Below are 230,686 nucleotides of genomic sequence, written 5' to 3'. Positions count from 1 at the left end.
AGCGAAAAAGTAATCCCAATGTGGCAGATTTAGACAGCATCGCTAAAGCCAGAGTTTTACGCGTTGGATATCAGCGGGGCAACGTTCCATTTTCATACCACAATAGCAATAACGAACTGGTGGGGTTTGATATCTCTTTGGCCTATCGATTAGCCTCTGATCTGGGCGTTGACGTTGAATTCGTTCCCTACATGTACCAGCACCTAGCCGATGATCTCGAACGTGGCTATTTCGATATTGCTATGTCGGGTATTGAAATTGATGCAGAACTGATGAAGCAAGTATCCTTTACCAACAAGGTGCTCGACTTAAACCTAGCACTGATCGTACCCGATCATCAGGTGAAGCATTATTCATCCATCAAAACAGTGCGCCAATCTGAACTTAACCTCGCTGTAGTCCAACACGCCGCTCTCGTAAAACGTGCGGAAAAACGTTTGCCGCAGATCGACTTCTCTCCAATTGTTCACTACGAGAGCTACTTCAATCCCGAACAGCCCCATTCCTACGATGGCCTCCTGACCAGTGCAGAAGCAGGATACGCTTGGAGTTTGTTTTATCCTGATTTTGGTGTTGCTCTACTTAAAGATGATGTCAGTGGGCGATTACTGTCTTTTCCAACCGCATTTGCGGTTGCGAGACGCAATACAGATCTTTTAAATTACACCAACAATTGGTTAGATTTGATGAAGTCATATCATTTTGTAGACCGTCAATACGACTATTGGATCCAAGGATACGGTGCGGTTCAAAAAGAATCTCGCTGGTCAGTTATCAAGGATGTACTAGGCTGGGTAAACGGATAATTAAGACGATAGGCTCATACTTATCAAAGCGAGTCTCATTTAAAGGAACAGAATATGAAAAAGATGATGGCGATGCGTCATTGGGTAATGGGTTTAGTATTGGCAGTAAGCAGCTTTGGGTTTGCACCTGCGCAAGCGCAGGAAGCTTCTCTGGTTGAATCACTAACCAGCCAACTCGACATTACGCCTGAGCAAGCAACAGGTGCACTCGGCAGCTTGTTTGGTCTAGCACAGGGCAACATGGAAGCCGCTGACTTTGGGCAGCTTGCTTCAATTGTTCCGGGTATTACCGACATGATTGACAGTGCTCCGGACGCCAAACCTTCAGCAGCTGGAAGCTTGCTCGGCGGGCTAGGAGGAAGCTTGGGTGAATCTGCAGGCAACCTTGATCTGCTCAATTCATCATTTTCGGCATTGGGTCTAGACCCTGAAATAGCAGGACCTTTAGTCAATACTGTGTATGAGTATGTGCAAACTGAAGGCGGCCAAGCTTTACTCACATCACTTAAAAATGCAGTAGGTTTGCCTTTTTAAACCCACCTTGAGTCAGCCGGCAATTGTCACTTCAGGGTGCTTTTGCCGGTAACTATCAATGTACCTTTTCAATTGATAGCGTTGCCAAGCACACCCTGAAAATGCCACAACAACAAGCATGTCTAATGTAATCCACGTCCAAGACACGTAACCGGCACTCCAGTTATACGCGGTAATACTGAACAACACAGCAAACACCGTTCCCCAAAGCGTAATAAAGATTTTTAACCCTTTTACATGCTGCTTCTCAATGCATGAAAAACCGAACTGTTCAACATACCGAACAAAACTTTTGGCCTTCATTGCTAGTCCCAAAATATCCAAGTTACACCTCTTTAGGATACTTCCGAGTGATGACTCAATTTTTGTCCACCATCAACAAACAGCACGTTTAACTGATAAGTTCATCAGGACCGGCTGCATCCACTAATCAGCTAAAAGCTCCATAAACACCTCTATTCATATTGCGTCTTCAAAAACCGACTCGGTAAACAACCTCGCCTATTACTCCCATCAATAAAGGGGTTGGTATTTAACATCTGCTAAATACGACATAGCGCAAGCATTGCAATCAGTAGCGTAATGTTACATTCATTTAGCACTCTGGTGTCTGGCATAAATGCTTCATAAAAACTCTAATGACGTCATCAATAATTTCGTTTGATTCTGATCCCTATGGAGTCGTCATGGATACTCGCTATGTTATCGGTCTGGACTTTGGTTCTGACTCTGTTCGAGCCCTCATTGTAAATTCTCGCACTGGTGGAGAAGTTGCAGAAGGCGTGGTGTATTACCCACGCTGGAAAGAAGGTAAGTATTCGGTCTTTGCCGAATCTCAATTCCGTCATCACCCTCTCGATTACATTGAGGCCATGACACAAGCCGTTCAAGAAGCCCTCAATCAAGCCCCTGAAGGCGTTGCTAAGCAAGTTGTGGGGATTGGTGTTGATACTACTGGTTCTACTCCTGCACCGGTCGATGAACAAGGGCAAGTGCTAGCTCTGAAGCCTGAATTTGCAGAAAACCCCAATGCGATGTTCGTGTTGTGGAAAGATCATACGTCGGTCAGCAAAGCTGACTTAATCAACGAACTCGCGCACAGTGGTCAATTCACCGATTATACCAAGTTCATTGGCGGCATCTATTCTTCTGAATGGTTCTGGGCCAAGGCCGCCTGGGTCAGCGAACAAGATCCACAAGTTGCAGAAGCCGCTTACAGCTGGGTTGAGCTGTGTGATTGGGTTCCTGCATTGCTTGCTGGCAACGAAGCTCCCGCCCAAATGCGCCGTGGTATTTGCGCAGCAGGGCATAAAGCCATGTGGCACGACAGCTGGAATGGTTTACCGGATCAAGCGTTTTTATCAGCCATTTCACCAACACTCGACGGCATTCGCGAGCGTATGTTCGATCAGGTTTATGCCTCCGATGAAAAAGCGGGTGAGCTTAGCCAAGAGTGGGCCGATAAATTAGGTCTGCCGGCCGGTATTGCAATTGCAATTGGCGAGTTTGATTGTCACATGGGTGCTGTGGGCGCCGGTGCGGGCTCTTACGATCTGGTTAAAGTAATTGGCACATCGACCTGCGACATTCTTATGGCGCCAACAGATGTGATTGGCGAGCGCCAAATCGATGGCATTTGCGGCCAAGTATTGGGCAGCTCAATGCCTGGTTTAGTTGCTTTGGAAGCGGGTCAATCAGCCTTTGGTGATTTATACGCTTGGTATCGCCGTTTACTGATGTGGCCTATCGAGCAACTGGCAAAAGACGATGCTCAATACACCGCTCTTGCCGCTGAATTAGACGACAAAATCTTATTCATGTTGACTCAAGCAGCCGAGCAGTATCAACCTGAATTAACAGGGCCAATTGCGTTAGATTGGCACAATGGTCGTCGCACACCGTATGCCAACCAACGTTTAACCGGCGAACTCAGTGCGCTGAACTTAGGCACAGATGCTCCGACTATTTTCCATAGCTTGGTGGAAGCTACAGCCCACGGAGCAAAAGCCATTATGGACTGTATGACTAGCCAAGATGTTCAAGTGGACCGTGTACTTGCTTTGGGCGGTATCGCCAAGAAATCGCGCTTAGTCATGCAACTATGTGCCGATGTAATGGGCCGCTCAATTGATGTGGTTGAATCTGAGCAATGTTGCGCGCTTGGCGCTGCCATCTTTGCAGCGGTTGCTGCAGGTGAATACGCTTCAACTGCCGATGCGCAAGCTGTGATGGCAAGCCCAATCGCTAGCCGTTTTGAGCCTGACGCTGAACGTCACGACTTCTATCAAAAGCGTTACGAACTTTACCGCCAGTTAGGTGGTTACACTGAAGAGTTAACCGAAACTCGCACTCAATTGAATTCATAACTGTGATGACCCGCGAGCTGTTCCCCCGCAGCTCGCACTCCCTTTCTACCCTCTGGCAGAAACTTTGTCTGATTGGACATCGCAACGTTGAACAACTAAGTACTAGCCTATTTCAACGTTGCGTTTTTTTACGCCACTAATTCAGCCATTAATTCATGTATTGCTGACGCCACTGCTCCACCTGCGGCGCATTCGGAGCCAAGCGAATCAATTGCTGAAGCGGAGCCATAATCTCTGACGTGCGGTTTTGTTGTTGCAGATAACTCACTAAAGTTGTTAGCAGCTGATATTGACCGGGCCATTCTGAGGTCGCCTCTTGCAACACATCAATCGCTTTACCTTTTTGCCCTTGATGATCAAGAGCCACCGCATAAACAAATGAGTATTGTGGAATAGCACCAACCTGCTGCGTCGCTTCAAACAAATACTTGAGCGACTCGTCGTAACGTTTTTGTCGTAACATAAAGAGTCCGAAACCATGTTGGACTGCTGCGCTATCTGGAGCCACTTTGAGTGCCGCCTCATATTGTGCTTGCTCATTTTTGGCATCGCCCTCGTTACGATAAATATCAGCGAGGTTAACCATAGCCGCAATGTAGTAAGGGTCGATACGAAGCGCATTCAAATAATGTGTTTTTGCCAGTTTCTGCTGACCAAGCTGCTGCTCCAACAGAGCCAGCGCCACATGAGATGATGGCATGTCCATGATCTGTGAAAACGTCTCTCGGTACTCTGCAATGGCTTGGTTGAGTACTGGCTTAATATGAGCAGGGGCAATTGGTTGTATGTCGGCTAACATTGCGGTTACAGAGGCTCGAACCTGAAGGTTAGGGTCTTCTAGCAAAGGTGACAAAGCTTGCCAGCGCATCTCTTGCGGAGTACCTCGATACACTTCTGCCGCCGCACGGCGAACCAGCGGATCAGAGTCAGACAAGCCTTCACTGGCCTCATTTAAAGTGCGTTCATTAGCATAGTGCGCCAACTGCTCATATAGAGTGGCTCGTACAATCCCAGGCAACTCGTCGTCTTTGATATAACGCATAAGCTCTTGTTCTGCGTTCGGGCGCATCATGCGCGCATGTGCATTCGCCAAAGGCCAATCGCTGTGCACAGTCTTGCCATTCCAAGTTTTAATTTCATCAGCAGCCCAGGTCGCATCCTTATCTTCATGGCAGGACTGGCACACGCTCGGAGAGCCAATCGCATCAGCAAGTAATGGGCGCGGCACTTTAAAACTATGATCGCGACGGTCATCCACCACCATATAAGTATTTTCTGGCATGTGGCACGTGACACATTGCGCCGCTTCTGAGTCAGGCTCATGGCCGTGGTGCTCTTTCACATCAAATTCAGATGGCATATGACACTGACTACACAAGCCATTGGTTTGGCTTCTCACTTTGCCAGTATGTACGTTGTGGCAATTGCTACAGGTCACACCTTTTTCATGCATTTTACTTTGCAAAAATGAACCCACGACGAACACTTCATCTAAGATTTGACCGTCGGCATAATACAAATTGTCGGACAGATTACTGATGCGAAATTGTTCGTGATATGACTGTGCAGCACTACTTTGCAGCGGCCCCATGGATGTGCGCCGAGAGTGACAGGAACCGCACATACTAATATGCTGTTCGTTCACTTCGCCTGTGGCAACTGCTGTTCGGCTTCCTGCTTCGTACGTCCAATTCAGGGGTTTGGCGAGATCAAAATCAAAGCCCATTTGTTGTGCTGAAATAGCATCTTTATTGGCTAGTGTTACGTGCTTACTGGCTGGGCCATGGCATGTTTCACATGCCACATTTACTTCAGACCAAGTCGTTTGGTAACTATTGGTTGCAACATCGTAGTTTTTTTCATAATTGGTTGTGTGGCATTCGGCACATCGGCTATTTAGATTTTGATAAGCGCCTTGCCAAAAGAAAGGGTGTTCAATGGTAATTTTTTCGTTGGGTTGCAGGTGAATCCAACGTTGACCACCTTCTTGTTTGGATCGGCTGTCCCACGCAACATTGTGCGCTTGCAAGTGTCCATCACCGATATCAATCACATATTGCTGCAATGGAAAATGACCAAATACGTACGCCACCTTAAAGGCCTCGACCTTGCCACTGCGAGTCACGGTATCAACCCAGAACTCATCGCCTTTTTGATATGGCTTAAAGGTTAGCTCGTGAAAAGTCGTCTCTATACTATCAAATCGTCCCAGCACACTTTGCGCTGTTGCAGGCAACATCGACTTGGCATGGTCAGACGCCTGCCACTGCTCATGCTCTTGTTCATGGCAGCTAACACACTGTCCTGAGCCTACAAAATCAGCAGAGTACGCAACATAAGGGAGGCACATTAGCAGTGCGATAAAAAACTTCATTGATAAGTCCTACAGGAAGCTTAGGTGACCAAAGGTGTTCGACAAACATTCAGCAAGGTGCTATTCACCCATCGAATGTCGATGCCTTCACCCCATTTAGCGCCTAGGCTACATTAAAAGCAGCATCAGTGTGAAAAGAACATCATACCAATTTGAACATTTCACATTATAAATAGTGTGGTCACTTTAGAGTATGGGTATTAGCGCTGTCATGTCGCAGACAGAAGCCTTTATCAAAATTGTGAAGCACAGTGGTTGGGCCATAAAAAAGGCGCCAAATGACGCCATAAACTCTGGGGAGAGAGACGGGGTTAATTAAGATGCCGAAGATGCTTCTGGTGCAATGACCTGAAAACGTGTCACGTAGTCGGTCAGTAAACGGCCATTTCCGGTTAGGGTTTCGATCGCGCTCGCACTATCTTGTGCGTGCTTAGCCATGCTCGTGGCGTCGTCTTTAATCGAGTGAACCTGCATATTAATGTCATTCGCAACGTTAGTTTGCTCTTCAGCAGCAGTGGCAATTTGAGTCGCCATTGCAGTAATGTGATCGAGTTCTTCACGCAATTTATCTGATGCCTGTTCACTGACAGTCACTACGTCAACCACTTCGGTTCCTTTGTCCTGCAATTGATGCATATTTTTTGTGGCTTGACGGGCACCTTCTTGCAACGACTCGATTTGGGCCCGAATTTGTTCGGTCGATTCTTGCGTGCGACTTGCAAGACTTCTCACTTCATCGGCCACCACCGCAAAACCTCGACCCTGCTCGCCCGCTCTGGCTGCTTCAATTGCCGCATTCAGAGCCAGTAAATTAGTTTGCTCTGCAATGCCTTGAATGACATTCAACACTGAACCAATAGAATCTGATTCGTCATTCAATGTACTGATAACATGCCCAGTTGTGCCTAGTTCGGTCACCAAAGTGTCCATAATTTCGCGACTAATGCGCGAATTATCAGCTGCATCAACCGACATTGAATGCGCTCGATTCACCGCTTCAGATGTTTCTTGAGCACTCGATGCAACCTCCTGAATTGTTGCCGTCATTTGGTGCACCGCCACCGACACAGAATCGGTTGCATTATTTTGACTTTCAGAGTTGCTAATGGAGGTGGTCATTACATCGGCCACACGAAACGCAATGTCGTTCATGTTGTCAGACTGATTACAAATGCCATTCAATGCTTGAGTAAAGCTACAGGTCAATTTGTTGTATGCCTTCGATACCTCTGCAAGCTCATCATGCCCACGCTCATCTAATTGAACTCGAATATCAAGCTGATCCGAAGCATGGATTAAGGTGGTTACTAGCTCTTTGAGCGGGCGGATAATTGAGTTAATAATCAGAGTCGAAAGCACGATCACTAGCACCATTAACGCCATCATACTCAATGCAGAAAACCACACGGCTGCCTGAGCATTGTCACTGAGCCAAACCATACGTTGATCCATTTCATCAACAATTTTCTTATCCACCTGTTGCAACGCATTAATGTATTGAGTGGACTTTTCATACCATTCCTCGGGTGAAATATCAGGCTTCACTCCATTTGATTTGATAATGGCATTTCGAATCACGTTGATTCGCTTCATATCCGGTAATTTATCGACCGTTTCATTAAAGAACTGATTCAGGTTTGGTGACGCCAACTGTCTAAAATCTCGCCCTGCGATGCGTTGCATATCTTGTGCAGAGCGAATTCGGCCATACCGAATGTAATTGATTTTTTTACCTCCACCGAGCGCTCTGAGCGTCATGCCGCGCTCAAAACTGCCCTGCTCGCGAATGCTCAGGAGTGTGTAATATGCAAAGGCATGTTGCGACAGCTTGTCATCAATGCGCGTTGCCATTGCAGTAATTTCATGGATAGAACGCAACACCTCGCGCGATACATACGCAAAATATCCACTGCTATAGGTACCATTCGGTAAACGTTCATTTTTTTGATCGGTGGCAGCTCTAATCTGATCGAGTTGAGCAAATTTATCTTGTAGTGACTGATATGCCGACTTCACCTTGCCATGCCGAAGCAATTCACCTTGATGACGTTCGGTGTAGTCCACCAGCTCGCGAAACGAGCGGTCGACTTGGCTGCGAGGCGCGCTGAGCTTGGCTTTATATTGGCTTACGTTGCCGTCACCCGCTGTATACGCAAGCGTGACATCTTGTTCGTCTTGCCACACGGCCAACAATGATGATGCTCGTTTTAAGAAACCCATCATGACAGTCATTTCTTTAATTTGAGCTTCGGTCTGACTTGCCTGTTGATAACGCTCAAACGACAACCAGCAAATAGCTAGTGAAGGAATTATAACTAATACAATGACACGGGTACTGATCCGCATTTGAGATAGGAAGTTTAACATCGTGCCTCGCACTTTAGGTTGAGTAAACTTCGCGGCCCGCCTAGGTTATGGTGAAATTGGCACTCCATGCTTATTACCGCGACTAGTCTTATTTGCTAACCGACTCATCGATCTTCAATGATTTAGCTTTGTTGTAAGCGATTACAACCTAATACGCCTAGTGCAGACATAAACAATGTCGCCAATAGCATGGAATTTTGTGCTGAGAGACAAACAAGGCTACCCAGGCATCAATTTTTCGACATAAGACTTTTCTCAAGAAAAGGTTAAGCTTATGAAGTGCAAAACATGGGGATTGGAGATGGGTTTGAGCTGGAATTGCCGTGGCCTACACCCCGTCACATACACAAAAAAGCCAGAGTGCTAAGCTCTGGCTTTTTAGACTACTTTAATACTAATTACTTCGATTATTTACACTTGCCACAATGATATGTGGCTGAGATTGACTGGTTAATTGCTGCGCACTTGCCTCAGTCTTTGAACTAACATCGAATCCCTGACGAACTTCCTGATCTCCTAGGCCTTTCATGCCTGTTAACGAGAGAACAGCTATCCAAAGTGTCAAGCCAACAGCAACAACTCGGGTCGTTTTCTCAAGGATAGACATAATGCCTCCTCACCGTAATGTTGATGCTTGATTGTCATTCAGCTTCTCCGGCTGATGACAATACCTTACATTTATTTAACCCCTGATACAGAGACTTGGATCAAATCGTGAAATTGCCACTCGTTAAAAAACAAACAAACCAAAAAAATAATCTTTTTAAATCAACACCTTGCAACTGACTTGAAATTATATTTCAGCCTATTCTTACTCTAAATTGGACTATATTTTCTCATATAAGTTCAAATTCATTTATGCGTACAAAGTTTCCCAACACCCTGTTCCAGTTAGCTTTTTAACAACAACCGCCATTAACAATTCATTAACTTAATTGGTGCCATTCCACCCAGCTAAACAGAGCGAACGTGACCCACCTCAAAATATTCATAACCCAAGCACTCTTAACTGCTAAATCTATGGAGCAATCCGCTGCCCCCTTTCATTTTCAAAAAATACCCCTTGCGCGCAGCCCTTGTTTGAAATGGAAATGGGCAGCTTGAAAGATCTGCCGATAATGAAAAAGCATAAAATAGGCGCAATAAACTGGACTTGGCTGCCGGAAAACCTCAAACCACTGACCATTGGAAAAATCGACTGGATAGTCACTGTGAACTCATGAACCTCATTCAAAAGCTGCAAAATAATGAAGTCTTCAGCCGAGAGAGTCGACTCCAAAACCAGCGATTTGATTTCACGACGTCTTTGGAATGGGCTTCAGCCCTTTTGATGTGAAAGAAGTTGAAACGCTCCAATACTGAACGGGCAAAATTAACGATCAGACACGTTGCGACCAGTACCAACCCAAACATGAATGAATCGTAAAAAAATACAGAGCGTTCGTGATGTGCTTTTTTGGTTTTTTAATCAACTCAATCACGGTTTAGTCGTTCGAAAACTTCAATGTTATAGAAGTTGTATACAGGGTGCCCGGTCGCAATATGCACTCTTCAGCACTATCTGTATTGATTTGATTCGGAAAAAATTGAGGCTCCAAACACAAACCTGCATATTTACGCAGAGATTGGCCTTTTTGACCTGTTTCACCATACAGTTGATTACCCGTGTAAAACTGAAGTCCGGGAGTACTCGTAAACATCTCCACTTTACGGCCGCTCTCTGGGCTATAAATAGTCGCAGATGGTTTCTCTTTTGATTCTTGAACCAAGCAAAAATTATGATCAAAGCCGCCGCACAAAAAGAGCTGAGGTTCATAACACATAATTTGAGATCGCACGGATTTTTGAGAGGTGAAATCAAATGCGGTATCTGCCACAGGCACCATAAGACGAGGAATAAACTTGTCATTGACGGATAAGTAGTGATCTGCGGCGATGCTCACTTCATGATCCAAAATGCTGGCTTGTTCGTCAGCCAAATTAAAATAACTATGGTTTGTTAAGCACACCGGCGTTGCTTTGTTGGTTGTCGCTTCATACACAATTTGAAGCTGATCATCGTCCGTCAATTCAAAATTTGCACGGACTTTGAGATCGCCCGGAAAACCGCATTCTCCGTCTGGTGAAACAATTTCAAAACTCACTGTACTTGAGCTTTGAGACACCAGATCCCATTGCTTGCAGTGCAGGCCAGGAAGGCCACCATGCAAGCAATGCTCGCCATCATTTCGGGTGATCTGATAGCGCACTCCATCCACTTCAAACTCACCGTTATCAATACGGTTAGCAACACGACCAATACTTGCGCCTAAGTATTGTTGGCTTTCCAAGTATTCTTGAGGTGTGTCGTACCCCAACACAATGTTTGATAGTCGCTGATGGCGATTGCGGGTATATAAACTGACAATGGTTGCTCCTAAGTCACTGACTAAAACACAAGTGCCTTGGGTATTTGTTAATTCATAAATCGAGTAACCAGATTCAGCCCATTGCGCGTTGTCGATTTTGGGTAGAGTAGCTGTGTCCATATTTAATTCATGTTACCGACCACCGCATATGCCATCGCCAGTATTCTCTCCTTTATAAACTTTAATATCGCGAATGAACGCGATTACATCTAACCTTTCATTAAAAACGAACACGCTGACATGCACTAACAAAATACCGCTGAGTACATGTATATTTTTGCCGCCTCATCAATAAAGTGAATCTGAACACATGGTTGGCCATTCCTTTCATCAATATTTAGGGACATTTAAACAACAATAGTAACCGGATTTTCACTGGATCAGATTTTCGTAAGAACATCAGAAACTTTAGTTTTTCTATAAAAAATGCAGCTTCAGAAGAATTCTCGGTTACCACACAGTATTTCTAGCCCAGCCAGATCGTTTATATAATCAGCCATGCCCTATCTAACCAGTTTTTAGCACTCATTTTATTCTGCTGTCATCAGTAATTGACTGTGATCAGTCGTTGTCTTTGCCACACACCGATACGGCAGAGCAGAGCTATGGAAAACACGATGTTAGACGCATTAAGAGAAGAGGTTCTGGCAGCCAATTTAGATTTGCCAAAATATGGGCTTGTCACATTTACATGGGGCAATGTAAGCGCCATTAACGACGCTCGCGACCTTGTGGTCATAAAACCAAGTGGTGTGGCGTACGAAAATATGTCGGCCTCAGATATGGTCATTGTCGACTTGAAAGGCAATGTTGTCGAAGGGACACTTCGCCCCTCTTCAGACACTGCAACACATCTGGCACTTTATCGTCAATATGATGACGTAGGCGGCGTGGTACATACGCATTCATCCAATGCAACGTCGTGGGCCCAATCGCAACGTTCAATTCCGGTGTTGGGCACTACTCACGCCGATTATTTCAACGGCACAATTCCTTGCTCTCGCTTATTAACTCCAGAAGAAGTCGAGCAAGGCTACGAAGAGCTGACTGGCAGCCTCATCATTGAAACACTTGGCGATACTCCGCCCTTAACCATGCCGGGCATTTTAATTTCCAATCACGGGCCATTCGCTTGGGGTAAAGACGCTCACGGTGCAGTTCACAATGCAGTCGTGTTGGAAGAGATAGCGCGTATGGCATTGGCCACTGCGCAACTCAATCCCGGACTGGCTCAACTCCCAGATTACATTCTTAACAAACACTACTCACGTAAGCACGGAAAAAATGCTTACTACGGTCAGAACAAAGCATAAGGCGACATATCGATGACAGTATCAACTCAACAACAAGTTTGGTTTGTCACAGGTTCTCAACACCTGTACGGCCCAAAAGTGCTTCAGCAAGTGGCAGACGACAGCGCCCAAATCGTAGACGGCTTTAATCAATCAAAAAACATTTGTGTTGAAATCGTACACAAACCGACTGTAAAAACGCCTGAAGAAATTCATGCCATATGCCAACAAGCCAATAGCGACAAAAACTGTATTGGTCTTGTGCTTTGGATGCATACTTTTTCTCCGGCAAAAATGTGGATTGCAGGTCTTGGCGAATTAAAAAAACCTTGGATGCACTTACACACCCAATTCCATGCTGAATTGCCATGGAAAGAGATCGACATGAACTACATGAACACTCACCAAAGTGCTCATGGCTGTCGTGAATTTGGCTTTATCGGTGCACGCATGCGAATTGAACGCAAAGTGGTTGCCGGTCACTGGAAAGATGCAAATGTTCAACAACAAATTGACGGTTGGTGCCGTGCTGCAAAGGGTTGGAATGAAAGCCAAACCCTTAAAGTTGCACGCTTTGGCGACAACATGCGCCAAGTTGCAGTCACCGAAGGAAACAAAGTCTCCGCACAAATCACCTTTGGTTACGAAGTGCATGGCTACGGCCTAGGCGACTTAAAATTCGTTGTTGAAGCCGTTACAGATGAACAAGTTGCAGCTCAAATTGAAGTATATAAGTCAGACTACGAGATTGCCGATTCACTCTTGGCTGACGACTACCAATTCAAAATGCTGCAAAACGAAGCACGCCTTGAACTCGGTATGGCTAAGTTCTTAGAAGATGGTGGATTCGGTGCATTTACCAACTGTTTTGAAAACCTAACTGGCCTCACTGGCTTACCTGGGCTAGCAACACAACGCTTAATGGCACGTGGTTATGGCTACGGAGGCGAAGGCGATTGGAAAACAGCTGCAATGGTTCGCATTATGAAAGTCATGTCTGAAGGACTCGATGGCGGTACATCTTTCATGGAAGATTACACCTACAATTTCGGTGCTACAGACCAAGCTTTAGGTGCTCACATGCTCGAAGTGTGCCCAAGTATTGCTGATGCCAAGCCAAAGGTTGATGTTCAGTTGCACACTATTGGCGTAAAGCGCGACATCGCTCGTTTGCTGTTCACGGGTAAAGCAGGATTTGCCATTAACGTATCGCCTGTTGATTTAGGAAACCGCTTCCGCATTATCGTTAACGAAGTCGATGCGGTCACACCTCCATCAGACTTGCCTAAACTGCCTGTTGCTCACGCTCTTTGGGAGCCGCGCCCGAATCTTTCGGTTGCTTCAGCAGCATGGATTCATGCCGGTGGCGCTCACCACACGGCATATAGTCAAGCAGTCACAACAGACATGATTTCTGATTATGCTGAAATGGCAGGTGTAGAGCTAGTCGTGATTGATGCAGAAACAGGAATTCGTAGCTTTAAGAATGAGCTGCGCCATAGTGCTGCTTACTACCATCTTTCGAACGGATTGTAAGATAACTCAGAGCCATCGATGCATTTCGATGGCTTTACTAATTGCAAGATGATGCGTCGGGTAGATTGGTATATTGTGGCGGATATATTGCCCCCGCATTGGTATAGTTAAACATGCAAGCATCTTCCGCCCCCTTTTGACGTATTTCGATTGAATTCGGGTTCACAGCCGATGGGGTAAACACCCAATCTTCATCAGTAATTTGTAGCGCAGCATTTAATGCAGTTCGCGTTGCTTCGATGTATCCATATTTAATGGGTACCCCATTAACAACACTATTTGCGAGCTTGTCTTTTCCTTCCAATATAGCCTTTGAATAAACCAAGTCATTCATGCTTACAATGGTGCCCTTCATTCCGGCAATAGTCGAAGCCCGAGCATCATTTTGTATATTGATGAAACGTGGGGCAGCCGAAACGGCCAATATTCCTAGGATAACAATAACAACCACCAGCTCAATCAATGTGAAACCGCGTTGAATCTTCATGAACTACCATGCCTTTACAACAAAATTTCCTATCGTCAACTTATATAGGGCGCCCAAACGGGCCTTAAGTTCAGTAAAACCAAGGCCCACTAAAAGGGGGGAACTTAAATATAAGCGTTGCTTATCGCTATTTGGGCCAACAAATTTGGCCGTCCACCACCATAATGCATTGCATTCCAGCGGCCTCAGCTGCTTGCCTCCCTATTTCTGTGTCTTCAAAAACTACGCAGCGCTCTGGCGCAACGCCAACCGTATTCGCAGCCTTTAAAAAAGTATCGCCGCTGGGCTTACCATTCACCACATCTGACGCTGTAACAAGCGCATCTAAACGTGACAATATGCCCACCTCTTCTAGCATTTCTTCTGCATGAGCGCGCTCTGCGCCCGTGCCGACAGCAATCTTCTTCTGGCCGTGAAATTGATTGAACACGGCGTAAGTAGGATCAATTAAAACCGGGCCGGCGCCCATCGCTTCCCACTTTTGACGCTTCGTTTCAGCCACCGCAGCAGCATCCAATTCAATCTCGTATCGCTGCCCAATCATTTCTGCCGTTTTACGGGTGGGCACTCCGCCCAATGAATGGTGCCATTCACGATCATATGGAAAACCATGGTGCTGAGCCGTTTGCTCCCATGCATCCATATGCGCGGGCATCGAGTCGATGAGAGTACCGTCCATATCAAAAATCAAGGCGTCGAATTGTTCGAGTATCGGGTTCATAAAATCCACTTCGCTGATAAAAAAGACAAAAAAAAGCCAACCTAATGGCTGGCTTCTCCGCTCGAAAAACAAATGTTAACGAGACTCTCGATATTGCGTGGGGCTTACGCCTGTGCGTCTGCGGAACACTTTCGAGAAATAAAGCTGATCATCATAGCCAACCATGCGAGCTACATTATAAATCGGCATTCCCGTTGTTTGTAGTAATTGTTTCGCTAAACTAATGCGCTGGTCTTCTCGCCAGCGCGATAAGCTCATTCCTACTTGCTCAGTAAACAAATGAGTTAAGCGAGAAACCGACAAACACACATGAGCTGCAATATCTTCAGTTTTAAGCGGCTCTTTTAAGTTTTGAGAAATATAATGACACGCTTCCAAAATACGCGGATCGAGCAAACGTTGCTCATTAGTTGGATCAAGTTCTGTGCAACGAAGCAGCAATTGCTCCAACATACTCATTGCCAACTCTTCACCGAGAGTTTTACCTGAATTGGTGGCTTCCTCGACATCTAGAAACAAACTTTCAAATCGACGGTAGTCTTTTTCATTAGATAAACTTAAGCGCCCCACAAGCTCATGCTTGTCACTCCAATCAAGCCAATCAAACCAAAATGCGCGAGGGCGGAAGTAGATCCAACGGTGATGCCAGCGGCTCGCGTTTGGCGCTCTTTGGTAATAATGAATAGCTTCAGGCGGAAACATCAACAAATCGCCTTGTTTCACACGAAAGGACTTGTCGCCGGAAAAGATTTCTCCTTCGCCTGCCACGGTGAAGTTAATGATATAACCATTCATACCACTGGGGCGGTCAATCACGAAATCTAAATCACCATCTTGTTCAATATGCGTAATGCCTGATACCAAATGAGCATCAAAGGCATAACCCGGCAACAATGGATCAGGTTGCTCAGGCTTATGTTTACGTGTTCTCAAACGCGCTACATTCGAAAGTTGAATAATCGGATGTGCCATAACAAGTTCCTCTCTGCCCTGTTAACTTAATGTTGCTACACAGTTTAAAAGTACATGTCTCGATCAAAAACGAACTGGATCACACACCCACACGACAGCCTAATATTACATATATCTAGCAATAAAAAACCCAAACAATTGTCAATTCGTCAGTTTTTCATCAGCTTTTACATGTAATCATCGGCTACAAACACTCAAAATCTATCGCAGTCAGGTCACCATTAACCCTAGGATTGACAGGCGCTAGGCAGAGGAGAGCATGGAAACATGAGGCAGATCACGATTATTGAGAGTGATTGCATTGCAGGTTAGGCGGGATATTTTTACGCGATCAAAACAACAACAGCAAAAGCCAAAAAAGACATCTCATATAGAGTTCAACTTAGCCTGATTTTGCATGCAAAAATTAGACTCTCGAATTATTTATTTTCACAACCATAGCCGAATTTGACCAAACTCAGAAAGTTGGCGATCGATAAAGTAACAAGGGCGCAAACGGGGGGTATAAAAAAACCCTGCTCAATTGAGCAGGGTTTCGAGAGGTGGTCGGTGATGAGGGATTCGAACCCCCGACCCTCTGGTCCCAAACCAGATGCGCTACCAAGCTGCGCTAATCACCGAGTTTTATGGTTCCGCTCTATGAGTGGCTGCATTGTGCTTAAAAAAGCATCAACCACTGATCTTCAAAACCAAAAGGCCCCGCTCACTTGAGCGGGGCCTCGTAATGGTGGTCGGTGATGAGGGATTCGAACCCCCGACCCTCTGGTCCCAAACCAGATGCGCTACCAAGCTGCGCTAATCACCGACATTCTAGTTCCATGCTTTCTAAGCAACTACTGATACGCGACTAGAACACGTGTTGATCAGTAGATTTTCAACCATTCTAAAAAAGAATGGGGTGGCTGATGGGGCTCGAACCCACGACCACCGGAATCACAATCCGGGGCTCTACCAACTGAGCTACAGCCACCATATTTTTGCCTTCCTCACCTGCCTGGTCACATGTCAGGCATGGCGCGCCCGAGAGGATTCGAACCTCCGACCTTTGGCTCCGGAGGCCAACGCTCTATCCAGCTGAGCTACGGGCGCTCACTGGGTGTCAGCGGAGGCGTATATTACACACGACATTGGGAGAGGTCTAGCCCTAAATGGAAAAAATTTGGATTCTTTTCCGAATAAGTTGATTTCTTCGCTGTGCATGGGCAACGATGTCGCGCCTGCTCATGCTTATTAAGTGGATTAAATCAGCGATTCAACCTTCCACCCCTTTTATTTTTGTTAACGAAAATAAAAGATGGGACCTATTGATGAATAGCTTGCATATTGCACATTATTTTGTGAATAAAAGCATTAATTGACCTATTAAACATTCAAAAACTAGCAACCTTGTCACTCACCTAAAAAGCTATATAAACACGCATAAAGATTAGCCTATAGAGATATAACCTCTTCATAAATCCATATCAAATGATAGATAACACTCTAATACGTGCCCAACAGGTCAAAAATAATAGTACGGAGTCACACATAAGGCGATCAAATGCTGATCTTTTGTTAAATTGATGTTATTTTGAGCGGGTTACACGTTGCAATGGAACAACACCCACCATAAACGCCTCATTTAGAAGGCTCAGGGGTGCAACATATATTTTTGGGAAGAAGAAGCACATTCTCTAAATCGTAGCTGAGATGTATACGACTGGATGTCGAGCGTAATTACTAAAATGATTGAACAATTTTTCACCTTGCTGGTGCTCATTGTGTTGTCATGGGCAGTCGGTGCAGCAGAGGACGAAAACTCTTATCGCCTAAATACGGGCGACACGGTCGCGATCGTAGTGTTTGGAGAAGATGACCTCCAGCTTCAAGCCACGCTTGGCCAAAAAGGCACATTTAATTATCCGTATCTCGGTACCGTTAAAGCCTCAGGCATGACCGTAGACGAACTATCAGATCACATCGCCAATGGACTGCGCGGAGACTATTTACTCAACCCCAGCGTACACGTCAGCGTTGAAGCATATCGTTCTTTTTTCATTCATGGCCAAGTCTCCGACCCCGGAGCTTATGCATATCGTCCAAATTTGACCATTGAACGTGCTGTTACATTGGCTTCAGGTTTCACTGAGCGCGCTTCTCGCAGCAACATCATTATCAAACGCTTACGAGAAGGTCGACAAATTGAAATTGATGCAGAGCTCAATACAAAGGTAAAGCCTGGTGATGCAGTCTATGTAAAACAGAGTTTGTTTTAACCCATGACTCAAACTCCGCCGCCTAATCATCTGCACTCAGCTTCTGCAACAGCGCAAGAGGATGAAATCGATCTACGCGCGCTTCTTGTCGTGATTTTCAGCTACAAGTGGCACATCGCATTTTTTTGTGCGCTCAGTTTATTCGCTGCAAGTTATGTCGCGGGTACAATCAAACCTACCTATCGCTCTTCAGCGACGTTACTGCTCAATACCAAGGAAGCGCAAACCGTCTCCATTGATGAGGTTTACGGCCTTGATTCCGGCCGCTCAGAGTATTTCCAAACCCAGTTTGAAATCATCAAAAGTCGTTCGCTCGCCAATAAAGTGATCGCCCGGCTCGACCTGCCATCGCATGATGAATTTAGTCTTGCGCCCAAATCAACTTTCATCAATCGCATTAAGAGCAAGGTGAAAGCATGGCTAGACGCAGCCCCTCAGGCCCCTCCACCTGAATTGCCCGATTATGCTAAGGCGCAACTACAGACCAACATTTTCATGTCGAAATTAGCAGTGTCGCCCATTGCCGGCACTCAAATCGTGACGATTTCGTTCGACAGCCATGACCCGGAACTCGCTGCGCTTGTGGTCAACACACTCGGCGATATCTTCATTGAAAGTCACTTCAGTGACAAACTAGGGATGACGCAAAAAGCATCCGGTTGGTTGCGCCTTCAGCTGAACGAATTAACCGTGGCCTTGCGCGAATCAGAGCTTAAGCTTCAGACGTTCCGCGAACACAATAATCTGATTGATACACAAGGTATCGACACTCTGTCGTCTCAAGAGCTCAACGAGCTCACCACACAACTCAGCCAAGCTCGCCAAGTGCGTACCGAGGCCAAAGCCGTTATTCGGCTACTAGAGCTCACCGGCAAAACAGACGTAGGCCGGTTAATGTCGATGCCTGCTATTTCCAAACATCAGCTCATTCTCGACATCAAACGCGATGAAAACAACGTCATTAATCAGCTAGCAGAACTGTCGAAACGCTATGGTCCAAAACACAACAGAATTATTGCCACCAAAGCACGATTGAAGGAATTACAAGCTAACTTGAGCAAACGCGTAACGGCGCTTGTTGCGGGCATTGAACAGGACTATCAGTCGGCCATTAACAATGAAAAGGCACTGCAAAAAGAACTCGAATTCGTGAAGGGGCAATTTCAGGGGCTGGCCAAAGTCGATGCTGAATATCGCGTGCTTCACCGAGAGGTACAAACCAACCGCGAGCTGTACGACACGTTTCTAACCCGCATTAAAGAAATGGATTTAGTGGATGATTTTGAAGAGTTTCATGCTCGCTTCAATGATCGCGCAGAAATACCACTGTCGCCCATCAAACCTAAAAAAGCGCTGATAGTAGTCTTGGCAGGCTTGCTCTCTGGAATGGTTGCGGTCATGACTGTGCTATTGTTTGAAGGATTGAGTGAGCGTATAAAAACTGAAGATGATTTAAGTCTGTTCGGTACCCCCATCATTGCAATCATTCCCAAGATATCCATCAAACGCAAAGCCACATTTCCCATTTATGCCTTCTTTGACGCCAAATACCATACCTTTAGCGAAGCGTTTCGAACGCTTCGCTCAAACTATATTTTGGCCAACGCCAAACGACTCATTAATGTGGTGGCCATTACATCCACAGAGCCAGGTGAGGGGAAAACAGCCACCGCAACCAATATGAGCTTTTCATTGGCACAAGTTGAGAAAGTACTATTGATAGAGGCCGACATGCGCCGCCCAACTCTAGCTCAATCATTCTCAATGCAAGACAATCATCCAGGTTTATCGAACTTGTTGCGCGGCACGCACCGCTTTTCAAAATGCATTTTTAAAGATTCAGCATCAGGGCTAGATGTCATTCCAGCTGGCGAGCGGGTGGCAAACCCATTGGAATTACTCACCGGTAAACATTTTAAAGCGCTGCTCAAGCGACTTTCACAACACTATGATCGCATTGTCATCGACACACCACCTGCGCATGTCGTGTCAGACGCCATGGTAGTATCGAATATTGCCGACTCGATTATTTATGTGGTGCGCGCCAATCATGTAAAGCGCAGCAAAATTGCGACCGCATTTCATCGGCTAAAGAAGCTTGGCATTCCCATCGATGGCTTAGTGCTCAACCAAGTGCCCGAAAAAGAATTTAAGCGATATTACGGATATCAATACGACGGCTACTACAATGCTGCAACACCACTACCAGTGAAGACCGTTCCCAAGAAGATGAAGCAGCCAAACCGAGTGGCTTGATCACCTCAATATTGCCACTACTTTTTTGCGCACTCGATCCAATTCCAAGCTATCACCGCAAATAGAACAAGCAAACGGCCATCTATTCCCTATTCCATCTAGCCCTATGTCGCTACTGTGTAACCCTATCCCGAATGGACATATGATTTTGCGATGACACATAAAATAGCCTTATCGGCCGCACTGACGTTGACGCTTCTATGCTCTCCTCAGCTGCTGGCACAACAATTCAAGCTTCTCATCATAGATGGACAGAACAACCATCAAATTTGGCCTAAATCGACTGCGATGATGAAGCGCAATTTAGAAGACTCCGGCCTCTTTAAGGTCGACGTCGAGCGCAGTCACTATACGTGGCGTGGCGAACAATACATAAAGCAGCACAGCTTAAGCCTTGAAACTGTTTCAACTGAGCAACCTGTTGCCGATCCGAATTTTACGCCCGATTTTTCTGACTACGATGTTGTTATTTCCAACTTCGGTTGGAAAAGTTCTGATTGGCCAACGGAAACCCAAAAAGCCTTTGAGCAATACATGAAAGACGGTGGTGGCTTTGTTTCTGTGCATGCAGCCAACAACGCTTTCCCGAACTGGCAAGCATATAACAAGATGATCGGAGTGGGCGGTTGGGGTGGCCGAAATGAACACTCTGGCCCAATGATTTACTTGGATAAAACAGGTCAAGTCATTCGTGATAACACCAAAGGTAAGGCCGGTACGCATGGAGAAAAAGGCGAGTTTCTGATTCAGCTCACAGAGCCTCACCCGATCACAAAGGGACTCCCGACACAGTGGCTGCACTCCCGGGATGAAATTTACGGTAAATTGCGTGGTCCAGCCAAGAATATGACTGTCTTGGCTTCTGCCTATTCCGATCCGAAAGCACGCGGTACTGGGCGTTATGAGCCCGTCATGATGGCCTTAACCTACGGTGAAGGGCGAGTATTCCATACGACACTCGGCCACGATGAAAACGCCTTTGATGATGTGGGTTTTATGACCACCTTGATCCGTGGCGCAGAGTGGGCAGCAAGTGGTGCAGTGACATACCCGGTGCCCAAAGATTTTCCAACTCAACACAACACCAGCTCTCGCACATTCCATTCAGAAGAGTGGGTTGAACTACTCGATCTAGATTTGGCTCAATGGGATGTTTTTGTGGGAGTTCCGCACACCCGTGTAAAGGGTTTACCTGTAGGCACTCCTCAAGCCGACAAACCTAAAGAAGGCGTACCATTGGGGTTAAACAATGACCCCAAAAACGTGGTCACGGTGACTGAAGTAGACGGCAAGCCACAACTCAATATTTCCGGTGAAATCTATGCCGGTATTACAACACGTAAATACTTTGAAAATTTCCATTTCTCAGCCGAGGTCAAATGGGGCGAGAAGAAATGGGCGCCACGTGAAAATGCCAAACGAGACTCCGGTTTGCTCTACCATGCCAGTGGTGAGCATGGGCGCTTCTGGAATGTTTGGAAACGCTGTGTGGAATATCAAATTCAAGAAGGCGATTTTGGCGATCTATTTATGCTGGCAGGCACAGGCGGCACCGTTCGAGTGAAAGATCTCAAACAAGAAAAAAAATGGGACCCAAAACACGGCTGGGATCCTTCTATGCCGTACCAGCGAAGCGGACGCGTCAAGCGCTCTGAAAACTTTGAAAAACCTCACGGCGAATGGAATTTAGTCGAGGTTTATGCGGTCGGGCAACAAGCGGTTCATCTGGTCAATGGTGAGCCAGTTCTGGCCATTGATGAAATCCGCATGAATGGTAATGAACCATTAACCGGGGGTGAAATTCAGCTTCAATCTGAAGGCGCAGAGGTTTACTACCGGAATGTTAAAATACGCAATATTGAAGAAATTCCTGAGTATTTGCGAAATCAAACGGGGCTTTAAGCAGGCGTTGGCCCGCGCCAAGCGGGCCTTCATCAATATACTCTGATCGAATCAGCACGTCGTACGCACCATGCCAATATCACCACTCGCAGTTACGGATAAATTACGAGTCTCCGACTCAAGAAACTTGGGTATACCATTCGTTCAGCACCCCCTCTAAATGTCCAAACAAGAATTTACCGCTATGCTAATTGTCGTCCGATTACCATGGTTCACTGGCTGAACCTGTGATCCCAAAGATCGTTCATCAAGCAGGGGGAAAGCTGCCAAACTGGGTGCTAAGCATCTAAACTTGTGCAGGTTTGTTACATTCCATACCGATATGTGAAGGGTATTAGTTGGTGGTCAGCCAATATACCGATATAATCGCCTGCACTAACAAAGAATATAAATATTATGCTCGAGAGGATTTGCCGCATGAAAACATCCTGGTTGCTGGCTGCACTAGGCCTGTCACTGTCCACTGTTGCATTTGCATCAACTGACGCTGAAATTGCTGAACGTATTAAACCGGTAGGTGAAGTGTACCTTGAAGGTGACGAGCCTGCGCAAGCAGAAGTTGCTTCCGGTCCTCGTTCAGGAGCCGACGTGTACGGTACTTTTTGTATCGCATGTCACAGCGGAGCTTTGCCAAACGCACCAAAAATGGGTGACGCGGATCAATGGGCTCCTCGCAAATCGCAAGGATTTGACACCATGCTCAAGCATGCCATCGATGGGTTCAATGCCATGCCGCCACGCGGTACCTGCATGAACTGTTCAGATGATGAAATCAAAGCCGCCATCGAGCATATGATTGAAGGCACCTAACCTATCAGGTTGAACCTTCATTTAGATTGAAAAAGCCGACGTTCATCCGTCGGCTTTTTTGTGGTTGAATGCGTTGCAAATTCTTTTTAGAACCTGAATCGAACTGACCTCACGATTAACCCTTGTTCCCCAAAATCGCTTTGAGATTGGCAATGCCAGCACGTCCGGTTTGCTGTTTTTGCTCAGCCGTTTTCTGAGTTCTCGATTCCCACTCCACATCGTCCTGAGGCAATTCCAACAAGAAACGGCTAGGTTCTGGCTTAATCACTTCGCCGTATTGGCGTCGGCTTTTGCACAACGTGAATGTTAGAGCTTGCTGGGCGCGGGTAATGCCCACATAAGCCAGCCGGCGCTCTTCATCAACGTTGTCTTCATCCATGCTCACTTGATGCGGCAATAAGCCTTCTTCCATGCCCACCATAAACACAAATGGATACTCCAATCCCTTAGACGCATGCAGGGTCATCAGCTGAACTTGATCGGCATTTTCTTCCGACTCATTCCGTTCCATCATGTCGCGAAGCATGAGCCGAGTAACGACCTCTTGCAGCGTCATGGGTTGTTCTAGCTCGTCGCCTTCGAGCATTTCAGTGATCCACCGATACAGCTCCGACACATTTTTCATGCGCATTTCGGCGGCTTTGGCACTCGCACTGGTTTCGTAGAGCCAGTCTTCATAGTGAATACCACGCACTAGCTCGCGCACCACATCAGTGGTTTCTGAGCGGACGGCATTGTCGCTTAGCTCAACCATCCATCGGGTAAATCGCTGTATCTCGAATAGAGGCTTGCCAGAAATAACACTCGAAAGGTGAGCATCACACGCTGCGGCAAACAAGCCGATACCGCGTTCGTTAGCGAACAATCCAAGCTTTTCGAGACTTGTAGGCCCAATACCTCGTTTGGGTACATTAATAATGCGAAGGAATGAATTGTCGTCATCAGCATTCACCAGCAGCCGCAAGTACGCCATCATGTCTTTGATCTCAGCGCGCGAGAAAAACGAAGTTCCTCCAGATATTTTATAAGGGATGCGATTGCGCATCAGCGACATTTCAAATAAGCGCGACTGATGGTTACCACGATATAAAATGGCGTAATCTCGATAGGCTGTTTTATTAATAAATTTATGAGCGCTGAGCTCTGACGTAACGCGATCGGCCTCATGCTCTTCGTCTTTAGCAAACAACACCCGGAGTGGCACGCCATACCCGAGTTCACTAAAAAGGCGCTTTTCAAAGGCGTGTGGGTTATTGGCAATTAAAATATTTGCAGCTTTGAGAATACGGCCGCTGGAGCGGTAATTTTGCTCCAGTTTAATCAGGCGTAAAGCCGGAAAATCTGTTTTCAGTAGCTCAAGGTTTTGCGGGCGCGCACCACGCCAAGAATAAATCGACTGATCATCGTCGCCCACTACAGTAAAGCGTGCATTGCTGCCCACAATCAGTTTCACCAAATCGTATTGCGCGGTGTTGGTATCTTGATATTCATCCACTAATAAATAGCGAATTCGGTTCTGCCAACGTTCACGCACCTCGGCATTTTCTTTGAGCAACAGACACGGCAATAAAATCAGATCATCAAAATCGAGTGCATTGTACGCCACCATTTGGCGCTGATAACGATCGTAAAATTCAGCCAGTTGCTTGAAGTGTTCATCCTGTGCGGTTGCCATAGCTTGCTTGGGCGATACCATTTCATTTTTCCAATTTGAAATAGTACTGATCAATTGGCGAATGGCATCTTTGTCGCCTTCAAGTTCATCTTCCGTTAATGACACCAGCAGCGCATTGACATCATGTTCATCAAATAAGGAAAAGTTCTCTTTTAAACCCAACACCTTGTGCTCACGACGAATAATGTTCAAACCCAAGGTATGGAACGTTGAAACCATTAACCCCCGAGCCTCGGCCTTGCCCAGTGTTTGTCCAATCCGTTCACGCATTTCTCGCGCGGCTTTGTTGGTAAACGTCACCGCTGCAATATTGCGTGCCTTATGCCCGCATTCTTGAATCATGTAAGCAATTTTATTGGTGATCACACGGGTTTTACCACTGCCTGCGCCTGCCAACACAAGACACGGACCAGAAATATAAGTCACAGCCTCTTGCTGAGCTGGGTTGAGTTTCATTGCCATACCAATTAAATCAATTAAGAAAGAGAAACTTGATCGCTAAAGCCACTGAAATAGGGGCTTAGTCAAGTAGGGCGTATTGTATCGCACCCACTGCGCTGATGATATGTATCAAATTTAACTCAACAGAATTGTCAAAAAATGTAAACCTAACAAATATTTAACAGACGTAACTGGTTTGCTATCAGTATACTTCGGTAATTAACTATACTCTCTTAATCTCTCGTTAGGGTAAAAGGCTCGACATGAAAAAGTGGTTCGCATGGATGTTCGTTGTGGTCATTCTGTTGCTTGGCAGCGTCATTGGCTTCAACTTATTTAAAGCCCACATGATCGAAGATTTTCTGGCCAATCGGCCACCGCCAACTTTTCCAGTCACCACAATGATGGTTTCTACATCTGAATATGTTCCTCGCATTAACGCGTTTGGCTTTATCGAACCATACCGAGGCGTCACACTCGCCGCAGAAGAGAGCGGAACGGTTAAAGCGCTTTCGTTTGAATCCGGTCAAACGGTCGGTGAGGGGCAACTTTTAGTCAGCTTAGATTCAGAGGTTGAAGCTGCAAACTTAGCCGCATCAGAAGCCGTATTGCCCGCCACGCAAAAACAAATGGACCGCATGGTACGCTTGTACAAGCAAGGCTCAGTGTCTGAAGGTGAAAAAGACAAAGCTGTGGCTGATTTGCTGACGCTCAAAGCACAAATTCGATCACTCACGGCCACCATTGACCGCCGCACGATCGAAGCGCCTTTTGCTGGCCAAGTCGGTTTGCGCAACGTGTACATGGGCCAATATCTACAACCGGGCAATGAGATTGTTCGACTGGAAGACACTTCAACCATGCGCATTCGGTTCACTGTGCCACAAAATGACCTAAATCGAATTCATGTGAAACAAGCCGTTCATGTCAATGTCGATGCACACGGCGATGAGATTTTTCAAGGCATCATCACCGCCATCGAACCTGCAGTGAGTTATCAATCTGGTGTGGTTCAAGTGCAAGCCGACATTCCAAACGATGACGGCGACTTGCGCTCTGGTATGTTTGCCCGCGTGCAAGTGATATTACCCACTCTCACCGACCAACTACTGTTGCCACAAAGTGCTATTAATTTCACATTGTACGGCGAAAATGTGTTCGTAGTTGAACAGACCAAAGACGATGCTGGCAACGAACAACTACAAGTGAAACAAACCACGGTTTCGGTGTCTGAGCGACACGGCAACCTCGCGTTAATCTCAAGCGGTTTGAAAGAAGGTGACGAGGTCGTGACTTCGGGCCAGATTCGCCTCTCAAACGGCAGTCTCGTGCGCCTTGTTGAATCAAACGCGCTGATTGAACCTGATTCAGTGCCACGCTTGTAGACGGAGAGCGACATGAAATTTACGGATATTTTCATCCGCCGTCCGGTGTTAGCCATTTCCATTAGCTTAATGCTGGTGTTACTTGGGCTACAGGCGTTACGCGACATGCAAGTGCGCGAATACCCAGAAATGACCAATACGGTGATCACCGTCACCACGAGTTATTGGGGCGCAAACTCAGATCTCATTCAAGGCTTTATCACACAGCCGCTTGAACAAGCGATTGCGCAAGCCGATAACGTTGACTTCATGACCAGTCAAAGCTATCTGGGAACAAGTTCGATTACAGCTCAAATGAAGCTCAACACCAACCCGAATGCAGCGCTCGCAGACGTATTGGCTAAGGTGAACTCGGTTCGCTCTCAATTACCCAGTGAAGCGGAAGATCCTACTGTGGAGATGTCGACCGGTTCAACAACTTCGGTAATTTATATTGCCTTTACCAGCCCTGAGCTGAATTCGAGCCAAATTAACGACTACCTTGAGCGCGTGATCCAGCCGCAGCTATTTACCATTCCGGGTGTGGCTAAAGTGAACTTATTTGGTGGTATTAAGTTTGCTCTGCGAGTCTGGCTCGACCCTGCCAAAATGGCAGCGTTTGATCTCACCGCTACCGAAGTGTCGCAAGTATTGCAAGCCAATAATTTCCAATCTGCACCGGGACAGGCCGTGGGAGTATTCACCTTATACAACGGTGAGGTGAACACTCAGGTAGCCAATGCCGAAGAGCTTTCTCGAATGGTCGTCGCCAGTCGAGGCGGCGAAGTGGTGCGCTTAGGAGATATTGCCGATGTCTCTCTGGAAAAAAGTCGCGACAGCTATCGCGCCATAGCCGATGGTAAGAATGCAGTGGTGGTGGCGCTCGATCCAACGCCTACCGCAAACCCGCTCGATATCACTCATGAGGTGCGTAAAAAATTACCTGAGCTGGCAAATAACCTTCCCGACACCATCAATATGAACGTGTTATACGACTCCACGCTTGCCATTGAGGAATCGATTAACGAGGTGGTCAAAACCATTATCGAAGCCGGTATTATTGTGTTAATTGTGATCACGCTATTTTTGGGGAATGCCCGCGCCGTGATCATTCCCATTATCACCATTCCCTTGTCGCTCATCGGCGTGGCCATGATGATGTCATTTTTCGGTTTCTCACTAAACCTAATGACCTTACTCGCCATGGTATTGGCCATTGGACTAGTGGTAGATGATGCGATTGTGGTGGTAGAAAACGTCGACCGGCACATCAAAATGGGCAAAGGACCCTTTGAAGCTGCAGTGATCGGTACTCGCGAAATTGCCGTTCCGGTCATTTCAATGACCATAACGTTAGCCGCTGTGTATGCCCCTATTGCCTTAATGGGGGGCATCACCGGTTCGTTGTTTAAAGAGTTTGCATTAACCTTGGCCGGAGCCGTATTTATCTCCGGTATTGTCGCGCTCACACTTTCGCCCATGATGTGTTCTGTCATGCTACAACCACACTCCACGCCAAATCGCTTTGAAGCCATTGTGGAGCGGGTGTTAGGTGGGTTGAATAAGCGTTATGACCGAACCTTGCGCGCCGTGATGGCACATCGACCTGTCATTTTAGTATTTGCAGCCTTTATCTTTATGAGCCTGCCTGCCTTGTTTAGCTTTATTCCAAGTGAATTGGCACCCAGTGAAGACAAAGGTGGCTTTATGATGATGGGGAAAGCTCCCGCAACTGCGAACTTGGATTATATCCAAAATCACGTGCAGGAAACCTCAGAGCAAGTCGTGAAAATTCCAGAGATCGACTCATGGCTTGCGTTCTCAGGGGTTCCTAGTTCAAACACTGCAATGGGTATTTTGAACTTAAAAACCTGGTCTCAGCGTGACCGAGTTCAGTCTGAAGTCATTGCCGACACTTCTGCCATTATTGCTAATTCAGCAGGTTTATCATTCAGTGCCTTCGCCTTTCCTGAGCTACCGGGCGCTTCAAGTGGCTTGCCCGTGCAGTTTGTGATTACCACGCCAAACACCTTTGAGAGCTTGTTTGAAGTGGCATCAAATATGTACGAGAAAGTGAAGGTATCGCCCCAATTTGTATACACAGAAATGGATTTGGCCTACGACTCAGCCACCATGCGTATTCAAATTGACCGCGACCGCGCGGGTGCCTATGGCATTACCATGCAAGACGTGGGGATCACTCTGTCAACCATGATGAGCGACGGCTACATTAATCGTGTGGATTTGATGGGCCGCGGTTACGAAGTCATCACACAGGTCGCGCGCGACCAACGCCTCAATCCAGAATCGATTAAAGATTACTTTGTCAAAGCCTCCGATGGCACTGCCGTTCCTTTGTCTGAATTAGTGACGATAGAAGTCATTGGCAAGCCCCGCGCACTACCGCATTTCAATCAACTCAACTCGGCCACCATTGGCGCCGTTGCCGCACCAGGTACATCCATGGGCGATGTGGTGAGTTACTTTGAAAATATGGCTGCTACAGACTTACCCAGAGGATATCAGTACGACTTTCTAGGTGAATCTCGCCAGTTTGTGCAAGAAGGTTCAGCCTTATATGAAACTTTTTTACTCGCTTTGGCCATTATTTTCTTGGTATTGGCCAGTCAATTCGAAAGTATTCGTGACCCATTGGTGATTCTAGTGTCAGTGCCACTGGCTTTGTGCGGTGCATTAATTGCGCTGGCATGGGGCTTGAGCACCATGAATATTTACGCACAAGTTGGCTTAGTCACGCTGATCGGCCTTATCAGTAAACATGGTATTTTAATCTGTGAAGTGGCAAAAGAGGCTCAGTTGGATCGAGGTAAAGACCGCATGGAAGCCGTTATTGAAGCGGCAAGTGTGCGTTTGCGACCCATTTTAATGACCACCGCAGCTATGGTAACAGGGCTCGTTCCCTTACTCTTAGCCACAGGTGCAGGGGCAATAAGTCGATTCAGTATTGGGATTGTGATTGTTTCAGGCCTTACCATTGGCACCCTCTTTACGCTGTTCGTTTTACCCGTGATTTACACCTATTTGGCGTCTAAGCATCAGCCATTGAAGAACCTCCCCGGCGAGACTAGCTCCTCTAACCTTGCCGCTGAACGCCAAGATTAAGCCCTCGGCAAGCCGAGTTGCTCAGTGAGCAACTCGGTGCTTTGAAACACGCGCAGCAAGACATGGCTTCTATGAGCGATTACTGCTCCCTATTACTCACGTTTTTTTCGTTCAACGACAACACTTTAATCCGACTAATTCGGTGACGATATATCTCTCGTAGATATTTGATGGCTTTCTTAAGGTTTTCAGCCGACAAGCGAATGTCATTGATTGATACAAATTTCGCATCGTCTCGAATTAATTCTTTATACTTTTTCTCGTACATAGGCTTAATGGCAAACCAGTTGGTATCTAAAATCTTAGCTGGATTTTCAAACGCATTTACCATGCTTTCTAAGCGCGATTCATCAAACTCGTCATCGGTAATAAATTTTATAATGGCATTGTCGAGTGTGTCGTCGTAGCGATATTCATTCTTGGCAAAACAACGCTTAATGTAAGACACAATCAAAGTTAAAAAGTCATCACTCAAACAAGGACTCTTTGACACTAAGGTCGTCAAAGACAAGTTAGGCGAAGCACCAATCACCAATGCAAAACGCTTCAATGTAGTGTTCGGATATAGGTTATTGAGGTGTGTTTTTAAACGATTCAACGCCACATAAGACAGTTTATAATCCTTCGGCAACGACACAATTGAAACAATGGAAGAACAGTTTTTGAAGAAATGAAAGTCGTTCAAATGCTTGGCATCAAACCCAGAATCCTCATAACGCTTTAATGCCTCACGGTAACGTTCCGCTTCTACCGGTAACAGGCTAATACCTTCTACCGCCTGAGTTTGGCGATTAAAGTGAGGCAACTGCACCGAGCGTAAAAATAAATCATCAATGTCGAGATGAGTTCCAGACTTATCACCCAACTTGAATTTATCCACTGTCATCGACGCTGCATTCGTTTCTGGAATTACACTTTCTGCGTAGGCCACAGCCACAGGTCCAGCCAAACTCATGAACAAATCATTGGCGTCTAAACGAATGGTTTCTCCAATATTGACGCCCGCTTTGCGAAAGTAATTTTCATCGTAATCAGATGTCACCGCTTGCGCGGTTAAGATATTGAAGATCTGTTGAGAGATATATTGGTTGGCATACTTTTCCATCGAGTTAACATCGATGTCATGCGTCATTTGATCTTCTGTTTCTTCTGCAAAACGCATAATGTCATTGGAGATCAGCATCATTGCATTCCAAGGACGGATCCGCTGCATCACACTGCTTTCACCTTCCGCTTCATCACTGTAGTTGTACGAAAAGTCCCACTCTTCAGACAGGTATTTGCACAATAACCGCCCCGCATTAATATGCAGAGCTTCTGACACGCCCGAGCTGTGACTGGAAATATTGGGTAATACACAAATACCGCTGGTAAAGATCGGTTCGAATACAAACGAATCTCTGCGCTCAACGTCATCTTCAGGCGCAACATCAAAGGTTTTCCGCATGTAAGCATACTGCTGTGCTAAGCCAAACTCAGACGCCATTCCCGATCCGGTTCCTCCCCCCGCGGAGAATACATAGAAGTACAAGCGAGATTGGTTTGCTTTAATGCCACAGGAGTCAATTAAATAAGAATGGATAAATTTCCAATCTTCATTGGTAAAGTTATCGGTATGTTTATTCAGAATGATTTTGGCTAAATACTGCCCCAAAATAGGTGCATTCCCCGCTCCTCCAGCATGCACTTCGGATAAATCCATCACATGCATTTTTTTATATTGGCGCAGGAAGTCACTATTCTCAATCTCAGCTGAGTAACGAATGCGGCCTGAAATATCTTTGTCGAGGTCGCCTAACATCACAATCGGTTCGATCAAAAATACCGGCGATTTGCTGTCGCTTTTATTCAACGAAAAATGTCGACGAAGCCAATTTCCCGACGTTCCCTCCGATGCAATTTGCTCCGCACTTTCCTGCTGCGACAGATAGTAATTTCGAGCGTTATACACCAGTGTTGCAACGTCCAACGCTATGTTTGAACCACATCGCCCCAACCCAATAATGCACACCGATGGAAAGATTTGAGCAACGGGCTCATCGTCGTCATCATTCACACTCACCGGATAGATGTGCGAGCGCATGGTGTCTAAGTTAGACAAAATACGTTCGAGGTTTTTTTCGGTGTAATACAAAGGATTTTTCATCGCTGGAGCCAAGCTTTCAGGATCGACAATGAGCATCTCCGAGAGACTCTCTGGCATTTGCAAAGAGTCTTCAGCGGCAGGTTGAGCTTTAGCTTGGGACCGCTCAATCGTAGTTTTATCAATATCCGTTGACGCGACTTTGGACTGTTTATTCCGCTCTGTGCTCGCCATGCTCATCATCCTATTTAAGTCTAAAAAAATCACCCGTAACCCAAAAGCATAGTTCCGATCTGACAATTCAGATAGTGACGCCCAGCCAACGGGTTTTACTCGCGTTATAGAATCGAGGCAAGTCGGGTCACAACGCTCTGTTTAAAAGTCTCTTCGCTCGAGCAAACACAACGGTACTTATATTTAAAATCACCAAGATCCGCTATAAGTAGGGTCGCGATGACGCTACAATCAGAGCAATTGTTAAGGAGATTGAAATGATCAACCCATCTAAACTTGAAGAAATAGCCCGCCAAATCGCCGACTCCGTGCCAACGGGTGTCAAACAATTTGCTGGCGATGTAGAAACCCAAGCCAAAACCGTATTGCAATCACAATTGAGCAAGCTTGATCTGGTCACTCGCGAAGAATTTGATGTTCAAAATCGTGTGCTACTTAAAACACGTGAAAAATTAGAACAACTTGAGGCTACGGTTGCTGAGCTGGAGGCTACACTTAAATCCAAGGATTGATACCGTCCGCTTTGAAAGGAAGTATTATGAATTGGTTGGCGGATAACGCTCGATTCACTCTCGCATACAAACATTTGGCCAGCCGCAATTGTGCGGCGCCTACTGAAATTCCAGAACACTGGCAGCAGCCACTCGCTCAAGAGCTTAAAAAGGCCAACGCTTGTCCTTGGCAACGCTGCTCTGGTAAGCAAAAATTACTTCATGTGGTTCATCAAACCGAAAATGCCGGCATTCGAGGGTTACAACCTCGCCATTGGTTGCGCGGTTGCTCCAACATTCTCAAATCTCCCGCTAAGTTTGGCCAAGTGATTATTATCGCCCTGTTGTTGGTCGGCATTACGCTAGTTCATACTGACTACTTGTTGCTTGAAATCTCACGACAATATGCCAACGATCAAACCCAACTCCCCAACATCAGCAAATGGGTTCTCGATTATGGAAAAATAGGCGCTTTGGCACTCACCGTCTTTATGGTGATACTCAGTATCATGATTAAACTCCAGCGCAGAGTGCTGCGTTTACGCATTGAAAAACTCAATATTGGTAGCCGTTGGATGGGTCCGAACGTGATGAATCACAGTAATATTGCGGTATGTGGTTTTTGGCTCAGCAAATTACATGACTCAGAATTGAAGGATTATTTGTCGTCGAACGAAATTGATGCCATTCATAAAATTGCTAAGCGTCATGATCTGCAGTTCATTGCAAAAGACTCGGATTGTGCCGAACTCATTTGGAAAAACCACATTGAATGCGCCATTTCAGCATCGGAGCGATGGGAAAAACGCCTAACTTATTTGGGTTACTTGCTCTTGGCTGGATGGTTTTGTTTGGTGCTAATGGCTGTTGCACAAGCATTTTTAGGATGGGGGAAATTGGGGCTGTAAGCCCCATTGGAATTTATTTTAGAAATGCGGTGTAAGCTGGGTTGTTCGTTTCATCATGATATTCGTATCCAACCTGCTCTAAGAAACCATGAAAGGCATCGTTGTCGGTTTCTGGCACTTCAAAACCCGCAAATACTCGACCATACGCAGCACCATGATTACGATAGTGAAACAGGGTAATATTCCACTGCTCGCCCAAGGTATTGAGGAATTTCAGCAAGGCACCCGGGTGCTCAGGAAATTCAAAGCCCAATAACTTTTCTGGAATTGAGCGATGAGGGTGGCCACCCACCATATAACGAATGTGCAGTTTCGCCAGTTCGTTGTTGGTCAAGTCATGCGTTGCATAGCCTTTGTCTTCAAGTTCGGTGATTAACGCAAGTCGAGCCGACTCATCTTCCACCCGAACACCCACAAAAATATTGGCGCTCGCATTGTCTGCAAAACGGTAATTAAATTCGGTGATCGCTCTGCCTTGCAAGGTTTCACAAAACTGACGGAAGCTTCCTTTGCGCTCTGGAATCGTCACCGCAAGCACGGCTTCTTTGCCTTCGCCTAATTCGGTGCGCTCAGACACATATCGCAAAGTATGGAAATTCAGGTTAGCGCCACTCAAGATTGCGCCTAATTGAAGCCCCGCAACGTCATTTTGTTGCGCATATTTTTTCAGCCCCGCAATCGACAATGCGCCTGCTGGCTCGGAAATCGCGCGCATGTCGTCAAAGGCATCTTTAATCGCAGCACAAATTTCGTCGGTACTCACAGTGATTACATCATCAAGATGTTGATAGCAAAGGCGGAATGTTTCTTCGCCAATACGTTTCACCGCAACCCCGTCAGCAAACAAACCAACATTCGACAAATCGCTCGGTTTACCATGCTTCCACGCTTCGGCTAAGCAAGCCGAGTCTTCTGCTTCCACACCGATAAGTTTGATATCCGGACGAAGTTGACGCAAATACACGGCCACACCCGCCGCTAAACCACCGCCGCCCACCGGCAAAAATACCGCATTGAGTTTCTGCGATTGTTGTAGCATTTCCATGCCACAGGTGCCTTGCCCTGTGATCACTTCAACATCATCAAACGGTGGCACAAGTGTCATGCCTTGCTCTGCTGCTAACCGGCGAGACTCTGCGCTGGCAGCATCAAAGTTATCGCCCACTTGCACCACGTTTCCACCCAGTCGACGAACCGCATCTACTTTAATATCTGGAGTCGTGGTTGGCATCACAATGGTAGCGTTGACGCCTAGCTTTGCGGCGGACATAGCAAGGCCTTGCGCATGGTTACCTGCCGACGCTGCAACCACACCACGGGCGCGCTGCTCATTCGTCAGGCTTAATAGTTTGTTATAAGCACCACGCAATTTAAATGAATGTACAGGCTGCATGTCTTCGCGTTTTAAGACCACGTCACAACCTAAACGCTCAGAGAGTTTCTTCATTGGCTGCAACGGCGTCACCTTGGCTAAATCATAAATTGGCGCGAGCAAAATCTTGCGCAAATATTCTGAGTCAGTTGGATGAGTGGGTTGCGGATTCAATGGAGTGGGCTGTGCCATTCGGTTCTCTCTTCACGAGCATGCATTAGTTGCATGCTTCATTAATTACATGAATGAGTAAAAAGGGCCGCAATAAGCGACCCTTTTTACCGGTATGTCTTATAACTTGCTAGTGTCGCGCACAGCACCTTTATCGGCGCTTGTGGCGAGCATGGCATAAGCCTTCAGCGCGAACGAAACTTCACGTTCACGATTGACCGGTTGCCACGGTGTTGCGCTCGCTTCCATCGCTTCACGGCGCGCCTTTAGCTCATCATCACTGATGTTGAGCTTCATGCTACGGCTAGGGATGTCGATGGCGATTTCATCTCCGGTTTGCACCAATGCAATGGTACCTCCGGCTGCAGCTTCAGGGCTAACATGGCCAATAGAAAGGCCAGAGGTGCCGCCCGAGAAACGACCGTCAGTGACGAGTGCGCACTTCTTGCCAAGTCCCATAGATTTCAGGTAGCTGGTTGGGTACAACATTTCTTGCATCCCCGGACCACCTTTAGGACCTTCATAACGGATCACAACCACCTCACCAGCTTGCACTTCACCGTTTAAGATTCCAGCCACGGCATCGTCTTGAGACTCATACACACGTGCTGGGCCGGTATGTAGTAAGTTCTCTTCATCAACGCCTGCTGTTTTCACGATACTGCCGTTTTCAGCTAAGTTACCCGACAGGACCGCCAATCCACCTTCGAGTGAGAAGGCGTTCTCAATCGAACGGATGCAGCCTTCAGCACGGTCATCATCAAGCGTGTCCCAACGGCAATCTTGGCTAAATGCTTTGGTGGTACGAATGCCTGCAGGCCCCGCACGGAAGAAATCTTTCACCGCTTGATCTTCGGTGACTGTGATATCCCACTTCGCCAACGTCTCGGCCATGGTTTCGCCGAGTACATTCGGGCAATCAGCATGGAGCAGTCCGGCTCGATTCAGTTCGCCCAGAATCCCCATCACACCACCAGCACGGTGAACATCTTCCATGTGGTATTTCGGCGTTGATGGCGCAACTTTACAAAGTTGTGGCACTTTCAGGCTCATACCGTTGATGTCGTCCATGTTGAAATCAACACCGGCTTCAACTGCTGCGGCTAACAAGTGCAATACCGTATTACTCGAACCGCCCATCGCAATGTCTAACGCCATCGCGTTTTCAAAGGCTTGGCGAGATGCAATCGCGCGCGGCAATACAGACTCGTCATCTTTGAAGTAATAACGATTGGCCAAATCAACAATACGCTCACCGGCAGTGAGGAACAATTGTTCGCGGTCGGCATGCGTGGCTAACATAGAGCCATTGCCCGGTTGAGATAAGCCTAAAGCTTCGGTCAAACAGTTCATGGAGTTAGCCGTGAACATACCCGAACACGAGCCACAAGTTGGGCACGCGCTGCGCTCAACTTGCTCTGACTGCTCGTCAGAAATTGTTGGGTCTGCCGCTTGCACCATTGCATCAACTAAGTCGAGCTTAATGATTTGATCTGAAAGCTTGGTTTTACCCGCTTCCATTGGGCCACCGGATACAAAAATCACTGGAATATTGATGCGCATTGCAGCCATCAACATACCCGGAGTGATTTTGTCACAGTTTGAAATGCAGACCATGGCGTCAGCACAGTGAGCATTCACCATGTATTCCACCGAGTCGGCAATCAGATCACGAGATGGGAGCGAGTAAAGCATGCCGCCATGACCCATTGCGATGCCATCATCAACGGCGATGGTATTGAATTCTTTTGCAACACCGCCCGCTTCTTCGATTGCACCCGCAACCAGTTGACCCATGTCTTTTAAGTGAACATGACCCGGTACAAACTGAGTAAATGAATTCACAACAGCAATAATCGGTTTACCGAAATCACCTTCTTTTGTACCCGTAGCACGCCACAATGCACGTGCTCCAGCCATATTGCGGCCTTCAGTTGTCGTAGCCGAACGCAATGGTCTAGGCATACTTATCTCCAAATCTGTAATCGTATCAAGGGGCGGATTTATACGTAATCCAACCAACCCCATTTGTCTTCTGTTGTACCGTTAAACAAGCCAAAGTACATCGTTTGTACTTTCTCGGTGATTGGGCCACGTTTGCCTTCACCCACTTGAATGCCGTCAACACTGCGTACAGGAACGACTTCAGCCGCTGTGCCGCACATGAAAATTTCGTCAGCAAGGTAGAGAGCTTCGCGCGCTAATGACTCTTCACGCACTTCGTAGCCCAGCTCTTTTGCAAGGGTAATCAGCGTTGAACGCGTGATGCCTGGTAAAATACCTGCTGTGGTGGGTGGTGTGTACAAGACGTTGTTGCGGACCACAAAAATGTTTTCACCAGACCCTTCAGAGATCTGACCATGAATGTCTAACGCAATCCCTTCGGCATAGCCATGACGCCCGGCTTCGCCCGCGATTAATTGTGATGACAAGTAGTTACCACCGGCTTTTGCACCTGTAGGCATGGTGTTTGGGGCCAAACGGTTCCAGCTTGAAACACCTACATCAACGCCAGCTTCCAAGCTACCTTCACCCAAATAGCTGCCCCACTCAAAGGCTGCAATGACAACGTCTGACTTCGCATCAGGGTTGGCGCGTAAGCCTAAACCGATATCGCCAAGAAATGCTGCTGGGCGAATGTAAGCATTTTCCAATTTATTCTGGCGAATCAACTCACGCGTTGCTTCCATGATTTCATCGGCAGAGTGGGCGATGTTGATGCGATAAATTTTCGCAGAATCAAACAAACGCTTGGTGTGCTCCTGATGACGGAAGATCGCAGGGCCTTTTGGCGTGTTGTAGGCACGAACACCTTCAAACACTGAAGAGCCATAATGAATTGCGTGACTCAGTACATGAACAGTGGCATTTTCCCACGGCATGATTTCGCCGTTAAACCAGATAAATTCAGCTTTCGCAGCCATAATTACAACTTCCTAATTAAGCGCTAATGCGCAGTTGATTCGTTTCTTCATTGATCGATGCAACTTCAACAGAGGATACATCGACTAATTTTGCTAATTGTTGTTGCAGGAAATTCACTGATTTCTCACAGTTTACAGTGACGGATACAGCGATTCTTTCGTCTTCCTGACTCGATTCGACCGACATTTTACACAACCGATAGCCTCTATGGCGAATTACGCGTAATAAACGTTCAATGGTTGCAGGTCGATCGTGAGCTTCAATACTTAATGTGTGCTCATTTGAACCTATATTCATTCAGCTGTCTCCATCATCTGTTGGTTTGCAGCACCTGGGGGAACAAGCGGCCAAACATTCTCTTCAGCATCAATTCTTACATGCAATAAATAGCTTCCCTCGCTATTTACTAAATCGTTGATACCTTGTTGAATTTCATCATCTCGGGTAATGGTTCTAGAGGTGATACCAAAGGCATTTGCCAGCGCCACAAAATCCGGGTTGTCGGACAAAATAGTCTCGCTGTAGCGTCCATCAAAAAACAGTTCTTGCCACTGACGCACCATGCCGAGTCGCTCGTTATCGAGCAGCAATATTTTTACCGGAAGACCATACCGGCGGATGGTGCCAAGCTCTTGTACGTTCATCATAAACGAGCCATCGCCGGTCACATTCACCACCACGGCGTCTTTTCGAGAATATTGCGCACCAATTGCTGCAGGCAAACCGAACCCCATAGTACCGAGGCCACCGGAGCTTAAATGGTCGTTAGGTTGAGCAAACGACATGTGCTGCGCCACCCACATTTGATGCTGCCCAACATCACACGCCACCACCGAATCATGCGGTAATACTTGAGATAATTGATGGAGCAGCTTCGGGGCAAAAATGCTTTCACCGGGTTTGTCGTAACGCCAAGCATGAGTGGCTTTGTGTTCAACACAACGCTGCTGCCACGGAGCAATATCGGGCGGGGTATTGAGCTGTGCGCAAAGACGCTGTAAACCGTCGTCCAAATCTCCCAGCAAACCAACATGAGCGTGGCGTAGTTTACCTAACTCACAGGGGTCGATGTCAAAATGAACCACGCTTGCGTGAGGTGCAAACTCATCCAATTTGCCCGTAACTCGATCATCAAATCGAGCGCCCGCCACAATCAATAAATCACTTTCTTGCACCATTAAATTGGCAGCTTTGGTGCCATGCATGCCCAGCATGCCCAGGTGGTATTGCCATTCATCTTCAATTGCACCAATGCCTTTGAGCGTGGTGACACTTGGAATGCCAGAATGCTCGGCCAGTGCTCTCAGTGAGTCAACCGCACCGCCCATGCCTACACCGCCGCCGATATACAAGATCGGCTTTTTCGCCGTTTGAATCATCTCTGCCGCAGCAGCAATAGATGACGCATCAATTTTGTCGGTAGGCTCAGACAGTTCAGATAAAGGGCCGGGTAACAACGCGGCTATTTGAATATCTTTCGGTATATCCACCAGCACTGGTCCGGGGCGTCCACTGCGCGCAAGCTCGAATGCCTCTTCGAGAATCGATTGCAGCTCGCCGGCATCTTCTACCAGAAAGGAGTGCTTAGTCACGGCTAATGACAAACCTAAAATATCGACTTCTTGAAACGCATCGGTGCCCATTAGTGGGCGCGCCACTTGGCCAGTAATTGCAACAACAGGCACAGAATCAAGCATGGCGTCTGCCAAGCCTGTAATCAGATTGGTCGCTCCGGGGCCAGATGTGGCCAAACATACACCGACATCATTGCAAGCGCGTGCAAAACCTACGGCAGCCAAAGCAGCACCTTGTTCATTGCGACATAGAATATGTTCTACATCACCTCGATGGATTGCATCGTACACCGGCATGATAGCGCCACCGGGATATCCGAAGATGGTTTCCACTCCCATTCGAGAGAGCGTTTGTACCACTAAATCTGCGCCTGTCATTTTACCTATCCTTTGTTCTTGCCCCGCACGGTTAAAGTCCGAGCAAAGAAAAACCCCCGGACCTTTCGGCGCGGGGGTTTGTCATTCGGTTGCTTTTCGTAAGCTAAGACATACCCCGCGCGCTGGTAATCACCACCACGACAATGCGAATCAGCACTAGGGATACGACGTTACGAATCATTTCAGCAATTCTTCTTCTGTTTATAACGGAATTTAGTGAGAGATATTGTTGCAACGCCAACTGTAATGGCAAATTTACAACACTCAGTGCCTGTAATTCAAACACAGGCTTGCGTTTTGCGCAAACCTTTTGTGGGCTTTATTTCCGCTCTCAATGAAAGAAATCATAATATTTGTTAAAAAATATTTAATTCAACGAATGTTTAAGTCTGAGCTACGCTTCTAAGTGCAGGTTTTAAAATGGTATTCAGGAAGAAAACCACCTGCAGTCCAAATCTCTTCATGTCAGAAAGGAATCTGTAACATGGATCTTGCTGTTATTCTCAGTCGTGCCGTAGTGGGCATGCAATCACCCTTAGTTTCCGTTGAAGTGCATTTGTCTAATGGGTTACCCGCTTTTAGTATTGTTGGCTTGCCTGAAACATCGGTAAAAGAATCGAAAGAGCGCGTACGTAGCGCGTTAATCAATGCTGGATTCGACTTCCCAGCCAAGCGTATTACCGTCAATTTAGCGCCAGCCGACTTGCCCAAAGAGGGTGGACGATTCGACTTACCCATTGCCATTGGCATTCTGGTGGCATCAGGCCAATGCAAGTCGGAACAGATCGCTCAAGCGGAATTTACCGGCGAACTCGCGCTTTCTGGTGAGCTTAGGCCCGTTCAAGGCGTGATCCCCATTGTGCTTGCAGCTCAGAATGCAAAACGCCTACTCATTTTGCCCGAAGCCAATGGTGCCGAGGCCGCATTGATTGAAGCACAGAACTGTCGAACGTCTCATCATTTACTATCAGTGACGGCTTGGCTTAACGGCCAACATCAATTGGACTTTGCGAACGCTCAGGCGAGTGAGAGCGCAGCCCACAGCCATTCAGCCAATATACCCGACATGCAAGATGTGATTGGCCAGCATCAGGCCAAACGGGCACTCATGATTGCGGCAGCGGGGCAACACCACTTGTTATTCTATGGCCCGCCGGGCACCGGTAAAACGATGCTGGCAAGCCGATTACCTGGAATTTTACCCAGCATGACCGAAGCGGAAGCGTTGCAAAGCGCCTCGGTGTACTCGATTAGTCATCAGGGTTTTAATGCCGAACAGTGGCGCAGACGGCCTTTTCGAGCGCCGCACCATTCCAGCAGTGCCGTTGCTTTGGTCGGCGGTGGCAGCCATCCAAAACCAGGCGAAATTAGTTTGGCGCATCAGGGCGTTTTGTTTTTAGATGAGCTGCCCGAGTTTGATCGCAAGGTACTTGATATGCTGCGACAGCCACTTGAGTCAGGCACTGTGACAATCTCTCGTGCGGCGCGACAACTCGACTTCCCGGCACGTTTTCAACTGATCGCTGCGATGAACCCCAGCCCATGTGGAAATTGGGGCAATCCAAATGTGCCATGCCGTTCAACACCCGATGAAATCAGACGTTATTTAAATAAACTCTCTGGACCGCTGCTTGATCGTTTTGATATTTCTTTGGAAGTGCCCTCTATCCCTCCAGAGCAACTGCATCAAGGTAAAGCCGATGGTCTAAATTCAGCTCAAATACGGCAGCAAATAGAAGCTGCCAGAGCCATTCAAATACAACGCCAAGGAAGCCCTAATTCGCAACTCAGCGGGCAACAACTTCAACACGTATGCAGCTTAGACACTGAACAACTGCAATTCCTGCAAAAAGTTGTCATCCAATTCGGTTTATCAGCTCGGGCACATCAACGTATATTGAAAGTGGCGCGTACCATTGCCGATATAGAACAACACCCACGCATCACGCAAAAGCATCTCAGTGAAGCGGTAGGTTATCGCGCCATTGATCGCCTAATGCGACAACTCGCTTCTTAACCCCGAGAAAAGGACACTCAGCGCTGTCTGATGCGGGCGTTGCGCCCCAATAATCTGAGCATTTATTTGATAACGCTTGAGAAGGCTTTTTAAGCTATGAATGATGACCTCTCACTCATGTGCAGCTGATCGAAGCTGCTCCGCAAAGTCAGAAGGTTTTATCATGAAACGATTGCTCGTGATGCTCGGTCTCTCGATATCATTTTTCGCGCACTCCTACTTACCCGAAATACCCAAAGAACTATACGTTGAGCAGGGCGAAGCTGTTGCCGTCGACAGAAGCCAGAATCAAGGTCAGAAGATTGATTCCATTGAGCCGAATTACTTTATGGGCGAGTGGAAAATCAGTCAGTCGCTTTATGTTAAAACGCCCTTTGATATGTACAAATACTTCTTTTTGAACAATGAAGACACCACAATTGAATTCATCATGACCGATGATAAATCGACTGCTGCGATTCGAAAAAAGTACACAAATTATACGTCTGAGGAAGGTGACTCTTTCTACTGCCACCGGATCGACAATCATAAAAAAGTGCAAGGTCAGCTGATGGGTATCTTTGGCCCCAAGGCTTACAAAGCCATTAGCAAAACATTTGATCCAAGCATCAAAGAAAAGACACCTGAGTGGCGTGCGCGTGAAGCAGAAGTGCAACGTAAAATTAGCGCCAAAGGCAAAGGGCTTTGGAAAAAATACCCTGATCAAGTGATCTCACTGGTTAAGACCCAAAATGGCTCGAACACGTTTATTTCCTGCGGCGCTTACTTTTATGTGGGTAAACATAGCTTGGTCGATGCCGAGCATGACTTCTATTTAGGGTCTCAGAAGTCTTTGTCTATTGATGTCATCGACCACAACAAATTCATTATGTGGCATACCGTTGATGAGAAAATGGTGTATTCAGGCGAGTATGCAATTTTCGAACGACTATAAGTCCAAATCTACGTCAGCAACGAAATGGGCGGCATTAAGCCGCCCATTTCGTTTACGGTTCTAGTGTTTCCAATACTTTTTGCCAACTGACAAACTTAAAATTTTGAGGTTGATCGGGCATCAAATTTCGGCCGTCTTGCACCACCAGCAAACCTTTGGGAAATTCTGCATTCAAGGCCATACTGGTCACATCTAAGCCATCGGTTTCTGAGGCACCATCAATGCCGGTTTGCGGATCTAAACCAATTCGAAAACGTCCTCGGTAACGGTAGGGCGCAACCGCTTCAATCACCACATAACTGTCATTACCCTGACTCGACATCACTAACAAATCAGGCGTGCCCTTAGCAATGGAAATCCCCTCTACGTCTGCTTTGAGCAGATCGCCAATTTTTACCACAGATTGCCACATTGAATCGCCAGACGCTGAAGCATCAGTCTCCCAAACACCCGTGCCTTCCTCACCGACGAATAATCGCTGTTGAGCATCACTCACCACACATCCTTCGGGCTGAGAGGCCACTTGCAGAGTCCGTTTTAACACAGCATTCCAATGACCACCATACGACAGCGAGTACTGCAGTACGCGGCCATCTTTATCATTCGGGAATACTGAGAATGCGCCATCAACAACGCCCATGCAAATGCCGTAAATTTGGCTTAACGGCGTATCGAACGTAAGTAGTTGAAACACTTTACGCTGGGCATCAATACCGTACACAATCACGGAGTTGTCATCGCGGCGGCTGGCAACAGCCACACCTTGAACACCAAATACAGTTGAATCCACTGTACGCACATCAACGTTATTCAAGCGACCATCTTCAAGTCGTTGCAATGTATCGCCTTGAAGGTTGTAAACATATAAGCCTTGCTTTTTATGCGTGCCCAAAACCAATGATTGATTGCGATCTGTGGGGTGAATCCAAATGGCAGGATCATCCATCGCATCACCCGTTTGGCTCGCCGGAGCAGTATCAAATGAGGCTGTCACTTCGGTCATCACGGGTACTGCTGTAAGGCTTGCAAATTGGGTTGAAATGAGACCCGAGTAGGTCCTATTCTCAGCCTCGTCGAAGACCCTTATCTCAACTTCATTATGAGCCGAAACAGTCACGTTGAATTGCTCTGCTGCTTGAGTGGGTAGTGACCACACTCGTGTTTTGGTGACACTGTTAAAATCCGCAGATTCAGGTTTCAACTGCATCAGTTGGGAGGGCATCAAGGCAAAGATATCTCCCGTTGGCAGTACACGAATGGCTTCAATATCATGTGCGATATTGCCCCACGGCTCTGGCATCGCAACCACGGCGCGTTCTGGCATCGCTTCGGGCTCTGCGCGATAACGCCAAACCGCTACGTCTTCCTCAACAAGGTAAACATAACCGCGTTCGTCATCCGCACCGCAAGCACTACTGTTATAACCCACCGGCAATTGTCGGACTAGTTTTGCCTCTGGCAGTACCTTGCCTTGGTAGGCCAACAGCCATTGTTGACTTGCGCCTCGACCATCTTGCACAAAGCTATATAAACTTTGACTTGCCGCACTCACATACAGGCATTGCTCATCCGCGAGCAAGGTCGTCAGTTTTGTTTGTTGGCGCTCGATGGGGCCATTGGCCGACCATTCAAAAAGAGCCAAACCATGCCCGCTATTAGTGATGGTGGCAAACAGCTGAAGATCCCCCAATTGACGTGCTTCCAAGCCATGATAGTCTCCTGCCACCACGCCCGATTGTGCGCCCACTGACCATGTTATCCCTTGTTCGGTGAGCCCAACGTTGCCATGCTCAAGTATCAGTGTTTGGCGTGAGAATTCGACATTGGGTACCATTCTTAGCGGAGTGGAAAGTGAGGTGCTTTCGCACCCCATCAATAAGCAGCCAGCGGCGACCAAGGCGAGTGTCGTTAACGATCGAATCATGAATATCACTCCCTTACAGCCCAGACACCGTCACACCCAGCTGAAAACTGCGGCCATATTCTTCATGCTGTACGTTGTAACGTGATGATTTGGCATAGGTATAGTAGGCCTCATCGGTTAAGTTCAACGCATTAAAATAAACCTGTATCCCGTCTGCAACATAGGCTTTTGCAATGAAGTCGAGCTGTACATGGTCGTCTTCATAGACGTCGTAGGTTTCATCATCAATCTTATCAACCTCAAGCAGATATTTAGACTTGTAAGCCGCGGATAGCCGAAGGCTCATGTCCTGATCCTCATACCCGATAGCAAAGTTTGCAGTTTTATCAGACTGGCTTGGGAACGGAATAGAACGGGTGAGGCGCTCGCCATCATCGTAATAACTAATGTCGGCATCAGAATCGGTATATGTGCCATTGGCGCTCAACAATAAGCCACTCCAAGGCGCAGGCAACTCATCCATTTGCTTGACCCAATTGAGTTCAATCCCATACAAGTCAGCTGAATCGCCATTGGCATAGGTTTCTGCTTTGTCGAAGTCTTCATACCCTGGGCTACCGGCTAAATCAGATCCATATACAAAGTTTTCGATATCTTTGTAGAACACACCCACTGAAGCCAAACTCGATTCGCCCATATAGTACTCAAATGCGAGATCGAGGTTCATCGACTCCAACGCTTCAAGCTCAGGGTTGCCTAATTCAACTTCAATATCGCCATCGCTTTCTTCCATCACAAAACCGGGGGCCAGCTGTTCAAACGTTGGGCGCACAATCGAGTTTGTCCACGCAGCGCGTATCACCATGTCTTGGTTAAGGTTGTAGCGCATTTGCAATGATGGCAACCAGTGGTCGTAGTCATTTGAAACCTTACGCTCAGTGAAAGTTTCGTCTATGTCATTGTAACGCCAACCTTTGGCTTCAAAGTCGGTGCTTTCATACCTTAGGCCACCAATCACCGTCATATCACCTTGGGTGACCGTTGCCATGACATAACCGGCATCAACGTCTTCTGCGACATCAAAGTCGTTAATACGCGACTCAACGTCGTCCTCATACCCATGACGTCCAACAGATTGAGCCAAGCCACGAATACTGTTTGCAGAGATAGTGCGGCCAAAGTCGCCCAATGAATAGTCAGATTGGCTGCCTAAGTTTGCAGACATAAGAAGTTGTTCGTCTGCAATGCCTGCTTCGTCCAAGTCTTCGAGCACCCAAATATCTTCGCGATTATCCTTGTCTCGGCGACTCATCTTAACGCCAAATTTAACTTCAACTTGTGCATCGTCCCAGTCCAATTCACGCGCCACATTGAAGCGAACATTGTGCTCGGTGTCTTCGGTAAACGAGTCTGACACCTCAATTTCATCCAACTCATAGGCATCGTAATCATAGTAATCTTGCTGCGCTTGAATGCGCGGCTTGCTCGATCCCTGAACCGATAGATCAACACCTTCGGCATGTTCAAATTTAGACACCATGTAGTCTGGGTTGTCTTCTTCAGACTGACTCCAGCCAATTTGATAGTCCAATTTCCAAGCATCGAGCACATGTTCTGCTCCGAGTACGATTGAAGAAATGGTTTGCGTTTCTTCACGATCTTTGAGCTCCCGCGTAACTTCTGTAGAGGCAACAGAGCCATCCGTTGTGGTACCGTCTTCCCATTCGGTCACGATCGCATTACGCTGCTCTTCGTCTGAAAATTCACTATAAAGAGTGCGCAAATAAACCGTTGTTGAATCACTCGGACGCCAATCAAAATTAGCCGCTAAGCCTAAACGCTCTCGGGTAATTTGATAGTCGCGCTGTTCTAGCTCTTCTAAAATGGCGGGGTCTTCATCAAAGTCCCAGCCGCCACCGGTTTCTACGTTATCTGAACCAAATTTACGTTCCAACCAACTCGCAGCCATCGCAATGCCGACTGTGTCATCCGCAAATGTATTGGAATATGCGCCGGTGATTTTGGGGCTGTATTCTTCTTCTAAATCGTTGTATCCACCTTCGGCATTGAATTTATAAAACATGCCATCACGATCAAATGCCGACGTACTTTTGATATCAACCGCACCTCCCAGTGAATCAGCATCCATGTCGGGTGTTAGCGATTTAGTCACGGTGAGGGTTTGAATGAGATCCGATGGCACCACATCCAAAGCCACAGCCCTGCGGCCCGCTTCAGGAGAAGGCACTCGCGTGCCGTTAATAGTCACGGCGTTGTAGTCAGGCGCTAAACCTCGCACACGAACAAAACGTCCTTCACCTTGGTCACGTTCAATGGACAAACCCACCATGCGTTGCAGTGACTCACTGGCATTGGCATCAGGGAAGTTACCGATGGCATCGGCAGTTGCAACCGTAATCAAATTGTTGGCGTCGCGCTGATCTTGCAACGACTTGCTGGTGGATGCGGCTTGCCCGATCACCAAAATGTGTTCGATCTGTTCATTGTCATCCTGAACGGCTGGCACTTCGGCCATCGTATTTGCGCTAAAAATTGCCATACAAGCCAACGCCAATGGTTTCATTGGCAAGCCCGAGAGGATGAAAGGAAGGTTGTTCATCGTGTGCCCCAAAAAAGATTAGTTAAGTTTCTGATAATCATTAGGAAGCACCGTAATTGTGATGTGTGACGAAATTGTTTCATAGCTTCATGACAATTCAGCGACGGCACTCTGCCAGTTCACTTTGGGAACAAAACAGGCTCAATTAAAAAGAACCCCAAGGTTAGTAAGCGCTTACATTTTTAAAGACGTTTTACGGTGACCTTTTCTGACGGGGTCAATACGGCTCACGCTCATATGTGACTCTTCAAAAATCTGTCATCTGCGGTCGTTACGATTCGCCGATGCTTATATTTCAATTAACTCAGCACTTGCGTTTTATCATGTTGCACCACCTCCACTATTTAGTGGGTGGGTGTGTGGGCGCACTGGTTCTATTTATGGCGGCGCTTTCAAACGGCACAGTCAAACCTGAGATTCAGTGGCTCGATGCTGTAGGCGAAGGCGTGGCCTGCCTATTCGCTCTGATCTGGTTATTATTTTTACTCTGCTCTCGGCCTTCGGGTCGTATTACCCATTTAATGTTCACTGGCTGCTTACTTTATTGGTATTCCACCGTATTGGATTTTGCCGATGAATTTGTGCGTTATCCTGAGCATCACCGCTTGTTTCAAAATATAGAATCGTTGTCGATTCCACTGGCCATGCTGATGATTACGGTCGGGCTGTTTGAATGGCTGCGTGAGCAGCGACAAATTAATCGTCAGCTTCGGCAACGCGAAATGTTTCATCGAGAGTATCGCCTGCTCGACCCTCTGACACAGGTGTACACCGAGCCCTATTTAATTCAGCAATTACAGCGAGTGTGTGGCGCTGCAATGACGCATCAACCGCACCCCATCTTATTTGTACTCGACATAAGAGGCTTTGCTCAGTTCAACATGAAGCACGGCATGCTCGCAGGCGATCAGCTCTTAAAGTCATTTGCCGAATTGTTGCTAAGCCATTCGAATGTTGATGATTTGGTGTGTCGCTGTCGGGGGAATCGGTTCGCCCTGTTGGTTCACCAAATGCCGCATGCTCATGCCAGTCGACACATGGAGCAAGCTCTGAAAAAGATCTGCCACTCCATTTCAACCGAATTAGAGGTGTGTTGGGTACAGCAACCCATTTCTAATTGCACCAGTGCCGAAGCCTTGGTCCGCCAAAGTCATGCCAATTTGGATGCGCGCAAACATAATTCACAACTCGAGTCGATTCGCGCATGAGCCAGCCATACGTCAGCCGCAACGATAAAGTCATGCGACCGATCATTGCTGAATTGTTGTATTCATTGTTACAGCAACGCTCCTCCAATCCTGAAGCATACCTTGCAGGAACTCGGCTGTTCGCCAACCAATTTAGTCAACACGACCAGTTCATATCGCAAAGCCAACTCGATAAATTTATTGAACAAGCGCTTCATTGTGGCGATGCCGACTTACCTTTTTTACTTGGCCAGCATCTCATTTTAAGTGACGATACATTGGCGAAGCTGTTGCGTTATTGCCCAACAATAAAACAAGCAACGCAGCACATATCAACCTTTTATTCGCGCTGGAACCTGCCCATTCAATTGCGGGTGTTGAGAACTCATTCTCACGTTCACCTCGACATAATTAGCGAGTCTGCGCAGGCCAATTTAGCCAATTTCTATTTGAAGTTTGCCACCAGTGCAGTGAGTTTTTGGTTGCGTAATTATTGCGCTGAAGTGCAATGGCAACTGTCGTATCACCACGCTATAGCGTCGGTCCACAGTTACATCGGTTCCAACGCCACATTCGATCGGCAATTTTGTCGAGCCAGCATCAATATGCACAGTGTTAGCCAGCCCCATGAAATGGCCCCCAATACTGAATATCGGGCGATACAACAACAATGTAAACGCGAGCGTGTAGCGACTCACCATGTGCCTCATTTGATTCGAGTAACGCGCAGTTTTTGCGAGCGGCACCCTAACTGCCAGTTACATGACTTGGCTGATTATTTAGGTGTCAGCAATAGCACACTCAAACGCAGACTGAAGCACGAAAGCACCACATTTCAGAGCATTCAAGACGACACTTATCGATATTTAGCCATTTGCATGGTTCACGATTTAGGTTGGAGCAATCAGCAAGTGGCCAATCACTTTGAAATTAGTGATGTGAACAATTTTAGACGCGCATTCAAACGATGGACCGGCGTGACGCCAAGCCAACTCAAAGAAGCCTAAACAGTTAGTTAATTTCACACTTTATTCGTAAATATCACCAACATCATTTTCACAAAAACCCCCAAATAGAATATAACTAATTGATTAAAATCATAAAATAATATTTGGCACAGCCATTGCTCAATTCAGTGCAAGCAAGTGAAAGACTTCACCAAGGAGAAAAAAATGAAGCGCACTGTAATAGTTTTAGCGGGCAGCCTGATCATGTTAAGCACTTTGGCCGGTTGCGTTGTCTCGGTAAACGATGGCGATTGGGATTCTGAATTCGCCAATAGTCACGGCTGGCAACAACATCAAAAAGACAATCGCGCTGCGATTGCTAACCTCACAACATCCACCAGTTATGAGTCTATATTGGCAAATTTGGGAACACCCGACTTTACCGAAAATCTAAAGCAAGATGATGCTGAGTACCAAATTTTGTTTTACCAAACCAACACTAAGCACGGTGACGGAAAAATCACCAAAGACGAATGCACACCATTAGTGTTTAAAAACAGAGAACTCATTGGTTGGGGCGATACAGCCTTGGAACGTTTACAATAAAGCAGACATCAAAAAGGCCTGAATATCAGGCCTTTTTTACACGTAACGAAAGTACGTTAAACTAGCGCATCAACCCCGCGTAATACACTTTTTCGGCATTGCCTTGCTGCCCTGAAACAGCATACCAGTAATCAGCTTTAGCTTGATCTTGCGTGCACCCCAAGCCATTTTCATACATGTAGCCCAAGTCTATTTGCGCCATCACATCGCCTTGTTCAGCTGCAGACTGATACCAATTGAATGCCAGCTTTAGATCCTGCGGTACGCCTTTGCCATGCTCATAGCTCCAGCCTAAGTTTTGCTGAGCAATCACGTGTCCTTGCTGAGCTGCGTCCCGAAACAGTGATGCGGAACGGTGATAGTCTGCATCCACCCCCAATCCATCGGCATACAAAGAACCCAAGTTGTTTTGCGCATCAGCGTGGCCTTGTACCACTGCCTTACCATACCAATAGGCCGCTTGTTCAAAGTTTTGCTCAACGCCTAAGCCGTCGGCATACAAGGAACCTAAGTTGTTCTGGGCGGTTGCATCCCCAGCTAGAGCCGACTTCAAATAAAGCTCTGCGGCTTTGGTCTGATTGGATTCACCATTCACACCGTTTTGAAATATCCAACCGAGATCGTTCATTGCTGAAGGGTGTTGTTGTGCTGCTGCACGTTGATAATATTGCATGGCTAAATCCATATCTTGAGCGACACCGCGACCATTGGCATACATGACCCCCATGTGATATTGCCCATCGGCGTGATTCTGGTCGGCGGCTAATTGATACCAATTTGCGGCTTTGACGTAGTCAATTTCTACACCCAAACCTTGCGCATAATTGTGCCCCATCTGAATTTGTCGCAATGCATTGCTATCTGATTTCTGCAAGGGCGCAGACGATGACCCAAAATTGGAGATCACTAATGCTTGAGATCCAAAAGACAACAAAGACGCTAACACTAAAACATAATGAACACGCATATTCGTACCTACTATCGGTGACGAGCTGGCAAGATCGGAGAGGTGTATGGCGAATTAAGATGTCCACTTCTACCGAAGCTAGTCAGTTCCTTAACTAACTTGTGAGCAAATATGATTGCTCCCCATTGTGGTGCGAACAACAGCGCACAATTAGAGGTTAGAGATCTGAAGGCAAGAAGTGTATTACGACAAATTACAAGTCAGGCGAAACCTGCATCTTCGCTCAGGCCAATTAGTAATTTGCCAACATGAGTTCAGACAAGTGGCTACGTTCGGTAGAGCTTAGCTCGGTCAGCTGTACACCATGAACAATTTGTCCAGATGCATCCACTGAAGAGTTTCGGACTGCCCCCGGTAACGTCAAATGAGAATACTCATCTTTGAAGCGAATACGAATGTTGCTGCTTTCCGGTATGGGACGGTCAACCTTGGTTTCAATGCGGCAACCTTTGGTCGATAAGTCGATAATGGTACCCAATGACAATTTTTCTTTATGGTCGCCCCATTCAATATAACAACCAAACTGCACATGAATACGCTTTTGCTCGCGCATATTGGCCGATTCGATACGCTCAGGAAACTGCACAGTAAGCCAACGACGCGGCACTTTACATGCCATGCCTAACTGAGTTCTAAATGCCAGCAACTGGCATTGTCCTGACTCATTCACCATTCGAATCACTACAGGCTGCCCCGGTTCTAGCCGATGGTTCGCATCTTTCCAGCTTTGATCCGTGCCCAAGCGCAGCAATAACACATGAGGGTTGTCGATACCAATGAGTCGAGATTTCAGGCGGTATACATGGCTACCCGCAAGAACCTGAACATCCACAGGGCAATTGATTGGACATGCGAGTAGCGCTTTAGAAATTTGCTCGTGTTCTTCGTGGCGAGAGGTTTGAATCATTTGTGCACATCCGATGTGTCTTCTACAACCACTGACATTAACAAATATTTTACGTGGTTGACAAACAATACCGCCAGAGGCTGACATGGGTTTAAATTCACTGACCGAAATTTTAATTGACTGCAGTTAAATATTTAACCAACTTTATTTTACAAGTTTTTGTTTTAGTTATAACTTCAACAACGGGGTCCTTTGAATACCAAGGAGTGTACGTATGAGTTTAGAAAGTTTGATGAATACACGAGTCGTGTCGGTCACCATGGACGACACACTTGAGCACGTGAAAGAAATTTTTGAGAATGTCCGTTTTCATCATGTGCTCGTCATCGAAGATGACACACTGTGCGGCATTGTGTCTGATCGAGACTTATTTAAAGCACTCAGCCCGCACATTGGACTGGTCTCAGAAACGCCTCACGACAGAGCAACGCTGAGTAAAAAGGTTCATCAAATCATGACTCGACACGTCATCACCTTGACGCCCAATGATTCTGTTCATGATGCCATCTCACTGTTTAACCGGCATATGATTTCATGTATTCCCGTGGTCAATGCCCAACGCATCCCCGTAGGGGTCGTCAGTTGGCGCGATATTTTTAAAGCGCTAGAAAAACGCCAGCAGCAAACCACTAAAAGCTAGTGGCTATCGCAATAGAAAAAGGGCGCATCAGCGCCCTTTTTTGTACTCGCTTGCATTCACTCTACTCCGCCGCAAATGCTTTGAGTAAATACGGTGGTAAAGCCATTGCCCCTTGATGGGTTTGCTCGCTGTAGTACAAGCTGTCGAAAGGGCGATTTTGAGCATCCTGCCATCGAGGCTCGGCAAACTCAGTGCCTTTTACCGCATGCGTACAGCTCCACCAGCCACTCGGATAAATCGGCTGTGGAAATTGCAGCGTTTGTAATGCACCAAACCCTGCATCACTCATTGCCTGACGCATTTGACACAACAAATCCACATGAAGCAATGGGCTTTCGCTTTGTTGTACCAATACCCCTCCGGGTTTTAATGCGGCAAGACAAGATTGGTAAAAAGCGCGATTGAATAAGCCTTCCCCTGGACCGATGGGATCAGTGCTGTCGACGATAATAATATCCAAACTTTCTGGCGCGACGTCTTTCATCCATTGAATGCCATCATCAAATAACAAGGTGGCACGCGGGTCATCATTGCTTTCACACAACTCAGGAAAGTATTGACGCGCCATAATGGTCACTTGCTCGTCAATATCGATTTGCGTGACCGACTTGATATCAGGGTGGCGCAACACTTCGCGCAGAGTACCACAATCGCCGCCGCCAATAATGGCAACATGCTGAGGGTTTGCATGCCCAAACAAGGCCGGGTGCGTCATCATCTCATGATACAAAAAGTTGTCACGAGTCGACACCATAGTGCAACCATCAATAATCATGAAGTTGCCCCAATCGGTGGTTTCAAATACTTGTACCAACTGGAAGGGAGATTGCACTTCGGCCAACAATTTTACGGTTTGCAAAGAAAATGCAGAGCCTGCATCTTGATGTATTTCAGTCAACCAATTTGGGGTAGGTAATCCCGCCATAATGGTAATTCCTTAAAGTCTGAGGACCACTGTTGAACGATTGGCATTTTGACCTGTAAGCGCAATGCAGCCAAGCCAATTTTTTGCTGCGCCTCGTCTTAGCAAAGCATACAATAATAGAATATTGATACTGCCAACCTATCATCATATATATGTCTGCTGAATTCGTCACGAACGCCAAAGCCAGTTACAACATTGCCCAGTGGAGCGATGGCTATTTTGATATTAATGAACAGGGTGAGCTCATTGCGCAGCCTCATGCAGGTGAAGATTCTCACTCGTTGCGCCTAACTGATGTCGTCAAAAAATTGCATTCGCTCGGCCTTAGTTTGCCGGTATTGGTTCGATTTGACGATATTCTAGAGCATCGTGTTCAATCTCTTCACCAAGCCTTTGCAAACGCAGCCAATACGCTTGAATATCAAGGTCAATACACACCGGTGTATCCCATTAAAGTCAATCAGCAATGCAAAGTGATTGATACTTTAATTGCCAGCGAAGGCGTGAACCCGGGACTAGAAGCAGGCAGTAAGTCAGAGTTATTGGCTATTTTGGGGTTGGCACAAACATCCACCACGATCGTCTGTAACGGGTATAAAGATAACGAATTTTTACGGTTGGCTATGCTGGGACAAAAGCTAGGACACCGTGTATATGTGGTGGTTGAAAAGCTATCGGAGCTGGGTAAGCTGCTCGACGCGGCCAAAGCACTCAGGGTCACTCCAAATATAGGTTTACGGGTGCGACTCAATACCACTGCTTCTGGAAAATGGCAGAATACAGGCGGTGAAAAAGGCAAATTTGGCCTCAATGCTTATCAGTTATTGCAAGCCATCACCCAGTTAAAACAGCACGATGCGCTCGACCGCTTAACGCTATTGCATTGCCACATTGGTTCTCAAGTCGCGAACATTCGAGACATCCAGCGTTCCATGAAAGAAGTGGCTCGATACTATGCAGACTTGACCTTACAAGGGGCGAAATTGGAGGTCGTTGATGTGGGCGGCGGCTTAGGCGTGGACTATGAAGGTAGCCAATCTCGTAGTAGCTGCTCGATGAACTATTCGAGCCAAGAATACGCACATTGGATCATGCAGGCTCTGATCAATGTATGTGAACAATATCAACTCCCGCATCCTCATATTATTTCGGAATCAGGTCGAGCCATGACGGCGCACCACGCCGTACTCATTACCAACGTCATTGACGAAGACTCTCCTATCTCGTCCGCAACACCAGAAATTCCGGCCCCGCTGCCCGCTGCGCTCGAACAGTGGCAAAAGCTACAGCATAACCTCGACAATCAGCGCATCTTAGAGGTCTTTCACGATGCTCAGTATGGGTACGATGAAGCCCATACAGCATTTGTACAAGGCATGCTGAATGTCACGGAGTGGGCGCTTGCCGAACAATTATACTTAAATCTGTGCAGTGACATTCGCTCACGGCTGAATCCTGCGATTCGAAGCCACCAAAACTTGCTCGATGAACTGAACGACAAACTCGCTCGCAAGGTCTTTTGCAATTTCTCGCTGTTTCAGAGTACACCCGATGTATGGGGCATTAATCAACGCTTTCCAATTGTGCCCCTGACCGGTTTGCAACGGCCTTTAACTGAGCGTGTGGTGCTGCAAGATATCACTTGCGATTCCGACGGAGTAATCCGCGAATACATCGACCAAAACGGCATAGAGGGCTCATTGTCTATCCCGTCGTATTGCCAAGGTGAACCCATTTATTTTGGTATTTTTATGGTGGGCGCTTACCAAGAGATATTGGGCGATATGCACAATTTATTTGGCGATACCCATTCGGTACATGTCAAACTCACCGCCACAGGCTATGAGATTGATGACGTAGAAACCGGCAATACCACCGAAGATGTGCTGCGTTACGTGAATATCGACCCACAACGTTTACGTCAAACTTTCGCGACTCAAATTGCACAATTGCAGTGTTCTCCCGACGAGCAACAATCAATTCAACAAGAATTGGACAGCAGTCTCAAAGGTTATACCTACTTTGAAGACTGACAGTGAACGCGCCTTGATATACACTTCTGCACGAATCATGTGAGGGAAATTCATGTTGTCGTTTTTACCCGGCCCATTTAGGGGGCTTCTAGGAATGCTACTTTATATCGCCAACACGGTATTTTGGGTCATTCCGATTTTCGTATTCGCTGTTCTTAAATGGATCATTCCAATTACCTTTTGGCGTCAATGGATGAGCACCGCTGCCGATGTCATGGCATCGAATTGGATCATGGTGAATTCATGGAACCAATCCCTGTTTTTAAAGATCGATTTAACCTTTGAATCAGAAGCTGAAATGAACATCAGCCGTCGCTACTTAGTGATTTCAAATCACCAGAGCTGGGTTGATATCTTACTGTTGCAACGCGTTTTTCATCGCAAAATTCCGTTTCTTAAGTTCTTTCTCAAAAAAGAGCTCATTTATGTTCCTATTCTGGGGTTAGCCTGGTGGGCACTCGACTTCCCATTCATGCAGCGCTATTCAAAAAGCTTCATCAAGAAAAACCCGCACCTTGCCGGTAAAGATATTGAAACCACTCGTGCTGCCTGCCAAAAGTTCCGCACGCTACCGGTGAGCATCATGAATTTTGTTGAAGGCACTCGCATTACCGACGAAAAGCACACACGTCAAAAGTCTCCCTATGCCAACCTACTCAAGCCCAAGGCTGGCGGTATCGGCTTTGTGTTGTCGAGCATGGGTGACCAGTTAGATGCGGTATTAGACGTCACCATTGCTTATGACGGCACTGCTCCGACTTTTTGGGAGTTTATTTGCGGTAAACTACGCCGCGTTACAATCCATGTTCGCACGATTCCCTTGGATCAGAGCATGCTCGGCAATTACACTGAAAACAAAGAATTTAGAGTCACTTTTCAGCGCAAGATCAATTCGATTTGGGCAGAAAAAGACCAACGACTGAGTGATTTGAAAAACAAATCTTAAGATAAACATGCTGTATCGATTCCCTACATTTATAAAGGCCCCTATTGTCGTCGTGAGCCTCGCGCTTAACTTGGCGTTTACGGGGTCGATGATCACCGTCATGGGAATCTTAAAATTGCTGCCTATCGGCCCTTGGCAGCGCATGTGCACGTCTGTCAGTCATGTCTTTTATACACTCTTCATCTACCTCAACTGGGGCATTATTCGCTTAACCAACAACCCCGATTTGCAGATACGCTACTCCAAGCCTGTGTCGTCCAAAAGCTGGAATTTGGTGATCAGTAACCACCAAAGTTGGCTCGACATTATGGTGTTGATGCAAGTGCTCGGACGCGATCTTCCACCGCCTAAGTTCTTTCTAAAAAAAGAGCTGATTTGGGTGCCGTTTATTGGCATTGCATCTTGGGCGCTAGATATGCCATTTATTAGCCGCTATTCGCATTCTTTTTTGAAAAAGAACCCGCACTTAAAAGGCAAAGACATCGAAAACACGCGCCGCAGTTGCGCTAAATTTCGGAAAATTCCAACCACCATTGTTAACTTTGTGGAAGGCACGCGTTTAACCACACAAAAACACCATTCGCAGCGGTCGCCTTATCGGCACTTGCTGAAGCCTAAGGCTGGCGGCATTGCCTTCACCTTAGCTGCCATGGGCGATCAATTCGAGAACCTGCTCGATGTGACGATTCAATATCCAGAAATTGACCGTGATCAGCCCGCTTTTGCGCGCTTGTTGCAGGGCAAGCTCAGCGCCGTGAATGTGCATGTACAAGCCAATCCGATCGACTCAAATCTGATTGGAAACTACTTCGAAGACAAACAATTTAGAGTGGCATTCCAACAACAACTTAATGAACGTTGGCAGCAAAAAGATCAACGATTAGACGAGATGACGCAACCTTCAGCCAAACAAATTTAGACGCGCTCCAGCTGCTCTAAGTACACTTCCGCTTGTTCGAGCTGATGTTCATTAAACACTTTAAAGCCGGCTTCGCTGAGCAAAGCAGCCGTCACACCTTGGCCTTCAATTAAACGCCCCGCAAAGTTGCCATCATAAACCTGTTGATTACCGCACGATGGGCTATTGGCTTTTAATACCGCAAATGCAACGTTCGATTGAATGGCCTGCGCCAATGACAAGGTCGCACCGCGATGAAACTGAGACGTCACATCGGCGCCTTCTGTCGTCATAATACGTCCGTCAGGCTGACGCTCTGCAGCTGCTCGCGGTGTTGCAAGGCCACCGACGACTTCCGGGCAAATCGGTAATAGGCGTTGTTGTGCTTGCCATTTTAACCAGATGGGATTCGAGAGTGCTTTGCCTGAGCCGTCATAACGCACTGGACGCCCAACTAAACAAGCACTGACTAGGATTTGATACATGGGGAATCAAAAAAGGCCCCGCAGGGCCTTTTCAGTATTACTTGAGAGTCACAAGGTAATTCACAAGTTTGACGTAATCAGCAACGAAGTCATCTGAATCAGACAAGCCACCGGCCAGCACTTTGTATTTACCATTCACAATCACAGATGGCGTACCGCTCACACCGTATTTTTTAGTTTTTTGCGCCATTTGCGCCACTAACGAATTCACAGGGAAGCTGTTGTAAGCGCCATTGAAGTCTTCTTTTTTCACGCCAATCGCAGTGAAAATATCACGCACGTCGTCCATGGTCGCAACCATTTTGCGCTGAACGAAGTTACGCTGATACACTTGCTCACTGAATGGCTTCACCACTTTCAGTACTTGCGCAGCAGCAAAAGCACGCGTCATCATTTGACCCAGCTGCGGATTACGCGGTGGCAAGAATTCAACATGGCCACGCTTAAGCTCTACCCCTTGCAAGCCGTCTTCCAACGCCTCAACGATAGGCTCAAATTTCCAACAATGTGGGCAATAGTAACTGAAGAATTCCATCACCTCAGGTTGAGTCGTTGCTTGGCTAGAAATCACTTCGTAGTGAGTTCCTTCTTTATAATCTGCAGCGAATGCAGCCATTGGCAAAGCTACGATAGCCAGCAATGTCACAAGTAATTTTCTCATGGCACGTCCTGTTATTAAGTCATCATATTAAAAAAGATTGCTGTGAGACTACCACAAGCTTGGTATTGGTCAACGCAATATCGTTGTCACTGTGATGATTATGTAAATCTCTACAAGCCTTGATGCATAAAGGCTAAGGTCAAAAAACTAAATTACCATGAAACATCTGGTAACAAACTCAATGGCCGCTCATCAAGCGCTGCTATTTGTTCTTTCATCGCTAAAATTTGCTCTTCCCAATAACGCATGGTGTTGAACCAAGTAAATGAGCGAGGAAATGCGGGGTCCACCCAACGTTGAGTGAGCCACCCCATATAATGAATCATGCGCAAGCCACGCATGGGCTCAATGAGAGACAATTGCTTATGGTCAAACGAGCGAAACACTTCGTAGCCTTCAACCAGAGCATCAAGCTGAGTGAGTTGTTGATCGCGCTCGCCACTCAAAAACATCCAAATGTCTTGAATCGCAGGGCCATTGCGGCTGTCATCTAAATCAACAAAGTTCACTTCTTGATCGCGAATCAGAATATTGCCCAAGTGAGCATCACCATGAAGTCGCAATTGCGGTAAATCGCACATTCCCTGCATGCGTTCCGCTACGGCACTCGCTAAGGCATCCAATGTCGTGTGAAAAGCTTGATCGATATGAGACGGGATTTCTGCTTGTGAACGAATGATCTCGAGTCCGTTGTTCAACATTGACATGTCGATGGCTGGTCGGTGCTCAAACAAAGAACGCGCGCCCACTTCATGCAAACGACCCAGCTGTTGTCCAATGCGTTCAAGGCCGTCATAGTCGTCGCCGTCAAAAGTACGCCCCCCCACCGACGGATATACAGTGAACCAAAAGTCTTGCCATTGCAGCAGTGACTCGCCGTTAAACTTAAGCGGTGCAACAACCGGTACATCGGCATCGGCCAAGTCATGGGCAAAGGCATGCTCTTCTCGGATTTGTTCCAGCGACCAACGTGCGGGGCGATAAAACTTCACCACATAACGACGCTGATCTTCTGCGAGCAGTTGATACACTCGGTTTTCATAGCTATTCAGAGCTAACAAACCTGACTCGGCGCGAATGCCCACAGATTCAAGCGCATCTAAAATGGTATCGGGGCTAAGCCCCGAAAAATCAAAACTTGCCAATTTATCGGCCTTTAATAAAGCGGCTTTCTTGGCGCACTTGTCGGTTTTCGGAGTCGGTCAGAATAAACTCAATATCGGTGATCGGTTGCTCTAATAGATACGGGTCAACTGCCAATGATATTGGCAAGTTAAAGATTTCACCATTCGCAACGACCACGGTTTGATCGCCGGTCCAGCGAACTTCTTCTAAACCTTCTACACTGAGCTGATAGGTTTGCTCTTGCTGCGATTTATTCAATAATTTCAGGGTGTATACGTTTTCGATTAAGCCTTCGTTGGTGGTTCTAGACAGCATATTCCGATCGCGAATCACGTCCAGTCCAAGCGGAGAGCGTGTCACTGCTGTCATAATAAAGACGCCAATCATAGCCACCAACACAAAACCATAACCAATGAGCTTAGGGCGCGTAATTTTAGTATTGCCTCCTTCCAACTGGCGCTCGGTGGTATAGCTGATCAAGCCTTTGTCATAGCCCATACGCTCCATGGTGGTGTCGCAGGCATCTACGCACGCACCGCAGTTAATGCACTCATATTGCAGTCCGTTACGGATATCAATGCCCGTTGGGCAAACCTGCACACACAAGTAGCAATCAATACAATCCCCCAGCCCCAAAGCAGCAGGATCGGCTTTACGAGAGCGCGGCCCGCGTGATTCACCTCGTTTTACATCATAGCTCACGGTAAAGGTATCGCGGTCAAACATCACAGACTGAAAGCGAGCATACGGGCACATATGCAAACACACAGTTTCACGCAACCACCCCGCATTGCCATAGGTTGCTGCCGTGAAGAAAATCACCCAAAAGTAGGCCCCCCCCCCCATGTCACCGGTAAAGAAGCCAATAAACGACTCGACGCTGCCACTAAAATAGGCCACAAAGGTAAGCGCGGTGAACAATGAAAATGCTACCCAGCAGGTATGCTTGAGCGTTTTGCGCCAGAACTTATTCAAGTCCCACGGCAACTGATCAAGCCGCATTCGCTTATTGCGCGGGCCTTCAATCTTTTCTTCAAACCAAATAAAAATGAAAGTCCAAACCGTTTGAGGGCAGGTATATCCGCACCAAACTCGTCCTAGAAAGGTGGTAAAGAAAAACAATGCGAAGGCTGCAATCATGAACACAAAAGCCAACAGCATGAAGTCTTGCGGCCAGATGGTAAGACCAAAAATATGAAACTGGCGTTCAGCAATTTCAAACAACACCGCCTGACGCCCTTCAAATTGAATCCAAGGCAGCGCCATAAATGCCACCATCATGACCCAGTTCATGCGTTTTCGCAGGACTTGGTAAACGCCTTCAACCGCCCGAACATAAATTCGGCTCCGTGGCGCTTTGCTATCATATTTATCCGACTTGGGTTTTTCGATTCGAGTTTTTGGGCCTGTTTTGACCTCTTTTACTGGAATTTTTTGATTTTCGTCTGGCTCAGACATCATGCCTTCCTGATTCTGTGCGAATGCTGCTAGTTATTGACTCAGCAACACCACATAATGAAAACTTGGTTATTATAAGCGCTTTTCGCGCTTTCCCCTATTTAACAAATGTAATTAAAACCATGAAAAAAGTGTTCTTTTGTTTACTGGCTGTTGCAGCTGTCATGATGGCGTTCAAAAATGAGTCGTTCAAGCAGTGGGTGGGCACAAAACCGACCGAAATGGTCGATAAGATCATGGCAAAGGTAAATGGCGTCAAAGACTATAATCAAGATGATTTTCTTAAACGAATAGACAACGAGCGCCTGAATTTTTCTCAACGCGAGCAACGTTACATTAGGAATATCAGCAATAGTTCAGCCGATTTACTACTGTTTTATAATCGCTACTGCACCGAGAGTGAACCCAGCCACTTGGTGCTCAACGATTACCACGTGACCGTGGTTTGTCGAATTACTCATAGCATACTGCTGGATCACTGATGACAAGGTCAGGGAATGAATCAACACAAAATTGAAGAGATCACCGATTTACTGCGCCAACATTGGCTAAAGCATCAAGATTTGCAGCTCACGGAGCTGTTGCAGCAATTAGCCACTCAATCAGGTAGCGACCTACCACTTCACCAAGTCACCGATGATACCTTGTTTTATCAGCTAAAAATGGGAGGCAGCGAACAACACGAGATGCTCCCTGGCATTGCAAAAGACTGTGAAGATGACTTTAAAACGGCACTACTCAAAGCTCGGGGAATTATTGACTAAAGTAAATTTTTATTACGAATTGCTGGTAAATCCATACTAAAAATTGTATACAGTATTCCGACAGTTCAGGTCGCTACTGTTATTGTGCCTATTTTGAACATTTCAGAATAAGCCACTACAGTTAAAACCAACGATAAAAAACCTAGAGCATGCTCCTTGAGGGAATGCCATTAAAAGGTTTATTGAAAAAGTCATTTGCCTCAAGGCGAAGACATTTTTCTTCTGTATCACTGTTCGAAACTGCCAGCAGAGGCATTGAAATGCCCGAATCGGATTTCGAAACAACAAAGTGCGTAAGCTTTAACTCGGGAATAGTTGTCACTCACAGCTTTTCCCGAATTATTTCAACGCCGTGATACAGAACTTAGTTCAATCATCAGAAATATTGGCAAAAGGCCAAATGGAAGATTGGGCAACTACTACAAACTACCGACAGCGCCAGTTCCATGGCGCTTGTTTTTTCATCCTGTGTTACCTATCGACCTCTCTCATCGTACCAAAGGGGTCAGAGTCATTTGGTTTGGACGCAAAATTCTACAGGGTCGAAAACGTCGAGAGACACCACCCTCGATGCTTCTAGCTAGACCGCCAAAATCGACCACACACCCAAAAAACGGAATAAGCATCTGCAGATTTCGCCTCCTCAGCAGTGCTATTCCGCTCAATAGAAGCCGCTAAGCCAACATCATCATGAGCGAGTGTTAGGTGGCATTACCACTAGCATTATTGTGCGCAATAATACTGCCTTGATGAGTAGAGTATTTAAAACGGCTCTGACCCCTTTTATTTCTAATTCCAACTCAGCTCAGCGTGACTAAGTTGGAATAACAGTTGTCAGCTTGATCAGCAAAAACGCAAAGCTCTAACTCAAAGTCGTCCGTCAAACTATCATCAAGCTCAACCCCAAGAGCAAAAAAATTCCCGTCAGTGTGTGTTTTGACGTTCTGTTCAATGTCTTGGTAAACGCCGAATGAAAAGGATTTTTTAGCTCTAACGATACCCAACACTGAATCACTAACAATGCCTGTTAAATGAGTTAAAGGCGACATCAGCTGGTCTTGGCTGTAATGAAAAAAGTGAACTGAACTAGAATGCCGCACCACCTGCTTCAGATCGTCATATCCCAAAGCAATAAGACCATTTTCAGCTAATACCGAATCAATACACGACAATATCCTGTCTCCGCGTTGCTGCTTAACCAATTCAACGATAACCAGTTTTTGATGCTCTTCAGCTAACTCATTTATCAAACTTAGATAAGCACTTAAGCGAGTAGGCTCTGCTGGCAATCTTGTTTGATCGTTGAGCATTAACATCACCCCCTCGCCTTGCTGAAAAGCGTCCCCCAGCAGCGCTTTAAATGACTGGCGCGTAGCGCAACTTTGCAAACTCGGAATGCCGTCTACAAAACAACATCCTGCCGTCATTTTCGCCTTATTTTTTGCCATTTGTTATTCCAAATATAGAAATCATCGTTCATATTGCTTGATGACAACTCAAACCATTAGTCGGCTTATCCAACCTTCAGAGACACGCACTAAACCCTACTTTTATCAGCCAAACTTAGCTTGCCTACTCAGGGTTTAGCGCATTAATCGTTGGCGCAGTTAGCTTGCTAATTGCTGTCATCCGTCAGACCTTCAGTCAAGTTGTTCACTTCTTTGACTTCTTCTCTTACCTGTAGAGGATGGCTATGCAAAATTGATCGAACCTTTCGATAAACTCCCCATTCGTGCTCAGTGAGATTGCGCTCTTGCAATTTGTGGCGGATTGCACGCCTAGCACCATCTTCTCCAACCATGTCGACTAAACGGTCATAATCTCGGTTGTCTCTGAGTTCCGATCCGGTTCCCTTTAAGTCTTTAAACCCTTTATTCAAATAACTATTCATAACGTACCTCGCTGTTCTATTTATCGTGTTTTTGTCGCTAATGATATTAATCAGATACAACCAATATTTACGTGTAAAATGAGGGGGAGATGACGGTAAAACGGGAGTGAGAGTGAGAGTGAAAAAACTATTTAAATTCAAATTATTAGATAGTTACCACCAAAGCTTAGAAGGAATAGCAGTGAACTGTATGGGCAAGTCTCTATTTGGTCATCGCCTCGCCTTACCAAGCGAGAAGAAAAGCCTCAATGGACGGCTTAAAGCCCAAAGCGAAATGGAAAAAATGCTCGTTGAGTTTTTAGCAAATCGAGGACCCGACCGTACAGCAATCCGAGCGCTACTGGCATACCATGCCAAGATACTTCGCCACTTGCATTCAATCGACTTGTACCCAACCTGCGACACTTGTGGCCTTTCTTCCATCTACTATCAACACATCGCCTTGCCGCTATTGTTAATCCGCTTAACTCGCCGCGCCAACAAGCACACACAAGGCGTGCTTTTTCATTTGCATCATATGCTTCAGCAACTGCCAGAAAAATACCCTGCCAATATCCAAAGCTACATGAGGCAGCAGTTAAACCGCTGGCAGCTCAATAACGGACTCACACCCAAACCTATTTCTTGGATCAGAGAAATTCGGTCAAGCAGCTACCCCAGCTGGAATACGTATAAGTTGAGCTTTTCTGAATGGCAGGAAAAACAGCCAATATCTGAGGCCCAGTCGGAAGCGGCATATGATCAAGTAAAGTCGCTATACATGGCGGGACTATTGTTCAGTACAGTGAAAAAAATACTGGATAAATTTAAACCGTTCAGCTTCTATACCGAACGTATGTTGGCCTTGGAAAGCAACTCATTTTCCTTAAGTGCTTACGGCCAAATGATGGCCAAAGCTGCGCAACACCAAGAGCCAGCCGCATTTTTATCGGAGCATAAAAAACAAACCGGCAGCACAGACGCAACCAAAAAGCTAATCACTTACCGCAACTGCTTGTTTATGCCCTATGTGTTGCAGGAACAATTTAAATCCGACCTCACAAGCGATAAGAAACTACTCCGCCTGAGAAAATTATTGATGAAGTCGGGCGTTGAAGGGAACCATTTAATAACCAATTACTTCAATCAACTAGATGGGCTTGGGTATGTGTTACGTGCTCTCTTATCAAGCGTAATGGCGTTTGAACAGTTAGTCGACTGGGTAACACCTGAGATGTTTGAACAGTCAGTTCACTTGGTCAAAGATGAAATCCGAAAGGGTCAACCCGTGCCGAGTACAGAGCGGGAAATCATCCGTGCGCTTACCCAAGTTCTTAGCGAGCTCGCAAACCAACAACACCCTGGAGCGTCCTGCAATACACTCGCTATATTCCTTTATTGCTTCAGATACAGTGACGAGTCAGTGCAACCAAACGCCAATGCAGCAATGGAGCGCTTATTCTGGGATACTCACAGCAAACCTTACACCGAGCAGGCTTGCGAATACATGCTCATTGCCGCTTACAATAACTTCATTACACGATTTGCTGCTCCAGATGCGGTGAACAGCTTACTTTGCAATCCTCTTGGTCGCTTAGAGCAATCGTTGGCAGTCTATTTTCAATCACGCCACTTAGGACTAAAGCAGGCGACCAATGCCGCGTTTAGAAAAGACAGGCCAATCGTTCGACTGGGCAGCAAGTATCCTTACCAAGCTCTTCAAGATGTAGCCCACGATGTGGCGCGTTTAGCGTTGTCCTCCAACTTATCGAGCCGACTCCCGAACATTCAAGCATTTGTTGACCTAAGCGAAGACGAAAAAAAACAGATGTTCGCTGTGTTAGACAAAGCGCAGTATGAAAAGGACAACGAATGATTCTCCCGTTGTTAATAATCTTTTTCATAACTTGAAATGATCGTCGTATGAGCAACCGACGCGTCAAAATACCGAATTTTGACGCTCAGATAGGCTGGATCAGAGAAGAAGTTTTCAGCTGCACTATGACTTGGAAAGTGAATAGTAAAAACTCGATTAATCGGCACATCAACTTCTGATAGCAGCACGTCTGAAACGATAAAATCGAAACCAAATCCACCACCATATCGATTCAAAATCGGCTTCATTGCGGCGCGATAATCAGCGTAAATTTCATCGTCTGAAACATCTAATCCAACCAAAAATTCATACATATCATAACTCCCCCGCCTAAAGCGGCACCGGCCATTAAAGACGCTCTTCATATAGATAGCTGTCAATAAGATAGACTTCAATGGAACGGAGCCACAGCTATTTAGGGCAAAGAAATTTTGCCGTTGCTAAAGCGAGACGCTTTTGCTCCAAGGTAATCTGAGCCTCTAAGGTATAGATCCCCTTCCTTTTCGAGATCAGTTCAGCTTCCAATAACACTCGCTTGTCTAACTCCACAGGCTCTAAAAATCTCACCTTCAGTTCCGCAGTCAAAGCCTCTACCCCTTGGGAAAAAAGGCAGTGGGTCATCGCAGCATCCAGCAACGTACTGATAATGCCGCCATGAAGGCGGTTGCTATAGCCTTGAAACAAAGCTCTGGTGTAGAAGGTGGCCTGGACTTTTCGTGGCGCAATTGGGATAAAACGAAGTCCCAAACCGATAGGGTTATCAGTACTACACGCAAAACAATTCGGATGTATATCGCTAGGGCACACTTCTTGGCTACTCGCGTGCTGGATCTGAAGCACAAATAACTCCTTAAATAGGATGACGGAAAAGCCCAGTCCATATGAAAACCTTAAGCAGCTCTTGTTTGGCCGAAGCGCCATCGATGGCAATATGGCACTGGCTGTTGCTCGGCTTTGGTGGCTGAAGGCTCTTGAATTTGGTAAATATGGTCATCACAGGCGCTTGAGCAGCCACGCAAGCGCTGTGTTTTGCTATTAGAAACATTGTCTCGGCGTTTTAAAAAATGAACTCTAATACCGAGTATTCCGGTAAAAAAAGTAGCAGGTTCAGGCTAAAAAACGCCAAGGGGAGCCATTGTTCAACTAGTGACAACATCCACCGCGGCCCGCTTGTTTGGTTGAGTGACAAGTATGTTGCGGGGTAGAGTGACTTCCACAGCAAGAGCCCGAACGGTGCGCTTGCTCTTTGAGTCCGTCTTGTCCGCAACACTTGCGCCCTTGCGCTTTTTTCTTGTCATGATTAACAGACGGCGAACCGTGCTCTGCCGCTGTAAGTGGTATCAGCTCTGTATCTGGGATGACCGCAAGATTCTGAGCTGCATGGCGACCACGACGCACCTGAAAAACAGAATAGGAATTATTCAGTAGGCGCTCTAACATTTTTTGACCAATATGACGCACAACAAACCGTTCAGCATTGTGCCGCTTGAAAAGCTCAAGCATGGCCGTCTTGCCTGAGCAACTTGTATTTAAAGCCGGATTTGGTTCTCGGTGAAGTTCGTTACCTTGATCGTCGAAAAACACAAGGGACAGCGCTTTGGTAAAGTGGTTAGCAATTTCATGGTAGTTCATTGGAATGGCGGTAATCATTACCTGCTCCTTTGTTAGTAACATTGCCCAGCTAACGCTTTCCCTTGCTATGACAACAGAGAGCACAACTTAGCTATGCATGATTAAGGCCTTACCGTGAGTAAGGCAATCAGCCACTTTAAAACGCGCCCTTTTTAAGACATTTGCAAGAGTCTGACGTGAAACGCCCATCTCAACCGCAGCTTCTTGTTGCTGCTTCCCTTCTAAATCAACCAAGCGAAGGGCCTCAAACTCATCTGCGGCTAGCTCCACCTGCTCAAGATTCACCATAGGAATACCATTGGGCTTGAAACAAGGATCAGCGGGGCGGCCGCAAATGTTTCTCGGAATTTTGGGTCTAGGCATAAAAGCTCCTAAGTGGCATATGCTATTTATAATCAATATTTATGGCATATGCAATAAATTAATAGCTGAAAGGGGTCAGAGTCATTTAAACCAAAGGGGTGGGCAATGAGTCATTCACTTTGGTTTAAATATGCGGATCGGCCTGCAAGAACCTCCCCAACGTCGGATCATAAATCCGACCGCCCAAATACCAAAGTACTCTGACCCCTTTGACCCCGTGACCCCTTTGGTTCCGTGAATGGTAATGAGCGGAGTGATTAGTTGGCTGAAATCAGCTTGAACTCCTGGTTGCTGTTACCAGAGCAACCCCATTGATGGACGTTGGCACGATCATCCTGGCTGAAGTTGGCTACATCGACACACTTGTCACTGTTCTTATTGCGAATGTTGTAGTAGCCCGCGCCCTGATCAACAAACTTAAATAGTTGGTTGTCATCACCAGAGAAGCCCCATTGAAGGATATTGGCTTTATTATCGAGAGAGCCAAAATCAACATCCATGGCTTTGCCGCTTAATACGTTGATTAGTTTATAGTAACCGCCAGAAACATGGGTAATGGTCCATTTCTTTTGGTTGCCGTTCTGGCCTCCCCATTGCTGAATGTTGCCGCCGTTTTGGGTTGAGAAACCGGCCACTTCAATATATTTACCGCTGTGCGCAGCTTGCAGATAGTAAGTACCGTTGCTTACATCGCCTGAACCACCATTATCGCCACCGTTGTCATCGCCATCAGACGTGATCTGGAAGTAGTTATTGTTGGTCAGGTTATTACCTTCAAACAGAGACGAGTTTGAACGGTCACTATTGGTCAGATAACGGTTAGCAAAGCCTTCAATCTTAGCGTTATGCAGCTTGACGCCTTTCACTTTCCAGGCTGAGTCAGACTGCAACAGACTTGGCTCTTGCTGCTTACCGTGAATGGTCAGGTTATTAATCACGACCTTATGAACACCGGGGTTGTATGACTGGTTGTTCCATGAAGGGGATTCATGACGACGTGAGCTTGGCTTAAGGTTAAAGATAGCGATTGGGTCGCCCCATACTTCCATGCCGTTCACTGTAATGCTGGTGCACTCCTGGGTATCACCTAGCTGAGACATGACCAAGCCATTGTTATTGGCTCTGGCGGTCCACTCTGGGTAGATCACCTTAGTGTCATTCAGCACAATGCCACCTGTATTGTATTTTCCTACCCAGCCAGCGGTGATCACACCACCGTTATAGCTAGGCCAGATGACGTTGTTTTCAGCAGTCATGGCATAGGCGTAGAAAGCGTCATCCACAGGGCGAATAAAGTTGTTTTTCACCATCGAGCCATCCCCTGGACGCATGCCATCGTTATTGCCGTGCCAGCCCCAGATTTTCACCCGATCAATGACACCGTTTTCACCAATCACAATACCGTGCCACATCAGGTCGCCCACGATAATACCGCGGATCTTCACATTTTTAGCACCCTCGAGAGAGATTGCTTCGGTCATTGCGCCACTATGAACATAATCAGGATCGTTTGGACGCCAGAAAGGACCAGAGTTGGGATTGTTGACATTATTTCTATGCTCACCCATGTAAAGTAGACCGCGACCATAAATTTCGACATTAGGGGCATGGTTGAACCCTTTTTCATTATTGTTGTTTACACCAGAGATTGAGCCTGCCACAACTGCGCCTGGAGCTAACCAGACCTTAGCACCAGCACGAATTTGAATGCCCTGTAGACCAAAGCGACCCACTACATCGTGGTAGCCGTTGCGGAAGACCAGAATGTCAGCGTTGCGCATCTGATTTTGAGTGGTGGAGTTGGAGTAAACCACCTTGCCAGAGCCAGAGGGTTCATTGAGGTCACTGTTAATGGGGTCTGCAAAAATCATCAGCATATGTTTGATGACTTCATGGCCATTATTTGATTTTTTGTTGGCATCCAGCTGGAAATTTACTGCCACATATTTAGGTGAGTTTAGTTTGAACTGAACCGTTGTATTACTGATCTTGGTTTTGCTGCCATCGGCATTCATCAGCTCAACGTTGGCGGCATTGTTTGTGACGTTGCCGCTCATATTCTTTTTAATCACCTGAATGGTGACAGCACCTGCTGCTGGGTTAAAAGAGAAAGGAGCAAAGTTAAAGGTACGATCTTTAAACAGGTTATTTTCAGATGAGGCTATCAGCTCATTCTGAGAGTTGGTCATTAGGGTTTTTACGGTTTGGAAAGAGCTGTTACCCTGTTTCACTTTTACCGTGTAGTAGTTGGACACTTTCAGGTTGCCCTGGGCCGCAGGCCAGGAGGGAATATTAACGGCCCAGGCTGTTATCGAAAACAGCAGAGCCAGGGTTGCGATGATTATTCTCATTCTATTTTTCCTTTGTGTTATTGAAGCTACTCAATAGATGTGAAACGTCAGCAATGAGATCCGTCGCAATGGGTTTGAATGGTCGCGTCCTGCTAACGTTCGAGCTCCGCGTTTCATCAAACACAAAAGGATAATCAGTGCGGTTGAACCCACATCTGTTGGGCTGGCAACCTGTTTATGCACGAAGTACAAATAAGCTTCCTACGGGTTTTGCCAATTTTTTTTCAAGGAGATACTTGGGAAATTTTTTTTCTGAGGCTGTATGAAAATGTGACAGAAGCATGACAAACCAGCTCATTTTTTGAGCTTTCTTATTTATTTTGACTCCTTTTTGATGTTATGGGACGCAGAGGCCGCTTTGCTGCGGCCCTCGATTTAATCTTCTTCAAAACCAAAGAAAAAACCAAAGGGGTCAGAGTCATTTGGTTTGGACGCATAATTCGACAGGGCCGAAAACGTCGAGATACACCGCCCTCGAAGCTTCTAGCCAGACCGCCAAAATCGTATTATGCAATCGGCAACCACTGGGTTTGAAATAAATCGAGTAGGGTGATTATACGTGATTGAATAGTGAGGCAGGGAGGTAAGGGTACATAATGATAACAACGGTTCAACACGCCTGCGAGGCGTAACCAGCAACAGCTAGCTGTTTCGATAGGGCGTTAAATAATTTTATGCCACTCTAGTTCTTCCTATCGGTCAAAAGCTAATTCGTCATCTGGAACAATTAACCCCATCGTGAATGGTTACACGATGAGGTTGGTTAACGCGTAAGGCTCGCGTACTTAAAGTTGTCTTATTGGCTGAATCAACTTCCCTTCATTGCATAGGCAATCTATGTTCATTCAAAACCCAAACTTACCATTGTCATTTTTCCATTCATTGCGGGGTGGAATCGTTTCAATGGCGTCCCAGTGCTCGACAATTTTGCCATTATCTACTCGGAATAGATCATAAAAAGCGACTTCTTCATTCATAAAGATCCCTTCGCTTATCGCCAAAACGAAATTACCTTCACCTAGAATTTTATGATTTTTCCTGTAATTCATCGGCATACCGGCTTTGGCAAGCTCTTCCAATGCCTTACCTAAACCATTTAACCCATCGGCAACCATCGTATTATGCTGAATGTAAGCACTCTCGTCGTTATCGATGAACTGATTTATTTTGGCCATATCACCATTGATAAGAATAGTGTCCAGAAAGTCAGCCACTAGCTCCTTATTTTGTTGGGTCTTATCCAGATCCGTCAGTTCAGTAGCACCGTCAAGTTGAGTGCGACCACTTGGATTTGGCGTTGATGCCAGCGGTGCAAGATTATCCCAGTGCTCAACAATCAGGCCTTCTTCAAACCTGAATACATCAAAACCTACTTTTGGGCCAAAGAAGTTATATTCGGTGTGCAAAAAAACGTAATCACTATCTTGGAAGGCACGTTTCACATTCGCCTTCGCACTGCCTTTTGGCAGAGCTTGCATTACCTCTCCAAAACCTGCTAAGCCATCACCAACTGCCAAATTATGTTGAGTATATTGAGTTGGGTTTATGTAGCTGATTGCTTTTGGATCCCCAGTCTCAATGCTTGAGATCACAGCTACAGCTTTCTCTTTATTGCTTAGAGTAGGCTCAGTTGGGTTGGCAGAAGCTTGCTCGCCAGCCGTTGAACACGCCGTTAGGCTAAGAATTCCCGCGAAAATAGCTGTACGAGCTAATAGTTTAGAAAGTGAAACAGTCATGATTGTTGTTCTCCGTGTTTGTTAAATCAAGGATAGGAGGACAAGGCGTAAAGCGCATTGTGAATCTAGGCCGAAAAATGGTGAATATCGAACCCTTTTCGTATCAAAGGGAAGGTTGCTTGTTAATTTGAGTAAATTGGCTTGGAGTATAATTGGTTAACTTTTTAAAATATTTGATAAAATTACTCGCATCCTCAAAGCCTAAATCATAGGCCAACTGCTTTGATGTAATATTGTTTATCACTAGTTGGCGTTTTATTTCGATAATGGTATAGGAATCAATTAACTGTTTTGCCGTCAAACCTGTGGCTAACTTACTGACGTGATTAAGTGTTTTATAAGTGGTATTGATTTGCGCAGCATACCAGTTGGCATCGCGAATTTTATGAAAGTTTTGCTGTATTAGCTCAAAAAAACGGCTAAACCGGAAGCTATGCTCTTGAGACAGCTTGTGTTGTTTTAGTTCAGGACGTAAGCGATGAAGCGACAGCGCAAAAGCTGAAAACAAGTACATCACAATCAATGGGTCGTTTTGTGTATGGGCTATCTCCGTGATCATCAAATCAAGCAGTGTTTGGGTGTTACTATGCTCACTGCTATTGAGCTGTAAAAGCGGCGAATACAGTATATTTAGATGAGTTGGAGTGTAGTTAGGTAGGCGCATATTTGCGTGAATTTGGTCGAGAAATGCCTGAGTAAACAAGAGCACTTTTCCTTGGGGCTCGCGGCTAAAATCAAAATTATGTACTTGGTCACGCTGAAGAAATATCACTGAACCGGTTTGAAAAGGGTAGTGCTTAAAGTCCACCATATGGCAACCGCTGCCCTGTTCGATGTATATAATGGCGAAGAATCTAACTCGGTGAGGTTGCTCTGGACTGTGTCCAATATTTTTTCGCGCATAAAGTTCTGCCAAGTCCAAAATTTGCAGCTCAGCTTGATTTGATTGTTTATGGCCAAAACCGATATTGGGAATGGGCATTATTAATATCTGTGTTTGAAAAAGACGTTCACTGTAACATTAATAGCTGAAAAAATTTTTAGCTCAGGTTCGACATTTACTATTTTAAATAAAAGGGGTCAGCGCCGTTTTATCTCGAGCAGATTGAGTCAACACTAGGAACTCATGTATCGCCGAAGCCCAAAGGCGGTGACCGACGATCAAAAGACGACATCAAAAGACTATAGAAAGACCAAAGTACTCTGACCCCACAGGCTCCTTTAAAGAACAAATTTTCCGACTTCAGCATCCAACTCCACAACCACCTGATTCATTTCTTCGACGAGTCCTTGTGACTCTTTTGACACCAAATAAATACTATCGGAAGAATCCTTTATATTAATCGTAAAGCGTTGCACTTCATTTGTTACTGTACTCTGCTCTTCAACGGCGGTTGCTACTTGCAAATTCATATCAGTTATAGTCCTTATCTGCCCTGACACCGTTTCTAATATGGATTTAGTGGTAAAAAACTGTTCCTTTGTTCTTTGCGATTCTTCTAAACCTGTCGTCATAGCCTCAACAGCTTCAGTTGAGGTGCTTTGAAGGGTCTCTATCATCAACTGAATTTCATCCGTAGATTCCCTCGTACGCTGCGCTAACGTTCTCACTTCATCAGCCACTACAGCAAAACCGCGCCCCTGCTCTCCCGCTCTTGCGGCTTCTATCGCAGCGTTAAGTGCGAGTAGATTCGTTTGCTCTGATATTCCTCTTATAACCTCAAGAATGCCACCGATTTCAGTGCTCTTTTGCTCCATATTGCGAATAACTTCTGATGTATTTGATAATTGATCATTAAACGCCGTCAACCGATTAGCCAGACTGTCTACGTTTTTCATTCCATCATGGGCTTGAGTTACAGAAACTTGGGCGGCTTCAGCCGTTGTAGAGGCATTATTTGCAATTTCTTTGATGGTAGAGCTCATTTCATCCACCGCAGTTGCGATTTGGTCAGCGTCCATGGTTTGGCTTTGAATTGACTTGCCAGTATTATTGGTTTGCCGCTCCAAATTATTGGAAATATCCGTTAGCCTTGTTGATATTTCCACTATCTGGCTCATAATTAAGTAAATTTTTTCTAGGAAAAGGTTGAAGCTATTTGCAAGTTCACCTAATTCATCTTGACTCGTGACTTCTAGACGCTTGGTTAAATCACCTTCCCCTTTTGCAAGGGTATCCGCCGCGGCTTTCAGCGTATTAATTGGCAACAAAATACTTCGTGCCGTCACAATAGAAATAATAATGATAATAACAGATATAATAACAATAATAATTGACAGCGTTTCTGCGGAAGATTTTATGGTCGTGACAATGTTATCCGACTCAATAGCAAGCTCTGATTTAAACTCAGTCTCAACCGCATCGAAATTCTTGACTATGTTATCTGAAAGATTCTGTATATCTAAGGAGTACTCATGAATCTTCAGAGTGTTACCTTTTATTTTAAGCAATGATTTCTTACCTTCCCTTGGCCCAGCCTCTGCCGGAGTACCTCTTTCCAAGGCGATATTTTTTTCTGCGTTACTTATACCCTCATCGATAAAACCGTGCAATTTACCCAATAACTCTGGCTTATATTTAAACTCACCTATCAAATACTTCAAATTAAACATCTGACGCATAAATCCAGACATACCAATAAGAGACTTGACTTCTTTACCTGATAGGCTTATTTCATTTCTTAACAGATTATTGATCGTGGTCTGCATGTTTGAGAATGCCAAGTCGTACCGTTCATCAATCTGACGAAAGTTATCTTTTTCTAAATTTAAAATAGAATTTTTTATGTTTTCATGCTGAATAATATCGGCCTTAACACTTTGAATTATCGACTGCATCTCCGTGTAACCGTCAATCTCAGGAGCTATACTGTCGAGTTGAGAAATAGCATTTGAGAGTGAATCTTGCCCTGTGAGATATAACTTAACTTGTGTTGAGGCTTTTTCTATACCTAAGAGGTGTTTTTCAACTTCTCTCTGAGAATCGCTTGCTTTTTCTATTACTCTATTATTATTCAGATACAAATAAATAACAGCTACCAGAAGGAACGACATGAGTACCACGGGTGAGTATATTCGACTTTTTATAGATAAATTATTCAAAACTCTTAACATACATCGATTATCCAGAGAAAAACTTTTAAATATATTTACTACATTTCGTAAGAACTGAAGCTGACATACTCCTCTAACTTCAGAAGGACTAACAGCCTTAAAGTATTTAATACCCCAAACAACTAATTGTGAAATTAAAAAAGATTAATCGGCTAAGAGCAATGCTCGCTCTGATTTTTAAAACACTAAAAGTTGAAAATATTAAACATGAGTAGACAGTTGCCCCAATTCAATCTCGAGAAAAAAGTGTTGATCTAATAACGTAGACTAAAACATAGTTCTGATAGCTATTTTAGTCCAGAGCAATTCGCGTTAAATAGAGAAGAGTAAAGTTCTTACATCTGAAAAATGATCAGACACACATGATTTGACGATCCAATCTAGCTGTGATCATATACTCGCTTTTTGCGAGTTATCTATGGTTACCGGCGCTTTCGAACAACACTTTGGCTCAATTTAAGTTCCTCGATGCAACATCCACTCACTTTCAGCACCCGGTCCGATCTTTCTTGGCACTAGATCCAATCGAAATTAGCCGGCCATTCCGATAAAACCAGCATGCGCAACCGTAATCCAGTCAGAGTCGAAGAACGGGCAATTTGTGGCCTGGCGATTTCAGCAGTTGCGGAACAGTCATTCAGCAAAACCGACCCCACCTTCACAAAAAAGCGGAATATGCACTTGCAAATTCCGCTCTCTTAGCAAGGCTGCTCTGCTCAACAGAAAGCGCGCAGCCAGATCCGTTGAAATACCATTCCGCTAATTTAGACTCAAAGTTTCCGAAATCAAAGTGCTCTGACCCCTTTGGTTCAAATTATCATTTTATATAAAAGTTCTACAGCTCAACGGGTTACCACCTTTGTCAAAACCCCAAGCGATTATGATATTTGTATGCGGGTCAACATCGTAATATATAAGGCATTTCCCCACTTCATCTTTAGCGCTGTAATTCGATAAAATTTCCTGAATACTGAAATGGTATCTTACAACGCCATTATCTAACACCGTAATATTGGTAAGTCCTTCACCATCAATTAAATAGTCGGCCCTGATCAGATTTCCTGCATTAGAAGATCTAGTCAGTTCTTGAATTTCAATACTCTCACCGATATTCATGTTCAGATACCTAATAAAGTCTTCATGGCCGACAGTACATCCCCCAATAAACATAATTAGAGCTGTAGAGACGAGAATATTTGTAATTCCTTTCATAATTTAACCTCTATCGTCTATCAGCTCATGGGAGTACATAAATGAATATGGCTTTGCCGCAGCGGCCAAAGTTACTGCATAAGATGGAAGCATTGTAGCAAACAATGATACTTGGTCTTCTGCGGTAAACCCAAACGGCCTAAAATCTTCCTTAATCCAATCATGTAATCCATCATGAAACTCAGCAAATGCATCCATAAAGGGACCTTTTGCGAGGTCTTGCATAACACCCGCTTGATCAGATGCTCCCCAGTAGTGATTAGCTAGTTTTAATTTCTGTTGTTTGCCTACATCTGGACGACCTTCTTGCCATAAGTGGGGCTTGCCGGTTCTGTTGTATTTGGAACTCAAATTTTTATAGATCTCACTAGCCCCAATAGTAAGCGCTTGTGCCATTGCTGCGATTCTTGCTCCTTTGCTACAAGACCCACCTGACGCTTTTCCAGCTCCACACCCGCCAATAGCAGCTGCTCCAACTCGCCGTGCTGCATCTCCCCAACCAGTAACAGCTCCGTGGTTTACATACCCCCCGACCGCACCAGCTATTGAGCCAGTAAAAGCCCCACGAAGTGCGCCTGTTAACTTACCAGTCTGTAGCGCTCCAGCAACAAATCCACCGGCAGCTCCCGCTATAGCTCCTGCTGTCATTGCACCTGTAACAGTCAACGATGTGCCGTATACAGCTATTCCATGCATCGAGACAGTTCCTATTTGAACTGTGCTGGCAAGCCCCCATCCAGCAGCCCAGCCTGAAGCTGCTCCGTAAGTAACAACTGAAACAGCGATAGCAGCCGCTGCCTTCCAGTACTTCTTAACAAACTTCTTAAGCTTCTTGAAGAAAAAACCTGATGGGTCTGTAAAACTCAACGGATTATTCAACACATACGAATAACGATTGTAATTTTGACTGTCTAAAGGAGATTGAATATGCGGATCAGCCTGTAAAAATCTGCCAATGGTTGGATCGTAGATCCGACCATTCATATGAATGATACCTAAATCATTCATCATCTTATGGCCAGTAAACCCTTGGCTTTCTGCTGGGCTGCTGTAATTAGCGAGTGTTGAATTGTCTGCAAATGCGCTTTGCTTACCCCAAACATCGTAGCGGAAATGCTGCACGATATTGCCAAGTGCATCGGTAATACTGGCGGTGGAGCCTAAATGGTCTTTGTGCATGTAGAGAGTATCGTGGTCACCGTTACTACGGTCAGTCACCACCACATTACCTACCATATATTTGTGCTCTGTGACTCCGGAACTAAGCTTTTTACGCTCGTATAAACCCTTCACATATAACGTGTCTACGCGCTTGATACCGTCTATCAATATCTGATGATACAGCTCTCGATTAGCGCCATACTCAAACTGCCCGGAAACCGTCATTTATCACATTGCCTAGCTCGACCAAGAACAAACAGCAACAACGTGACCCTGAGATGCACCAAACGAAGAAAGGCAATCAATGGCACTTCGGGATGAATGCCCATATTGGCGTGGATGCCAAAAGCGGTTTCACCCATCATTTTTAAACGACCGCTGCTCACGAACACGATTTGAATCAGGTGGATAATCTACTGCATGGGGAAGAGGAGTTTGTCTCTGGCGATTCTGGTTATCGAGGCGCGGTGAAGCGTTCAGAGCTTGCACATCGCAAGGTGGATTAGCTCATCGCCGAACAGGCAGGCAAAGTGAAAACGCTTAAGAAACATCTGCGCAAGAACAAAGTGTCCATTCGTATGGAATACCTCAAAGCCCGCATTCGGGCCAAAGTGGAGCACCCATTCCGGATCATCAAATGCCAATTTGGCTTTGTGAAGACAAGATACAAAGGGCTGAAAAAAACGACAACCAACTGGCTATGTTATCCGCACTGGCCAACCTAGCTCGCGTCGACCACATGCTCCGTTCATAAAAAATGGAATGGAGCCTTAAAAGGCCCAAATATCAGGCCAAACAGCCTTTTTTAGAGCCGGATATTTGTAAAATTCGACTTCGTCGGATTTGTTTAAGCAAAACTAGCGACTTGATCGCTGATTCCCTAAGCATTTAAGATCGTCCTTCCTGATCCCGTTCATCTCGGCCTGCTGTACAACCGAAAGTTTTCGTCCCTTAGAACTGGAAATTCATTTCAATTCTAAAGTCGGTCCCTTCAATGGTTTCGCCCCAATTCCAAAACGCGCGTACGTTTTTTGTGGATGTGAGTTGATAGCTCACGGCAGCTTCGTGATTGATACCGAAAGCATTCTTGTAGTCATCATCACCGCCTAGCTGAGAGGTGTACATTGGGTTGTAATTCACCCAAATTCTCTCAGAAATGTCTAACTTGCCGTACATCCCGACTAGCGCGAATGACGCAGGCACTGAATAGCCTTGATTGTCTGTCACGGAGATCCCAACCCCTGCAAGTGGGTAGAGTTGAACTCGCCCCATCTTGGGCAGTGCTTGAATCATAGAATACGATGCGGAGCCCATGTCGTTATCGAAATTCCAATCTAAATCGACTTGCGACCCTCGTCCGGTTGTCATATCAACATGAAAGTGACGATATCGCATTGAGTCAATCGAACCATCTGCATGTTCGTCGGTTCCCACACGGCCCGCAAAACCTTTGAGTTCTAAAACATGCTGAGCCATCGAATCACTGTGGCCGGTATCGTACGCTTGGCCTAACTTGAGGTTTAGACCTTTTTGCGTCCAACCAATACCTGTTTGTGTATATACCGCGAGTGGATCGCTCATGTCTTGTATGTCATCGGCCCACACATTGACCGATACGGCCGCAAACGCTAAAAAACTGATCTTCTGGTTCATCATAATTCTCCAAAAAATAGCGCCTTATATATGCGTTAGCATTGATAAGGCGCCTCAGGTTGATTAACGAAGGTGTAGATAAAAGGGTGAGAATGTATCCACCAAATCAACCAAGCGTTGCAGCGTTCGTAAATCTCCTTTTATGGCTTTTGCACTGGAGTCGACCACATCGATGTCTTTGACCAAGAACAAATGAACCAGATCGGTTTTAGACATCTCAACCGTTAAATCCGCCTGCGCTGAGCTAAAGCCACTGTCAATCGCCATGGTGCGATTTGAGACATTCACCAAGTACCGACTGCCATCAACCGACATGTTGATCGTGATGCTTTCATTCGATTTCAACTGCTCTGCAATCAAACGGGTTGGAATCAATGACATGACGTCGTTGGTTGGTGCATCTACAAATTTGCTGGCATCTCCAAAGAAATTCATCGTGTCGAGTACGCCGTCTAACTCACCGCGAAGCTCCGCAGCGCCAGTCAGAGCCCAATGACGCCACCCTGGGGTTGATTGCTCCCAGCCCCAACGCTCAAGTGCAACAGATTTTTGTTCGCGGGCATCCATATCGGAATGATCAACACGAATAACATGCGTCAGAATTTGCATCGCTTCGCCATATTTCTCTTGCTCAATGAGCGATTTGGCGGTCATTTTAATGCTGTCTGCACCGCCCATCATGTCAACATATAGCTTTGCCATGTCTTTGTGGGAGGGCTTAGCAAATTCACTCGCATCTCCATTAAACCAACCCACATTACCCGCATAAATATTGGCAACATTTTGATATTCTGAACCACGTAATGGGCGCAAGTAGTCATGATCTTTTAGCTCTTCAGGCAAACGCACACGATCACTGAGCTCATGCATGGTGTAGCCTTTATTGATCAAGCGAACGGTTTGGTCTTGCATGTATCGAAGCGAGTCAGCGTAGGCTTTCATGACATCTTCAACACGTTCGGTACCGACCGCCGAGCGACCGTGATGTAACGACAAGCTCACCGGGTGATAGCGACGCATGCGGTCGATAGAATCGGCCCACTCTAGGCCATCCCGATATTCCGCTCCACGAATGGTGTACAGGTTGGGAATGGTTTCACCTTGAATCGTGTCTCCGCCCACCATATCGCCTGTTTCATGAATATATAAACCAATGCCATCGGGCGCTTCACCGGGGGTATGAAAAAACTCCAATGTGAGACCATCAATTTTTACGATAAGGAGGTCATCCACCAAGATATTTGGCGCAAAGAAAGATTTATTCTTCGATTGCATCACAATATCTGCCGGGTATCCCACACCTTGATTTACGCCTTTGTCATACTCATTGTCGTGCTGAATAAACGCACCAAATGCATAGGCCGTACGAATCGACTGCTGGTTGAGGTAAACACCCGATTCTTCGTTCATTTTGCGCTGAAAATCGGCATGCGCGATCACATTGATCTTGCCAGCTTCAAAATCTTCTCTGCTCGCTAGCCCTTCCGTACCGGCCCATTGATCAGGGTGGTGATGGGTGTAGTAAATGGTATGAACCTCGCGAGTATCACCCGTTGCTTCGCGGTAGGCCTGTAACATGGCTGCTGCGGTTTCAGCGGTAGAGCCAGCATCTGCAATGATAAGACCTTCGTCTCCCTGAATAAATGTGATGGATGCGCCTTCAAACCCAAACGCGTTATACATACGCTCCGAAAGCTTGAAAATAACTGGGTTGGTCATGGCCTCTTCCATTGCGGCAAGTTCAGGATGAATTTTGCCTTCAGCAATCGCTTTTTCCATGTTCTCTTTACTGTACTTCGGAGTAAAAAGAGGCTCACCACGCCAGATAATCTCAGGGAATGAGCCTGCTAATTTATCCGACGCATTTGCAGCCAAAGGTATATAGCTTTGCTGCTCTGCTGAGTACGATGGATTGACGAACTCAACGCCATTTTTAGTCGCGTCATAATTTCCAGAGCTCACCACATTGTATTCAGACATATCAAATGAATGGTTGTGGTCGCCGTGTGTTAAACGCTCGGAAGCTGTGTGCGCATGAACACCAAACGACACCATTATTGATAACGCAATCAATGACTTTTTCATAAACCTACCCTCTAGCCGATATACGGAGATTCAGTCTGCATGTACTGAATATGAATACTGAGATACAAGGCCCTATTGAGTGACCCCGACTCAGTGTTGATAGAGCTATGGTAGGGAAATTAAGCACGCCGAACTATTGGCCAGAAACTATACATTTCATAGCTATAAGCTATGAAATGTGTTTTTATAAGGGGTTTATGGTTAATTATTAGATTATGAATAGCCTTTAATTATGATTTATAGACTGAGATAGGGTGGTTCAAATAGTACAGCACGCAGGTGTTGATGTGCTTAAAGGTCGATAAGTACCTGTTTAATTCGCTCACGAACCTCAATATGCTGCTGACTATTGGCATGACGGCGATGATAGATGAGTTTCATCTCGTAATCGCGAAGCTCAAACGGTGGCGGTAAGACCTTGAGTCCCAATTCGTCAGCCAGCGCAAACATAGACTCACACACAATACAGATTGCATTCGAGTGACGCGCATTGAGTAATAAATTTGATTGCCCGGACACTTCTCTAACAATATTGCGAACAAAACTCTCATCGGTTCGGGTTTCAAGCGCCCCTACATTTTTGTCTTTCAGCCTGAGCATAATATGCTCGGCATTCACAAACTGTTCGAGTGACAGCTCATCGCCAATATCTGGATGATCCTTGCGGCAGGCAAAGGCTAGTTTTTGTTTGCCAATCACTTCGGATACAAATGAATAGTCCGTAACGGCAATATCATCAACGATAATATCCACTTCACCTGTGCGCAGTTTGTCGAGCGAACTGTATTCGATAGCGGGTGTTTCAATGAAGTACACGTTGTCTATATTGGGCAATACTTGCATCACCAATTCAGGACAGCACACTTTGATTTGCGGCGTATTGTTGAGTGCAGCATCGAGCCTTTCAACGATTTCACGACACTGTAGTGCAAAGTAATGACATTCATCGGTTGGCGTGATCACACGCCCTGCACGGTGAAACAAAGATTTGCCCAATTGGGTTTCAAAGTTTTTAAGGCCTGCACTGAGCGAAGGCTGAGTGATGTTTAAATGTTCAGCCGCTTTGGTAATACTTTGATAATCGTAAATAGCCAAAAAACTTTTGATGAAGTTGAGATTCATAGTCAACATACACAACAAAGAACGTGAACAATGAGCATACCACTATTCGAGCCTAACGCTGAAAGCTAAAGCCTAAACGCAATTTGGGGAGGAGATCTGGCAATGCCCAGAGAACGCGCGAAGAGGGTAAAAACAGGAAATCTCAAATTTCAGGCAAAAAAAGGCCCAACACAAGGTTGGGCAACTACTACAAACTACCGACAGTCAGGTCACTACAAAACTTCTACAATACGTTTCATGTCAGTCATATAACCACGTAGGGTTTTACCAACACTTTCGATTGGGTGATTACGAATTGCTTCGTTCACTTCAGCTAAACGCATGTTGTCAACACTATTGCTATCGAACTCTGCACCTTTTCCGATCACTTCTGTTGTCAGATTTGGCATGAGTTTTTCGCGAAGCAACGGTACGGCTGCGTGAGAGAACAGATAGTTACCGTATTCAGCAGTATCTGAAATCACAACGTTCATCTCGTACAATTTGCGACGTGCAATGGTATTGGCGATTAATGGTGTTTCGTGAAGCGATTCATAGTAAGCAGACTCTTCGATGATGCCTGCATCTACCATGGTTTCGAACGCTAGCTCAACACCTGCTTTGATCATGGCAACCAACAAGATGCCTTTGTCGAAGAACTCTTGCTCGTCGATTTGTGCGTCTGTTGCTGATGCTTTTTCAAAACTAGTTTCGGCTGTTTCTTCACGCCACTTCAATAGGTTTGCATCGTTGTTCGCCCAGTCTTCCATCATCGTTGAGGAGAACTCGCCACAGATGATGTCATCCATGTGCTTTTGGAACAAAGGTGCCATTAAGCCTTTCAACTCTTCAGCCAAGTCGAACGCTTTAACTTTTGCTGGATTGCTTAAACGGTCCATCATCAATGTGATGCCGCCAATCTTCAGCGCTTCAGTGACAGTTTCCCAACCGTACTGAATTAATTTTGCTGCGTAGTCGCTGTCCATTCCGTCAGCAACCATCTTCTCGTGGCCCAAGATTGCGCCCGTTTGAAGCATGCCACACAGAATTGTTTGCTCGCCCATTAGGTCTGACTTCACTTCCGCTACGAAAGATGAAGACAATACACCTGCGCGGTCACCACCGGTTGCAGAAGCCCATGCTTTCGCAATGTCTGCACCGTGACCCTGAGGGTCATTTTCTGGGTGAACAGCGATGAGTGTTGGAACACCAAAGCCACGCTTATATTCTTCGCGTACTTCTGAACCAGGACACTTAGGAGCAACCATTACTACGGTCAAGTCTTTACGAACTTGCATGCCTTCTTCAACAATGTTGAAGCCGTGTGAGTAACCTAATGCCGCGTCTTGTTTCATTAACGGCATGACCGTTTCAACAACATTAGTGTGTTGTTTGTCTGGCGTTAAGTTACACACGAGATCTGCGGTAGGAATAAGCTCTTCATAAGTACCAACAGTAAAACCATTGTCAGTTGCTTGCTGCCAAGATTGGCGCTTTTCCTTAATCGCAGCTTCACGCAGTGCGTAGCTTACATCGAGGCCAGAGTCGCGCATGTTCAAACCTTGGTTCAAACCTTGTGCGCCACAACCTACGATGACAATTTTCTTTCCTTTGAGGAAGTTGCAACCATCTGCAAATTCATTGCGGTTCATGAAGCGGCATACGCCTAACTGAGCCAATTGTTGTCTCAAGTTTAGGGTGTTGAAGTAATTAGCCATTTTTAAAATATTCCTCAATTTCGACTCGGCCATTTTAAGCAACCTGACTAGTTTCGTAAAATGACATATTTTCAAGATTGTGTTTCAATATATGAAACGTTAGATACGGAGTACTACGATGGACATCCGTTCATTAAGAATGTTCTGCCATCTCGCTACTAGCCTGCATTTTGGCCAAACCAGCACGGCCATGCATGTGAGCGCGCCTACTTTAAGCCGAACCATCCAACGATTGGAAGAGGAGGTTGGAGAAGCCTTGTTTAGCCGTGACAACCGTCGTGTACAGCTGACCGGTGCGGGTCAGCGCTTCTTGTTGTTTGCGCAACGTGTATTACACGATTGGCGCGACTTAGAAAGCCAACTCAGTCAAGACCAAGATGCGCTCACCGGGCAGCTCCATATTTATTGTTCAGTCACAGCAAGCTATTCATTTTTATATGATTTGCTTATGCACTTTCGAAATCAGCATCCGGCTGTTGATATCAAACTCAGCACGGGTGATCCGGCCGATGCTTTAGATTGGGTAAAAAATAACGATGCCGATGTGGTGATCACAGCCCGCCCCGACAGACTTTCAAGCGGTCTTGTTTTTCACAAATTGGGCGATGCGCCACTACAAATGGTCGGGCCAGTTGTGCCATGTCAGGTCAGTCAACAAATCGCGACAGACCTAATTAAGTGGGAATCGTTGCCCTATATTTTGCCCGAGCGCGGCGTGTCTCGGCAGCGCATTGAAAAATGGAGTAAGGAGCTGGGCTTCAAGCCGAATGTGCATGCCGAAGTGTCTGGTCATGAAGCCATTGTGTCTATGGTAGCGCTGGGATTGGGAGTTGGCCCCGTTCCAGCACCTGTATTGCGAAACAGCCCCCTTCGAAACAGCATTCGAGTACTAGAGTTGCCGCACGTATTAGGGCCTTTCGAGGTGGGGATCTGCTCCGCTAAGCGATCCCTTCAAGATCCGAAAGTAGCTGCCTTTTGGGCGGTTGCAAAATCCCAAAGCTAAATCTACGGCAATCGCTCATTCAAACGCATTAATTCATTCGACTTCGATCTACTCGAAGTGGAATTGCGTACACAGACATGTTACTTGCAAAAAGAAGAACTGCGAGTGAGTTGTGTGAGGCGGTGATGCGAACAGTCCCCTGCATTTTACGCCCTGTGACCCATGCAACTTGAACGCTGTTTCTGGTGAGTTTGTTCGGGTCATTCAACCGGACAACGTTGAAGCCCTTCAATGCTCTGTAACTTATTCCAACCCTATCCTTTGGATAGCCCGGCATTTGCCCACTTGCAAATGCCGGGAGTCTTTTCTTTATTCAATCATTATGGACTGCTTATGTTGAGCTTTTTAAAACCCAATCCTGTCAAAAAGAAACAAAAGAAATATCGAGCAATGCTGGCCGACGCAATGCAGGCTCAACGCCGAGGCGACATCAAGTCTTACTCACTGCTCACCGCAGAGGCTGAAGCACTCTGGCAAGAAATTGAGACCTTGCAAAAACAGCAGTAAATTCAGCACTGAGCTTTGATTAGCCATGCCTTATTTAGCCAGCCTCAGCTTTATGGTAGTGCATTCACCAGAACTCGATTGGTTTGTGGTTTGGCAAACAATGCGCACACGAAATCCTTCTTGAGCCACTAAGATCTGGCATGTTTGACTAAAAGGTTGTTGTTCTATAAAGAGCTGGCCTTTTCCTTGTAAGAAGGGTTGCTGCAATTCAAATTCGATGTTGCCTGTGCCATTTCCAAATAACATGATGGCCCCGGAGTGCTCACCATGCGTCACAACCGACACCGACATTTCTCCAACCAAACCTTCTACAACACCACGCACAGAATGCGATTCTTGGTTCAGCAAGTCGCATCCCAACAGACTCATACCACAGAATGCAGCCACGAATATAAACCGGTGGAATTTCAGCATTTCAGAGTCACCCCATGACGAACGACGACTCTGTATTTATAAACCTAACGCGGCTTAAAATGTTTTGAAATAATTTGAATTATTTTGAATTATTTTGAAATCAGTAAGTTACGCTAGCTAATCAGCAATCTCGAATATCGGCAATATCAAGTCATACAATTCGGCAGGTTCAACCGCAACACCTTGCCCACCGGACTCCGTGAGCTGTTTTTCTAGTTCATCCGAAGTCACAATGGTGTACACATAAAACGGTGTGTCATCGTCTCGTGCTCGCATGGCTTCGAGTAATTTAATACCAGCCAACGGATCGCCATGGCGGCCCATATCAGATACAACAGCCTGATACGGGTACATATCCAGTAAACGCAATGCATCTTCACTGCTCACCGAGGCGTAGACACCGATTTTGAATTGCTCTAAGTAATGGCGCTCTAGGTGATTATTTAATGGGTGATCGTCAACCCATAAAATGCGCCCAATCGCATCTGTCGGCTCACCAAAGACTATTGGAGTAGGCATTTCATGAGAATGGATGAGGCGGGCCGTTTGATAATATAAGTAGGAACTTCCACCAATCATGGCTGCCAATAACAGCAATAACGCTGCGACCGGAGCACTAGGCCGAAGCCAATCTTTTAAGGTTGGGGAGTTGGGGGTGTTAGGTGTGAGTTGAGCCCCAATATCGGCGGCTAACCGGTATCCGCGGCCATTCAGTGTTTGAATGACTTCTTGTGCGTAACCAAGCTTAGAAAACTCTTTTCGAGCATCGGATACTAATTTGGACAAAGACCACTCTGACACCACAGTGTCGGCCCAAATTTTATGAAGCAGATCGGCTTTGGAGCAATAGTCAGGGTAAACCTCGATTAAAGCCTCAAATAATTTGAAAAAACGTTCATCAAGCGCCACACATTCATCACCTACCGTGAGTTGGCAATGTTCAAAGTCGAGCTTAAATTGGACAAAGTGATAGTGCAAAACAGGTCCTTTGTTCTAAAACTTCTAAACGGAAATCCTTCCCGCGATCATCAGCTTACCAATTAAAATACAGAACATCAGTAGTTGGATTCAAATTATTAACCTTTCACGGGTGTCTTGTGACGGTAACACCTTACGGCATGTTGTGAAGATAGAAAAAAGCCTGCTCAAGATAGCAGGCTTTGGGGGTAACACTCACTTGAATGACTTAAAGCGCTTTATTAATGTTATCAACGCTGGCCTTAGCGTCGCCAAATAACATCACCGTGTTCTCTTTAAAGAACAAGGGGTTCTGAACACCTGCATACCCTGTATTCATAGAGCGCTTGAACACTACAACTTCCTTCGCATTCCACACCTCAAGAACGGGCATGCCTGCAATAGGGCTGTTTGGATCTTCCATAGCAGCTGGATTCACCGTATCGTTCGCGCCAATCACCAACACCACATCGGTCTCTGGAAAATCATCATTGATTTCATCCATTTCTAACACGATGTCGTACGGCAGTTTGGCTTCGGCCAACAGGACGTTCATGTGCCCGGGCAAACGGCCTGCAACAGGGTGAATACCAAAGCGCACATTCACACCAGCATCTCGCAGTTTTTGCGTCATATCCGCCACAGGATATTGAGCCTGCGCGACCGCCATACCATAACCTGGCGTAATGATGACCGACTTAGCATTTTTCAGCATGTCGGCCACATCATCGGCACTGGCTTCACGATGTTCGCCTTGCTCTTCACTGCTGGAAGAGATCGTCCCATCGGTTCCAAAACCACCGGCAATCACACTGATGAACGAACGATTCATCGCCTTACACATAATGTATGACAAGATCGCACCCGACGAGCCCACCAAAGCCCCGGTCACAATCAACAAGTCGTTCGCTAACATGAAACCTGCAGCGGCAGCTGCCCAGCCAGAATACGAGTTAAGCATGGACACCACAACTGGCATGTCTGCTCCACCAATCGATGCCACTAAATGCCATCCAAAAGCAAACGCAATAAGTGTCATAATCAACAATGGCCAAGTCACACCACCGACTTGAACAAAGTGGATCATCAGCACAATAGATACCACAACGGCCAACAAGTTGAGCTTATGCTTGAACGGAATATTCATCGGGGATGATGAGAAAATGCCACGCAGCTTCCCAAACGCAACAATCGAACCGGTAAAGGTGACTGCGCCAATAAAGATACCTAAGTACACCTCGGTTAAGTGAATATTGGCCACCGCCGAGTCCATTGCAAGCTTTTGCAATTCACTCATATTGTGGTGTTCAAAATAGCTGTTATAACCAACCAATACGGCCGCTAAACCTACAAAACTATGTAGAATAGCCACCAGCTCTGGCATTTGCGTCATTTCGACTTTTAATGCCAAGCGAATACCAATGGCCCCCCCAATCACCATGGCCACAATAATATAAGCCAAGCCTTCAACCGATGGGCTCAGAATGGTAGCAATCAGGGCAATAGCCATACCGGCAATGCCGTACCAATTGCCTGCTTTTGCTGTATCTTGCTTTGACAAGCCTGCCAAACTGAAAATAAACAGTAAGGCAGAAACAATGTATGCCGCAGTTACGAGTCCTTGAGACATTAAATTTTCTCCTTACTTAGTGAACATTTTCAGCATACGCTGAGTCACGGTAAATCCACCAAAAATATTGATGGCTGCGATCAATACCGCAATGAACGACAGTAAGGTAATTAACCAACCGCCTTGGCCTACTTGCAACAAAGCACCTACGATAATGATGCCCGAAATTGCATTGGTGACACTCATCAGTGGAGTATGCAGCGAGTGGCTCACATTCCACACAACGTAATAACCCACCACACATGCCAAGATAAACACCGTAAAATGAGCTAGAAAATCTGCAGGAGCAACATTAGCAACCCAACCAAATGCGGCAAGTCCAGCCAATGCAAGGCCGCGCTTAATCCAAGGGTTTGCTGGTTTTTCGGGCTCTGCGACCACAGGCTCAGGCGTTGGCTCTGCTTTAGGAGCAGCGCTGACCTGAATTGCCGGAGGCGGGAAAGTCACTTCACCCTCTTTGGTTGAAGAAACGCCACGAATCACAACATCATCAAAGTCGATGTCGATATTGCCGTCTTTTTCTTTACATAACAGCTTGAGAAGATTGACTAAGTTAGTGCTGTAGAGCTGGCTAGCTTGACCCGGTAAACGAGACGGCAAATCTGTGTATCCAATGATGGTGACATCTTCTTTCACCACCACAATATCTTTTTCAGTTAACTCGCAGTTGCCACCTGTAGCAGCGGCCAAATCAACAATTACGCTGCCCGGCTTCATTAAACCAACCATGTCTTCCAAAATGAGTTTGGGAGCAGGGCGGCCCGGGATGAGTGCGGTGGTAATGATGATATCGACTTCTTTGGCTTGTTCACGGAACAATGCCATTTCAGCAGCAATGAACTCCTCAGACATAACTTTGGCGTAACCGTCGCCACTGCCTGCTTCTTCTTCGAATTCTAATTCAAGAAAGCTCGCACCCATTGAGTTGATTTGCTCTTTCACCTCTGGACGAGTGTCAAATGCGCGTACTTCTGCACCTAAACTACCAGCCGCACCAATGGCGGCTAAACCGGCCACACCGGCACCAATCACAAGCACTTTAGCGGGTGGAACTTTACCAGCGGCGGTAATTTGGCCGGTAAAGAAACGGCCAAAGTGATGCGCGGCTTCAACCACTGCGCGGTAGCCGGCAATGTTGGCCATTGAACTCAAGGCATCAAGTGATTGGGCGCGTGAAATACGCGGCACCATATCCATCGCCATGGCGTTTATTTGTTTGTCGGCTAAAAGCTGCACAAGAGCTTCATTTTGGGCTGGCCACAAAAAACTAATTAGTGTGGCGCCTTGCTTCATTTGATCGGCTTCATGGCCCGTATCGGTTTCTATCGGTCCATTGACCTTCAATACGATATCGCTTTGCCAAGCAACGGCAGATTCAACAATCGTCGCCCCTACTTCTACGTAGCTGGCATCATTAAAATTTGACTCAAGACCCGCACCGCTTTCGACGACTACATCAAACCCCAACTTATTCAGTTGAATGACAGATGTAGGAGTCGCAGCGACACGCTTTTCATTGAGGGTTAGTTCCTTGGGAATCCCTATTTGCATGAGATGGTTCCTACTGGCTTTTGTATTGGGAACTCCAAATGGAGTAAAAAAATTACATGTGTTCTTTATCAATCATTTAGCCATTAAATGGTTTGACTAAGAACAAGTCATGCGTCGTTCCTCGGCACTGTTTTCGTCTTCTTATTACAGCTTAGGCGGTTTCAGTTAATTGTTCCGCTGTACTGGTTTAATTTTGTTCAATCTTGCTTTGAATCATAATACACATCATCCCTCCAATGAGTTGATGAATGACAAAACATGCAATAAAAATGACTATTTAATCAACTTATTTTCAATAATTTATTTATGTTTTTTGGTTAAAAGGGCACCCGCTTGTATGATTCCGTTCACACCGGCTTATGTGGGAAGTTCGATGATGCCCGCTTGCTTGGCCCTAGTGGCATGTTAAAGTGGCTTGGAGCACTAATTTTCCTTTGAATGCATGGCGTATTACTGAATGTCACTTAAATTCCCGACCCTAGAACAACCTCTTCGAATTGCGATTAACGGTTTTGGCCGAATTGGCCGCAGCGCAATGCGTGCCTTGTACGAGTCGGGGTTGCGCGATTACATTCAGCTCGTTGCCATCAATGAGCTGGCAAGTCCTGAAGCCATTCGCCATTTAGCACAATACGATTCCACCCACGGCAAATTTTATTTACCGGTCAGTATTGGTGAAGGCGTATTATGGGTTGAAGAAGACGCCATAGCGCTAACTCATGAACCCAACCCTGAACATTTGCCTTGGGAAGAGCTTAAAGTTGATATAGTGCTTGAATGTACGGGTGTATTTTCAAGCCGTGCTGATGCGCAAAAACACATCGATGCAGGCGCAAAGAAAGTTCTGTTCAGCCATCCGGCAGATGCAGATGTCGATTCAACGATTGTATTTGGTGTAAACCAGCACGAGCTCAGAGAAGATCATGACATTTTGTCGAACGCGAGTTGCACCACTAACTGCTGCGTGCCGATTCTTTGTGTTCTCGATGAAATGTTTGGCATTGAGCGCGGTGCAATTACTACGATTCATTCCGCCATGCACGATCAAAATGTCATTGACGCATACCACCACGATTTACGCCGAACTCGGGCTGCAAGCCAATCTATTATCCCAGTCGATACAAAATTGGCGCGTGGTATTGAACGCATTTTGCCGCATATGGAAAACAAGTTCGAAGCCATTGCGGTTCGAGTTCCAACCACGAATGTCACAGCAATGGACTTGTCGTTAACGCTATCCACGCGAGTTGATGTGGCGAGCATTAATTCAGTGCTGTCACAAGCGTCTGAAGAGCGCTTTATTGGTATTGTTGATTACACAGAAGACCCCTTAGTGTCGGCCGACTTCATTCATGATGAGCACTCTTGCATTGTCGATGGTTCACAAACGCGCGTGTCTGACGGACATTTAGTCAAATTACTATTGTGGTGCGATAACGAGTGGGGGTTTGCGAACCGAATGCTCGACACTTGTTTAGCCATGGCCACCATCAATGCCGAACGGCCTTCTGAGTAAACATCTCGGTCTTATCCTGCGTCTGTTGGGGTAAGTCAGCTATTGCATGATCAATGCACCACGCCGCATTGTCACCTCACACTAGGCAATGAGCCTCGCCCATACCTAAAGCGAGGCTCAATCATGCCGAGTGACAGCCAAGTTGAATCCAAAACTCGCGTCTCATTTCGTGCAGGAATCATTGGCGTTTACCGCTAATTTCTGACACCCTCCAACTGGTCAGACAAGATAGAGGCGATGATGGCAAATTACGTACTTTCAACTTATCAAAAATTTTCTAAGTTACCCTTTGGTCAATGGCTTTTTAGCCGTTATGCGGCACGTAGAGCACCGTATTTCACCACTATTTCGCCACTTGTCACTGATCTTTCAGAAAACCATTGTGAATGCCTCATAAAAAAGCGCAAACGCGTGACTAATCATATTGGAACCGTCCACGTCATCGCTATTTGCAATGGACTAGAATTAGCGATGGGGTTCATGGCTGAAGCATCTATTCCCAAACACTTGCGCTGGATACCCAAGGGGATGCAAGTAGATTATGCGGCAAAGGCTGAAACTAATATTCGCTGTGTGGTGTCAGTGAAACCCGAACAATGGCAAGTAGGCGATATGAAAGTGGTCGTGAATGCTTATGACGATGCAAACCAAATCGTTGTGTCTGGCGTGATCACGCTGTGGATCTCGGAAAAACCTCAATCTAGCGGGTGAGAATCGTAAATTATTGACATCAACATTATGATTTTTTGATCCAATAGCCAGCACGCCCTGCTATTTGAGCGTAAAGTTATATTGAAAGTCGCCAACGCGGGCCTGCTACATGAGTTTATTGGCAACATATATGACTTTCAGAGCTGCAACTTTCAGTCTAAATCCGCCATCAATGCCCGCTCATTTTTGACCGTGTAAAATAGTATTCATTCTTGTTTTAGTGGGGTTTCTGCTCATATGGCAGAACATGTAGAAAAAGCCAATCCATTCCAATTAAATCAATACCTAGTTGAACCTGACCGAGATCGCATCAGTTTGGGTGAACAACAATTTAAGCTTGAACCCAAAGTCATGGCGGTATTAGTTTATCTCGCTCAACACCCTGAGCGAGTCATTAGTGTTGATGAATTAATGGCGCAAGTATGGAAGGGCACGATTGTTTCAAGGCAATCGGTACAGCGCTGCGTATCAGTGCTGCGTAAGATCTTTAGCACCTCTGGCGATGACGATGTGTACATTTGCACCTTTCCCAAAAAAGGATATCAGCTTGCGATAACACCCGTCATTCTTGAGCGAACCGAAAATTCCTACATCGGCCCTAATACTGCTGTCAAACGGCCATATTACAAAATCTATGCTGGGCTATTTGTACTCACCATTGTCGCGGTGCTAATGATCACCAATGTATTCGTTCCCAATGAGACGAATCAAAATAGTCACTCAATTTCCGTTCAGAGCGTGTCGAAATTTACCGCTGCGGACGGCTACGATTTTGAATTTGCCATTCATCCCACATCCAACGCAATTGCCTTTGCACGGTTAGTAGATGGTCAATTTTCTATTTTTATTCGTCACACCGATGGACACGAGTGGCGCGTGAAACATATTGGTCACGCTCACCCAGCAATCAGCCTTGCTTGGTCGCCAAACGGCCAGCAATTAATCGCGGCATGGCGTAAATCGCTGTCATCGATCACTGCATTCAATTTCAACCCAGATCAAACGCAAACAACCTCCGAGCAAATCATTATCGATACCTCACGCTATTTGTATCGAGACATTGGCTATCTAAACAACAGCACGCTGCTGGTAAGGCGCTCTCCCAATTCAAAACACGAATTTACCCTGCATACCATCAATCTAGAGGACTTCAACACCTTTGAATACAGTGAACCAGGCCGCGTAAAAAGCCTATCGGTATTGAACGGTTCGGTGGCGTACATTCTCATCGATAACCGCCAACATCACTTGGTGCTGAAAGATGCCACTGGCGCAACACAACTGAAACATACAACCAGCACATCTATCTCTGACGTGACTTGGCTACCCGATCGTTCAGGCGTGCTTTATGTATCAGATAGGCGTGTTCAGGTGTTTAAACTCGATGGCTCTGTCGAGCCCCTACCACTTGAGATTCAAGGGCACTTATCGAAACCTCGGATAACATCCGATGGAGCTCAGTTATACGTCATGCGGTACGAACCCAACTTTGACATCATGACGCATTCTCTACTCGAGGAATGTTGCCAAGAAATTACTGTTTCCGGTGTGCAAAAGCACTCAGGTGCGACTTATTCACACCACAATAATGGTTTTGCCTATGTGTCAGAAGCTTCGGGTAGCCCTCAAATTTGGCACATAAGAAATGGACAGCCACCCGAACAGCTAACTCACATAGAAAACCATCAATCGATTCGAAACATTCATTGGTCGGCCGACGATCAGCGCATTATGTTTTCGGTTGATAACGATATTTATATCCATGATGTGTCAGATGGAAGCGATCGAATCGTGGTTCAGCACAACTTGTTCGTCACCCCCCTAGGATTTGGGGCATCGGCCGATGATATCTACTACGTGGATATGAACAATCAACGCGCAAGTTATTGGCACCAATCCATTTCAAGTGGACAGCGAGAGTTACTGGCCATTCCCGACAGAAGCCAAGTGATGACTCAACAAAGCCATTTATATTTTTTAAACGGGAATACTTTAAGTGCGTTGCGTGGCGATCAAGCCGTGGCCTTGGCCAGTGACTTTGCATCGGATACGCGTCTTATTGCTGCAAATAATTCAGGCATTTATTATTTTTTGGTTCGTCCCAATCAACGGAAGAATATCTATAAGTTCGACTTCAACACGCACTCTCACTCTACGGTGGCCCTGCGCAATAGTTACAAGGGTCTCATCACTGATGTGAATGATGACGAACTGGCGTTAACCCGTCATGAAGCGGTTGTGAAACGCGAGATTTACCAATTCAACCTGAAGTAGTCTGCGCCTTCGTGAAATTTATTTGGGGCACACACTGCCCCGTCAATACCACACTCCATTCAAATTCTCGCGCCAGCGCCACAGTGATTAGGTTTATTCAGATCTTTCTGTGCCAAAAGCCACCACAAAAATGACACGATTGAGAGTCGTCAACGCATAAAAAAACCGATGCTAACATGCATCGGTTTTTGCCTTATCGGCGCTCCACTCGAAGCGCGATGAATAAAGTTACGGATTGGCGGGCTTGGTTAAGACCACGCGATCCAAGGTTTCTTTATCGATGGCATAGACCACATTCATATTGCCACCCCAACTTGCGTCTTCAAAAGCAACGGCAATGTAGTACCCCAACTCAGAGTGCTCATACACTGATGACAACGGCAACAAGGGTGCTTGGCTGGCATCAGAGTTGTCGGCTAGCACCGAGCGCTGCTCTGTGGTGAGGTCAATCGCAATTAACTGGCCTTCTGTGGCCGACACAGTGTTGGTTGTGAGCAAGATCTGCTTGCTTTCATCCACAGCCAAAGACCGAGGGACGAAGTCGTTTCGGTTCGCATTCTCTTTGATTGCCGTGGTAAACGCAGGCAGCTCTTCACTTGAGAACACCAACGTTTCGTCAATCGCACTAAATGCTGTCTCAAACGGTATTTTGAGCAAACTGTTGTCGTTACCAAACCAATATACATCACCGTCCATTGCATCATCGGCTGATGCGGCATTGTAAACATCAACGCCCCATCCGAGTAGTACAGGATTGGTTGCATCGTTTTGCAATATCTGGAAATGATTTCCACGCAGGTATTCGCTATCGACATCTTCCGCTGGATCTTGGTCGTTCAAACGCACCATTGGAATACCAGGGTTTGAGCTCGCTCCATTGGCCACATGTTGCGCATTTGCAGTCATCAAGTAACCATCGCGATTGCGAATCGCCATTTGTGCCGGATCTCTAAATTCAGACGCATTATTCGCACCAGGCTCTCGAAGTTTATTGAGAGTTCCGGGCCAAGTTTCAGCACCAGTGCCTTTGTATGAGAACACCGACAGCACATCATTTGCGAGGTTGAATTGATACATTCTGTCTTTTGATTTCTCGGTAAAGATCAGGCTGTTGTTGGCTTCGTCTAAGACGATACCGAATGCAGCAGGGTTGGTTACAGGGCCCCCTTGATCGGTGCCGAGCGCAGACATGTCAGCCGCTAAATCAGAATATTGATCGTGAGCTCCATCCTCAAGATTCAGTGAATAAATCGCGTCTTGCTGATAATCCAACAAGAATAATCGATTTCCAGCTTTATCGAAGGCCACATCAGCAAGCGTACCAAAGTTTTCACGGGCCGCTGGAAACTGCTCATCAAAAGCTTGTTTAAATACAGATAGTTCTGTGGTTTGAGATAGCTCACCAGAATCCGTAGCACTGGTTGCAACCAATGAGAACGCATTCAATCCGGCGGTTGTGGTGGTGATGGCCTTTTCCCAAGCATACACCGGTGCTTCGCCTTCTGCTGAAACAAGCGTCAGCTCCAATGCTTCGCCATTCAGCGTGAGGGACTCAACCGTTGCTCCTGTTTCAATCAATTCAGGATCAATGAATACTTCGCCGCGGGCCACTAACGAGTCCACATTGGTGCTTGAATACTGAGGGGGCCACATCACATTTAACACGGGTGGTTGATCGCCCGGGTGTGTTTTAGCTGTAAATTCAGCATCTGGGGCATTTTGCAGCTTGATAGTCGCAGTTGAGCTTACACCCTGACCGGTCAAGGTCATCACACAAGCTTGAATGAAGTCTCCAGTTGAAACCATCACTGGCTCTGTTGCTGGCTCGCCACCATTCAATTTATAGAAACCACCTTCCACTTCAAGTGAGATTGGTACGTTAATCGAGTCCACTAACCCAGCATCCGATTCGCTCGAACATACCAATTCATTTTCAGCTTGTAGCGACAGCGAAGCAAAGGCCAACGGAGTGGGCACATCATCTAACGCTTCGATGCTCAGCGTGTACTCGTCAGATTTCACTCGCTCGGCAACTGGTTCGCCATTTTCATCCACAAGGTCTTCATTGCCAACGAACAAAGTTGCTGATGCAGTGCCTTCAAACTCAACCGGAAGATCATCGGGTTTAATGCGAACACAGACGTCTTGCATGCTTGTCACAATGCCAGGCTGATCGGTAAATTCGCCACAAGTAATGCGCGTTACACCATCTTCAGGCACGGAGCGAGTTGCAATCGCGTATTCACCATTTTCAACACGAACGCCAATTTCAACACCGGAAAAACCAATACCACGGACTTGCATTAAACCGAATGAAGTGGCCACGTCTTCTTTGGCGACATTCAAATCATCTGAAATGGTAAAAGCATGCGGTACGTAGTCTTGCACATCGTCAAAGACTGGCGGTTCTTGTTTCTCTTCATTCACGCCACATGCGCTTAGCATGCTGCCTAAAAGCACCATCGCTAAAGACTGAGCGATTGGAGTTTTATTTAAAATCATTTTTTTCATGACTTAATCTCTTTCTTTATTCTGCTCACAAGCTGTGCGTGCAGATTTAATTCAAAGTGCTCTGCGGCCTTAGCTACAGAGCAAACCCAAAGCATTAGTAACGCGCACTCACACCGAATCGGAAGAAGCGGCCTGTTTCTAGATATTCAGTCGTAATATCTTTCACGCCAGCGTAATCACGGCGCTCTTCATCAAGCACATTGGTGGCCTGAAAATGCAGGGACATATTTGAATTAATTTTGTAATTTGCAGATAAATCAAGGGTTTCGTACTCGTCGCGCCATTGTGATAATGGAGCCGATAAGTTCGAGTATTGGTCGCTACCCGCTTCAATTGACTTCACTTCGTCATAGACCCATAGAGAACTATCGGTGGCACCGGCAGTTTCTTTGATATAACGCTCATCGCGGTAGTTATACGCCGCGCGGAATGAGAAGCCATATTTCTCATAAAACAACACGATGTTGTAGCTGTTCTCAGATAAATCAGGCACTGGGAGCTGGTTACCCGTGAGTTCGTCATAACCTGAATCTTGGTCGCTGTCGGTGTAGGTGTAGTTCAACTGCGCTCCAAACCCAGACATCCAGCCCGGCAAGAAGTCAAACACAGACTGATAGGCCAACTCTAAACCTTGAACAGTACCACCACCGCCATTGACCTTGGTACTTAAGGTAATGTCATCAGGTAGGCCGTCATTATCAAGGTCGATACCGTGGTCTGAACCCTGCCATAAAATCGTGGTTTTCTTGTGGAAGTTTTCAATATCTTTGTAAAAAATAGCGCTTGAGAACGAGCTCACATCATCAATGTACCACTCGTAAGACAGATCCATTTGACTGGCTTCAAACGGCTTCAAGTAAGGATTACCCCGTTGCCCTGTTGCCGTACCTGAATAGACTTGTACAGAAGGAGACAAGTCCACTGGATCCGGACGCGACATTGTTTGTGCGTAGGCAACTCGAAGGTACATATCGTCGTTTAAACGCACATTGGCGTTGAAGCTCGGCAGTGTATTCGAGTAGGTGTTTTTGATGGTGGTCTGCTCAAATGTGTCGCCATTATCAGGACTCTGATTACCAATCGAGGTGGTGTCAGTTTCTACATAACGCAGACCGAAGTTACCTGACACAGGAAAGTCAAATAGATCAAAGTCATAATTGAGTTTTAAGTAAGCTGCGGTAACATCTTCAGTAATGTCATACGGGTAGGTTTGTGATTCTTCAAATGCCTGCCCAGGAACAAGGTAGTCCATGTATGAATTCCACACCTTGCGATCGTAGCGCGGAATCAACCAAGACGTACCACCAGAGCCACCAGCACCGCCGAGAATACTGCCTTCCATCGGTTCAAAGAAATTGGTCACCACACCAGGAGCATAGTACTCCATCGCTTCGAAGTTATTCGCAGCTAAACCGTCTGGATGCTCGCCACCTAGAATTTGATCAAACGTAGCGCCGTTGCCGGTAATGCCGCTATTGATCATTTTTTCTTCTGTACGACTCACTTCGCGGCTTGAGTAACGCGCACCAAACTCAACCGTGGTGAACATTTCGTAGTCGAGGAAATAATCAAAGTCGAGCTGATGTGATACTTCTTCAGCATCTTTACGACGGTTTGAACCACTAAAGTTATTCCATGCGTAAACTTGCATGTCATCGTAGCTGTTGATGTCGAAATCGTCGCCAAAGTTCGAATAGTCCAAATAGATATTTGGAACACCGCCGCCGCCATTATTCATCACCATTGAAGGACGAACATATTCGTCGGTTGGCAGGCCTTCATCGTCTAAAATCTCGTATTTCAGATCAATGTTGTATGACGTACTGCGGGCTTCTTCAAAACGCTTGCTGCTTGAGCGGTTAAACACATACTCAGACGCTAGATCCTCAGTAATAGACCATTTAGCGCCGGTCGAGAATGCAAACTGCTCAATGTCATTGCGGCTAAAGTTACCGGCAAAGCGCGCTGGACTGCCCGCAGCATCAAAGTCGAATTCACCATAGCTCAAAATGGCACGGTGTGCGTTTTCAGTGGCTGGAGAGCCTTGGTCATCAGAATATTGAACCGGAATAGCACCACGTTCGAAGGTTAAGTACTCGGCATTATCTTGTAGCAATGCGGACGTATCGCGACTTAAGTAATTCATTCGAACTTGCTTTAAGTTCTGAGTAAATTTTGTTTTAAACGCGTGAGCAAAAAACTCTAAGTCGGCGCTCGGAGCCCACTGAATTTTGGAATCAAGCCCCGTTTTCTTTTCTTCAAACGGCTTACGCTCAAGACGAGGCTGATCAGGAATATAAACCAGTGTGCCCGGTGTTATTTTTTCGGGTGAATCGGGGTCAAGAACCAGTTGATTAGAGTCGGCAGCACGCCAATTTGTGGAATAGAGTTCTGATTCGGTAATTTTCTCTTCGCGACTGAAATTCACTAAATAACCAAATTCGCCCCAATCACCCCAATCAAATTTTTGCGATAGCAATGCATTGCCTGAGTAACCTTTGTCGTCGGCTTTTTGATCTTTTGTGCCTTCATATTTACCGCTTAATGTCAGGTCTTTTTTAAAGTCCAGAGGGGCAAAAGTCTTCAGTCGAACAGTTGCACCAATTGCACCTTCAGTCATATCTGCGGTGGGTGACTTGATGACCTCAATGCCTTTAAATAAAGATGAGGATGTATCATTGAATGAATTTGAACGAGACTCGCCGTTGTTACTCACCATGGTTTGACCATTGATTTCCACACGGTTCTGGCTAATACCTCGCACCTGGAAACCCGAGCCTGCGCCCGTTGCGTCGCGCCCAATCTGTACACCCGTAATGCGCTGAAGTGCTTCGGCCACGTTTTGGTCAGGTAATTTACCAATGTCCTCAGCTGTAATCGCATCCATCACTTGGTCAGCACTACGCTTGAGAAATTGTGAGCCCGATAAAGACCCACGAATACCGGTGACTTGTATGGTTTCAACGTCGCTTAGTTTTTGTGCAATTTCTTCTTTTTGTGTTTTTGTTGAGGATTCTTCTGCCAATGCAACATTCATAGCAACAGGAGAGATTGCTGTGATTGACGCAAGCAGACTTAACTTTATATGCGTTGCAAGTATGCTTTTCCTAAACATGATTCACTCTCTGTACCACATTAAATTTAAGTGGTCTTCTCTAATAATTATTGGAATATTTTGCTATCTCGTTTGTTCACATGGATTATTTAGCAGCTCCTAAAAACACTTTATATAAACGTATTTAATATTCGCCAACAAACGAGAAACAACCCACCAACAAATCTACTCCCATCAAGTTTAAATCACCAACCAAAGCTAAATATATAGGCTAATAAATTCCATAAGCTTTCCTTATGGAAATCTTACGATCCATAAATATCAATAACTTACACAAAAATAAACCATATCATTCCATTCTGGATTATTATATTTATTTAGGTTTAAAAATAATCGATCCAGCTATTTAAACAAAATACAATTGCTTATTCATCCGTAATACAAATATTGAATTGCAATTGATCAATTTCGTGACTTTAATCAAAAACACCAGCAGCGGCATAATTCAAACCCCAAATAAAACATCAACACAATGGATTATTCAGCTACCGTGTAGATTAAATTATCCATGTCCACCAAACAGTGAGCTACTGCAGTAATTCTCAAAGACTTTACGCACTCGTCGGTTTAGCCAATTTAGACATATGTTAAGGAAGTATGCGAAGTCAAAAATAACCCCAAGATCAGGCTCGAATAGTTGGCTAAGAAGGGTTCATTGGATCATCAAAATAGAAAAGTGGTCAGGTCGCGATCAGAAATGAGTAGCTGATCGTAACCTGAAGTCGAGGCTTATTCAGTGCAAAATGAACTTATTCACTCACTTTAATTGTGACTTTTTCATGCAGGGACAGAGCAAGGTTATTGTCATAATAGGCAGCTTCATTGACAAAACCTGGGTACACAATCGATTCACCTTGATACGTCATCACAGTCCCATCAAAACATTGGAACAACGGCGCTCCGGGCTCTAATGCATTGAAATCTGAATCCTGTACATGCGGATGCACCATTCCCAAACGATTCCCTTGATCATCCAACGGCAAGGTCAATGATTCAGTGTAGCGATATGCGTCTATATCACTCGGCAACGAAGGTAGCTGCTGCTTATTCCACAGCTCCAAAAAGTCTAAGATGTGTTGTGTCATTTGCTCGCTTTGCTGGTACACATCTGCGCGCAACACAGATTGCGGCACCGGCCCGACTTCAACAATGACACCAAACTTACCCAATGTCGCGAGTAAACGATGATCCGCCTGAGCTAAATGATCGTCATCGCGAATAACAATCACCTCTGGCATTTGCTGCTGAACATATGCTGCTAACTTGTTGTACACCTCGCCTTGCTGCAATAACAAAAGCGTTGCGCCCATATTGCTAGTGGTGGTGTGTAAATCAATGATGAAGTCTATGCGTGCGTCACCTTTCGGCCCGAGTTGCTGATTGATAGCTTTGGCTCGGCTTTGCTCGTAGCCTGTGAGTGTAGGGTTTGCTAAATCGGCTTCACTAAATTGACGATTTAAATCTTGGTCGCAATAGCGCTTGTTTTCTGCATGCGCCCTGGGGTTGGCAAAGACCAGTTCCGTATTAAAACTAGGTCGGCTCACCTCTGCGATTTGCTGTTGCCATTTTTTCAGCAAATAAATACCAGTAAATTCATTTCCGTGGGTACCACCAACAATGGCGACTGATTTAAATTGAGTCATGAGATGCGCTTTGAGAAATTGTAATGCTACTAATTTATCATTGTTGGGATGCTCACCGAAACCAACAAACAGGCTTGGCAGCCAGAATGTTTAACTATACCCTTAGAACGAAATGATTTTTTAGAGTGCATCAATGGATCTGAACAATCTCAATGTGTTTATCGCGCTATTTGAAACGGGCTCAACGCAACGCGCAGCCTTACAATTGGGCCGCTCTCAATCTTATGTCTCTAAGACACTCGCTCAATTACGCGAAGACCTCGATGATTCGTTGTTTATTCGCAGCGCCAACGGCTTAGAACCGACAACATATGCCAAACGTATTGCGCCCAAATTAAAACTTGCGATTGCATCAGTTGAGTCAGCGATAGAGCCCGACCAGTTTTCTCCTAGCAGCATAGACACCATCAACATTCATGTTTCTGAACCACTTATTCTCGCTTTTGGAAAGCCGATTATCGAGGCCATTCGTGCCGAAACAACTGCCAAAATCACTTTGGTACATTGGCGCTCAGATTCTGAACAATCAATTCTAGAAGGCGGCGTTGAAATTGGTATTCACGCCATTACCGACCGCAGCCAGGAGTTTTATCAGCGCAAAATCTTTACTGCAACAGCGGTACAGCGCGGTAAACAAGGCGCTGAGATGATCAAAGTGCATGTGGACAATTTCAACGAATTCAGTCCAGTTTATGAACGCGAAACCGGCAAAATTGAACCAACGATAGTCACCGACAACACGGGGCTTGGTCTCCAACTCGAGGACCAATATAACCGCTACCACTTAAAGCTAGCGACAGCTGACACCAGTAGTCATTTGAATTTTGATGTGGGCTACGTGATTAAATCATCACGAAGGGAAGAGCCTAAAATTCAGTGGATTAGCAAGATCATTGATGACGTGATTAAGAACAATACACACCGCCTTTAGATGCCCCCTCCGATTTTGCCTATTCCATTTGGAATAGTCGCTACCTCCTTTTTACATGTTCGTTACTTGATACTTCACTCATTCGATATGGGCTGAGGGCCTCTCTCCCATAATTTCTGTTTGCATAAACAGTATTTTTGAGGAGTCATTATGAAAGGGTTTGCAGCTGGCTTTGCCAAATTCCTAGCTTATATCACCGCCATATTGGGTTTTAGTGCCATTTTTTCACTCATGGCCGGTATCCATGGCACACATTTAACCGAAGCATACTTTTCACAAGGGACGCCCAATATTATTGCTCTGCTCGATTCGGAGTTTTTTATGGGACTTATTTTTGTGATCACGCTAGGCGTTATCATCTATGTGCTTAAGCTCATGTGGGATCTTCATGAGATTGCAGTACACAAAGCACAGCGCCTCAACAGTGCTCATACCCAAGTGGTTTTTGCGTTGTCGTTATGCGGTTTGTTTATTGATAAAACATGGTGGGTATTGGCCATCATCATTGCATTCGCACGCTGGGATATCATCGCCGATCAGCTATCTGCCATCATCAATCGTGGACTGGGTCGTGACGACTCAAAAGGATCTCAATCATGAAAGAAATTATGCTGCCTTATATCTTAGTCGTTTGGTTGTTAGTCAAGTTAGGAGTCATCACCTGGAACCTTAGAAACGCGGTGATGTCGGTTGGTATTGGCGCTTTTCTGGCATTTTTACTCTTCGCAGGACATCGCTTTTGGTCACCTGCCGACCTGACCGACAGCGCCACCGTGAAAGCGCCTCATGCGGTACTCAGCCCATTGGTGATGCAAGAAGTCGATCAAATTTATGTTGATCACAACCAATTCGTGGAAAAAGGGCAATTGATTTACACCCTAATTGATGTCGATTCCAACGAAGAGATCAGCTCTTTGGAGGCTCAAATAGATGCTTCGCATCATGAAATTGAAGCGTTTCGAATTAGTTTGAATAATGACAAACGCAACTTGGAGCGCTTAGAGTCACTGCAAGACTTTGCCGCTCAGTCGAGCAAAGATGATTTACAAGCGTCGATTCAATCGGGCAAAGCAAAGATAGTCGCGGCTCAAGCAAAGATCGAATCGATGCAATCGCAAATTAATTCTGCAAGCTGGAAGAATGACCGCCGTGAAGTCCGTGCACCATTCGATGGTCAACTATCGGTGGTCAATATCGCAAACGGTACTCGCATCGGTAACATGCACTTATATGATACATCTCGCAAGTTCCTAGAAATGCGTATTGCGGATCAAGCTTACGGCAACATCAAACCGGGACAATTTGCTGAGTTTTATGTGGATGCTTACCCAGGTCAAATCATTCGAGGTCGCGTGCATAGTATTCGTGCAGGTACAGGTGAAGCCATGGTGAACCCAATGAATGGTGATCAACATGTCCGCCAACATGTGGGATCAAACAGTTCAACTCATGGTCGTACTGTCATCATTGAGTTTAATGATCCAGAAGGCATGCTCATTCCAATCGGCGCAACAGGTTCAGGCTGGGTCTCGGCAGAAAAGCCACACCCGATATTAGGCTTCATCGACATTATTGGTGGCGCAACCGTTCGCCTAAAAGCACTCAAGTCTTATCTTAGCGCCCTTTAATCGAATGTGAATATCCTAGGAGCCTTTATGAATCATGCATCAAAAACAATCCGTATTGGGCAGACTCTACTGCCCAACCGCCTCATGAAATCGGCCATGAGTGAACAATTGGGAGATTCCAAACACAACCCCAAACCAGAACTTGCAAGGCTATACCGAACGTGGGCAGAAGGCGGTACAGGATTGTTGGTCACAGGGAACATTATGATTAGCTCAGATGCGCTTGCTGAACCCAGCAACATTGTGCTTGATGACTCTAGCAACCTTGCAGCATTTCGCTATTGGACGAGCGCGACTCAACATTTTAGCAGTCAGCTTTGGGCGCAACTCAATCATCCCGGTAAACAGTCATCCAAGTTTTTGAGTAAAGCACCACTTGCACCCTCAGCGATTGCTTTGCAAGGCTCTCATAAAAAAGGCTTCAATGCCCCGTTGGAAATGACAGAAGCTCAAATTCAAAAAGTCATTCGGCAGTTTGCTATATCAGCAAAGCTGGCCAAAGATGTTGGGTTTGATGGCGTTCAATTACATGCCGCTCATGGCTACTTAATTAACCAATTTTTATCCCCCACACACAACCAAAGAGTCGATCACTGGGGAGGCGCTGTGGCCAACCGAATGTTCTTTTTGTTGAATGTTTATCACGCTTGTCGGGAAGCGGTAGGAGATGACTTTCCGATTTCGGTGAAACTCAATTCATCTGACTTTGAACCAGGTGGCTACAACGAAAATGACTGTTTAGCCGTCATGAAAGCACTGGAAACAGCGGGCGTTGATATGATTGAGTTATCGGGAGGTACCTATGAAGTAGCGGCGATGATGGGGGAGCAAACTCACTCAGAAAGGAACCTTTGTTTCAGCCAATTTGCGCGCCAAGTAAAACAGGAAATTAGTATTCCTATTGCCGTGACGGGTGGGTTTCGATCGAGTCAGCATATACAAGAAACCTTGGCTGAAGGTGTTGATTTAATTGGACTCGGACGACCATTAACAGTAGAGCCTTCATTTTCTAAACTCGTTGTGAATGGCGATTCAGTCGACATGCAAACGCCCACACCCACCACCGGGTATCAGCGCATAGATCAGGCTATCATGGTCCATTTAATCTGGTTTGAAGTACAGATTCATAGACTTTCAAAAGGGCTCAAACCCAACCTAAAATTATCCGCTTGGTCGTCAGCGTGGCATATGCTGAAAATGATTGGGCTGAATGCATTTAAGCCCAGACGAATATAAATTGGGGCTCCATGGTTGGTCATGCACTCTCAATGAGATTTAAAGCGTGGGAGGGTGTTTTTCAACCACTGCTGGGTACGCCAACCACGATGGATTGTTGTCAATCATGGCATCGACTTCATGCACATAGGCTTGACCTCGTTCAGAGTAAGAGCCAAGCCCCAATATGAGCGCTTTTACCAATTCGGGCATGGCTTGATTTTGCAGCGACTGACGATGTTGACGCAGCAGTTGATAGGCGCCATTAGCATTGATGTTACGCACATAAGCGTCCACGGAGTAAGCTGGCGAATCAAACGTAGCCACTTCATGTTTAGCTCCAGGTTTACGCTGCAAAGGTACAAGTCCACACCCTTTGCTAAAACACCATTGGCCAAACAAGTTATTGCCTTGCCGAGCAAACCGAGAGGTTCCCCAACCCGACTCCTTCGCCGCCTGAGCCAACGCCAGCGCAACAGGCACTGTATTAATTCGACTATCAATGGACTGTAACAATGGAATTCCAGGTTTACATGGAGTGCGAATACTGTACAGCTGACACAAGCCCGCTAACCACTGTTGCTGATAATCTGACAGCTCAGGTAAAGTCGCCACTTGCTGAGCCGTTTCGCGCAATAACAGCTGGTGCGCATTCACCGCTTGAATCAAGGGCACCAAATAACTAGAAAATGCCTCTTTTCTTTCTGAACCCGCAGGAATCGTTGAAAAGTCAGGTAACGCAGTGTGTTTATAATCAGGAATATAATGGGGTAATATTTTCAACGGCCAAAACACAATTGCCAGCGCCAAAACAACACCCAAGACAACGAGTACAGTTATATTTTTATTGGTTAATCTCACGGACAACAGGCCTCAAAAGCCACCGTCAATTCGGCGAACAGACGACATCAAATGCAAATTTATCCTGTCAAACCAAGTCTGTGAAGGCTTTACCTTACATTTTGAGACTCATCTCCAATCCAATTTCGGTCATTCGTTCTAATAAACTGCGACATATTGTCGCAGTTTTGCTGATTTTGATTGTTGCACAACACCCTCGCCAGTATCTTCAAAGTCATTACATTTACAAAAAGTTAACACCATAACCGTGATGCAAAAACACTCTAAAATTGCCTCAGCGATATTGCTCGCAATACTGACTGCACCAACTAGCGTCTGTTCATATGCTAATTCGATTGAACGAATCGAAGTACTCGGTCACTCCGAGCAAAACAAGGCCGTCGTTAACATGCCGCTAAATTATATCGCCCCTGATGCAGGAGACTTAATCAAAAAGATGCCTGGAGCAGCCATCAATCGCAACGGCCCTTTGACACCCATCGCTCAACATAGAGGTTTGTACGGTGACCGTGTCGCAGTCAGTATTGACGGCTCTCCGGTGATCGGTGCGGGTCCAAATGCAATGGATACACCGCTCAGTTACGCCCCAACCATTCTGATTCAGAGCTTACAAAGTCATCGAGGTATAGCGCCAGTGAGCAGCGCGATTGAAACGCTCGGCGGCGCATATGATGTCAAGATGCGCGAATTCATATTCAATACTCAATCTGATCTTCGCATCAATGGTACAGCTCGGCTTGGCTACCAAGACAATGGGCAAGCCACCAGCGCGCAGGGAGTGTTTCAGGTCGCCAATGAGCAACATGGCATACAACTTTTTATAGATGTTCAACAAGGCGATAGCGATTTAGAGTCCGGCAATGGGCATTCTATTTCACCCACCGAATATGAAAAATGGGTGGGCGGGGCAAGCTATCACTATGCCCTCGACAGCGGACAAATCAATGTATCGTGGCAACATTTTGATACCGATGAAGCCGGTACTCCCGCGTTACCGATGGATATTCAATACATCGAAACAGATCGATTTGCACTTAATGGCAACCTTAACGTCGCAGGCTGGCAAACCAAAGTTCATTTGGGGTACACCGATGCCGAGCACTTGATGGACAATTATAGCCAGCGTGTAAACGGCATGATGATGGATATGACGCGCGATAACCTCGCCACATCAGACGACATTAACTGGACGTTCAGCGCAAATAAAGAGTTCAACGGGCACATCATCGAGTTGGGTACCAATGGTATTGTCGCTCACCATGACGCGACCATCACCGACCCCAAAAATGGCATGTTTAAAATCGCGAACTTTAACGATGTTGAAGACAATAAAGCGAGCATTTACGGAACTTGGACCCACGTTCACCGCAATTTAGAATTTTCTACTGGTGCTCGACTGACCTATGCAGAAGCCGACGCAGGTGACGTGAGTCATTCCATGGCCATGATGAATCCGATGATCATGCAGTTGGTTGATGAATTTAATGCATCCGAACGTGATCAGGATGATTGGCTGTATGATGTCACTGCCGAAGTGATTTGGACACTCAACTCGGCATGGTCTGTCAGCGCAGCCGCGGGGCAAAAGCAGCGCGCACCGACGTATCAAGAACGTTATCTATGGTTTCCACTTGAAGCCACAGCGGGCTTAGCTGATGGCTATAACTACATAGGCAACCCCCATTTAAATGCCGAACAGGCATGGCAGTTTGATACAGGCATGCGTTGGCAAGGTGAAAGTAGTTTTGTAGAACCACATCTATTTTATCACCGCATCGACGATTACATTCAAGGCATCCCAAGTCCCCATATGGCCGCCAACATGGTATCTACCGCCATGACGGGGAAAGCCCCCTTACAATTCGCCAATGTCGATGCAGAACTTTATGGTTTCGACATTGAAGCTGTTTGGCACATTGCACGCCAATGGACGCTTGAAGGCACCGCCAGTTACGTCCGCGGCAAGCGTCGTGATATGAACGATGACTTATATCGTATTGCGCCACCTTCGTTACGTACCCGTCTCAGCTATGACATTCATAATCTGAACTTTGGTGGCGCATGGAATTTAGTGGCCAAAAAAGAAGAAGTAGCCGCCGTGAATGCAGAGCAAAAAACCTCTGGATACGGCACAATCGATTTGGACATGAGCTATGGATTCGATCGCTGGTTGTTCAGCGCAGGTGTGGAAAACCTGTTTGATAAGGGGTATCAAGACCATTTAGCCGGCTACAATCGGGTCATGATGTCGGATCTTCCTATCGGGTCTCGCATCGAAGGAATAGGGCGCAACGTTTGGGCTAATATTGCATTTGAAATGTAGCCAGGTGCTGACGAAAAGGCCCTGAAAAGGGCTTTCCTCAAATTAACGTTCCCACTCAATAATAAATCCTTCAACATGCTCTTGGGCCTTCCAACCTTTTGGTTTTTCGCCCTTTTCATCGCGGGAATTCAGCCCACTGTTGAACAAAAGATGACCGTAATCTCTCTGTTCAAGTTGTTCGCCTCGTTCTAACAAATCGATCATGTAAGGCTCTAGCGGTTCGCCGTTCAGCCAAAACCAATCGCCCTCACGTTGTACATCGGTTAAACCAACCCACAGCGCTCGAGAGCGATGCATTTTAGCTTTAACGAGCTTCAATTCATTTAGGGTCTCAAAGCACGCCAAGTGTCCGCCTCGATCTTCCGCTCGTCGTTTAGCTTCGGTCCACGACACTTGCTCGTACACAAATTCATATCGACTCGACTCAGTAGACATCGAGGAACACCCCAACGCCATCAAGCACACCAGCACACAAAACAGCAATCTCATCATGATTTCCCTTTGCCATGCTTGATACTTCAAGCCATTCAACATTATTTCGGGGCTTCTGAGGAACTCAATACCACTCTAGAAAAAGATACTTGGGTGTAATCACCATTGGCTTTATCAGTATTCCAGTCACCGGTGCCCGGACAAGCGGTATACCATCCGCCTTCATCATCCTTTGTACTGCATTGGTTATATGCACCCGCTTTAAAATAGAACCAATCTCCGGCATAACCCTGAGGATGATCGTTGTCATCAGCAGCTGTCGACAAGTCAATCTCGTAATTCACCACACCAAGCTTGGCACTATAAAATGTCAGGTACATAACATTTTCATGAACATTAATGATGTAGCTAAACTCTTCCCCTAGAGCGATACCTTGATCTTTCGGATCATCAGGATTTTCCCAAGTATTACCCCATACAGGTAGCGCAATATCGGTCCGGTTCGGGTCAGTTTTGGGTAAGTTACGTTCGTAGTTCCAAAACACCGAACCTGTGTCATGATCAGGCCATTTTTTGTAATAGATTTTGATCGGCTCATTGCCCCAACCAAAACCATTTCCTTCATCAATTAAACGCTGATCTTTGCCTGCGTGAATTTGCCCCACGACTACAGAGTAAGCTGGGTTCTTATCTGGATGACCGGCATTTAGAGCGACATGATCGACTTTTAATGTGGCCGTCAATTTGCCGCCAATATCCCCAAAACTCGTTGCATTTGGATGCGCTGCAATTGCGAAATTATTTTTCGGCGACTTGGTTTTGATTTTTGTATTAGTGCCACGAATCATTTGGCGCAATTCACTCCGCGTATTCGAAGATCCGCTGGTCGTGGTTGCTTTGTTCGGAGCCGCAAAAACCATATAACCCTGTTCATCCAAGAAGAAGAAATCAGGATGCGAATATCGTCTGATTTTTTTCACATCAACCTCATCCACTTTGCCATTATTATCGGCATCCATGGGAAGCGTGATCTTCCAATGAGATAAGTTGAATTTTTTAGCAGGGGCTTTGGCGTCAGCGTGTGCAGCAAACAGGCTTGTTAAACCCAGCATTGCAATCATCGCGTTACATGTTGACCGATTGTTCATGAGTCGCTCTTTGTTATTAGTATGAGTAAAAATTGGCGCGTTTTAGAACGCTCTCTAATTAAGAAAGGCGATGGTGTTTCAGCTCTTAAGTAGGGTATAGATCTGAATCACCGCCAATACACAGAAAAAGATATAACCACTTCGTATTACCAATTTCAACCCCAAATATCACTCAATGTGATATTACCAATTTATTTTCCTATCACTAAAAATTGATCAAAAAACATGACCAAATAAAATCATAAGGTTATGGACACTTCAGGTGCCAACGCATAAAAGGCTATAGAGATTCGGACCCAAACTAGATAGATCAAAGAATACAGTCACGATAGAAATCGGCTCAAGGTATATGACCAATTTATAACATTTATTGTTTGACGGGACGTTTTGACAATTTACGTTGTAACGTACGGCGATGCATATTCATTGCTCGAGCTGCTGCGGAAATATTTCCACCGTGCATCGCTAATACAGTTTGAATATGTTCCCACTCCAACCGTTCCGGCGACATCATCGCTTTGCTCTCATCCACACTTTTAGCCGCTATCATCGCATCTGGATGTGTTGGAGACGGCTGAAGAGATGCCAACAAACTTTGAGTTTCAACCGGCTTGGCAAGGTAGTCATCTGCCCCTTGTTTCACAGCTTGCACCGCCGTAGCAATACTGGCGTAACCAGTTAGCAATACAATACGCGCTTGAGGAAGAGACTGGCGCAGCTGAGGCAGTAAAACCAAACCACTATCATTGCCTAATTTCATGTCCAAAATGACGAAATGGGGATGCCATTGATAAGCAAGATGCAATGCACTTGGCGCATCGAAAGCAACTTGGGCTTCAAAACCGTAACGCAACAATCGCTTGTGCAAGACAGATGCAAAAGCGGTGTCATCCTCGATAATCAGCAAGCGCTTCGATGACATTTAAGCTGCCTCTACAGGTAGGCGTACTTCAACACACATTTCATCGTCTCTGACTGTTGCATACAAGCTACCACCAAATCGTTCAATCACCGTTCGACTCAGCACTTGTGCCATACCAAAGCCATGATTAGACGCCACCAATGCCCCGCCTGGAGGTTGATGTAATTGGTGAAGTTCATCAATGGGATTGCGAATTTGGCAACACCAGACACCATTTTCTACACCACCATCAATACTAATTCTTGGGCAACCACTAAGCTCTGCAGACTGCGCCGCGTTCTGCGTTAGGTTGATAAGTGCGGGCAGTACACTCGAGTCAGTTTTCAAGTATTCATCACCAAAGTGATGACTGACTTGCAACTCTAGTGTTGGCCACAACAAACGTACCCGTTCGACTAAATCAGTAAACAAGGCATCGGCGAGAATAATGGAGACTTGCTGAAGCCGCAGTTCATCCGCCACCTGTCGCAATTCCGATAGACTACTTTGACATTGTTTAAGGGGCGCAGCCAATGCTGCAATATCAGTGTCTGTAGGGTAATTTTCCGACAACTCTTCATGCAGCATCGACAGCGTTGCAATGGGTGTGGCTAATTCATGCGCGGTTTGAGCCGCTGCCGCCCCCATTGATAATACTTGGTGCTGCCTTAACGCTTGAAGTTTCTGCTCGCTAAGCTGCGCGTCACGTTGGCGTAACTCGCGCGCGATCACTGCAATCACGAATGTCATCACAAATGCAGAAATGAGGAAATTAACCCACATGCCAACAAAATGAGCATGCATGTCATGAATATGATGCATTTCATTTGGGAGCCAAAATACCATGCTGCTGTAAGCAAAAGCCGCTACCGCAAGAACAAGCAGAGTCCCAAGCATTGGCAGCATTACACCGGCCAGCGCTACAGGGATCAACAAAGCCGAGACAAAGGCATTGGTTGCGCCACCGGTAAAATAGATAAGGCCACTTAAGCAACCTACATCTAACACCAACTGATATCCAATCATCCATAACGACACGCGGTTAGATGAACGCATCCAGGCTTCGCTCAATAATTGAAGTGCCAGTTGCATACCAAGAATAATGCCGATCGGCGATCCAAAAAAATGAATCCACTCCCCTTGGGAGTCAAGACTTAGCAATATAATTTCGAGTGCGATCAGCACCCATCGAAGCTGTAAAACACGCCGTAGATGGCGCTGCTCAGCACTTCTTTCTGTAGGGATATATAGTGATTTCATCATGGCTTGTGCGAATTCCTTTTCGTGCCGGTCAAGCAGATTACCAACTTGCACTACCGAGAAAAAGATCAAAACTTCGACTTTTTTAAGTTGTACTAAAATCGCTACAGCGAAAGCCGCTTCTACTTTGTTATTTAAGTTGAAAGCCCTTTATGAAAAGCGACATATTATCAGAGATATAAGTATAGAATTTGGAGTGAGCGGTATGAATGCAATGCCTTGGAACCACCAAGCAATACAAAAAATAGAAGCTGACTATAAACGCTCTGCCGACACTCACCTGATTAAAGTTGATCTGCCCGCAGCCTTAAATGCCACTTTATATCTAAAGGATGAATCGACCCATCCCACCGGTAGCCTCAAGCATCGGCTTGCGCGGTCATTATTTTTATACAGCTTAGCCAATGGCTGGGTCAACGAAGGCACACCGATCATCGAATGCTCGTCGGGCAGTACCGCAGTGTCTGAAGCCTATTTTGCAAGATTGTTAGGCTTGCCTTTTTACGCGGTCATGCCTAGCTCAACATCTAAGCAAAAGATTCGGCAAATTGAGCACTACGGGGGTATTTGCCACTTTGCCGATAGCGGCGATCTTTACCAAGAAGCGCGCCTTCTTGCCCAGCAAACCAATGGCCATTACATGGACCAATTTACCTATGCCGAACGTGCAACCGACTGGCGCGGCAACAATAATGTTGCGGAGTCCATGTTCAGCCAGCTCGAACTGGAACCTCATCCGATTCCAGATTGGGTGGTGGTCAGCGCTGGCACAGGCGGCACACCTGCCACGATAGGGCGCTACTTAAATTATCAGAAAATTAATACACAGCTGTGTGTCGCTGATCCTGAACATTCGGTGTTTTTTGATTATTTCAAATCCGGTGACTCATCATTAACGCTCACATCCAACTCACGTATTGAGGGTATTGGAAGGCCTCGTGTGGAATCCTCTTTTATGGCATCGGTGATCGACGCCATGATCAAAGTCCCCGATGCGGCATCAATCGCAACTGCACATGCCTTGGAAAAGGTTCTGAATCGTAAGGTCGGAGCGTCTACAGGTACCAATGTATATGCAACCCTTCAATTATTAGCTCGCACGGCAAATAACGACAGACACGTGACCTTGTTATCGATGATATGTGATTCTGGAGAGCGTTATATCGACACTTATTACAACCCAAAGTGGCTCTATGAGCACGGTTTTGACTTAGAGCCTTATCAACACCAGCTCCAAGATATATTTGAGCATGGCCACTTTGCCGAAGACTTTGAATCATCAATTCAACGCCACTCAAAATGACCTTAAGCCTTTCATCAACACTGACCGCTTAACGATGCACCTGCGCCAAAAATTGCATCGAATAGCGGGCTTCCTCTCGGCTCACCCCCGCATTTTACGGGGTTCATGTGCAACATTGTCGCCTCTAACGCAGCAACAACGAGATTCGTTACTCGTTGTGTAATAACTCGTAATGTAAACAATTATCTTTTTAACTTTAAGATATATCGGCATAAAGAGTGTTTTGATGTTGCTCTTTCTAACCCTTAGTGCCGTGACTAAGTGTTGAGTCACCAACAAGGACAAATACTGAAAAGAGGATCATTTCAAATGCTCACAAAACGCCACGTTAAAGCTGTTATCGCATCCATTTCGTTGGGCATAACAGCATCAGCAACAGCCACTAGCCTTCACCCTGACTTAGATATATCAGGATACTCTCGCTACGACATCAATCAAAATCTAACATCGACCCCCGCGGCTCAGATCATCGATTTCGGAACAACGATCGCAGGCACCGCAACCACTTCATCTCAAGATCCACACACCAGCCGAGCCCTCACTCAATCGGTCTCGTTCACGCAGCTCGGAGATGGTGTATCCGTCAACGTACACTTGGAAGAGGCTCAAACACAAATAGGTGAAATCCATAATTTCTATGACTATGGCATGAGCCTCACGAATTTGTCAGGTACCGTGAGCCACGAAGTGTTTTTTGAATTCAACTACGATTTTTCAACGCTTGCGACAGGTAACGATGCCTACATAACAACAGAAATGTTTTTATTCGATAACTTTTATACCAATCCACCAAGCGTATCAAATGAGCTGACTTACGCCCAAAACTCGAGTGACAGCCTCTACGGTGATCAACTTGACCACAACCTCACCGGCACTTTTGGACAAATGCAGGCAAGCTCTGGAGTTTATCAATTCTCCAAGCTGCTGGCTCCGGGCGAAATATTCGATTTCAATGGTTGGTTTGAAATGCAAGGTCAACTATTTGACCCAGGAAGTATCTTAAGTGATGCCTTTGCGAGTCTTTCAATCATCGGATTCGATGATGTTCGAATAGGCGACCAAACGGGGGCGGGCGGCCCACCTACAAACCCCATTCCAGCGCCTCACACCGCACTACTGATCATTCCATTTCTTTGGATGCTCCGAAGAACACAGCGTCAGAAATCATAAGTAGTATTCATTGTAGAAACGATTACTAAGGACTTAATCATGAAACGATTACTCAACAGAATTCCTCTAAAATGGCGAGCGGGTTTACTCAGCCTTTCGGCATTGCCTTTAGCGTTCATTCCGCAGCAAGCCAATGCCTGTTCTTATGAGCCTATGATTGGAGGTATGTGCGTTTTTGCCGGAAGTTTCGCACCAAGAAACTGGGCTTTAGCTCATGGTCAGCTAATGCCTATTAGCAGTCACTCTGCTATGTTTTCTATTTTGGGTACGATGTATGGGGGCGACGGCAGAACGACCTTTGCCTTACCGGATACTCGTGGCCGAGCAGTCATAGGAACGGGACGTGGTCCAGGCAGCCAGTTTAATTATCGCCCAGGTAATAAAGCAGGGGCAGACACGGTAGCCTTGAGCACTTTTGAAATGCCAGCTCACACTCACTCGGCAACCACTACGATCGGGCAATTTACCTTTAACGCCGATGCAACGCTTCACGCTTCAACAGCAACGAACAGTACAGGCGACCCATCTGGGAACGCTCTTGGAACTGTTGACCGAGGCAACATATACACGACCGGCACGCCGAGTGTTGCGATGTCCAGTGATTCCATAAACGTAACGGTTTCCGGTTCGCCAACGTCAGCCCCTCAAACCACGATTGGTTCTCAAGGAGGCTCCGTGCCACATGAAAACCGAATGCCATTTATCAGCATGAATTGGATCATTGCGATTGAAGGCATATATCCAAGCCGAAGCTAATGACTATGCATGATATACTTCTCCGTTTAGGCCAAACCTTGTTTGGCCTTATTTGCTGCCAATGCCTGTTCTTCTCAATCTCTGCGCACGCATCATCGTGGGAGAAAGATCCGGACTATTTATCAGGTATCGAGTCACAAAATAATCACCAATACGATAAGGCAAGGGCTCGTTTTCAAAACGCCTCTGAGAACGGCAATGGTTTGGCCGACTTTTCATTGGCACGTATGTATGAACTCGGAAATGGCGTGCCGGCGTCGCAACAAACCGCCTGTGAATATTTTCGCAAAGCAGCGATGCGAGAGATTCCCTTCGCTCAGCAAAAATTTGGCCACTGTTTGCAGCACAATCAATGGGCCAACCTTAAAAACACGACATTAGACCCTTCTTTCAACCTTCCAAGCACTTGGTACATTAAGTCAGCGAACAATGGCCTTCATTCGGCGTGGTGTGACTATGGTCAGCTATTCAATGACACAAAATGGCAACCCAACGACATTCAAACCACCTTGAAATACTGCACCGCAGCGGCAAAACAAAGCGCTTTGCCCGCACAAATTGTACTCGGCGATATTTACTCAGCGCATGGTGCCAAGTATTTTGACGCGGATCAGGCTAATTTTTGGTACACACAAGCCGCGAATGCGGGCTCTGCGATCGCCTCATATCGACTGGCCTTGCTATTAAAAGCCTATTCTCACAACCCAGAAGTCGGCGCTAAGCTTCGCCAACAATCCTTACACTGGATGCACGTTTCAGCCACAAAGGGCTATCCCCCAGCTTATCATCCTTTAGCGCTCTACAGCTGGGAAAAGCTGATGCTAAATGAAGGGAACGCAAGTGAGCTTTTAGCTCAAAGTTACGTGTGGAATCAACTCGCATTAAAGCAAATCCCCAGCGATTCAGCCTCTAAGTTGCAAACATACATCAACCAAGAAATGCCGCCGGAATGGAAACCTGACTTAGATAAAAAGGTGGCTAATTTCGTCAGTATTGAAGCACGCACGATTTTTTAGATAAGTGATATTTCTTCGATGGGACGAATTAATTAGGCTAAATTGCGCACTCGATTCTGCTTTTTAAATGTATATAATCACTGTTTATTTCGATCATCAGGTATTCATCAGAACCTTAATAAAAGCTGGACGTAATGGTTTTCTAGTGCGCCCTTAAAGCTTGATACGGCTCTCTTAATCTAACCTCGAACTAAGGTTAAATTTAGCCACATATCAATATTATTCAACAGAACTCAGCAAGCTGTTGGACTGTTTAGAGAGCCTTAAATGAAAAAATTAGTGTCTAACGGATTAGGGATAATTGCCTCACTTGCACTCAGCGCATTGTTGCCTTTACACAGTGTTGCCGCACAAAATAATTCCGCCCCGACTAACTACCAAAACCCAGTGATTCCGGGGTTCCATCCTGATCCGAGTATTACTCGCGTTGGCGAAGATTATTACCTCGCAAACTCAAGTTTTGAATGGTTTCCTGCGGTGCCTATTTACCATTCAAAAGATTTGGTCAATTGGCAGTTAATTAGTTACGCCGTGAGCGAGCCCGACTACCTTCCTGAATTAGCAGATGTGGATAAAACTCGGGGTATTTATGCCCCGACTTTGCGTTATCACGATGGTACTTATTACATGATTACCACCTGCGTGCAGTGTGGCAGTAATTTTTATGTGACCGCCACCAATCCTCAAGGCCCTTGGAGCAAACCGATTTGGGTCGAGGGAGACAGAGGTATTGACCCAGACTTATTTTGGGAAAATGGCAAAGCTTATTACACAGGCACGGGTATTCTTGAGCCGAAAAAAGTCACATGGCCCAACCCAAACGGTATTTGGATTCAAGAAATTGACCTAAAAACGGGAACGTTGCTCGGGAGTAAAACTCAGCTCACTTACGGCCATGCGATTAATGCTCGTTGGACGGAAGGTCCACACATCTACAAAATCGACGATAAGAAGGGCAAAAAACGCTACATGCTACTTGTCGCCGAAGGGGGAACCGGTGAAGATCATGCTGTGAACGTGTTTGACAGTCAAAGCCTCAAAGGGCCTTATGTGCCACACCACAAAAACCCAATCATCACGCATCGAAACCTGGGTAACAACGAACAAATTAACAGCACTGGTCATGCTGATATCATTCAAACACAAAATGGCGATTGGTGGATGGTACTTCTGGCCAAGCGTAAATTTGAAGACTCCAAAGGCGCATTACACAATATGTTAGCCCGCGAGACGTTTTTGGTTCCTGTGGTCATGGAAAATGGTTGGCCTGTGGCTAACCCTGGATACGCTCGCATTCCGCATCAAGCGCAGCGCCCAGATCTGCCTTGGACACCATTCCCCAAAAAGCCAGTACGCGACGAGTTCGACCAGCCTACACTGGACTTAGCATTTAATATGTTGAGAAATCCAACCGAGAAATGGCACCAAATATCCAATGGTTCACTTGTTTTAAATACGCGCTCGGCGAATTTATCTGACAATCGCGTGAATCCATCCATGTTGGTCCGTCGCATTCAAGACATTCAATACAAAGCTGCGACTGAAGTTGAGTTCAACGCCACTAAAAACGAAAGTGCAGGTCTTGTGATCTATCGTGATTACAATTCCTACTACCAACTCAGCAAGTCCCAAACTCACATCACTTTGGGTTACATGAAAAAGGGTAAATACACTGAAGTCGCGCACGTACCTTTTACTAAAAAGAGTGCCGTCTTTGGCGTTAAATCGACCCCAGATTTACAACTACAATTCAGCTATGGCAGCACAGCGAAGCATATGAAGCCAATTGGCGGACTGGTTTCTGCAGTGGCCACATCTGACCAAATGGCTGGAGGCTTCAATGGCCCTTATGTGGGCATGTACACCACTTCAGATGGCGAGTTGAGCACCAACTCAGCTGAATTTAAATGGTTTGAATATGAAGGCTTCGATCGCGCTCAGTAAGGCCTGATCGAAAAAGCCCGCGTCAGAGCTATGACGCGGGCTTTCAAAGAATTGATGCGAGCTCTGACATCAGCTCTTTGTTGGGGGCGTTAAACCGCAGCCTTTCAAAATCACTGAACTTAAAAAATTCGAAATACCTTCAATCATATCCAACTCAAACTCAGCGCGGTTCATCAGCGTTAGTACTTGCGTATCAAAATCTGCGTAATGCTGAGTAGAAGACCAAATCAAGAAGATAAGATAAGCGGGATCAACCTTGTCCATTTTCCCTTGAGCAATCCAACTGTCGATCACTTTGGCGCGCTCGCGAACCCACTGACGCAAATCCGAACGTAAGTACTCTTTGAGATGAGGAGCGCCTTGGATGATCTCCATAGCAAATAATTTTGACGAGCGAGGATGGGTGTAAGACATCATCACTTTTTGCCGAATAAACTGGTCAAGTTCTACCGCAGGGTCATCATCTTCGTTGATTGTGTTAAAGAAATCGTTCCAAAGCTGCAATAAGTTGTCAATCACCGCAATGTACAAGTTCGACTTACTTTTAAAGTAATAATGCACATTTGCCTTGGGGATATCAGCACGATCAGCAATCGCTTGAATACTCGTGCCCTTAAATCCATTTTGAACAAACTCTTCAGCTGCAGCTTCAATAATCGCATTAATATTACGATCACGAATCTTACCGGCTTTATACTTACCCGTAGGCGTTTCTGTCGGATCGAAATCAGATTCGGCTTTCAGCATGTTCTAAAACTCCATATTCCCGTATTGTTCAAAAATGCCGCGCATCATTACGACGTTAAAGAATCAGATTGTGCGCAAATATAATGAGCTAAGCGTCATTAGGCAATGCCAAATACAGTCCATATTAGATTGGTTTCCTATTAGAGCCACAGCATGGACGATTCACAATACAAATTATAAAACGACTTAAACGTTTCAATTTAGATAAAGCCCACTAAAAATTGACACAAGACTTCACCAGCGGTGGCTGAAAAATATGTCTATACTTCAACGTATTGACACTTTGAAGCACTCAATTAAACCCCACCCAGTGAGCACTCACTTACACCAAAAATACTTAATAGAAAGATTCCAACTTAAAATAAATTTAAAACCAATGTTTATACATACGAGCAATCGTAGCCAACCATTTAGAGCATTCAACATTAAATCTGTGAGCAACATATGCAACAAAACTGGCAAGGCATCACATACAGCACACTTGGTTACGACCCAAATCTTTAGCTCGATACAAAGCTTTATCTGCCCGTTCAAATGCGCGATTAAAACTGTCAACACCAGTGACAGCACTGACGCCAAAGCTACCGCTTAATGTGACGCCATGATCGACTGTCACTTGGGTTAATCTCAAACGAATACGCTCAGCTGTTAACACAGCCGCATCTGCCGACGTAAACGGCAATACCACTACAAATTCGTCGCCACCAAAGCGACCTAAAATATCAGTCTCTCTAAGGCAGTCTTTGGCACAATCAGCAGCAGAGATCAGCGCTCTATCGCCCGCAACATGACCAAATTTGTCGTTAATGTGCTTAAACTTGTCTAGATCGAATACAATTAGGCACAACTCCGATTTTTGACGCTGAGCCTGCTTCAACTCTTTTTCAACGCGATTGATCAATTCGTTGCGCGATGTTGTTTGCGTTAGAGAGTCTTTTAACACCATGCCTCGCAAGGCCCGATTATCAGCAATAAGGGCTGGCACCGCTAACCCGTAGAGAGTCGTCGCAGCCACCACACAAATAACAAATTGATATACCAATGCAAACTGCATGACATCAAATGGCGTGACCAACAAAGCAATCGCTAAGCTGAGCAACGCAAGACTCAACGATGTTCGCAACGGGGTTTCAGTATAAGTAATCCACATTTGAGGCAATATTAAGAAAAACGCAGCATACGCGGCTTCTGGCGCCTCAGAAATTGATGCCAACAACATCACAACCAACAATAGCCCCAAGCCCAAACTGCACTTGTACAAAAATTCAGTAAAGCTGGTGGTGCTCTTTTGATTTAAGTGTTCACCAATCCAGAATTTAGGATGCGGGTATAACTTAGCGATAATAAAGCAAAATATCGGAGCTGTGACGGCCATGCCCGCTAGATCTCCAATCCAAAACGGCAGCCAAGTATCAACATGAGAGCCATCATCTATTGCACCACTCCACACTAGCGCAGTGAGTACAGAAATAGTCGCCAAAAATGAACAAACAGCACTTAAAATAAGGAAACATGTTGCTAAACGCGGTAAATTTTGCAGTGATGTGTCAGAGATATACAGTAACAATCTCGCGCCAATATAATAGCTAGCGATATGCCCTACACCAAATAAAATCCCCGTCACAAAGAGCTCATCGGGTGGCGTATTCAAACCATAAATGCTGTCGGTCCAAAAGGTACCAACCACTGCGCAAAACATGAGCGGCAGTATGGATCGCCACCCAACCACAACCAATACTGCAAACGTTAACCCTGCGGCTGGAAACCAAAGGCTGGCGTAGTTAACCACATCCAACAACGCACCAGAACCAAATACAATCAACCATGCGGCAATAAACAGCGCTGCTTGAACAAGCCCGTGTTTCAACACATATGACTGGATTGCGGTTAGCTTATCGCGTATTGAAAATTGTATGGACAAATCACTCATGAGGTTATGCGTCGGCCGTTTTCCAATAGTAGGCCGTGCCATTATCACTAGCACCAAACAGGTATTGCCCATTTGCTGTAATTGCCATCGGCCAATTCATCTGAGACGTTTGATATTGTCCGATTTGCATCCCAGCTTGACGGTCAAATAAATAGAAGTTTCCGGGTGACTCTTGTGAGGGCGTCGGGCTATGGCTAAAATCGGGTGCTCCATCAGTCGCGGTGACATAAGTCCCCGCCACATCCATATTCACGCCAGGATTTGGAGAGTATTGGATTGGGCAACACCACTGTAAATCTGCGTGCTGGCTCGACCCAACAGTTTTAGACTTCACCAGGTATAAGACCCCCAAAGGTGCGGTTGCAGGCGCACTTTCATCAGTATACAAATTTGCGCCACATGCTAAGTAACAATCACCGTTCTTGTCGCGCGCGACAGCAATGCCATAGGCGACACTTAACGAATACCCCGCCGGCGCAAATTGCCATAAGCATTGACCGGACTCAAAACAGGTTGAGTCAAATGCAATACAGTGGCCGTTATGAAGTGAAGCGCCAAAGAACTCACCGTCCGCACTCATTGCAACGCGCATAGTGGCAACCAGAACAGGGTAGTCGAGCGCAACTTTCAGGCGGTCATTCAGCACATAATAAGCAACAATACGGCCGGTCTCTGATAATGTACTCGCGGTATCAGAGTCGTGGTAATTCACCACACTTGCCGCAGCCATATTGCCAGCGCTCGATAGTGCGCAGCTATTGCATGATTGACCTTCGAACGTCTCAGTATCAGTGAGTACATAGGTGTTATTTTGGCGCGTGTACAATTGCAACGAATCGCCATAGGCCACCAGCATATGCAAGCCACTTTGAGACAAACATATCTGATTCACACGAGAGGGTAATTTAGCGCTATAGAGTACTTCGCCCGATGACACAGAGTAGACATTCAAAAAGCCACGCTGACTGCCGCTTTTTGAGGTTTCCCCTCCCGCCGCTGCAATCTGACCATTACCGCTGACCGCAACCCAAAACACGCCTTGATAAACACGCTGATCTGCGATGGGTTGCTGCCATTTCAATGCGCCAGTTTGGTCATAACAAAACACTGAAAAATCACCTGAATCATACTCACTCGAAGTACCAACAACAGCCACCTCGCCATTGTCACTCACTGCGCTCGAGTTAATTTGAGTACCTGCCGTAGGCGTTGCGGTCCAAAGAGGGGTTTGTAAAACGTTCACTTGAGATGACATACATTTCCTTGCTGAGTGCGTCAGCAGACTTCAAGTCTTCAACAAAAGATGACATAACGTAACACTTGTTATATCAATGTTAACACTGCAAATTAGAATTAGCTTTTTGATCCCACTAAATTCGGTCATTAAGTCACATAAGATTCATATTTAACCCCGCTTCATTAGCGTGCAATATGACATTGATAGATTAATAGCTCGTTTGACCTAAACATTAATAGGTGAGCGCACAACATTTGTGTGACTCTCAAAGACCAAACCTCATCGGCATCTTGCCCATCAAAGCTAAGAGTTGAAACATGAACTGGAACCGCTACTACGCTTTATTTATTGTCAGTCTCGTATTGACCTTTTCGACTCGGGCCAACGTTGATTCGCCTCAGATCAAGTTGCGAATATTAGAAACTACAGATATCCATATGCATTTGACCGATTATGATTACTACCGTGATCAGCAAAGCAACGCTGTGGGGCTCTCTCGTGTGGCACCGCTAATTCATCAAGCCCGCAGCGAGGTTAAAAATTCGGTATTGGTCGACAACGGAGATTTAATTCAAGGCTCGCCACTGGGCGACTATATCGCTTATCAACAGGGGCTTTCGCCGGGTCAAACTCATGCTGCGTATCGAGCGATGAATCCACTCAATTACGATGTGGGCAACTTGGGCAACCATGAGTTCAATTTTGGACTTCCCTTTCTAGACCAAGCCTTATCAGGTGCCAACTTCCCTTATATCTCAGCGAATGTGTATTTAGATGACGGAGATGACAACCCAAACAACGATGAACACTACCTCTCTCCCTACATAATTCAACCAAAGACCGTCATCGACACTCAAGGTAAAGAACACACTCTGAATATTGGCTATATCGGCTTTACTCCGCCTCAAATTACATTGTGGGATATGGATCATTTACGCGGCAAAGTCATTGCCAAAGACATTGTCGAAACGGCCAAACGATTGGTGCCAGAAATGAAACTAAAGGGGGCTGATATCGTTATTGCGATTCCCCACAGCGGTTTATATGACACGCCGCGAGAAGGCATGGATGAGAACGCCACATATTACTTAGCTCAAGTCCCCAGCATCAATGCCATTATGTTTGGTCATTCACACCGCGTATTTCCTGGCGATCCAACCATTGCCAAGTATGCCGGTGTCGACAGCGACAAAGGCACAGTATTCGGAGTAGCAAGCGTAATGCCGGGCTATTGGGGCAGTCATTTAGGAATAATCGATTTAACCTTATCGAAGGCAAAACAAGGCTGGCAAGTGACTCAAAGTCAATCTTCTGTCAGAGCGATTGCCAAACGCGTCAATGGTGAGAGTGTGGCGTTAGTAGAAGCCGATCAACACATCAATGCTGCAATCGCCCAAGAACATGAAGCGACTCTGATCTATATGCGCCAAAAAGTAGGAAGTACGCCGATTCGTATTCACAGCTATTTTGCCTTGGTACAAGACGATCCTTCGATTCAACTCGTTAACAATGCCCAGCGCTTATATGCTCAGCGCGCTGTGCGCGGTACCGAATTTCACGCGTTGCCGGTACTTTCTGCGGCAGCACCATTTAAATCAGGTGGCCGAAGTGGGGCTGACTATTACACTGATATTCCTGTTGGCGATATTGCCCTTATCAACCTCAAAGACCTTTACGTCTACCCCAACGACTTAAAAGTCGTGAAAGTAACAGGTGCCCAAGTGCTGGAATGGTTGGAGCGATCAGCCGGACAATTCAATCAAATTGACCCCACTCAAGGTACTCTACAGCCACTGATTAATCGCGATTTTGCATCTTATAATTTTGATGTGATTGATGGCATTGAGTATCAAATTGATGTGACGCAACCCAGCCGTTACAACCTCGATGGAAAACTCGTCGATGCCAGCGCACATCGAATTGTAAACCCTACATTCAACGGTCAATCCTTACCATTAACACACGAGTTTTTAGTGGCTACAAACAACTATCGAGCAGCAGGTGGGGGGCATTTCCCAAATTTAGACGGCTCCAACATAGTCATTCATGCGCCTGATAAAAATCGAGATGTCGTTGGCGCTTATTTAACTGCCCCAGAGTTCAATCCCAAAGCCGATGGAAACTGGAGTTTCGCGAATACATTCGGCAAAGCCAAAGTCATTTATCAAACATCGTCGATTGCTAAATCCATTGCTCCAGAGTCACTGCAGCCGCATGGCAAAGAGGTGAATAAACTGTCTGAATTTATCCTCAATGTGAACTGAGTTTGCTCATGGCGCGTTTCAAAATAAACGATAAGCGCGTACCATATAGGCTCACTAGGAATGGAAATAATGGACTATGCGGGCAATCTTTTCACCTATATATGCCATTGTATTGCTGAGTTTTTTATGGATTAACCCCACTGCAACCGCATCGACCACAGAGGCGCTGCCCAACTCGCAACAGACGGTCATTTTGATTCATGGTTTAGGCCGAAGTGGCAAAGCGATGTGGTTGCTCGAATCACGCCTATCACGCGCAGGTTACTCGGTGATCACTCTGGACTACTCATCCCTTCGGGCTGAGCCAGACGATATCATTGAGTCTGTCGTTGAGCAGCTCGACGAATGTTGCAAGCACGCTTCAACCGTTCATTTTATAGGCCATTCCTTGGGCGGCTTGGTGATCCGTGCCTATTTAGCACAACCAGAAAGCCAAAAGTTGAATGAAAAACTAGGCCGCGTTGTCATGATGGGAACCCCCAATTCAGGCACCCAAATCGTCAATCACTTTCAACATTACGCTTGGTTCCATTGGCTGGGGCCAGCAACGTTGTCATTAAGCACAGATCCAACAAGCTTTCCTAATCGTCTTGCCACACCATCGTTCCAAGCCGGAATTATCGCGGGTACGAACGGCTGGCTAGCGAGTAATGCAATATTTAACGAGCCAAATGACGGACTAGTGGCCGTAGCAGAAACGCATTTGCCCAACATGGCTGATTTCATTGCGTTGGATGTTAGCCATTCAATGATGCGTTATAACAAGGAAGTCGCTTCACAAACCCTATATTTCCTCGAACATGGCCGCTTTTACCACCAATAATCAAGCTGTCATATTGACTTAAAAAATACTTCATTAAAAACCTCGTCCCCCTCCTGAATCATTTCGCCTCTACCTGTATGCCGTCAGCAAACGGTACACCCTATCGCCTAACCTGAGATCAGGTTAATTATTTGGAAAGGAACTACGAATGTTTTTTCAAATGAGTCGAAAACTTGCTTCGTGTGCAGCAACTGCTGCGATGTATGCGCTGTTAGCAATGAGTCCCGCAAGTGCTGGAGTTTATGAAGACTTCAGACCCATTTACAAACTCCGGTCTGACTTACAGTGCTGGCCCACAGCTCCTAACCAAGGCAGCAATAGTGGCCAATGCTTGAGCCGCTCTAACTTTCAATCTCAACAACCCCCAGTTTATGTTGAAGAATATCAAGAGGTTGTGAATGGGAAAAGTCATCAATTGATTACATACTGGGCCTATTACGGTAATCAAAATGGTTGCGCGTCCGTTGATAATGGCCATGACGATGATTGGGAAGCAATGACCTTGCACCTCGTCGACCAAGCACTCTTTCATATCACCTACTGGCAACACAATGGACGCTACACACGCAAAGCGTCAGACGTTGAGCTCGACGGCACACATCCAGTGGTCTACGTTGGGAAATATTCGCATGGAAACTACCATGATCAACGCTCTCGTTCGAGCGCCGATGGCTGGACGTTTCTCACCGGCGGCTATTGCTACTACTGGAAAGATCCGCGAGGCCCAGGAGAAACATGGGCGAACGGCGTTGCTCCCCTCAACGATATCGGTCAAGGCTCTATATTCCCGGGCTCTACCAATCCTTTAAATCGCGATCTTCGTCCACATGAACGAGGCGTATGCCGGACTGATGGCGGTAAAGTCATTGGCGGCATTATCGATGGTACCGAGAATACTTGTCAAAGAAACCCAAGTTATTTGAAAGATGAGAACCTGACACTTCAAGACATGCTGTATTTAGATATTTACTAACGAGTCATGCCCATCAGTGTAATAAGCTCAGTGAACACCGTAACGGAGGATGGTGTTCACTGTTGAACTACTTATCCAATCGAGAGCCTATCACTTGAGCCGGGTTGCCACCCACAATGGCGTAGTCTGGTACATTTCTAGTGACTACAGCTCCCATTCCGACCACAGCATGATCGCCAATGTTCACACCATCGGTAATGCACACCGACGCACCAATCCAAACATCTTGGCCAATGCAAATACCTTGGCTACTGACCGGTTGTTCCCACACGGGAGTATCCAGAGAAATACCATGATTAAACGCATAAATTTTGACCGAATTCGCAATACGCGTCCGATCACCAATACGAATACCCGCACGGCCTCCATCTAAGCTACAGCCATGATTAATACTAACTTCACGACCCATCTTTATAGGGCCATGAATAAAGCAATCAGCCGCGATGGCGCATCGTTCATCAATCGATATTTGGCGACCCGGCTCAGCAAATATACGCGCCGACTCAGCAACAAAGCAGCGCTCTGCAATGGTGACGGTTTCGAGTGCCTGCAAACGTGTTTGAATGGTGTCTTGCCACGGTTGCGCCCACACTAACTGCTTTGGTTTGAGCGTGTAAAACAGCCACGGCATGTAATTCAGGCGTTGCTTGTGCTGCTCAATATAATCATCTGCTGTTGGGGTAAATGTGTGCGATTGACTCATGCGGTTCCGTTCATCATATTTCAGGCAATAAAAAGGCGGGCCTGTTGGCTCGCCTATTGAGTGTACCTGATACTGCGTTTAGGTCATTACGCCTCGCGCAAAATACGTAACATGCGGCGCAATGGCTCTGCTGCGCCCCATAACAACTGATCACCCACAGTAAATGCGTTTAGGTACTCACCGCCCATGTTCATTTTACGCAAGCGTCCCACAGGTACATGCAACTGACCGGTTACCGCTGCAGGCGTCAACTCTTGCAAGGTTACGTCGCGGTCATTCGGCACAACCTTCACCCAATCGTTGGCATTGGCAATAATTGATTCAATTTCAACCATTGGAATGTCTTTTTTGAGCTTGATGGTCAAGGCTTGAGAATGACAACGCATCGCTCCAATACGAACACAAGTACCATCCACAGGAATCAAATCGTCGCCTGTACGCAAGATCTTGTTGGTTTCAACCTGCGCTTTCCACTCTTCTTTGCTTTGACCATTTTCAAGTTGCACATCAATCCAAGGCAACAAACTACCCGCAAGCGGCGCGCCAAATTGGTCTGTTGGCAATTCATCACCACGAATAAAGTCTGCCACTTGTCGGTCAATATCGAGAATCGCAGAGGCCGGATCGGCAAGTTTATCGGCTACGTTGTGTTCAATGGCACCCATTTGAGAAATGAGCTCGCGCATATTTTTTGCGCCTGCGCCTGATGCAGCTTGATAGGTCATTGCTGAAACCCATTCCACTAAGCCGGCATTAAACAAGCCGCCAATCGCCATCAGCATCAAACTCACGGTACAGTTACCACCAATATAGTTTTTAACGCCTTGGCTTAAGCCATCACGGATGACTTGGTCATTCACAGGATCAAGCACAATGATGGCTTCATCGTCCATGCGCAGGCTCGATGCCGCATCAATCCAATATCCCTGCCAGCCCGCTGCGCGTAAGTCAGCGAAAACAGCTTTGGTGTAGTCGCCACCTTGGCAAGAAACAATCGCATCCAGTGATTTCAATTCAGTAATGTCGTGGGCATCTTTTAAAGCAGGGATATCCTTTCCAATTGAAGGGCCCTGACCACCTACATTTGAGGTCGTGAAGAAAATAGGTTCGATATCAGCAAAATCATTTTCTACCAACATACGTTCCATCAAAACGGAACCCACCATGCCACGCCAACCAACAAAACCTACTTTCATAACAACGTCTCGATCTTTGGATATTATCTCTAGGCTGCTGATTGTCATCAAACAAGAGGCCTGTGTAAAGCTAGATTATGAATAAGGATATAAAAAATGAATAAATATTGATTTAAAAACCATTAAAAGCCAATTTAATAGATTATTAAGCACAAAAAATGACTAATTATGCGCATCAAAATTTTAACAGGTTAATCTCAAAAAGGAAGGAATGGTCATTTCATTGGGCAACATTATTTAGGATCCGTACTGCCATCTTTAGTCGAGCTTTGATGCAACCACGCTCTTGCTTCGTGTTCCGATAAAAAATAGGCTCGCTCTACATCAGGTAGGTGCTCCCAGCACCGCTCTATGATAAAGCGCGCAAGCGGCAAATTGTCGGCAGCCACATAGGCAATACGGTGAATACCCAGCGCATACATGCCGTCGTGCATCCCTTTTATTTCATGGTGCGCACTGGCCGTAGTCAGCCCCCAACAGCGCATATCGCAATATGCCTTCGAGAGACGGGAGTCTAAGTGCTCTCGTACGACTTTTTGTGCAGCCTTACGAAGCGCTAAAATACCTTCTGAATTAAAGCTATCGCTGAGCACTAATTCAATTTGATCTGGCTTAAAAGTGATCGTCCACTGACCATGTTCCGAAACAGACAATGACATAAAATATTAGAGATCCAATGGGTGTGTTATCAAGTATTAGCACATATTGTCGGTTCTCGATGAGAGTCAATCGTCACAAAACACTAGCTTTTGCCGCAACGGAGTCTGTTATCATTAGATACCACCCTGATTTTTAAACACCGGTGGCCAATCATTACGCAGACCAACACCGACTGAATCACGAGACAACCATCTGATGTTCCGATTTTTTGAACGCCTCATCGAACCATTTCCCGAGCAAAATGAATTGCAGCCGCCTAAAGGGTTGTGGGCTTTTTGTCGTTTTTACAGTCGAGGTTCCACCAAATATTTGATTGCGATGAGCGTTGTTACCGCCTTAATTGCAATCATTGAGGCAAGCTTGTTTGGCATGATGGGCGAACTGGTTGATTGGTTGTCGGAATCAAATCCTGCAACCTTCTGGGATGAACATGGCAGCTTTCTTATCGGCTTAGGGATTGTGATTGCCATTGGTATTCCCATACTGGACGGTTTGGGGTCACTACTCACACACCAAACGCTGTTGGGTAATTTCCCCATGCGTATTCGCTGGTTGGCCCATCAACACTTGTTAAATCAAAGCGTTGAGTTTTATCAAAATGACTTGGCCGGTAGGCTTTCCACAAAAGTCATGCAAACAGCCTTGGCCGTACGCGAAAGTGTCATGAAGCTACTCAATGTACTGCTATATGTGGCTGTGTATTTTATTTCTGTTGTGGGCCTGTTAGCCGTCGCTGATCCACGTTTGGCTATGCCGTTACTGGTATGGTTGGCTGCCTATGTTTTAGTACTTCGATTCTTTTTACCTCGGCTCAAGAAGATATCTCAACAACAAGCCGATGCTCGTGCCAACATGACCGGCGCAATTGTCGATAGCTACACCAATATCACCACCTTAAAATTATTTTCTCATGCCAATCGCGAATCATCTTATGCGCGCAACACCATGAGCCGATTTTTAAACACAGTGCATCCGCAAATGCGTATGGTGACCTTACTCGACTTAGCCGTATCTGTGATTAACTACATCTTGCTCACAGTAGTGGCTGGCGTAGCCATATACCTTTGGAGCCAAGGCGAGATCACACCCGGTGCGATTGCTGTCGCACTTGGATTATCTTTGCGTTTAAACGGCATGTCTGTGTGGATCATGTGGGAAGTGAGCTCATTGTTTGAAAACATTGGGACAGTGCAAGATGGCATGAATACGCTCTCGCAACCGCATACCATTGTCGATACCGATGACGCCACTGAACTCACCACACCTCAAGGCAAAATCGAATTCAAAGATTTGAAGTTTAGTTATGGCGACAAAATAATTTTCGACAACCTCAACTTCACCATTCAACCGGGCGAAAAAATTGGCCTTGTGGGCCGCTCAGGGGCTGGAAAATCCACACTCGTCAACCTATTACTTAGGTTTTATGATGCTGACTCGGGTGCCATCTCAATTGATGGACACAAGATTTCAGAAGTCACGCAAGATAGCCTCAGAAGCAACATTGGTATGGTCACACAAGACACTTCTTTGTTGCATCGTCCGGTGCGCGAAAACATCTTGTTCGGGCGCCCTGATGCCAGCGACGACGAACTCTATGATGCGGCTAAAAAAGCTGAAGCTCATCAGTTCATTCAAGACTTGTCGGATGCCAAAGGTCAGGTGGGTTACAACGCCATGGTGGGAGAGCGCGGCGTAAAACTATCCGGCGGTCAACGCCAACGGATTGCGATAGCCCGCGTATTACTAAAAGACGCCCCTATTCTAGTATTAGACGAAGCAACCTCGGCATTAGATTCTGAAGTAGAAATGGCCATACAACGTAGCTTAGATCAGTTGATGGAAGGTAAAACCGTCATCGCGATTGCTCATCGATTATCGACTATTGCTGCCCTCGATCGTCTTATCGTGCTCGACGAAGGCCGGATCATAGAGCAGGGTAGCCACCAGCAATTACTAGAGAAAAAAGGCGTGTATGCGCGACTATGGCAACATCAGTCAGGTGGTTTTTTAGGCGTTGAGTAAGCAACAATAAAAAGCGAGTTCAAACCTCTCACTCGCTGTTCATTCAATTCACTTAGTGTGCGTGAGTATGGGGGGGCTTAGGTATTGCTGGTTTCGTTGAAGAAGGCTTTAATTCAACCAAATGCCGCACTGCGTGCTGGGTGAATATAAGCGCTTCTTTGCTGCCACCTATCGCAATATCAACCGTATTGATTTGATGTTTGAATTCGCCAAACAGCAACCGGTTTGCCACCCAAAACTTCGAGAGTGATTCAACCGGCCCAGTATACTCTTGGTAAACCCACACAAAATGGTCATCAAACTCCGCTCCCACCCATTCAAGCACAATGGGCGTACCGTCGGGAGAAGTCATTGCAAACCGCTCAGTCCAATACTCGCGAATCCAGACTAGATCGCTGGTTTCATTCGATAACTCATGAAATTCGGACAATTCACGACTGACAACCGTATTGAGATCATCAATGAATACTTTATGAATGATCTCAACATGGTCTGAGTTTGGGTTTGAAGCGATGGTTGTTCGGATCGCATTGTAGGTATGAGCCGATGCAACACTGCTCATACAACTGCTTACGCATGCAAACCAAACAACCAGACACCATTTCAACATTTATTGTTTAACCTTTGTCTTTGGTTCTTCAACAGGCTCTAGTTCGGCCTGAGACTCTTTCATCAAGTTTGGTTTTGGCTCTGACTTAAACAACTCAAGACGCGAGGGAATAATACGACGCGGGTAGTGGTTGTTCGACAGGTCTACATCTGCCGTTTGCCAGTGCGGATCAACCGTCACTTGTACCAATTTTTTATCACGCCATAAAAGTTTAGATGTGCTCTTTGGATTCGCGCGCCATATTTCGGCTGGAATATGCACAATTTCAGAACTTTCATCGGCATAGTCGAGCTGCAAAATAATAGGCATGACCAAGCCCCCTAAGTTGCTGAAGTCCAATACATAGAAGTATCCTCCGGTTTCACGGATTTCAGCTTCCCAGTCTTCAAACTCGGCTTTCATGGCATTGTATTCATTAACGTCTGTATGGGTGACTGTGAACGCATCATTTTCATTATAAAAATCTTTGAGTTCAGGGTATTGATCGACTCGACGTTCCATCCCTTTATTGCGAACCACTGTCATTGATTCAGGCTCAGCATTTTTTTGCTCACGGGCAAAGGGTTGCTCGATAGCAGGAATTAAAGAATCAGGAGACATTACACGGACACTATCAATGCTGATATCCACATGATCGACACTGTAGAACCAACCGCGCCAAAACCAGTCCAAATCTACCGCCGAGGCATCTTCGATGGTTCTGAAAAAGTCTGCAGGCATGGGACGCTTAAACTTCCACCGCTTACCATATTCGCGAAACGCATAGTCAAATAGCTCGCGACCCATGATGGTTTCACGCAAAATATTCAGTGCCGTTGCCGGTTTACCGTAAGCGTTGTTACCGAACTGCAAAATACTCTCGGAGTTGGTCATAATCGGCACCTGATTCGGTGACGCCATATAATCCACAATTTTTCGAGGTTCACCGCGACGACTTGGGTAATTTTCTTCCCACGCTTGTTCTGCTAAAAATTGCAGATAGGTATTTAAACCTTCATCCATCCACGTCCATTGACGCTCATCTGAATTCACAATCATCGGGAAGTAGATGTGCCCAATTTCGTGGATAATAACCGAAATAAGTCCGTACTTGTTGCGTTCTGAATAAGTGCGCTTGGTGCGATCTTGCTCATCGATTTCAGGACGAGGACCGTTAAAGGTAATCATCGGGTATTCCATACCGCCCACTGGACCATTCACCGATATCGCGACAGGGTAGGGATACTCAAAGGCGTACTTATTGTATTGCTCAATGGTGTGAACAATGGACTGAGTGGAATACATAGGCCAAATAGGAACCCCTTCTTCGGGGTAGTACGACATAGCCAACACGTCGTTGTCACCACTTTTAACGATCATCGCATCCCACAGGAACTTACGCGATGAAGCCCATGCAAAATCACGCACATTTTCTGCTTCAAAGACCCATGTTTTACGCGCTGACGATTTTTCGCGTTCATTGGCAAGCGCTTCAGCTTCGGTCACAATCATCACAGGTGTTTTTGCGCCATGAGCTTGTTGAAGCCGATCTTGCTGGGCTTTTGACAACACATCGTCTGGGTTTTGCAGCGTACCTGTGGAGGCCACGATATGATCGGCAGGTACATCAATTTCTACGCGATAGTCACCAAATTCCAGTGCAAATTCTCCACGCCCTAAGAATTGCTTGTTTTGCCAGCCGTTGACGTCATCATAAACCGCCATCCGAGGAAACCACTGGGCAATTTCATATAAATAGTTATCGTCGCGTTCAAAATATTCGTAGCCGCCTCGGCCGCCATGCTTTTTGGCTTCAACAATATTATGAGACCAAGCAATACTCACTTGAGTTTGGTCACCCGTGCCAAGCGGCGTGGGTAAATCGATTCGCATCATGGTTTTATTGATGATGTAAGTCAGAGCGTGTCCATTCCCATCCTTCACATGTTCAATGACATATCCACCCTCAAATTGCTGACGCGCTACACGTCCGCGAAAATCTTTGAGATCCATGTGATCGCCGGAATCAAACGGCTTATTGGCATAACCGGTCACTCCAGGCATCGCCAGGTTGTAATCTGAATTAGGCTTGAACCGATTTTGATCAAGCTGCACCCAAACATAATCCAGAGTATCTGGACTATTATTGGTGTAGGTGATGAGCTCTTGAGCTTGAATTCGCTGCTGTTCATCGTCCAACTTCACTTGAATGTGATAGTCGGCTTGCTGTTGCCAATACTCATGTCCCGGAGCTCCCGAACCAATACGATAGGTATTGGGCGTTGGCAATAATTCTTCGAGCTGTCTGAATTTATCTTCAGGAGGGTGTTTGGGCCATGACTCGGCATGCGACAAAATAGATAAGGGTGCAAGGAGAACGCACAATATATATAACAGGTACTTCTTCACAAAAATGATCCTCGGCAAAACAGCATTGATGTCCAACAATACACTGAGGCCAGCGCACCGTCACATTTTGCATACAATATTCAAAGGAAAATATTACAGGTTCATCGGTTTTGTGTCAGCTTTATTACTTAGATGACTCGGTAGTCATATAACAATGTACAAAAAGTTAAGGTGAAGGGCTTTTACTACATGCCAACTAAAGAGTTTGATTTAAAACGACATGACGATGTGTTCACACATATGTCCGACTGCATCATCGCTATTGATTCGTCCAGTACCATAGTGTTTGCCAACAATGCTGCAGGACGAATGTTTGGATATGAGCCTTCAGATTTAGTCAGTAAAAATATTAAACAATTGATGCCTCTTTCGATTGCTGAGCATCATGATCAATTTGTCAGTGGGTTTGGCTCGCGCCCTAGCTCTATCATTGGCCAACAACGGCAGGTCATGGCCAAACGTCAAAATGGTCAGTTATTTCCCATAGAACTGGCGGTTAGCCGACATACGCATGAAGACAATACAGTTTTCGTGGGATTAATTCGCGATATCACTATTCGTGATCAAGCCGAATCTCAATCACGCGAGCGACTACACATGCTCGAAATGGCAGAGCAGATGGCCGGCATTGGTTACTGGAGCATGAACTTACTCGAAAACACCGTATTTTGGTCATTAGAAGTATATAAAATTCATGGTGTTGACCCCACCACGTTCGAACCCACACTCGACAATGCAGTCGCCTATTACCACCCCGATGACCAACATAAAGTGCGTCACTATGTGGATGCTGCAATTGCCGAGTGCGGCAGTTTTGAATTTGAATTACGCATTGTTTCCGGTCGTCGATCTCAAAACGTTCGGCACGTGCGATGCAAAGGGCACGTAGAGATCAATTCAGCCGGTCAACCGGCTACCTTATTTGGTGTCATTCAAGATATTAGTGAGTTCAAAAATATCCAACAACGTCTCGAAACACGCAACGAAATGCTGCAAAAAACAGCACATAGGTTAAGACAAGAAGCAAATACAGATAAATTGACTGGACTACCGAACCGACGTTCATTCTTCCATGAAATGAACAGCGTGATAGCTGCATCAAAACTAATGGACGGCGGTATTGGTATGCTCATGATTGATATCGACCACTTCAAAAGCGTGAATGACTTACATGGCCATGATACGGGTGACAAAGTATTAGTTCATATCTCTGATTTGCTGAAACTCAACACTCGTGGCTTGGACATGGTCGCTCGTTTAGGCGGTGAAGAATTCGTGGTGTTGTTACCCAACTCGAAATTTCACCATATTGCGCCCATCGCACAGCGGTATCGGCGTACGGTTGAAGAAGAGCGGTCTATGCACCTCCCACCTGTGACTATTAGTGTGGGCTCTACCTTCATCAGCTTGGACGAGCTTAAGCGGTTCAATGCTATCCCCAGTCATGAGCTGACCGAGATGCTGTTGAAACAAGCCGATCAGGCACTGTATAAAGCCAAACACTGTGGCCGCAATCAAGTTCAACACACGGATCTAGCTTTTTAAATAGAAACGGCCCCGAAAGGAGCCATTTTAGATATTCAGCTAAAAGTCGATTTAGCGTTATTTGTTCTGCTTCACCGGACGTTTCCAGCCTGCAATATGGCGTTGTTTAACGCGTGTAATGACCAATTCACCTTCACCAACATTCGCAGTGACGGTTGAGCCAGCCCCCACAGTAGCGCCTTGACCAATCGTTACCGGGGCCACAAGCTGAGAATCCGACCCAACAAATACGTTATCTTCAATGATGGTTTTGTGCTTGTTTGCACCGTCGTAGTTACAGGTGATAGTACCTGCGCCAATATTCACGCCTTTGCCTACTTCGGCATCCCCAATATAAGTGAGATGATTAGCTTTGGAGCCCTCCCCAAGACGAGAGTTTTTCATTTCCACGAAGTTGCCCACATGAGCATCATCCGCCAAAACAGCGCCCGGACGTAATCGAGCAAATGGACCAATGGTACATTTCGCCCCCACAGTTGCAGACTCGATGACGCTATTGGCGCGAATCAGCGTGTCTTCACCCACAGAACAATCGATCAACACACTATTGGGACCAACAGTCACGCCATCAGCAAGCACTACATCGCCCTGAAATACCACATTCACGTCAATTTCAACGTCTTGCCCCACCGAGAGTGAGCCTCTAACGTCAATACGCGAGGGATCACGTAAAAGGGCACCTGCTCGCATTAACGATTCAGCCTGTAGACGCTGATATTCACGTTCGAGATTTGCCAGCTGAACCTTGTCATTCACACCTTCAACCTCGGCCTCTGTGGCCGGGTGAGCGGCTTGAATGCTACGCCCCTCATTTGCCGCCATAGCAATAATATCAGTCAGGTAATATTCGCCCTGAGCATTGTTATTATCAAGGTTCGACAACCAGCGTTTTAAATCCGCTCCACCTGCACACAAAATGCCGGTATTGCATTCATTAATCAGGAGTTGTTCAGGTGCGGCATCTTTCTGTTCGACAATGCCAACCACTTGGTCTTGATGATCACGAATGATGCGGCCATAGCCCATAGGGTTCGCTAAGTTAACAGTCAGTAACCCAACGCCACCTTCGGGTTGTTGAGCGATGAGAGCTTTGAGTGTTTCTGTGCTGGTCAGAGGCACATCGCCGTACAATACAAGGACTTGGTCGTTGTCTGCAATGGCAGGCAAAGCCTGATCCACTGCGTGACCTGTGCCTAACTGTTCAGCCTGTTCTGCCCACTCAAGTTCACGATGAGCAAGCGCGGCTTTGACTTGGTCGCCCCCGTGGCCGTACACCACATGGATATGTTCTGCACCCACACCACTGGCAGCATCAATTACATGCTCAACCAACGTTTGATGTGCCAGTGTGTGAAGTACTTTAGGAAGACGAGAGCGCATACGAGTACCTTTACCCGCAGCAAGAATTACAACACTCAAAGCCATGAAGCTTGTCCTTTTGATTCGCTGATTTCTACATTATAGAAGGATGTTAACTGATTGCCCTTGTTAGGCAAATGTCAGCCATAAAAAAGGCGACCAAAAGGCCGCCTTTTTTGAAGCAGTGCATCAGATTAACCGAAACGCTGTTTGGTGTACTCAACAACTTGCAACTGTGCAATTGCTTTTGAAAGCTCTTGCGCAGCTAATGCATAGTCGAAATCAGCACCAGCACTCGCGATTTTCTGCTCTGCGCGACGCTTGGCTTCTTGCGCTTCTGCTTTGTCGATATCATTGGCGCGGATAGCTGTATCCGCAAGCACAGTGACTTGACTCGGCTGAACTTCAAGCACACCGCCAGAAAGGTATAAAACCTCTTCTTCACCGTGTTGCTTGACGATACGCACCATGCCAGGCTTCAATTGCGTTAACAGAGGTGCATGGCCAGGTGTAATACCCAACTCACCTTCTGTACCCGCAACTTGTAGGCTCTCTACGCGGCCGTCGAAGATCTCGCCTTCTGCACTTACCACATCAAGATGAACCGTCATTGCCATAGCTAGCTCCTAGAGTCTAAAAAGACTTAAACGTTCTGCGCTTTTTCAACCGCTTCGTCAATACCGCCAACCATGTAGAAGGCTTGCTCTGGAAGGTGATCATACTCACCCGCCAAAATGCCTTTAAAGCCGCGGATTGTTTCTTTCAAAGAAACGTACTTACCTGGCGAACCAGTGAAGACTTCTGCAACGAAGAAAGGTTGTGACAAGAAGCGAGAGATTTTACGAGCACGAGCAACGGTCAATTTGTCTTCTTCAGACAATTCGTCCATACCCAAAATCGCAATAATATCTTTCAACTCTTTGTAGCGTTGAAGCACTGATTGAACAGCACGAGCAGTTTCGTAATGCTCTTGGCCGATGACCAATGGATCCAACTGACGTGATGTTGAATCGAGAGGGTCAATCGCAGGGTAAATACCCAAAGACGCAATATCACGGCTCAAAACAACCGTTGCGTCCAAGTGAGCAAAGGTTGTTGCTGGTGATGGATCGGTCAAGTCATCCGCTGGTACGTATACCGCTTGAATCGAGGTAATAGAACCTGTCTTCGTTGATGTAATACGTTCCTGCAAAGCACCCATTTCTTCAGCAAGTGTAGGCTGATAACCTACCGCAGAAGGCATACGACCCAACAGTGCAGATACTTCTGTACCCGCCAAGGTGTAACGATAGATGTTGTCCACGAAGAACAATACGTCACGACCTTCATCACGGAATTTCTCCGCCATGGTCAAGCCGGTCAATGCAACGCGCAAACGGTTACCCGGTGGCTCGTTCATCTGACCGTATACCATCGCAACCTTAGATTCGGCTGGATTCTCTACGTTTACAACGCCAGCTTCCTGCATTTCGTGGTAGAAATCGTTACCCTCACGAGTACGCTCACCCACACCTGCGAATACTGACAAACCAGAGTGTTGTAATGCGATGTTGTTAATCAATTCCATCATGTTGACGGTTTTACCAACACCCGCACCACCGAACAGTCCAACTTTACCGCCTTTTGCGAACGGACATACAAGGTCAATAACCTTGATACCTGTTTCTAGTAAGTCAGTAGAGTTTGATTGCTCTTCGTAGCTTGGCGCAGCACGGTGAATAACATAACGCTCTTCTTCACCGATTGGGCCAACTTCATCAATTGGCTCGCCTAATACGTTCATAATACGGCCAAGGGTCGCAGTACCTACTGGTACTTGGATGCCTTCGCCAGTATTGGAAACTTCTTCGCCACGGCGAAGACCTTCAGAAGCACCCATCGCAATGGCACGTACAACGCCACCACCAAGTTGCTGCTGAACTTCCAGAACCAGACCTTTATCTTGTACAGTCAGCGCATCGTATACCTTAGGTACAGAATCTTGCGGAAACTCCACATCGACTACGGCGCCGATAATCTGGACAATTTTACCGTTACTCATTGTTTATCCTCTGAATCTCGTTTGATTCCCTACCTAAACGGCAGATGCACCTGAGACGATTTCCGTCAACTCTTGGGTAATACTCGCCTGACGGGCTTTGTTGTATACCAAGGTTAAATCGTCAATCAGGTTGCCCGCATTGTCGGTCGCGGCTTTCATCGCCACCATACGTGCAGCCTGTTCACAAGCTAGGTTTTCTACAACGCCTTGATAAACTTGAGATTCGGTATAACGAACTAAAAGTTTATCGAGCAATTCTTTCGCATCTGGCTCGTAGATATAATCCCAGCGGTGTTTCAATTCTGCTTCATCTGACTTAGGTAGAGGCAGCAACTGGTCAATGGTCGGATCTTGTTTCATGGTGTTGACGAACTTGTTCGACACCACGTACAGGCGGTCAATTTCGCCAGCATCGTATTTTTCCAGCATCACCGTTACCGTACCGATAACGTCTTGCACTGAAGGCGTATCACCCAAACCAGAGGCTTGAGCTACAACTGCGCCACCGAAGCTGTTGAAGAAGGCTGTTGCCTTACTTCCGATAACCGCCAAGTCAACTTCCACTTCTTTTTCTTGCCATTGCTTCATATCAGCCATGACAGATTTGAATACATTAATATTCAAACCACCGCATAAACCGCGGTCCGAGGAAATGACAATGTAACCGACACGCTTGGCTTCACGCTCTTCTAAATAAGAATGGCGATATTCCAAACTACCAAGCGCAATATGACCAATCACCTTGCGCATGTTTGCGGCATAAGGCCGTGATGCTGCCATTTGCTCCTGCGCTCTGCGCATTTTGCTGGCTGCAACCATTTCCATTGCACTGGTGATCTTCTGAGTGCTTTTAACACTCGAGATCTTGCTTTTAATCTCTTTTGCGCCGGACATCTCTTACTCCAAACGTTACAGGTGAGCCACAAGGGCTCACCAGTTACCAGGTTTGAGTGGCAACAAATTTATCAAGCGCTTCGGTCAAAGACGCTTCAATATCTTTGTTGTAGTCACCCGCTTCATTAATGGTGTTCACTAATTCAGCATATTCGCTAGCAACGTAAGAATGAAGAGCTGCTTCGAAAGAGCTAACTTTGGCAAGTTCAACCTTGTCTAAGTAGCCTTTTTCAGCTGCAAACAGAGATACCGCCATTTGAGCAGTGCTCAATGGTGCATATTGTGCTTGCTTCATCAGCTCTGTAACACGTTCACCGTGCTCAAGCTGACGACGAGTCGCTTCATCAAGATCAGATGCGAACTGAGCAAACGCTTGCACTTCGCGATATTGAGCAAGAGCAGTACGAATACCACCACCGAGCTTCTTAATGATCTTAGTTTGCGCAGAACCACCCACACGAGAAACCGAAATACCTGGGTTAACAGCAGGGCGTAGGCCAGCGTTAAACATGTCAGTTTCAAGGAAGATTTGACCATCGGTAATCGAAATTACGTTGGTTGGTACGAACGCAGAAACGTCACCACCTTGGGTCTCAATGATAGGTAACGCAGTCAAAGAACCGGTCTTACCTTTCACTTCACCTTTAGTGAACTGTTCTACATACTCAGCGTTTACGCGCGATGAACGCTCAAGCAAACGGGAGTGGAGGTAGAAAACGTCACCTGGGTATGCTTCACGGCCTGGTGGACGCTTCAGCAACAGTGAGATTTGACGATATGCAACGGCTTGCTTAGACAAGTCATCGTATACGATCAATGCATCTTCACCGCGGTCACGGAAATACTCACCCATGGCACAGCCAGAGTAAGGAGCTAAGTATTGCAACGCAGCAGCTTCAGAAGCAGAAGCGACAACCACAATGGTGTTGCTCAGTGCGCCATACTCTTCGAGTTTACGTACCACGTTTGCAATGGTTGATGCTTTTTGACCAATCGCAACATAAACACTGTAAATACCAGAGTTTTGTTGGTTGATGATGGCATCAATTGCAATCGCAGTTTTACCGGTTTGACGGTCACCAATGATCAGCTCACGTTGGCCACGGCCAACTGGAATCATGGAGTCAATTGCCTTAATCCCTGTTTCTACAGGTTGGTCAACTGATTGACGTGCAATAACACCAGGTGCAATCACTTCAACAGGAGAGAAACCATCGTTATCGATAGGTCCTTTTCCGTCAATTGGCTCACCCAATGTATTCACAACACGTCCCAATAGGCCTTTACCTACTGGCACCTCAAGAATACGTCCGGTACTTTTAACTTTAACGCCTTCAGCCAAGTCCGCATAAGGACCCATAACAACTGCACCTACAGAGTCACGCTCTAAGTTAAGTGCAATTGCATAGCGGCTGCCAGGCAATTCAATCATTTCGCCTTGCATTACATCAGCAAGGCCATGAATACGGATAATACCGTCAGAAACAGAAACGATAGTACCTTCGTTTCGTGCTTCACTTACTACATTGAACTTCTCAATACGTTCTTTGATCAGTTCACTGATTTCTGTGGAATTCAGTTGCATGCTCTAAGTCCCCGATTAGGATTGTAGCACTTCGGCCATACGCTCTAGTTTCCCGCGCACTGTATTGTCAATTACAAGATCATCGACCTTAATAATCATTCCGCCAACCAACTCTGGGTTAACAGTACAGTTCAAACGGACTTCACGAGCTAGCCGTTTTGACATAGCGGAGCTAACTTGCTGTTGTTGAGCATCGGTCAGGGCAACGGCTGACTCGACGTCAACCTCTGCTTTCTTTTGATACTCGGTCACCAATTGTGAATAAATCACGAGAACGTCAGGCAAAGCCAGAAGACGTCCATTTTCAGCCATCACCTTCACTAGGTTTTGACCGAACTCATCGAGTTGTTCGCCACACACTTGAATGAACAAGTCTGCAACGCGCTCCGGTGATTCACCACTGGCCAGCACAGTGCCCACAGTCTCGTTTTTTGCTACTTCAGCAGCAAAACTCAACATGGCGGACCATTTGTCTAACGCCTTGTGCTCAACAGCATACTCAAATGCTGCTTTTGCATAAGGGCGGGCGACAGTTGTCAATTCAGACATTCGTCAAACCCTCCGTTATAGCTCAGACGCTAATTTGTCCAAGATGTCGCTATGTGCGGCTGGATCGATAGAGCGCTCCAAGATTTTTTCAGCACCAGCAACTGCTAATGTTGAAACTTGAGTCCGTAACTCTTCACGAGCACGGTTACGCTCTGATTCGATTTCAGCTTGAGCTTGAGCAAGAATTTTCTCGCGTTCGGCCTGAGCTTCAGTCTTCGCTTCGTCTATGATTTGGTTCTTGCGTTTGTTCGCCTGATCGATGATTTCACCGGCTTCTGATTTAGCTTGCTTGAGAGAGTCTTTGGCTTTCACCTCAGCTAACTCAAGACGCTTGCCAGCTTTTTCTGCATCAGCAAGACCGTCAGAGATTTTCTTCTGACGCTCTTCAATGGCTGCCATAAGTGGCGGCCAGACAAACTTCATACAGAACCAAACGAAAACTAAAAAGGCGATGGTTTGGCCGATTAGGGTAGCATTAATACTCACGACCTCTCCTCCTTCGTTGGTTCGATTAAATGTTTAATGTGGACGTTCAATATCACTAGAGCGTCGATTAAACAGCGAACAACAAGTACAGACCGATACCTACACCGATCATAGTCACAGCATCAAGCAGACCAGCTACGATGAACATTTTCACCTGTAACTGAGGAGCCAATTCTGGTTGACGAGCTGAACTTTCTAGGAACTTGCCGCCTAGCAAACCAAAGCCGATACCAGTACCTAAAGCACCAAAACCGATTAGCAAAGCTACAGCGATAAATTTAAGACCCAGTACTATTTCCATTGGTGTCTCCAATCAAATGGTTGTTATGAATTAAAAGTAAATTAAAGATTAGTGGTCTTCACTGGCCATGCTTAGATAAACAATAGTCAGCATCATGAAGATAAATGCCTGCAACGTAATCACAAGAATGTGGAAGATAGCCCAGCCAAGCTGAAGTACCCCAGCAAGACCGCCCAAAAGGACACCCGCACTGTACATAATTGCAATCAAGATGAAGATCAGCTCACCTGCGTACATGTTACCGAACAAACGCAGAGCAAGTGATACAGGCTTCGCAATCAAGGTGACACTTTCCAGCAACAAGTTAACTGGAATGAATAACGCTTGAACGAATTTGTTGGGAGAGTTGAATGGGTGCATGGTCAACTCTTTGACTAAGCCCATAAACCCTTTGACCTTGATGGTATAGAACAAGATCAATACGAATATGCTGAGGCTTAATGCGAATGTGATGTTGAGATCCGTTGATGGAACCACTTTCATGTACGGGATACCAGCCGCTGTCGCAAGGCTAGGAATCCAGTCCACTGGAATCAAATCCATCAGGTTCATCAAAAACACCCAAACAAAAACTGTTAACGCCAATGGCGCGATGAGACGACTGCGACCGTGGAAGGTATCGCGGACACTTTGGTCTACGAACTCAACAATCATCTCAACAAAGCATTGGAGTTTGCCAGGTACGCCGGTATCGGCTTTTTTAGCAACTGAGCGGAAAATGAATAGGAATAAAGCACCTAAAAAAGCAGACCAGAATAGCGAATCGACATTGAATGTCCAAAAGCCAGTGCAGTGACCTGCAGCGTCTACGTTTTCAGCAGCACAAACTTGAAGGTTTGTGAGGTGGTGCTTGATGTACTCTGAAGATGTCAGAGCTTCACCTGTGGCAGCCATAAATCGTCCCGATTTTATCTAGATTTTAAAAACAGAGGTCCGAGCCAAACCGGTACCATGGCGATGACATAGCCAATGAGTATCAGTTCAGCATTGAACCTAAATATAGCCAGCCCGACCACTAAAAAGATCACACTGGAAAAAATTTTTACCGATTCACCAAGGTAGAAAGCTCGAACTGTGTTTTGAGCCATGCGAGCACCTGTTAAAGAAAACGCTAATTTCGCAAAAATAGCGTAGGGCACTAACGCACTAATTCCACCTGCAAATGCAGCAATTGCCGCGTTTTTTCCGATTCCTATTAGAGATACCGCACATGCTAGTGCAATAACAATGATTTGAATCAGTATTATTGTTTTTGCTAAGCGTCGACCCGCAGCATTAATCAATGACGCCCGCGTTGCTTTTGTCCCCAGTTGTTGTTTCAGTAACAAGCTACTTAACATAGTCCAACCAGTGTTTCGTTATAAAGCGGGCGAATTTTAAGGGGTTTCAAGGGTAAAATGCAACAAACCATTTGATCTGAATCAACTCATCAGCTCAGTGGTTAACCAACCGTGTAACATTAGTTGATTCTGCTTAATATTCCATCAAGCTCATCGAGATTGGAATAATCAATCACGAGTTTGCCTTGTCCCTTAGGGTTGCAGCTGATTGAAACAGACGCGCCAAGCCTTTCGCTAAGTGCATTCTGAAGCGATTCTATGTTTGGATCGATTGTTTTTTTCGCCGTCTTTCGAACCGGTTCAAGCAGCTTTTTTACCAATTTTTCGGTCTCTCTAACCGATAAAGATTTGGCTGAAACAGTATTTGCAGCATCAATTTGACGTTCATCTTCTAATGCCAATAATGCGCGCGCATGACCCATATCCAAGTCACCATGCTCAAGCATCGTTTTAACGGGTGGATACAAACTGTTCAATCTGAGTAAATTTGATACAGTGGTGCGAGACTTACCCACAGCCTCAGCCACTTGTTGATGTGTCAATTCAAACTCATTCATGAGGCGGTCGAGGGCAATTGCTTCTTCCATCGCATTGAGATCTTCACGTTGAATATTCTCAATCAGCGCAATTGCAACAGCGGCGTTGTCTGGCACTTCCTTTACCAAACAAGGAATAACATCCAAGCCTGCAATTTGTGAAGCGCGCCAGCGGCGTTCTCCCGCTATGATTTCATATTGCTCAGGTCCAACCGAACGCACTACAATGGGTTGGATAATGCCTTGAGCTTTGATTGAATTGGCTAATTCATCCAACGCTTCATCAGACATGTCTTTTCGTGGCTGGTACTTACCCGGCTGAAGCAGTTCAATGGGTAATTTCTTTAGTTCATTGCTCGACGCTTCTATCGCATTAGACGACTCGTCAGGAGTTTCAGTGGTCTTATCGCGCGCGGCCTGATTATTAGAAAGCAAGGCCTCTAGACCCATTCCTAGGCCACGTTTTTTCACTGACATGAGTAACTCACTCTCCTCTAATTAAGCTGCGGTATCGCTGTCGTCGGTTTCATTTTCGGCGCGTCGAAGTATTTCGCCCGCCAATGACAAATAGGCTTTCGAGCCAGTCGAGCCTTTGTCGTAATACATCACTGGAGTGCCAAAACTTGGCGCTTCAGCGAGTCTCACATTTCGTGGAATAACAGTTCGATAAACTTTGTCACCAAAATGCGCACGAAGTTGGTCTGACACATCGTTGGCCAAACGGTTTCGCGGATCAAACATGGTTCGTAAGATCCCTTCCACATGCAAATTAGGGTTCACCACAGCCGTTAATTGATTGATCGTATCGAGTAAGGCAGTTAAGCCTTCGAGCGCATAATACTCGCATTGCATTGGCACCAAAATAGAATCGGCAGCCGACATCGCATTCACGGTCAATAAGTTTAACGACGGTGGACAATCTATAAATACGTATTGGTAGTAATCTAGGTAGGGCGCTAACGCGGTGCGAAGCCGAACTTCACGCGCAAACACTTCCATCAATTTAATTTCTGCGGCTGTTACATCGCTATTTGCTGCGATGACATCATAGCCAGCTGCCGTATTTTTAACAGCAACTTCATCAAGCGGCTTTTGATCAACGAGAAGTTCATAAGCGGTGTTTTCCACATCGTACTTATCAACTCCGCTCCCCATGGTTGCATTACCTTGCGGATCTAAATCGATTAACAACACTTTGCGTTTTGTGGCAGCCATTGATGCCGCTAAATTTACCGCTGTTGTTGTTTTACCAACGCCACCTTTTTGGTTGGCAATCGCAATTACCTTGCCCACAGGAACTCCATGATCAATCGGTTGATGTTTTTTCAATCACAACTAAATGGCGCTCTTCCGAAAGCTCATATACGTCCAAAGAGTGACTTGTTTTCAATTCAAACTCGTTGGGTAAATCAGCTATTTCCTGTTCGGGATACACGCCTTTCATGGCCAAAAACTGCTGACCTAAGTGACCACACCAATTGAGCATATCATTGATTGAGGCAAATGCGCGACTCAGAATTGCATCATAAGGAGCAGGCGGCTGGTGCGCCTCTACTCGACTTTGAATGGGGTTAATATTGTCTAATTTCAGCAGGTGCTTGACCTGCATCATGAAGCGCACACGTTTGCCCAAGCTATCAAGCAAGGTAAAGTTCGCGTTAGGCATCGCAATCGCCAATGGTATTCCGGGTAAACCAGGCCCCGTACCTACATCGATGTACGATGCATCTGACGCTAAATGTTGGGCAACAGTCAAGCTATCCAAAATATGGCGCACCATCATTTCGTCAGGATTCCTAACGGACGTTAAATTATACGCTTTGTTCCATTTGTCGAGTAATTCAACATACCCCACCAATTGTTGTTTTTGATGATCGGTAAGGGACATGCCTTGATAGGCTAAACCGTCTTCTAATATCTTTGCTAAACGACTCATTTAAGCAGTTTTCCTCAACAAGCCCATCTTTTTCAAATGAACCAACAACACACTAATGGCAGCAGGTGTAATGCCTGAGATACGAGATGCTTGTCCAACGCTTTGCGGTTTTGCATCGTTCAATTTGGCCACCACTTCGTTAGATAATCCCGGCACTACGGAAAAATCCAAATCAGTGGGTAGCAAGGTTTGTTCGTTGCGTTTTTGCTTTTCAATCTCACCAAGCTGACGCTCAATGTATCCGGCATATTTGATTTGTACTTCAACTTGCGCAGCCGCTTCGGGATCCTCTAGACCAGGCCCAATCGAGTCAATCGACATCAGTTGCGCATAAGTCATCTCAGGCCGACGCAAAATGGTTTCTAAGCTGTGTTCGCGGCTAATTGGTTGCGTGAGCAATGGATTCAAAGCTTCAACAGATTCATGCTGGGGGTGGACCCAATTATCTTTAAGACGTTGTTTTTCAAGCTCTACATATTCCATCTTCTGGTTAAACCGCGCCCAGCGAGCATCATCCACCAACCCAAGTTTCCGTCCTTGTTCGGTCAAACGAATATCAGCGTTGTCTTCACGAAGTAACAATCTGTATTCGGCACGGCTCGTAAACATGCGGTAGGGTTCTTTTGTTCCCAATGTTGCCAGATCATCGATCAATACGCCCATATATGCTTGATCGCGCTTGGGTGACCAAGCGTCATGCTCATGTGCCATTCTCGATGCGTTCAAGCCTGCTAAAAGACCTTGAGCACCGGCTTCTTCATAGCCAGTTGTGCCGTTAATTTGCCCGGCTAAAAACAGCCCTTCAATAAATTTGCTTTCCAATGAAAACTTCAGATCGCGGGGATCAAAATAATCATATTCGATCGCATAACCTGGACGTGTAATATGGGCATTTTCAAAGCCTTTGATCGAACGTACTAAATCAACTTGAACATCAAATGGTAGGCTCGTTGAAATACCATTGGGATAGATTTCATGCGTTGTTAAACCTTCTGGTTCAACAAAAATTTGATGTGAATTTTTATCAGCGAAGCGCGTCACTTTGTCTTCAATCGATGGGCAATAACGCGGGCCAACACCTTCGATAACCCCTGTAAACATTGGACTTCGGTCTAATCCACCACGAATTATTTCGTGCGTACTTTCATTCGTGTGCGTAATGAAGCAAGGAATTTGCTGTGGATGCAGCGCTTGGCTTCCCATGAACGAAAAAACAGGCGTTGGAGTATCGCCCGGTTGTGCTTGCATCACTGAAAAATCCAAACTTCGTGCATCAATGCGAGGCGGCGTTCCAGTTTTTAAGCGATCGGTACGCAATGGTAATTCACGTAAACGATGTGCCAACGAGATCGCAGGAGGATCGCCTGCACGGCCTCCAGAGTAGTTTTCTAAGCCGATGTGTATTTGGCCTGCTAAAAACGTCCCTGTGGTCAATACAACAGTTTTAGCCGTGATCTTAAGGCCCATTTGGGTCACGACTCCTGTGACTTTGTCACCTTGAACGATCAAATCATCACATGCTTGTTGAAATACCAATAAATTAGGTTGGTTTTCAATAATTTCTCGGATTGCTGCTCGATAAAGTACGCGATCAGCTTGTGCTCGAGTCGCTCTAACTGCTGGTCCTTTGCTGGCATTCAATGTTCTGAATTGAATACCTGCGCGATCCGCTCCTAACGCCATTGCACCGCCAAGTGCGTCAATTTCTTTGACGAGGTGACCTTTGCCAATACCACCAATCGCAGGATTACATGACATTTGCCCTAACGTTTCAATGTTGTGAGTGAGCAGCAATGTATTACTGCCGGAGCGCGCAGCAGCAAGCGCTGCTTCTGTACCAGCATGACCGCCTCCGATCACGATGACATCAAAATGTTGTTGCAGGTCCATGGTTGTTCTCAATTGTGTTCAAGGCACGAAGTAGCCGGGTATTTTAACCTTCTCTGAGCTTAAGCGAAAGTAAACGATCGGATTTGATCAAAGAAAGGATCTTAATAGATCTTTATTTAGATCTTTAAAAGATCTTAATGTTATTACTATTAAGTAACGCGATCTCTGTGGGTAAGTAATTATTTTAAATATAAAACAGTTACTTATAAGTTTTCTAAACTGTGATCTAGCTTGGATCAAGTTGGTAAGATCCCGTGATCAAAAGCCTTGCTTATCCACAGGTGTTGTTGAGTTGATCTTTATACAGTGGATAAACAAGCTTAAAACAATGGATATTAACTGAGTTATTCACAATCCTGATAAACATGTGTGTTGTACCAGTCTGTGAGCCAGTTTAAAGCAGGCTCTTCTGGTAAAGGATCTTCTTGTACATCAATGAGTAAGGGTTCAGATAGTCGAACTGCACCACACTGTTCAAGCTCTTCATCTAAGGTCTGAGCAGCCTGATTAAAGGTGTCATAGCTTCTGTCACCAATACCAATCACATCATATTTAATGTGTCTGAGATCGGGGCGAGCTTGTAAATATTCCAATAATGGCTCGATATTGTCGGGTAAATCTCCAGCTCCATGAGTGGATGTGCAGACCAGCCAAAATGAATCGGGTTCTGCGAGATCTGAAATCTGCTCGAACTCCATGTGCACCTGAGATTCCAGTCCTTGATTGGTCAGTGCATCATTGAGCATATCGGCAACATATTCGGTGCCGCCGAGCATTGTGCCGCAGAGGATTTGGATTTTTTTCATAGTGTTCTACGCTGATTAATGTTGGCCATAGTTTAACTTGAATTGATATTGATATGCAGAGGTTAAATCACCACATGGGTGGCCGATCTTTCTTTAATCTTGTTTGGGTGTTCGAATCAGGCTAGATGTTTAAGTTCAATCTTCAGTTAGGGAATAACACGTTAAAACCGTCAGTGATAGCTACAACCTAACGGTAAAGTATTGAAGGGAATTGAACTTGGTATTCGACTTTATCTACTCATAGTGCCCACCGCTAAAAACAAATGGTAAGCCCTCAGCCACCAAGAGTTCATCGGAGTTTTTCAAAGTGAGCTGTCAAATGTAGTCATTGTGTTACTGAAATAAAACTAACTAATTATAAATTTGTAAATAATATTGATTATCATTAGTACTAATATCATAATCCTCAGCAACAAGGATTAAAAAAGCATCACAAAAACAGAGGATTTTATGTTTTTTAGCAACCGTACCACACTTGCAGTAGCCATTGCGTCAGCTGTTATGGGGTTAACCGCTTGCGGCGGTGGATCGAGCAGCTCTTCAGACACTAGTCCAACAAATACAGCGCCAACAGATATTACGCTCTCTGCTACGAGTATTACTGAAAATGCCGTTGGCGCAGTCATCGGTACATTGTCGGCAACGGATGCAGACACTGGCGACACCTTTACTTTTAGTGTTGATGATGCTCGTTTTGCGCTTGACGGCAATGGCCTTATGCTCGCTGAAGGCGTGTCATTCGATTTTGAAAAAGAGCAAAGCGTCGACCTTGACATCACCGTGACCGACAGTGCGAACAATACTTTTGCCAAAACAGTCACCATCGATGTTGAAGATGCACTTGATTATTATGATTTTGAAAGCCAAAGCATGTCTGGTGAATCTGCCGTATCTTACTCTGGCCAAATTGCACGTCATATCCTGATTAATGAATTAAATGCTCTCATTGACACCCAGCTCGGTGATACGCAGGAATTTGATAGTAATAGTCAATTTACTTCGAAAGCTGACGTTGATACTGCGTTGAACTCATACTTTGATGTGCCCGATTACGATGTATTGTCTCAGCGTACATTGATGACAATGACAACACCTGCAAGCAGCCAAACAACCCTGGCTGATATCAGCGGTTCTGAAAAGAATTTGGTGGGTAAAATTGCCGGTAACGATGCAACCGGTCAGCACAAAGATTGGAACAATGGTGATTTTGCCGGTTGGGGTGCTATGGGCTCAACAACGCCAGAGCAATTGACTCGAACCTTTTTCGATATGTTGTCTGACAATGCTCAAACGCAATTAGACGGTACTGTTCGCCAAGACCCATTTGGTAATGACATTACTAAGTTGTACATCACTGATGATGGCCGTGATTTAAAGCAATTGATTCAGAAGTTCTTACTTATGTCAGTCGCTTTCTCGCAAGGCGCGGATGACTATTTAGATCATGATACCGACGGCAAAGGCTTGTTGTCTGATCACACAGATACGAGCAGTGCTTATACCAGCCTTGAACATCAATTCGATGAAGGTTTTGGTTACTTTGGTGCTGCACGTAACTACCTCGATTACAGCGATGAAGAAATCGGAAGTAAGGGGGGCCGTGAAGATTGGCAAGGGTATCAAGATGCCAATAGCGATGGTGCGATCGATTTCAATTCTGAATTCAACTTTGGTCAATCGACCAATGCTGCCAAGCGTGATTTAGGAGCTGAAGTAGCAACGGACTTAACAGCTGATGCGATCAATGCTTTCTTGGCTGGTCGTCAGTTGTTAAATGATACAGCAGGTACTGAGCTGACAGAAGCTCAAATGACCGAACTGCTTGAATATCGTGATGCAGCACTAATGGCTTGGGAAAAATCAATTGCTTCCACTGTTGTTCATTACATCAATGACACCAATGCAGATCTTGATGCAATTGGGACGGATGATTTTAGCTACTCAGATTTAGCCAAGCATTGGTCAGAAATGAAAGCTTTTGCATTGGGTTTGCAGTTCAACCGTTTATCTCCATTGAGTGATGCTGATTTCGTACAAATGCACACTTTAATGGCTGATGCTCCAGTACTGATTGGCGATGTCGATGCGTATAAAGCAGATTTATTGACTGCGCGCGATTTGCTAGAAGCTGCGTATGAATTCAATAGCGAAAATGTTGCTAATTGGTAAATATATTTCGCAAACAAACGTTTAGCGCATATGTTAGAGGGTGGCCCTAGGGGGCTATCCTCTTTTTGCGTTTTAAATCACTACTATTTTGGAGACTCTTCGATGGCACATTCGTTACAGCTATCTGCACTAGCATTGGCAACATTAGTGGTTGCGTGTGGTGAGAGTACGAGTAGCCGCCAAGGCGATCAGTTTGGTCAGCCAAGCACGCCTCCGAGCACAAGCTTTGATCAAAACCAAATGTTGGAATCGATGACTGACAATGTCATTTTGCCTACTTTTTCAGAGTTCGCTAACTTGACGCAAACTTTGGATAACAGCATTGGCAGCTATTGTTCTGCATTGAGTGGCTCATACGCAGATGCACTTGCGCAGGCTCAAACCGACTGGCAAGCCACCATGACTGTTTGGCAAATGGCTGAATTGATGCAAATCGGTCCATTATTGGAAAACGACGGATCGTTACGCAATAAAATCTACTCTTGGCCTAACGTCAGTACCTGTGCTGTGGACCAAGATATTGTGCTCGCTGAGCAACCTGGTTACGACGTGGCCGCTCGCACATCGACTCGAAAAGGGTTAGATGCTCTGGAATACTTATTATTTAACAACAACCTTGATCATACCTGTACCGTTTTTGGCACCGAACCAGAAGGTTGGAATAGTCGTACAGAAGATGACAGGCGCATAGCGCGTTGTGAATTTGCGCAACTGTTGTCTGAAGATCTCAATGCCAATGCCAGCGAATTGTTAGCTGCATGGCAAGGGACCAACGGTTATGCGGCAATATTAAAAAATGCAGGGAGCGCGGGAAGCCCGTTTGCAGATGTGCATGAGGCGGTGAATGATGTTTCCGACAGCTTGTTTTATACCGACAAGCAAACCAAAGATGCAAAATTAGCGACACCGGTTGGTTTATTTGCAAATGATTGTGGCTTAAGTCCGTGTGCGCAAAATACAGAATCGCAGTTCGCATTCCATTCATTTGAGAATATTGCTGCCAATTTAGAAGCGTTGCTTCAGTTGTATATGGGTGGCGAAGACGGTGATATTGGCTTTAAAGACTATTTGCTCGATGTAGGCGACAGTGAAACAGCTGAACGTATGCAAGCTGAAATTGAAGAAGCATTGGCGATGACCAAAGCAATGGATCGCAATTTAAAGCAGCTATTGGAAGATGATCCGGAGCAAGTAGAACAACTTCACGCCGAAATTAAAGATGTTACTGACATCATGAAGAATGACTTTATTCAAAGTTTGGCATTGGAGCTTCCAGCCACATCGGCCGGTGATAACGACTAAGGGACAAACAGCACATGAGCGTGAACATATATCACCACACTCCTTTATTTGCAGCGTTAGGACTCGCTTTCGGCACGGTTTCGCCAAGCGTTTACGCGGACGATTCGGATGTAAAAGTAGAGCGGATCAGTATTATTGGAGCTCAGCAAGAGCTCAATAAAACAGCCGGGTCGGTTACACTCATCGATGAGATAGAACTTGAAAAGTTCGAATATGACGACATCGCCCGTGTTTTGGCAACCGTACCAGGTGTGAATATTCGTCAAGAAGACGGGTATGGTTTACGGCCAAACATTGGTTTTCGCGGCGTGACACCCGAGCGCAGCAAGAAAATCAACATCATGGAAGATGGGATACTTATTGGTCCCGCTCCTTACTCTGCCCCAGCCGCTTATTACTTCCCGATGACTAGCCGCATGACGGCGGTGGAAGTCACCAAAGGTCCATCGACGATCAAGTACGGGCCAAACACGGTAGCTGGCGCATTGAACTTGGTCACACGTCAGGTTCCCGATAGCTCTGAAGGTGCTATTGACGTTGCATATGGTTCAGATAACTACGGCAAAGCACATGGCCATTACGGCAACACGGTTGATCAGTACGGCTTCTTAGTCGAAGGGTTACATGTTCAAACGGACGGTTTTAAAGAGTTAGATGGTGGCGATGATACCGGCTTTAAAAAGTCTGATTTTATGGCCAAGTTTAATGTTGATCTCAGTGGCAAAGGTTATCGTCAGCTGATTGAGCTAAAAGCGAGCTATTCAGAAGAAGAATCTGATGAAACTTACTTGGGCTTAACGGATGATGACTTTTCAAAACGGCCTTATCGTCGCTACTCAGCAAGCCAGCTCGACAACATGGACTGGGATCACAGCCAACTTCAGTTGACTCACCACTTTGAAGTGAACAACTTTAACGCTACTACGCGAATTTACCGGAATGACTTTAGTCGTGCTTGGTTTAAGCTCAACGGCTTTACCAGCTCGCAAGGTGGCTCAGTCCCGACTTTACAAGAAATTTTGACCCATCCAACGGATGAATCAAATCAAGCTTACTATCAGGTTTTAACGGGCCAACAAGATAGTACAGCGCAGGAAATTTTGGTGCTGGGTAACAATGACCGTGATTATTACTCCCAAGGTATTCAAGTTGACTTAACTTGGACACCCGAGTTATTTGGCCTCATTCATACCCTCGATGCCGGTGTTCGTTATCATGAAGATGAGATTGAACGAAATCACACAGAAACCAACTTCTTTATGCGCAGCGGCGTGTTAGAGAACACGGGGGAAGATACCCGTGCAACCAGCACTAATACCGAAAAAACAGATGCATTGTCGGCCTATGTGCAAGACTCGATGACGTTTGGTGACTTAACGGTTTCTGCCGGTGTGCGTTGGGAACACATTGAGGGTTCGTATCAAAATCGAGCGCCAGGCCAAGAACAAGATTATCAAGATAAAACCACTACTATTTGGTTGCCAAGTATCAGCGCATTTTATGCCTTATCTGAAAATAGCGGTATATTTGGTGGTGTTCACGAAGGCTTTGTGCCCACCAGCCCAATCCAAGATGCGTCCATTGATATTGAAGAAAGTGTGAACTACGAACTTGGCTGGCGGTACTCCGATCAAGCCTTGCGCACTGAGTTCGTTGGCTTCTTTAGTGATTACAGTAATCTTAAAGAAAGTTGCTCAATTTCAGCTGGCTGCGATACTGATTTGGAATTTAGTGGCGGTGAAGTGGACGTGTATGGCTTAGAAGCCAGCATTCAACACTCATTTGCGTTAAATGCTGATTATGATCTGCCGTGGTCTGTGGTGTATACCTATACAGATTCTGAATTCAAAAGTTCGTTCTATTCAGACTTTGAACAGTGGGGCTTTGTTGAAAAAGGCGATCCTGTCCCTTACCTTGCTGAGCATATGCTTACAGCAAGCGTCGGATTAACGGCTTCAAATTGGCAAGTGGCCCTGCTCGTCAGCTACAGTGATGAAATGCCAGAAACAGCGCAACAGCAACTTACAGGCGATCCTGATGATGCCACATTGGCCGGTGTTTACACCGACGATTACATCAATGTGGACATTGCAGCAAACTACGACATTAACAGCCAAAGCCGTGTGTATGCCAAGGTTGATAATTTGTTCGATGACGCTGATATTACTAGCCGACGCCCTTATGGTGCACGCCCAACAATGACGCGTACCTTGCAAGTGGGCTACAAGTACAAGTTTTAATGAGGAACTAAGTCATTGCTGGACCTGATGACCACAAGTTTGGCAGATTTACCAAGCTATCTCATCGATGCCAACAAACGCATTTACTCACTGTACTTGCTGAGTGCGTTGGGGGTCGCAACCATGGTGTATTGGTTGGGGACTTCAACGCCTTCCACTCAAGGTTTGAGACGCTTTCTGTTTCATCCTAAAATTTGGCTTCATGATTCAGCTAAACTAGATTACCTACTTTTTGTCATCAACCGGTTACTCAAAGCATTGCTTTGGGCACCGCTCGTGTTGACGATGGTGCCTATCGCCATCGGTCTATCTGATTTTTTAGAGTGGGTGTTTGGCTCCATTTTGCCCGTCACCACCCATAAAACAGTAGTGGTTGCATCATTCACCTTGCTACTCTTTGTTCTTGATGATTTAACCCGATTCTTGCTGCATTTAGCCTTACATAAAATTCCATTTTTGTGGGCATTCCATAAAGTACATCATTCGGCCAAAGTTCTGACCCCTATGACGATTTACCGAAGTCATCCGGTTGAGAGTTTTTTTTATGCTTGTCGTATGGCGTTAGCGCAAGGAACCGCAGTGGGCATTGGCTATTATCTATTTGGCCCAACACTCAAAATGTACGACCTATTAGGGGCAAACTTGTTTGTGTTTGTGTTCAATATTATGGGATCGAACTTACGTCATTCTCACGTACGTTGGGCATGGGGAAATACCATAGAGAAATGGTTTATAAGTCCGGCACAGCATCAAATTCATCATAGTGATGCGCGCCAACACTTTGATAAAAACTTGGGGTCAGCGCTCGCTATATGGGATCGCTTGGCCGGTTCTTTGATCCTGTCATCGCAAGCTCCGCGCGTTCGCTTTGGTTTAGGTAAGCACGAAGCTCACCATGAGAGCCTGCTTGAAATCTATCTAGAACCCTTTAAGCAAAGCGCGCTGCAATTAATGTGGTGGCGCACACCGAAGTCTCGAGAATGAATAAAAATCCCTTGTTAATCGGCCGGAACGCCAGCTTGGTTAACACCGTACTGAACATTAAAATTCTGTTAAACTCCAGCCTTCGTAAACAAATACGATAGTGCTCTGTTATATAGTTAGGGAAGCAACTATGAAGATCAAATTACCCCAGCTCTTTGCCTTAATGATGTGTTCTGTGATTGGCAGTAGCGCAATGGCTGATGAAGTGAATGTATATTCATCACGCAAGGAAGCTTTGATTAAACCCTTGCTCGACCAATTCACTCAGCAAACGGGCATTGAAGTGAATTTGATTACTGGTAAAGATGATGCGTTGATTTCTCGCTTGAAAAAAGAAGGCAGTAAGTCTCCGGCAGATGTTCTAATCACAGCTGACGTGGGGCGACTTTATCGTGCCAAAGAGCAGCTGTTGCTGCAATCTCACGGCTCAGAGTTTGTTTCCAATGTTGTGCCAGCAAAGTATCGTGACATTGACGGCCAGTGGTTAGGACTCACGATGCGCGCGCGTCCTATGTTCTACGTCAAAGGTAAGGTAGATCCCGCAGAGCTATCCACATACGAAAATCTTGCCGATGCAAAATGGAAAGGGCAAATTTGTATTCGCTCATCATCGAACATCTACAATCAATCGTTGATTGCATCGATGTTGGCTGCTGAAGGGGCAGATAAGACGGCCCAATTTGCACAAGGTTTAGTGGCAAATATGGCTCGCTCTCCTGTCGGTGGTGATACGGATCAGCTGCGCGCTGCAGCCGCAGGCGTCTGTAATATTGCGGTTGCAAACACCTATTACTTCGGCCGTTTAAGCAATAGCGATAAAGCCGCTGATCAGAGTGTGGTGCAGGCTTTGGGCGTATTCTGGCCGAATCAAGCCGATCGTGGCACGCACGTGAATATCAGTGGTATTGCGATCACGCGTTCAGCTCGCCACAAAACCCAAGCTCAGCAACTTATCGAATTTATGCTCAAGCCTGAATCGCAGTCGTGGTACTCAGAAGTGAACAACGAATATCCTGTGATAGAAAGCGCTAAACCGTCTGACACCTTGCAGTCTTGGGGCCGCTTTAAAGCCGACGCAGTGGCGCTTAGCTCTTTGGGTGAATATAACCAACAAGCCGTTCGCTTAATGGACAAAGCAGGTTGGAAATAACGTGAATCTCGTTGTTCCGAGTTGGCGCATTCAGCCATCATAATGCGTCGTTTTTCGTCTATTTCATGGTCTGCTTTGGGCATAGCCACAGTGTTGGCTTCGCCCATTTTGTGCGTGCTATATCTTGCATTCACCTCACCCAGCGATGTGTGGGTGCATCTGTATGAGACGGTATTGGGGGATTATGTCAGCCACTCGTTAGTGTTGATGGTCGGGGTAACCCTCGGAACTCTTCTTCTTGGCGTGCCTACTGCGTGGTTAACTGCTAACTGCCAATTCCCAATGCATCGCATCTGTAACTGGTTTTTGGTGTTACCCATGGCGATGCCTGCTTACATTGTTGCCTACGCATATAGTGGAATGTTGGGCGACTTTGGCCCGGTACAAACATGGATCCGAAATACCTTTGAGGTGCAATACGGACAATATTGGTTCCCCGATATTCACTCGGTTGGCGGGGCAATTATTGTGTTGTCATTGGTGCTTTATCCCTACGTGTATTTACTCGCACGGTCAGCCTTTTTGGATCAACGTCATCAGTTCAATGCCGTAGCCCAAACGCTTGGTTCATCGGTGTGGCGTAATATTTGGAAGGTTGCATTACCGTTAGCGCGTCCGGCCATTGCTGCGGGTGTATTGCTGGCTCTGATGGAGACCATGTCTGACTACGGCACTGTGCAATATTTTGGGGTTTCGACTTTTACCACTGGCATATTTAGAACCTACTACGGCTTTGGTGATGAGTCTGCAACGGCTCAGTTATCTTTGGTTTTGCTGGTGGTTGTACTGGTACTTTATGCAATGGAGAAGCGCAGCCGAAAAGGCATGTCGTTCCACGCCTTAGAAGATTCGGGCACGACATCGGCGCCACTGAAATTACGTAGCTGGAATGCTGGGCTTGCTTTACTACTTTGCCTTCTGCCGTGCTTTTTGGGCTTTATTTTGCCCTTTACTGTGTTGTTTTTATGGGGCTTAGAAAGTACCGAATGGTTTGATTCTAGCTTCATGGAATTGTCGGTTAATTCCATCATGTTGGCTTCGCTCGCTGCGATGATTACCGTACTTTTGGCGCTGGTTCTTTGTTATGCGGCAAGGTTGCATCGAAGCTGGTGGATCACCTTGTCCATTGGTATTGCTTCGTTAGGCTATGCCTTGCCCGGTACGATTATCGCCATTGGCGTCATTGTGTTGTTAACGGCGCTTGATCACTCGGTAGTCACCTGGATTGCAAGCTTGTTTGGCATCGACAGCGGATTGCTCTTGTCGGGATCGTTGGTTGCGCTTGTATTTGCTTTTGCTGTGCGTTTTATGACGATTGCAGTGGGCTCTATTTCAAGTGGCATGATGACGATTAAGCCCACACTCGATGCATCTGCTCGGCTATTGGGTCGAACGCCTTGGCAAGTGGTGCGACAAATACACGCACCGTTGTTACGGCCAAGTGTGTTAACCGCAGCACTGATTGTGTTTGTGGATGTAATGAAAGAGCTTCCTGCCACCTTAATTTTGCGCCCTTTCAATTTTAATACCTTATCGGTTCGCGCCTATGAAATGGCATCTGATGAGCGTTTGTACGATGCGGGCCCATCCGCGTTACTCATGGTATTGGCCGGGCTAATACCTGTGCTGTTGTTAAACCGCAATATTATAAGAAATAGCCAATGAAGAATGATGCGCCCCACTTGTTAGTTAACTCCCTTCAGTTGCAACTCGATGGTCATCGTGTGTTGCAACAGGTATCGCTAGAATTACGCCAAGGAGAAGTGAACTGTTTGCTTGGCCCTAGCGGGTGTGGCAAATCAACCTTACTCAAAACCATTGCTGGATTGCTACAACCTTGTCAGGGCGAAATCGTGATGGATGGTACACAGTTATCATCTGCGCTTGGTGTGGTGGCTCCTGAACAACGCCAAATCGGTATGGTGTTTCAAGACTTGGCATTGTTTCCGCATATGACGGTGGCTCAAAATATTTGTTTTGGGTTACATCGTCAAACAGCCACGGAACAGGCGCAACGTTTGCGACAACTACTGTCATTAATTGGACTTGAAGATAAAGCCAATGAGTATCCAGCTGCGCTGTCGGGTGGCCAACAGCAACGTGTTGCATTGGCTCGAGCATTGGCGCCTAAGCCTAAACTCTTACTCATGGATGAACCCTTCTCAGGCTTTGATACGCATTTAAAGTCGGTACTTGTGCCTGAATTACGACAAATCTTAAAGCACGAAGGTATTACCACTCTTATCGTCACGCATGATCAGCAAGAAGCTTTTGGTTTAGCCGACCGTATTGCTGTGATGCAACAGGGCACCATTCACCAATATGATGCTGCGCAGGCACTTTATTGCAAACCTGCCACGGAGTTTGTGGCGACATTTATTGGACGCGGCATTTTGATCGCCGGAGAAGTCCAGCAAGGTGTGATTAAAACAGCATTGGGGCAGGTGGCACCATCATCAACGCAGTCATTCGCTGATGGTACATTGGGTCAGTTATTGGTTCGCGAAGAAATGATTCAATATGACCGCAACAGTTCAATCACCTTGCCTGTGTTGAGTCGAGCTTACTGTGGGCACCATCTTCGCTACGAGCTTCAGCTTGAGCAGCAATCCCGCATATTTTGTCATGTGCCAGCGGATTTAGATGTTGATGATATGTTGAACAGCCTACCTGTATCACTTATCTCACAGCAGGCTGTATTTTTTAGTCACGCCTAATAAACACTTCTGATACTGACCTTGCTATTTGCCCGTGAATGAATGGATGCGCGTTGGTAAACCCAATACAAAAGCGTGTGTATTGGGTTTGACCATCACTTGGTTTTACTCTTCAAAATATTCAAAGCTGGCGTGTTCATCAACCACATCATGAGCGGCATAGAGTGGCATTTCTGGTCCCGAACCGGCTTCAACTCGGATATAGAGCGCCATAGATTTGGAATAAAGGCTGAAGCTGCCGTTATTGTTGTCGACCCAGATAAACTTAGCCTCTTCGGTGATTTCTTGCGTTTCGTCATCACCTCGAATCGTATCGGGTAGGGTGTGAATGTAGCCATAGCGTTTCGAGTCGGCTTTCACGTAAAAGTTATTTTCAGCGTTCAATGCAATGTAACCATTGCCGGCATCGACGACTGTAAACGTTTGAGCTCCGGCGGCGTCATTCGCGGTAAGTGGACTCAGGCTTTCAGGCAAGCTGCTGTCGGCTTGAACAAAGGTGTCGTTTGACAATGCCTTGATCGTGATCTGCTTCCCTAGTGGCGCTGTTCCTGCCGGTGGTTGTGCTACTGCGGGTGGCAAGCTAAAGAAAGTAAAGGTATGAACCAATGCATACTCGTTGTAGCTGAACAAGTTTCTGTCATCCAAACTGGCCAGTGCTTGCCCTTCAAAATTGACGTTATCGAAGTGCAAAAATCGAATGTAACCTACGTTGCCTGTATTGGTATCCTCTGTGCCTTTTATTTGGTTCTGAAGGTATGGCAATTCATTAATTTCAAAATCTTTAAAGACTTTATCTGAGAGCAAGCTGGTTTGGTTAGTGTTTGTTTCATCCTGACGATCTTGCCAAATTTGAAGATTAAACAAGATGACTTCCTTGCCCCAAAAGTCAAAATCTTCAAAGTGGCCGCCTATATGTTGTTCTAAGTTTCCTAACTGCAAGCGACTATTAAACACACCGTGGTTTTTACCATAGCCTGTTTCATCCCTGCGGTTGGAACTTAACACTGTGTGATGATAGATTTTACCGCCCGCAGCTTGGGTATTCACGCCCCAGCCAAATTGGAAACTAGGGCCATTGTGCTCATTGAAGGTGGTATTGTGTTCCATTTTGTATGTTTCATGAATGTACGTCACATCATCATCATTGGACATCATGTTACCTAGGTAATAGACGTTTTCTCCGTTACCAGATTGATAAGTTCCTCCACCATAGCCCACGTCTTTGTGATTCTTAATATCGACAGTTGCGGACGTTACTGCGGTGCCCATGCGAGCGCCAATGTTGGTGAAACCATCAAACACAACCTTGTTTTCTGGGTTACCATTGACGTGGAAGTGACTGCTCCACCAAGCATCATCAATCCCCCAAGGGTTATTTGCAATGGCACGCGTTCTGGCCCAAGGGGTTCGTGATTCATCAGATCCCAAGTAGTCGTCTGTGTCTGGGTAAACCACAAACATCTCGTCTGAATAGATGGCGCGTCCCCATATTTTTAAGTCCGCGGTTGGGTCTTTGACTAAGAAACCATAGTGAAGATACGCATCTGCGGGGGCATAGAGCTCGACCATTGTGTCGTTGGCGCCCGATCCAAAATGTTGATATGTGGAATTCGGTAGATGAATTCCTGAACCGATCACCACCAGCTGGCCTTGATCAAATTCTTTAATTTCTCCTGCCGGTGCTGAGGCTGGCGCTAAATGCATAGGGTTGACGAAAAGATACAGTGGAGATTCAATAATAGTGCCGTCACGATTTGGTACTTCTGCATCCCAAGCGTCGCGGTTAAGTGCTACCCGATAATGCCTTGCGTAGTTCGGTGCGCCGGGAAGCTCAACTTCTAACGTTGTGGTGTCGATCTGTTTCATCGACAAAGGTGCGGGGTGAATTTCAACATCAGCAATGTTGATTGGACCAGACAGAGAGGCTGTTTCTAGCAAATTAATCTGAACAGTCACATTGTCGCTACTATCGAAATTGGTCCAATGCTTTTGGTGCAGAGTTCGCCCTGTTTGGCTGGCATGTGGCCCATAGTTGGAGTAGCCGTAGGGTTTGTGACCCCCAGAATGTGCTGGGTCATTTTGTGCTTTGTAATTGCGCAATTGAGGCCGAGTTTCATACGTTGGCGAATCGAGAAATGTATCGTCCGTGCCCGCTTTTTTTACCTGAATAGAAAAGAAGGTAGAAACTTGAGTAGCCTTGCCTTGAGACGGATCAGCCGGAGTTTGATCCTGTAATTCGCTAAAGGTGATGAGTTCACCTGAAGTGACAGAAGTCATCGTATGATCTTTGGGAGAGCGAATCCCCGCGACTTCCGAAAATACTTCTAAGGTGTCGCTTTGGCCAACCACGCGAATAGGGTCACTTGCTACCTCTTGCTCACCGAAAAGTGCAACCACTCGGAGTTCAGCTGTTGGTCCTGAGCGATCATAACTATTGGTATTCCAGCTCGATGTATTCGCAGTGAGAGTGGCCAATTTTACCCAAGCGGTTTGATCTTCAAAACGTTGCTCTACACGAAAGCCTGTTTCTTTATTACTGTTGTCTTGCCAGTGAAGTTCGAGGTATTGGTAGGGAATTTGATTGTAAAAATACAACGCAGAGGGGGCTTGCTCAGGTTCAATAGAATTGGGTTTATTGACCTGAATCGATATGGCGTTTGAGGTCGTTGTTGCGCCGTCATTGTCGGTTGCAATTGCGGTAATGGAGTACGCTCCGAGTACAAGGTTGTTATGGCTAACCGAAAACGGAGAACTCGCGTCGGTACCTAATGATTTGCTGCCGAGAAAGAATTCAACTTGAGTAATGTTACCGTCACTGTCATTTGCCGTTGCAGAGACAGTTAGTGACTCGCCTTCGGTATATTCAGTATTGCCGCTAGGCGCTGTGAGCGATACGGTAGGCGCAACATTTGGCACGGTATTGACCTGAATCGATATGGCGCTTGAGGTCGTTGTTGCGCCGTCATTGTCGGTTGCCACAGCTGTTAGTACGTGTGCTCCGACACTAAGCCCTTCTAAGCTTACTGAGTATGGCGAGTCGAGGTCTGTCGCTTGTAAATTATCGCCAAGGTAAAATGCGACACTGGCGATAGAGCCATCGCTATCACTGGCAGTGGCGACGAAGGATATGTCCTCATCCGAAGTAAATACTTGATTCGCTTCTGGTGAAGTAATGTGAATGTTAGGTGCTTGATTGGTGATGGGCAGCTCAGTATGACCTGAACCTCCACCTCCACCTCCACCACAGGCCGCAGCTAGAATTGATAATCCGAGAACTGAAAAATAACGTGACATCATGAATCTACCTATGTGTTTCGAAAGTGCACGAAATCAAGTTCGAATACCACACGTCCTAAAGAGGGGCTCTGGATACTTTCCACTAAACTTCGTTTAAGCCGAGAGAGTAAAGAGCCCTGTCATTTCGACCAAGCGTTCACATCACACTTTTTCGCCCCGTGTTATTTTCTTTAAAAAACAATCAGTTCATGGTTATGCACTGAATCGTGCAAATATGGAATGATTTGTTGATGTTGTTGTTTTTATTAGGTTTGTAAGCCGAAAGACGCTCATTTTTATGTTTTGGTAAAATAACTCAAGGATGTTTTCCTCAAGTGCCTGTGAGCGCTACCAAAAGCAATATATCAAGCAGAACATGATGGCTAATCATGATTGCATACAGGGGCGGTAGGCGAGCGGCTGAAAAGTATACTTTTGTTTCGGTTGATATTGTAATCTGTAGGTACTAACGACGATGGCTTGTGAGAGGCTGCTTATAGAGTTTACCTTGCTCATTTTGAGGCTTTTGAAAAATGTATGTGCCTTGTTGGGAAACCGAGTTAACTTTACCTTGATAGGAAAGCCTTGGGATGACTAAGCTATGCTGCTGTGTTGATAATTCATACCGATAAATGTTGTTAATTTCTCCTTGTTTGTATTTGCGATAGAAGATTTGATCTGGGGCTCTATCGAGATGCAAAATCTTATGGTGAGGCATTGTGGTGATCACTTGTGCGCTTCCCGCCATATATTGCATTAACTCTGCTCGGTTATGTTCTTGGTAAAAAACCTTTCCGTCTAACACAAACGCTTGACTAGAAATTGGAATATCGAGTTGTTTGAGCTCTCCAGTGGAGAGTTTTTTTTGCCAAATTCCCTTGGTTGTTCCTTGATTTGTATCTACGAAAATAAGCACGTCATTGTTGACCATACCGATTGGGTAGAGAAAGTTATTATTTTTGATAAGGGTTTCTAGCTGCTGGTTGTGTAGTGTGTATCGGAAAGTCGTATCTTGGTTTTTAAAAACAATGTGCTGACTATCGGCACCCCACAAGGGTTTTGTTATTTGAGTGGGTTTGGAAAAGGCAGTCAGTTGCCTGTGTGCGTCATTTTGGTAGAGCCAAAGTTGTTCAGCACCTTGATGTTTTGAGATATACGCTATGCTTCTTCCGTCAGGCGAATATTTTGCATTGTATTCGTCGGCATCCGTGTCTGTTATTCGTCGAATACAACAACCGTCAACCCCTTTCATTATAATGTTATGAGCCACGGCCTGCTCGGTCCAATAAATATCATCAAAATCATCAGCAATACTCAGGCTGGTAATGCTTCCTTCATGGTGCTTTTGAACTTCTGTTAACTCCCCGTTAAGAGAGATCTTCATGATTTTATTGGGTGTGAAGTAGTAGAGCTCTTTGCTATTTGCGGGCCATTCAATGCCAGTGATCTCATCCAATACTGTGTGGGTGATTAGTAAGCTTTGAGTTGCCACGTCATAAAAGTGAAGTTGCTGCTGTTTCCCGTCCATTTGAGTCATGGCAACTATGCCGCGTTGCGCCACCGCGAACAGCGTCTTAGAAAGCTCGCTTATTCGGGTGGATTCGCCAGTTTGAATATCCATGAGCAGCGTTTGAAAATTATACTCATCTTCATGACTGCGGGTCACCACGAGTTGCCGGTCATTTATAAAGTCTACGCCCCGATATCGGTGGATTGGGTCATCTATTACTGCAATGGTATGGGGCGCTTCATGCTCATTTGGCGAAAACTGGAATACCCTGATGTGGGCTTCCCCGTCAGACCACAATAATGCGAGCTGATCGCCTGAATCAGACCATCTTAAGCTGCTTGACAGTAAGTTTAGTCTGTCCAGTTCAATGAGTGTGTGAGTGGGTTGTTCATCTTTGATGACTTGCACCAGAAAACCCGCATTAGTTTGTTCGATGGATGCATAGTAGTCACCAGAAGGGTGGACAGAAACTCGATGAATGTTATTCGGAGAAAGTGACTGCAATTTCATCTCATTGGGCGACAGCCAAAATAAAGCGAGGGAGGCTATCACTATTAGACTAAAAATGGCGGTGATTGATGAGTAGAGCAGCTTTCGTTTTGGCGAGCTTAAAGGACTCACGGGCACTACTAGGCGATAACCTCGCTTAGAAAAAGTTTGAATATATTGGTTGCTTCCACAATCTAGAGCAAAAACTTTTCGTAGTTCGGAAATGGTCCGTTGAACTGATTTTGGGGTCACCACCATGCCTGACCAAAGGCTTTCTAATAGTTCATCAACGGTCACGACCCGATCTTGATGTTTGGCTAAATAAAGCAATACCAACATTACTTTGGGTTCAAGTTTGTACTCATTGCTACCCAAAATAATTTGGTCCTGATCAGGGTAAATGTCGAACTTGTTTAGCCTAAACGGGGATGTGTTTTCTACTTTGCTCATACGACTACTTTTTCAACGATTAGTTACATACTTGTACAACGGTTCAACAATGAGTTTTTTCGCATCACGCAGAGTGTCGACGGTTTTAGGTAGTCTATAGGGGGCTGCATAGGGAGTGAAAGGCCTAGATGAGTAAATGTTTTTTATAATTTTATGTTTGTTTGTGAAGTAATTTATGATGTAAATATAATGGAGGTTTATTTTGTTATTGATTTGTAAGGATAAAAGTTAATAATTTTTTTCTTAGGTAAAGCTAGTAGGGTTATAGACTATTTTTCAAAAAATTAACATAAACGTGATGTCATACTGCCTAACCTGGTTTAGATGTGGTTTTTTGATTCTGAGTTGCCTTATACGTTCACTGACGATTACGCTTAAATGATACAAAAAACGTGCTATTTAGGACTCAACAGGTCCGAGCTTTCAACAGCGTGATGACCGACCAAGTTTCCGTTTATCGCTTTTCTTATTTACAAGCTACTCGTGACCATCACTATATTCGACGCACATGATCATTTGAAACGGTGCAGAGTCAAAATCCCATACCCAAACAGGGTGAGCCTGATCCGATGCGTGATTTTATTTTACATCGATTTAGCCGAATAAACCTTTTGAACTGTGATGAATTGGCAATGAAAAGGTTATGGTGACCATCAAAAATTAAGCTGGCAGCCTTTGTAGAGCTAAGTCTCAGAACTTTCAGTGCCCTGTCTTTTTAATGGCCCCACACATTTTGTAGGCCAGACCATCAAGTGGGCCAAAAAGTACGAGGGTTCTTTATGTTTACAAGGCATGTTCTAGCAAGATCAATCCAGAGATGCCTCTGGACGAGTCTCGCATTGTCGCTGTACTCGACTAGCGTGATATCAGCGGAAGATACAAAGCAAAAAGACGGAGGTGAAGAAGTCGCACAATCCGAGGCTCCTGAGATCATCACAGTTACAGGGGTACGCAGTTCACTTCGTGATGCAGCCTTCGCTAAGAAAAATGCAGACCAGATCATGGATGCCATCTCGGCTGAAGATATTGGTCAATTGCCTGATAATAATATTGCAGAAGCGCTCCAGCGGGTGACCGGTATTCAGATTGGAAGAGATGAGACCGGTGCAGGTTCAAGTTTCCAAGTTCGGGGGTTGTCACAAAACCGCGTAGAAATTAACGGCCAAAGTATGGCCAGCACAGGAGAAGACCGCTCCAACTCATTCAATGCAGTTGATTCGTCGCTCTTCAAAGGCATTGAGGTCATTAAGTCTCCTACTGCCGATATGGTGGAAGGAGCTATTGGTGCAACGGTTCGGCTTAAAACCTTTCAACCATTGGATTTTAAGCAAGCAACGTTTAATGCAGCCTATCAAGGCATGAAAAATAGCATTGCTGATGATCTTGGTCAGAAAGCCAACTTTATGGGTACCACCAAGTGGGACATGAATGATTGGGGTGAAATTGGGGTGTTACTCAATGTGGCCTATCAGGAACGTTTTACTGAAACTCATCAACTTGATTCAAATTGGTCTCCAGCGCTTGAAAAACAAATAGAGAATACAGAGCTTGTGAACCAGGCTGTGTTTCGCCCTGAAGATATCAGCATTGAACGAAAGCCATTTGAAGAAGAAAACTTCTCTTTTGATTCCACCATTCAGTGGCAGCTCAACGAGTCTGTAGAGCTTCATGTTTCTGGAATGAGCTCCAAGTTTGAACGTTTGAGTTCAAATGAACGCCTTAGGTTCTCTACGGGCAACCAAAGGAATACGTTGCAAGAGCGAGATCGACTAGACACTACAAATCTAGATGAAACCCCGGTAATTCTCGGAGCGTTTGAACGTAGCCCATTTGATTATGAATATGTGAATACCGGGACCGACGAATCGCCTGTTTATGAAAAGCAAACTGACACAGTCAATCGATACATAGTGCAAGCCGGTGCCTTTGCTCCGGCAAGTGGTAGCACCTCATCACCGGTGAACACCAACTTCTCGAGTGAGTTGCAAGACATTGACCAAAAGACATTTGGTTTTGGCGGCAAGTTCGATCTCTCAGATGATTTCATCATGGAAGCTGACTACGCCTATGCGAGCTCCAAAACTGAAAAAGAAAGTTTCGGCATTCTTTCTGATCCATCGGTAAGCACCGCGGTCGAAGGCAATGATGATGTCGAAGCGATTTCAAATTCGGTTGTCTACTTTGACTATGCACCTGGCCAAACTTTCCCTGAACTTGGGATGGTGTCATTTGATGGAGGAGCTGCAATTGATGGCGCTCTGTCGAATCCTGATAACTATAACTTTACTCGAATAAACGGCAATCAAAGCACTATTGAAAACCGCAAGGAGTCGATTTCTCTCGACTTTGATTGGTTTTTGGACGGTGACTACATTACTAAGTTGGAGTTTGGTGTTCGCGGCGCTAAAAATGATGTGAGTCGAGAAAGGACCGAATTGAAGTTTGCAGAGTTTCACCTGCACTCCATTTTCTCAAAAAACTGGCGCTACGCTGATAGAAACCTGAATACCGGCACCATGCTTGGTGGCACGACCAACATTAAACCTTCAATTGATTGGATTAATCGTGTCGCAGCGGAAGATCACGCAGCAGGTCTTTACGCTCAAGATATTACTTTGGCTCCGGGCGAAGGCTATTTGGATCCATATGTTCAGAACAGTGTAGGGCTTTTTCCCGGCTCGAGAGGTGCGAATTCGTTACCAAGCTGGACGAGCATGAGAATACCTCACAATGAATTTTCCAATATGGTGGATACATTCTTCCCAGGCCGCCAAGGCGACTGTTTACTGTTTGAAGTCGCTTTTGATAATCCCACCGGATTGTGTAAGAACAAGATTGAATACCCCGAAGGTCAAGAGGAGCTGATTAGTGGGGGTGAGTTGGATCATGTGTTTACCATTCCCAAGGCTGGGCTCTATACCGACCAAAGTTATCCCTATCTGATCGAAGAGACAACGCGGGCTGTATACGCCAAATTTAACTTTGAAAATGAACTATTAGAGATTCCCTACTCAGGAAATTTTGGCGTTCGTTACGTTGAAACAGATGTGGATACGCTTGGCATGATCACCACTAGGATATCTGATGGTGATGCCCCTTATCGTGATTATGATTCTCAAGTTCAAGAGTTATATACCGCCACAAGGGAGAGCAACACCTATAGCAACGTGCTGCCTTCAGGGAACGTCAACTTCATGTTTACCGATGACATGTTTGTTCGATTGGCGTTCGCTAAGGTGATGACGCGTCCGAATCCAGGTGATCTGTCTCCATCTTTGGATTTAGGCAATGGCTTTAGAGGTAAAGAGGGAACTCCTTCATTGAAGCCAGAAGAAGCCACGAACTATAACCTCTCTTGGGAGTGGTACATCAGTGACGTGAATTCTGTAAGTGCGGCTTTCTTCCATATGTCCTTAAAGAATTTCCTATCGAAAGAGTTTTACACCGTGATTGGTCCAACAGATCGAGACGGCAATAAACAATTTGACGATCCCGTCACTATCGAAAAGCCTGCGAACGGCGGAAGCGGATCAATTGATGGGATTGAGCTAGCAGCAAGCCATGCGTTTGACTATTTACCGGGAGCTTTGAGCGGGTTCGGAGTTCAGGGTAACTACACCTATACCGATAGCTCACAAAGCTCTGGTTATAGCGAGTTAGATGGCAGTCAGCTACCTGTACCAAATTTATCAGAAAATAGTTTCAACTTTATTTTGTTCTACGACAAGTTCGGATTCAACTTCCGAGCGGCTTACAACTACCGAGATGAGTATTACGAAGGTCCATCTAATGCCGGACAAGACCTTGTCCTTTATGAACCTTTCGATATTGGCGATGAAGTTGACTATTCCGCGCGCGGTATTCAGCTTCCGGTTTGGGTGGATGAATTTGAAACTTTAGATATATCAATGAGCTACAAGTACAAGGCGGCCACTTTCTTCCTTCAGGCAAATAATGTGCTCGAAGAAGCTCAGCGTAAATATGTGGGTGACAAAGAGAAAACGAAACATCTACTTCGTTTTTATAAAGAGACGGGTGCCAACTACACGGCTGGCGTTCGGGTTCGATTCTAATCGGCTCGCTCATATTAGGAATTAATCGTTAAGGTAATAATTATGAAAATGCCAATGTTTAAAAGGGCGCTTTTAACCTCCCTTTGCGGCACTTTAGTTGCTTGTGGTGGATCGTTGGATCAGGCAGGTATCGACACCTCTATCGATGAAGTGTCTGAAGAGTTAATTTTTGATTCTGGGGAGTTTGTTCGCAAACAAAAGCTCCTTTCAGCTTCTGAAGGTACAGAAGCGAATGACGTACAACTACTTCTGGTGCTGGGCACCTCTGGTGATTCCGGCCATGCCTTGCTTCCGGCAAACGCTGATATTGACCATGTGTTTGGCTCTCAGCCTTTATTGGATATTAGTGAAGATGCTGAAGCACCTATTTCCATCACAGGAGTCTGGGATACGACGGGTACCATCGAAGATCAAAGAGTTCTAGAGGAGATCACCAGAAGGTGTAATTTACTCGTCGAAGAGGGCGAATTGGCAATTGATTACCCCTGTTACGTAGACCCCTACAACTATGAACCAGCTTATCGTCAAAATGTTGTTGAACTGGCTGAATTGGTGAACCTCAATTATCAGCAGCAACCGATCGTTATGACAGGTCAGAACAAGTTTAAATACGAACTTCTGAATTCAATCAACCCTGAAAGGACAGAGATTTACGGTAAAGCAGCGCCCCTTACACAAGAAGATGGCACGATCACTCAGCTGACTGTGGTTGCTCCTAGGTTTAGCTTTGATGACGACGATTGGGACAAAACCTATCGCGCGGTACTAAATGTGGCTGGTTTTGAGCAAGAGTTTATTGCTTACACAGCAACACGAAACCCGGCCATCAACGACCCTGGCGAAGACTTTTTTGGCGTTCCTAAAAATAACTTAAAACCGGGCCGTTCATACGAAGCTTTCTATCCAGGTTTGTCTGGCTTCAATACGCAAGCTGAGCTGGTGATTGAAAAACTAGGTGAAGATACCGATTACGATATTGAAGTCAGCATTAAAGATGCGGATCACTTTGAACCTTATCAAGAAGGAGCGTTTAAAGTGCGTGCCGACGAGGCAATCAATATCAAATTTGTTACTCAAGAGGGACATTACTCGGAGTCTTACCAAGCCAAGGTGACGATTCGTGATGTGGTGGCAAAAGATCCCGACGGGTTGCTATTTGTTGAAGACACGATTGAGGTTAATACGCATTCTTCTGATTACGTGCCTGGGCCTGAAAATCACTTCGCATTTCCGCCCATGTATTCATCAACCAGTGAAGGCAAAATTACGCTTTCGGGCTCTACTTGGGTCTCGATGGATCAGATCAACTATGACGATGAAGCCGCAGTTTTCCCTGAAAATGGAGTCACTGTTGAACGTGTTCACTTTTACCTGTTGAGTTCGACGAATAACCTAACGGAACAGCTAGAGATAGAGGAACCGTTTGAGACACTTGAGCTTTCTGAAGGCGAAATTACTCTCAATGAAGCGCTCACAGAGACATTTGTAGTAGGCGACGAAGAACGAGTTAGACACGTTTACGACTGGACTTTGCAAGCCACTTTATATGAGTGGGATTCAGACAACGTGATTGTTGCGGTTGCTGAGTCAGATTTGTCGCGACAAGCCGATGGCGCAACCTTTTACGGTATGAGTGAACCTGAGTTTGTCACGGTGAGCAAAGCGGCCACCATCGACACCTTTCCAGCTTCAGCTCAGTACATGGTTTTGAGTGAACCTCGAGATGTCACCATCGATACTCGCAGTAAAGTGCCAACATTGTACATCGGAGACGGGACTCACAATTCGCAACTGAATGCCGCGGGCACAGAGTTAGTTGCGGACAACCACTCCATTCTTTGGAGCTATCCGTTGAGTGCAGCGGTGAAGCCAGCGTGTTCTTCTCTCGTAAACACCTTTGGCGGTAATATTATTGCAGGTGTTCAATTCAATCATGCTCGACCAGAGATAGGTGGCGTGTTTGTCTCCACGCATCAGGGCCGCGTTTCTTATCTGAATGATACTCAGATGGCAGCAGGCTATAGCTCTGTTCAGCATCCTTCTCGTGCGTTGCGTACCGAAGGTGAAGGGCCTCAATACCCCTCTCATTCTGCGTTCGATAGAACAGGTACGCGCTTGTTTGTTGCGTCTCAATCTCGCGGAAACTTTTCAAATTCTCAACAAGCTTTTGTCAGCATGATTGACCCCAATGTGCTTTCAGGAGAATACATTTCGTTGACCATACCGGCCTCATCAGACTCGTTTGATAGTAATTATAAGGGTGCTGTAGCAAATGAGAGTTCAACCGCGGGAGAGCTGAACAACGGTGTTTCTATCGATATTTATACGCGCAACATCAGTGAAACCATGGATCCTGAATACGAGGAATGGATTTTATCCTTGGATGGTAAGTTCAACGGCATTAACGGTATCGATGAACTTAACCGAAACAACACAGGAGAGACGTTGCTTAAAAAAATCAAGGTTAGAGAAAGCTACACGCCGGTTGATGCATATGCCGATATTTCTCTAAAAACCTCTAACGGAGAAGACATTACGCTCGAAAAAGCCAATGCCATTGTCGTCGACGACGCAACCCATACTGCCTATGTATCCGACTCTGTGGAAGATGTGATTTGGAAGTTTGACCTCACCAATATCGAAACAGATGTTGAGTTCGTGGCTGAACGTTTCTCAGATAACGACGGGGTACCAACCTCGGGCCAGCCAGCCTTTGGTGAAATCAGTGCGATGACCATTGAGGCCGACTTGGGCTACATCATTGCCGCAGACAAAGGTCAGAATGCGCTATTTGCCATTGACCTGAAAACGGGCGAAAGAACCTACCTCTTAAAGGCGTTGGGAGAGCTGAATAACGAAGCTGCCAATCCTAATCAATACAAGAGTATTTGCGAGCAATAACGACAGAAGGTGCGGCTTTTATAGCCGCGCATTGAGAGATATGCATCTTTGGAGCAAAGAATGACTTCGAAAAAAATTAGTTTCAACCAAGTAGCGGCGGCAGTGATCTGTTCTCTTGCCCTCTCTGCTTGTCAAAATGAAAGCGCGGTGAAACCAAAAGGTACCGAGCTGACTCCCAATGGAATAACCTTTGAATCCTATCAGCTCAATGCTGACGATTACTCAGGTGAGCGAAAGCAATACAGCTCAGGTCTTGAAGGCGGCGCTGTAGTTTCTGGTTTAAGTGAATTCGCTAATTACTCATTCACGGTGACGGCAGAAGATGTTTACTTGCCTGATCCAACCAAATGTCCATCTGACAATGCCACTGTTTTGACTAAAGTCGTGGGCAATAGCCCGGTGAGCGCTAACATTGCCAAATTGAGTGTGAGCGGCGATACCAATGCAACATCTGTGATCGATGGAGACTCGCTGGAGTTTATCTTTGACGTTCCAGATAACAGTTATGGTGTCACTTACGAGGCCTCATTAGACCTACCCGATGGCCCGCATGTATTTTCATTAAGCATACCGGCAGCAACGGATCTAAAGCCCGACAACTTGGAGTTCAAAACCGACGAGTTTCTAGTGTTCACTGATATCGTCGCAGCGTTTGACGACGGAGCCATTAGAAAAGATGAAGATTATGAAGCGGTTCCTTTGACTGAAACCGACGAAGAAACAGGCGACATCATCACCAATTACCCGTCTCCGGGAAGCACCGCAGCATTCCGACTGACGGATCCGGTGGCAGGGATTTCCGCTAGCGTTAAATCAGAGTTTGTATTTTCTTTTCCAGAAGGGCAAACCTATCTTGATGAGGAAGGAAATGAGCAACCCATCGCCAAGCTTCTTGTTTCTGAAGGTACTTCAAATGTGGCCGCGTATTCCAGCTGTGCGAAGGCAAAAGATGAGCTTTGGGCTTACTTTGACATTCCAGAGCAGGTTTACAGTCAAACCTATACTTCTCAATTGAACTGGACGTATGAAGAGTTTGACGAAGCCAGTCAATCTTGGGTGGAAAAGCTTGAAACGTTCAATTTTTCCATGACCACTGAACCATTTGATGATGAATTAGAACCTCTGATGTTCGAACCTGTCACAGGCGTTGAAGCCGGCGGTTCAGCAGATATTCCGGTTGATTTGACAGGCGTGAACACGCCTTTCGAGGTTGTGGTTGAAAATGCCCTATTTTCCATTGATGGAGGTGAATTTACGGATACGCCTCAGTGGATTTGGCCCGGTCAAAGCTTAGTGCTCAGAGTGCTTGCTAGCGATGAGTACTTTACCCAAACTAACTCCTTACTCAGACTGAGCGTTCCGGCCAACGAAGAACAAGGTATTCCAGCAGAGCAAGATAAATACATTCATACTATTGTTGTTGAGTCTTCGCCCGCTCCAGAATGGCCTCAATACAACACCGCCATTGATTTCCCAGCCGCTGCGAGCGCAACAGCTGCGGACACAGTTATACTTAGGGGGAGCGCCGATTTGCTGATCCCCGACAGTTATTCAGAGACGCCATCAGGCATTACTGCAGATGATTTACTCATAAATGATGTACCAGTGGATAGCTTTGATACAGCCACAGGAGTCTGGACGCACACCGTTACTTTGGTAGAGGGAAGCAATGACTTCTCACTGACAACGTCAACGGATATAGAGCGAGAGCTGTCGGCAGATCCTCAGGTGAAAACCATTGCTATCACCAAGCTCGAGAACAAATTCAACTTCTATCCAAATGAAACAGCACTTTACACTAAGTTTATCGATGTAACCGTGGATGGTCGCGAGCAGAACCCTACTTTCTACGTGGCAGATGAGGGGCATCAAGTGGTAAAACTTGATGTGTCTGATGCGCAAAGTGTAGAGCAGGATTATGTAGCCAAAGACGTGTTTGACCCAAGCCAGATCCTTGCGCCTGTCACGGGTGTTCAGGTGAATAACGGCCGAAAAGAGAAGTATTTCCAAGAGCGTTTTCTTATTCACGTTGCCGGCGGTGCAGCAGACGTGCAAGCGGCTAATTTGGTGCCTTACGAAGACGCAACAGTGTTGCTTCCGAAAGCGACCGAGAAAGCCTTTCTTGCGGGCGACAAAGCCAACTTTAGCGGGTCTCACCTTGCTATCGATGACGCCGGAGAAATGTTGTATTTGTCGGGCTCAGATGGTGTCAAAGCGGTTCGCTTAGACTATGAGTTGCAAGATATTAACCCTGTCACGGGGTATACCCATGAAATTCCTTTTGCTGATGAATCTAGCTCAGTGACTCTGGTCTCCAGTCAGTTCCAGACGCAGTCGTTAGATCTTTATACGGCAGCCGACGGTCGCCAATACCTATTGGTTTTGAGTCGCGCAGACGAGCTGAACTCTGGCATGAATGAGCTTTACGTTGTCGCCGTTTCAGACGATGGAAGTTATGATGCCGCCAACTCGGCAACGCCTCTTTCTTTGGACGACAACGGCAGCGCTATGACCTTAAGCGGTGCTACCGCTATTGCTGTAGATGACCAGCAAATGGCGGCATATATCACGCAGCCGATGCAAAAAGAGGTGGACGGCGATATGGTCGATAGCAGCGACATTTTGGTGGTTCAGTTAGCCAATATCGACACAAGTGCTATTTTAAGCGCGAGCTCTTTAGCGCTGATCTCCGGTGAAAATGAGTTTGATAGCTTAAGCTCGGTCGTGTTCGAAGGAGGCTTGGACTATTTGGTGGCAACCGACGGACATCAAAATGCCTTATACGCCATTGACCACAAGACCGGAGAGCGGGTTTACTTGCTACAAGCATCTGATCCTAACTCGGGTCGTCAGGAGGGACCTCAGTTTGTCACGATCGAAGGGGAAGAGTTTGTATCCTCAACTCCTTCTGACAGTGGCACAGTTGTTAAAGGTAGCGCAGATGACAAATCTGGCGTTGAAAGCATTAAAGCCGGCGCATCTGCCAGTTACTTTGTTCGGTTAGAGCCTACTTCACAGACGATGGATGTGACTTTCTATGCATCTGCAGGTAGTGGTGGTGAAATTCGAGTGTTTGCTGATGGCGTTGACTTAGGCGTTGCTGCGAACGTGGTGAATAACGGCGGTTGGTCTTCCTATAACCCTTATACGGCAACTCTCGATATTTCTGATCTCGATTTTATTCGAGAAATAACTCTCGTGTTTGAGAGCGTCACAGGTTCAACGGGTTGGTTGATGAACGTTGATAAATTTGACGTTGCATTTGATGGCTTTGCCCAAGAGTTTGAGGCAACAGACGAAGACATTATGTTTGAGTTAAACGCATCAACCTTTAGCAGCGCAACAGCGTCACCTCACGGTCCTACTCCAACAGCAAAACCTGACAACGGCACCAATGGTACGGTAGAAAGTAATAAGGACGGAGCAACCATCAGTTACGACGTTGCATTTGAACCTACTTCCGACACCATGGATATGACAGTTTGGGCTTCTGCTGGTGGCGGTGGAGACGTGCGAGTGTTGGCCGATGGTGTGGATATTGGAGTGATCTCGGGTATTGCAAACAACGGAGGTTGGGGCACTTACAATCCTTACAGTGGCGCATTGGATGTCAGCGATATTAACCATATTAAGCAACTTACTTTTGTCATTGAAAGCCCGTCTGGTAGTTCAGGCTGGTTAATGAATATTGATCAAGTAGAGATTTCTTATGTGGGATACCCACTGCCGCTCTCACTAGATAGCGACGACTAATCAAAAGTTTGGTATTTAACGATTAAAGTCAGCGCAATTGCGCTGACTTTTTTTGTGAGTGTTCGTTCAACCTCCAAGCATAACTCCCTTCATTTTCTTGTGTCAGTCAAACATTGTTAATACTTCCATTCGCCAAGTTTCGATCGATTTTGTGTTCAAGCTGAGCGATGAGGGTGCCGCGCCAAAAAGGTCAAAGTCTATTTGTATTCGGATAGAAATATGCTTTTGGCTCGCGTTAAATTCATTTAGACATGTTTAATTTTTTCTGATTTATGACTCAGCCGTGGTGTTTTAGACGTGGCTCACGAAATGAATAAATTCAAATTGAAAATATTATCCCAAACTTTCATTTGTTTGATTTGTATGGATTTAGTTGCTTGTTTGATGAATGTAATTTTTTTGATGGATATTAATTCGCTTAAATTAGTTCTATAAAAAGAATGAAATGGTCATGAAGCGATCCGGTGTGATCTGAGCATTATTCAATCGATTTTTTGTTGAATAAGCTTTGGCTCGACATAAAGCATGACCGAAGCGTTGTCCAACTCTCGGACGGCATAGTAGGGCCTGAATCGATAACTTTAAAAATACATCGGGCTAGAGCCGTTGCTTTGTGTCGCCTTTTTCGACCTCATCAGCATGGATGCTGACTGCTCTGCTAACAGAGGGCTGGCATAGCCAAAGTCGAGCTTGCTTCAATAACTAAAGTGAGGAAACCATGATTTCCAAATCAAACCACAAAGCACTGTTTAAAAGTTTACTGGCAAAAAGTATTGCTGTAGCGGCGTTGTCCAGTCCAAGTCTGTCGGCCTATGCCTCCGCGCCATCAGATGTTTATTACTATAACCCAGCGCCACATGATTACATTGAGTTGCACTGGGTTGATAACTCTCAAGATGAAATTGAATTTAAGATTCAACGTTTAAACGAAGACGATTCTAGCTGGAAAGATATTGAATCTGTGCCTGCAAATCGCACTTCATGGAGTCAAACTGGCTATAATCGTGACCTCACTAAAAATTTGCGTGTGGTGGCTGTAACACTCAGTGGAAACAAGGCAAGCGTGCCGGTGCGGTTAGTGGGCACGAAAGATACCTTAGAAGTGTATCAAGAGGTTCCGGGTATCCGTGCTCCCAAAACTTATACCAAGAAGTCGGTAACGTCAGGGCAAAACATCACGTTTAGTGAGCTGCAAGATCAAACTCCAGCCGATCCTTCTCAGGGCAAGGCAACAAGGGTTTCAACGTTTTTTGATATCAAGGTCAAAGAAGCCGATTCGAATGATGCTTTCTTGTCTTCACCAACCTATGAAACTCGCCCACAAATTCGAAACTTCTTAGCTCAAGATGAGCCAGAGCATTCTGGCTCTCACAAACCCTATGGCTATTCTAATTATGGCCCGAACGCCAATAATCCTGGCCGAACTGTGCATCAGAAACACTGGACTAATTTTGAGTCCACTCGTAATGTCACCGTTCAAGTCCAACTTCTTAATTCTGCGGCTCTCTCTGGCCCCATTAATATGAGTGATGTCGAGATTCATCCTGCTCCTTTGAGCATGACATTAGTCGACAACAATACGCTGGAAATTGAACTGCCTGGTAGTTCCGATGTGGCGCGCCATTATCGAGTGTCGATGAATCGCAGCGCTTGGGATGATGAAGTCACAGGCCGAGCTGGCACTATCATCGAGTCCCCTCTTTTTATCTTTGTAAATCCAGTCCATCAGGCTCCTGCCTCGGCACCAGAAGGGCAAATTAAAGAATTTGAAAACGGAGCATTAGTGGCGATTGGTGCTGGCATTCACTTGCCGAATAGTCGCTATCAGCACTATGGCCCCGATGCCAATGAACAGGCCAGAGAAGTTTATGCGCCCGGAGATGCTTATCTGCATTACGGCATCTTTATTAAAAACCCCATTGCAGACATGAAGCTATGGGGGCGCGCCATATATTCCGATGAAATGTTTATCGTGTATGACGATACCAGTACGGGCTATACAGGCTCTGATGAAACAAGAACACCTTGGGCGCGGACTCGCGCTATTGCCAACAACCCTTGGGGCATTGAAGACCGGTATTGGAGCACTCATTTTTACGTGGAGGGAAATAACGCCAGCAAGGTGACCTTTGAAGGCTTTACTAATATTGGGGGCCGAATGGCAACGGCATTTAAGTCGTCCACGGCAGAGCTCTTGAACCACAAAGATGTGGGTTATGGCGGCGGGACTTATCAAGCTGGATCAGGCGAATCTATTGTGTATCGCGGCAACTTGCTCACCAATGATGATGACATCACCTATATTCATGAAACCTATACCATGGAGCAAAATACCAGCTTCAACGAGCATAATGGCCCTAGTTTTCAGTTTGGCTGGTCGGTCAATACCAAAGCCGCTCAAAGTAAAACCTATAACCATACAGTTTGGAGCTCGAACAGGCGTGACGAAACCACCTTTGGTAAAAATCACGGGGTGTTCAATAGTCGTTTGCAATTAGGTCAGTTGGAGCAACATTTAGGTGGCCATTTTGAAAACTTTGAGTTCTGGGGAAAAGAAGTCATTTTATTCAACCTGCAACTTTGGAATGACCGTCAAGGCGACCTCACAGGGTTAACCAGTCTGTTAAGTGACAAAACCTTTAAAGACTTTGAGATTCATGAGACGCCTTACCTGCCCAGCGTCATTAAAGGGATTGAGGACAAAACCACTGACAATGTGGGTTACGTTCGATTCTTCCATTTTGACAATGTGAAATTTGAGGGAACGCCCCTCAAAAACTTGAATGACAGAGGCCTATTTGAATACAACGAATATGTCCTACCCCATACATTTACCTTCTTTAGCCTGCCAGATGCGATAGCACAACCCTTAGCGGGAAATGCTCCCGTGGGGCAGACCATTCAGTTTAAAGCCAATGTAAACGGCAAATTTGTTCAAGCTGATGAGTCACTTCCCGTAAGTTTGAGTCCGCTCACAGCAAACGAAGCGGCCGCATCACAAGGCTTTGAAGTGGTTGATGCAGGCAATGGTTATATTGCGCTGAGAGCTGCAAATGGTTATTACGTGAAGGCCGACCCTAATCGTTATGGTTATGTATACACACAACCGGATCTAGTGCGCGGAGATACTGATACCCAAGAGATCACCGACGAGGCTAAATTTGTGTGGGTTGATGTAGACGCATCAAACTTCGCTCTATGGTCTAAATCCATGGGACTTTACGTCAAAGCTGAAGCGCATTCTGGCCCGGCGCGTCCACTATATGCTGCGGCAAGCCGAATTGGTTCTTGGGAGCAATTCTCGTTGGACGATAGTGTTGCTGGAATTACGCCTCCGTCTGGGTTTACTCAGCTTGTGTTTAAACACAATCAATGTTTGGAAGTGGCTAAAAGCAAACTGGACAATGGCGATAATATTCAGCAGTGGGCTTGTTCGGATATGCCAACCAAGCATTGGCAGATGATTGCTCAAGACGACGGCTTTTATCAGATCAAAAACCAGAACTCAGGCAAATGTATGGAGGTGAGAGCTTGGTCTAAAGCTGAGGGTGGAAACATACAGCAATGGAACTGTAGCCTAGGCGAGAACAAATTGTTTACCTTGGATGACGTGGGTGATGGTTATTTTCGATTAGTGAACAAGCATAGTGGCCTGTGTGTCGATACCGAAGGGAGCGATACTGCTGGTGGAACCAATGTGATCCAAGCGAATTGCTCAACATCCGATACTCAGAAACTGAAATTTCAATAACAGAGGGTGTTCAAACCCTTAAGAACGGCTGGGTTCTTCCCAGCCGTTCTTACTCATTGAAATTAGCATCTGAGAGAGTGGGCTTATTAGATAGAATTTATGTTGTCAGTGATAAGTCACTTAATGCTGTTGGTTTGAATTCATCCGCAATGCATCAAATTGAAAGCACTTCATCACTAAAGTCATCGGCTTGTCGATGACCGGCACACAAAACCGTGTAAATACTGAAATCTAACAGCTCTTTTTTGGCTTCAAGTTTGCTCTGAAAAGCCTCTGTTAAATCGCATTCGCCATCGGTAATCATCAAGATATCTGCCTTATTGTAATCTGAGCAGGTTTCAATGACTTCACATGCACGAGTCAGAGGGGGCTCAAAGTCGGTGCCTCCGCCATAACCTTTTTGCAGGAAATGCATCAGCGATGGAATGTCTGTTGCGGTGGTCACTTGCCACTCAGACAATTCTCCGGCAGCGCCAAATAGAATGACGTGCAGTGCACGCTTTTCCTTCTCAAGAATGTTATTGATAGCAAGCAGTAGAGCTTTGGCTTTGGCAATTGGTATGCCATTCATGCTGCCTGAAGTATCAAGACAGGCGACAATAGGGCCTGTTCGGGTATTGTTCTTAATAGCTTCATCGGTGGTGTTAATGTCTGAACCTGCGAGTTGATAAGTCAGTAGGTTCTTTTCTATTAGGCGTGAATAAAACAGCGTTTCAAGTGTTTCATCTTCCAAGTGGACTAATTCGCTGGGCAGCATGCGCATCAGATCGTCGCTTAGATGCGTCCCGTGTACCTCATTCTTGCTGGCTTTGGGCACACGACTGTGACGCTTTTTTCCCTCACTGATATAAAAGCGACCCATTTTTTTCACGAGTGATTGAATGGCATCATTACTTTGCAGGTGTTCGGCCAAAGAGCGTAAATCAGATTGGCAGGGCTTAAGCTGCGCATAGGTAAAGTTAGCACTGGGAAGCAATGAAATCACACCGCTGAGCTCATGATAAACTTTGGAAATATCCGTCAGAAGATGATCCAGAGCATGCAGCTTTTGATGAATCTCATTAGGGATCGCCTCATCGCATATTTCTTGCTGATACGCCTGCAAATCTGCCAATTCTGAGCGAATGAATTCGATGCTTTGCTCATTCAATGGCAATTGTTCATACGCTTGGGTGTGTGCTTGCCAATCTGGCTCGGGCGTTATTGGCTCAGACTGTTCCTGCTGCCAGTCCCAAAGCCGCCATTTGTTGGCTCCTAACTTTTGTTTGGCGCTATTTTTGAGTGACTTTAATGTAGGCTCCCACGATTCGTCTGATGGAAGCGGCATGATGCGCTCGAGGAGCGATGTATTGACCTGAGTATCAGCAATGGTGCGAACGCACTTTTCAGAAAATTCGTGGCAGTTGTTGAACACCAGCCCGTAGAAAGAACGCTCGCCAACGCACGCATGAGATGCTTCCGCCACAGTTGGGTGTCCTACCGCACCGTCGTCGTCGCAAGAGACATAAATCTTGCGACCCATGGTGCTTTTTGAGGTGAAGCTAGCGGCATTGCAAAGCCTCACGGCACCATCGGCGAAGCCTTCCACTACAATATTCGACATCTGCCCGTCATCGACGTAAATCCCCGAATGTTCGACGGCAACCCATAAGTCGCAATAAACCACACTGCCGGGTACCGGCACCACTTTGTCGCGGAAAGTATCATCAACAAAGTATTTCAGAGCTTTAAAGCCAACAGGTAAAGCCGCGTAAGCTGCTGCCGCAAGTGGACCGAGTGCTGGAGCAATTAAACCAAACATGTCGAATTACAGCCAAATATTGTTGCGTACTTGCTGACTCAACAAGTCGATGTGCTCGCCACTGCTGATGCCACCTGCAAAAGTACTTTGGGGCGAGCGAAGTACGGGTTGATCGGTGTCCTCATTCCATTGCCATATAGTGTCAAAGTCCCACTCCAAGGTGTATTCGAGATAGCTTTGGTTAAACTGAGCTGCGGCAATGGTTTTGCCATCGGGTCCATTGGGATCGTCAGTGCCTGAATTGCTGTCAATTGATACATTTAAGGTGTTGTGTTTGAGCTCGGGATTGGAATCTTGAGATGATTTTGGCTGACGATTAAATTCTTGGCTGTCTGAACTACAGATACGATTTCTCATGGAGTGGACCTCCATCACACCCACGGCACATCGATGGATGCCGCTGGCGTTACTGCTCGCGGCAATCCCCACAAAGGAGCTGTTGGACTGGGGTTTGACCTGGCCCGCAACAAAACAATTAAGAACTTGGCTTTGCTTGTTCAGCTCCAAACATACGCCTGCGACAATTCGCTCATAGCTATTGGGGCTAAAGTACGAATGGCCAGCCCAGCCGTTTGCGAACTGGAACCAAGCTTGCGTCATGTTAATGCAGCAGTTTTGAATAACACTTGCCGTAGCTGAGCAAACTAATGGCGCTATATCTGTGGTACAACGCTCAATACGACCTTGCACCAGCTTATTGGCTAGCCGTAAATCACACAGCACTAGGTCCGTTACGGTTGACCCCTGATCGACAATGCTAAATAGCTCGCGCCACAGATTGTCTTCTTTTTTGTAGGTGATACTAAATCCACCGCCATCGTAATGTCCTTTAAAGGCGATATCGGTCCAGTGGCTGTGGTCAGACAAATCAATATGTTCTGTTTGGCGGAAATGATGACCGCCTTGTCCAACATCTGAGCGATGCATAATCCCCAAATCATTGTGGTTGGCGATGAGAAATGGGTCTTCATGTGTTCCGATTCCGCGCAGCCCTTTGATCTTGGCGTGCAGCTCTGAAATGCAATTCTGTTCTTGCGGAATGACTTCGCTCTCGGCTTCATCTAACTCCACCGGCCAACTGAATGCTCGCAGTTCAGTGAGTACAAGCTCTTTGACTGTGGCGGCATTTTCATGGCGGTTCCACAAACAATCTTTGAGCAGTAATAGGTCGGATAGATCGACCTTAGGCCGTCCGTTGGTCGCCGCTGAAACTCGCAGGAGGTGAGCAATTTTGGTGAAACGCCGATCAGACAATTGTTCGCTGCGGTCCTCTTTAAATGCTTCTGCGTGTGCGGCCCATATATTCAGCAGCGCCTGTTGAACGCCCGAGGGCATTGTAACCTGTTCCGCAAGCGTGTGTATTTGCTGCAGTGTCTGAAGATCAAATGCGGTTATCGAGTTGTTTTGAGCGCTGAGGTTGAGTAACTCACCCAGCTGATCTTGATGGATGTAATCGACAAAGCTGCGCACCAAAAAACGGTCGTACAGAGCACTTAGCTCTTCCTGATCGGTAGGCAGCTCGTTCGACGCCGCAATAAGTCCTCGCAATGGCACTTGTTCAGCAACAGCCCCATTATGAAAGATACGCTCATTGAGAATGGTCAGCAGTGCATTGAGAATCGACGAACTTGCTTTAAACACCTCGTCTAAAAATGCCACTCGCACAGAAGGCAAATAGCCTTGTGTATTGCGCTTGAAACGGTTTTCTTTGAGATCTGAAATAGAAAGCGGGCCAAAAATTTCCTCAGGCGTGGAAAACTTGGTGAGCAGATATTCAAAATAACCCGCTTCTGTGTCTGCTTGCCCAAGACTCTGAGCGATCTTTCTCGCAATCAGACTTTTTCCTGTGCCTGGAGGGCCTATCAACACAATGTTTTCACCTGCAAGGAGTGTCAGCAGTGTTGCTCGTAAGGTTTCTTCGCGCCCAACCAAGCCATGATTAAGTTGCGTTAATAACGCCTGAATCGTTTCTTTCATACTTCTCTCAACTGAAAAAATTTAATTCGAATAGATGGTTTAGTCTTTGATGACCGGGTAATAGGGGTCTCCCCAGATTTGGTCGCCGTGATCCATCATGATATCAATGACCAGTGGCACCAGCTCATTGAGAATACAAACGCAATCGCGGATCTGATGGCGATTGACGCTGCTATTCCAAGTGGCGCCGCCATGCATCAACTGGTTTCTGAGGGTATAAAGACGAGCCAGCACAATACCAATAATCTGCGCCGTATCTTGCCGCCCCATAGCTGCATTAGCAGCGGCTTTCGCGGCACAAAACACTTCTTCCCAGTGGCGACTTGCCGGTTGACCATTTTGGTGGTCCCAGAATGGTTGAAAAACATAGGGGTTGTCTAGCAATACACGAATAGGCCCGGTGAATTGACTCCAAACCAGTTGGTTTAGCCTGCCTGCACTGTCAAGCTCACACAGCCGCGCAATAAACTGCGACGTGGTATTCAACTCAGAGCTTTTGTGGTGGGGGGCAATATCATTGGCATATGCTGCGTTGAAGGCAATCCACAGAAAAATGAATTGTGCGTCGCTGTCATCACTACTTTGTTCGGCTTTGTCGAACCAACTCAGCGCCCTATGCACTCGCAAACTCAGGTTTTCATTGAAGCCAGACCGCAACTTACGTTGTTTGTGCTTGAGTTCGATAAACTGCATAACGTGCTTTTCTAAAGTTGGTAGGCTCTGTTGTGAAGGCTACCTGAGAAGTATTTAGAAAAACATTTTCTACGTCAAAGAAACAGTGAACAAATAAATAGAGACGGCATGACGGTTCGCAGCAGCATTTAATACGACAGCCCCCTCCACAGCTTTTTACGTTCATCACTTCCCGATACAGAAACTTCCGAAAATGCGGCCGAGTAAGTCGTCTGAGGTGAATTCGCCGGTGATCTCGTTCAAAGATTGTTGGCATTGGCGCAGATCTTCGGCTAGTAATTCTCCGGCATGAAAGCCTTTGAGTTGAGCGAGGCCTTGGCTGAGGTGAGCGTGGGCTTGATCTAACGCATCGAGGTGGCGTCTGCGCGCCATGAACTTTCCTTCTACGGCACTTTGATAGCCCATGCTGGTTTTTAAATGAGCGCGCAATTGCTCAACGCCAGTACCTGATTTTGCCGATAACGAAATGACGTGCGACTGACCTTCGGCGCTAGAAATGATGGGCTCGCCCGACAAATCTGCTTTATTGCGGATCACGGTAATCTTCATACTAGACGGCAGGCGATCGATGAATTCGGGCCAGATATCGTGCGGGTCTACGGCTGTTGTCTCGGTGCTGTCGATGAGGAACAATACGAGATCGGCATTGTCGATTTCATGCCAAGCGCGCTCGATGCCTATTTTTTCAACGGTGTCGTCGGTGTCTCTTAAGCCAGCGGTGTCGATGATGTGCAGTGGCATGCCATCAATGTGAATGTGTTCGCGTAATACATCACGTGTGGTGCCTGCAATTTCGGTCACAATTGCCGATTCGCGGCCTGCGAGTGCGTTGAGTAAGCTTGATTTGCCTGCATTGGGGCGACCCGCTAATACGACTTTCATGCCTTCGCGAAGCAAACTGCCCTGTTTAGCTTCTTGCTGAACTTTTTCTAGCTGGATCATGATCGCGGTGAGTTTGCCTTCAACGTCGCCTTCGGTAATGAAGTCAACGCCTTCTTCATCTGGAAAATCAATAGAGGCTTCTACGTACAAGCGCAAATAAATTACTTGTTCAACGAGTTGATTAATTTCGGTTGAGAATGCGCCCTGAAGCGAATTGAGGGCACATCGAGCGGCTTGCTCTGAGTTGGCATCAATTAAGTCGGCAATGGCTTCTGCTTGCGCTAAATCGAGCTTGTCGTTTAGAAATGCTCGCTCACTAAACTCGCCGGGTTTGGCCATGCGAACGTTGGGTAGGGTGCAAATTTCACGTAGCAGCATGTCCATGACGATTGGGCCGCCGTGGCCTTGTAGCTCTAAAACATCTTCACCGGTAAATGAATTGGGAGCCACAAAGTACAGTGCGATGCCCTGATCGATGATTTCTTGATTGGCTTTAAATGGCAGGTAATCGGCGTACCTAGGTTTGGGTGTTTTGCCGAGTATGTGCTGGGCAACTGTTTTTGCCTCTAAACCAGAAACCCGAATAATCCCCACACCTCCGCGTCCTGGAGGGGTGGCTTGGGCAACAATCGTATCTTGGTTGAGCATGAATAAACTCTGTGAACTCTCAATGGTTGAATAGTATACCAATGCCACTGGCGGTTAATAAGTCCAGATTTAGCCTGCTTCAATTTGGTCTTTGAATTTGACCTTCCAGCGTTTGAACAGCCAAATTTCGATGACATGCGCAACGGTGGCAATGTACGCGCACGTCATAATGATTTGCATCAGGCGGTCTGTTGATTTGGCGCCAATATCGTCACTGGTACCCGTGGCTAAACCACCAAATAGTACTAAGTATCCGGTGATGGCTCCTGCATACAGCTTACCGACCTTGCTCCCTGAAAATATTTCGCGGCCAAAATAGATACCAATGGTGGCCATAAACAACAGGCAGTAAACCAAGCTTGGAATCATGGTAAATAGTTCGAAGGTCGCTACGGCCAAAATGGCCGACAAAATATTAATGATCAGGAACAGCTTGAGTGCATGAATTTGCTCCGCAACAGACACTTGCATGAGAAATAGAGCCGAGAATATCAACACCGAAATAATGTTGGTGGGCATGGTAAACAAGAAATAGAGCAAAATCGGCAACAGCACGATCACGCTTTTGGCGGCAATTAATACTCTCACAAAGGACGAATAAGGACTGGTGGGCAAATTTCGCTCAGTGTGCGGCTCAGGAAACAATGCGTGACTGACAAGGTAAATAGCAATGGCGATCGATGACGATTTCATGAGGGCTGTGGTGATTTCAGACACGACCACGCCGTTGAGTACACCCATAAAACTAATGAGCACTAAAAAGATAATGCCGAATGTGGCAATGAGGATAAATTTAGGCTCTGTGCCTAGGTAGTAAAACCAAAATAGCAGCAAGCAGAGTAGGGGGATCATGACTCCGGGTTGAAACCCAAATGCCGATACGAACTGGTTGAAGATGGCAGGCATCACCACTAAGCACAGAAACAGCACAAAAGTACCTTTAGTGCTTGGTGCTGCGGGTATGGTTAAAAACTTGGCAACTAGCACAAAGATCAGGTGGCCCAAGGCAAAGTCGACTGTTAAGCCAACGAAAGTGGACGCCACAAGCCCAAACGTAAATCGAAACGTTCGGGCTTTGAGTAGTTCTTCTTGAGTCATCGTGCGTACGACAGGATTGAAACGATACGAATCCAAATATGACCGAGTGAGTTGATGATGAAGTTATCGTCGGTAAAGACAATCACATCTACTTGGCCACCATGACGTTTTAATCCTCGACTGATTTCCGGATCATCAAAGGTGATATTGATAGGAAATCGTTGTGCGTCTCGCATCCAACCTTTCTTGTTTTGTGATTTTGCCAATTGGGAGGGGTCGGTTGGATCGCCAAAATCCACGGCCCAATAAGACTTAGAGACGGTGCCGGTAAATACCCGACCCGGAGCGTTATCCAATACCATTGCTACGCGGTCACCTACGGCAATGTGCTCTAGGTTATTTTCACGCATGTAGGCTTCAACCCAAACGTTTTCTACGTTTAGGTAGCTGGTTAGGGGTTTACCCGCTTGGGCGTAATAGCCGGCTTCAATGGTGAGGTTTGCCAGTGTGCCCAACGAAGGTGCTGTGATTTGAGTGCGTGCCAAATCCAGCTCTGCGTTTTCTAGTTCAAGCATAGCGGCTTTGATTTGGGAGTTGTCCATGCCCTGAGCGCCTAGTGTTTGCTGTGCTTTCACTAAGTCTGCTTCGGATGTAATCACGCGGGCCTCTGCGGCATCGAGCTTGGCCCGAGCGTCATCGGCATCGGCCTGTGATACGACGCCTTTACCGGCCATATTGAAGATACGATTGGCTTGAATTCGGGTGGTTTCAAGTTGAGTTTTTGCATCCGCAACGCGGCTTTGTGCCACTCCAATATCAGCCGTTTGTGCGCCCACGGTTGTGCCTGCAAGACGCAGGTTTTCTTGTGCCTTAGCAACGGCGACCAGGTAGTCGGTTTGATCAATAGAAAAAATGGTCTCGCCGGGTTGTATCAGCTGATTCACGTCAACATGAATCTGGGTAACATGACCCGAGACTTCCGGTGTGATAGGCGTGATATAGAGCTTCACCCGCGCTAAATCAGTGCTTGGTGCGTGGCGATCCATGATCAGATACAGCAAAAAGAAAAAGATACATAAGCCGAGTAAGAACTTACTAATTCGAAGTAGTGCTTCGGGCTTTTTTTTATCTTCTTGAGGTGCCTTCTCAGGCACCTCTTCGGTTTTTATCTCGCTCATAGATGGGTACTTAATCTCTTATTATTCTTGAATGCTTTCTTCATCGTCTGACAGTTGGTGCTTGTTCAGCCATAAGGTAAAGAGCTCATAAGTAATGACTAGTATAACGGCACCCACGAAAAGCCCTACAATACCCGTAGACATGAAACCACCAATAGCCCCTAAAAATATCACCAGCATTGGGACTTTAACACCGCGTCCCATCAGCATGGGTTTCAGTACGTTGTCCATTAGACCAACAATCACAATCGCAATGGTATAGATAACCGCTGGCACTGTGTCCATGTTGTTGAATGCCCAAGCGACTGTGCCAATGACCACTAATCCTGGACCGAGTTGAATGGTGCTTAAGATCAGCACAACAATGGCCCACAAGCCCGCTGCTGGAATACCTGCGATCATCATCACGAGCCCTGCACACACGGCTTGTATAAATGCCACTCCGAGTACCCCTTGCGTGACACTCATGACAATTTTACCGGAGAGTTGCGCAAACTCAGCTCCGCCGTCGCCCACTAAGCGCTTGCAGAGCCGGTCTACTGATTGTGTGCACGCTTTGGCATTGGCTAGAAATACGCCTGAAATAATAATTGAAACAAGGAACATGAGTATGCTGACGCCTGCGCCTGTGGCTGTATCAATCATTTTTTGTTTGATGGGTTCAATGACGTCTTTATGCCGAACTAACGCGCTTTCGAGGTTAATCGATGCATCTTTCCAAATAACATAAACCTGCTCACCAATGACAGGCCACTCTTTAACATTGTCTTCAGGTGGAGGAATGACCAGTGTGCCTTTGTCAGCTTGCTCATTAATGTTTTTAGCGGCATCAACGGCTGAATTTGCCAGCATAAATGAAGGCGTAATGAGCACTGCTAATGCAATTATGGTAAAAAGAATAGAGGATAACTTGTTGTTTCCATTGAGCTTGGCTTTGAACTTAATGAAAAGGGGATATACAGCAACAGCAATAATGGCCCCCCACACAATAAGGCTAATAAAGGGTTTAATGATGGTAAAACTCCAAATGAGGAGTAATGCAATAATCCCTATACGAAGCGCAGATTCGATATAAATAGCGATTTTTTCGTTGCTATCTGACATGAGCGATCCCTGTTGTCATTAATACAGTTGGTATTGTGGCTAAGAGTAGCTGATTTTTCTGCTATTTGTGCCAATAAAAAAGCCACTCGGATGAGTGGCTTTGAAAAGTTTGAGGTTGGCGCTTAAGCGGCTTGCTTTTTCTCGAGCGCTCTATTGATCATTGTTTGTTGTGCAATGGTGATTAAGTTTGAAACCACCCAGTACAACACTAAGCCCGCAGGGAAAGTGATGAATAAGAATGTCATCAGTACAGGCATGAACATCATCACTTTTTGTTGCATTGGATCGGCAACGGTTGTTGGCGATAGCTTCTGCATTAGGAACATAGACGCACCCATCAGCAGCGGTAATACGTAATATGGGTCCTGTACCGACAAGTCGGTGATCCACAACATAAAGCCAGCATGGCGCAATTCAACACTCTCGAGCAACACCCAATACAGCGCAATGAAGATAGGCATTTGTAACAACAAAGGTAAGCAACCGCCTAGTGGGTTTACTTTTTCTTTTTTGTACAGTTCCATCATGGCTTGCTGCATTTTTTGCTTGTCTTCACCGTAACGCTCTTGCAACGCTTTCACTTTAGGTTGCAATACGCGCATGCGGCCCATCGACTCATATTGCTTTTTGGTCAACGGGTACAGGAAAGTTTTGATTACGATGGTCACAACAATAATCGCCAGACCCCAGTTCACAACAAAGCCCTGAATGACGGTGAGTAACCAGTGAAGTGGTTGTGCCAACCACCACAAGAAGCCGTAATCTACGGTCAAATTGAGTGTTGGAGACAGAGCAGAAAGACGTTCTTGGTCTTTAGGGCCGACAAACAAAGATGATGAAATTACCGTGGTTTGGCCTGCAGGTATCACCACTTGTTCGCCTTTAGCACCTATAATGCCGCTGCCGCGAATTTGATTGGTGTACAGCAAGTTGTCGCTGGTGGCTGTAGGGACCCATGCTGACACAAAATAGTGTTGTAGCATGCCAACCCAGCCACCGTCTGTGCGCTTGTTTAACGCTTTATCGGTGAGGTCGTCAAAGGTGTATTTACTGTAGCGCTCATCCGATGTGGAGTAAGCAGGACCACGATAAGTAGGCATCATCATACTGCCGGATTCGCCAGCCATCGTTTGTTTAAGCTGCATGTAAGGCTGCACCAGCGCGTTTTGACCTGAGTTGTTAATAATCTCGAAGTCTTGCTGAACAACATAGCTGTCTTTGTTCAGAATAAAGCGTTTGATAACCGTCATGCCATTGGCTTCAAATGTAAGATTAGCCACGACGCTGTCACCACTCATCTCATAGTGAGACTGAGACGATGAATAGTTTGGTCGGCCGGATGGCGATGCATCTGGGCCGTCATTGCCAATCAAACCACTCTGAGCAATATATTCAAAGTGACTGTTGCGGTGAAGAATAGAAACGGGCTCTTCGCCATCTTGTTCTATTGGAAATTTCAATAATTCAGCAGAGACAACATCACCGCCTTTTGGATCGATTTTCAAGCGTAATACGTCGTTCTCCATTGTAATGAGAGACGCACTTGCTTTTGAATCAACGATTGGCATATCCGTAGAATTTAAAGCGGCGGCTGCAGGCACATCGTCAGAATGCGGTTGCTGCATTGCATCTGATGTTTGTGAGGTTGCAGGTGTGATCGGTTGTGGGCCATACATAGACTGCCATTCCTGATACAGCAATACGCTGACCAGCATGAGTCCCACAAGAATAAAGATACGTTGTGATTCCATAATATTTTAAGGTTTCTTTGGAGGTTTATCTGGTACCGGGTCGTTGCCGCCAGGATTAAAAGGATGACATCTTAATATGCGCTTCGCTGCGAGCCAACTCCCTTTGCCTACGCCATGAATATTTATGGCTTCAATCGCATAGTGAGAACAGCTTGGATAAAATCGACAACAAGGCCCCAAAAGCGGACTAATCAGCTTTTGGTAGCATTTGATAGGCGCTATTGCGACTTTCGATAAGTTTTGGCTAAGCGGTGCCATAACTGCTCTGTCAATTTATGAAGCTCAGATTTATCGAGTTTACCAACTCCGCCCTTTCCGATCACCACAATATCTACTGAAGGTAGATTATGTTGACGTAATCGAAAGCTATCGCGCATGACTCGTTTGACCTTGTTGCGGTCAACTGCAAGTTTGGCTGCCTTTTTAGAAACGGCAAATCCAAGACGAGGATGAGGATACTGATTAGGAATAGCGAGCAGGGTGATATAGGGCGAAGCAACCCGAATGGGCTTACCCTGAAAGACGCAATTAAAATGGGCGGGAGTTAATAGCCTTAACTCCCGCCCATATTCGTGCGATTTCATAACTCTCAAAGAGTATTATGCGCTCAGGCTTGCACGGCCTTTTGAACGACGACGTGCTAGCAATTGACGACCGTTTTTGGTTGCCATACGAGCACGGAATCCGTGTGAGCGTTTGCGTTTGATAACGCTTGGTTGAAATGTTCTTTTCATGACATCTACCTAACTATATATAAGTGAACTTATATAGCGTTACGAGACCGCTATAAAGCAAACAGGCTTCAAGCAGCCTTTAAAAATGAGGGCGAATTTTATGCGAGTCCTTCTATATAGTCAATCCTGAAAACAGGATATTTTATGTTCGGGTTAAAAATGATCGCTGTGAGATCCTTGTTCATAAATTGTTCGCAATATCAGTGTAAGTTGTTGATATCTTCATTTAGCTAAATAAAAACATATATTTAGGCTTGTTGATAAATATTTGGTAAATGATCGAGTTCGATCTGGAAAGGGGGCTGGGGATCGCGCATAATATGTGCCCTGCAAAAATAAAATCACCCCTCCATTTCATTGGTTGAGTCATGGTCGTCATGATTCCCTGATGCCGAGCGGTTTTAAAGTTCATTGGAAGACGTAAATGTTTAGGAGTTGGTGTTGAGCTCGTCACTGTGGCAAACCTGTCAAGAAGCACTCAAGCATGAGTTACCCGCGTCTCAGTTCAGTACTTGGATCCGTCCATTACAAGCTGAGTTTGACGGTGATCGACTGGTGTTGTTTGCCCCAAATCGCTTCGTACTTGATTGGGTCTGTGACAATTATTTGGGTCGTATTAACGAATTACTCTCGCAAGCGTGTGGTAATGACGCGCCCAAACTTCATTTAGACATTGGCAATATTGCGCCTAAACCTCCGGTACATGCCGGAGTTTCTGAGCAGAAGGCCGTTGCACCAGCCCCGGTAGCATCGGAAGCTTCATCGAATCCATGGGAGCGTTCTTCGCGGCCCAAGCCTGAAATCCACCATAAAAGTAATATTAATCCGAATTATATCTTCGACAATTTTGTGGAAGGTAAGTCGAACCAGCTCGGTCGCGCAGCAGCCTCTCAGGTGGCAGAGAATCCAGGCGGAGCCTACAATCCCCTCTTTTTATATGGCGGTACAGGGTTAGGTAAGACTCACTTACTTCATGCAGTAGGCAATTCGATTCTTGCCGGTAAAGAAAATGCTAAAGTGGTTTACATGCACTCTGAGCGTTTTGTGCAAGACATGGTGAGAGCATTACAAAATAACGCCATTGAAGACTTCAAAGGCTACTATCGTAGTGTGGATGCGTTGTTGATTGATGATATTCAATTTTTTGCCAACAAAGAGCGTTCTCAAGAAGAGTTTTTCCATACCTTTAATGCGCTCTTAGAAGGCAATCAGCAAATTATTTTGACTTCTGATCGATACCCTAAAGAAATTGACGGTGTTGAAGATCGATTAAAATCTCGTTTTGGATGGGGGCTAACGGTTGCCATTGAACCGCCAGAACTAGAAACCCGCGTAGCGATTTTGATGCGCAAAGCGCAGGAATCCAATGTACACCTGCCCGATGAAGTGGCATTCTTCATTGCAAAGCGGTTACGCTCGAATGTACGTGAGCTTGAAGGCGCATTGAATCGTGTGATTGCCAACGCTAACTTTACAGGGCGAGCAATTAACATTGATTTTGTACGCGAAGCTTTACGCGACTTGCTTGCGCTGCAAGAAAAGCTCATCACCATTGATAACATTCAGAAAACCGTTGCAGAATACTATAAAATCAAATTGGCTGATTTGTTGAGTAAGCGCCGAAGCCGTTCAGTGGCACGTCCTCGACAACTCGCAATGGCATTGGCCAAAGAGCTGACCAATCACAGTTTGCCTGAGATTGGGGATGCATTTGGCGGTAGGGATCACACCACGGTGTTACATGCCTGCCGTAAGATTGTGCAGTTGCGTGAAGAAAGTCATGATATTAAGGAAGACTATCAGAACCTTATTAGGACTCTGTCTTCCTAATAAACTTAGTGATTGAAGGGATTGAATATGAAATTCACGGTGAATCGCGAGCAAATCCTCAAACCATTACAAGCGGTTTCAGGCGCGGTTGAACGTAAGCACACGTTACCTATTCTTGCCAATATCCTCATGCGCGTGAGTGACAGCGCATTGACCATGATTGGTACCGATTTAGAAGTCGAACTGTGCGCAACGCTAGTATTAGCCGACCCAGATTTAGTGCCCGGCTCGGTAACGGTGCCTGCAAAGAAATTGGTGGATATTTGCCGAACGCTACCCGATGGCGCCTCTATCCAGCTAAATCTTCAGGACGACAGATTGATCATCAAGTCGGGTCGGAGCCGCTTTACGCTATCGACCTTACCGGATACCGACTTCCCTCAAATTGAGGAGTCTGCATCAGCCATGAGTTTTACAACAACTCAAAAGAAAATGCGTCGCTTAATTGAGTTGTCGCAGTTTTCTATGGCCAACCAAGATGTTCGCTATTACCTAAATGGTATGTTGTTTGAAATTGCGGGTGGTACGTTAACAGCGGTTGCCACTGATGGGCATCGACTCGCGTTATCGCGTATTGATGTGCCGGAATTACAAGATGATTTCCAATGCATCGTGCCACGTAAAGGTATTTTGGAAATGATGCGGCTACTGGAACAAGAAGATAAGCCAGTGACTATTCAGTTGTCTGAAAACCATATTAGAGCTGATATTGGCGATTACCTGTTTACTTCCAAGTTAGTCGATGGCCGTTTTCCTGATTATCGCCGCGTATTGCCACGTGGTGGGAATAAACTGGTGGAAGGTGATAAAGAAACGCTCAAGCAGGGCTTTGCCCGTGTCGCAATCTTGTCGAATGAGAAATTCCGCGGCGTGCGTTTGCAGTTGTCGAACGATGAATTGAAAATTAGTGCTAATAACCCAGAACAAGAAGAGGCAGAGGAAGCTATTGCCGTTGAGTATCAAGGTGATGAGCTCGAAGTGGGCTTTAATGTCAGCTACATCCTTGATGTGCTCAATGCGATTGACGGAGAGGCCGTACGCTTTACCTTGAGTGATGCCAACTCAAGCGGTTTGATTGAAAACCGTGATGACGACAGTGCGCTGTATGTTGTGATGCCCATGCGTTTATAGCCAGCTACTTCTTTTTCCGTCAAATAGTTAAGAACCCACTTCGGTGGGTTTTTTATTGCCAAAAATCCAACTTTGGTCGTGTTCTTCATACGCTGGATGGGTGATGTAATGACTACACTTAAGCCTGATGACCGAAACGTGTTGCAATAGGCTTAGGAGACTTACGTGCTTTCAAATAAGACTGTGGTATTAGTGGTAGAAGATATGGATGCCATTCGAAAAATTACCGTTCAGCAAGTCAAAGAATTTGGCGCGAAAGAAGTGTATCAGGCTAGTAATGGCAGTGAAGCACTCCGTGTTCTTAACAATCACAACGTTGACCTTATTCTGTCCGATTGGAATATGCCGGTTATGACGGGCATTGAATTCCTCAAACGCGTGAAAGCCAGTCCCGCTTGGCAGCGCCTGCCTTTTGTAATGATTACCGCCGAAGCTGAGCGTGACCGAGTGACCGAAGCCATTCGTCAAGGCGTGAGTGAAATCGTGATTAAACCGTTTTCCCCAGCAATGCTCCGCAGCCGAATTGAACGTGCGCGAAACCGGCCTGCGCGCATCCCTTCTGAAATTCAAATCCCTGGCGTAACCCAGCATCAAGAAGTTGAAATACCGATTGATATAGCCCCTGTAGATGATAAAAGCTTGAAAGATGGCGTTATTTTGCTTGTTGATGATACGCCCGATAATTTACGCCTATTAGCCGATTTATTGAAAAATAAATATAAGATTAAGTTGGCCAATAACGGTCAGAAAGCGCTAGATATTTGCCGTTCCGAATCGCCGCCAGATCTCGTCTTGCTCGACATTATGATGCCCGGAATTAGTGGGTACGAGGTGTTGAAAGAGCTTCGCTCTCAGTCAAATACTGAACACATTCCCGTGATGTTTGTCACGGCTATGAACGAAGCGGACTCGGAACTTAAAGGCATGGAGTTGGGAGCAATCGACTACATCACTAAGCCTATAAACCCGCATCTTCTTCAATTGCGGGTGCGTAATATGATGATGCAGGTGCAACGCATCTGGGAGGCCCAGTCGAGCGTTGATGACATGATCGCATTGGCCGAAGCCAGAAATGAAGCTGAGCAGATGGTTCGCCATGACTTGAAAGGACCGCTTTCTGGAATTATTGCATCGATACAACAAATAGCATTGCAACCACGCAATTTAGATGTGATCACTGAACACAGCAACGGCATTGATTTCTTGGCTCATCAGTTATTAAACATGATTAATTTGTCGGCTGAACTGTATAAGATTGAGCAAGGCATATATCAGCTTGACGCCACCGAAATTGATACCGCAAAGTTACTTAAGGATGTGATTACTGTCTGTGATAATTCATTTGCAGCCAAACGCCTCACGTGCAACCTCATTGTGCCTTCGGGAAGCTCCGACAAATCTCTATTTAGTCTTGGTGATCCTTTACTGTTGTATTCGGTATTCTTCAATTTAGTGAAAAATGCCTTTGAAGCTGCGCCTGAAAAATCAGCAGTTCGAGCGAGTATTTCACGCGACGATAAGACGATCAAAATCATCCTGTCGAATGATGGTAGTGTGCCCCAAAATATACGCAGTAAATTTTTCGAAAAGTATGCAACATCGGGTAAAGAAGGCGGCACTGGCATTGGTACATATTCAGCTCAGTTGCTGGTTAAGGCTCAGAATGGGTCTCTTGAATTAGAAGTTGATGATGACGCCAATTCAACAACGCTTATAATTGTGCTTCCAGCGGCGTAATCGCGGTTTCAAACATGGGTTTTTGCTGTGCATCACGGTACAATTGAAGGCTTGCTTCGGCATTTAGTCGTTATGTTATTCGGAACCGTGAATGTCAATCTGTCAGCTCAATGTGGAATCTGTTCGAAACCTTTCTCAGGTTCAGATGCAGCCGTGCGATGGATTCAATTTCATTGTGGGCTTGAACGGCGCAGGTAAGAGTAGCGTGCTTGAAGCTATTCATATGCTGGGTGCGGGGCGTTCATTTCGTACCAGCCGGCATCGGCAACTGATTCAGTACGAGCAACAACAACTAAATATATTCGCAGAAGTCGACCGCGGGCATCAGCGTCATCGCGTGGGTATGCAGCGCGACAAGCAAAGTGACTTGGCCATTCGAATTAATGGCCAAAGCACAACGCGATTGGCTGATTTAGTAGGGCTGTTTCCACTGCAATTACTGACGCCAGAAAGTGCTAACTTGCTGCTCACGGGCAATAAAGTGCGTCGTCAATTTCTTGATTGGGGGTTGTTTTATCAAGGTGAGCAGTTCTTCAATGCGTGGAAACGCTATACCCGAATATTGAAGCAACGTAATGCGATGGTCAGGCAGCAGGCTCGTTATGAGCAAATTGGCTTCTGGGATCAGGAACTGATTTCGAATGGGCGTGTCATATCTCAATTGAGAGAAGAATTTGTTGCCCGATTACAACAAGCCTTATTACCCTTTACGCATAAATTTTTACCCGATCATGAAGTCACTTTGGTGTATCAGCCAGGGTGGGATTTGTCAGATGATTTGGCAACGCAGCTTGAATCAAATTATCCTCGCGATTTGCGACAAGGTTATACGACTTTGGGGCCGCATCGCGCTACATTTAAGGTTAAAGTAAACAATAACCCTGCTGAAGAAATGTGTTCGCGCGGACAGCTAAAGCTGTTGGTCGCTGCACTTACATTGGCGCAGGGTGCATTACTTTCACAACAGCATGGCATCCCTTGTATCTATTTAGTGGATGATTTTGCTGCAGAGCTGGATGAATCGCGCAGAGCACTGTTAATTGAGTGCCTAATCGCGATAAAATCACAGGTGTTTATAACGGCCACGGACAGCATCTTTGTTGACCAAATCCGTCAACAAATTGAAGATCAGGCTCGACCTATCAAAGTGTTCCACGTGGAACAAGGAAAGCTAACTAAGCATGAGTGAATCTATGTCGAATGAGTATGACTCCTCCAGTATTAAGGTACTGAAGGGCTTGGACGCGGTACGCAAGCGTCCGGGGATGTACATTGGTGACACCGATGACGGTACCGGCCTCCACCATATGGTGTTTGAGGTAGTGGATAATTCTATTGATGAAGCGCTAGCCGGACACTGTAGCGGTATTAACGTGACTATTCACGGTGATGGCTCTGTAAGCGTTGGAGATGACGGTCGAGGAATCCCTGTTGGTATGCACCCCGAAGAGGGTGTGTCTGCTGCTGAGGTGATCATGACTGTTTTACACGCCGGTGGTAAGTTTGATGATAACTCGTACAAGGTTTCGGGCGGTCTTCACGGCGTAGGTGTTTCAGTTGTAAACGCCCTATCTGAGAAACTCGAACTACACATTCGTCGCGAAGGCAAACTCCATGAGCAATTGTACAGTTTGGGTGAACCGCAAAGCCCATTGGGTGTCATTGGCGAAACCGAGAAAACCGGGACGCGTATTCGTTTTTGGCCTTCTTCTGAAATTTTTGCAACCACAGAATTTCATTATGACATTCTAGCTAAGCGCCTCCGTGAGCTTTCATTCTTGAATTCCGGTGTGTCGATTAAGTTGAACGATGAGCGCGATGGCCGTAGCGATCACTTTTGTTATGAAGGTGGTATTAAAGCGTTCGTTGAATACCTCAACCAAAACAAAACACCGATTCATTCTGAGGTATTCCACTTTACACACATACGTGAAGAAGATGGCATCGCCGTTGAAGTGTCGATGCAATGGAATGACGGCTTCCAAGAAAACATTTTCTGTTTTACTAACAACATCCCGCAACGTGATGGTGGTAGCCACTTGTCAGGGTTCCGTACTGCACTAACACGTACGTTGAACACCTATATGGACAAGGAAGGTTTTTCTAAAAAAGCTAAAACCAATGCCAGTGGCGATGATGCACGTGAAGGTTTAACCGCTGTTATTTCGGTGAAAGTACCTGATCCTAAGTTCTCATCTCAGACGAAAGACAAGTTAGTGTCATCTGAAGTGAAACCAGCGGTTGAAACCGCAATGGGCACTCACTTAAGTGACTACTTGTTGGAAAAGCCAAACGAAGCGAAAATCATCGTTGGTAAAATTATTGACGCAGCACGCGCCCGTGAAGCTGCGCGTAAAGCACGTGAAATGACACGCCGTAAAGGCGCATTAGACTTAGCTGGGTTACCGGGTAAGCTTGCTGATTGCCAAGAGAAAGATCCTGCCCTTTCTGAACTATACATAGTGGAAGGGGACTCAGCGGGCGGATCGGCGAAGCAAGGCCGTAACCGCAAGAATCAAGCGATTCTGCCGCTGAAAGGTAAAATTCTTAACGTTGAAAAAGCTCGTTTTGATAAAATGCTGTCTTCACAGGAGGTTGCAACTCTCATTACTGCGCTCGGTTGTGGCATTGGCCGCGATGAATACAATGTTGAGAAACTTCGTTACCACAGCATTATCATCATGACCGATGCCGATGTGGATGGTTCACACATTCGCACTTTGTTACTGACCTTCTTCTATCGCCAAATGCCAGAGCTGGTAGAGCGAGGACATATCTTCATTGCTCAGCCACCTTTGTACAAAGTGAAAAAAGGCAAGCAAGAGCGCTACATCAAAGATGACGACGTGCTGACTGAATACTTGACCTCCTTGGCTTTAGATAAAGCATCATTGCATGTGAATTCTGAAGCGCCGGGCATTGGTGGAGAGCAGCTCGAAACCCTGGTGAAGCAATACCAAGCTGTTCAAAAAATCATTAAGCGACTCACGCGCCTATGGCCACGTGAAGTGCTTGACCGTCTGGTCTATGTTCGCCCAGCGTTACAAGCAATGCTTAGCTCTAAAGATGCAATGGACGAGTGGTGTACCGAGATCCAACTCGATATGGACTCCTTAGCTGCTGGCGGCTCAACATACACAATGAGCATCGTGGAAGACGAAGAGCTCAAGTTGTTTTTGCCTAAAATGACAGTACGTCAGCACGGTATTGATACTGAATATCTGTTCTCTGCGGACTTCATTAAGTCACGTGATTATCAACAGATTGTTGCTCTGGGTGACCAAATCAGCAGCCTCATTGAGGAAGGCGGGTTTGTTCAGCGTGGAGAGCGCACCAAGCCCGTATCGACATTTGTTGAAGCATTAGATTGGCTGATTTCTGAGTCCAAGCGTGGTTTAGGTATTCAACGCTATAAAGGGCTGGGTGAGATGAACCCAGAGCAATTGTGGGAAACCACCATGGATCCCAATACGCGTCGTATGTTGTGTGTGACCATCGAAGATGCAGTGGGCGCAGACCAGCTCTTCACAACACTGATGGGGGATCATGTTGAACCGAGACGTGACTTTATCGAAACCAACGCGTTGAACGTTGAAAACTTAGACGTGTAAAGTTAGGTAATAGACTCAACGATTGAGTCATCGTTTGAAGGCAACTCGAGGGTTGCCTTTTTTATGTCTGCAATTTGGCTAATCAAAGCGCTAAGCTATACCAACATGCTCGAGTCGATAATGCCTTTATCGGCAAGCTGTTGAAGTAGCGATGCTGTTTTGTCACGCAAGCTATCACGTAGCAGCCGCATGGCGGGTGTGATCGATTGACGGCTTGGACAAACTAGCCAGAGTTCTGTCGGCAAGGGCTGATAGCTAGGCATCACACTTATCACCCGTTGTGATAACAGATCGTCGGCCATATCTAATGCAGACTTGGCTGCGAGTCCGTGCCCTGCCACACACCACCGCCGAACCAGTTCACCATCGTTAGATGCGCGGTTGCCACTCAGTTTAATTTTGTAGTCAGTGCCATGATGTGCAAAATCCCATACATCATGAATGACATCATGTAATTGATAAAACAGGCCGTTATGTGATGGCAGATCGTGTGGGTGTTGTGGTGTTCCATTCTCTGACAGGTAGCCTTGAGAGGCGCATAATAGCCGCGGTACGTTACAAATTTTAAAGCCATAAAGGCTTGCATCATCAGGAAAGCCATATCGAAGTGCCATGTCTACAGAATCGCGATAGAAGTCGACATTGCTGTCTGTAATGTTGGCCCGCAAAGAGAGGCGAGGGTGTGTTGTCATCAGTTCGTCGAGCCACGGTAAAATCACGTTGCGTCCCAAATCCGACGATAGGGTAAGTCTTAGCTCTCCGTCTACAACACCTAGCTCTTCCTTCATGTTTTGTTTGGCTTGTTCGAGCATTGCCATAGCTTGCTCGCATTGTGGTATGTAGCGCTCTCCGGCAACAGATAGACGTAAGTGTCGTGTTGTCCGGATAAACAGCTCTGCGCCCAACGCTTTTTCTACACGCTTTACCGCAGCGCTAGCGGTGGCTGGCTGCATGTCTAAATTTTCGGCCGCAGCTGTAATGTTCCGAAATTCCGCTACCTTTAATATGACCTGCAAATCTTCTAATAGCATGACTTTCAAATTTTGTTTGATAATTATTCAAACATTACACGGTTAAAGCTTCCGTTAGCAAGGTTTAATATGGCCCGTCTTCAAATGAACTTGTGCATTTGTTTAACTTTGATAGCAGGAGAGCAAAGTGATGAAAGCCGTAGCATTTACACAATCGTTACCGATCACCGACAGCAATGCATTGGTCGATATCGAACTCCCACAGCCTATTGCTATGGGCAGAGACTTACTTGTTAAGGTTAAAGCCATTTCGGTGAACCCCGTTGACTATAAGGTTCGCCAATTGATGCCTCCCGAAAACGGTACAGCCAAAGTGCTGGGTTGGGATGCTGTGGGAGAGGTGGTTGCAGTCGGAAAAGACGTGATCGAATTTACGCCCGGTGATCAAGTATTTTATGCGGGTGATTTAACCCGACAAGGAAGTAACGCTGAATTTCAACTTGTGGATGAGCGTTTGGTCGGAAGTAAGCCTAAGAATCTGTCCAATGATGAAGCTGCAGCGCTACCACTGACAACGATCACGGCGTGGGAACTTCTGTTTCAGCATCTTCAACTTGTGCAACAGCTGCCGAACACAAAGTCGCGCTCAAGTGAAGTGTTGCTTGTGGTTGGTGCGGCGGGTGGCGTTGGCTCGATATTGCTACAATTAGCGAAGGCGATTACCGGTGCCACCATTATTGCGACGGCATCTCGGGAAAGCTCACAAGCCTGGGTCAAAAAGCTAGGCGCTGATTATGTGGTGGATCACAGTAAGCCTTTGGAGCCTCAAATTGAAGCGCTTGGGCTAGGGCAGATCACCCATGTTGCAAGTCTTAACAGTACAGAGACATATTTTGAAACCTACACCAAGTTACTCGTTCCTTTTGGTCGGATAGCCATGATTGATGATCCCGAGCAGCTGGATATCAGTCAGATAAAACTCAAAAGTCTATCGCTTCATTGGGAGTTCATGTTTTCGCGCTCTATGTTCAATGCCGCAGATATGGGTGAACAAGGTAAATTATTGAGTCGTGTCGCTGACTTGGTAGACCTAGGGTACGTACAAACGACCGTGGGTCACTCCTTGGGTATCATTAATGCCGAGAACTTAAGAGAAGCTCACTCACAGCTTGAGTCTGGACGAGCGATCGGAAAAATTGTTTTAGAAGGGTTTGATGCGTAATCAAACGTCCAACGAGCGAAACGCTCCCACACATGTAGAGGTTTTTAAAAGCTATGAGCCAGTTAACAATCGTCGCTAATATCGTCGCAAATGAAGGAAAAATTGATGTGGTTAAAGCCGAGCTATTGAAGCTCATTGACACTACGCGTGCCGAGGAAGGTTGTGTTAACTATGACTTGCACCAAGACAATGATAACCCAGCACACTTTTTGTTTTACGAGAACTGGGAATCGCGCGAGTTATGGCAAGTACATATGGGCAATACACATCTCGCAGAGTACATGAAAGCCACCGAAGGTTGCGTTGAATCATTCGTCGTTCACGAAATGACGGTCATTGGTTAGTGGGCCAAAGTTGAAATTAACGATTTGTCGCACAACCGGTTAAGAAGGAAATGTTATGCTGTTAGATACACCTATTTGTGATTTTGGTTGGAAGGCACCTGAGTTCACATTGCTAGACGCGCATGGACAGTCGCATACCATGAGTCACTATTTAGGCGAACGTGGCTTATTGATAGCTTTTATTTGTAATCATTGCCCCTTTGTGAAAACAGTTGCTGACCGCTTGGCTGAGGATACAAAATCGTTGCAGCAAGCAGGTGTTAAAGTGCTCGCCGTCATGTCGAATGATTATCATGATGTAGCTGAAGATTCCCCAGATAAAATGGTGGAGTTTGCCGACACGCATGGGTTTGAATTCCCGTATCTGGTCGATGAAACACAAGAAGTCGGCAAGGCATATAATGCGGTTTGTACACCTGATTTTTTTGGCTTTAACGCGAGAGGTGAGCTGCAATATCGTGGGCGCTTGGATGACGCCAAAATGAGGGATGCCACTAACAGAACTCCTGAGCTGCTCAACGCTATGCTCCAAATTGCCGAAACGGGGCTTGGTCCGGCAGAACAGGTGGCGAGTATGGGGTGTTCAATTAAATGGAGTTGAGTTCAACATGATAGTGGATGTTTCACGTGAAACATCCACTCATTTCCGTTCAATATATACTTTGGGTTGATCGCCTCGATTGTCAAAATAAAAGTAAAATACGCCGGTCCTTTTGGGCTTAAACCTGAAATATGATCCCGCAGAATTGCAATTCGCATTCACTGGAGCTCCGTTGTCGATGACGATCTCGTCGGCTTCAGTTAAGTAACCGCAATTCATGCCCGAACTCCAGCTCGCATCCGCGAATTTGAAATCATAGTATTCGCCATCTGCCACAAGTTTTGTTTGCGAACGATATAAATCATCAGAAACACGTACCACCTTAAATGGCTCCTCAGCGTCCCACCAAGTGAATACGGCTCGTAGATACATCACTGCTGAGAGATCAGGCTTAACTGGCGGAGGGGGAGGAGCTGGTTTCTTCGCAGTGGTTTGGCATCCTTGCAATAGTAATATGCTTACGACTACGGCAATGCGATTTACAAGGGAAATCATGTTTGCGTCCATGAGTGAATTAGGTCTGACCTAAAGCTAGCTTACCTTAGAATATTTGGCATAAAAAAACCGGCCTAACGACCGGTTTTTTGTGTAACCACAACGTCTGCAACATGTGCTTTATTGTTGCAATAACGAGATGTCAGCAGTATGTAAAAATGCCTGATGAAGTTGGTTCAATAATGCCTGACGGTTTTGTCGGACAGCAGTATCGTCAGCGTTGACCATGACTTCATCAAAGAATGCATTGATGACCTCATTTAACGTTGCGAGTTCCGTCAGTGCTTGCTGATAGTTACTGTCGGCAAACAGAGGCTTCAACTTTAACTGTGCCTCGGTAAACGCATTGTACAATGCAATTTCGGCAGGCTCAGTGAGCAAGCTCGTATCAATTGAAGTTAGCAACTGACCTTCAATTTTCGCCAAAATGTTACCAACACGTTTGTTCGCAGCGGCAAGATCAGACGACTGCGAGAGTGTTCGGAAGTGGCTTACGGCTTTTATACGGGCATCAAAATCTGAAGGTTCAGTAGGGCGCTTTGCCAATACTGCTTGGATCACATCAACGCTGACTGACTGATCTTCATACCAAGTACGGAAGCGACCTAGTGTAAAATCGACTACGTCATCAACAACGTTAGCATTGGTAAGTTGGTGAGGGCCAAAGTTTGATTGGGCTTGATGAGCGAGGTCAGCGATATCTAGCGGCAATGACTTCTCTACTAAAATACGCAAAGAGCCAATCGCTGCGCGCCGGAGAGCAAATGGGTCTTTGTCACCTTTTGGTGCCTGGCCAATACCAAAAATACCCACAAGTGTGTCAATCTTTTCGGCGATCGCCAGAGCGCATCCCACTTCAGTTGAAGGTAATTGGTCACCTGAGTAGCGGGGCATGTACTGTTCGTTGAGTGCAATGGCCACCGCTTCGGTTTCGCCGTCGTTGCGCGCGTAGTGCATTCCCATTACTCCTTGTACATCCGGGAATTCCATCACCATCTCGGTCATTAAGTCGGTTTTGCTTAACAAGCCTGCGCGTAACGCGTCGGTTTCATTTCCACCTAACTGAGCCGCAATGTACCCTGCGAGTTTTGCTACGCGTTCGGCTTTGTCTTTTAGTGTTCCAAGTTGTTTTTGAAACAGCACAGTACCCAGGCTTTCAACACGTGACTCTAAAGTTTTCTTGCTATCAGTTTCTAAAAAGAAACGTGCATCCGCAAGGCGAGGGCGAATCACTTTCTCGTTGCCGGAAACAACTTGGCTTGGATCTTTACTTTCAATATTCGATACAAAGATGAAGCGAGACATGAGTTCGCCGCTTCTATCGAGCACCGGAAAGTATTTTTGATTGTCTTTCATCGTGTAGATGAGAGCTTCTTTCGGGACGACTAAAAAGTCGTTTTCAAAACTACCCACCAAGGTGACAGGCCATTCAACCAGTGCAGTCACTTCGTCTAGCAAATCCGCATCAATGTCTGCAACACCGCCTTCTTGTGCGGCAACTGCTTTTACTTGTTGCTTGATGATGTTGCGACGACGCTCAAAGCTCGCAATGACGCGTCCTTGAGTTTCTAACAGGGTCTCGTATTCATCAGCATGCGCAATTGAAATAAGTCCTTCGCTGTGGAAACGATGTCCTTGGACTTGAAGGCCCGATCGTTTGCCCAATACTTCAGCGTCTATCAGTGTGTCGCCATAGAGTAGTGTGAAGGTGTGAACAGGGCGAATGAACTCAGTGTCGTACGCACCCCAGCGCATTGCTTTTGGGATAGGTATTTGCTTGACCGCTTTCTGAACAAGGTCTGGCAGAAGCGATGCTACATCCTTACCTTTAATCTCAGCGCGATGAAGTAACCACTCACCTTTGTCAGTTTTTAGGCGTGAAGCTTGATCAACGGTAATGCCGTTTCCTCGAGCCCAACCTTGTGCTGCTTTGGTAGGATTGCCATCGGCATCAAACGCTGCGCTTACCGAAGGCCCACGCTTGTCTTCAACACGGTCAGGTTGCGCATGAGCCAGCGCTGAAACTTGAATGGCAAGACGGCGAGGGCTCGCAAGCCAATTAACATTTTCAAACACTAAACCGGCATCTTTCAGGCCAGCTTCAAATGCTGCAGCAAATGCTGAGGCGAGTTTAGGTAGTGCTTTAGGCGGTAGTTCTTCCGTGCCGAGTTCAACCAGCAAATTTTCTGTAGTCATAATCACTTCTCCGACTTGCTAGCGTGACTGCACATCGGAAAACCCAATGCTTCGCGTGTCGCGTAGTATGCTTCTGCGACGGCTTTTGCCAACGCCCGTACGCGTAGAATGTAGCGCTGTCGTTCTGTGACTGAAATGGCATGACGGGCATCGAGCATGTTGAATGCATGACTAGCTTTCATGACTTGCTCGTAAGCAGGCAGCGGTAATCCAGCTTCAATCAGTTTTTGGCTTTCTTTTTCGCAGTGGTCAAACTGCTTGAACAGCACATCGGTGTCAGCGATCTCAAAATTATATTTCGATTGTTCAACTTCATTTTGGTGGAATACGTCGCCATAGGTAACTTTGCCTAGAGGCCCGTCTGTCCATACCAAATCGTAAATCGAGTCAACGCCTTGCAAGTACATTGCAATTCGTTCGAGGCCGTACGTGATCTCACCGGTAACAGGCTTACATTCAATGCCGCCTACTTGTTGGAAGTAAGTGAACTGAGTCACTTCCATTCCGTTCAACCAAACTTCCCAGCCAAGACCCCAGGCACCCAACGTAGGCGATTCCCAGTTGTCTTCTACGAAGCGCACGTCATGAACCAAAGTATCTAAGCCAAGCGCTTTAAGCGAGCCCAAATACAACTCTTGTATGTTGTCGGGTGAAGGTTTAAGAACAACTTGGAACTGATAGTAATGTTGCAATCGGTTAGGGTTTTCACCATAACGGCCATCAGCAGGGCGACGGCAAGGTTGCACGTAAGCGCTGCTCATTGGCTCTGGACCAATTGAACGTAAAAATGTTTGAGGGTGGAAGGTGCCTGCGCCCACTTCCATGTCCAAAGGCTGAACGATGACGCAGCCTTGCTTAGCCCAATAATCTTGGAGTGCCAAGATTAGGCCTTGGAATGTTGAATAGTCGTATTCCTGCTTCATGCCTGGATCGTTATCCGAAAAATAAAAAGACGCTAAGTATACCGTTTGAAGTGCTCGGAATGTAGGTTAAGTTATAGTCGTTTGGTCGTTTTTTTTGATTTCGCCAAACTAATGGTCAAGTCTGTGTTGGAATATCGTGTCCGTTGCAGTTTCAGGACTCATTAAAACACTCTTAACGAAGGACTTCATATGTGTGAGCGCTGCCCGTGGCTGGACGTCAGCAAACCCGATTATGTGGAATACCACGACACTGAATGGGGGGTTCCAGTATACGACGACGCTACCATGTTCCAATTCTTGGTGTTGGAGTCTGCTCAAGCGGGATTGAGTTGGTATACCATTTTGAAAAAGCGCCAAGGTTATCGGCATGCATTTTTGGATTTCGACGTGCGTCAAGTTGCATCGATGAACCAGAAAGATGTGGAACGATTGATGCTCGATGCTTCCATCGTTCGAAATCGATTAAAGATTGAAGCCAGCATAAATAACGCGAAATGCTTCCTTCAAATTCAACAAGAGTTTGGTAGTTTTTGCAGTTACATATGGGCTTACGTGGATCATCAGCCCATAGTGAATAGCATCGATTCAATTGATGATTACGTAGCAAATTCGCCACTCAGTGATGCCCTTGCCAAAGATCTGAAAAAACGGGGATTCAAATTTCTAGGTTCTACGACGGTCTACTCTCACCTACAAGCGACTGGTCTAGTTAATGATCACGCCAATAGCTGTTTCAGAAAGAAGGAAGTTCAAAAATTGGTGCGGTAGAGCTGAATTTGAGGCATTGATTGTTGTGCTTAAGCCTATTAGAACGCCTGATAAGGTATGTTGTGAGATGCATGTTTCACGTGAAACATACTTACATGCCTTTCTTTATCCAATATCGAAAGGGGGCAGTGTTAACTTCTGCATGCACTAATTTGTGTTCCATAAACTCACAAAAACTTGGGATATCTCGGGTGGTAGAGTGATCGTCTGCTGTAACGAGCAATATCTCTTTTGCCTGCATTTCACGAACGGTCTTACGAACCATCATGACAGGTTCAGGGCAACGCAAGCCGATTGTATCGAGTGTACGGTGAACAATAATGTTTTGAGAAGACTGACTCACAGACCGGTTCCTAGTGAATGAACAAAGCATATGCGTGTAGGTGCCCCATCATAACAAAGACAGCCAACACTCCCTATCATTACAATGCTGAAGATATAAAAAAGCCGCTCCATGAGCGGCAATAGGTGTTGGGAAATACTCTTCGGTATTTATCTAATCGCGGGTTGGAATGCCAAATGTGTAGGGCACTTGGGCAGCACGAAATTAGTCGAGACGTTCAAATACTGTGGCAATGCCTTGGCCTAGACCAATACACATGGTGGCTAAGCCATACTTGGCATCGTTCGCTTCCATTAAGTTCAGCAAGGTTGTTGAGATACGAGTACCGGAACAACCAAGTGGATGACCTAATGCTATGGCTCCGCCGTTAAGGTTAATTTTGGTGTCTACTACGTCGGTCAAACCAAGATCTTTAACGCAGGGTAAACTCTGTGCCGCGAATGCTTCGTTTAGCTCAATCACGTCCATGTCATTTACCGTGAGACCCGCACGCTCAAGTGCTTTATGAGTGGCCGGTACTGGGCCGTATCCCATGATGGACGGATCGCAGCCTGCAATAGCCATGGCTCGGATTTTAGCGCGAGGTTTCAGACCTAGTTCTTTGGCTTTGTCGGCAGACATCACCAGCATGGCCGAAGCACCATCGGATAATGCTGATGATGTGCCCGCAGTCACTGTACCATTAGCCGGATCAAACACTGGGCGTAAACCCGATAAAGCTTCCACAGTTGTTTCCGGACGAATCACTTCGTCTTCATCAAATAACTTTAATTTACCGTCAGCGTCGTGTCCTTCGGTCGGGTGAATCTCAGCTTTAAATCGGCCTTCAACCGTCGCGGCATGTGCACGAGCATGAGAGCGTGCGGCAAATTCATCTTGCTGTTCGCGAGTAATGCCATGCATTTTACCGAGCATTTCGGCAGTTAAGCCCATCATTCCGGCTGCTTTGGCCACACTTTTGGCCATGCCAGGATGAAAATCTACACCGTGATTCATAGGAACGTGACCCATGTGCTCCACGCCCCCGACGATAAAAACATCACCCATGTCAGTCATAATGGAACGCGCCGCATCATGTAGCGCTTGCATTGATGAGCCACATAGACGGTTGACGGTGACAGCGCCAGCTGACTTAGGAACACCCGCTAATAGCGCTGCATTGCGCGCAATGTTAAAGCCTTGCTCTAGTGTTTGTTGAACACAGCCCCAAATGACATCTTCAATTTGTTCAGGTTCGAGGCCAGGGTTACGGTCGATCAAACCTTTCATTAAATGTGCCGATAATGTTTCAGCACGAACGTTCCGGAATATACCGCCTTTTGAACGTCCCATTGGGGTACGAATACAATCGATGATAACAACGTCTTTCATGTTCTTTCTCCGTTCTTACTTAGCGGCGGTCAAATAGGTTTGGCCGTTGTCAGCCATCGAGCGCATGGTGGGGGTCACTTGATACAGAGCTCCTAAAGAAGCAAATCGGTCTGCCAATTCAACAAACTGAGGTAAGCCTATGGTTTCGAGGTAACGGAATACACCACCGCGGAAAGGAGGGAAACCAAGGCCATAGACCAATGCAATGTCTGCTTCAGCGGGCGACGCAATAATACTTTCTTCTAAACAGCGCACGGTTTCCAAGATCATTGGGATCATTACGCGGGCGATAATATCTTCATCGATAATTTCCAAGGTACGTTCGGTTGCGAGCAATGCTTTACCGTCTGGACAAGGCACTTTCTTGGGCTTTCCACGTTTATCTGTGGTGTACTGATAAAAACCGTGACCGTTCTTTTGGCCGAAACGTTTGTTCTCAAACATAAGGTCAATGGCATCGCTGCCTTCTTTAGCCATTCGCTCTGGGAACCCTTCGGCCATTACTGCCTGTGCATGATGTGCAGTATCAAGTCCCACAACGTCGAGCAAGTACGCTGGGCCCATTGGCCATCCAAATTGCTTTTCCATGATGCGGTCGATGCGTTCAAAGTCGACGCCATCGGCAAGTAATTTGGTGAATCCACCAAAGTAGGGGAACAACACACGGTTCACGAAAAAACCAGGGCAATCATTGACAACGACCGGTGATTTACCCATCTTAGCGGCCCACGCTACGATAGTTGCAATGGTTTCATCAGAGGTGTTCTCACCGCGAATGATTTCAACCAACGGCATACGATGTACGGGGTTGAAGAAGTGCATACCACAGAAGCGTGATGGATCTTTTAGGCTTTTGGCAAGTTGGTTAATGGAAATAGTCGACGTGTTTGATGTGATGATGGTGTTGTCGCCTACGGCTTCTTCTACCTCAGCAAGCACCTTTCCTTTAACTGCTGGGTGTTCCACCACGGCTTCAACGACCGCGTCCACATGGGCCAGCGCACTATATTCTAATGACGGCACGATACTGTTGAGTATCTTCGCCATGTCGCAACCTTTGATACGCCCACGATCGAGCTGCTTATTGAGAAGTTTACTGGCTTCGGAAAGACCTAATTCAAGCGCGTCTTGATTGATGTCTTTCATGACCATAGACGTGCCACGGCTCGCGCCTTGATAAGCGATGCCGCCGCCCATGATGCCCGCACCCAATACCGCGCCAGCGTTAACTGTTTTGGCGGACTTGCCGGCTTTCTTCGCTAATGACTTGATGTATTGGTCATTCAAGAATATACCAACGAGCGCTTGCGCCACGTCAGACTTAGCGAGCTTAATAAAGCCTTGTTGTTCATTTTCTAGCGCTTGCTGACGACCGAATGTTGACGAGGCTTCAACTGTTGTCACTGCCATCATTGGAGCAGGGTAGTGTTTACCCGCTTTCATTGCCACCATGCCTTTGGCGGTGGTAAAACTCATGGCTGCTTCGAGTTTACTTAAGGTTAAAGGTGCGACTTTATGAGCGCGGCGACATTGCCAGTCTAAGCGTCCTTCTGCCGCATCGGTGAGCATTTCGAGTGCGATCTTACGTGCATTACCTTTAGCCACAACCGCATCGACTGCTCCGACTGCAAGGGCTGCTTTTGCTTTGTAGTTTTTGCCTGTAGTGATCCACTCAAGCGCGTTGTCTGCACCAATCAATCGGGGCAAGCGAACCGTACCGCCAAATCCGGGCATGATGCCGAGTTTGGTTTCAGGCAAACCAACCGTGGCCGTTTCATCGGCTACTCGGAAGTCGGTTGATAATATAGTTTCCATACCGCCGCCTAAGGCAAAACCACGGATAGCGCTGGCGGTCGGTAAAGGCAGATCTTCTAACTTGTTGAATATTTTGTTGGCAAGGGTTAGCCAGTTTGCAAGTTCACCATCGGGAAGGGCAAACAAGCCTAAAAACTCTGTGATGTCAGCTCCGACAATAAAGCTATCTTTGGCCGAACTGACCAATACGCCTTTAATATCTGAGCTACTGTTGGTGATGGCCTCGAGGCCTTCATCGAGCATTTGAAGGGTAGCGCGGTCTAACTTGTTAACCGAGCCTTCGGCATCAAAACAGAGTTCAGCTATACCGTTGTCGAGCAAGCTCACTTTGATGTTATTAGATTCAAAAATCATGACGCGTCTCCGAGCATTCGCGATAAAAATAGGGTGCATATTCGGATTTATTGTTATCTGGTCAAACCAGTTGTGCGCTTGAGTGTTGTTCATTCAGAGAAAAATATCAACAGGAATTTAAAACAAGTGTTTAATTCTATGATGCGGCTAACATCCCTATCCGTATTCGCCTGTGGTATCTTTATACGGTCATTAATGCTTTCGAAGAGAATGAAGTTATGTCGAGCCTAGCGACTTGTTACCCGAAGCACATTGAAACTCTGCAACAACGCACACAAAAAGCTCTTGAGCGGAGCGGCCTTGACGCCTTAATCATCCATTCAGGCCAAACTAAGCGCCAATTTTTAGACGACATGGATTACCCATTTAAGGTCAATCCTCATTTCAAAGCATGGCTACCTGTGGTTGATAACCCCAATTGTTGGTTGGTGGTAGATGGCGTGAAAAAACCAAAACTTATTTTCTATCGCCCTGAAGACTTTTGGCACAAGGTACCCGATGCCCCCGATCAATTTTGGGTTGATTCCTTTGAACTCGTGTTGCTCAGCAAAGCCGACCAAGTGTTTCGCCATTTGCCCCGAGATATGGACAACATGGCGTATATCGGCGAACACGTAGAAGTAGCTGAGGCTTTGAGCATTGGTCAATTCAACCCTGATGAAGTACTCACCTATTTACATTATCACCGCGCTTATAAAACTGACTATGAGCTGATGTGTATGCGCGAAGCGAACCGCATTGCAGTGGCGGGTCACACAGCGGCACGCGATGCGTTTTTAGACTGTAAGTCTGAGTTGGATATTCATGCCGCGTATTTGAATGCAACGGGCCATACTGATGCGCAACTGCCCTACGGCAATATCATAGGTTTGAACGAAAATGGCGCCATTCTGCATTACATGCAGCAAGAGCGCACCGCACCAACTGAGTCGTTGTCATTCTTGATTGATGCTGGCGCCAGCTTTAATGGTTATGCGGCGGATATTACTCGAACCCATTGCTTTAAAGGCGAAGGCACATTTGCTGAGCTACTTGCCGCGATGACGGAGCTTGAAAAAGGTCTGGTCGAGCAAGTTAAAGTGGGGATGGATTACGTTGAACTCCACCTCAATTGCCATCTGCGCATTGCCGCCTTGCTGAATGCCTTCGGTATTGTAGATATGAGCCCAGAGCACATGTTGGAGACAGGCGTAAGCGCCACATTCTTTCCGCATGGTTTGGGGCATTTGATTGGTCTGCAAGTTCATGATGTGGGCGGCTTTTTAGACAACGACCGTGGCAAGCATGTGTCGGCTCCTGAAGCGCATCCGTTTTTACGTTTAACGCGTAAATTAGAAGACCGTCAAGTGATCACGATTGAACCGGGGCTTTACTTCATCGATTCCTTGTTGGCTAAATTGAAAGCTGGGAATTACTCTGATCACGTTGATTGGTCGATGGTGAATGCGTTGCGTCCATATGGCGGAATTCGTGTGGAAGACAACATCATCGTCACTCCCGGTGGGCCAGAAAATATTACGCGCAACTTGGGTTTACGCTAGTTAATGGCACAAACCGACTATTGGCGTCCTGAACAAGCGGCTGAAGCTGAAATAGAAATTAAGAACAGCCGCTTTATTGCTTATCTCGAACCTGTATCCTCACTTCAAGAAGCCGACCAAGCTAAAGCACGCATCAAGGCTTTGCATCCCCATGCAAGGCATCACTGCTGGGCACAAATCGTAGACACCCCGTTTGATGTTCACGCCAGCGGTTCAAGTGATGATGGAGAACCCAGTGGCACTGCAGGGCGGCCTATGCTTGCCGTACTTACCGGTAAACCAGCGGGCTTTTTAATGGTGATGGTGGTGCGTTATTTTGGTGGCGTGAAGTTGGGTACAGGCGGCTTGGTTCGTGCTTATGCTGGCGCAGTGCGAGCGGTGTTTGAGCACACGCAATGGCAACAATGTTTACCATTGGTACAGCTTAAAATTACATTGTCTTACCCACTGCATCAGCAGGTTTTGCACCTTGTGGCTAGATTCGACGGAGCGGTGACCGGCAGTGAATTTACCGACCAAGTGACGTTAGTGTTGACCGTGCCATTGACTGCTGAACAGGATTTTACACAACAATTGTTAGATTTAGGTGCGGGTACTATTCACATCCATAGCAACAAAGCGTGACTATTCCTTGCGCCTAGCGCTATTTAACTTCAAACTTACAAGATATTCATTTCCATTGGTTTCTCGACTTCGAATAGTTCATGGAATTCCGTTCTCTAGCCCGAATTTTAGGCATCTTGGTGACAATTTTCAGTGTCACTATGATTCCGCCAGCGTTGGTGTCCCTCCATTTTAAGGATGGTGGCGGCCTTGCGTTTACCTTGGCTTTTTTCATTTGTTTAGTGATTGGCCTGTTTTCATGGTTGCCCAACCGAAATGCAAGCCGTGATTTGAAAGCCCGAGAAGGCTTTTTGATTGTGGTTTTGTTTTGGACCGTATTGGGAACCGTTGGGGCGGTGCCATTTTTAATCAGTGAATCATTGAACATTTCCACAGCAGATGCCTTTTTTGAGTCATTTTCAGGCTTAACCACTACTGGGGCCACTGTGCTGTCGGGGTTGGATGATCTGCCCAAAGCAATTTTGTTTTATCGGCAGCAACTGCAGTGGTTTGGCGGCATGGGAATCATTGTGTTGGCGGTGGCTATCTTGCCATTGCTGGGTGTTGGGGGCATGCAGCTGTATCGCGCAGAAACTCCGGGGCCTGTGAAAGATTCGAAAATGACTCCAAGAATTGCAGATACCGCGCAATACCTTTGGTATATCTATTTGTCACTTACGGTTGCTTGTGCGTTGGCCTACTACTTTGCAGGCATGAATTGGTTTGATGCCATTTGTCATAGCTTTTCAACCATCGCTATTGGCGGATTTTCCACTCATGACGCCAGCTTAGGGTATTTTGACAGTGCCGCTGTGAATATAGTTTGTGTGGTGTTTTTGCTTATTTCAGGCGTAAATTTCGCATTGCATCACGCATATGTGGTGACCCGCTCACTTAAGATGTACATGCGTGATCCAGAGCTTAGAACCTTCATTGGTATTCAGGTGTGCTTGGTGCTGCTGTGTTTTATGGTGTTGTTAGGTGACAGTGTTTACGATTCTGTAGGAAAAACATTGGATCAGGCGTTGCTTCAAGCCGTATCCATGAGTACCACCGCAGGGTTTGTCACAACTGACTTTACGGCATGGCCGTTGTTTTTGCCGATTCTTCTGATGTTTGCGTCATTCATTGGTGGTTGTGCAGGCTCAACGGGCGGCGGTATTAAAGTGATTCGTGTGTTATTGATGAATTTACAAGGCATCCGAGAGTTGAAGCGTTTGGTGCACCCCAAGGCTATTTACTCCATTCGCTTGGGCCGAAAACCCGTCCCTGAACGCGTGATGGACGCGGTCTGGGGGTTCTTTGCAGCCTATGCCTTAGTATTCGTCATCATCATGTTAGGATTGGTAGGTACGGGCATGGAAGAGGTCAGCGCATTCTCTGCTACGGCTGCTACGTTGAATAACTTGGGCCCAGGCTTAGGCGAAGTGGCGGTGCATTACGGCGATGTGCCAACAGCCTCGAAATGGCTGTTAATTGTGGCCATGCTATTTGGCCGGCTCGAAGTCTTTACGCTGTTAGTATTACTCACGCCGGCATTTTGGCGAAATTAAACCATTAAAGGAAGAGATGCATGTCTGAGCGCGATGTATTGCTTGTTTACACGAGCCGTGAAGGTCAAACCGCTAAAATAATGGCCTGTATACAAGATGTATTGGAAGCTGATGGCGCACAGGTCACTACGCGACGTCTATCTGACGCTGAAGAGTCGGTGCCCGATATAGCATCGTTCTCAAAAGTAGTGTTGGCTGGCTCTATTCATTACGGAAAGCATGAAAAGCATCTCGCAGCGTTTATTAAAGCTCATAAGGCACAACTTGAAGACACGACAACCGTGTTTTTCAGTGTCAATCTAACAGCTAGAAAGCCCAACAAAAATACCGTAGATACCAACCCTTACATTAAGAGGTTTTTAGCTGAAGTGGACTGGCAACCCAGTGTTGCTCATGTGTTTGCCGGCGCATTGCTTTACAGCAAATATAAGTGGTCTGACAAAATGATCATTCGATTTATTATGTGGATGACCAAAGGCAATACCGATACGAGTCGAGATATTGACTATACCGACTGGGCGGATGTGAGACACTTCGCTGAGCGAGTATCGAAACTCCACTAAATCCAACAGCGTTTACTTTTTCCAAAACTTAGGCAAGAACAAGATCACCAAGGTGGTGATCTCCAATCGTCCTGCCAACATTCCAATACCTAACGCCCATTTGGCGGCATCGGGTAACGATGAGAAATTGCCAGCAGGGCCAATCGTATCTCCTAATCCAGGCCCAACATTGCAGACCGCAGTGACTGCCCCGGTTAAAGCCGTGACAAAGTCCAATCCAAGTGCTGCCAAAAACAAGGTCAGCAGTGCCATAGTGAGCATAAACAGGAATGCTAATGTGAGCACAGAAGCCACAATGTCATCTGAGATGGGCCGCTTGTTGTATCGTGCTGTGAAGGTGCCGTAGGGGTGCACCTGACTCCGGAGGTGGCGCAACATGATCTCCCACGCTACCTGAAAACGAAAAATTTTAATGCCACCTGCGGTGGATCCCGAACATCCGCCGGCAAAAGTGAGAAGAAAAAATAGCCCAGCTGCGAGCGCGCCCCAAGCCGAATAATCGGTGAGTGCAAAGCCTGTGGTTGTGACAATGGAAATAACGTTGAACAGGCTCAATCGTGCAGCGTCAATCAAGGATTGTTGGTGAGTCATGTATAGGTATGCAGTCAGTACCGCAGAAGCTAGCAACACCAACTTTAGATACCCCATGAGCTGCTGATCTTGCCAAGGATTGAGTGACTTCCGGCGAGCAGATTGGATAAACAACAGCAGTGGAATGCCGCCGGCAAACATAAACACAATCGCGACCCAGTGCGCAGCGACGGGAAAGCCAGCCATCGAGGCATCAGAGGTTGAATAGCCCCCGGTTGAGAGTGTAGTGAGCGCATGATTGATAGCGTCGAACCAAGACATTCCTGAAAGCTTGTAACACACCATGCATAACGCAGTGAGGATTGAGTATGCGGTAAACAGCAGCGCAGTGTAATGCTTCAAGCGAGGGACTTGCTTGTCGCTCCAGTCTGAGGATTCCGTTTGAAAAAGCTTCATGCCGCCTACGTTTAGGTAAGGCAAAATGCCTACGCCCATCACAATAAAACCAATACCACCGAGCCACTGCAAAATGGAGCGCCAGATGAGAATACTCGGTGCATGGTTTGGCAAATCTGACAGCACCGTCGAACCTGTGGTGGTGACGCCTGAGATGGTTTCAAAAAAAGCATCGGTAAAGCTGATATGTTCGATAAACACGAAAGGCAGTGCTGCCATAGACGAGAATATGAGCCATACCATTGATGTCAGCATGAACATATCGCGCGCGCGTAACATGCTATTGGGGCGAGAGGGTGCTAACTTGCCAAAGGTGATCATCGCACCACCTACGGCACCTGTAATCATCGCAGCTGTGAAGAAATCGAATACGGTGCCATCAAGCGTGATAAGCCCAACGGTCATCGGTACCAGTAGAAACAAAGCGAGCTTGGATAAAAACAAGCCCAACACCAATATCAATAATCGCAAATTGAGCATGGTGTGGGCTCCGTCTAGAAGAAGAAGAACGGACTGGGTTCGAATAGCCGTTCAACATCCGTAATATATTTTTTGTCCACTAAGAATAGAATGACATGGTCATCTTGCTCAATTCGCGTATCGTCGTGGGCAATGAGCACCTCTTCACCGCGAACAATGGCACCAATGGTAGTGCCGGGCGGCATTTTAATATCGGCAATGGCACGGCCCACCACTTTTGAGGTAGACGAATCACCATGGGCAATGGCTTCGATGGCCTCAGCAGCACCGCGTCGCAATGAGTATACGTTGACGATATCGCCGCGGCGAACATGAGTTAGTAGCGACGAAATCGTGGCTTGCTGTGGTGAGATTGCAATATCAATGTCGCCACCTTGGACCAAATCGACATAAGCACCGCGCTGAATGAGCACCATGACTTTGGCCGCGCCCATTCGTTTGGCGAGCATGGCTGACATAATGTTGGCTTCATCATCATCGGTAACCGCAATAAACAAGTCGGTTTGTTCGATTTGCTCTTCGCTAAGCAGCTCTTGGTCTGACGCATCGCCGCAAAATACCGTAGTTTTAGCCAGCTCTGATGCCACGTATTCAGCGCGCTCTGGATTTCGTTCGATTAACTTCACCGAAGGGTGGCTGCGCTCAAGTGCTTTGGCCAAGCCCATTCCAATATTGCCGCCGCCAGCAATCATAATTTTACGATAACTTGCTTCAAGGCGTTGCAGTTCGCTCATCACCGAGCGGATGTGTTGAGTATCAGCAATGAAGAAGACTTCGTCATCGGCCTCGATAATGGTTGTGCCTTGCGGCCGAATAGGGCGTCCTTGACGAAAGATTGCGGCCACTCGAGTATCAATATTGGGCATGTGTTGACGCAAGGTCGATAAGGCATGGCCCACTAATGAACCGCCATAATAGGCTTTCACCGCCACTAGGCTGGCTTTGCCGTCAGCAAAGTCCATGACTTGCAGTGCGCCGGGGTACTCCACTAAGCGTTTGATATAAGCCGTGACTAGTTGTTCTGGTGCAATGAGGTAATCAACCGGTACGTCTTGGTTTTGAAATAACTTTTCTTTGTACTTGAGATACTGTGTTGAGCGAATGCGGGCAATTTTAGTGGGAGTATGAAAAAGCGTGTAGGCCACCTGACAGGCCATCATATTGATTTCGTCGCTGTTGGTCACAGCAATCAACATGTCGGCATCTTCTGCGCCAGCTTTTTCCAGAATATCAGGGTGAGCACCATGGCCCTGAACGACTTGTAAATCGAATCGGTCTTGTAACTCACGCAAGCAAATGCTGTTGTGGTCTACAACGGTAATTTCATTTTTTTCACCGACAAGGTTCTCGGCCAATGTTCCGCCGACCTGCCCTGCACCAAGAATGATGATCTTCATGAGTGTTTTGTCGTTGCCTTAGGCTCGCTTTTGAAGGCGCGCGTAATAGAATCCATCCATGCCATCGGTGCCGGGTAAGATTTGCCAACCCGGTTGTTGTGGCGTCTCATACTCGTGAATTGGAACCAGCTCAGCATCGGTGCGAGCGGCTAGGAAATCCACAATTTGTGTTTGGTTTTCAGCCTTTAACACCGAACATGTAGCATACAATAGTACGCCATTTGGCTTAAGCATAGTCCACACGTTTTGAAGAATCTTCGACTGCAGCTGACTTAACTCTTGAATGTCGGATTTAGTCCGAAGCCATTTAATGTCGGGATGACGGCGGATGACGCCTGTTGCGGAACAGGGCGCATCCAGCAAAATGGCATCAAATAGCTCTCCATCCCACCAGTCTTGCGATGCGGCATCGGCGACTTTAATGTCCGCTTTAAGCTCTAGGCGCGTTAAGTTTTCGGTCACACGGGCTAAACGCTTAGGTTCAATATCGATTGCCAGCATGTTTAACGCATTATCGGCGCGCTCTTGCCAGTGGCAGGTTTTACCGCCGGGCGCAGCACACACATCGAGTGTTTTGAGGTTTTCTTGAACAGGCAGAAAGCTGGCTGCTTGCTGGGCAGCTAAATCTTGCACCGCAAACCAACCGTCATCAAAACCGGGAAGCTTACGAACATCGCAAGGCTCGGCAAGTAAAACAGCATCTTCGCCGACAATTGTAGGATTGGCGTCAATTTGCTCGGCTTCCAACGCATCTAAAAACTCGTCGCGGCTGATTTTACGGCGATTCACCCGAAGCCACATGGGCGCGCGCTCGGTGTTAGCTTCTAATATTAAACGCCAGTGATTTGGGTAATCGGCTTTGAGTGCTTCAATAAACCACTTGGGGTGAGCGTATTGGAGCGTGTCGGATGGCCATTGTTGATCGGTTGACGTGTTGACCTCGGCAGCTAAATCGCGTTGCACACTGCGCAGTACGCCGTTGGTGACGCCGGCCAACCCTTTTGCTCCGAGTTGACGGCATGCTTCTACAGTTTCTGACACCGCTGCATGGCCGGGAATGCGAGTGTGGATCAGTTGATACATCCCCACTAACAGCAAGTGATGAATGACTCGATTTTTGCCTTTGAATGGTTTGCTGAGTTTATCTTGGGCGCGTATGTCTAATTGAGGTAACCAACGCAACACGCCATAGCTAAGCTCTGCAATGAGCCCCTTATCTTTTGGGTTGGTACACGCTTGTTGAGCACTGACCAATGAATCACTTAACGAGCGTCCGTGTTCGAGCACTTCGTAAACAGCTTGGGCAGCACATGCACGGCTATTCATGATTGTGACTCAGGTAAAGCGAAGCAGAGGCCGGGAGCAAACCAGTCGGCCCGTGAATTTAAAACATCGGCCACAGCGAGTGGTTTTTTACCCGGTAATTGAATTTTGATAAGGCGTAAAGCGCCATTTTGGGTCGCTACATCAATCCCTTCTTTGGAAGCTGCCAAAATTGTTCCAGGCGCTGTCGAATGCTGCTTTGCAACAGGGTGAGCAGCATGCACCTTGATGAGATGCTCGCCCATCTTTGTTTGGGAGCCAGGCCACGGCGTAAATGCACGAATGTTTCGATCGATTTGCTCGGCGCTGAGTTGCCAGTTGATATTAGCCTCGGCTTTAGTCAGCTTCGACGCGTAGGTCGCCTGCGCATCATCCTGAGCGATAGCCTGCAGCGTTCCTGCTGCTAAGCCGTTGAGCGCTTCAAGTAGTGCTTGAGGGCCAAGCTGAGCCAGTTTATCGTAAAGTGATGCGCTGGTGTCGGTGGCTTCAATGGCGCATGCTGATGTGTGCAGCATGTCGCCCGTGTCGAGCCCAATGTCCATTTGCATGATGGTGACTCCTGTTTCGGCATCGCCCATTTGCAGAGAGCGTTGAATCGGGGCCGCGCCACGCCATTTCGGAAGTAACGAGCCATGCACGTTAATACAACCCATACGCGGCGTTTCTAAAATAGCCACAGGTAGCAGTAAGCCGTACGCAACCACAACCATGATATCGGCATTGAATTGCGCAAGCTGCTGTTGAGCTTCGTCGGACTTCACCGATGCAGGCTGACAGACTTCAATGTTGTGTTGCTCGGCCAATTGCTTCACAGCGCTTGCTTGAAGCTGCTTACCACGACCGGCGGGCCGGTCGGGTTGGGTATATACGGCTGCGATATGATGCTCGCTGTTAATCAACGCTTGTAGGTGACGAGCGGCGAAGTCCGGAGTACCGGCAAACACGATTCGAAGTGACAATGTGGTGTTCCTTTAGTTGGCGACGTGGCGCGCTTGAGCTTTGGCTTCTTTTTCGAGTTTTTTACGAATGCGATCGCGCTTCAAGGGAGAAAGGTAATCTACAAATAATTTGCCCATAAGGTGGTCTAGTTCGTGTTGAACACAAATAGCGAGCAACCCGTCGGCTTCCATTTGATACTCGTTGCCATCGCGATCGAGCGCTTTAAATGTAATTTCTTCAGCGCGCTCAACCGCCGCATAGGTGCCGGGAACCGACAAACAACCTTCGTCGTTCATCATGCTGCCTCGGCGGTCGATAATTTCAGGGTTAATGAGTACCAGCGGCTCTGATTTGTCATCACTGACATCGATCACTACAAGACGCTGATGAAAGTCGACTTGAGTTGCAGCGAGTCCTACGCCATTTTCTTCGTGCATGGTTTCGAACATGTCGTCAATTTGAGCGCGAATGGCGTCATCAACTTGAACAACAGGTTTTGCTACAGTGCGTAAGCGCTCATCTGGAAATCGTAAAACGTTTAGTAATGCCATATCATTGCCGTAAGAATTTTGTGAGCCAGTCTGGCTGCACTTTTAATTTGGATGTAATAACTTGCTAGTTTAAATGGTAGCCTGTTGTCGCCACAAGGTTTTGTCATACAAGGATGCATACATGTCTCGAAAGTTGAGCCTCGCGTTGGGCGCGATACTGTCGTTTTTTATCGCAACAACTGCGGCAACAGAACTCAAAGTTCGTGCTGATTATCCCGAAGTCTACATCGTAAAGAAAGGCGATACGCTGTGGGATATCTCGGAATTGTTTCTTTCGACGCCTTGGTTGTGGCCTCAACTATGGCAAGCCAACCCTCAAGTGGACAATCCTCACCTGATCTATCCAGGCGACCGTCTCTACCTCACGTTCGTGAATGGGCAGCCTCGTTTGAGTAAAAAGAAAGTCATTAAAATGTCACCGCAAGTCAGAGCAGAACCTCATTTGTCGGCCATTCCCGCAATTCCACTCAGTGTGATAGAACCCTTTCTAAAGCGTGAACAAGTGGTTAGTCAGGCCCAGTACAACGCAATGCCATACGTATTGGGTACCAATGATGGCAACACTCGCGCCTACCAAGGCCAGTTAATGTACGGCAAGGGTGAAATAGAAAATGCGGGGCGTTACGGTATCTATCATGCAGAGCAAGAGCTAAGACGATTTGGCGAACCTGAGGTGCTTGGGTTACGTATGTCGTTAATTGCAGTGGCTGATGCCAGTCAACACGATGACTTAATTGCATTGACCATTATTAAAGGCAATCAAGAAATACGCCAAGGGGACCGCATCATGCCGCTGCTCCCGGCTGAAAACCTGTCGGTGAGTTACATGCCGCAGGCTCCTGTTACACCGATTGCGGGCCATGTCATTGCGACGCATGACAACCTTGAATACTTTGCTGCACACGATGTTGTGGTGATTGACCGTGGCCGAGAAGACGGTGTTAAACCGGGTCATACAATGGCGGTGTATCAGCTCGGTAAAGGCGTTGTAGATGACGAAAATGCTCCTGTTTATGTCGAGGATACCAGTCACTATGAGAAACTCGAGGGCATGGTGATCAATGTTGGTAAGCTTGAGTTGCCATCGGTGCCTAGAGGCCATGTGATGGTGTTTAGAACCTTTGATAAGGTCAGCTATGCTTTAGTGATGAGAGCACAGCAACAGCTTCAAGTGTTTGATGAAGTAAGAACCGCTCAGTAGTCAAAGAGCAAAGGGCCAACAATGGACTGTTGGTTTAAAATGATTGTGATGCGTGTTGTCTTCAGCGCGCTCCGTACCACCAAGGATTGTTCATGGATGAACGACATAAGTGGCTGACCCTTCAGGCTGTTCCTGGTCTGGGGCCGATGTCTATTGCCAAGCTTTGGCGCCAAAATTTATTGCAGCACTTTCTGACACCCAATGTTGAAGAATTGACTCGACTAGGAGTCAATCAGAAACAACAAAGTGCGCTGCTTAATCCAGACCTTCAATATTTGGAGCAAGTTGACCAATGGCTGTGTCGCTCGCAAGGCCGAGTGATTACCTTGGTTGATAGTGAATACCCGGAGTTATTAAAACAGATTGCCGATCCGCCCCCGCTCATTTTTTGTGTAGGCCAAGAGGAGCTTTTGAGCGCGCCACAGCTTGCTATTGTGGGCAGTCGCCACGCGAGCCCAAGTGGTCGAGCCAACGCACGGCAGATTGCCAAACAAGTCACGAAGTCCGGTTATCAGGTGACATCGGGATTGGCATTGGGGATTGATGCTTGTGCTCATCAGGGCGCACTTGACGTGGGGGCTACTATCGCAGTGCTTGGCGCGGGATTAGACAACATTTATCCAAAGCGCCATCAAGCATTGGCGCAACAAATTATCGACAATCACGGCTTGCTGATCAGCGAAGTGCCACCGTGGACTGCGCCCGTGGGGTATTTATTCCCACGCCGAAATCGTATTATTAGTGGCTTGTCTGAAGGGGTCTTGGTGGTGGAAGCGAGCATGCGTTCAGGGTCTTTAATTACGGCTAAGTTGGCGCTTGAACAAGGCCGGGAGGTCTATGCTATGCCCGGTGCAGTAGGTAATCCGCAAAGCCAAGGTTGCCATCAATTAATCAAGGATGGAGCAGGGCTGGTGGAAGGAATTGACGATATATTTTGGCCAGGGGATTTAAATCCTGAGAAGTCACCCTCATATTCAACATCAGATACCAGCAAACTAGCATTGCCAAATAGTGTTTTGTTGGATAACGTTAAAGATAACGCAACGTCTGTAGACGAACTGGTCCAAGAAACGGGTCTTGCTGTTGAGGTTGTGTTGTCAGAACTGCTGGAATTAGAAATGCAAGGGAGTGTTGCGTCTGTTCCGGGTGGATATATCCGTTTAAGGGGGAGCTGACATGTTTGATATTCTGATGTACTTGTTTGAGAATTTCATCCACAGCGAAGTGGAAATCTTGGTCGACCATGATGAGTTAACCGAAGAGCTCACCCGCGCAGGGTTTCATAAAGAAGAAATTCTAAAAGCTTTAGCGTGGCTGGAGCGACTTGCCGACTTACAAGACAGTGATAAAAAACCGTATTTGTACAAGCAAGTACAACCATCTGTTCGGATTTATACAGCGGACGAAACCGCTCGTCTCGACAGCCATTGCCGAGGTTTCTTGATGTTCTTAGAACAAGCTCAAGTGCTCGACAATACGACGCGAGAAATGGTGATTGACCGAGTGATGGAATTGGACGTGCCAGAAATGACCCTAGAAGATTTAAAATGGGTTGTGTTGATGGTGTTGTTTAATGTACCAGGAAAAGAAGGCGCATACTCTCAAATGGAAGATCTGTTGTTCGATATCAACGAGGGTTACCTTCAGTAACTCTTTCAATACCGTTTGTTATGGTACATTAGTCTAATGAGCGGTATTGATTCTAAATTATTCACCCAACACGAGCATGCCTTGGAGCAAGACCATGGCGAGTGCCCTCAGTGTGCGCATCAATTGGTGCTCAAGCACAGCAAGCGTGGCCCGTTTGTGGGGTGTAGTCATTATCCAGAATGCGATTACACACAGCCGCTGCACGCATCAGATACCGCCATTAAACAAGTGCTTGAAGGCACTGAATGTCCTGAGTGCTCGCTTCCCTTAGCATTGAAGCAGGGGCGTTACGGATTGTTTGTTGGTTGTACAGGCTTTCCTGAATGCCATCACACCGAGCAATTAGACGAAACTCCAGATACGGAATGCATTTGTCCTGTATGCCATGAAGGGCATTTGATCGAGCGAAAGTCTCGATTCGGAAAAACATTCTACGCTTGTAATAGCTATCCAAAATGTCAATTCGCGGTTAACCACAAGCCTAAAGAAGGCACTTGTGAAGAGTGTGGTTTTGACTTACTCATGGAGCGAAAAATGGCCGCAGGTCAGAAATTACAGTGTGCAGACAAAAAGTGCGGAAAGTTTCAAAGCCCTTAATTTAAGAGCTTTGAAGGTAAGTGGGTATTTACTGGGGTAGCTTTGCGATTGCTGTCGATAGCCCTGGGAATTCTGCTTCAGGCAACATCGTTAATAGAGCATTAAGTTGAGCAAGCATCTGAGTTTGGTCTTTTCCTGCTACATTAATGTGCCCCATTTTGCGGCCTGCTCGCTGCTCTTTGCCGTACCAATGCTGATGGCTACCGGCAATTTCCATTGCTTTTTGATGAACGGAATCAATTCCCAAAACATTGACCATTGCGGTGGGCCTTACCAGCTCAGTGCTGCCTAAGGGTAAATTACAAACAGCACGCAAGTGGTTTTCGAATTGGCAACAATCCGCACCTTGCTGAGTCCAATGTCCTGAATTGTGTACACGCGGCGCAATTTCATTGACCAATAGCTGGCCATCAACATCAAAAAATTCAATCGCTAATACACCTACATAGTCCAATTCATTCGCGATTTTTTCAAATGCGCTGACGGCTTGTTGCTGTAAATTTTCCCCTGTTGCAGGAGCCACTGATAAGCTTAAAACACCGGCTTCATGGTGGTTTTGGGTGAGTGGGTAGACGGCAATATTTCCGTCTTTATTACGGACACCAATCACCGAAACTTCTCGATTGAACGGAATCCATTGCTCAGCAACAATCGACTGATTGTCGCTACTATGCGCCAAAAATTCTTCTATTTCGGCCCAAACAGCGTCGATCTCAGTTTCAGACTTTAAACGCCACTGGCCTTTACCATCGTAACCATCCAGTGCACTTTTAAGTACTAATGGCAACCCGATTGACTGAGTCGCGGCCGTTAAATCGGCTTTTGTGGCCAAAAACTGATAACGTGCGTTGGGTACATTGACGCCGTCGAGCAATTGCTTTTCAAGGCGGCGATCGCCGCCTACGCGTATGGCTCTGTCGCCGGGTAAGAATTTACCACTGGCTTGGCACTGGTCGAGGATGTCATGTGGAATATGCTCAAATTCAGCAGTAATCACATCGTTGGCATTGATGCCCGCAGCAAGATCTTGCTGATAATCTTGCCCCGTTACCGGATGAACCACGCTATGCGTGCGAACGTCATATGCAACGACAGATATTCCTAAAGGTGCGCCTGCGAGCGCCATCATCTGAGCGAGTTGTCCCGCTCCAAGTACCATTACCTTCATGATTAATCCTCTGACGGATCAGGTTGGCTTAAGATAGTGTCCGTTTGGTTTTGGCGGAATTCACTCACCTTAGCCATGACTTCCGAGTCAAAAGCTCCAATAATTTGTGCAGCTAATAATCCTGCGTTTGCAGCGCCAGCATCACCAATGGCTAATGTACCTACGGCAACACCTTTTGGCATTTGTACAATTGACAAGAGAGAGTCAATTCCCTTCAACATACGCGACTGAACGGGCACACCTAGAACCGGTAAATTCGTAAACGCGGCTGCCATACCAGGCAAATGCGCTGCGCCACCGGCACCACCGATAATCACTTTAAGGCCACGCTCTTGCGCAGAGCCTGCATAATCGGCTAGAAGTTGAGGGGTGCGATGCGCTGAAACAACTTTTGTTTCATAAGCAATGTTAAACCGGTCCAGCATTTCAGCCGCATGTTTCATGGTGGGCCAGTCTGATTTCGAGCCCATAATGATTCCGACTTGCATTGAATACTCCTGCTTCTTGCGTTGGTTAAGTGGTGCATGTTCAGCACTAAAGGCGGGATTATAGCGATTTACCCGCCTAAGGTGAAAGGCTGAGTTAAAACTAAGCGGTCGATCTTACTGGTACAGTATCAACAATTGACGCTTTGCGGTAAGCTCCTGACATATTTTACAGCTACTTTTACCGACAACAAATCATGCTAGACGCCGCCATATCCGCTTTTCATCAAGGGCACATCATTGCTTATCCTACGGAAGCTGTTTTTGGATTGGGCTGCGACCCCAGGAATGAAGCTGCGGTTCATGCGTTGCTAAAGGTGAAACAGCGTCCTATTGAAAAAGGTTTGATTTTAGTTGCTGCATCGATCCCCCAACTTCTTCCTTATATCGCTATTGACGAGTTGACAGAAGCTCAGCGCGAAACGGTTTTCGCAACTTGGCCCGGCCCGCATACTTGGATTGTGCCTAAAAATGCGTCCACACCGCACTGGCTATCAGGGCAGTTTGATACCATCGCCGTGAGGGTGAGTGCCCATCCGGTGGTACAGCGTTTGTGTTCGGAATTGAATCAAGCGGTGGTTTCAACGAGCGCGAACCTCACAGGTCTAGAGCCTTGCATTTCTGCCGACGAAGTCGCGCAACAGCTTGGTGAGCGTGTTGATGTTATTGTGAGCGGCGAATGTGGCCCATCTGAAAAGCCAACTCAAATCAGAGACGCACGAACATTGGCTGTGGTGAGAGCAAGTTAACCGCAGCACATTTTATATGAAGGAGCATGACCAGACATGAGCAATATTCAAGTCGAGGCGGTGAAAGCCTATTTGCTGCAGCTTCAAGATTCTATTTGTGACCAATTAACACAAATTGACGGCAAAGCGAGTTTTTTAGAAGATGCATGGCAGCGCGATGAAAAAACAGAATCGTTAGGGGGCGGTGGTCGAAGCCGAGTTTTGACCGATGGCGCGGTGTTCGAACAAGCTGGTGTTAATTTTTCACATGTGACCGGTGCGCAAATGCCAGCATCGGCCACTGCACATCGGCCGGAATTGGCAGGGCGACGTTTTGAAGCGCTGGGTGTGTCATTAGTTGTCCATCCCAAAAACCCGTACGTTCCCACGTCGCATGCTAATGTTCGATTCTTTATTGCTGAAAAAGAAGGGGCCGAACCCGTTTGGTGGTTTGGTGGCGGATTTGATCTTACGCCCTTCTACCCATTGGATGACGATTGTTTGCATTGGCATCAAACTGCGCATGACCTGTGCCAGCCTTTTGGTGATTCGGTGTATCCCAAATACAAAAAATGGTGCGACGAGTATTTTTATTTAAAGCACCGCCAAGAAACACGCGGTATAGGCGGTTTATTTTTTGATGATTTAAATGAACCAGGTTTTGAACGCAGCTTTGACTTTATGAAAGCGGTAGGCAACGGTTTTTCCGATGCCTATATGCCTATTGTAAAGCGCCGCAAAGACACCGAATTTAATGACACTCAACGTCAATTCCAGTTGTATCGTCGAGGGCGATATGTGGAATTCAATTTGGTCTTCGACCGAGGTACTCTATTTGGCCTGCAAACCGGTGGCCGTACCGAATCTATATTGATGTCGATGCCGCCGCTGGTGCGTTGGCAGTATAACTACCAACCGAATGCAGACTCTGCCGAAGCACGGCTCAGTGACTATTTAGTGCCACGCGAGTGGATCCAAGCTTAGTCAGTATTACGCATGTGATCGGCTAATTGGTAAAACGAGTGCCGCAATTGCATTTTGGTCAGCGGGCAGGTGACGACTTGGTCTAATGCTCGCACCATACATAACATCCATTGGTCGCGCATTTGCTCGTCAATCTTAAATGATAAGTGCCGAGCTCGAAGGCGAGGGTGGCCATACTTTTGTTCGAACAAAGGTGGCCCACCAAGCCAGCCGCTTAAAAACTCAAAAAAGCGCTGACGAATACTGTCCATTGGTTGTGGATGAATGGCCAGTAACTCCTTGGCTTCATTGCGTTGTTCCATTTGGTCATAGAAAGCATTCGCCAAGGCTCGCACCCCATCTTCTCCGCCAATACTTTTGTAGAGTGACGAAGGCTCTGGTTCCGCCTCTTTTATCGGTTCAGGCTGGGATTTACTTTTAAACCATTTCATCACCATAAAACTCCTAATGCTTGATGGATGCTCAAACTAACAAATCGTCATGTGAAGTAAAACCTGCATTTATTAGTTGTCGCCGCGACACAATAAAGGGAGACTTGTGTTTCGTGAAGCACGGCACTACTGTGTTGCGATCTAGCGATCGAATCGTTTGAACAACAAAACCTTATGGTATCAAGCCAATTTTAGGACGTGGTTATGGATCAGTACGCCGTATTTGGGCACCCGATTAAACAAAGTAAATCGCCATTCATTCATCGTTTGTTTGCTGAACAAACGCAGCAACAGCTTGAGTATGGCGCGATTGAACCGGCTGAAGATGGCTTTGTAGAGGCCGCGACTGCGTTTTTCAATAATGGTGGTAAAGGCTGCAACATCACTATGCCCTTTAAACTCGACGCCTATCACTTTGCGACCCAGCTAACAGAGCGCGCGCGAATGGCTGGTGCCGTCAATACTTTAAAGGTACTGGATGACGGTGGAATCCTTGGTGATAACACGGATGGTGCAGGACTTGTTGCAGACTTGCTGTTGAACCATGTTGCCCTTGAAGGTAAGCGCGTGCTTATGATTGGGGCAGGTGGTGCGGCCCGTGGCACTTTATTACCCCTATTAGAGCAAAACGTGGTGATGCTTCAAATCGTTAATCGTACAACCTCTAAAGCACAAGACTTGGTCGACTTATTCCCTAATCATCAAAATATTGAAGCGACAACGTTTGATGCATTGGAGGCTGCTGAACCCTTTGATGTCATCATTAATAGCACGTCGGCCAGTATGAGCGGTGAACTGCCACCGATCCCAACGAGTATTATCAATCAATACAGCAGTGTCTATGACATGGTTTATCGCCAAGAGCCGACAGTGTTCATCAACTGGGCTAAGCAACAGGGTGCAGCAAAAGGTATTGATGGATTGGGGATGTTAGTGGCTCAAGCGGCCGAATCGTTTGCCGTTTGGCGCGGCATTCGTCCGAGCATGCGCCAAGTATTGCGTGAATTGAATAAAAACCTAGGCCGTATTTAGCCGTTTATACTCATGCGTTTTATTAACGAGCGCATGAGTATTGCTACGACCCGTAGAGCCTCATTATTGAGTTTCACTTATATAGTCATCTTTCCAACGTACGTAGTTGTCCGCCGAGATCTTAAGAAAAGCTAATTCAGCATCTGTTAATGGACGCTTCTTATGTGCGGGGCTCCCTACATACAAGTGGCCGCTTTCTAAAATTTTTCCAGGAGACACTAAACTACCAGCGCCTAACATCACATCATCCGGAATGACGGCTCCGTCGAGCACAATGGCTCCCATGCCCACCAATACACGATCTCCAATTGTACAACCATGCAATACAGCCTTATGTCCTACGGTCACGTCATCACCAATGATGAGCGGAAAGCCTTTTGAATTTGATTCATTTTTATGAGTCACATGAAGTGCACAGCCGTCTTGTATATTCGTGCGTTGGCCAATACGAATGGCATTTACATCACCGCGAGCGGCAACGAGTGGCCAAATACTACTTTCATCACCAATGTGAATGTCACCCATCAACACGCAACTGGGGTCGATATAACAGTTGTCACCGATGGTTGGAAATATTCCTTTATAAGAGCGCAGTGCAATCGAAGGTTTATAGGTCGTATCTTGCATAAAAGAGGCCTTTGCCAGTTGTGAGCATTGTTTAAACGTTTTTATAACAAAAAAACGTCAACACGCCGCATTTTTAAACGGTTTTCATTATAAGCGAAATTAATTTTATTTTAATTAAAAAAGCCCTTGACCGTGTCAGAAGATTCCCTATAATGCGCCCCCACAGCAACGGGCAAGGCGGCAACGCTAGAAGTTAAGGCTTCAGCCCGAAGCAGTGAAGAAAATCGGTTAGCAAAAAAGATTCATTGAATCGCTTGACACTAACCACCGGAAGCGTATTATACGCCTCCCGCAACGGCAACGCCGAAGCGACGCTCTTTAACAATTTAGCAAGACAATCT

Annotated in this window: 179 protein-coding genes, 4 tRNA genes and 1 pseudogene (1 of these 184 cut by a window edge); 77 read left to right on the top strand and 107 right to left on the bottom strand. The window is 46.2% G+C overall.

Features of this window, described 5'->3' with window-relative positions:
• Positions 1 to 806, top strand: the end of a protein-coding gene (locus NAF29_RS00920) for a cation:dicarboxylate symporter family transporter (protein ID WP_251259553.1). The gene continues 1,378 nt to the left of window position 1, outside the view; only the last 806 of its 2,184 coding nucleotides appear in the window; its start codon lies beyond the left edge, outside the window; the stop codon is at positions 804 to 806.
• Positions 807 to 860: 54 nt separating this feature from the next.
• Positions 861 to 1,340: a DUF2780 domain-containing protein gene (locus tag NAF29_RS00915; protein WP_251259552.1), complete on the top strand. Its 480-nt coding sequence runs from the start codon at positions 861 to 863 to the stop codon at positions 1,338 to 1,340.
• 12 nt (positions 1,341 to 1,352) lie between these two features.
• Here the strand turns inward: NAF29_RS00915 and NAF29_RS00910 are convergent, their stop codons facing one another.
• Positions 1,353 to 1,643 (bottom strand): hypothetical protein, encoded by a 291-nt coding sequence (locus tag NAF29_RS00910; RefSeq protein WP_251259550.1) that lies wholly within the window; start codon positions 1,641 to 1,643, stop codon positions 1,353 to 1,355.
• Between the two features lie 383 nt (positions 1,644 to 2,026).
• Here NAF29_RS00910 and NAF29_RS00905 point away from each other — a divergent pair, with 383 nt between their 5' ends.
• Positions 2,027 to 3,706, top strand: a complete 1,680-nt coding sequence (locus NAF29_RS00905) for a ribulokinase (RefSeq protein ID WP_251259549.1) — start codon at positions 2,027 to 2,029, stop codon at positions 3,704 to 3,706.
• A 148-nt stretch (positions 3,707 to 3,854) separates the two neighbouring features.
• Here the strand turns inward: NAF29_RS00905 and NAF29_RS00900 are convergent, their stop codons facing one another.
• The 3 genes from NAF29_RS00900 to NAF29_RS00890 all read right to left on the bottom strand — a co-directional run bounded on the left by NAF29_RS00900 (position 3,855) and on the right by NAF29_RS00890 (position 10,975).
• The gene (locus NAF29_RS00900) at positions 3,855 to 6,080 is read right to left on the bottom strand and encodes a multiheme c-type cytochrome (protein ID WP_251259548.1); all 2,226 of its coding nucleotides are present in this window, start codon (positions 6,078 to 6,080) and stop codon (positions 3,855 to 3,857) included.
• A gap of 315 nt (positions 6,081 to 6,395) precedes the next feature.
• On the bottom strand, positions 6,396 to 8,447 hold the full coding sequence (locus NAF29_RS00895; RefSeq protein ID WP_251259547.1) for a methyl-accepting chemotaxis protein: 2,052 nt from the start codon (positions 8,445 to 8,447) through the stop codon (positions 6,396 to 6,398).
• Positions 8,448 to 9,931: 1,484 nt separating this feature from the next.
• Positions 9,932 to 10,975: an aldose epimerase family protein gene (locus tag NAF29_RS00890; RefSeq protein WP_251259546.1), complete on the bottom strand. Its 1,044-nt coding sequence runs from the start codon at positions 10,973 to 10,975 to the stop codon at positions 9,932 to 9,934.
• Between the two features lie 485 nt (positions 10,976 to 11,460).
• Here NAF29_RS00890 and NAF29_RS00885 point away from each other — a divergent pair, with 485 nt between their 5' ends.
• Positions 11,461 to 12,168, top strand: coding sequence for an L-ribulose-5-phosphate 4-epimerase (locus NAF29_RS00885; protein ID WP_251259545.1), 708 nt, complete (start codon positions 11,461 to 11,463; stop codon positions 12,166 to 12,168).
• Between the two features lie 12 nt (positions 12,169 to 12,180).
• Positions 12,181 to 13,683 carry an L-arabinose isomerase gene (gene araA, locus NAF29_RS00880; protein WP_251259544.1) on the top strand — a complete coding sequence of 501 codons (1,503 nt, stop codon included), beginning with the start codon at positions 12,181 to 12,183 and terminating at the stop codon, positions 13,681 to 13,683.
• 37 nt (positions 13,684 to 13,720) lie between these two features.
• On the opposite strand, the gene NAF29_RS18140 is transcribed toward araA, so the two are convergent.
• The 7 genes from NAF29_RS18140 to NAF29_RS00845 all read right to left on the bottom strand — a co-directional run bounded on the left by NAF29_RS18140 (position 13,721) and on the right by NAF29_RS00845 (position 16,952).
• Positions 13,721 to 14,170, bottom strand: a complete 450-nt coding sequence (locus tag NAF29_RS18140; protein ID WP_285817529.1) for a prepilin-type N-terminal cleavage/methylation domain-containing protein — start codon at positions 14,168 to 14,170, stop codon at positions 13,721 to 13,723.
• 127 nt (positions 14,171 to 14,297) lie between these two features.
• Positions 14,298 to 14,891 (bottom strand): HAD family hydrolase, encoded by a 594-nt coding sequence (locus NAF29_RS00870; RefSeq protein WP_251259543.1) that lies wholly within the window; start codon positions 14,889 to 14,891, stop codon positions 14,298 to 14,300.
• Between the two features lie 75 nt (positions 14,892 to 14,966).
• The gene (gene araC / locus NAF29_RS00865) at positions 14,967 to 15,863 is read right to left on the bottom strand and encodes an arabinose operon transcriptional regulator AraC (RefSeq protein ID WP_251259542.1); all 897 of its coding nucleotides are present in this window, start codon (positions 15,861 to 15,863) and stop codon (positions 14,967 to 14,969) included.
• Positions 15,864 to 16,406: 543 nt separating this feature from the next.
• Positions 16,407 to 16,483 (bottom strand) — tRNA-Pro (locus tag NAF29_RS00860).
• A gap of 108 nt (positions 16,484 to 16,591) precedes the next feature.
• Positions 16,592 to 16,668: transfer RNA gene (locus NAF29_RS00855), tRNA-Pro, on the bottom strand.
• A gap of 89 nt (positions 16,669 to 16,757) precedes the next feature.
• A tRNA-His gene (locus NAF29_RS00850) sits at positions 16,758 to 16,833 on the bottom strand.
• A gap of 42 nt (positions 16,834 to 16,875) precedes the next feature.
• A tRNA-Arg gene (locus NAF29_RS00845) sits at positions 16,876 to 16,952 on the bottom strand.
• A 635-nt stretch (positions 16,953 to 17,587) separates the two neighbouring features.
• On the opposite strand from NAF29_RS00845, the gene NAF29_RS00840 reads away from it, so the two are divergent.
• The 4 genes from NAF29_RS00840 to NAF29_RS00825 all read left to right on the top strand — a co-directional run bounded on the left by NAF29_RS00840 (position 17,588) and on the right by NAF29_RS00825 (position 23,086).
• Entirely contained in the window at positions 17,588 to 18,118 is a 531-nt protein-coding gene (locus NAF29_RS00840; protein ID WP_251259541.1) for a polysaccharide biosynthesis/export family protein, read from the top strand.
• Between the two features lie 3 nt (positions 18,119 to 18,121).
• Positions 18,122 to 20,374 carry a GumC family protein gene (locus tag NAF29_RS00835; protein WP_251259540.1) on the top strand — a complete coding sequence of 751 codons (2,253 nt, stop codon included), beginning with the start codon at positions 18,122 to 18,124 and terminating at the stop codon, positions 20,372 to 20,374.
• 153 nt (positions 20,375 to 20,527) lie between these two features.
• Positions 20,528 to 22,276, top strand: a complete 1,749-nt coding sequence (locus NAF29_RS00830; protein WP_251259538.1) for a ThuA domain-containing protein — start codon at positions 20,528 to 20,530, stop codon at positions 22,274 to 22,276.
• Positions 22,277 to 22,693: 417 nt separating this feature from the next.
• The gene (locus NAF29_RS00825) at positions 22,694 to 23,086 is read left to right on the top strand and encodes a c-type cytochrome (RefSeq protein ID WP_251259537.1); all 393 of its coding nucleotides are present in this window, start codon (positions 22,694 to 22,696) and stop codon (positions 23,084 to 23,086) included.
• A 115-nt stretch (positions 23,087 to 23,201) separates the two neighbouring features.
• On the opposite strand, the gene rep is transcribed toward NAF29_RS00825, so the two are convergent.
• A complete protein-coding gene (rep, locus tag NAF29_RS00820; RefSeq protein ID WP_251259536.1) occupies positions 23,202 to 25,217 on the bottom strand; it encodes a DNA helicase Rep in 2,016 nt (671 codons plus the stop codon).
• 248 nt (positions 25,218 to 25,465) lie between these two features.
• Between rep and NAF29_RS00815 the strand changes: the two genes are divergently transcribed.
• Both NAF29_RS00815 and NAF29_RS00810 read left to right on the top strand, forming a co-directional pair.
• Positions 25,466 to 26,587, top strand: coding sequence for an efflux RND transporter periplasmic adaptor subunit (locus NAF29_RS00815; protein WP_251259535.1), 1,122 nt, complete (start codon positions 25,466 to 25,468; stop codon positions 26,585 to 26,587).
• Positions 26,588 to 26,599: 12 nt separating this feature from the next.
• Complete coding sequence (locus NAF29_RS00810) at positions 26,600 to 29,689, top strand: multidrug efflux RND transporter permease subunit (RefSeq protein WP_251259534.1); 3,090 nt, start codon at positions 26,600 to 26,602, stop codon at positions 29,687 to 29,689.
• A 79-nt stretch (positions 29,690 to 29,768) separates the two neighbouring features.
• Here the strand turns inward: NAF29_RS00810 and NAF29_RS00805 are convergent, their stop codons facing one another.
• The gene (locus NAF29_RS00805; RefSeq protein ID WP_251259533.1) at positions 29,769 to 32,006 is read right to left on the bottom strand and encodes a hypothetical protein; all 2,238 of its coding nucleotides are present in this window, start codon (positions 32,004 to 32,006) and stop codon (positions 29,769 to 29,771) included.
• Between the two features lie 257 nt (positions 32,007 to 32,263).
• On the opposite strand from NAF29_RS00805, the gene ubiK reads away from it, so the two are divergent.
• On the top strand, positions 32,264 to 32,518 hold the full coding sequence (ubiK, locus tag NAF29_RS00800) for a ubiquinone biosynthesis accessory factor UbiK (RefSeq protein WP_251259532.1): 255 nt from the start codon (positions 32,264 to 32,266) through the stop codon (positions 32,516 to 32,518).
• Between the two features lie 26 nt (positions 32,519 to 32,544).
• Positions 32,545 to 33,405, top strand: coding sequence for a hypothetical protein (locus NAF29_RS00795; protein WP_251259531.1), 861 nt, complete (start codon positions 32,545 to 32,547; stop codon positions 33,403 to 33,405).
• A gap of 13 nt (positions 33,406 to 33,418) precedes the next feature.
• On the opposite strand, the gene ilvA is transcribed toward NAF29_RS00795, so the two are convergent.
• From ilvA to ilvG, 5 genes are all read right to left on the bottom strand, one after another.
• Positions 33,419 to 34,969: a threonine ammonia-lyase, biosynthetic gene (gene ilvA, locus NAF29_RS00790; protein ID WP_251259530.1), complete on the bottom strand. Its 1,551-nt coding sequence runs from the start codon at positions 34,967 to 34,969 to the stop codon at positions 33,419 to 33,421.
• 99 nt (positions 34,970 to 35,068) lie between these two features.
• The gene (ilvD, locus tag NAF29_RS00785; RefSeq protein WP_251259529.1) at positions 35,069 to 36,913 is read right to left on the bottom strand and encodes a dihydroxy-acid dehydratase; all 1,845 of its coding nucleotides are present in this window, start codon (positions 36,911 to 36,913) and stop codon (positions 35,069 to 35,071) included.
• A 38-nt stretch (positions 36,914 to 36,951) separates the two neighbouring features.
• Positions 36,952 to 37,872 (bottom strand): branched-chain amino acid transaminase, encoded by a 921-nt coding sequence (locus tag NAF29_RS00780; RefSeq protein WP_251259528.1) that lies wholly within the window; start codon positions 37,870 to 37,872, stop codon positions 36,952 to 36,954.
• Positions 37,873 to 37,888: 16 nt separating this feature from the next.
• Positions 37,889 to 38,170, bottom strand: a complete 282-nt coding sequence (gene ilvM / locus NAF29_RS00775) for an acetolactate synthase 2 small subunit (RefSeq protein WP_251259526.1) — start codon at positions 38,168 to 38,170, stop codon at positions 37,889 to 37,891.
• Positions 38,167 to 39,825, bottom strand: a complete 1,659-nt coding sequence (ilvG, locus tag NAF29_RS00770) for an acetolactate synthase 2 catalytic subunit (RefSeq protein ID WP_251259525.1) — start codon at positions 39,823 to 39,825, stop codon at positions 38,167 to 38,169. The genes ilvM and ilvG overlap by 4 nt, the downstream gene beginning before the upstream one ends.
• Before the next feature lie 484 nt (positions 39,826 to 40,309).
• Here ilvG and NAF29_RS00765 point away from each other — a divergent pair, with 484 nt between their 5' ends.
• Both NAF29_RS00765 and NAF29_RS00760 read left to right on the top strand, forming a co-directional pair.
• Positions 40,310 to 41,842 (top strand): YifB family Mg chelatase-like AAA ATPase, encoded by a 1,533-nt coding sequence (locus NAF29_RS00765; protein ID WP_251259524.1) that lies wholly within the window; start codon positions 40,310 to 40,312, stop codon positions 41,840 to 41,842.
• A 163-nt stretch (positions 41,843 to 42,005) separates the two neighbouring features.
• Positions 42,006 to 42,776 (top strand): hypothetical protein, encoded by a 771-nt coding sequence (locus NAF29_RS00760; protein WP_251259523.1) that lies wholly within the window; start codon positions 42,006 to 42,008, stop codon positions 42,774 to 42,776.
• 52 nt (positions 42,777 to 42,828) lie between these two features.
• Here NAF29_RS00760 and NAF29_RS00755 read toward each other — a convergent pair whose 3' ends face one another.
• Together NAF29_RS00755 and NAF29_RS00750 are read right to left on the bottom strand one after the other, a co-directional pair.
• Entirely contained in the window at positions 42,829 to 44,700 is a 1,872-nt protein-coding gene (locus NAF29_RS00755; RefSeq protein ID WP_251259521.1) for a phytase, read from the bottom strand.
• A 13-nt stretch (positions 44,701 to 44,713) separates the two neighbouring features.
• On the bottom strand, positions 44,714 to 47,260 hold the full coding sequence (locus NAF29_RS00750) for a TonB-dependent receptor (protein ID WP_251259520.1): 2,547 nt from the start codon (positions 47,258 to 47,260) through the stop codon (positions 44,714 to 44,716).
• 284 nt (positions 47,261 to 47,544) lie between these two features.
• Here NAF29_RS00750 and NAF29_RS00745 point away from each other — a divergent pair, with 284 nt between their 5' ends.
• The 3 genes from NAF29_RS00745 to NAF29_RS00735 all read left to right on the top strand — a co-directional run bounded on the left by NAF29_RS00745 (position 47,545) and on the right by NAF29_RS00735 (position 50,000).
• Positions 47,545 to 48,468: a GGDEF domain-containing protein gene (locus NAF29_RS00745; RefSeq protein ID WP_251259519.1), complete on the top strand. Its 924-nt coding sequence runs from the start codon at positions 47,545 to 47,547 to the stop codon at positions 48,466 to 48,468.
• The gene (locus NAF29_RS00740) at positions 48,465 to 49,454 is read left to right on the top strand and encodes a helix-turn-helix transcriptional regulator (protein WP_251259518.1); all 990 of its coding nucleotides are present in this window, start codon (positions 48,465 to 48,467) and stop codon (positions 49,452 to 49,454) included. The genes NAF29_RS00745 and NAF29_RS00740 overlap by 4 nt, the downstream gene beginning before the upstream one ends.
• Positions 49,455 to 49,619: 165 nt before the next feature.
• Complete coding sequence (locus tag NAF29_RS00735; protein WP_251259517.1) at positions 49,620 to 50,000, top strand: DUF3192 domain-containing protein; 381 nt, start codon at positions 49,620 to 49,622, stop codon at positions 49,998 to 50,000.
• A 61-nt stretch (positions 50,001 to 50,061) separates the two neighbouring features.
• On the opposite strand, the gene NAF29_RS00730 is transcribed toward NAF29_RS00735, so the two are convergent.
• Entirely contained in the window at positions 50,062 to 50,967 is a 906-nt protein-coding gene (locus tag NAF29_RS00730; protein ID WP_251259516.1) for a tetratricopeptide repeat protein, read from the bottom strand.
• A gap of 232 nt (positions 50,968 to 51,199) precedes the next feature.
• Positions 51,200 to 51,874: a flagellar brake protein gene (locus tag NAF29_RS00725; protein WP_251259515.1), complete on the bottom strand. Its 675-nt coding sequence runs from the start codon at positions 51,872 to 51,874 to the stop codon at positions 51,200 to 51,202.
• 214 nt (positions 51,875 to 52,088) lie between these two features.
• On the opposite strand from NAF29_RS00725, the gene NAF29_RS00720 reads away from it, so the two are divergent.
• Positions 52,089 to 52,514: a CBS domain-containing protein gene (locus NAF29_RS00720; RefSeq protein ID WP_251259514.1), complete on the top strand. Its 426-nt coding sequence runs from the start codon at positions 52,089 to 52,091 to the stop codon at positions 52,512 to 52,514.
• A gap of 61 nt (positions 52,515 to 52,575) precedes the next feature.
• Here the strand turns inward: NAF29_RS00720 and speE are convergent, their stop codons facing one another.
• Positions 52,576 to 53,439, bottom strand: a complete 864-nt coding sequence (speE, locus tag NAF29_RS00715) for a polyamine aminopropyltransferase (RefSeq protein WP_251259513.1) — start codon at positions 53,437 to 53,439, stop codon at positions 52,576 to 52,578.
• A 152-nt stretch (positions 53,440 to 53,591) separates the two neighbouring features.
• On the opposite strand from speE, the gene speA reads away from it, so the two are divergent.
• From speA to yihG (NAF29_RS00700), 3 genes are read left to right on the top strand one after another with little or no spacing between them, the layout of a single operon-like run.
• Positions 53,592 to 55,472, top strand: coding sequence for a biosynthetic arginine decarboxylase (gene speA / locus NAF29_RS00710; protein ID WP_251259512.1), 1,881 nt, complete (start codon positions 53,592 to 53,594; stop codon positions 55,470 to 55,472).
• 52 nt (positions 55,473 to 55,524) lie between these two features.
• Positions 55,525 to 56,418, top strand: coding sequence for a 1-acylglycerol-3-phosphate O-acyltransferase, YihG family (gene yihG, locus NAF29_RS00705; protein ID WP_251259511.1), 894 nt, complete (start codon positions 55,525 to 55,527; stop codon positions 56,416 to 56,418).
• 7 nt (positions 56,419 to 56,425) lie between these two features.
• A complete protein-coding gene (gene yihG, locus NAF29_RS00700; protein ID WP_251259510.1) occupies positions 56,426 to 57,337 on the top strand; it encodes a 1-acylglycerol-3-phosphate O-acyltransferase, YihG family in 912 nt (303 codons plus the stop codon).
• On the opposite strand, the gene NAF29_RS00695 is transcribed toward yihG (NAF29_RS00700), so the two are convergent.
• The 4 genes from NAF29_RS00695 to ccoG form a co-directional block, all read right to left on the bottom strand.
• A complete protein-coding gene (locus NAF29_RS00695; protein WP_251259509.1) occupies positions 57,334 to 57,801 on the bottom strand; it encodes a 2-thiouracil desulfurase family protein in 468 nt (155 codons plus the stop codon). The two genes, yihG (NAF29_RS00700) and NAF29_RS00695, sit on opposite strands and share 4 nt — an antisense overlap.
• A 37-nt stretch (positions 57,802 to 57,838) precedes the next feature.
• Complete coding sequence (locus tag NAF29_RS00690; RefSeq protein WP_251259508.1) at positions 57,839 to 58,462, bottom strand: thiol:disulfide interchange protein DsbA/DsbL; 624 nt, start codon at positions 58,460 to 58,462, stop codon at positions 57,839 to 57,841.
• Positions 58,463 to 58,614: 152 nt separating this feature from the next.
• Positions 58,615 to 59,607: a serine/threonine protein kinase gene (locus NAF29_RS00685; protein WP_251259507.1), complete on the bottom strand. Its 993-nt coding sequence runs from the start codon at positions 59,605 to 59,607 to the stop codon at positions 58,615 to 58,617.
• Position 59,608: 1 nt separating this feature from the next.
• Complete coding sequence (ccoG, locus tag NAF29_RS00680; RefSeq protein WP_251259506.1) at positions 59,609 to 61,045, bottom strand: cytochrome c oxidase accessory protein CcoG; 1,437 nt, start codon at positions 61,043 to 61,045, stop codon at positions 59,609 to 59,611.
• 122 nt (positions 61,046 to 61,167) lie between these two features.
• On the opposite strand from ccoG, the gene NAF29_RS00675 reads away from it, so the two are divergent.
• Together NAF29_RS00675 and NAF29_RS00670 are read left to right on the top strand one after the other, a co-directional pair.
• Positions 61,168 to 61,527, top strand: a complete 360-nt coding sequence (locus NAF29_RS00675; protein WP_251259505.1) for a hypothetical protein — start codon at positions 61,168 to 61,170, stop codon at positions 61,525 to 61,527.
• 15 nt (positions 61,528 to 61,542) lie between these two features.
• Positions 61,543 to 61,809: a DUF1040 family protein gene (locus tag NAF29_RS00670; RefSeq protein ID WP_251259504.1), complete on the top strand. Its 267-nt coding sequence runs from the start codon at positions 61,543 to 61,545 to the stop codon at positions 61,807 to 61,809.
• 800 nt (positions 61,810 to 62,609) lie between these two features.
• Here the strand turns inward: NAF29_RS00670 and NAF29_RS00665 are convergent.
• Together NAF29_RS00665 and NAF29_RS00660 are read right to left on the bottom strand one after the other, a co-directional pair.
• On the bottom strand, positions 62,610 to 63,257 hold the full coding sequence (locus NAF29_RS00665) for a hypothetical protein (protein WP_251259503.1): 648 nt from the start codon (positions 63,255 to 63,257) through the stop codon (positions 62,610 to 62,612).
• Positions 63,258 to 63,424: 167 nt separating this feature from the next.
• Positions 63,425 to 63,700, bottom strand: coding sequence for a hypothetical protein (locus NAF29_RS00660; RefSeq protein ID WP_251259501.1), 276 nt, complete (start codon positions 63,698 to 63,700; stop codon positions 63,425 to 63,427).
• A 118-nt stretch (positions 63,701 to 63,818) separates the two neighbouring features.
• Here NAF29_RS00660 and NAF29_RS00655 point away from each other — a divergent pair, with 118 nt between their 5' ends.
• Positions 63,819 to 65,555 carry a hypothetical protein gene (locus NAF29_RS00655; RefSeq protein WP_251259499.1) on the top strand — a complete coding sequence of 579 codons (1,737 nt, stop codon included), beginning with the start codon at positions 63,819 to 63,821 and terminating at the stop codon, positions 65,553 to 65,555.
• Between the two features lie 11 nt (positions 65,556 to 65,566).
• Here the strand turns inward: NAF29_RS00655 and NAF29_RS00650 are convergent, their stop codons facing one another.
• The 10 genes from NAF29_RS00650 to NAF29_RS00605 form a co-directional block, all read right to left on the bottom strand.
• Positions 65,567 to 65,869: a DUF1330 domain-containing protein gene (locus NAF29_RS00650; protein WP_251259497.1), complete on the bottom strand. Its 303-nt coding sequence runs from the start codon at positions 65,867 to 65,869 to the stop codon at positions 65,567 to 65,569.
• A gap of 97 nt (positions 65,870 to 65,966) precedes the next feature.
• A complete protein-coding gene (locus NAF29_RS00645; RefSeq protein WP_251259496.1) occupies positions 65,967 to 66,395 on the bottom strand; it encodes a PaaI family thioesterase in 429 nt (142 codons plus the stop codon).
• A gap of 303 nt (positions 66,396 to 66,698) precedes the next feature.
• Complete coding sequence (locus NAF29_RS00640) at positions 66,699 to 67,205, bottom strand: NifB/NifX family molybdenum-iron cluster-binding protein (protein ID WP_251259495.1); 507 nt, start codon at positions 67,203 to 67,205, stop codon at positions 66,699 to 66,701.
• Between the two features lie 69 nt (positions 67,206 to 67,274).
• Positions 67,275 to 67,550, bottom strand: coding sequence for a DUF134 domain-containing protein (locus NAF29_RS00635; RefSeq protein ID WP_251259494.1), 276 nt, complete (start codon positions 67,548 to 67,550; stop codon positions 67,275 to 67,277).
• A gap of 257 nt (positions 67,551 to 67,807) precedes the next feature.
• Positions 67,808 to 69,901: an RICIN domain-containing protein gene (locus tag NAF29_RS00630; protein ID WP_251259493.1), complete on the bottom strand. Its 2,094-nt coding sequence runs from the start codon at positions 69,899 to 69,901 to the stop codon at positions 67,808 to 67,810.
• Positions 69,902 to 70,746: 845 nt separating this feature from the next.
• A complete protein-coding gene (locus NAF29_RS00625) occupies positions 70,747 to 71,637 on the bottom strand; it encodes a nuclear transport factor 2 family protein (protein WP_251259492.1) in 891 nt (296 codons plus the stop codon).
• 103 nt (positions 71,638 to 71,740) lie between these two features.
• Entirely contained in the window at positions 71,741 to 72,619 is an 879-nt protein-coding gene (locus tag NAF29_RS00620; RefSeq protein ID WP_251259491.1) for an AraC family transcriptional regulator, read from the bottom strand.
• A 239-nt stretch (positions 72,620 to 72,858) separates the two neighbouring features.
• Positions 72,859 to 74,691: a methyl-accepting chemotaxis protein gene (locus NAF29_RS00615; RefSeq protein ID WP_251259490.1), complete on the bottom strand. Its 1,833-nt coding sequence runs from the start codon at positions 74,689 to 74,691 to the stop codon at positions 72,859 to 72,861.
• Between the two features lie 882 nt (positions 74,692 to 75,573).
• Positions 75,574 to 75,963 carry a hypothetical protein gene (locus NAF29_RS00610; protein WP_251259489.1) on the bottom strand — a complete coding sequence of 130 codons (390 nt, stop codon included), beginning with the start codon at positions 75,961 to 75,963 and terminating at the stop codon, positions 75,574 to 75,576.
• A gap of 3 nt (positions 75,964 to 75,966) precedes the next feature.
• Positions 75,967 to 77,349, bottom strand: coding sequence for an RHS repeat domain-containing protein (locus NAF29_RS00605; protein ID WP_251259488.1), 1,383 nt, complete (start codon positions 77,347 to 77,349; stop codon positions 75,967 to 75,969).
• On the opposite strand from NAF29_RS00605, the pseudogene NAF29_RS00600 reads away from it, so the two are divergent.
• Positions 77,346 to 77,878 (top strand): annotated as a pseudogene (locus NAF29_RS00600) (IS5 family transposase); the annotation flags it as partial. The gene NAF29_RS00605 and the pseudogene NAF29_RS00600 sit on opposite strands and share 4 nt — an antisense overlap.
• Positions 77,879 to 78,075: 197 nt before the next feature.
• Here the strand turns inward: NAF29_RS00600 and NAF29_RS00595 are convergent.
• The 4 genes from NAF29_RS00595 to ilvC all read right to left on the bottom strand — a co-directional run bounded on the left by NAF29_RS00595 (position 78,076) and on the right by ilvC (position 83,681).
• Complete coding sequence (locus tag NAF29_RS00595; RefSeq protein WP_251259487.1) at positions 78,076 to 78,780, bottom strand: hypothetical protein; 705 nt, start codon at positions 78,778 to 78,780, stop codon at positions 78,076 to 78,078.
• Between the two features lie 60 nt (positions 78,781 to 78,840).
• The gene (locus tag NAF29_RS00590) at positions 78,841 to 80,862 is read right to left on the bottom strand and encodes an alkyl sulfatase dimerization domain-containing protein (RefSeq protein WP_251259486.1); all 2,022 of its coding nucleotides are present in this window, start codon (positions 80,860 to 80,862) and stop codon (positions 78,841 to 78,843) included.
• A gap of 291 nt (positions 80,863 to 81,153) precedes the next feature.
• Positions 81,154 to 81,984, bottom strand: a complete 831-nt coding sequence (locus NAF29_RS00585) for a LysR family transcriptional regulator (RefSeq protein ID WP_251259485.1) — start codon at positions 81,982 to 81,984, stop codon at positions 81,154 to 81,156.
• 212 nt (positions 81,985 to 82,196) lie between these two features.
• Positions 82,197 to 83,681: a ketol-acid reductoisomerase gene (gene ilvC / locus NAF29_RS00580; protein WP_251259484.1), complete on the bottom strand. Its 1,485-nt coding sequence runs from the start codon at positions 83,679 to 83,681 to the stop codon at positions 82,197 to 82,199.
• A gap of 118 nt (positions 83,682 to 83,799) precedes the next feature.
• Here ilvC and ilvY point away from each other — a divergent pair, with 118 nt between their 5' ends.
• Together ilvY and NAF29_RS00570 are read left to right on the top strand one after the other, a co-directional pair.
• Positions 83,800 to 84,684: an HTH-type transcriptional activator IlvY gene (gene ilvY, locus NAF29_RS00575; protein WP_251259483.1), complete on the top strand. Its 885-nt coding sequence runs from the start codon at positions 83,800 to 83,802 to the stop codon at positions 84,682 to 84,684.
• Positions 84,685 to 85,017: 333 nt separating this feature from the next.
• Positions 85,018 to 85,191: a DUF6435 family protein gene (locus tag NAF29_RS00570; protein ID WP_251259482.1), complete on the top strand. Its 174-nt coding sequence runs from the start codon at positions 85,018 to 85,020 to the stop codon at positions 85,189 to 85,191.
• Between the two features lie 30 nt (positions 85,192 to 85,221).
• Here NAF29_RS00570 and NAF29_RS00565 read toward each other — a convergent pair whose 3' ends face one another.
• The 4 genes from NAF29_RS00565 to NAF29_RS00550 all read right to left on the bottom strand — a co-directional run bounded on the left by NAF29_RS00565 (position 85,222) and on the right by NAF29_RS00550 (position 89,743).
• Entirely contained in the window at positions 85,222 to 85,605 is a 384-nt protein-coding gene (locus NAF29_RS00565; protein ID WP_251259481.1) for a hypothetical protein, read from the bottom strand.
• 117 nt (positions 85,606 to 85,722) lie between these two features.
• The gene (locus NAF29_RS00560) at positions 85,723 to 86,583 is read right to left on the bottom strand and encodes a winged helix-turn-helix domain-containing protein (RefSeq protein ID WP_251259480.1); all 861 of its coding nucleotides are present in this window, start codon (positions 86,581 to 86,583) and stop codon (positions 85,723 to 85,725) included.
• Positions 86,584 to 86,791: 208 nt separating this feature from the next.
• A complete protein-coding gene (gene pntB / locus NAF29_RS00555; RefSeq protein ID WP_251259479.1) occupies positions 86,792 to 88,192 on the bottom strand; it encodes a Re/Si-specific NAD(P)(+) transhydrogenase subunit beta in 1,401 nt (466 codons plus the stop codon).
• A gap of 12 nt (positions 88,193 to 88,204) precedes the next feature.
• Positions 88,205 to 89,743: a Re/Si-specific NAD(P)(+) transhydrogenase subunit alpha gene (locus tag NAF29_RS00550; protein ID WP_251259478.1), complete on the bottom strand. Its 1,539-nt coding sequence runs from the start codon at positions 89,741 to 89,743 to the stop codon at positions 88,205 to 88,207.
• Positions 89,744 to 90,200: 457 nt separating this feature from the next.
• Here NAF29_RS00550 and epd point away from each other — a divergent pair, with 457 nt between their 5' ends.
• The 3 genes from epd to NAF29_RS00535 all read left to right on the top strand — a co-directional run bounded on the left by epd (position 90,201) and on the right by NAF29_RS00535 (position 94,244).
• Positions 90,201 to 91,259 carry an erythrose-4-phosphate dehydrogenase gene (gene epd, locus NAF29_RS00545; RefSeq protein ID WP_251259477.1) on the top strand — a complete coding sequence of 353 codons (1,059 nt, stop codon included), beginning with the start codon at positions 90,201 to 90,203 and terminating at the stop codon, positions 91,257 to 91,259.
• Between the two features lie 237 nt (positions 91,260 to 91,496).
• Complete coding sequence (locus NAF29_RS00540) at positions 91,497 to 91,970, top strand: hotdog fold domain-containing protein (RefSeq protein ID WP_251259476.1); 474 nt, start codon at positions 91,497 to 91,499, stop codon at positions 91,968 to 91,970.
• Between the two features lie 237 nt (positions 91,971 to 92,207).
• Entirely contained in the window at positions 92,208 to 94,244 is a 2,037-nt protein-coding gene (locus NAF29_RS00535) for a winged helix-turn-helix domain-containing protein (protein WP_251259475.1), read from the top strand.
• A 228-nt stretch (positions 94,245 to 94,472) separates the two neighbouring features.
• On the opposite strand, the gene NAF29_RS00530 is transcribed toward NAF29_RS00535, so the two are convergent.
• The 3 genes from NAF29_RS00530 to NAF29_RS00520 form a co-directional block, all read right to left on the bottom strand.
• Positions 94,473 to 96,755 (bottom strand): hypothetical protein, encoded by a 2,283-nt coding sequence (locus NAF29_RS00530; protein ID WP_251259474.1) that lies wholly within the window; start codon positions 96,753 to 96,755, stop codon positions 94,473 to 94,475.
• A 94-nt stretch (positions 96,756 to 96,849) separates the two neighbouring features.
• A complete protein-coding gene (locus NAF29_RS00525) occupies positions 96,850 to 99,870 on the bottom strand; it encodes a TonB-dependent receptor (RefSeq protein ID WP_251259473.1) in 3,021 nt (1,006 codons plus the stop codon).
• Positions 99,871 to 100,619: 749 nt separating this feature from the next.
• Positions 100,620 to 101,513, bottom strand: a complete 894-nt coding sequence (locus NAF29_RS00520) for an aspartoacylase (RefSeq protein ID WP_251259472.1) — start codon at positions 101,511 to 101,513, stop codon at positions 100,620 to 100,622.
• A gap of 133 nt (positions 101,514 to 101,646) precedes the next feature.
• Between NAF29_RS00520 and NAF29_RS00515 the strand changes: the two genes are divergently transcribed.
• From NAF29_RS00515 to NAF29_RS00500, 4 genes are all read left to right on the top strand, one after another.
• Positions 101,647 to 102,444: a LysR family transcriptional regulator gene (locus NAF29_RS00515; RefSeq protein ID WP_251259471.1), complete on the top strand. Its 798-nt coding sequence runs from the start codon at positions 101,647 to 101,649 to the stop codon at positions 102,442 to 102,444.
• Between the two features lie 150 nt (positions 102,445 to 102,594).
• Positions 102,595 to 103,044, top strand: a complete 450-nt coding sequence (locus NAF29_RS00510; RefSeq protein ID WP_251259470.1) for a magnesium transporter — start codon at positions 102,595 to 102,597, stop codon at positions 103,042 to 103,044.
• Positions 103,041 to 104,072: an HlyD family secretion protein gene (locus tag NAF29_RS00505; protein ID WP_251259469.1), complete on the top strand. Its 1,032-nt coding sequence runs from the start codon at positions 103,041 to 103,043 to the stop codon at positions 104,070 to 104,072. Before NAF29_RS00510 ends, NAF29_RS00505 begins: the two co-directional genes overlap by 4 nt.
• A 27-nt stretch (positions 104,073 to 104,099) precedes the next feature.
• Positions 104,100 to 105,308 carry an NADH:flavin oxidoreductase/NADH oxidase family protein gene (locus NAF29_RS00500; protein ID WP_251259468.1) on the top strand — a complete coding sequence of 403 codons (1,209 nt, stop codon included), beginning with the start codon at positions 104,100 to 104,102 and terminating at the stop codon, positions 105,306 to 105,308.
• A 39-nt stretch (positions 105,309 to 105,347) separates the two neighbouring features.
• Here the strand turns inward: NAF29_RS00500 and NAF29_RS18370 are convergent, their stop codons facing one another.
• Positions 105,348 to 106,148 carry a glucosaminidase domain-containing protein gene (locus tag NAF29_RS18370; RefSeq protein ID WP_251259467.1) on the bottom strand — a complete coding sequence of 267 codons (801 nt, stop codon included), beginning with the start codon at positions 106,146 to 106,148 and terminating at the stop codon, positions 105,348 to 105,350.
• A 388-nt stretch (positions 106,149 to 106,536) separates the two neighbouring features.
• Here NAF29_RS18370 and NAF29_RS00490 point away from each other — a divergent pair, with 388 nt between their 5' ends.
• A complete protein-coding gene (locus NAF29_RS00490; protein ID WP_251259466.1) occupies positions 106,537 to 108,471 on the top strand; it encodes a TonB-dependent receptor in 1,935 nt (644 codons plus the stop codon).
• 42 nt (positions 108,472 to 108,513) lie between these two features.
• On the opposite strand, the gene NAF29_RS00485 is transcribed toward NAF29_RS00490, so the two are convergent.
• The 4 genes from NAF29_RS00485 to NAF29_RS00470 all read right to left on the bottom strand — a co-directional run bounded on the left by NAF29_RS00485 (position 108,514) and on the right by NAF29_RS00470 (position 112,215).
• Positions 108,514 to 108,963: a lectin-like protein gene (locus NAF29_RS00485; protein ID WP_251259465.1), complete on the bottom strand. Its 450-nt coding sequence runs from the start codon at positions 108,961 to 108,963 to the stop codon at positions 108,514 to 108,516.
• A gap of 41 nt (positions 108,964 to 109,004) precedes the next feature.
• A complete protein-coding gene (locus NAF29_RS00480; protein ID WP_285817561.1) occupies positions 109,005 to 110,024 on the bottom strand; it encodes a polysaccharide lyase family 7 protein in 1,020 nt (339 codons plus the stop codon).
• Between the two features lie 394 nt (positions 110,025 to 110,418).
• Positions 110,419 to 110,973 carry a response regulator transcription factor gene (locus tag NAF29_RS00475; RefSeq protein WP_251259463.1) on the bottom strand — a complete coding sequence of 185 codons (555 nt, stop codon included), beginning with the start codon at positions 110,971 to 110,973 and terminating at the stop codon, positions 110,419 to 110,421.
• Entirely contained in the window at positions 110,974 to 112,215 is a 1,242-nt protein-coding gene (locus tag NAF29_RS00470; protein ID WP_251259462.1) for a sensor histidine kinase, read from the bottom strand. It lies immediately after the preceding gene.
• Positions 112,216 to 112,417: 202 nt separating this feature from the next.
• On the opposite strand from NAF29_RS00470, the gene NAF29_RS00465 reads away from it, so the two are divergent.
• The 5 genes from NAF29_RS00465 to NAF29_RS00445 all read left to right on the top strand — a co-directional run bounded on the left by NAF29_RS00465 (position 112,418) and on the right by NAF29_RS00445 (position 118,401).
• The gene (locus NAF29_RS00465; RefSeq protein ID WP_251259461.1) at positions 112,418 to 113,515 is read left to right on the top strand and encodes a PLP-dependent cysteine synthase family protein; all 1,098 of its coding nucleotides are present in this window, start codon (positions 112,418 to 112,420) and stop codon (positions 113,513 to 113,515) included.
• 309 nt (positions 113,516 to 113,824) lie between these two features.
• Positions 113,825 to 114,685 (top strand): hypothetical protein, encoded by an 861-nt coding sequence (locus tag NAF29_RS00460; protein ID WP_251259460.1) that lies wholly within the window; start codon positions 113,825 to 113,827, stop codon positions 114,683 to 114,685.
• A gap of 39 nt (positions 114,686 to 114,724) precedes the next feature.
• Positions 114,725 to 115,441: a phage tail protein gene (locus NAF29_RS00455; protein WP_251259459.1), complete on the top strand. Its 717-nt coding sequence runs from the start codon at positions 114,725 to 114,727 to the stop codon at positions 115,439 to 115,441.
• Positions 115,442 to 115,446: 5 nt separating this feature from the next.
• Positions 115,447 to 116,457, top strand: a complete 1,011-nt coding sequence (locus NAF29_RS00450) for a tetratricopeptide repeat protein (RefSeq protein WP_251259458.1) — start codon at positions 115,447 to 115,449, stop codon at positions 116,455 to 116,457.
• Positions 116,458 to 116,724: 267 nt separating this feature from the next.
• Positions 116,725 to 118,401, top strand: a complete 1,677-nt coding sequence (locus NAF29_RS00445; protein ID WP_251259457.1) for a glycoside hydrolase family 43 protein — start codon at positions 116,725 to 116,727, stop codon at positions 118,399 to 118,401.
• A 69-nt stretch (positions 118,402 to 118,470) separates the two neighbouring features.
• Here NAF29_RS00445 and NAF29_RS00440 read toward each other — a convergent pair whose 3' ends face one another.
• The 3 genes from NAF29_RS00440 to NAF29_RS00430 form a co-directional block, all read right to left on the bottom strand.
• Positions 118,471 to 119,148, bottom strand: a complete 678-nt coding sequence (locus NAF29_RS00440; protein ID WP_251259456.1) for a TetR/AcrR family transcriptional regulator — start codon at positions 119,146 to 119,148, stop codon at positions 118,471 to 118,473.
• 466 nt (positions 119,149 to 119,614) lie between these two features.
• The gene (locus NAF29_RS00435; RefSeq protein WP_251259455.1) at positions 119,615 to 121,078 is read right to left on the bottom strand and encodes a sensor domain-containing diguanylate cyclase; all 1,464 of its coding nucleotides are present in this window, start codon (positions 121,076 to 121,078) and stop codon (positions 119,615 to 119,617) included.
• A 4-nt stretch (positions 121,079 to 121,082) separates the two neighbouring features.
• On the bottom strand, positions 121,083 to 122,333 hold the full coding sequence (locus NAF29_RS00430; RefSeq protein WP_251259454.1) for a WD40 repeat domain-containing protein: 1,251 nt from the start codon (positions 122,331 to 122,333) through the stop codon (positions 121,083 to 121,085).
• Between the two features lie 299 nt (positions 122,334 to 122,632).
• Between NAF29_RS00430 and NAF29_RS00425 the strand changes: the two genes are divergently transcribed.
• From NAF29_RS00425 to NAF29_RS00415, 3 genes are all read left to right on the top strand, one after another.
• Complete coding sequence (locus NAF29_RS00425; protein WP_251259453.1) at positions 122,633 to 124,579, top strand: bifunctional 2',3'-cyclic-nucleotide 2'-phosphodiesterase/3'-nucleotidase; 1,947 nt, start codon at positions 122,633 to 122,635, stop codon at positions 124,577 to 124,579.
• A gap of 76 nt (positions 124,580 to 124,655) precedes the next feature.
• Entirely contained in the window at positions 124,656 to 125,402 is a 747-nt protein-coding gene (locus NAF29_RS00420; protein WP_251259452.1) for an esterase/lipase family protein, read from the top strand.
• A 148-nt stretch (positions 125,403 to 125,550) separates the two neighbouring features.
• Positions 125,551 to 126,375 (top strand): NPP1 family protein, encoded by an 825-nt coding sequence (locus tag NAF29_RS00415; protein ID WP_251259451.1) that lies wholly within the window; start codon positions 125,551 to 125,553, stop codon positions 126,373 to 126,375.
• A 67-nt stretch (positions 126,376 to 126,442) separates the two neighbouring features.
• Here NAF29_RS00415 and NAF29_RS00410 read toward each other — a convergent pair whose 3' ends face one another.
• The 3 genes from NAF29_RS00410 to NAF29_RS00400 form a co-directional block, all read right to left on the bottom strand.
• Positions 126,443 to 127,078, bottom strand: coding sequence for an acyltransferase (locus NAF29_RS00410; RefSeq protein ID WP_251259450.1), 636 nt, complete (start codon positions 127,076 to 127,078; stop codon positions 126,443 to 126,445).
• Between the two features lie 86 nt (positions 127,079 to 127,164).
• Positions 127,165 to 128,274 carry an aspartate-semialdehyde dehydrogenase gene (gene asd / locus NAF29_RS00405; RefSeq protein WP_251259449.1) on the bottom strand — a complete coding sequence of 370 codons (1,110 nt, stop codon included), beginning with the start codon at positions 128,272 to 128,274 and terminating at the stop codon, positions 127,165 to 127,167.
• Positions 128,275 to 128,507: 233 nt separating this feature from the next.
• Positions 128,508 to 128,933, bottom strand: a complete 426-nt coding sequence (locus NAF29_RS00400; RefSeq protein ID WP_251259448.1) for a hypothetical protein — start codon at positions 128,931 to 128,933, stop codon at positions 128,508 to 128,510.
• A 196-nt stretch (positions 128,934 to 129,129) separates the two neighbouring features.
• Here NAF29_RS00400 and NAF29_RS00395 point away from each other — a divergent pair, with 196 nt between their 5' ends.
• The gene (locus tag NAF29_RS00395) at positions 129,130 to 130,956 is read left to right on the top strand and encodes an ABC transporter ATP-binding protein (RefSeq protein WP_251259447.1); all 1,827 of its coding nucleotides are present in this window, start codon (positions 129,130 to 129,132) and stop codon (positions 130,954 to 130,956) included.
• A gap of 52 nt (positions 130,957 to 131,008) precedes the next feature.
• On the opposite strand, the gene NAF29_RS00390 is transcribed toward NAF29_RS00395, so the two are convergent.
• Positions 131,009 to 131,518 (bottom strand): DUF6702 family protein, encoded by a 510-nt coding sequence (locus tag NAF29_RS00390; protein ID WP_251259446.1) that lies wholly within the window; start codon positions 131,516 to 131,518, stop codon positions 131,009 to 131,011.
• A 48-nt stretch (positions 131,519 to 131,566) separates the two neighbouring features.
• Complete coding sequence (locus NAF29_RS00385) at positions 131,567 to 133,963, bottom strand: M1 family metallopeptidase (RefSeq protein ID WP_432763222.1); 2,397 nt, start codon at positions 133,961 to 133,963, stop codon at positions 131,567 to 131,569.
• 180 nt (positions 133,964 to 134,143) lie between these two features.
• Between NAF29_RS00385 and NAF29_RS00380 the strand changes: the two genes are divergently transcribed.
• Positions 134,144 to 135,499, top strand: a complete 1,356-nt coding sequence (locus NAF29_RS00380; protein WP_251259444.1) for a sensor domain-containing diguanylate cyclase — start codon at positions 134,144 to 134,146, stop codon at positions 135,497 to 135,499.
• A 57-nt stretch (positions 135,500 to 135,556) separates the two neighbouring features.
• Here the strand turns inward: NAF29_RS00380 and glmU are convergent, their stop codons facing one another.
• From glmU to mioC, 15 genes are all read right to left on the bottom strand, one after another.
• A complete protein-coding gene (gene glmU / locus NAF29_RS00375; RefSeq protein WP_251259443.1) occupies positions 135,557 to 136,924 on the bottom strand; it encodes a bifunctional UDP-N-acetylglucosamine diphosphorylase/glucosamine-1-phosphate N-acetyltransferase GlmU in 1,368 nt (455 codons plus the stop codon).
• Between the two features lie 128 nt (positions 136,925 to 137,052).
• On the bottom strand, positions 137,053 to 137,475 hold the full coding sequence (locus NAF29_RS00370) for a F0F1 ATP synthase subunit epsilon (protein ID WP_251259442.1): 423 nt from the start codon (positions 137,473 to 137,475) through the stop codon (positions 137,053 to 137,055).
• A gap of 26 nt (positions 137,476 to 137,501) precedes the next feature.
• Entirely contained in the window at positions 137,502 to 138,899 is a 1,398-nt protein-coding gene (gene atpD, locus NAF29_RS00365; protein WP_251259441.1) for a F0F1 ATP synthase subunit beta, read from the bottom strand.
• A gap of 33 nt (positions 138,900 to 138,932) precedes the next feature.
• Positions 138,933 to 139,793: a F0F1 ATP synthase subunit gamma gene (atpG, locus tag NAF29_RS00360; RefSeq protein WP_251259440.1), complete on the bottom strand. Its 861-nt coding sequence runs from the start codon at positions 139,791 to 139,793 to the stop codon at positions 138,933 to 138,935.
• Between the two features lie 43 nt (positions 139,794 to 139,836).
• Positions 139,837 to 141,378, bottom strand: coding sequence for a F0F1 ATP synthase subunit alpha (gene atpA / locus NAF29_RS00355; RefSeq protein ID WP_251259439.1), 1,542 nt, complete (start codon positions 141,376 to 141,378; stop codon positions 139,837 to 139,839).
• 15 nt (positions 141,379 to 141,393) lie between these two features.
• Positions 141,394 to 141,927 carry a F0F1 ATP synthase subunit delta gene (atpH, locus tag NAF29_RS00350; RefSeq protein ID WP_251259438.1) on the bottom strand — a complete coding sequence of 178 codons (534 nt, stop codon included), beginning with the start codon at positions 141,925 to 141,927 and terminating at the stop codon, positions 141,394 to 141,396.
• A gap of 15 nt (positions 141,928 to 141,942) precedes the next feature.
• Positions 141,943 to 142,413 carry a F0F1 ATP synthase subunit B gene (gene atpF / locus NAF29_RS00345; protein ID WP_251259437.1) on the bottom strand — a complete coding sequence of 157 codons (471 nt, stop codon included), beginning with the start codon at positions 142,411 to 142,413 and terminating at the stop codon, positions 141,943 to 141,945.
• Between the two features lie 67 nt (positions 142,414 to 142,480).
• Positions 142,481 to 142,714 (bottom strand): F0F1 ATP synthase subunit C, encoded by a 234-nt coding sequence (atpE, locus tag NAF29_RS00340; protein WP_251259436.1) that lies wholly within the window; start codon positions 142,712 to 142,714, stop codon positions 142,481 to 142,483.
• A 48-nt stretch (positions 142,715 to 142,762) separates the two neighbouring features.
• Positions 142,763 to 143,608, bottom strand: a complete 846-nt coding sequence (atpB, locus tag NAF29_RS00335) for a F0F1 ATP synthase subunit A (protein ID WP_251259435.1) — start codon at positions 143,606 to 143,608, stop codon at positions 142,763 to 142,765.
• 14 nt (positions 143,609 to 143,622) lie between these two features.
• Positions 143,623 to 144,054, bottom strand: coding sequence for an ATP synthase subunit I (locus NAF29_RS00330; RefSeq protein ID WP_251259434.1), 432 nt, complete (start codon positions 144,052 to 144,054; stop codon positions 143,623 to 143,625).
• Between the two features lie 119 nt (positions 144,055 to 144,173).
• Positions 144,174 to 145,067: a ParB/RepB/Spo0J family partition protein gene (locus NAF29_RS00325; RefSeq protein WP_251259433.1), complete on the bottom strand. Its 894-nt coding sequence runs from the start codon at positions 145,065 to 145,067 to the stop codon at positions 144,174 to 144,176.
• Between the two features lie 21 nt (positions 145,068 to 145,088).
• A complete protein-coding gene (locus NAF29_RS00320) occupies positions 145,089 to 145,883 on the bottom strand; it encodes a ParA family protein (protein WP_251259432.1) in 795 nt (264 codons plus the stop codon).
• A gap of 13 nt (positions 145,884 to 145,896) precedes the next feature.
• Entirely contained in the window at positions 145,897 to 146,526 is a 630-nt protein-coding gene (gene rsmG / locus NAF29_RS00315) for a 16S rRNA (guanine(527)-N(7))-methyltransferase RsmG (protein ID WP_251259431.1), read from the bottom strand.
• Positions 146,527 to 148,416, bottom strand: coding sequence for a tRNA uridine-5-carboxymethylaminomethyl(34) synthesis enzyme MnmG (mnmG, locus tag NAF29_RS00310; protein WP_251259430.1), 1,890 nt, complete (start codon positions 148,414 to 148,416; stop codon positions 146,527 to 146,529).
• Positions 148,417 to 148,760: 344 nt separating this feature from the next.
• Positions 148,761 to 149,222, bottom strand: coding sequence for an FMN-binding protein MioC (mioC, locus tag NAF29_RS00305; RefSeq protein WP_251259429.1), 462 nt, complete (start codon positions 149,220 to 149,222; stop codon positions 148,761 to 148,763).
• Between the two features lie 450 nt (positions 149,223 to 149,672).
• On the opposite strand from mioC, the gene NAF29_RS00300 reads away from it, so the two are divergent.
• The 7 genes from NAF29_RS00300 to NAF29_RS00270 all read left to right on the top strand — a co-directional run bounded on the left by NAF29_RS00300 (position 149,673) and on the right by NAF29_RS00270 (position 159,784).
• Positions 149,673 to 151,391 (top strand): DUF4856 domain-containing protein, encoded by a 1,719-nt coding sequence (locus NAF29_RS00300; RefSeq protein WP_251259428.1) that lies wholly within the window; start codon positions 149,673 to 149,675, stop codon positions 151,389 to 151,391.
• Positions 151,392 to 151,493: 102 nt separating this feature from the next.
• Entirely contained in the window at positions 151,494 to 152,693 is a 1,200-nt protein-coding gene (locus NAF29_RS00295; RefSeq protein ID WP_251259427.1) for an imelysin family protein, read from the top strand.
• Positions 152,694 to 152,707: 14 nt separating this feature from the next.
• Positions 152,708 to 154,933, top strand: a complete 2,226-nt coding sequence (locus NAF29_RS00290) for a TonB-dependent receptor family protein (RefSeq protein ID WP_251259426.1) — start codon at positions 152,708 to 152,710, stop codon at positions 154,931 to 154,933.
• 15 nt (positions 154,934 to 154,948) lie between these two features.
• The gene (locus NAF29_RS00285) at positions 154,949 to 155,917 is read left to right on the top strand and encodes a sterol desaturase family protein (protein ID WP_432763219.1); all 969 of its coding nucleotides are present in this window, start codon (positions 154,949 to 154,951) and stop codon (positions 155,915 to 155,917) included.
• A 130-nt stretch (positions 155,918 to 156,047) separates the two neighbouring features.
• Positions 156,048 to 157,067: a Fe(3+) ABC transporter substrate-binding protein gene (locus NAF29_RS00280; RefSeq protein WP_251259424.1), complete on the top strand. Its 1,020-nt coding sequence runs from the start codon at positions 156,048 to 156,050 to the stop codon at positions 157,065 to 157,067.
• Between the two features lie 42 nt (positions 157,068 to 157,109).
• A complete protein-coding gene (locus tag NAF29_RS00275) occupies positions 157,110 to 158,732 on the top strand; it encodes an ABC transporter permease (RefSeq protein WP_251259423.1) in 1,623 nt (540 codons plus the stop codon).
• Positions 158,729 to 159,784, top strand: coding sequence for an ABC transporter ATP-binding protein (locus NAF29_RS00270; protein ID WP_251259422.1), 1,056 nt, complete (start codon positions 158,729 to 158,731; stop codon positions 159,782 to 159,784). The genes NAF29_RS00275 and NAF29_RS00270 overlap by 4 nt, the downstream gene beginning before the upstream one ends.
• Before the next feature lie 105 nt (positions 159,785 to 159,889).
• Here NAF29_RS00270 and NAF29_RS00265 read toward each other — a convergent pair whose 3' ends face one another.
• Positions 159,890 to 163,081 (bottom strand): Ig-like domain-containing protein, encoded by a 3,192-nt coding sequence (locus NAF29_RS00265; protein WP_251259421.1) that lies wholly within the window; start codon positions 163,079 to 163,081, stop codon positions 159,890 to 159,892.
• Between the two features lie 445 nt (positions 163,082 to 163,526).
• Positions 163,527 to 165,509, bottom strand: a complete 1,983-nt coding sequence (locus tag NAF29_RS00260; RefSeq protein WP_251259420.1) for a winged helix-turn-helix domain-containing protein — start codon at positions 165,507 to 165,509, stop codon at positions 163,527 to 163,529.
• Positions 165,510 to 166,348: 839 nt separating this feature from the next.
• On the opposite strand from NAF29_RS00260, the gene NAF29_RS00255 reads away from it, so the two are divergent.
• From NAF29_RS00255 to NAF29_RS00240, 4 genes are all read left to right on the top strand, one after another.
• Positions 166,349 to 169,582 carry a TonB-dependent receptor domain-containing protein gene (locus NAF29_RS00255; protein WP_251259419.1) on the top strand — a complete coding sequence of 1,078 codons (3,234 nt, stop codon included), beginning with the start codon at positions 166,349 to 166,351 and terminating at the stop codon, positions 169,580 to 169,582.
• A 42-nt stretch (positions 169,583 to 169,624) separates the two neighbouring features.
• Positions 169,625 to 172,483 carry a hypothetical protein gene (locus NAF29_RS00250; RefSeq protein ID WP_251259418.1) on the top strand — a complete coding sequence of 953 codons (2,859 nt, stop codon included), beginning with the start codon at positions 169,625 to 169,627 and terminating at the stop codon, positions 172,481 to 172,483.
• Between the two features lie 60 nt (positions 172,484 to 172,543).
• Complete coding sequence (locus NAF29_RS00245) at positions 172,544 to 176,236, top strand: carbohydrate-binding protein (protein ID WP_251259417.1); 3,693 nt, start codon at positions 172,544 to 172,546, stop codon at positions 176,234 to 176,236.
• Between the two features lie 718 nt (positions 176,237 to 176,954).
• Entirely contained in the window at positions 176,955 to 179,987 is a 3,033-nt protein-coding gene (locus NAF29_RS00240) for an RICIN domain-containing protein (RefSeq protein ID WP_251259416.1), read from the top strand.
• Between the two features lie 154 nt (positions 179,988 to 180,141).
• On the opposite strand, the gene NAF29_RS00235 is transcribed toward NAF29_RS00240, so the two are convergent.
• The 11 genes from NAF29_RS00235 to rpmH form a co-directional block, all read right to left on the bottom strand.
• Positions 180,142 to 181,788, bottom strand: coding sequence for a VWA domain-containing protein (locus NAF29_RS00235; RefSeq protein WP_251259415.1), 1,647 nt, complete (start codon positions 181,786 to 181,788; stop codon positions 180,142 to 180,144).
• A gap of 6 nt (positions 181,789 to 181,794) precedes the next feature.
• Positions 181,795 to 183,765, bottom strand: a complete 1,971-nt coding sequence (locus NAF29_RS00230) for an AAA family ATPase (RefSeq protein ID WP_251259414.1) — start codon at positions 183,763 to 183,765, stop codon at positions 181,795 to 181,797.
• A gap of 39 nt (positions 183,766 to 183,804) precedes the next feature.
• Positions 183,805 to 184,458 carry a HEPN domain-containing protein gene (locus NAF29_RS00225; RefSeq protein WP_251259413.1) on the bottom strand — a complete coding sequence of 218 codons (654 nt, stop codon included), beginning with the start codon at positions 184,456 to 184,458 and terminating at the stop codon, positions 183,805 to 183,807.
• Positions 184,459 to 184,623: 165 nt separating this feature from the next.
• Entirely contained in the window at positions 184,624 to 185,988 is a 1,365-nt protein-coding gene (gene mnmE / locus NAF29_RS00220) for a tRNA uridine-5-carboxymethylaminomethyl(34) synthesis GTPase MnmE (RefSeq protein ID WP_251259412.1), read from the bottom strand.
• A gap of 69 nt (positions 185,989 to 186,057) precedes the next feature.
• On the bottom strand, positions 186,058 to 187,086 hold the full coding sequence (locus NAF29_RS00215; RefSeq protein ID WP_251259411.1) for a DUF2955 domain-containing protein: 1,029 nt from the start codon (positions 187,084 to 187,086) through the stop codon (positions 186,058 to 186,060).
• Positions 187,083 to 188,204 carry an HlyD family secretion protein gene (locus tag NAF29_RS00210; protein ID WP_251259410.1) on the bottom strand — a complete coding sequence of 374 codons (1,122 nt, stop codon included), beginning with the start codon at positions 188,202 to 188,204 and terminating at the stop codon, positions 187,083 to 187,085. Before NAF29_RS00210 ends, NAF29_RS00215 begins: the two co-directional genes overlap by 4 nt.
• A gap of 21 nt (positions 188,205 to 188,225) precedes the next feature.
• On the bottom strand, positions 188,226 to 189,308 hold the full coding sequence (locus NAF29_RS00205; protein ID WP_251259409.1) for an AI-2E family transporter: 1,083 nt from the start codon (positions 189,306 to 189,308) through the stop codon (positions 188,226 to 188,228).
• Positions 189,309 to 189,430: 122 nt separating this feature from the next.
• The gene (gene yidC / locus NAF29_RS00200) at positions 189,431 to 191,059 is read right to left on the bottom strand and encodes a membrane protein insertase YidC (protein ID WP_251259408.1); all 1,629 of its coding nucleotides are present in this window, start codon (positions 191,057 to 191,059) and stop codon (positions 189,431 to 189,433) included.
• A gap of 6 nt (positions 191,060 to 191,065) precedes the next feature.
• Positions 191,066 to 191,317: a membrane protein insertion efficiency factor YidD gene (gene yidD / locus NAF29_RS00195; RefSeq protein WP_251259407.1), complete on the bottom strand. Its 252-nt coding sequence runs from the start codon at positions 191,315 to 191,317 to the stop codon at positions 191,066 to 191,068.
• On the bottom strand, positions 191,278 to 191,643 hold the full coding sequence (gene rnpA / locus NAF29_RS00190) for a ribonuclease P protein component (RefSeq protein WP_251259406.1): 366 nt from the start codon (positions 191,641 to 191,643) through the stop codon (positions 191,278 to 191,280). The genes yidD and rnpA overlap by 40 nt, the downstream gene beginning before the upstream one ends.
• A 15-nt stretch (positions 191,644 to 191,658) precedes the next feature.
• Complete coding sequence (gene rpmH, locus NAF29_RS00185; RefSeq protein WP_251259405.1) at positions 191,659 to 191,793, bottom strand: 50S ribosomal protein L34; 135 nt, start codon at positions 191,791 to 191,793, stop codon at positions 191,659 to 191,661.
• Positions 191,794 to 192,234: 441 nt separating this feature from the next.
• On the opposite strand from rpmH, the gene dnaA reads away from it, so the two are divergent.
• The 5 genes from dnaA to gyrB all read left to right on the top strand — a co-directional run bounded on the left by dnaA (position 192,235) and on the right by gyrB (position 200,102).
• Positions 192,235 to 193,623 (top strand): chromosomal replication initiator protein DnaA, encoded by a 1,389-nt coding sequence (gene dnaA, locus NAF29_RS00180; RefSeq protein ID WP_251259404.1) that lies wholly within the window; start codon positions 192,235 to 192,237, stop codon positions 193,621 to 193,623.
• A 27-nt stretch (positions 193,624 to 193,650) separates the two neighbouring features.
• On the top strand, positions 193,651 to 194,754 hold the full coding sequence (gene dnaN / locus NAF29_RS00175; protein WP_251259403.1) for a DNA polymerase III subunit beta: 1,104 nt from the start codon (positions 193,651 to 193,653) through the stop codon (positions 194,752 to 194,754).
• 165 nt (positions 194,755 to 194,919) lie between these two features.
• Complete coding sequence (locus tag NAF29_RS00170; RefSeq protein WP_251259402.1) at positions 194,920 to 196,491, top strand: ATP-binding response regulator; 1,572 nt, start codon at positions 194,920 to 194,922, stop codon at positions 196,489 to 196,491.
• 91 nt (positions 196,492 to 196,582) lie between these two features.
• Positions 196,583 to 197,680, top strand: coding sequence for a DNA replication/repair protein RecF (gene recF, locus NAF29_RS00165; protein WP_251259401.1), 1,098 nt, complete (start codon positions 196,583 to 196,585; stop codon positions 197,678 to 197,680).
• 4 nt (positions 197,681 to 197,684) lie between these two features.
• Positions 197,685 to 200,102 (top strand): DNA topoisomerase (ATP-hydrolyzing) subunit B, encoded by a 2,418-nt coding sequence (gene gyrB / locus NAF29_RS00160; RefSeq protein ID WP_251260246.1) that lies wholly within the window; start codon positions 197,685 to 197,687, stop codon positions 200,100 to 200,102.
• A 95-nt stretch (positions 200,103 to 200,197) separates the two neighbouring features.
• Here the strand turns inward: gyrB and NAF29_RS00155 are convergent, their stop codons facing one another.
• A complete protein-coding gene (locus NAF29_RS00155; protein WP_251259400.1) occupies positions 200,198 to 201,133 on the bottom strand; it encodes a LysR family transcriptional regulator in 936 nt (311 codons plus the stop codon).
• Between the two features lie 130 nt (positions 201,134 to 201,263).
• On the opposite strand from NAF29_RS00155, the gene NAF29_RS00150 reads away from it, so the two are divergent.
• From NAF29_RS00150 to NAF29_RS00140, 3 genes are read left to right on the top strand one after another with little or no spacing between them, the layout of a single operon-like run.
• Positions 201,264 to 202,295: a zinc-binding alcohol dehydrogenase family protein gene (locus NAF29_RS00150; RefSeq protein ID WP_251260245.1), complete on the top strand. Its 1,032-nt coding sequence runs from the start codon at positions 201,264 to 201,266 to the stop codon at positions 202,293 to 202,295.
• A 53-nt stretch (positions 202,296 to 202,348) separates the two neighbouring features.
• Positions 202,349 to 202,639, top strand: coding sequence for a putative quinol monooxygenase (locus NAF29_RS00145; RefSeq protein ID WP_251259399.1), 291 nt, complete (start codon positions 202,349 to 202,351; stop codon positions 202,637 to 202,639).
• 55 nt (positions 202,640 to 202,694) lie between these two features.
• On the top strand, positions 202,695 to 203,240 hold the full coding sequence (locus NAF29_RS00140) for a thioredoxin family protein (protein WP_251259398.1): 546 nt from the start codon (positions 202,695 to 202,697) through the stop codon (positions 203,238 to 203,240).
• Positions 203,241 to 203,279: 39 nt separating this feature from the next.
• Here NAF29_RS00140 and NAF29_RS00135 read toward each other — a convergent pair whose 3' ends face one another.
• The 3 genes from NAF29_RS00135 to glyQ form a co-directional block, all read right to left on the bottom strand.
• Entirely contained in the window at positions 203,280 to 203,735 is a 456-nt protein-coding gene (locus tag NAF29_RS00135; RefSeq protein WP_251259397.1) for an early set domain-containing protein, read from the bottom strand.
• Positions 203,736 to 203,855: 120 nt separating this feature from the next.
• Positions 203,856 to 205,931 carry a glycine--tRNA ligase subunit beta gene (glyS, locus tag NAF29_RS00130; RefSeq protein WP_251259396.1) on the bottom strand — a complete coding sequence of 692 codons (2,076 nt, stop codon included), beginning with the start codon at positions 205,929 to 205,931 and terminating at the stop codon, positions 203,856 to 203,858.
• Between the two features lie 2 nt (positions 205,932 to 205,933).
• Complete coding sequence (gene glyQ / locus NAF29_RS00125) at positions 205,934 to 206,854, bottom strand: glycine--tRNA ligase subunit alpha (protein ID WP_251259395.1); 921 nt, start codon at positions 206,852 to 206,854, stop codon at positions 205,934 to 205,936.
• A 189-nt stretch (positions 206,855 to 207,043) separates the two neighbouring features.
• On the opposite strand from glyQ, the gene NAF29_RS00120 reads away from it, so the two are divergent.
• Entirely contained in the window at positions 207,044 to 207,622 is a 579-nt protein-coding gene (locus tag NAF29_RS00120; protein ID WP_251259394.1) for a DNA-3-methyladenine glycosylase I, read from the top strand.
• Between the two features lie 91 nt (positions 207,623 to 207,713).
• Here NAF29_RS00120 and tusA read toward each other — a convergent pair whose 3' ends face one another.
• The 3 genes from tusA to fadB all read right to left on the bottom strand — a co-directional run bounded on the left by tusA (position 207,714) and on the right by fadB (position 211,505).
• The gene (gene tusA / locus NAF29_RS00115) at positions 207,714 to 207,944 is read right to left on the bottom strand and encodes a sulfurtransferase TusA (protein WP_349665549.1); all 231 of its coding nucleotides are present in this window, start codon (positions 207,942 to 207,944) and stop codon (positions 207,714 to 207,716) included.
• Between the two features lie 225 nt (positions 207,945 to 208,169).
• Positions 208,170 to 209,336 (bottom strand): acetyl-CoA C-acyltransferase FadA, encoded by a 1,167-nt coding sequence (fadA, locus tag NAF29_RS00110; RefSeq protein ID WP_251259392.1) that lies wholly within the window; start codon positions 209,334 to 209,336, stop codon positions 208,170 to 208,172.
• A gap of 15 nt (positions 209,337 to 209,351) precedes the next feature.
• The gene (gene fadB, locus NAF29_RS00105; protein ID WP_251259391.1) at positions 209,352 to 211,505 is read right to left on the bottom strand and encodes a fatty acid oxidation complex subunit alpha FadB; all 2,154 of its coding nucleotides are present in this window, start codon (positions 211,503 to 211,505) and stop codon (positions 209,352 to 209,354) included.
• A 218-nt stretch (positions 211,506 to 211,723) separates the two neighbouring features.
• Between fadB and pepQ the strand changes: the two genes are divergently transcribed.
• From pepQ to hemG, 4 genes are all read left to right on the top strand, one after another.
• Complete coding sequence (pepQ, locus tag NAF29_RS00100) at positions 211,724 to 213,046, top strand: Xaa-Pro dipeptidase (protein ID WP_251259390.1); 1,323 nt, start codon at positions 211,724 to 211,726, stop codon at positions 213,044 to 213,046.
• 3 nt (positions 213,047 to 213,049) lie between these two features.
• Positions 213,050 to 213,670: a YigZ family protein gene (locus NAF29_RS00095; RefSeq protein WP_251259389.1), complete on the top strand. Its 621-nt coding sequence runs from the start codon at positions 213,050 to 213,052 to the stop codon at positions 213,668 to 213,670.
• Positions 213,671 to 213,750: 80 nt separating this feature from the next.
• Complete coding sequence (locus NAF29_RS00090; protein WP_251259388.1) at positions 213,751 to 215,202, top strand: TrkH family potassium uptake protein; 1,452 nt, start codon at positions 213,751 to 213,753, stop codon at positions 215,200 to 215,202.
• Positions 215,203 to 215,222: 20 nt separating this feature from the next.
• Positions 215,223 to 215,765: a menaquinone-dependent protoporphyrinogen IX dehydrogenase gene (gene hemG / locus NAF29_RS00085; protein WP_251259387.1), complete on the top strand. Its 543-nt coding sequence runs from the start codon at positions 215,223 to 215,225 to the stop codon at positions 215,763 to 215,765.
• A gap of 12 nt (positions 215,766 to 215,777) precedes the next feature.
• Here the strand turns inward: hemG and NAF29_RS00080 are convergent, their stop codons facing one another.
• From NAF29_RS00080 to def, 5 genes are read right to left on the bottom strand one after another with little or no spacing between them, the layout of a single operon-like run.
• The gene (locus tag NAF29_RS00080; RefSeq protein ID WP_251259386.1) at positions 215,778 to 217,232 is read right to left on the bottom strand and encodes a TrkH family potassium uptake protein; all 1,455 of its coding nucleotides are present in this window, start codon (positions 217,230 to 217,232) and stop codon (positions 215,778 to 215,780) included.
• A gap of 14 nt (positions 217,233 to 217,246) precedes the next feature.
• Positions 217,247 to 218,629 carry a Trk system potassium transporter TrkA gene (gene trkA / locus NAF29_RS00075; protein ID WP_251259385.1) on the bottom strand — a complete coding sequence of 461 codons (1,383 nt, stop codon included), beginning with the start codon at positions 218,627 to 218,629 and terminating at the stop codon, positions 217,247 to 217,249.
• Positions 218,630 to 218,647: 18 nt separating this feature from the next.
• A complete protein-coding gene (gene rsmB / locus NAF29_RS00070) occupies positions 218,648 to 219,955 on the bottom strand; it encodes a 16S rRNA (cytosine(967)-C(5))-methyltransferase RsmB (RefSeq protein ID WP_251259384.1) in 1,308 nt (435 codons plus the stop codon).
• Positions 219,952 to 220,911, bottom strand: a complete 960-nt coding sequence (fmt, locus tag NAF29_RS00065) for a methionyl-tRNA formyltransferase (protein WP_251259383.1) — start codon at positions 220,909 to 220,911, stop codon at positions 219,952 to 219,954. Before fmt ends, rsmB begins: the two co-directional genes overlap by 4 nt.
• 12 nt (positions 220,912 to 220,923) lie before the next feature.
• Positions 220,924 to 221,442 (bottom strand): peptide deformylase, encoded by a 519-nt coding sequence (gene def, locus NAF29_RS00060; protein ID WP_251259382.1) that lies wholly within the window; start codon positions 221,440 to 221,442, stop codon positions 220,924 to 220,926.
• A 121-nt stretch (positions 221,443 to 221,563) separates the two neighbouring features.
• On the opposite strand from def, the gene NAF29_RS00055 reads away from it, so the two are divergent.
• The 4 genes from NAF29_RS00055 (at position 221,564) to NAF29_RS00040 (ending at position 224,890) form a co-directional block, all read left to right on the top strand.
• Complete coding sequence (locus NAF29_RS00055; protein WP_251259381.1) at positions 221,564 to 222,643, top strand: LysM peptidoglycan-binding domain-containing protein; 1,080 nt, start codon at positions 221,564 to 221,566, stop codon at positions 222,641 to 222,643.
• A gap of 92 nt (positions 222,644 to 222,735) precedes the next feature.
• On the top strand, positions 222,736 to 223,818 hold the full coding sequence (dprA, locus tag NAF29_RS00050) for a DNA-processing protein DprA (protein WP_251259380.1): 1,083 nt from the start codon (positions 222,736 to 222,738) through the stop codon (positions 223,816 to 223,818).
• A gap of 1 nt (position 223,819) precedes the next feature.
• Positions 223,820 to 224,293 carry a DUF494 family protein gene (locus tag NAF29_RS00045; RefSeq protein ID WP_251259379.1) on the top strand — a complete coding sequence of 158 codons (474 nt, stop codon included), beginning with the start codon at positions 223,820 to 223,822 and terminating at the stop codon, positions 224,291 to 224,293.
• A 36-nt stretch (positions 224,294 to 224,329) separates the two neighbouring features.
• Entirely contained in the window at positions 224,330 to 224,890 is a 561-nt protein-coding gene (locus NAF29_RS00040) for a DNA topoisomerase family protein (protein ID WP_251259378.1), read from the top strand.
• A gap of 28 nt (positions 224,891 to 224,918) precedes the next feature.
• Here NAF29_RS00040 and NAF29_RS00035 read toward each other — a convergent pair whose 3' ends face one another.
• The gene (locus NAF29_RS00035; protein ID WP_251259377.1) at positions 224,919 to 226,058 is read right to left on the bottom strand and encodes a 5-(carboxyamino)imidazole ribonucleotide synthase; all 1,140 of its coding nucleotides are present in this window, start codon (positions 226,056 to 226,058) and stop codon (positions 224,919 to 224,921) included.
• A gap of 2 nt (positions 226,059 to 226,060) precedes the next feature.
• Complete coding sequence (gene purE / locus NAF29_RS00030; protein ID WP_251259376.1) at positions 226,061 to 226,546, bottom strand: 5-(carboxyamino)imidazole ribonucleotide mutase; 486 nt, start codon at positions 226,544 to 226,546, stop codon at positions 226,061 to 226,063.
• A 194-nt stretch (positions 226,547 to 226,740) separates the two neighbouring features.
• Here purE and tsaC point away from each other — a divergent pair, with 194 nt between their 5' ends.
• Both tsaC and hemF read left to right on the top strand, forming a co-directional pair.
• A complete protein-coding gene (gene tsaC / locus NAF29_RS00025; RefSeq protein ID WP_251259375.1) occupies positions 226,741 to 227,292 on the top strand; it encodes an L-threonylcarbamoyladenylate synthase type 1 TsaC in 552 nt (183 codons plus the stop codon).
• A 36-nt stretch (positions 227,293 to 227,328) separates the two neighbouring features.
• Entirely contained in the window at positions 227,329 to 228,255 is a 927-nt protein-coding gene (gene hemF / locus NAF29_RS00020) for an oxygen-dependent coproporphyrinogen oxidase (RefSeq protein WP_251259374.1), read from the top strand.
• Here hemF and NAF29_RS00015 read toward each other — a convergent pair.
• Positions 228,252 to 228,686 (bottom strand): group II truncated hemoglobin, encoded by a 435-nt coding sequence (locus NAF29_RS00015; RefSeq protein ID WP_251259373.1) that lies wholly within the window; start codon positions 228,684 to 228,686, stop codon positions 228,252 to 228,254. The two genes, hemF and NAF29_RS00015, sit on opposite strands and share 4 nt — an antisense overlap.
• A 204-nt stretch (positions 228,687 to 228,890) precedes the next feature.
• Here NAF29_RS00015 and aroE point away from each other — a divergent pair, with 204 nt between their 5' ends.
• Positions 228,891 to 229,718, top strand: a complete 828-nt coding sequence (gene aroE, locus NAF29_RS00010) for a shikimate dehydrogenase (protein ID WP_251259372.1) — start codon at positions 228,891 to 228,893, stop codon at positions 229,716 to 229,718.
• Positions 229,719 to 229,781: 63 nt separating this feature from the next.
• On the opposite strand, the gene NAF29_RS00005 is transcribed toward aroE, so the two are convergent.
• Positions 229,782 to 230,345: a gamma carbonic anhydrase family protein gene (locus tag NAF29_RS00005; protein ID WP_251259371.1), complete on the bottom strand. Its 564-nt coding sequence runs from the start codon at positions 230,343 to 230,345 to the stop codon at positions 229,782 to 229,784.
• Between the last annotated feature and the right edge of the window lie 341 nt (positions 230,346 to 230,686).

The sequence above is a fragment of the Echinimonas agarilytica genome (assembly GCF_023703465.1).
Taxonomy (GTDB): domain Bacteria; phylum Pseudomonadota; class Gammaproteobacteria; order Enterobacterales; family Neiellaceae; genus Echinimonas; species Echinimonas agarilytica.
The sequence above is the reverse complement of the archived record's forward strand: the minus strand, read 5'-3'. Positions and strand labels throughout refer to the sequence as shown.

What these genes read in the sequence shown, in the direction of transcription:
- araA (WP_251259544.1), top strand. Translation starts at nt 12,181, where the DNA reads ATGACAGTATCAACTCAACAACAAGTTTGGTTTGTCACAGGTTCTCAA.
- NAF29_RS00915 (WP_251259552.1), top strand. Translation starts at nt 861, where the DNA reads ATGAAAAAGATGATGGCGATGCGTCATTGGGTAATGGGTTTAGTATTG.
- NAF29_RS18140 (WP_285817529.1), bottom strand. Translation starts at nt 14,170, where the DNA reads ATGAAGATTCAACGCGGTTTCACATTGATTGAGCTGGTGGTTGTTATT.
- NAF29_RS00055 (WP_251259381.1), top strand. Translation starts at nt 221,564, where the DNA reads ATGTCTCGAAAGTTGAGCCTCGCGTTGGGCGCGATACTGTCGTTTTTT.
- NAF29_RS00210 (WP_251259410.1), bottom strand. Translation starts at nt 188,204, where the DNA reads ATGAGCGAGATAAAAACCGAAGAGGTGCCTGAGAAGGCACCTCAAGAA.
- ccoG (WP_251259506.1), bottom strand. Translation starts at nt 61,045, where the DNA reads ATGTCTGAGCCAGACGAAAATCAAAAAATTCCAGTAAAAGAGGTCAAA.
- NAF29_RS00410 (WP_251259450.1), bottom strand. Translation starts at nt 127,078, where the DNA reads ATGAGTCAATCGCACACATTTACCCCAACAGCAGATGATTATATTGAG.
- NAF29_RS00550 (WP_251259478.1), bottom strand. Translation starts at nt 89,743, where the DNA reads ATGCAAATAGGGATTCCCAAGGAACTAACCCTCAATGAAAAGCGTGTC.
- rep (WP_251259536.1), bottom strand. Translation starts at nt 25,217, where the DNA reads ATGAAACTCAACCCAGCTCAGCAAGAGGCTGTGACTTATATTTCTGGT.
- ilvM (WP_251259526.1), bottom strand. Translation starts at nt 38,170, where the DNA reads ATGAATATAGGTTCAAATGAGCACACATTAAGTATTGAAGCTCACGAT.
- yihG (WP_251259511.1), top strand. Translation starts at nt 55,525, where the DNA reads ATGTTGTCGTTTTTACCCGGCCCATTTAGGGGGCTTCTAGGAATGCTA.
- fadA (WP_251259392.1), bottom strand. Translation starts at nt 209,336, where the DNA reads ATGAAAGACGTTGTTATCATCGATTGTATTCGTACCCCAATGGGACGT.
- NAF29_RS00455 (WP_251259459.1), top strand. Translation starts at nt 114,725, where the DNA reads ATGAAACGATTACTCAACAGAATTCCTCTAAAATGGCGAGCGGGTTTA.
- NAF29_RS00280 (WP_251259424.1), top strand. Translation starts at nt 156,048, where the DNA reads ATGAAGATCAAATTACCCCAGCTCTTTGCCTTAATGATGTGTTCTGTG.
- NAF29_RS00140 (WP_251259398.1), top strand. Translation starts at nt 202,695, where the DNA reads ATGCTGTTAGATACACCTATTTGTGATTTTGGTTGGAAGGCACCTGAG.
- NAF29_RS00605 (WP_251259488.1), bottom strand. Translation starts at nt 77,349, where the DNA reads ATGACGGTTTCCGGGCAGTTTGAGTATGGCGCTAATCGAGAGCTGTAT.
- atpA (WP_251259439.1), bottom strand. Translation starts at nt 141,378, where the DNA reads ATGCAACTGAATTCCACAGAAATCAGTGAACTGATCAAAGAACGTATT.
- NAF29_RS00695 (WP_251259509.1), bottom strand. Translation starts at nt 57,801, where the DNA reads ATGTATCAAATCCTAGTCAGTGCTTGTTTAGTTGGGCGTCCAGTGCGT.
- atpH (WP_251259438.1), bottom strand. Translation starts at nt 141,927, where the DNA reads ATGTCTGAATTGACAACTGTCGCCCGCCCTTATGCAAAAGCAGCATTT.
- NAF29_RS00635 (WP_251259494.1), bottom strand. Translation starts at nt 67,550, where the DNA reads ATGCCTAGACCCAAAATTCCGAGAAACATTTGCGGCCGCCCCGCTGAT.
- pntB (WP_251259479.1), bottom strand. Translation starts at nt 88,192, where the DNA reads ATGTCTCAAGGACTCGTAACTGCGGCATACATTGTTTCTGCCTTACTG.
- NAF29_RS00330 (WP_251259434.1), bottom strand. Translation starts at nt 144,054, where the DNA reads ATGTTAAGTAGCTTGTTACTGAAACAACAACTGGGGACAAAAGCAACG.
- NAF29_RS00500 (WP_251259468.1), top strand. Translation starts at nt 104,100, where the DNA reads ATGAATCATGCATCAAAAACAATCCGTATTGGGCAGACTCTACTGCCC.
- NAF29_RS00905 (WP_251259549.1), top strand. Translation starts at nt 2,027, where the DNA reads ATGGATACTCGCTATGTTATCGGTCTGGACTTTGGTTCTGACTCTGTT.
- NAF29_RS00230 (WP_251259414.1), bottom strand. Translation starts at nt 183,765, where the DNA reads ATGAAAGAAACGATTCAGGCGTTATTAACGCAACTTAATCATGGCTTG.
- NAF29_RS00270 (WP_251259422.1), top strand. Translation starts at nt 158,729, where the DNA reads ATGAAGAATGATGCGCCCCACTTGTTAGTTAACTCCCTTCAGTTGCAA.
- NAF29_RS00620 (WP_251259491.1), bottom strand. Translation starts at nt 72,619, where the DNA reads ATGCCCATTCCCAATATCGGTTTTGGCCATAAACAATCAAATCAAGCT.
- dprA (WP_251259380.1), top strand. Translation starts at nt 222,736, where the DNA reads ATGGATGAACGACATAAGTGGCTGACCCTTCAGGCTGTTCCTGGTCTG.
- NAF29_RS00525 (WP_251259473.1), bottom strand. Translation starts at nt 99,870, where the DNA reads ATGTTTAGGAAAAGCATACTTGCAACGCATATAAAGTTAAGTCTGCTT.
- atpB (WP_251259435.1), bottom strand. Translation starts at nt 143,608, where the DNA reads ATGGCTGCCACAGGTGAAGCTCTGACATCTTCAGAGTACATCAAGCAC.
- NAF29_RS00325 (WP_251259433.1), bottom strand. Translation starts at nt 145,067, where the DNA reads ATGTCAGTGAAAAAACGTGGCCTAGGAATGGGTCTAGAGGCCTTGCTT.
- NAF29_RS00795 (WP_251259531.1), top strand. Translation starts at nt 32,545, where the DNA reads ATGAATTGGTTGGCGGATAACGCTCGATTCACTCTCGCATACAAACAT.
- NAF29_RS00885 (WP_251259545.1), top strand. Translation starts at nt 11,461, where the DNA reads ATGGAAAACACGATGTTAGACGCATTAAGAGAAGAGGTTCTGGCAGCC.
- NAF29_RS00740 (WP_251259518.1), top strand. Translation starts at nt 48,465, where the DNA reads ATGAGCCAGCCATACGTCAGCCGCAACGATAAAGTCATGCGACCGATC.
- NAF29_RS00040 (WP_251259378.1), top strand. Translation starts at nt 224,330, where the DNA reads ATGAGCGGTATTGATTCTAAATTATTCACCCAACACGAGCATGCCTTG.
- NAF29_RS00430 (WP_251259454.1), bottom strand. Translation starts at nt 122,333, where the DNA reads ATGTCATCTCAAGTGAACGTTTTACAAACCCCTCTTTGGACCGCAACG.
- NAF29_RS00465 (WP_251259461.1), top strand. Translation starts at nt 112,418, where the DNA reads ATGAATGCAATGCCTTGGAACCACCAAGCAATACAAAAAATAGAAGCT.
- NAF29_RS00150 (WP_251260245.1), top strand. Translation starts at nt 201,264, where the DNA reads ATGAAAGCCGTAGCATTTACACAATCGTTACCGATCACCGACAGCAAT.
- NAF29_RS00485 (WP_251259465.1), bottom strand. Translation starts at nt 108,963, where the DNA reads ATGATGAGATTGCTGTTTTGTGTGCTGGTGTGCTTGATGGCGTTGGGG.
- atpE (WP_251259436.1), bottom strand. Translation starts at nt 142,714, where the DNA reads ATGGAAATAGTACTGGGTCTTAAATTTATCGCTGTAGCTTTGCTAATC.
- glmU (WP_251259443.1), bottom strand. Translation starts at nt 136,924, where the DNA reads ATGGCTTTGAGTGTTGTAATTCTTGCTGCGGGTAAAGGTACTCGTATG.
- NAF29_RS00460 (WP_251259460.1), top strand. Translation starts at nt 113,825, where the DNA reads ATGCTCACAAAACGCCACGTTAAAGCTGTTATCGCATCCATTTCGTTG.
- NAF29_RS00380 (WP_251259444.1), top strand. Translation starts at nt 134,144, where the DNA reads ATGCCAACTAAAGAGTTTGATTTAAAACGACATGACGATGTGTTCACA.
- NAF29_RS00815 (WP_251259535.1), top strand. Translation starts at nt 25,466, where the DNA reads ATGAAAAAGTGGTTCGCATGGATGTTCGTTGTGGTCATTCTGTTGCTT.
- NAF29_RS00810 (WP_251259534.1), top strand. Translation starts at nt 26,600, where the DNA reads ATGAAATTTACGGATATTTTCATCCGCCGTCCGGTGTTAGCCATTTCC.
- ilvY (WP_251259483.1), top strand. Translation starts at nt 83,800, where the DNA reads ATGGACATCCGTTCATTAAGAATGTTCTGCCATCTCGCTACTAGCCTG.
- NAF29_RS00400 (WP_251259448.1), bottom strand. Translation starts at nt 128,933, where the DNA reads ATGTCATTGTCTGTTTCGGAACATGGTCAGTGGACGATCACTTTTAAG.
- NAF29_RS00665 (WP_251259503.1), bottom strand. Translation starts at nt 63,257, where the DNA reads ATGGCAAAAAATAAGGCGAAAATGACGGCAGGATGTTGTTTTGTAGAC.
- NAF29_RS00045 (WP_251259379.1), top strand. Translation starts at nt 223,820, where the DNA reads ATGTTTGATATTCTGATGTACTTGTTTGAGAATTTCATCCACAGCGAA.
- NAF29_RS00890 (WP_251259546.1), bottom strand. Translation starts at nt 10,975, where the DNA reads ATGGACACAGCTACTCTACCCAAAATCGACAACGCGCAATGGGCTGAA.
- NAF29_RS00670 (WP_251259504.1), top strand. Translation starts at nt 61,543, where the DNA reads ATGAATCAACACAAAATTGAAGAGATCACCGATTTACTGCGCCAACAT.
- NAF29_RS00390 (WP_251259446.1), bottom strand. Translation starts at nt 131,518, where the DNA reads ATGAGCAGTGTTGCATCGGCTCATACCTACAATGCGATCCGAACAACC.
- rnpA (WP_251259406.1), bottom strand. Translation starts at nt 191,643, where the DNA reads ATGAAATCGCACGAATATGGGCGGGAGTTAAGGCTATTAACTCCCGCC.
- NAF29_RS00445 (WP_251259457.1), top strand. Translation starts at nt 116,725, where the DNA reads ATGAAAAAATTAGTGTCTAACGGATTAGGGATAATTGCCTCACTTGCA.
- rsmB (WP_251259384.1), bottom strand. Translation starts at nt 219,955, where the DNA reads ATGAATAGCCGTGCATGTGCTGCCCAAGCTGTTTACGAAGTGCTCGAA.
- fadB (WP_251259391.1), bottom strand. Translation starts at nt 211,505, where the DNA reads ATGATTTTTGAATCTAATAACATCAAAGTGAGCTTGCTCGACAACGGT.
- NAF29_RS00450 (WP_251259458.1), top strand. Translation starts at nt 115,447, where the DNA reads ATGCATGATATACTTCTCCGTTTAGGCCAAACCTTGTTTGGCCTTATT.
- NAF29_RS00490 (WP_251259466.1), top strand. Translation starts at nt 106,537, where the DNA reads ATGCCGCTAAATTATATCGCCCCTGATGCAGGAGACTTAATCAAAAAG.
- NAF29_RS00215 (WP_251259411.1), bottom strand. Translation starts at nt 187,086, where the DNA reads ATGACTCAAGAAGAACTACTCAAAGCCCGAACGTTTCGATTTACGTTT.
- NAF29_RS00005 (WP_251259371.1), bottom strand. Translation starts at nt 230,345, where the DNA reads ATGCAAGATACGACCTATAAACCTTCGATTGCACTGCGCTCTTATAAA.
- NAF29_RS00370 (WP_251259442.1), bottom strand. Translation starts at nt 137,475, where the DNA reads ATGGCAATGACGGTTCATCTTGATGTGGTAAGTGCAGAAGGCGAGATC.
- NAF29_RS00590 (WP_251259486.1), bottom strand. Translation starts at nt 80,862, where the DNA reads ATGAAAAAGTCATTGATTGCGTTATCAATAATGGTGTCGTTTGGTGTT.
- NAF29_RS00265 (WP_251259421.1), bottom strand. Translation starts at nt 163,081, where the DNA reads ATGATGTCACGTTATTTTTCAGTTCTCGGATTATCAATTCTAGCTGCG.
- NAF29_RS00275 (WP_251259423.1), top strand. Translation starts at nt 157,110, where the DNA reads ATGCGTCGTTTTTCGTCTATTTCATGGTCTGCTTTGGGCATAGCCACA.
- NAF29_RS00510 (WP_251259470.1), top strand. Translation starts at nt 102,595, where the DNA reads ATGAAAGGGTTTGCAGCTGGCTTTGCCAAATTCCTAGCTTATATCACC.
- NAF29_RS00515 (WP_251259471.1), top strand. Translation starts at nt 101,647, where the DNA reads ATGGATCTGAACAATCTCAATGTGTTTATCGCGCTATTTGAAACGGGC.
- NAF29_RS00440 (WP_251259456.1), bottom strand. Translation starts at nt 119,148, where the DNA reads ATGCTGAAAGCCGAATCTGATTTCGATCCGACAGAAACGCCTACGGGT.
- NAF29_RS00570 (WP_251259482.1), top strand. Translation starts at nt 85,018, where the DNA reads ATGTTGAGCTTTTTAAAACCCAATCCTGTCAAAAAGAAACAAAAGAAA.
- NAF29_RS00660 (WP_251259501.1), bottom strand. Translation starts at nt 63,700, where the DNA reads ATGAATAGTTATTTGAATAAAGGGTTTAAAGACTTAAAGGGAACCGGA.
- NAF29_RS00690 (WP_251259508.1), bottom strand. Translation starts at nt 58,462, where the DNA reads ATGAGAAAATTACTTGTGACATTGCTGGCTATCGTAGCTTTGCCAATG.
- araC (WP_251259542.1), bottom strand. Translation starts at nt 15,863, where the DNA reads ATGGCACATCCGATTATTCAACTTTCGAATGTAGCGCGTTTGAGAACA.
- NAF29_RS00035 (WP_251259377.1), bottom strand. Translation starts at nt 226,058, where the DNA reads ATGAAGGTAATGGTACTTGGAGCGGGACAACTCGCTCAGATGATGGCG.
- NAF29_RS00425 (WP_251259453.1), top strand. Translation starts at nt 122,633, where the DNA reads ATGAACTGGAACCGCTACTACGCTTTATTTATTGTCAGTCTCGTATTG.
- NAF29_RS00420 (WP_251259452.1), top strand. Translation starts at nt 124,656, where the DNA reads ATGCGGGCAATCTTTTCACCTATATATGCCATTGTATTGCTGAGTTTT.
- recF (WP_251259401.1), top strand. Translation starts at nt 196,583, where the DNA reads ATGTCAATCTGTCAGCTCAATGTGGAATCTGTTCGAAACCTTTCTCAG.
- hemG (WP_251259387.1), top strand. Translation starts at nt 215,223, where the DNA reads ATGTCTGAGCGCGATGTATTGCTTGTTTACACGAGCCGTGAAGGTCAA.
- purE (WP_251259376.1), bottom strand. Translation starts at nt 226,546, where the DNA reads ATGCAAGTCGGAATCATTATGGGCTCGAAATCAGACTGGCCCACCATG.
- gyrB (WP_251260246.1), top strand. Translation starts at nt 197,685, where the DNA reads ATGTCGAATGAGTATGACTCCTCCAGTATTAAGGTACTGAAGGGCTTG.
- NAF29_RS00615 (WP_251259490.1), bottom strand. Translation starts at nt 74,691, where the DNA reads ATGTCGTTCCTTCTGGTAGCTGTTATTTATTTGTATCTGAATAATAAT.
- NAF29_RS00535 (WP_251259475.1), top strand. Translation starts at nt 92,208, where the DNA reads ATGGCAGAACATGTAGAAAAAGCCAATCCATTCCAATTAAATCAATAC.
- NAF29_RS00295 (WP_251259427.1), top strand. Translation starts at nt 151,494, where the DNA reads ATGGCACATTCGTTACAGCTATCTGCACTAGCATTGGCAACATTAGTG.
- NAF29_RS00870 (WP_251259543.1), bottom strand. Translation starts at nt 14,891, where the DNA reads ATGAACCCGATACTCGAACAATTCGACGCCTTGATTTTTGATATGGAC.
- aroE (WP_251259372.1), top strand. Translation starts at nt 228,891, where the DNA reads ATGGATCAGTACGCCGTATTTGGGCACCCGATTAAACAAAGTAAATCG.
- NAF29_RS00250 (WP_251259418.1), top strand. Translation starts at nt 169,625, where the DNA reads ATGAAAATGCCAATGTTTAAAAGGGCGCTTTTAACCTCCCTTTGCGGC.
- NAF29_RS00765 (WP_251259524.1), top strand. Translation starts at nt 40,310, where the DNA reads ATGGATCTTGCTGTTATTCTCAGTCGTGCCGTAGTGGGCATGCAATCA.
- NAF29_RS00720 (WP_251259514.1), top strand. Translation starts at nt 52,089, where the DNA reads ATGAGTTTAGAAAGTTTGATGAATACACGAGTCGTGTCGGTCACCATG.
- NAF29_RS00470 (WP_251259462.1), bottom strand. Translation starts at nt 112,215, where the DNA reads ATGATGAAATCACTATATATCCCTACAGAAAGAAGTGCTGAGCAGCGC.
- ilvD (WP_251259529.1), bottom strand. Translation starts at nt 36,913, where the DNA reads ATGCCTAGACCATTGCGTTCGGCTACGACAACTGAAGGCCGCAATATG.
- ilvA (WP_251259530.1), bottom strand. Translation starts at nt 34,969, where the DNA reads ATGGCACAGCCCACTCCATTGAATCCGCAACCCACTCATCCAACTGAC.
- ilvC (WP_251259484.1), bottom strand. Translation starts at nt 83,681, where the DNA reads ATGGCTAATTACTTCAACACCCTAAACTTGAGACAACAATTGGCTCAG.
- mnmG (WP_251259430.1), bottom strand. Translation starts at nt 148,416, where the DNA reads ATGGACCTGCAACAACATTTTGATGTCATCGTGATCGGAGGCGGTCAT.
- speE (WP_251259513.1), bottom strand. Translation starts at nt 53,439, where the DNA reads ATGGCGGGATTACCTACCCCAAATTGGTTGACTGAAATACATCAAGAT.
- NAF29_RS00205 (WP_251259409.1), bottom strand. Translation starts at nt 189,308, where the DNA reads ATGTCAGATAGCAACGAAAAAATCGCTATTTATATCGAATCTGCGCTT.
- NAF29_RS00895 (WP_251259547.1), bottom strand. Translation starts at nt 8,447, where the DNA reads ATGTTAAACTTCCTATCTCAAATGCGGATCAGTACCCGTGTCATTGTA.
- NAF29_RS00840 (WP_251259541.1), top strand. Translation starts at nt 17,588, where the DNA reads ATGATTGAACAATTTTTCACCTTGCTGGTGCTCATTGTGTTGTCATGG.
- tsaC (WP_251259375.1), top strand. Translation starts at nt 226,741, where the DNA reads ATGCTAGACGCCGCCATATCCGCTTTTCATCAAGGGCACATCATTGCT.
- def (WP_251259382.1), bottom strand. Translation starts at nt 221,442, where the DNA reads ATGGCATTACTAAACGTTTTACGATTTCCAGATGAGCGCTTACGCACT.
- yidC (WP_251259408.1), bottom strand. Translation starts at nt 191,059, where the DNA reads ATGGAATCACAACGTATCTTTATTCTTGTGGGACTCATGCTGGTCAGC.
- NAF29_RS00900 (WP_251259548.1), bottom strand. Translation starts at nt 6,080, where the DNA reads ATGAAGTTTTTTATCGCACTGCTAATGTGCCTCCCTTATGTTGCGTAC.
- NAF29_RS00540 (WP_251259476.1), top strand. Translation starts at nt 91,497, where the DNA reads ATGATGGCAAATTACGTACTTTCAACTTATCAAAAATTTTCTAAGTTA.
- NAF29_RS00625 (WP_251259492.1), bottom strand. Translation starts at nt 71,637, where the DNA reads ATGACTGTTTCACTTTCTAAACTATTAGCTCGTACAGCTATTTTCGCG.
- NAF29_RS00015 (WP_251259373.1), bottom strand. Translation starts at nt 228,686, where the DNA reads ATGAAATGGTTTAAAAGTAAATCCCAGCCTGAACCGATAAAAGAGGCG.
- NAF29_RS00240 (WP_251259416.1), top strand. Translation starts at nt 176,955, where the DNA reads ATGATTTCCAAATCAAACCACAAAGCACTGTTTAAAAGTTTACTGGCA.
- NAF29_RS00520 (WP_251259472.1), bottom strand. Translation starts at nt 101,513, where the DNA reads ATGACTCAATTTAAATCAGTCGCCATTGTTGGTGGTACCCACGGAAAT.
- rsmG (WP_251259431.1), bottom strand. Translation starts at nt 146,526, where the DNA reads ATGAGTCGTTTAGCAAAGATATTAGAAGACGGTTTAGCCTATCAAGGC.
- NAF29_RS00910 (WP_251259550.1), bottom strand. Translation starts at nt 1,643, where the DNA reads ATGAAGGCCAAAAGTTTTGTTCGGTATGTTGAACAGTTCGGTTTTTCA.
- atpG (WP_251259440.1), bottom strand. Translation starts at nt 139,793, where the DNA reads ATGTCCGGCGCAAAAGAGATTAAAAGCAAGATCTCGAGTGTTAAAAGC.
- NAF29_RS00750 (WP_251259520.1), bottom strand. Translation starts at nt 47,260, where the DNA reads ATGAACAACCTTCCTTTCATCCTCTCGGGCTTGCCAATGAAACCATTG.
- NAF29_RS00780 (WP_251259528.1), bottom strand. Translation starts at nt 37,872, where the DNA reads ATGGCTGCGAAAGCTGAATTTATCTGGTTTAACGGCGAAATCATGCCG.
- NAF29_RS00290 (WP_251259426.1), top strand. Translation starts at nt 152,708, where the DNA reads ATGAGCGTGAACATATATCACCACACTCCTTTATTTGCAGCGTTAGGA.
- trkA (WP_251259385.1), bottom strand. Translation starts at nt 218,629, where the DNA reads ATGAAGATCATCATTCTTGGTGCAGGGCAGGTCGGCGGAACATTGGCC.
- NAF29_RS00505 (WP_251259469.1), top strand. Translation starts at nt 103,041, where the DNA reads ATGAAAGAAATTATGCTGCCTTATATCTTAGTCGTTTGGTTGTTAGTC.
- NAF29_RS00585 (WP_251259485.1), bottom strand. Translation starts at nt 81,984, where the DNA reads ATGAATCTCAACTTCATCAAAAGTTTTTTGGCTATTTACGATTATCAA.
- NAF29_RS00245 (WP_251259417.1), top strand. Translation starts at nt 172,544, where the DNA reads ATGACTTCGAAAAAAATTAGTTTCAACCAAGTAGCGGCGGCAGTGATC.
- glyQ (WP_251259395.1), bottom strand. Translation starts at nt 206,854, where the DNA reads ATGAAGCAGGAATACGACTATTCAACATTCCAAGGCCTAATCTTGGCA.
- NAF29_RS00095 (WP_251259389.1), top strand. Translation starts at nt 213,050, where the DNA reads ATGGCACAAACCGACTATTGGCGTCCTGAACAAGCGGCTGAAGCTGAA.
- NAF29_RS00480 (WP_285817561.1), bottom strand. Translation starts at nt 110,024, where the DNA reads ATGATTGCAATGCTGGGTTTAACAAGCCTGTTTGCTGCACACGCTGAC.
- yihG (WP_251259510.1), top strand. Translation starts at nt 56,426, where the DNA reads ATGCTGTATCGATTCCCTACATTTATAAAGGCCCCTATTGTCGTCGTG.
- NAF29_RS00530 (WP_251259474.1), bottom strand. Translation starts at nt 96,755, where the DNA reads ATGAAAAAAATGATTTTAAATAAAACTCCAATCGCTCAGTCTTTAGCG.
- NAF29_RS00760 (WP_251259523.1), top strand. Translation starts at nt 42,006, where the DNA reads ATGAAACGATTGCTCGTGATGCTCGGTCTCTCGATATCATTTTTCGCG.
- dnaN (WP_251259403.1), top strand. Translation starts at nt 193,651, where the DNA reads ATGAAATTCACGGTGAATCGCGAGCAAATCCTCAAACCATTACAAGCG.
- NAF29_RS00805 (WP_251259533.1), bottom strand. Translation starts at nt 32,006, where the DNA reads ATGGCGAGCACAGAGCGGAATAAACAGTCCAAAGTCGCGTCAACGGAT.
- pepQ (WP_251259390.1), top strand. Translation starts at nt 211,724, where the DNA reads ATGTCGAGCCTAGCGACTTGTTACCCGAAGCACATTGAAACTCTGCAA.
- NAF29_RS00725 (WP_251259515.1), bottom strand. Translation starts at nt 51,874, where the DNA reads ATGATTCAAACCTCTCGCCACGAAGAACACGAGCAAATTTCTAAAGCG.
- NAF29_RS00755 (WP_251259521.1), bottom strand. Translation starts at nt 44,700, where the DNA reads ATGATTCGATCGTTAACGACACTCGCCTTGGTCGCCGCTGGCTGCTTA.
- epd (WP_251259477.1), top strand. Translation starts at nt 90,201, where the DNA reads ATGTCACTTAAATTCCCGACCCTAGAACAACCTCTTCGAATTGCGATT.
- NAF29_RS00435 (WP_251259455.1), bottom strand. Translation starts at nt 121,078, where the DNA reads ATGAGTGATTTGTCCATACAATTTTCAATACGCGATAAGCTAACCGCA.
- NAF29_RS00730 (WP_251259516.1), bottom strand. Translation starts at nt 50,967, where the DNA reads ATGCGTGTTCATTATGTTTTAGTGTTAGCGTCTTTGTTGTCTTTTGGA.
- NAF29_RS00145 (WP_251259399.1), top strand. Translation starts at nt 202,349, where the DNA reads ATGAGCCAGTTAACAATCGTCGCTAATATCGTCGCAAATGAAGGAAAA.
- NAF29_RS00630 (WP_251259493.1), bottom strand. Translation starts at nt 69,901, where the DNA reads ATGAGAATAATCATCGCAACCCTGGCTCTGCTGTTTTCGATAACAGCC.
- atpD (WP_251259441.1), bottom strand. Translation starts at nt 138,899, where the DNA reads ATGAGTAACGGTAAAATTGTCCAGATTATCGGCGCCGTAGTCGATGTG.
- NAF29_RS00120 (WP_251259394.1), top strand. Translation starts at nt 207,044, where the DNA reads ATGTGTGAGCGCTGCCCGTGGCTGGACGTCAGCAAACCCGATTATGTG.
- NAF29_RS00235 (WP_251259415.1), bottom strand. Translation starts at nt 181,788, where the DNA reads ATGTTTGGTTTAATTGCTCCAGCACTCGGTCCACTTGCGGCAGCAGCT.
- NAF29_RS00650 (WP_251259497.1), bottom strand. Translation starts at nt 65,869, where the DNA reads ATGTATGAATTTTTGGTTGGATTAGATGTTTCAGACGATGAAATTTAC.
- NAF29_RS00260 (WP_251259420.1), bottom strand. Translation starts at nt 165,509, where the DNA reads ATGAGCAAAGTAGAAAACACATCCCCGTTTAGGCTAAACAAGTTCGAC.
- NAF29_RS00745 (WP_251259519.1), top strand. Translation starts at nt 47,545, where the DNA reads ATGCTTATATTTCAATTAACTCAGCACTTGCGTTTTATCATGTTGCAC.
- mnmE (WP_251259412.1), bottom strand. Translation starts at nt 185,988, where the DNA reads ATGCTCAACCAAGATACGATTGTTGCCCAAGCCACCCCTCCAGGACGC.
- NAF29_RS00090 (WP_251259388.1), top strand. Translation starts at nt 213,751, where the DNA reads ATGGAATTCCGTTCTCTAGCCCGAATTTTAGGCATCTTGGTGACAATT.
- NAF29_RS00735 (WP_251259517.1), top strand. Translation starts at nt 49,620, where the DNA reads ATGAAGCGCACTGTAATAGTTTTAGCGGGCAGCCTGATCATGTTAAGC.
- NAF29_RS00595 (WP_251259487.1), bottom strand. Translation starts at nt 78,780, where the DNA reads ATGATGAACCAGAAGATCAGTTTTTTAGCGTTTGCGGCCGTATCGGTC.
- NAF29_RS00080 (WP_251259386.1), bottom strand. Translation starts at nt 217,232, where the DNA reads ATGCTCAATTTGCGATTATTGATATTGGTGTTGGGCTTGTTTTTATCC.
- ilvG (WP_251259525.1), bottom strand. Translation starts at nt 39,825, where the DNA reads ATGACAGGCGCAGATTTAGTGGTACAAACGCTCTCTCGAATGGGAGTG.
- NAF29_RS00225 (WP_251259413.1), bottom strand. Translation starts at nt 184,458, where the DNA reads ATGCAGTTTATCGAACTCAAGCACAAACAACGTAAGTTGCGGTCTGGC.
- yidD (WP_251259407.1), bottom strand. Translation starts at nt 191,317, where the DNA reads ATGGCACCGCTTAGCCAAAACTTATCGAAAGTCGCAATAGCGCCTATC.
- mioC (WP_251259429.1), bottom strand. Translation starts at nt 149,222, where the DNA reads ATGAAAAAAATCCAAATCCTCTGCGGCACAATGCTCGGCGGCACCGAA.
- NAF29_RS00825 (WP_251259537.1), top strand. Translation starts at nt 22,694, where the DNA reads ATGAAAACATCCTGGTTGCTGGCTGCACTAGGCCTGTCACTGTCCACT.
- NAF29_RS00395 (WP_251259447.1), top strand. Translation starts at nt 129,130, where the DNA reads ATGTTCCGATTTTTTGAACGCCTCATCGAACCATTTCCCGAGCAAAAT.
- NAF29_RS00475 (WP_251259463.1), bottom strand. Translation starts at nt 110,973, where the DNA reads ATGTCATCGAAGCGCTTGCTGATTATCGAGGATGACACCGCTTTTGCA.
- NAF29_RS00610 (WP_251259489.1), bottom strand. Translation starts at nt 75,963, where the DNA reads ATGAAAGGAATTACAAATATTCTCGTCTCTACAGCTCTAATTATGTTT.
- glyS (WP_251259396.1), bottom strand. Translation starts at nt 205,931, where the DNA reads ATGACTACAGAAAATTTGCTGGTTGAACTCGGCACGGAAGAACTACCG.
- ubiK (WP_251259532.1), top strand. Translation starts at nt 32,264, where the DNA reads ATGATCAACCCATCTAAACTTGAAGAAATAGCCCGCCAAATCGCCGAC.
- asd (WP_251259449.1), bottom strand. Translation starts at nt 128,274, where the DNA reads ATGAAAGTAGGTTTTGTTGGTTGGCGTGGCATGGTGGGTTCCGTTTTG.
- NAF29_RS00675 (WP_251259505.1), top strand. Translation starts at nt 61,168, where the DNA reads ATGAAAAAAGTGTTCTTTTGTTTACTGGCTGTTGCAGCTGTCATGATG.
- speA (WP_251259512.1), top strand. Translation starts at nt 53,592, where the DNA reads ATGTCTGCTGAATTCGTCACGAACGCCAAAGCCAGTTACAACATTGCC.
- hemF (WP_251259374.1), top strand. Translation starts at nt 227,329, where the DNA reads ATGAGCAATATTCAAGTCGAGGCGGTGAAAGCCTATTTGCTGCAGCTT.
- NAF29_RS00830 (WP_251259538.1), top strand. Translation starts at nt 20,528, where the DNA reads ATGACACATAAAATAGCCTTATCGGCCGCACTGACGTTGACGCTTCTA.
- NAF29_RS00415 (WP_251259451.1), top strand. Translation starts at nt 125,551, where the DNA reads ATGTTTTTTCAAATGAGTCGAAAACTTGCTTCGTGTGCAGCAACTGCT.
- NAF29_RS00300 (WP_251259428.1), top strand. Translation starts at nt 149,673, where the DNA reads ATGTTTTTTAGCAACCGTACCACACTTGCAGTAGCCATTGCGTCAGCT.
- NAF29_RS00135 (WP_251259397.1), bottom strand. Translation starts at nt 203,735, where the DNA reads ATGATTTCCCTTGTAAATCGCATTGCCGTAGTCGTAAGCATATTACTA.
- NAF29_RS00155 (WP_251259400.1), bottom strand. Translation starts at nt 201,133, where the DNA reads ATGCTATTAGAAGATTTGCAGGTCATATTAAAGGTAGCGGAATTTCGG.
- NAF29_RS00565 (WP_251259481.1), bottom strand. Translation starts at nt 85,605, where the DNA reads ATGCTGAAATTCCACCGGTTTATATTCGTGGCTGCATTCTGTGGTATG.
- rpmH (WP_251259405.1), bottom strand. Translation starts at nt 191,793, where the DNA reads ATGAAAAGAACATTTCAACCAAGCGTTATCAAACGCAAACGCTCACAC.
- NAF29_RS00835 (WP_251259540.1), top strand. Translation starts at nt 18,122, where the DNA reads ATGACTCAAACTCCGCCGCCTAATCATCTGCACTCAGCTTCTGCAACA.
- NAF29_RS00640 (WP_251259495.1), bottom strand. Translation starts at nt 67,205, where the DNA reads ATGATTACCGCCATTCCAATGAACTACCATGAAATTGCTAACCACTTT.